Below are 198,041 nucleotides of genomic sequence, written 5' to 3' on the forward strand. Positions count from 1 at the left end.
CGCCACGCCCTACCACGCGAGCATGATCACCGATACCAGGTCAGAACCCTTACAGGACACGCCCTAGTAGGCCGACGGTCTACTAGGGTCCGGCGCGTGCGCATTCCCATGCCGCCGACGGGCGAGCAGTTCGAGATCGTGTCCGGTGCCGTGCGGGCGATCGTCACCGAGGTGGGGGCCGGGTTGCGGCTGCTGACCGCGGGCGAGCGCCACTTCGTCGAGACGTTCGACGAGGACCAGCGTCCGCCCCGCGGGGCGGGCAACGTGCTGGTGCCGTGGCCCAACCGCACCGCCGGTGGTCGCTGGTCGTGGCAGGGCCACGAGCAGCAGCTCGCGCTGAGCGAGCCCGCTGCCGGTAACGCCATCCACGGCCTGCTGCGCCACACCTTCTACCGCGTGGGCGAGCGGGCGGTCGACTCCGTGGTGCTGCACGCGATCGTCGCACCCCAGTCGGGCTGGCCGGTGCCGCTCGACACGAGCGTTCGCTACGCCGTGGACGGGGCCGGTCTCACCGTCACCCACACGGTGCGCAACGTCGGCGCCGAAACGGTGCCGTTCGGGGTCGGCGCGCACCCGTACCTGCGCGCCGGGGCGGCCGCCACCGACGACTGCACGCTGACGCTCGCGGCGCAGACCTCGCTGCCGCTCTCCGCAGGCCTCCCGACGGGCCCGGCGCAGCCCGTGGCGGGCGAGCTCGACCTGCGGGCCGGGCGGCCGCTGCGCGGCATGGACCTCGACCACGCGTTCGGCGGCTGCGTCCCGGCCGCGGGCGACACGCTGGTGCGCCATCGCCTCGACGGCCCCGACGCCTCCGTGGAGATGTGGGCCGACCCCGACTTCGGCTGGGTGCAGGTGTTCACGCCGGGCGACCACCCCGGCCGCGGCCGGGCCGTTGCCGTGGAGCCGATGACGTGCCCGCCCGATGCGCTGAACTCCGGCGACGGCCTGATCACGCTGGCCTCCGGCGAGCAGTGGTCGGGCAGCTGGGGGATCCGGCCGCTGTAGACCCCGCTGGACGAACCGAACGGCGCTCTAGCATTGCCGCGCCCGTTTCGGGTAGGCATCACCCATGACCCTTGCTCCCGACACCGTCAACCACCAGGTCCGGCTCGCGGCCCGCCCGAGCGGCACCCCGGGCCCCGAGTCGTGGGACCACACCAGCGAGCCCGTCGGTGAGCCTGCGGACGGGCGGTTCGTCGTCCACATCAGCCACATCTCCCTCGACCCGGCCATGCGTGGCTGGATGAACGCGGGTCGCTCCTACATCGCGCCCGTCGAGATCGGTGACGTGATGCGTGCGGGTGCGGCAGGCGAGATCGTGGCCTCGCAGCACCCGGACTTCCCCGTTGGCCAGCACGTCACCGGCACCTTCGGCGTGCAGTCCTACGCCGAGTCCGACGGTCGGGGCGTGGTGCGCGTCGACGCCGGGGTCGCGCCGCTGTCGACGTTCCTGGGCACGCTCGGCATGACCGGGCTGACCGCCTACTTCGGGCTCTTCGACGTCGGAGCGCTCAAGGACGGCGAGACCGTGGTCGTCTCCGGTGCCGCCGGCGCGGTGGGCAACGCCGTCGGCCAGCTGGCCAAGATCAAGGGCTGCCGGGTCATCGGCATCGCGGGCGGGCCGCAGAAGTGCAAGTGGCTCGTCGACGAGCTGGGCTTCGACGCCGCGATCGACTACCGCGAAGGCAACATCAACAAGTCCATCCGCGCCGCCGCGCCCGATGGCGTCGACGTCTTCTTCGACAACGTCGGTGGCGAGATCCTCGACGCCGGGCTCGCCAGGCTGCGCCGCGGTGGCCGCGTCGTGCTGTGCGGCGCGATCAGCCAGTACAACGCCGAGGGCGGCATGACCGGCCCGGCCAACTACATGAGCCTGCTGGTCAACCGCGCCCGCATGGAGGGCTTCGTGGTCTTCGACTACGCGAGCCGCTACGGCGAGGCCGTCACCGAGATGGCCGGTTGGCTCGCCGAGGGCAGGCTCACCAGCCACGACCACGTGGTGCGGGGTTCCGTCGCCGACTTCCCGGACACGCTGCTGCAGCTGTTCCGCGGGGAGAACACCGGCAAGCTGGTGCTGCAGATCGCAGACTGATCCCCTCCCCAGTTGTGGCAATCTGCAAGCCGAGCCGAACCAGATGATCAGGAGTTCAGGATGCGCGTCTTCAACGGGGTCGACGAACTGCGGGCCGCGGCGGGCAGCGAGATCGGGGTGAGCGACTGGGTCACGGTCGAGCAGACCCAGATCGACCAGTTCGCCGAGTCCACCGGTGACCACCAGTGGATCCACGTCGATCCCGAGCGGGCCGCGGCGGGTCCCTTCGGCAGCACCATCGCGCACGGCTTCCTGACGCTGTCGCTGCTACCGGTCCTGATCGGGCAGGTCTACCGGATCGACGGCGTCAAGATGGGTGTGAACTACGGCCTGAACAAGGTGAGGTTCACCTCGCCGGTGCCGGTGGGGAGCAAGGTTCGGGGGAAAATCGAGCTCGTCGACGTCGCGGACGCCGGCGGTGGGGTCCAGCTGACCAACAAGGTGACGGTGGAGATCGAGGGCGCGGAGCGTCCCGCGCTCGTCGCCGAGTGGCTGACCCGCCAGTACGTCTGACAGAGGAGTCGACTCATGCGTGACGCCGTCATCTGCGAGCCCCTGCGTACCCCGGTCGGAGGCTTCGGCGGCTCGTTGCGTGACGTGCCGGCGCACGAGCTCGCCTCCTCGGTGATCCGCGGCCTGCTCGCCCGCACCGGGATCGCGCCCGACGCGATCGACGACGTCATCCTCGGCCACTGCTACCCGACGATGGACGCGCCCGCGATCGGGCGGGTGGCCGCGCTCGACGCGGGGCTGCCCGTCACCGTCACGGGCCTGCAGATCGACCGCCGCTGCGGCTCGGGGCTGCAGGCAGTGCTCTACGCGGCGATGCAGGTGCAGACGGGTGCGTCGGAGGTCGTGCTGGCGGGCGGCGCCGAGTCGATGTCGAACGCGTCGTTCTACTCCACCTCGATGCGCTGGGGGGCCAAGGGCGGGCCCGGCGTGATGCTGCACGACTCGCTGGCCAGGGGCCGGGTCACCGCGGGTGGGGTCAACTTCCCGGTGCCGGGCGGCATGCTGGAGACGGCGGAGAACCTGCGCCGCGAGTACGCGATCCCGCGTGCGGAGCAGGACGAGTTCTCGGTGCGCAGTCACCTGCGCGCGGCGGCGGCACGCGAGGCGGGCCGGTTCGCCGACGAGATCGTCCCGATCACGGTCAAGGGCCGCAAGGGCGACACCGTGGTCGACGCCGACGAGCACATCCGCCCCGACTCAACGGTCGAGAAGCTGGCCACGCTGCGCCCGATCCTCGGCAAGGGCGACCCCGACGCCACCGTCACCGCCGGCAACGCCAGCGGCCAGAACGACGGCGCTTCGATCTGCGTGGTGACGCACCCGGACCGCGCCGAGGAGCTCGGCCTGCGCCCGCTGGTCCGGCTCGTGTCGTGGGGCATCGGCGGGGTGCCGCCTGCCACGATGGGCATCGGGCCGGTGCCCGCCGTGGCCAAGGCGCTCGACGCGGCGCGGCTCTCTCTCGCCGAGATGGACCTGATCGAGCTGAACGAGGCCTTCGCCGCCCAGGTGCTGGCGGTCACGCGTGAATGGAAGTTCACGGATGCCGACTTCGAGCGGCTCAACGTCAACGGCTCCGGCATCTCGCTCGGGCACCCGGTGGGTGCCACCGGCGGCCGCATCCTGGCCACCCTGACCCGAGAGATGGCCCGCCGCGACGCCCGCTACGGCCTCGAGACGATGTGCATCGGAGGCGGCCAGGGACTCGCTGCGGTGTTCGAGAAGGTTTCTTGACGCGAACGCAACATCGAAGTCGCGCGTCGTGATGTGAAACACGTCGCAAACGGAGTACGACATCTTCCATGGGCGCCGAACGCGGCGCGGGGGAGGCCCGAGGAGATGTCGGACGTGGAGACGTTCATCGTGAGTGGACGAGATCGCGCCGTGCTGCGTGCGGTCGATGCGGGTCGGTGCCAGCTCGGCGCCGGGTGCGAGCCGGTGCTGCTCGTGGACGGTCTGGTGTGCGCCGACTTCACCGCGGGCCTGCGGCTCGTCGAGGCCGGCCTGCTCGTCGCACCCGACGCGGCCCGACCGCTCGGTCCGGCCCGGCTCACGCCGGCGGGCCGCGCACTGCTGGGGCCCGTTCCGCAGCCCGCCCCGCACTGACGCGCGGCCCGCACCTGCGGGGATTTGCCGAGCGTCATCGGGGCGGTTCATGCTTGCGCGCACCCGCTCGGCGTGTCCTGCACGCGCAACCAGACCGACCCCGCAGAGGTGCCCCCGTGCTGTCCGACGACGAGCTCGCCACCGCCGAGGTGGTCGGCACGGAGCTCATCCGGCTGGTCCGACTCGTCGACCGCGTCCAGGTGCAGTACCAGGCCGAGAACCCCGACGCTGTCGAGCGCGCCACCTACATCCTGCTCGTCCACCTGGTGAAGGACGGGCCCCGCCGCGCGGGCGCGCTCGCCGAGGCCGTGCATTCAGACCCCTCCACCATCAGCCGCCAGATCGGCCACCTCGTGAAGCTCGGCTACGTCGAGCGCACCGCTGACCCGGTCGACGGCCGTGCCACGCTGCTGGCCGCCACGGACGAGGGAATTCGCGTGTTCAACGAGAACAAACTCGCGCGCAACACCCGGATCGCGGGGATGCTCTCCCATTGGCCAGAAGCCGATCGCCGGAGGTTCGGCGAGATGCTCGGCCGCTTCGCCACCGATTTCGAGGATTACAAGACTCGGGCGGCTGCGCCGACGCCCACCACGGACGGGCCGCATCCGGCTCGATCCTGAGGGGAGCCCGCATGACCGCCCTGGACACGCCCGCCGCCGCGCAGGTGCGGGCATGACCGCACCCGCCGCCGTCGGGGCCACACCGGTCACGGGCGACGAGCACCCCGGGGCGATGCTCAGCCACCGCCAGATCCTCACGATCTTCGCGGGCCTGATGATCGGCATGTTCCTCGCGGCGCTCGACCAGACGATCGTGGCCACCGCCATCCGCACGATCGCCGACGACCTCGACGGTCTGAGCCTGCAGGCCTGGGCCACCACGGCCTACCTGATCACGGCCACGATCTCCACGCCGCTCTACGGCAAGCTGTCGGACCTGTTCGGCCGCAAGCCGCTCTTCCTGTTCGCCATCTCGATCTTCGTCGTCGGCTCGGTGGCCTGCACGTTCGCCACGTCGATGTACGAGCTCGCGGCCTTCCGCGGCGTGCAGGGCCTCGGCGCAGGCGGGTTGTTCTCGCTGGCGCTCACGATCATCGGCGACATCGTCGCTCCCCGCGAGCGGGCCAAGTACCAGGGCTACTTCGTGGCCGTCTTCGGCACGTCGAGCGTGCTCGGGCCGGTGGCGGGCGGCTTCTTCGCGGGCCAGGCGCAGCTGCTGGGCGTCACCGGCTGGCGCTGGGTGTTCCTCATCAACGTCCCGCTCGGGATCATCGCGTTGATCGTCGTGTCGCGGGTGCTCAACGTCCCGCACACCAAGCGCAAGGCGCGCATCGACTGGCCGGGCGCCGTCGCGCTCTGCGTCGCGCTGGTGCCCCTGCTGATCGTGGCCGAGCAGGGTCGCGACTGGGGTTGGGACTCCCCGCGGGCGCTCACCTGCTATGCGGTCGGCGCCGTCGGCGTGCTGGCCTTCATCCTGCTGGAGCGGCGGATCGGCGACGACGCGCTGCTGCCGCTGCGGTTCTTCCGCGTCGGCGTGTTCAGCTGGGGCTCGATCGCCGGGTTCATCGTCGGCATGGGCATGTTCGGCGCGCTGGCGCTGCTGCCGCTGTACCTGCAGATCGTCAAGGGGGCGACGCCCACCGAGGCCGGCCTGCAGACGCTGCCGCTGGTGCTCGGGATCATGTCCATGTCGGTGCTGTCGGGGCAGGTCATCTCCCGCACCGGGCGCTACAAGATCTGGCCGATCATCGGCGTCATACTGATGATCGTCGGCATCGGCGGGCTGTCGTTCATCAACGCCGACACGCCGTACTGGCAGACGGCGCTGCTCATGGTGGTGATCGGCTGGGGCCTCGGCGGCAACATGCAGCCGCTCACGCTCGCGGTGCAGAACGCGATGCCGCCCCGCGACATGGGCGTGGCCACCGCGTCGGCCACCTTCTTCCGGCAGATGGGCGGCACGCTCGGCACCGCGATCTTCCTGTCGGTGCTCTTCAGCTCGCTGGGGTCGAAGGTGGCCGAGAACTTCCGCTCGGCAGCCGCCACCCCCGCGTTCCGCGCAGCCATCAGCGACCCAGCGGTGCAGGCGAACCCGGCGAACGCGCCGATCCTCGGTGCCGTCCGCGGTGGTGCGGCACCGTCGTTCGACGACTCGTCGTTCCTGGCGCACGCCGACGCCGTGCTCGCCCGCCCGATCCTCGATGCCTTCTCCGGCTCGATGGCGATCGTCTTCATCAGCGCGGCCGCCGTGCTCGTCGTCGGCCTGTTCGCGGTCTTCATGATGCGGGAGGTTCCGCTGCGCACCCAGTCCGGGGTGGAGGCCATCCGCGACGCCGACGACCAGCTCGCGGCCGCCGCGCTCGCGGCGCCCGTGGTGCCCGCGGAGGCGCTGACGGCTCCCGTGGCGATCGTGCACCTGCCGCCCGTCGCGGAGCCCGACGCCGGGCCCACCGCGGAGCTCGCGACCGTGACCGGACCGGAGTCCGGTGCGACGCCGGACGGACCGGGGGTGGAGGACACCGGACCGATGGAGGCGCTCGTCACGATGCCGCTGCCGATCGTGGCGCCGTTGGCGCCCGGGGAGGGCGGGAGCAATGGCAACGGGTCGGGGCGCCCGGCCGCGGACCCGGGCCGGTTGCTGGTGGCGGAACGACCGGAGCCCCGCAACGTCGAGCCCGGCAACGCCGAGCCCCGCAACGCCGTCGCGGGCCGGCACGAGGCGGCCGGTCCGGTCGTCGAACCGGTGGCACCACCCACCGCGGATGCGCGGGACCGGCTGCTCGCGTCGCTGCTGCAGGATCCCGGGCACGCCGTCACCGTGGTTGCGGCGGCCGAGCAGGCGCGGGACTCGGCCCGGCGCGCCCGCACCGAGCTGCAGCAACGGACGGCGGAACTGCACCGCGCCACCGGCGAGCTAATGGCTCAGGGCATGACTCCGGCGCAGGTCACGGCGCTGCTCGGCCTCGAGGAGGCCGACGGCGCCATCGGGGACCGGTAGCCGGAGCGGCTCAGTGCTCCGCGCCGGACTCCGCGGCGTCCTTGGCCCGCTGCCAGGAGTTCTTGATCTCGCGCTCGGCGTCGGCGCGGCCCACCCAGGTGGCGCCCTCGACGCTCTTGCCGGGCTCCAGGGTCTTGTAGATCTCGAAGAAGTGCTGGATCTCGGCCCGGTCGAACTCGGGCATGTGGTGGATGTCGCGCAGGTGCTCCTGGCGGGGGTCGTCGCTGGGGACGCACAGGACCTTGTCGTCGCCTCCCTTCTCGTCCTTCATCCGGAACATCCCGATCGCGCGGGCGCGGATCAGGCATCCCGGGAAGGTCGGCTCCTGGACGAGGACCAGGGCGTCGAGGGGATCGCCGTCCTCGCCGAGGCTGTCCTCGATGAACCCGTAGTCGGCGGGGTACTGGGTGGCGGTGAAGAGCGTCCGGTCCAGCCGGATGCGCCCCGTCGCGTGGTCCACCTCGTACTTGTTGCGCCCGCCCTTGGGGATCTCGATCGTGACGTCGAAGTCCACTGTCGTGCTCTCCTGCTGGTAGGTGGTCGGCGTATGGAGCCGATGCCGGTCGGGCGACCGGCCCCGGCGCCTACCTCTAGTGTGGGGGACCGGACTCGCGAGGTGGCTACCGGCCGACGGAGCTGTTGCGTATCTCGCACGCGGCGCGGCTCGCGAGTCGGTCCAGAGGAGGACATCGGTGGGCTTCGGCCGACGTATCGGTGACACGCTGCGGGTGCCTGGTCGCGGAGTGCGACGGGGCGTTCTCGTTCTCGTCGTGCTCGCGGTGGCGGGCGCGAGTGGTGGGGCGGTGGCGCTGACGGCGCCATCGCTGGTGGCGAACCTGAGTCCGGAGAAGCCCGTGCCGGCGCCGGTGGTGCCCAGGGCGATGCTCGGTCCGCTCTCCGCGGGGGCACCGCTGCCCACGGCGGCAGGCCTGGCCACCGCGCTGGGCACCGCTGCCGGCGACATGCCGGGCAAGTTCGGCGGCACGGTCCTGGATCCGGCCAACGGCACCGTGCTGTGGCAGCACAACCCGGAGCAGGCGCTCGCGCCCGGCTCCACCGGCAAGATCCTCACCACCTCCGCGGCGCTGCTCACACTCAACCCCACCGACACGTTCATCACACGCGTCGTCGCCGGAACGGACCCGGGCACGGTGGTGCTCGTCGGCGGCGGAGACCCCACGCTCACGGCGCTGCCCGCCGGCAAGACCGGCGTGTACCCGGATCCGTCCCGGCTCGTCGACCTGGCCGCCAAGGTCAAGAAGACCGCCAAGGCGCCGATCACGAAGGTGGTCATCGACACCAGCCGCTACAAGGGCCCGCTGCTCGCGCAGGGCTGGGACCCCGCCGACATCCCGGCGGGCAACATCACCCCGATCGTGCCCCTGATGATCGACGGTGGCCGCGTGGACCCGACGATGCAGGACGGGAAGCGCACCACCACCCCGGCCGACGCGGCGGGCGTCGCCTTCGCGAAGCTCCTCGGGCTCGACGAGGACGCCGTGGAGCCTGGCACGGCCCCGGCCGGCGCGCAGACGCTGGCCGCCGTGGCGTCCGCACCCTTCGCCGACCTGGTCGAGACCACCATCCGGGAGTCCGACAACGTGCTCGCGGAGGCGTTGGCCAGGGAGGTCGCGATCGTCAAGAACGGTGAGCCGAGCTTCACCGGCGCCGCCGCCCAGACCATGGCCGCCCTCTCGCAGGCGGGGTTCGACCCGACCGGGGCGGTGCTCAGCGACGGCAGCGGGCTCTCCACCGACGACCGGGTCCCACCGAAGGTGCTCGGTGCGCTGCTCGCGGCGGCCGCAGCACCCGCGCAGGGTGACCGCGACACCGAGTTCCTGCGCCCGATCCTCACCGGGCTGCCGGTGGCGGGCGGCGACGGCACGCTCGGCGACCGGTTCGGTCGCACCACCGACGCGGCGGCCGGACGAGGTGTCGTCCGCGCGAAGACGGGCACGCTCGACAACGTCAGCAGCCTCGCCGGGGTCGTCACCGACGCCGACGGCAGGCTGCTCGTGTTCGCGCTGATGTCCAACGGGGTCATGCCCGCGAAGGCCCGGCCGCTGCTCGACGACCTGGCCGCCACCCTCGGCGGCTGCGGCTGCCGGTAGCCGGCCGACGTCGCACAGCTTCACCAGTCGTCGCACACGGTGGAACGTGTGCGACGACCAGCAACGGTATGCGAGGTCGCCGGCGCTCGCGCTCTCCATCCCCCATTCGGGGCGCTCGGCACGTAGCGTGTGGGGGTGCGCCAGTCGACGGATGCCGCAACCCCTGCCGAGATCGCCACCGACCGGGGGCTGCCCGTCGACTGGGGTCTCGCCCGTCGCACCGCGGTCCGGCTGATCGGCAGCGGCCCCGAGGCCGAGCCCGCGCAGGCGGTCGACCTGGTCACCCGGCTGCGTTCCGACGCCGCGGTCGCCGAGGGCCACGTGCGCGAGGTCACCGGCCTCGGCCTGGGGCTGCCGTTGCTGCCCGCCGACGTCGTCGACCGTCCGGGCTGGGCCGGTGCCGCCATCGCCGGCATGGCCGCCCTCACCGCCGATGCGCAGTTGCCCGCGGTGTCGAAGGTGGGCCGGGCCGTCACCGCCCGCGCGGCTGGTCTGCAGGTCGGCGGGCTCGTCGCGTACCTGGGCGGGCGCGTGCTGGGCCAGTACGACCCGTTCGGTGGCCCCGACGGGGACGGCAGGCTGCTGCTGGTCGCCCCCAACGTCCACGCCGCCCAGACGGCGCTCGGCGTCTCCTCCACCGACTTCGGGCTGTGGGTCTGCCTGCACGAGGCCACGCACCGGCTGCAGTTCACCGCTGTGCCGTGGCTGCGCGACTTCTTCTCGTCCGAGGTCGCGTCGCTGCTCTCGGCGGTGCAGCCCGAGCGCTCCGCGATCGCGGAGCGGCTGCCCGACATGGTGCGCGCGCTGCGCGAGTCCCGCGGCGACTCGCTCGCGGTGATCGAGCTGCTGCAGGGGCCCGAGCAGCGGGCGGTGCTCGACCGGCTGCTGGCCCTCACCACGCTGCTGGAGGGCCACGCCGACCACGTCATGGACGCCGTCGGGCCCGACGTGGTGCCCAGCGTGGCCACCATCCGCTCGCGGTTCACCCAGCGGCGCCGCGGTGGCGGTGTCATCGATCGGCTGCTGCGCGCGCTGCTCGGGGTGGAGGCCAAGATCCGCCAGTACGCCGTGGGTTCGGCGTTCACCGACCACGTCGTGCTCGCCGTTGGCATGGAGGGGTTCAACCGCGTCTGGGAGAGCCCCGAGACGCTCCCCAGCCGCGCCGAGCTCGCCGACCCCGGGGCCTGGCTGCGCCGCGTCCACTAGCTCGCACACAGCTCAGCACCACGGCACACACCGTGCACGGTGTGTGCCGGCGACCGGAGGTGTGTGCCGTGCTCTGATAGCGGCGATGAACAGCCCCGCTCTCGCCGAGGTCCGACGCGCCGTCCGGGTGGCGATGGCCGCGCTGCCGCACCCCGACGCCCCGCTGCTCGTCGCGTGCTCGGGCGGCGCCGACTCCGTCGCGCTCGCCGCAGCCACCGCGGCCGAGGCGCGCGGGCCCGTGCACGCGGCCGTGGTCGACCACGACCTGCAGGAGGGCTCCGCGCAGCAGGCCGCCGACACCGTCGAGCTGCTCGCCGGACTGGGCATCACCGCAGCCGTGCACCGGGTCGAGGTGCGCGGGCCGGGCGGGACGGAGGCCGCTGCCCGGCACGTCCGCTACGCGGCGCTGCGCACGGCACGACCCGATCCGGAGTCGGCGGTGCTGCTCGGCCACACCCTCGACGACCAGGCCGAGACGGTGCTGTTGGGGCTCGGCCGCGGCTCAGGTGCGCGTTCCCTGGCCGGAATGCGCGACTGGGACGCCCCGTGGCTGCGACCGCTGCTCGGAGTGCGGCGCGCCACCACCGAGGCCGCCTGCGCCGAACTGGGGCTCCCGGTGTGGCAGGACCCGCACAACGTCGATCCGCGGTTCACGCGGGTCCGGCTGCGCCGCGAGGTACTGCCGCTGCTGGAGGAGGTCCTCTCCGGCGGTGTCGCGGAGGCCCTCGCCCGCACCGCGGCGCAGCTGCGCGACGACGTCGATGCACTCGATGCGGTGACGGCCGACCTGCTCGACGTCGCCCGCGACGGCGAAGGGCTGCGGCTCGACGTCGTCACGAACCACCCGCCCGCGCTGCGCAGGCGCCTGCTGCGTGCCTGGCTGGGCGGTATGGGCGTGACGGGCCTCACCGCCGAGCACCTCAGGGGTGCGGATCTTCTCGCAGGTCGTGGGCCGGATCGGGCCGGCGTCACCGTTCCGGGTGGGTTGGAGCTGGTGCGCGAGCGTGGCAGGCTCTCCCTGCGTCCCTTCCGCAGGCGGGGCGCCCGCTCCCCCCGCTGAGCAACGAAGCTGAGCCACGGCGCTGCTGATCCACGACGCTGCTGATCCACGACTTCGCAGGAGGACGTCCGCCGTGTACGACGGTGACATCGCATCGACGCTGGTCACCGAGCAGGCGATCCGCGACAAGATCACCGAGCTGGCAGCGCAGATCGGACGCGACTACGCGACCGTGTGCTCCGGTCTCAACCGCGAGTCCGACCTGCTGCTCGTCGGCGTGCTCAAGGGGGCGGTCATGTTCATGACCGACCTCGCCAGGGCGCTGCCGCTGCCGGTGCAGCTCGAGTTCATGGCGGTGAGCTCCTACGGCTCGGCCACGTCGTCATCGGGTGTGGTGCGCATCCTCAAGGACCTCGACCGCGACATCGCCGGGCGGCACGTGCTGATCGTCGAGGACATCATCGACTCCGGCCTGACGCTGTCGTGGCTGCTCAAGAACCTGGAGTCGCGCCAGCCCGCGTCTCTCGAGGTCTGCACGCTGCTCCGCAAGCCGGACGCGGTGAAGGTCGATGTGCCCGTCAAGTACGTCGGCTTCGACATCCCCAACGAGTTCGTCGTCGGCTACGGGCTGGACTACGGCGAGCGCTACCGCGACCTGCCGTTCATCGGGACGCTGGACCCGGCCGTCTACGCCTGAGCGGGGCCCTGCGCCCTCCAATGGGAACGAGCTGCGCGCGCCCCGGCTACGACACCGGCGGGAGCGGCGGCCCGGCCGGGGTGGCCAGCGCGATGAGCGGGACACCCACCGGCGTCGCGGTGAAGGGCTCGGTGCCCAGCGCCAGCTCGATGTCGCCGAGACCGCCGTTGGCGTTGGCGTAGACGAGCGCCTTCGCGAGGTCCGCCACGCCGTTGCTGACGGGCAGCGGGGCGAGGTTGAGGGTGGACAGCAGGCCCACCGCGTCGCCGCTGCCGTCGAGGTAGGCGCTGCCGGAGTCGCCGGGGATGCCCGGGGTCAGCGTGTAGACGACGTGGCCGTGACCGTGTCCGATGTCACCCGCGCTGATGCCGACCTTGGGGCCGAGCGTGCTGATGCCGGCGCGCAGCGGGGAGTTGCCGTAGCTGAAGACCGTCTCGCCGGGCTGCATGCCGTCGGTGTCGATGCCCTGGGGGCCGCCGAAGAACGGCAGGCTCGGGTTGACGTCGGCGACGTCGGCGCGGTCGATCTCGACGAGTCCGAAGTCGTTGAAGGCGCAGGTGTCGGGGTCGGTCTCGCGGAGCTGCTGCATCGTGAGCCATGAGCTGTAGACCAACGTGCCCTTGCGGGCCCGGCCGTCGCTGCCCTTGATCGTGACGGCGGTGCCGAGTGGCACGCTGGCCGAGGTGCAGCCGTTGGTCTCGGTCTCCGCACCGGTGCCGCCGCAGTGGCCGGCCTGGCCGATGAACGTGCGATCACCGCTGGTGAAGACGAAGTTGGCGGTGCAGGAGCCACCGCCTGCGGTCTCCGTGACGACGCCGGGATGGATCGCCGCGGAGGCGGCGGGTGCCCACCCGGAGGCGGTGGTCGCTGCCGGCACGGCGCGTGCGGACGGCAGTGCCGTCGCCGCCGTGGCTGCCGGCGCCGTGAGTGCTCCGAGAGCGATGACACCGGCTGCTCCCACGGCCGCCGATGCCCAACGACGCCTGACCGACATGTGCGCTCCCCCTGCCGCGGCGCCCCGCGGTCCCGTCGTGCATCCCCAACGCGAAAGCTAACGACCGGGAGTGCTCCCGGATACCCCTCCACGTGGTGAACCGACACGGTCGGCGCCGTCACAACGGGTGGGGAACACCGATGTGTACTCGCTCGTTGTCGGAGCACGCGCCCCGGGATGGGGCGCCGGTACGGCGCCGCGGCGCGGGCCGGAGCGAGGACCGCTATCCTGGCGGACTCGGGGCCGGTCAGCACTGTGCCGCTGCCTGCCGAACTCGCCAGGGAGGGTGAAGGCCGCCAGAGGCCGATGCTGCATGGACCGCAAGCGCCTGCTCCGAAACCCATTGATCTGGATCCTCGCTGCGATCCTGGTCTACTTCACCTTCAGCGTGCTCTTCGACGACACGCGTGGCTACACCCAGGTGCCCACGTCCGTCGCTCTCAACGAGATCAGTGCAGGTCACGTCAAGGACGCACTGGTCGAGGATCGTGAGCAGCGCCTTCGTCTCACGCTCAACACGCCGCTCGACGGCAGCTCGCAGATCATCACCCAGTACCCCGCGCAGAGCGGTGGCGCCGTGGTCGACGCGCTGCGCAACGCCCCGGACAAGCCCTCCTTCAACACCGCCGTGCGCCAGGACTCGTTCCTCGTCACGATGCTGATCTACCTGGTCCCGCTCGGCGTCGTGCTCCTCGTCCTGTTCTGGATGATGAACAACGCCCAGGGTGGCGGCAACCGGGTGATGTCCTTCGGCAAGTCGAAGGCCAAGCAGCTCAACAAGGACATGCCGAAGACCACGTTCGCCGATGTGGCGGGCGCCGACGAGGCTGTCGAAGAGCTGTACGAGATCAAGGACTTCCTGCAGAACCCCGGCCGCTACCAGGCACTCGGCGCGAAGATCCCGAAGGGTGTGCTGCTCTACGGCCCGCCCGGCACGGGCAAGACGCTGCTGGCCCGCGCGGTCGCGGGCGAGGCGGGCGTGCCGTTCTACACGATCTCCGGTTCCGACTTCGTCGAGATGTTCGTCGGTGTCGGTGCGAGCCGCGTGCGCGACCTGTTCGAGCAGGCCAAGCAGAACTCGCCCTGCATCATCTTCGTCGACGAGATCGACGCGGTCGGCCGCCAGCGCGGTGCCGGCCTCGGCGGCGGTCACGACGAGCGCGAGCAGACGCTCAACCAGCTGCTCGTCGAGATGGACGGCTTCGACGCCCGTGGTGGCATCATCCTCATCGCCGCCACGAACCGGCCCGACATCCTCGACCCGGCGTTGCTGCGCCCCGGCCGGTTCGACCGGCAGATCCCGGTCGACGCGCCCGACATGGCCGGTCGCCGCGCCGTGCTCGCCGTGCACTCCAAGGGCAAGCCGTTGGCCCCCGACGTCGACTTCGCCGGGTTGGCCAAGCGCACGGTCGGCATGTCCGGCGCCGATCTGGCCAACGTGCTCAACGAGGGTGCGCTGCTCACCGCGCGCGAGAACGGCACGCTGATCACCGCGGCCGCGCTCGAGGAGGCCGTCGACCGTGTCGTCGGCGGTCCCCGCCGCAAGGGCAAGATCATCTCCGAGCAGGAGAAGAAGATCACGGCCTACCACGAGGGTGGCCACGCGCTCGCCGCGTGGGCGATGCCCGACCTGGAGCCGGTCTACAAGCTCACGATCCTGCCCCGCGGTCGCACCGGTGGTCACGCGCTCGTCGTCCCCGAGGACGACAAGGGCCTCATGACCCGTTCCGAGATGATCGGACGGCTGGTGTTCGCCATGGGCGGGCGCAGCGCGGAGGAGCTCGTCTTCCACGAGCCCACCACCGGCGCGTCGTCCGACATCGACCAGGCCACCAAGATCGCCAGGGCCATGGTCACCGAGTACGGCATGAGTGCCCGGCTGGGCGCGGTCCGCTACGGCCGCGAGCAGGGCGACCCGTTCCTGGGCCGCTCGATGGGCAACCAGGCCGACTACTCACTCGAGGTCGCCCACGAGATCGACGAGGAGGTGCGCGCGCTGATCGAGGCCGCGCACACCGAGGCGTGGGAGATCCTCAACACCTACCGCGACGTGCTCGACGACCTGGTCCGGGAGCTGCTCGACAAGGAGACGCTCACGCGGGTCGATCTCGAACGCATCTTCGACCGGGTGGAGAAGCGGCCACGGATCACGGCGTTCAACGACTTCGGCGGGCGCACCCCGTCGGACAAGCCGCCGATCCTGACGCCCGCCGAGCTCGCCCACGAGCGCGGCGAGCCGTGGCCCCCGCAGATCGAGCCGGTCCGCGAGCCCACACCCGTCGGCTCGTACCCGGGATCCAACGGTGGCCCGGCCGTTCCGAGCAGCGGTCCCAACGGCGGCCAGCCGTACCCGGCCTCGCCCGCGCAGCAGGGCTGGGCCCCGGCCCCGCCCTACAACGGTGGCGGCTACCAGCCGGGTGCTCATCAGCCGGGCCAGCCCAACGCGGTGCCGCACAACTACGGCGCCCCGCCCGACTGGCGTCCTGCCACCACCCCCACCGGCCAGACCTGGCCGCCTGCTGGCCACTGGCAGCAGCCGCCGCCGCAGTACTGGTCGCCGGGGCCGCAGTCCGAGGGCAACGGCAGCGATGCCGAGCCGACGGCGCACATCCCGGCCGGCCAGCTCCCGACCGGTCAGATCCCCCCGGTGTCCACCACGAAGCCCGCGCCCCCGACCGACGCCGATCCGGCGCCGCGTGACAACGGCGCAGGTCCGACCGAGGACCGGCCCCGCTGAGCGGGCCTGTTCCCTCCGGAGCGGAAGCCACCAACGGTTCCGCCAACGGCCTCGCCCGACCCGGTGTCGACCGGGCTCGGGCCGAGGCCGCGGTACGGGAACTGCTGATCGCGGTCGGTGAGGATCCCGACCGGGAGGGTCTGCGGGAGACGCCCGCGCGCGTGGCGAGGTCGTACGAGGAGATCTTCGCCGGCCTGTACACCGATCCCGACGCGGTGCTCGAGAAGACGTTCGACGAGCACCACCAGGAGCTCATCCTGGTCAAGGATATCCCGCTCTTCTCGATGTGCGAGCACCACCTGGTGCCGTTCCACGGGAAGGCGCACGTCGGCTACATCCCGAGTGTCGACGGCCGCGTCACCGGGCTGTCCAAGATCGCCAGGGTCGTCGATCTCTACGCCCGCCGCCCGCAGGTGCAGGAGCGCCTCACGGCGCAGGTCGCCGACGCGCTCGTGCGCAAGCTGAATCCCCGCGGTGTCATCGTGGTGATCGAGGCCGAGCACCTGTGCATGAGCATGCGCGGCATCCGCAAGCCGGGCTCCCGCACCACCACGTCGGCGGTGCGGGGGATGCTCCAGTCCTCGCCGTCGTCGCGTGCCGAGGCGTTGTCGCTCATCCGGAGCGGGTGACGCGCGTGTCCCGCGCGGCACCGCCCACGCTGCCCCGGCCGGGGCGGTGCGTGGTGATGGGCATCCTCAACGTCACACCCGATTCGTTCTCCGACGGCGGCCGCTTCCTCGACCGTGACGACGCGGTCGCGCACGGCGTCGCGATGTGTCGCGCCGGTGCCGACCTGGTCGACGTCGGCGGCGAGTCCACCCGGCCCGGTGCCGGCCGCGTCGCCGCCGAGGTGGAGATGGCGCGCGTCGTCCCGGTCATCAAGGAACTGGTCGCCGAGGGCGTGCCGGTCAGCATCGACACCACGCGGGCAACGGTGGCCGTTGCCGCCGTCGACGCCGGAGCGTGTGTCGTCAACGACGTGTCGGGCGGGCTGGCCGATCCGGCGATGGCTCCGGCGGTCGCCGCGGCAGGCGTGCCGTGGGTCCTCATGCACTGGCGCGGCCACAGCGACCGGATGGGTGATCTGGCCGGCTACGGCGACGTCGTCGGCGAGGTTCGCTCGGAGCTGTTGCAGCGCGTCGACGCCGCCGTCACGGCGGGGGTCGATCCGGCGCAGCTGGTGCTCGACCCCGGGCTCGGGTTCGCCAAGACCGCCGAGCACAACTGGGCGTTGCTCAAGCGGCTCGACGTGCTGCTCGAAACGGGATTCCCGGTGCTGGTCGGAGCCTCGCGCAAGCGGTTCCTCGGCCAGCTGCTGGCAGGTCGGGATGGCGCGTTGCGCCCGCCGTCGGGCCGGGAGGCGGCCACGGCCGCGCTCACCGCGCTCGCCGCACGAGCGGGCGCGTGGGGGGTGCGGGTGCACGATGTGCAGCCGTCATTGGACGCGGCCGCCGTGGTGGCCGCGCTGGCGAGTGAACGGGCACCGGTGTGACGGATCGGATCGAGCTGCGCGGCCTGCGGGTGCGCGGCAACCACGGCGTCTTCGAGTTCGAACGGCGCGACGGGCAGGAGTTCGTCGTCGACGTCACGGTGTGGATGGACCTGGCCCCGGCGGCCGCGTCCGACGACCTCGCCGACACGCTGCACTACGGCGAGCTCGCCCAGCGGGCGGCGGCGATCGTCGGCGGCGAGCCCTGCGACCTGATCGAGACGGTCTCGGCGCGCATCGCCGACGACGTCATGACCGACACCAGGGTGCAGGCCGTCGAGGTGGTGCTGCACAAGCCGCAGGCGCCGATCCCGCTCGACTTCACCGACGTCGCCGTCGTGGCCCGCCGTTCGCGGCGGGCGGGCGGCGCCCGGATCATCCCGGCATGACACGCGCGGTGCTCTCGCTGGGCTCCAACCTCGGCGATCGCTTCGCCCATCTGCAGGCGGCGGTCGCCGGGTTCGCCGACGTGCTCGTGGCGGTCTCCCCGGTCTACGAGACGGCGCCGTGGGGCGGCGTCGAGCAGGACGACTTCCTCAACGCCGTGCTCGTCGTCGACGACGCCGGCACCGACGAGTGGGGCTGGTTGCGTCGCGGTCAGGGGCTCGAGGACGCCTCCGGCCGGGTCCGGGAGATCCGCTGGGGCCCGCGCACGCTCGATGTCGACGTCGTGAGCGTCGACGCGGTCAGCAGCGCCGATCCCGCGCTGCTGCTGCCCCACCCCGGCACCCCGGAGCGCGCCACCGTGCTGCGGCCGTGGCTCGACATCGAACCGGACGCCGTGCTGCCCGGCCGCGGGCCCGTCGCCGACCTGCTGGCGGCACTCGGCCCGGACGCCGAGGCCGGCCTGCGCCGCCGCACCGACCTGGTGCTCGCGCCGTGAAGCCGACCCGCCCCCGCGATCTCCTCGTCGCCGGGTTGATCACGATGCTGGTGGTCAACGTCGTGATCCGGATGACCTACGGCTCACTCCCGGGTTTCCCCCTGCTGGCCGGCGCGACGCTGGGGGTGCTCGCGGTCGCGGAGGCGATCGCCGGGTCCGCGCTGCGCGTGCGGATCCGCGGGGACGAGGGCAGCAGGCCGGTGGAGCCACTCGTCGCCGCCAGGGCCGTGGTGGTCGCGAAGGCGTCGGCGGTGGCGGGTGCGGTGGTGGCCGGGGCCTGGGCCGGGCTGCTCGTGCACGTGGTGCCGCGCAGCGGATCGGTCACCGCGGCCGCCTCCGACGCCGGCTCCGGGATCGTGGGCCTCGTCTGCGCGCTCGGCCTCGTCGCCGGGGCGCTGTGGCTGGAGCACTGCCTGCGCAGTCCCGACAACGATCGCAACCCGCGCAACGGCTGATCGGGCGAACACCCGATCGGTGATCGCCCGTAGGCTCTGCCGCCGAAGCACCCGGAGTCGATGTCCGGGGCGGAGCGCGCGAGGGGGACAGGCCGATGACCGATCGCACCGTGATGCTGCCGACGTCGCAGCGTCAGCGCCGCGGCGTGCTGCTGCCGGTGATCGGGCTGGTGGCGCTGGGCATCTGCGGGCTCATCGTGATCGGGCTCGTCGGCAGCTCGGTCGGCGTGGGTGGGGTCGTCGTCGGCGCGCTCTGCGCGCTGCTGCCGGTCGGTCCGGTGGTGGCCGCGTTCCTGTGGGTGGACCGCTGGGAGCCGGAGCCGCCGCGCCTGCTGCTCTACGCGTTCCTGTGGGGCGCCTGCTTCGCGGCGCTGTCCGCGCTGATCATCAACTCCAGCGCGTCCGAGGTGATCGACGAGCTGCTCGGCCGGGGTGCCGGCGACACGGTGGGCACGGTCGCGATCGCGCCGTTCGTCGAGGAGGCCGTCAAGGGGGCGTTCCTCGTCGGGATGCTGATCTTCCGCAGGCGCGAGTTCGACGGCGTCGTCGACGGCATCGTCTACGCGGGCCTGGTGGCCGCCGGGTTCGCGTTCACCGAGAACATCCTGTACTTCGGCCGGGCCTTCGCCGAGCAGGACACCGCCGGTGCCAGCGGTGGCGTGCTGTTCGTCCTGCTGCTGCGCGGCGTGCTGTCGCCGTTCGCGCACCCGCTGTTCACAGCCATGACGGGCATCGGGGCCGGCATCGCGGCGTCGAGCCGGAGCGTCGGTGTGCGCATCGTCGCGGTTGCGATCGGCTACCTGGGCGCGGTGGCCCTGCACGCGCTGTGGAACGGCTCGGCCTCCCTCGGCGGTGGCGGCGGTTTCATCGGCGTCTACGCGTTCGTCATGGTCCCGCTGTTCATCGCGATGATCGGCGTGATCGTCTGGCAGCGCCGCCGCGAGCAGCGCACGGTGATGGACCAACTGCCCGCCTTCGCGCAGGCCGGGTGGATCGCGCCGAGCGAGATCACGCTGCTCTCGAGCCTCGCCGGGCGGCGCGGCTGGCGGGCGGCGGTGCGGCGCCGGTCCGGACCCAAGGTCGCCAAGTCGGTGTCGCAGTACCAGGCGGCCGTCACGGACCTCGCGTTCCTGCGGGCGAAGATGGAGCGCGGGGCCGTCGGCAACTCGGGGATGTTCTGGCACGAACAGGCGGTGTCGCAGCTGCGCAGGGCGCGCCTGCAGGCCGTCGGGCACCCGGAGGCGCTCACGGTGGCGCTGCGCCACCACGGGCCGGTGTCCGGGCCGCAGGGCTGGACCCCGCCCCCGCCGGGACCACCGCCCTACGTCGCGAACCAGCGGCAGTACCCGCCGCAGCCGCCGCAGAGCTGGCCCGGGCCGCCGCGACCCTAGGAGCCTTTCGCTCGCACACACCGCACAGTGCCCGCACACACCGTGCACGGTGTGTGCGGGCACCCTGCGGTGTGTGCGAGCGCCACCCGGCCCGGTGAAGCCGGTCACGGGCCATGGCCTCGCCGCGCGCCCCGCGTCTACCCTTCGCTGGCGTCAGCGCATCACGAGGCGGTGACTCATCGTCTGGTACCCGCCGAGCGGGACTGGAACGAGCGAGGAGAAGCAATGGGTGCAGGCAGACCCGCCCGGCTCACGGTCGGCGTCGTCTCGGCGGGCCGGGTCGGATCGGTGGTCGGGGCGGCATGGGCCGCGGCCGGACATCACGTCACCGCCACCTCGGGAGTCTCGCGGGCATCGGTCAAGCGGGCCGCCGCGCTGCTGCCCGGCGTTCCCCTCCTCCCGCCCGACGAGGTGGTCGCGGGCTCCGCGCTCGCGCTGCTCGCCGTCCCCGACGACGTGCTCCCCGGCCTGGTGCGCGGGCTCGCCGCGGCCGGTTGCTTCCGTCCCGGCCAGATCGTCGTGCACACCTCGGGCGCGCACGGGGTGGCGGTGCTGGCTCCCGCCACCGAGCAGGGCGTTCTCCCGCTGGCGCTGCACCCGGTCATGACGTTCACCGGTCGCGTCGAGGACGTCGCCCGGCTCGCGGGCTGCAGCGTCGGCGTCACGGCCGCCGCGGGCGACGAGGCGGCCTGGAGCGTCGGCGAGGCGCTCGTCGTCGAGATGGGTGCCGAACCCGTGCGCATCGCCGACGACGTGCGCCCGCTCTACCACGCCGCGCTCGCCCACGGTGCCAACCACCTGGTCACGCTCGTGCGCGACTGCATCGACACGCTGGAGCGCGCCGGCATCAGCCCGGCCGACCGGTTGGTGGCGCCCTTGCTGTCGGCGGCGCTGGACAACGCGCTGCGCCACGGGGACCGCGCGCTGACCGGTCCGGTCGCGCGCGGCGACGCGGAGACCGTCCGCATGCACCTGCGCGAGCTCGGCGACGTCGATCCGGACCTGGCGCAGACCTACCGCGTGCTGGCCGGCCGCACGGCGCGCCGCGCGCTGGCGGCCGGGTTGCTGCCCGAACACGCCGCCAAGGACGTGCTCGGCGCTCTCGACGAGCCACCCACCACACCATCCACAGGCGACACCACCGGGGAGACATCGTGACCACCGCGCGCACCAAGGGCGGCTACGCCGCAGGCACGCTCACGGTGCACCGGACCCCTGCCGAGATCGCGCCGGTCACGCGCGCGCTGCGACTGGCCGGTCGCCGGATCGCGCTCGTCCCGACGATGGGTGCCCTGCACGAAGGCCACCGCGAGCTGATCCGCCACGCCCGCCGGGCCCCCGGGTCCGTCGTCACGGCGGTGTCGATCTTCGTGAACCCGCTGCAGTTCGGGGCGGGGGAGGACCTCGATCGCTACCCGCGACCGCTGGAGGCTGACCTCGAGGCCTGCCGCGAGGAGGGCGTCGAGCTCGTCTTCCTCCCCGGCGTCTCCGACATGTACCCCGATGGCGCCGACACCACCGTCTCGCCCGGCGCGACCGGCGACGTGCTCGAAGGCGCCGTGCGGCCGGGACACTTCGCCGGCGTGCTCACGGTCGTGGCGAAGCTCTTCCACATCGTCGGGCCGGACGTCGCGTTCTTCGGTGAGAAGGACTACCAGCAGCTGATCCTGATCAAGAAGATGGCGCGCGACCTCGACTTCCCGCTCTCGGTCGTGGGCGTCCCGACCGTCCGGGAGGACGACGGGCTGGCCCTGTCGTCGCGCAACGCCTACCTCGACGCCGACCAGCGGGCCCGTGCCGCCACGCTGCAGCGCGCACTCGCCGCGGGCGCCGGCGTCTCAGCACGCGGACCCGGGGCGGTGCTCGAGACGGCCCGTGGCGTGCTGGCCACCGAGCCCGCGCTGCAGGTGGAGTACCTCGAGCTGCGCGACCCCGACCTCGGGCCTGCCCCTGCGGGTGGCCGCGCCCGATTGCTCGTCGCCGCCCGGATCGGCCGGACCCGGCTGATCGACAACGTTTCCGTGCAGCTGTAGGAGCGCCGCCATGTTGCGCACGATGATGACGTCCAAGATCCACCGGGCGACGGTGACGCAGGCCGACCTGCACTACGTCGGTTCCGTCACGGTCGACCGCGACCTGATGGACGCCGCAGGGCTGCTCGAGGGCGAGCAGGTGGCGATCGTCGACATCACCAACGGCGCGCGGCTGGAGACCTACGTGATCCCCGGGCAGCGGGGCAGCGGCGTGATCGGCATCAACGGCGCGGCCGCGCACCTGGTGCACCCCGGTGATCTCGTCATCCTCATCGCCTACGGCCAGCTCGACGAGTCCGAGGTGCGCGCCTACGCGCCGCGCGTCGTGTTCGTCGACGCCCTGAACCGGATCGTCGAGCTGGGCTCCGATCCCGCCCACGCTCCGGCCGGCTCCGGGCTGCTCTCCGGCGCGGTCTGACGTGCTGCTCTGCATCGACGTCGGCAACACCCAGATCGCGCTGTGCCTCTACGCGGACCCCTTCGCCGCTGATGCCGGTGCCGATGCCGCCGAGACCGTGAACCCGGCGCTGGTGCGCTCCTGGCGGATGCGCACCGACCGGCGGATGACCTCCGACGAGCTCGAGGTGTCGATCGACGCGCTGCTGGGCAAGTACGCGCCGCAGGTCACCGGCATCGCCGCGCTGTCGACGGTGCCGAGCCTGCTGCGCGAGCTGCGCATGATGATCGACCGCCGCGGCGGGCCGCACGTCATCGTCGGCCCCGGGGTGCGCACGGGAGTGCCGCTGCTCGTCGACAACCCGCGCGAGGTCGGCGCCGACCGGGTCATGAACACGCTCGCGGCGCACCGGCTGTTCGGCACCGCCTGCATCGTCGTCGACTTCGGCACGTCCACCAACATCGACGTGGTCTCCGCCAAGGGCGAGTTCCTCGGTGGCGCCCTCGCGCCGGGCATCGAGATCTCGATGGAGGCGCTGGCCAGCCGGGCTGCCGCGCTGCGCACGGTGGAGCTGGTGCGGCCGCGGTCGGTGATCGGCAAGAACACCGTGGAGTGCCTGCAGTCCGGAGTCCTGTTCGGGTTCGCCGGCCAGGTCGACGGCCTGGTGCGCCGGATACTGGCCGAGCTCGGACCGAAGGCGGGTCCGGTCACGGTGCTGGGCACGGGCGGGCTCGCACCGCTGATGGCGGGCGACTCCGAGACCGTCAGCGAGTACGTGCCGGACCTGACCCTGCTCGGCCTGCGACTGACCTACCTGCGCAACGCGCGCACCGAGGCCGCCGAGGTCCCGGCGCGCATCGCGAGGTAGCCCGACGGCGGGGGCGGCATGTTGCGGGGGCCGGGTCTCAGCGGCGTTCGGCCCGCAGCACCGTGGTGACCAGCGGCAGGTCGAACGTGCCGGATGCGGTCTCCGGATGGCCGTCGAGGTGGGTGCGCACGCGGTCCAGCAGCGTGGTCCGGTCGGTGGGGTCGAGGGTGAGCACCCACGAGTGGGTGCGCAGCCAGCTCAGCATCCCGGCGGTGGTCGTCGGCACCCGGTGGTGGAACTCGGCGTGCTCGGTGTCGCCGAACGTGCGATCCGCGGGGAACCGCTGGGAACCGGAACTGCGCTGCGATCCGGAACTGCGCTGCGCCGAGCGCTCCGCCCACCCGTTGGCGCGGCGGAAGCCCTCGATCCAGCCGGCGGCGGTGTCCTCGCTGTTCCACAGCGCGGCGAGCACGCCGCCGGAGCGCAGCACCCGCGCCGCCTCGGCGATCGCGAGGCGGGCGTCGAACCAGTGCCAGGCCTGACCCACGAGCACGGCGTCGACGCTCCCGGCCGGCAGCGGGATGTCCTCGGCCGTGCCCGCCAGCGCGGTGACGGTGGTGAGCCGGGTGCGCAGCAGGGCGAGCATCGCCGGATCCGGTTCGACAGCGACCACCCGGGCACCCGGGCGAGCCGCCAGCGCAGCGGTGAGCTTGCCGGTGCCGGCCGCGAGGTCGAGCACATCCAGCGGTTGTCGGGCGGCCACCGGCGCGAGCGCCCATCCGACGGCCTCCGCCGCATAGCCGGTGCGGTGCCGCTCGTACTCGGCGGCCACCGATCCGAACGATCGCGCACGTTGCTTCTCGACCACCATGCGTTCGACCTTACGATGCCGGGTGGCGGGTGTTGCGATGTGAGTCCGGACACCTGAGGCGGCGGTACCGAAACTGCTGGTGAAGGTCGCCACTGGCTTCGGATTGCCGTTCGGAACTGTTCGCAGAACGGGCCCGGACCGACCATCGAGATGCCTCGACCGGCAATCCGGTAATCGTTTCGTCACTGCCCTCGCATGGCGTAGAACGAGCACAGCGAGTTCTCTCGACAGTGTCACTGCAATAGCTATATCGTGCGGCGAGATGGCGGCTCGGCTGCAGTTGGTGAACTGCTGATGAGTGGAGGAGCGCGGCGGTGGCGCAGATCAAGGAGATCCGGCTGATCGACGACCTCGACGGTGCTGGTGCCGACGAGACCGTCGAGTTCGGAATCGACGGCAAGGTGTACGAGATCGATCTGTCCAAGGACAACGCCGGCAAGCTGCGCGATGCACTCGCCGACTTCGTTGCTTCGGCCCGCCGTTCCGGTGGGGCTCGCCGCCGCACGGCGATCACCGCAACGGCGGCGCGGCGCCCGTCGATCGATCGTGAGCAGAATCAGGCGATCCGGGAGTGGGCCCGCAAGCGCGGAATGACGGTGTCCGGCCGCGGTCGCATTCCGGCCGAGGTTCTCGAGGCCTATCACCAGGAGAACTGACCCCGCCCGTGCGGGTCCAGGTCGGGTCCGGCGGTGCGCCGGACCCGTTCCTCTGGTTAGGGTGGCCTCATCAGCTTCTCGAGGAGGCCCAGTGGCACGCAGGATGACCACGCTCGAGGTCCGCCGCACCGAGCGGCTGACTCCCCACATGATCCGGGTGATCGTGGGCGGGCCGGGGATCGCCGAGTTCCCCGACACCGAGCACACCGATCGCTACGTCAAGCTCGTCTTCCCGCAGCCGGGGGTGAGCTATCCCGAGCCGTTCGACGTCGACGCGATCCGCGCCGGGATGCCGCGCGAGACCTGGCCGTCCACCCGCACCTACACCGTCCGCGCGTTCGACGTGGCCGCGGGCGAGCTGACCATCGACTTCGTCCACCACGGTGACGAGGGCATCGCCGGCCCGTGGGCGGCGGCCGCCCGGCCCGGTGACGTGCTGAGGTTGTTCGGCCCGGGTGGCGCCTACGCCCCCGATGCCGCCGCCGACGGCCACGTGTTCATCGGCGACGAGGCCGCGCTGCCCGCCATCGGCGCAGCATGCGAACGGGTGGCTCCCGGTGTACCGGTGCTGGCGCTGCTGGAGGTCGCCGATGCCGATGAGCAGCAGAAGCTCGCCGGTCCTGGCGCCATCGACGTCCACTGGTACCACCGCGACGCCGCCACGCCCGACCAGTTGCTCGAGGCGGTCCGCGCCGCCACGTTCCCGGCCGGCCGGGTCGACGTCTTCCTGCACGGGGAGGCCGGTTTCGTGCGCGACATCCGCAGGCACTTGCTCGCTGAGCGCGAAATCCCGCGGGAGCAGGTGTCGGTCTCGGGGTACTGGCGACGGGGCCGTGACGAGGACGGCTGGCAGGCCGACAAGGCCGCAGAACGGGCCGCTGAGCGGGCCGCAGGCGGCTGACCAGCGGCTGCGTCCCCACGGCCCGAAGCGCGCCTGCACCTCGACGGGCCGATCGACGCGGCCCGGGAATCGACGTTCACCGCTACGTGTTGTACCCACCTGAGCCGTGGACCACGGGCGACACGCACCCACAGCCGATACAGTGGTACAGGGCGTACGCGGCGCAGCGCGCGCCAGTGTTGCGGCGCAGTATGGCGCAGTAGGCGAGGAGTACAGATGTTCGAGAGGTTCACCGACCGAGCGAGGCGTGTTGTCGTGCTGGCCCAAGAAGAGGCCAGGATGCTCAACCACAACTACATCGGCACCGAGCACATCCTCCTTGGCCTCATCCACGAGGGCGAGGGAGTGGCTGCCAAGGCCCTGGAGTCCCTCGGGATCGCCCTGGAGGGCGTCCGTCAGCAAGTCGAAGAGATCATCGGCCAGGGCCAGCAGGCACCGAGCGGGCACATCCCGTTCACGCCGCGGGCCAAGAAGGTGCTGGAGCTCTCCCTGCGTGAGGCGCTGCAGCTCGGCCACAACTACATCGGCACCGAGCACATCCTGCTCGGTCTGATCCGCGAGGGCGAAGGCGTCGCGGCACAGGTGCTGGTCAAGCTCGGCGCCGACCTCAACCGGGTCCGCCAGCAGGTCCTGCAGCTGCTGTCGGGTTACCAGGGCAAGGAGCCCGCAGAGGGCGCCTCCGGTGGCCGTGGCGAGGGCACCCCCAGCTCGTCGCTGGTGCTCGACCAGTTCGGCCGCAATCTCACCCAGTCGGCCCGTGAGGGCAAGCTGGATCCGGTCATCGGCCGGGAGAAGGAGATCGAGCGGGTCATGCAGGTCCTCTCCAGGAGGACCAAGAACAACCCCGTCCTGATCGGCGAGCCCGGCGTCGGCAAGACCGCCGTCGTCGAGGGACTCGCGCAGGCGATCGTCAAGGGCGAGGTGCCCGAGACGATCAAGGACAAGCAGCTCTACACGCTCGACCTCGGCTCGCTGGTCGCCGGGTCCCGCTACCGCGGTGACTTCGAGGAGCGCCTCAAGAAGGTGCTCAAGGAGATCCGCACCCGCGGCGACATCATCCTGTTCATCGACGAGCTCCACACCCTGGTGGGTGCCGGAGCCGCCGAGGGCGCGATCGATGCCGCCAGCATCCTCAAGCCGATGCTGGCGCGCGGCGAGCTGCAGACGATCGGTGCCACCACCCTCGACGAGTACCGCAAGTACGTCGAGAAGGACGCGGCGCTCGAGCGTCGTTTCCAGCCCATCCAGGTGGGCGAGCCCAACGTCAAGCACACCATCGAGATCCTCAAGGGTCTGCGCGATCGGTACGAGGCGCACCACCGCGTCACCATCACCGATTCGGCGCTCGTCGCGGCGGCCACGCTGGCGGATCGGTACATCTCCGACCGCTTCCTGCCGGACAAGGCGATCGACCTGATCGACGAGGCCGGCGCCCGGATGCGCATCCGCCGGATGACGGCCCCGCCGGACCTGCGCGAGTTCGACGAGAAGATCGCGGGAGTTCGCCGTGACAAGGAATCGGCGATCGACGCCCAGGACTTCGAGCGCGCGGCGCACCTGCGCGATTCGGAGAAGCAGCTCCTCGCGCAGAAGGGCGAGCGGGAGAAGCAGTGGAAGTCCGGTGATCTGGACGTCGTCGCAGAGGTCGACGAGGAGCAGATCGCGGAGGTTCTGGCCAACTGGACCGGTATCCCCGTCTTCAAGCTCACCGAGGAGGAGACCTCGCGTCTGCTCCGCATGGAGGATGAGCTCCACAAGCGGATCATCGGTCAGGAAGAGGCCGTCAAGTCGGTCGCGAAGGCGATTCGCCGTACGCGTGCCGGCCTGAAGGACCCGAAGCGTCCGTCCGGTTCGTTCATCTTCGCCGGCCCGTCCGGTGTCGGTAAGACCGAGCTGTCCAAGGCGCTGGCGAGCTTCCTGTTCGGCGATGACGACGCGCTCATCCAGATCGACATGGGTGAGTTCCACGACCGCTACACCGCATCGCGGCTCTTCGGTGCCCCTCCCGGGTACGTCGGTTACGAGGAGGGCGGTCAGCTCACCGAGAAGGTGCGCCGCAAGCCGTTCTCCGTGGTGCTGTTCGACGAGATCGAGAAGGCCCACCAGGAGGTCTACAACACCCTCCTGCAGGTCCTCGAGGATGGTCGCCTGACCGATGGCCAGGGCCGCACGGTGGACTTCAAGAACACCGTCATCATCTTCACGTCGAACCTAGGCACGCAGGACATCTCGAAGGCGGTCGGCCTCGGGTTCGCCCAGGGCAACGACGAGCAGTCGAACTACGAGCGGATGAAGAACAAGGTCAACGACGAGCTGAAGAAGCACTTCCGCCCGGAGTTCCTCAACCGCATCGACGACATCGTCGTGTTCCACCAGCTCACCGAGGACCAGATCATCCAGATGGTCGACCTCATGATCACGCGGGTGGAGGGCGCGCTGGCCAACAAGGACATGGCCATCGAGCTCACGCCGGCCGCGAAGGGCCTGCTGGCCCGCCGCGGTTTCGACCCGGTGCTGGGAGCGCGGCCGCTGCGCCGCACCATCCAGCGCGAGATCGAGGACCAGCTGTCGGAGAAGATCCTCTTCGGGGAGATCGAGCCCGGCCAGATCGTCCTCGTCGACGTCGAGGGCATCGATCCCGATGCCCCGGAGGGCTCGCGCGCGGGCGACGACAAGGCCACGTTCACCTTCCGCGGTGAGCTCAAGCCCGTCCTCGTCCCGGAGATCCCGGCCGACATCGACATGGCGAAGAGCGGCGAGGAGTGAGCTAGCAGCTCCCGCAACTGCCACGAACAGCCCGTCCGGACGACGTCCGGGCGGGCTGTCCGCGTTCATCACTCCACCGGACGGTCCAGGGCGTTGACGCCGACCGGCCGACGCCCGATCATCGTCGGGCCACCCCGTCGGGGGCCGTTCGGTGGCGCTCCCTCGTGGATGGTGGGTGCACATGGCTCGACCGAAGGTGACCGATCCGGACGGCGTCGAGTGGCGCGTGTGGCGGCGCTGGTACGCGTGGCGGCGGTGGGTCACGCTGCGCGATGTGTGGAAGGCGCTGCCGGGCACCGGCGGCGGTGACAACAACGGCAGCAGCAGCAGCGACCTGGACTTCATCCTGGCCATCCCGTTCCTGCTCATCGCTGCGGTCGGCCTGGCCGTGACGGTGGTCGACCTGGCCGTCCAGCTGGTGGTGCTGCCGTTCGTGCTGCTGCTGCGGCTCGTGCGGCTGATGGCGTGGCCGGTGCAGCTCGATCGCAACGACAAGCACTTCCGGACGCTGCGGGTGAAGGGCTTCGGCGCCGCCGCGACGTTGCGCGACGAGCAGGTCGCCCAGGTGCGCGATGGCACCCTCGCGGGGCGCCCGCTGTCGGAGCCGGCGACCTGACGCTGCCCGTTCCGGCACCGCAGGAGCGGGGTTACCGCTGGCCCTGCAGCTGCTTCGCCGGGCCGCACCACTCGCTCAGTACGGCCGCGAGCGTGGTGGCGTCAGGGGCGGAGTCGGCGGCCCACGCGACGTAGCCGTCCGGTCGCACGAGCAGGACCTGCGGTGTGACACCGGCGCGCCGCACGACGGTGCGGGCGGCCACCCGGTCACCCCAGCCGCGGGTGGCCTGGGCTGCTGCCGTGCCGTCGGGGCTCGCATCGACGAGCACGAAGGTGGCGTTGCGCAGCGCCTCGTAGAGCCGCTGGCCGCCGGCCAGCTCCAGGTCGAGGGCGCGCTTGCCGGCGAGCCGGTGCGGGTGCTGCCCGCGCGGTGCGTAGGCGATGCCGACACCGCTGACGAGCCCGCGGGGGCGGCGCCGGATCGCCTCGACGCTCAGCACCGTGCGCATCGCGAACTGCACGATCTTCAGCCCGATATCGGACTTGATCAGGGTGGCGCGGGTCAGGCCGCCGGTCAGCGCCAGCACCATCCTGCCGACGGGATGGCGTTCGGACTCGAACGTGTCCAGCAGCGTCGCCTTGGCGGTTCCGCGGACGACGGCGGCGAGCTTCCAACCCAGGTTCATGGCGTCCCCGATGCCGGTGTTCATGCCCTGGGCGCCGATCGGGGAATGGCTGTGTGCGGCGTCGCCCGCGATCAGCACCCGGCCGGCGCGGTAGTGCTCGGCCTGGCGCTGCTCGGCGAGGAACCGCGACTTCCACCGCGGCTCGCTCATCCCGAAGTCGGTACCGGCGATCCGGGTGGCCGAGTCGCGGAGCTCGTCGGTGGTCAGCGGGGTGTCGATCGCGATGTGGTCGTTGCGCCGGTCCCAGATGATCATCCGGTGGTAACCGTCGCCGAACGGGACCACGAGGCACACGCCCTCGCGGTTGACGGCCGCGGCGACGGCATCGGAGGGCCGGTCGCGCAGCTCGACGTCGGCCAGCGTGATGGGTGTGACGTTCTCCTTGCCGACGAACGTGATGCCCACCGCGCTGCGGATGGCGCTGTGCGTCCCGTCGCAGCCCACCACGTACGCGGCGCGCTCGGTGCGGGAGCCCTCCGGTCCGGTGACCGTCAGCGTGACACCGTCGCCGTCCTGCTCGACGGCGGTGACCTGGGCACCGCGCACGATCTCGACGCCGCTCTCGACGCACCGCTGCTCGAGCATGCGCTCGGTGATGCTCTGCGGCGTGATGAGCATGAAGTTGAAGCGGCTCTCGATCAGCGACAGGTCGATCGACACGCCACCGTTGAGCTGCGCCGCGGGGACGATGTTGCCCTCGGCCACCAGCTCGTCGGCCAGCCCGCGGGCGTCGAGCAGCTCCAGGGTTCGTGAGGCCATGCCGAACGCCCGCGTCAGGTTAGCCTGCTCGCTGCGCTTCTCCAGGAGCGTGCACGAGATCCCCGCCAGCGCCAGCTCGTGAGCCAGCATCAGGCCGGTGGGGCCGGCTCCTACCACGATCACTCGCTCGTCCATCGGACCCTCCCTCGGGTCATTCACGGCTTCCGTAGTGCTACGGTAGCTGTGAATGAGGCTTAATTCAACGGACGTTCAATGAATCACCCCGAACGGGGACGCCGAGGGTGCGAGGTGGTGACGGGGACCTGCCGGTGGAGTGGGGGCCGCGGCCCCGAGCCGATCAGGCGCCGATGAGCCGTCCCGCGAGCACGGCGTGGCGGGGGTCGCGATCGGGGAGCGCGCGGATCAGCCGCTGTGCCAGCTCGACGTCGAGGAGCCCGTCGACCGTGCCCGACAGCGTCCACATCGCGTCGCAGTCACCGCTGGTGAGCACCGCTCGCCGGATGGCGGCGGCGAGCAGCTCCCGCTCCTCGCGCACGCGCGGCGCCTCGGAGCGGGGCAGCAGTGGGCCACGATAGGCGTTGACGGCGTCGCGCACCCGCCCGTCCGCGATGGCGGAACGCACGGCCAGGAAATCGGCGTCCACGCGCGCCTCCAGCCGGTAGGGCTGCGTCCGCAGCGCCGCGGCCCCCAGCGCGACGCGCAGCCGGTGCACCTCGGCGCGCACCGTGACGGTCTTGCCGGTGTCCCCGTGCAGCGCGGTGGCCATCTCGTCGGCGGTGAGCCCTTCGGGGTGCAACGCCAGCATCGTCAACAGCTCGGCGTGGCGCAGCGTCAGCCGCAGCGGGCGGCCGTCGAGGCAGGCAAGCGGGCGGGCGGTGCCGAGGAACGGCAGTGCGAGGACCGCCCGGGGCCGTGCCGTGGAATGGCGCAGCCGCAGCAACCAGCCTTCGGCGAGCGGTTCCAGCAGGCCCTCGCCGATCTCGCCGAGCGTGACCCGGTCGCCGGCGGTCGGCAACGTGACGTGCGAAGGCAGCCAGCCCATCGGCTGTGCCGCGAGCACCCGGCCACCGGGAGCCAGCAGCGCGCCCGGCTCGTCGCGCAGGCCCGCGAGGTGCGGCAGGTTCCGCGCCAGCAGCCGCTCGTCCCGCATCGCGAGCTGCGTCGCGAGGTGGCCCTCGGCGAGCCGTGCCGCGGCGATCACCAGCGCGATGGTGGTGGGGTGGAAGGTGCGAACCGGGCCGGTGACGTCGACCGCGCCGATCACCGAGCCGGTGTCGGGGTCGTGGATGGGGCACGCCGCGCACGTCCAGCTGTGGTAAGTGCGCACCAGGTGTTCGGCCGAGTGGATCTGCACCGCGCGATCGGCCGCCAGCGCCGTGCCCATCGCGTTGGTGCCGATGCTGTCCTCGGCCCACCGGGTGCCCTCGACGAGCCCGACACGCTCGGCGGTGCGCAGCACGTCGCGCTGGCCCTCCCGCCACAGGATGTGGCCCTGCGCATCGGTCACGATCATCATGTGCATCGCCTCGTCGGCGATCGAGACCAGCGTGTCGCGCAGCAGCGGCAGCACGGCGGCCAGCGGGTGGCCGCTGCGGATCCGGCCGACCTCGGTGTGCTCGTAGATCCGTGGCGGGTCGCCGCGCTCGGGGTCGACGCGCGCGGCGAGCGAGCGCTCCCACGAGTCGGAGATCAGTTCCCTGGGTGCCGGACCGCCGTGGTCGCCGCTGAGCACCGCCTCGCGGACCCTGGCGAGATCACGGGCTCGCTGAACCGGGTCGATGACGGTTGCCTGGCTGCCGTAGTCGGGCACGTAGCCTCCACGCCTGCGCTCGACGGCGTCCGATGCGGTGCCGCGCCGCGCTCTTCCTCAGTCTCCAGCATCCGCGTGCCCGGCAGCTCAGGCAACCTCCTTCGCAGACGCACTGGCGGAACGGTCAGGTGGGGTGCTCCGCATCTGCGGGTGATCGGCTGCAACCCATCTGCAACCCCCCGCTGATTACGGTCTGCGGCCACCTGACCTCGACGAAGTGGAAGGACCCCAGATGGCCAAGTACGCGGCTCCCGGCGACTCCGGCAGTGTCGTCACCTTCAAGACCCGCTACGACAACTTCATCGGCGGTGAGTACGTCGCGCCGGTCAAGGGCCGGTACTTCGAGAACCCCACGCCGGTCACCGGCCAGACCTTCACCGAGGTCGCCCGCAGCACCGCGGAGGACGTCGAGCTCGCACTCGACGCCGCCCACGCGGCCGCTCCGGCCTGGGGCAAGACGTCGGTGACCGAGCGCGCCAACATCCTCAACAAGATGGCCGACCGCATCGAGGCGAACCTCGAGATGATCGCCATCGCCGAGGCGTGGGAGAACGGCAAGGCCTGCCGCGAGACGCTGGCCGCCGACATCCCGCTCGCGATCGACCACCTCCGCTACTTCGCGGGCGCGATCCGTGCGCAGGAGGGCAGCCTCTCCCAGATCGACGACGACACCGTCGCCTACCACTTCCACGAGCCGCTCGGCGTCGTCGGGCAGATCATCCCGTGGAACTTCCCGATCCTGATGGCGATCTGGAAGCTCGCACCTGCACTTGCCGCGGGCAACGCCGTGGTGCTCAAGCCCGCCGAGCAGACGCCGGCGTCGATCCACGTGCTCAACGAGCTCATCGGCGACCTGCTGCCCGCGGGCGTGCTCAACATCGTCAACGGCTTCGGCGTGGAGGCGGGCAAGCCGCTCGCGTCCAACAAGCGCATCCGCAAGATCGCCTTCACCGGTGAGACCACCACCGGCCGGCTGATCATGCAGTACGCGTCGGAGAACCTGATCCCGGTGACGCTGGAGCTCGGCGGCAAGAGTCCCAACGTCTTCTTCAACGACGTGGCGAGCTCGAACGACTCGTTCTACGACAAGGCGCTCGAGGGCTTCGCGATGTTCGCCCTCAACCAGGGCGAGGTCTGCACCTGCCCGTCGCGCGCCCTGATCCAGGGGGAGATCTACAACGACTTCCTCCAGGACGCCGTCAAGCGCACCGAGCAGATCAAGCAGGGTGACCCGCTCGACACCGAAACGATGATGGGCGCGCAGGCGTCCAACGACCAGCTCGAGAAGATCCTTTCCTACATCGACATCGGCCGGCAGGAGGGCGCGAAGGTCCTCACCGGTGGGGAGCGCGCCGACCTCGGTGGCAACCTCTCGGGCGGCTACTACATGCAGCCGACCATCTTCGAGGGCAACAACTCGATGCGGATCTTCCAGGAGGAGATCTTCGGCCCGGTGGTCTCCGTGGCCCGGTTCTCCGACTACGACAACGCGATCGACATCGCCAACGACACGCTCTACGGGCTCGGTGCCGCGGTGTGGTCGCGCGACGGCAACGTCGCCTACCGGGCCGGACGTGACATCCAGGCCGGCCGGGTGTGGGTGAACAACTACCACGCCTACCCCGCGCACGCGGCGTTCGGCGGCTACAAGCAGTCCGGTGTGGGTCGCGAGAACCACAAGATGATGCTGGACCACTACCAGAACACGAAGAACCTGCTGGTCAGCTACTCGCAGAACGCCCAGGGCTTCTTCTGATGAGTGACCAGCCGGCGGAGGCGCCCATTCCGGAGGTGCCGGAGTCCGGCAACGAACGGGTGGCGCTGTCGCCGGCGGCCGCGGCGCTTCTCGTCAAACTGACGGAGATCCACGGGCCGTTGATGTTCCACCAGTCCGGTGGATGCTGCGACGGGAGCTCGCCCATGTGCTACCCGGACGGCGATTTCAAGATCGGCGGCTCCGATGTGCACCTCGGCGATCTCGCGGTCGAGGGGTTGGCACCGATCGGCTTCTACATGTCGGAGTCGCAGTTCGGGTACTGGAAGCACACCCACCTCACCGTCGACGTCGTGAAGGGTCGCGGCAGTGGGTTCTCGGTCGAGGCACCGGAAGGTGTCCGATTCATGATCCGCTCGCGGCTGTTCTCCGATGAGGAGTCGGCAGCGATCAACGGAGTCTGACTGCGGTGCAGATGGCGGTGTCCGAGCGTGGGCCGATGGCCCACGCTCGGACCTGTCCGCGACAGGAGAGGAACCACCCATGTCCGAGCCCGCAACGTTGCGCGCGCTCAGCGGCCTTCCCGCCGCTCCGGCGGCGCTCGCCGAGTCCACGCTGATCATGATCGACTGCCAGAACACCTACACGCGCGGCGTGATGGAGCTCGAGGGCGTCGAGAAGGCCCTCGACCAGGCCGAGGCGCTGCTGGACCGCGCGCGCTCGGCAGGCGTCCCGATCATCCACATCCAGCACGACGCGGGGGAGGGATCGCCGTACGACGTGCGTGCCGAGATCGGCGCGATCGTCGACAGGGTGGCGCCCCGCGGTGACGAGCCCGTGATCGTGAAGGCGTTCCCGAACTCGTTCGTCGGTACCGACCTGCACGAGCGGCTCACCGCCGCCGGCGCATCGAACCTCGTGCTCGCCGGGTTCATGACGCACATGTGCGTCAACTCGACGGCTCGCGGCGGCTTCAACCTCGGCTACGCGCCGACGGTGGTGGCCAACGCGACCGCCACCCGCGCACTCCCGGGCAACGACGGCGCCGTGTCGGCGGCGGCGTTGCAGGCCGCGAGCCTGGCCGCCATCGGCGACCTGTTCGGCATCGTGGTGGACGACGCGGGGGCGATCCCCGGCTGAGGGCGGCTCAGGACGCGGTCGAGTGCTGGACCACCTCGAACTCCAGCAGCGCCGAGCCGGAGGACACCGGGCGGGCGCGCTCGCCGGAGTGCGCCTCCATGGCCGGGCCCTTCAGCCACGCCTGGAACGACTCGTCGCTGTCCCAGTGGGTGACGACGAAGTAGCGGTTGTCGCCGGAGACCGGGCGCAACAGCTCGAAGGAGAGGAAGCCCGGCTGCCCGTCGACGGCGTGCAGGCGGTTGGCGAACCGCTTCTCCAGCTCGGGGCCCGCGCCCTCGGGAACCTCAATCGCATTGATCTTCACAACGGCCATGCCGTCCAGATTAGTGCCGGCGTAGGTTCCGGGTGTGCGGCGCACTGTGCGGACCAGTGACTCTCTCGAGCTGGAGATCGTCGAGTTCGGGGGCTCCGGCGAGCCGATCCTGCTGCTGCACGGGCTGATGGGCCGGGCCACCACCTGGTGGTCGGCGGCGCGCTGGCTCACCGCACACGGGCGCGTGCTGGGCCTGGACGCTCGCGGCCACGGCCGGTCCACGGCCCGCGGGCCGTGGACCACGGAGCGCATGGCGCTCGACGCCGCGGAGGTGCTGGAGTCGCTGGTGCGCGAGTCGGGCGGTCCGGGTGTGGTGATCGGGCACTCGATGGGCGGGCTGCACGGCCTGCTGCTGGCCGCGCGCCGGCCCGATCTGGTGCGGGTGCTGGTCGTGGAGGACATGGCCGTCGACTTCCGCGGCCGCAGCGCCGAGGACGCCCGCGCGTGGTTCGGTGCGCTCCCGCAGCCCTTCCCGGCGCTGGCCGCGGTCCGGGAGGCGTTCGGGTACCCCCGGCCCGAGTTCGGTGACTACATGGCCGAGTGCGTCGAGGAGCGGGCCGACGGCTACCACCTGCTCGCGTCGATCGAGCACGTCGTCGAGATCGCGGCGGAGTGGGCGCAGGTCGACCACTGGGCGGCGCTGGACGCCGTGCGCTGCCCCACGCTGCTGATCGAAGCGGCCGAGAGCGTGGCGCCGCCGGGGCAGATCGAGCGGATGGCAGGGCGGATCGCCGATGCGCGCCACGTCCGGTTGCCGGGCACGGGGCACCTGGTGCAGGCCGGGGACCCGGTGGCCTACCGGACGGCCGTCGCGGAGTTCCTGCGCGAGCAGCGGGTCTGACGGCCCTTCCTGCAGATCAACGGACGGCGTGGGCTGACCGCTCCCTTACGGGTACGTCAAGCGTGGCTACAGCGTCTGGCGGGAGCCGCCCGGCGGTGTGACGATGCGCCGAATGCCCCGTGATCCGGGGCCGCTCGTCGGAGGGACGCACATGGCTGAGGCCGGAACTGCACTGAGCGCCGGGTTGAAGAACCGGCACGTCACCATGATCAGCATTGCCGGTGTGATCGGCGCCGGCCTGTTCGTCGGGTCCAGCGGGGCGATCGCCTCGGCCGGGCCCGCCGTGCTGATCGCCTACGCCATCGCGGGCCTGCTGGTCGTCTTCGTCATGCGGATGCTGGGTGAGATGGCGGCCGCCAATCCCGACTCCGGCTCGTTCTCCACCTACGCGGACCGGGCGATCGGCCCCTGGGCCGGCTTCACGGTCGGCTGGCTGTACTGGTGGTTCTGGGTGCTGGTGATCCCGGCCGAGGCCACCGCGGCAGCCAAGATCCTCAACGCCTGGATCCCGGCGCTGGACCAGTGGGTGTGGGCGCTGGTCATCACGCTCGTGCTGACGGTCACCAACCTGTTCAGCGTGGCCAACTACGGCGAGTTCGAGTTCTGGTTCGCCATGCTCAAGGTGGTCGCGATCATCGGGTTCATCGCGATCGGCCTGCTGGCCGTGCTCGGCCTGCTGCCCGGCAGCGGGGTGAGCGGGGTGTCGCACCTGTTCGACACCGGCGGCTTCATGCCCAACGGGTTCGGGGCCGTGATCGCCGCGGTGCTGCTGACGATGTTCAGCTTCATGGGCACCGAGATCGTCACGATCGCCGCCGCGGAGTCGGACAACCCCGCCGAGAAGATCGGCCGGGCCACCCGCTCGGTCATCTGGCGGATCTCCCTGTTCTACCTGGCCTCGATCCTGCTGGTCGTCGCGATCGTGCCGTGGAACGACCCCGCGCTGGCGAAGGACGGCTCCTACCAGTCCGCGCTGGACATCATCGGGCTCCCGGGGGCCAAGGCGATCGTCGACATCGTCGTGCTGGTCGCGGTCGCGAGCTGCCTGAACTCGGCGCTCTACACGGCGTCGCGGATGATGTACTCGCTCGGCAGGCGCCGCCAGGCCCCGTCCGGCGTGATGCGCACGACGGGCAACGGGGTGCCGCGGGTCGCGGTGCTCGTGTCGACCGCGGTCGGGTTCCTCGCCGTCATCGCCAACTACGCGGCACCGGACCAGGTGTTCACGGCGCTGGTGGCCACCTCGGGCGCGGTGGCTCTGCTGGTGTACCTGGTGATCGCGATCTCGCAGCTGCGGCTGCGGGGCAAGCTCGAGCAGTCGGGCACGCCGATGCCCGTGCGGATGTGGGCCCACCCCTACCTGACGTGGGTCGTCATCGTCGCGATCGTCGGGATCCTCGGCTACATGGCCACCCGCGAGGGCTCGCGCTTCGAGCTGCTGATGACGGCGCTGCTCGCCGTGATCGTCATCGTGGTCGGGGTGCTCACCACCCGCAACCGGCCGGTGCCGTCAGGCGTCGCCGTCGACGAGCTCGACGACGCGGGCACGTACGGGCGTGATCGGGTGTAGCTCGGCGAAGGCCCTGCCGGGCTCCGCGGTGGCCAGCACGCAGTGCGGCAACCAGGTGCCCGGCAGGTAGGCCGCCACCGGCCCCTTGACGCGCCCGGCGAGAGCGTCGTGCACCGCAGCGTGCACGGCGAGCAGTTCGGCGTCCACCACGGCCGCGAGCACGAGCTCGTCGGGGCGCCCGGCCACCGTGCCGAGCGTCGCGAGCCAGATCGACGGCAGTGCGAGCAGCCGCAGCTCCGCCGCGACGGCCGCGCGCGCCGGGGCCGGGATGGTCGTCGCGGCAGCCACCGTGACGGCCGGGCGGGTCGACGGCACGGCGATGCCGGTTGCGGCGAGCCGAGCCCGCAACGCGGCCACGGCGTCGACGGCGTCGTCGTCGAGCCGGAAGCGGATGGTCTGTGCCACGGCCGGGCCCTATGCCGGGAGCGCGAAGCGGCCGTCGTCGTGCTGCTCGGCCAGCCCGTCGTCGAGCAGCGAGTGCAGGCAGCGGTCGCGCTGCCCGGCGTCGGACCAGGCCAGGTCGAGCACGGCCTTCTCGACGGGGTGCTCGGCGTCCCGCAGCACGTCGAGCAGCCGTCCACGGACCTGCCGATCGGTGCCGGCATAGGTCTGCACCGCCTTGCGCGGTCCGGTGTACTCGGGACGGCCGGCGAGCTGCCACGCACACACCTCGTGCACCGGGCAGCTGCCGCACCGCGGGGTGCGGGCCGTGCAGACGAGCGCACCGAGCTCCATCAGCCCGATGGAGATCGTGGCGGCAGTGGTGTCGTCGGCCGGCAGGAGCGCGTCGACGTCGGCGAGATCCGCCTTCACCCGGGCCGGACCGGCGTCACCGGCACCGTGCACGGCCCTGGCCACGACGCGGCGGACGTTGGTGTCGACGACGGGGCAGCGCCGCCCGTAGCCGAAGGCGGCGACGGCGCGCGCCGTGTAGCTGCCGATCCCGGGCAGTGCCTCGAGCGCGTCGATGTCGGACGGGACGGCGTCGCCCTGCTGCGTGGCGATCACCTCGGCCGCGGCGTGCAGGCGCAGTGCACGGCGCGGGTAGCCGAGCTTCCCCCAGGCCCGCAGCACATCGGCGCGCGAGGCCGCGGCGAACGCGGACGGCGTGGGCCAGCGCTGCATCCAGTCGAGCCAGATCGGCTCGACGCGCGCGACGGGCGTCTGCTGCAGCATGAACTCGCTGACCAGTACGCCCCACGGGGTGGTCTCCGGACGGCGCCACGGCAGGTCACGCTTGTTGACGAGGTACCAGTCGAGTACGAGATCGGGCAGCGGCACGGATCGAGATCGTGCCACTGCCCGTTCCCGTGCGACTACACGACCTCGTTGAGCTTCCCGGTGGCGACGTCGAAGACGAAGCCGCGGACCTGGTTGGTGTGCGGGATGAACTTGCTGGCCCTGATCCGCGCGATGGACTGGCGGACGTCCTCGTCGAGGTCGGGGAAGGCCTCGGCGGCCCACTCCGGCTTGATGCCGGTGTCGTCCTGGATCGACTTCTTGAAGCCGTCGTCGGTGAAGGTGAGCATCCCGCAGTCGGTGTGGTGGATCAGGATGATCTCCTGGGTGCCGAGCAGTCGCTGGCTGATGGCGAGCGAGCGGATCTCGTCGTCGGTGACCACGCCACCCGCGTTGCGGATCACGTGCGACTCGCCCTCGTTGAGGCCGAGGATGGCGTAGACGTTGAGCCGTGCGTCCATGCAGGCGAGCACGGCCACGTGCTTGGCGGGCGGCAGCGGCAGCGGTCCCTCGAACGTCTCCGCGTAGCGGGCGTTGTTGGCGAGCAGTTCGTCCGTGACGGACATGGGTGTTCCCTTTGCAGATCGGGAGTTCCGGGTGGCGTCGCGGGCTCGGGCCCACGACGGTGGGCACGGCTCGGCCGCGCGGCGACCCGGACGTGCGGGATCGCGCTACGCGGCCCAGCGACAGAACTCGTCGAAATGCGTGATGCGGCGGCTCGGCCAGAAGGCCTCGAGGAACATGCGCATCACCTCATGAGTGTTGCGCGTTAGTCCGTTGGGGGCAAGCGGGCGCCCGGGCGAGGGTCCGTCGGGCGAGTGCAGCTCGGCGCGTCGCGACGCGCCGGTCCCACGCGGGTCCGCAACTTATGGTAGTCGATCAGATACTCTGAGTGACATGTGGGAGCCGGTCGGACCGCTGCCCGCGTCGGTCTACTGGAGACGGCGCTGGGTCGCTGCGGCATCGACGGTGCTGGTGATCGCACTCGCCGTCCTGTGCGTCTCCGCACTGACCGCTCCGAAGGTTCCCGCAGGTGACGGTGTCACGGCACTCGCCGCGAACCGCGCTGCACTGTCCGCTCCCCAGCAGGTCTCCCCGTCCCCGGCGGCTCCAGAGCCCGTCGAGGGAACCGTCGTGCAGCCACAGGCGCTGTCGCAGGTCCTCTCCGACGCTCTGTCGTCGCCGGGGACGGCGGGACCCGGACCGATCGTCACGCCGTCCTCGCGCGGCGCAACCGCGCCCGACGCCACGGCGTCCGCGACGCCGACGGCCACTCCGGCCCCGCCTCCCACCCCGCCCGCCGGGCCCACCACCACCCCGCCCGCCGCCACAACCACGCCCCCGGCCACGCCCCCGGCCACGCCTGCGGCCGTGCCGGAGGGCCGTCCCGACGAGAACGCGCGCCCGGCCGCGGCCGCGTCGCCCCCGCCGCCGTCGACCGGCCCGGTGGCCTGCACCAACCCGATGATCGCCGCGAGTGCCGAGGTGGACCAGCCCGAGCACCGCCTCGGGGATCGCGTGGTGCTGCGCCTGGTGATCAGGAACATCAGCGGCCAACCGTGCTTCCGCGACCTCGACGGCCAGCGCCAGGAGGTCGTCGTGTGGAGCAACGACCTAGCCACGCGCCTGTGGTCGAGCAACGACTGCGCCAACCCGTCGAACCCCGACCTCCGGACGCTCGTGCCCGGCCAGCCCGTGGTGTTCTCGGTGACCTGGGCGGGCGGCACGACGACGCCGGGCTGCGTGGCCCCGCGCAAAGCGGTGCCGGCAGGCCCGTACCGCGTGATGACGCGGCTTGACGACGTGATCAGCGCACCGGTGCCGCTGACGTTGACACCCTGAGGCGCCCGGCCCCCACTTGACAGGCCCCTATTTGATCGCCTTCAGCACGGCGCTCACGTCGTGCACCTCGGTGGTGGTGATCCCGGGCGGCACGGATCCGCTGTCGGGGGGCACGAGCGCGTGCGTGAAGCCGAGCCGGGCGGCCTCGGCCAGCCGCCGCTCCAGCGCCGGCACCCGCCGCACCTCGCCCGCCAGTCCGATCTCGCCCAGCACCACCACGTTCGACGGCAGCGCGACGTCGCGGCGCGCCGAGGTGATGGCCAGCGCCAGCGCCAGGTCGGCCGCCGGCTCCACGACCCGCATCCCGCCGACCGTCGCGGCGTAGACCTCGGCGTCGTGCAGCCGCACGCCCGCGCGCTTCTCGAGCACGGCGAGCAGCATCGCGACACGGGCGTTGTCGAGGCCGCTGACGGCCCGGCGCGGGCTGGGGATGTCCTTGCCGGTGACGAGCGCCTGCAGCTCGGCAGGAAGCGGCCTGCGGCCGTCCAGGACGATGGTGACGGCGGTACCGGGCACCGGCGGCCCGGCGGTGCGGTCGAGGAAGAGCCCGGAGGGATCCGGCATGCCGACGATGCCGGTGTCGCGCAGCTCGAAGCAGCCGACCTCGTCGGCGGGGCCGAACCGGTTCTTCACACCGCGCACCATCCGCAGCGTGGAGTGCTTGTCGCCCTCGAACGAGAGCACGACGTCCACGAGGTGCTCGAGCACGCGCGGCCCCGCGATCGAGCCGTCCTTGGTGACGTGGCCGACGAGGATGACCGGCAGGCCCCGGTCCTTGGCGAGTGCCGTCAGCCCGACGGTGACCGCGCGGGTCTGCGTGACGCCGCCCGGCGCGCCGTCGACCTCGGAGCTGGACATCGTCTGGATGGAGTCGACCACGAGCAGTTCGGGTCGCAGCTCGTCGATGTGTCCGACGATGGCGCCGAGGTCGGACTCGGCGGCGAGGTAGAGCTCGTCGTGCACGGCGCCGGTGCGCTCCGCCCGCAGCCGCACCTGCCCGGCCGACTCCTCGCCGGTGACATACAACACACGACGGCCCCGCTGGGCCGCCACCTCGAGCAGCAGCGTGGACTTGCCGACGCCGGGTTCTCCCGCCAGCAGCACCACCGCGCCCGGCACGAGACCGCCACCGAGCACCCGGTCCAGTTCGGACACGCCCGTCGGGCGGGAGCGGGCGCTGTCGAGCTCGATGTCACCGATGCGCCGGGCCGGGGAGCTCGTCGCGCCCGCGACGACGCGGGCCCGCGCCGGGCCGACGGTGGGCGCGGCCTGCTCGAGCGTTCCCCATGCCTGGCACGACGGGCAGCGGCCGACCCACTGCGTGGTCTGGTGGTTGCAGGCCGAGCAGCGGTATCCGGCGCGGTTCGCTCGGGCCCGTGCCGTCACTAGCTGTGGTTGTCGGTGCCGGACTCAGCGGGGTTGCCGACCGGCACGTCGATCCGGACCGGGCCCACGTTCTTGAACGTCAGCACGACCTCGTAGACCAGTCCGGCCTTCACGTCCTCGCGCAGCCCGGTGAGCACGATCTGGGCCGTGCGGTTCTCACCCGCGGCGGCGGCCGTGGCCGGCGTGGCGGGTGAGGACGGCGTGGGGGTGGCCGTGGGGGTGCTGCCGGCAGCGGGCGCACCGGAGGCGGGCGCGCCCGTCGAGGTGGCTGCGGCGACCGGGGTGGGCTTGCCCTCGACGTCGAGCTCGCGACCGGCCGGGATCGTGGAATCGCCGGTGACCAGCACGGATGCCGCGACCGGGCTGGATGCCGACACGAGCTGGTCGTCCTGGCCGCCGCCGTTGACGATGGTCAGTCGCAGCGGGGCACTGCTGCCCGCGACGTACTTGTTGCCGTCGGTGGCGTTGGTGGGGAAGTCGATCTCCGCGTTGCGGATGGCCAGCCTGCCGACCGTGGCGCTGGCGCCACCGACGCCGGCGACCTGGGAGCTGGTCTGGGTGATCTGGCCCGCGCCACACCCCGCCAGCGCGACGGCTCCGAAGACGACGCCGATGATGGCGGCTGCTCCGGTCGGGCGAATACGCAGCGTGCGACTCACGGGTCTGACGTCCTTCCGGCCGGGTGCGTGCCGCGGTGCGGCAGGTGCGCTAGCTCGGCCGTTCCGGGCGCGCTACCGCGTACCGGTTCGACCGGTTCGCAGCCTAGTCGGGGTTCTCCGGGGCCACTGACGCGGCTGCCGCAGGCACGTTTCGCGGCCGTTGTCAATCCCCTGACCTGCGGTGACGGGCCGGACCGGGCGGCAGTGACCGGGCGGGTCGTGTTAACCTGGAGGCTGCGAAAGGGGCAGAGGACACATGGTTTTTAAGGTCGGAGAGACCGTCGTCTACCCGCACCACGGTGCCGCTCTCATCGAGGCCATCGAGACTCGGACGATCAAGGGCGAGGAACGCAAGTACCTCGTTCTCAAGGTCGCGCAGGGTGATCTCACGGTGCGTGTTCCCGCCGAGAATGCCGAAGTTGTCGGTGTTCGCGATGTGGTGGGCCAGGAAGGTCTGGACAGAGTGTTCGAGGTGCTCCGCGCCCCGCACACGGAGGAGCCTACGAACTGGTCGCGCCGATACAAGGCCAACTTGGAGAAGCTGGCGTCGGGTGACGTGAACAAGGTGGCCGAGGTCGTCCGCGACCTGTGGCGCCGCGAGAAGGACCGCGGGCTTTCCGCTGGTGAGAAGCGGATGCTCGCCAAGGCCCGCCAGATCCTCGTCAGCGAGCTCGCGCTCGCGGAAGGTACCGACGAGGAGCGCGCCGAGATCCTTCTCGACGAGGTGCTGGCCACCGCCACCGCCTGAGCGTCGGCGCAGCTGCACATCATGCACGGACCGCCGGTCCCTGCCCCCGCATGAACGTCATTGCGGTGGTGGTGGCCGGCGTTCGTCGTGCCGGGCCTGATGCGCTGACCGAGCTCAACGGGCACTCGCTGCTGGTGCACGCCGTGCGTGGCCTGCTGGCGGCCGGGGTCGTCGAGCGGGTGCACGTGCTGGTTGACCCCGGTGCGGATCCCGGGCCGATCACGGCCGCCTGCTCGGGGCTGCCCGTCGAGGTGCATGCGGCCGCCTTGCGCCACCTGCTGCTCCGGGTCGGGCCACACGCCCGTCAACGAGCGGGTGCAACCGATGGTGACGGTCTCGTCACACCCGGATCCGATGCCGTCGTGCTGCTGCACGACGCCGCCCGACCGCTCGCGCCTCCCGCGCTCGCCGCCGCGGTGGTGGCGGCCGTCGTCGCAGGCGCGCCCGCAGCGGTTCCGGTGCTCCCGCTCGCCGACACCGTCAAGCGCGTCGACCCGGACGGCACCGTCCGCGCCACCCCGGACCGGTCGGCGCTGCGGGTGGTGCAGCTGCCGCAGGCCTTCCGCGCCGAACTGCTGGCCGACGTCGCCGATCCGCTGGGCGCCGCCGCGGAGCTGGCCGCGGCGGGCGTCGCGGTACACACGGTTGCGGGTGATCCGCTGGCGTTCGCCGTCCACACCGCGTGGCACCTCGAGCAGGCCCGGCTGCTGGCCGGCCGGATCGTGCTGTGATCCTCAGGCCGTGAGAGTCGGCATCGGCACAGACGTGCATCCGGTCGAGGCCGGGCGGGACTGCTGGATCGCGGGCCTGCTGTGGCCGGGCGTCGACGGCTGCTCGGGCCACTCCGACGGCGATGTCGCCGCCCACGCCCTCTGCGACGCCCTGCTGTCGGCCGCCGGCCTCGGTGACCTCGGTGCGGTGTTCGGCACCGGCCGTCCCGAGTGGGCGGGGGCGAGCGGGTCGGCCCTGCTCACAGAGGTCACCAGGCTGCTCATCGAGGCCGGCTGGCGGGTGGGCAACGCCGCGGTCCAGGTCATCGGCAACGCCCCGAAGGTCGGCACCCGGCGTGCGGAGGCGCAGCAGGTGCTCTCCGCCGCGGTCGGCGGCCCCGTCTCGGTGTCGGGCACCACCACCGACGGCCTCGGCCTCACCGGTCGCGGCGAGGGTGTCGCGGCGATCGCGACGGCCCTGCTCCTGCCCAGCCCCTGACCGTCGAGAACGCACCTACCGTGATCAACAGGCCCTGATGATCACCGCAGCTACGTTCTCGGCGGGGCTGCCACCATCCACTGGTGCCCGAACGGGTCGGCCAGCCGGCCGCCCCGGTCCCGCGCCCCGTCGCCGTAGTCGTGATCGGCCACCGGGTAGATGACGGTGGCGCCGGCGGCGAGCATCCGCTCGGCCACCGCGTCTGCGTCGGTCACCTCCAGCGCCATGATCACCGGAACCCCGCCACCGGACGGGGCCGGATCACCGTCTCCGGCGTCCTTCACCGCGAATCGCAGGTCGCCGATCCCGGCCATCGCGTGCACGACGCGACCGCCCGGCTCGGTGAAGCGCTCCAGCACCTTCGCGCCGAACGCTGCCGTGTAGAACGCCAGCGCCGCATCGGCACCCTCGACGACCAGCTTCGGGTACATCCCTCGGATCTCCATGGGCATGAGCCTGCCGCAGTCGCCACCAGGCGTCTTGGACGAACGGGAACTCCCCGGTGACGGTGGGTGGGGGAGGGTGTCCGTACTCTGAACATGTGAGCTTGCGCCTTTTCGACACCGCCACCAAGAAGCAGCGGGACTTCGTCCCGGTGCGGGCCGGGGCAGCGTCGATCTATTACTGTGGCGCCACGGTGCAGGGCAAGCCGCACATCGGGCACGTCCGCTCCGGTCTCAACTACGACGTGCTGCGCCGCTGGCTCGAGCACCAGGGGCTCGCGGTCACGATGGTGCGCAACGTCACCGACATCGACGACAAGATCCTGGTCAAGGCCGCGGGCGCCGGGCGCCCGTGGTGGGACTGGGGCGCGGAGTTCGAGCGCGAGTTCCAGGCCGCCTACGAGGCGCTGGGTTGCCTGCCGCCCACCATCGAGCCGCGGGCCACCGGGCACATCACACAGATGGTCGAGCTGATGCAACGGCTGATCGACGGTGGTCATGCGTACGCAAGCCAGGGCAGCGTCTACTTCGACGTCAAGTCGCTGCCGGAGTACGGCACGCTCTCCGGCCAGCGGGTGGACCAGGTCGAGCAGGGCGAGCCGGACAACACCGGCAAGCGCGATCCCCGCGACTTCGCGATGTGGAAGGCCGCCAAGCCGGGCGAGCCGACGTGGCCCACTCCGTGGGGCGACGGCAGGCCGGGATGGCACCTGGAGTGCTCGGCGATGGCGGGCATGTACCTGGGCCGCGAGTTCGACATCCACGGTGGTGGCATCGATCTGATCTTCCCGCACCACGAGAACGAGCTGGCCCAGTCGCATGCCGCGGGTGATCCGTTCGCGCGGTTCTGGCTGCACAACGCCTGGGTCACCATGGGCGGCGAGAAGATGTCCAAGTCGTTGGGCAACACGCTGTCCATCGACGCGATGTTGCGCCGGGTGCGCGGTGCGGAGCTGCGCTACTACCTCGTCGGCCCGCACTACCGTTCCAACATCGAGTTCTCCGACGTGGCGCTGCAGGAGTCGGTCACGGCCTACCGTCGCATCGAGTCCTTCGTGCACCGCGTGCGCGAGCGGCTCGGCACGCCCGGGCCCGGCGTGCTGTGCGCCGAGTTCACCGCCGCGCTCGACGACGACCTGAGCACGCCGTCGGCGCTGGCCGCCATCCACGGCACCGTCCGCGAGGGCAACGCCGCACTCGACGCCGGCGATCACGCCGCCGCGTCGGGTGCTGCGGCGTCCGTGCGCGCCATGACCGGGGTGCTCGGTCTCGACCCCCTCGACCCGCGGTGGATCGTCGGTGCCGGCAACGATGCCGCCACCGTCGCGCTCACCGCGCTGGTCGAGGATCTGCTCGCGCAGCGCCAGGATGCGCGGGCCAGCAAGGACTTCGCCGCGGCCGACGAGGTGCGCGACCGCCTCACGGCCGCCGGGGTGTCCGTTGAGGACAGCCCCGACGGACCCACATGGTCGCTCAAAGATGGCTGATCGGGACCGGTAGCCAGGTAGGGAATCAGAATGGCCGGCAATTCCAAGCGTCGCGGTGCGACGCGCAAGGACGGCACCAAGAAGGGCATGGTCGTCGGATCCGGCGGGCAGCGGCGAGCCGCGCTCGAGGGCAGGGGCCCGACACCTCCGAAGGAGGAGCGGCCCCACCACCCGGCTGCACGCCGCGCGGCACGCGTCGCGAAGGCGACGGCCGGGCGGGGCAAGGTCGCGGGCAACAACCGCCGTCGCGCGGGCGACGGCGACACCGCCGAGACGGTGCTGGGTCGCAACCCGGTCGTGGAGTGCCTGCGTGCCGGCGTGCCGGCCACGGCGCTCTACGTCGCGATCGGGATGTCGGCCGACGAGCGCGTCGTCGAGGCCGTGCGGCTCGCTGCCGACGCCGGCATCTCGATCCTCGAGGTCCAGCGGGCCGAGCTCGATCGCATCGGTGGTGGCGCGCTGCACCAGGGCCTGGCCCTGCAGGTGCCGCCCTACGAGTACGCGCACCCCGACGACCTGCTCGAGGCCGCTGCCGACTCCGGACGTCCGGGGCTGATCGTGGCGCTCGACGGCGTCACGGACCCCCGCAACCTCGGCGCCGTCGTGCGCTCGGTCGGGGCGTTCGGCGGCCACGGCGTGGTCGTGCCGCAGCGCCGTGCCGCCGGCATGACGGCCGTTGCGTGGCGCACGTCGGCGGGGGTCGCGGCGCGGCTGCCCGTGGCGCGGGCCACCAACCTCACCCGCACGCTCCAGGAGTACGCCACCGCGGGCTACATGATCGCGGGCCTCGACGGCGAGGGCGACGTGACGCTGGACGACTTCGAGATGGCCACCGGCCCGCTCGTGCTAGTGGTCGGCTCCGAGGGCAAGGGCCTGGGCCGCCTGGTCCGCCAGACGTGCGACGTGATCGTCTCGGTGCCGATGGCGGGCCCCGTGGAGTCGCTCAACGCCTCGGTCGCGGCCGGCGTCGTGCTCGCCGAGGTGGCGCGCCAGCGCCGGGCGCGCCTGCGCTGACCCACCGCGCCAACGAAAGAGCCACCGCGCCAACGTCTCGACGTCGGCGCGGTGGCTCTTTCGTTGGCGCGGTCAGGCGGCGGCAACGCGGCGGCCGCGCAGCCGCGCCACCACCCGGCAGCCGACGTAGAGCAGGAACGCGATCGCGGCCACGTACCCCGACACCGGCAGCCCCGGCGCCAGCGACATCACCGTGCCGCCGAGCAGCGCGACCTCGGCGAACAGCACGGCCAGCCCGGTGGCCAGCAGCGGGTTGGCGGTGACGCGGGCGGCCGCCGCCCCGGGCGCGATCATCACCGACAGCACCAGGATCGCGCCGACGATCGGCACGGCCAGGGCCGTGGTGAGGCCGATCAGCACGGCGAACACCAGCGACAGGAACCGCACGGGCACCCCGCGCGCGAGCGCGACATCGGGGTCGGTGCTGGCGAACAGCAGCGGCCGGTAGAGCACCGCGAGCACCCCGATCACCAGCACGGCGACGATCGCGAGCACGACGAGGTTGGTGGAGTCGACCGACACGATCGACCCGGTGAGCAGCCCGAACTTGTTGGACGCGCGGCCGCTGTAGAGCGCGAGCATGAGCACACCCAGGCCCAGCCCGAAGGCGAGCACGACGCCGATCACCGAGTCGCGCTCGCGCTGGCGCAGCCCCAGCAGGCCGAACACCACGCCGGCGACGACGGCACCGACGACGGCACCGATCCCGACCCCGACCCCGATCAGCAGCGCGGCGGCCCCGCCCGTGAACGCGAGCTCCGCGGTGCCGTGCACGGCGAACGACATCCCGCGGGAGACGATCAGCGGTGCGAGCGCGCCCGCGACCAGCCCGAGCACGGCGCAGGCGAGCAGCGCGTTCTGCACGAACGGGAGGGCCAGCAGCGCGCCGAGCCCGTCGAACGTGAACAGCCTGGCGACGATCTCGCTCATTCCGGTTCTCCGTGACAGTGCTCCGGGTGCGCCTCGGCGCCGACGACGACGAGCCGGTCGCGCACGTTCAGCACGTCGACGCGGGTGCGGTAGAGCTCGGAGAGCACCTCGGACGTCATCACCTCCGACGGCGGCCCGATCCGGAACCGGCCGTTGACGAGGTAGAGCACGCGGTCCACCAGCGGCAGCACCGGGTTGATCTCGTGGGTCACGAAGAGCACCGCGGTACCGGCGGAGCGCCTGCGCTGGTCGATGAGCTCGGTGACCGTGCGCTGGTGGGCGATGTCGAGCGAGAGCAACGGCTCGTCGCACAGCAGCACGTCCGGGTCGCCGACGAGCGCCTGCGCGACGCGCAACCGCTGCTGCTCGCCGCCCGACAGGCGCCCGACCGGCGAGTTGGCGTACGCCGTGCCGTTGACGGCGGCGAGCGCGGCGTCGACCTTCGCCCGCCGCGCCGCGCGCCCCGTCAGCCCGATGCCGAGCTTGTGCCCGTCGAGGCCCAGACCCACGAGATCGCGGCCGCGCAGCGGCAGGTCCGGGTCGAGCGCCTTCTGCTGCGGCACGTAACCGATGCTGGGGCTGCCCCGCCGCGGCGGGTGGCCCCCGATCCGCACCTCACCGGCCGTGAGCGGCAACAACCCGAGCAGTACCCGCACCAGCGTGGTCTTGCCGGAGCCGTTGGGCCCCAGTACCGCGACGAACTCGCCGGGTGTGATGTCGAGGTCCAGGCCGTCCCACAGCGTGCGCTCACCGAAACTGATCCGGGCGCCGCGCATCGACAGCGCCGGCTTCGCGACCGCTGCCGGCGCGTCCGGTGGAGTGGTACGGGTCGGGGCTGCCACGGGCTCAGGCCCGGTTCAGAGCAGTGGCGAGAGCATCGATCTCGCCACCCATCCAGGTCACGTAGTCGGTGGCTCCGGCGGGCAGCGTCTCGGTGACGTCGACGACAGGCACCCCGGAAGTCTGCGCCGCCTGCTTGACCTGGTTGGTGGTGGGGGTCTCGGTCTGCGCGTTGAGGATCAGCGCCTTGACCCGGTCGGTCCCGGCGAACAGCGCGAGCGTGGCCTGCAGCACGGCGGCGGGCGGGTCGATGTCCTCCTCGACGGCCTCGGCGAACTCCGTCGGGGTGGCGTCGGTGAGCCCGGCCGCCTTGATCAGGTAGCCGGGAACCGGCTCGGTGATGGCCACCCGCGCGCCCGGGTGCGCGGTGCCGATCGCCTTGGTCTTCGTGGTGAGCTCGGCGAGCTTCGCGATGAAGGCCTGCGCGTTGGCGGAGTAGGTGGCGGCGTTGGCGGCGTCGGCCTTGGCGAGGTCGTCCGAGAGCGTCGACGCGAGCTTCGTGACGGTGGGGAGGTCGTACCAGACGTGCTCGTTGAAGCTGCCGTCCGTTGGTGCCGGCGAGGGCTCCAGACCCGACAGCGCGGCGACGTCGATCACGGTGCGACCGGCCGCATCCCCCGCGGACTGCACGAGCTTGGGCATCCAGTCGTCGTACCCGCCGCCGTTGAGCACGACGATCGCGGCCTTCGAGATCTTCACAGCGTCAGCGGGGGTGCTCTCGTAGGAATGCGGGTCGGCCGCCGGGTCGTTGATCAGCGAATCGACGGTGATCTTGTCGCCACCGATCGCCTTGACGATGCTGCCGTAGACGTTCGTCGAGGTCACGACGGCGATCGGCGTCGAGCCGCCCGCCGTCGGAGGAGCGGTTGCGGCCGGGGAGCCGCAGGCGGTCAGCGCGAGCGTGACGGTGGCGGCGACGGCGGCGCCGATCCCGAGACGGCCAGGGGTGAGGCGGCGGAGCGGCATGGCAGGTCTTCTCCCTGAGGTGCGTGCGAAGCTCTCGAGCCACCCTACATTGATAACCGTTGTCAATTCGCACTGAAGTGTGAACTTCAACTCGACGACGTGGGGAAGGCCTCGACTTTCCCGCTGCGCGTCTGAACCGTTACGGTTCGTGGATGTCCGGACTCCCGAACGTCCGACGTCCCGCGACGCTCGCCTCGCTGGCCGCCGAGCTGGGTGTCTCGCGCACCACGGTTTCCAACGCCTACAACCGTCCCGACCAGCTGTCGGCACCGTTGCGGGCCCGCGTGCTCGAGGCGGCCCGCAGACTTGGCTACCCGGGTCCCGACCCCGTCGCGCGGTCGTTGCGCACCCGCAAGGCGGGTGCGGTCGGACTGCTGCTCACCGAGGCGCTGTCGTACGCCTTCCGCGACCCCGCGGCCACGGGCTTCCTGGAAGGGCTGGCGCTCGCGTGCGAGCAGGCCGGCCAGGGCCTGCTGCTCGTACCGGTCAGTCCCGACCACGCCGATGTCGCGTCGGTGCACCAGGCGGGCGTCGACGGGTTCGTCGTCTACTCGGTGCGTGAGGACGACCCCCACTTCCTCGCCGTGCTGGAGCGCCCGGTCCCCACCGTCGTGTGCGATCAGCCGCACGGCGTCGAGGGTGTCGACCGCGTCGGCGTCGACGACCGCGCCGGCATGCTCGGGCTCGCCCGGCACATCACCGGGCTGGGGCACCGGCGCATCGGCGTGCTCTGCATGCGGCTGGGCTTCGGCCACAACGACGGCCCGGCCACCGAGGAGCGTCAGGGCGGTGTCACCTACCCGGTGCAGCGCGACCGGCTCGCCGGGCTGCGCGACGGGCTGGCCGAGGTCGGCGTCGACTGGAAGGACGTGCCGGTCTACGAGCGTTTCGAGCACAGCGTCACCGCTGGTCGCGATGCTGCCGCCCAGCTGCTCGCCGCCCACCCGGGGCTCTCGGCCATCGTCTGCACGTCCGACATCCTCGCGCTCGGCGCGCTGCAGTACGCGGTGGAGCGCGGCCTCTCGGTGCCGGACGACATCACGATCACCGGTTTCGACGGCGTGCCGGAGGCCGAGCGCGCCGGGCTCACCACCGTGCGGCAGCCGCTGCTGGAGAAGGGCCGCGTCGCGGGGGAGCTGCTGCTGGAGCGTGGCGACCGCAACCGGCCGCGCCGCGTCACGCTGCCCACCGAGCTCGTGATCGGCACGACGAGCGGCGAGCCGCGCGCGGAGCTGCGCTTCTTCTCCGGCTGGTGATCACGGCTCGCGCACACCGTGAGGGGTTGACGCACAGCGTTGACGGTGTGCGCGAGCCCCACCCGGTGTGCGTCAGCTAGGCGGGGCCGAGGCGCCGCGTGATCGAGCGGGCCAGCGTCGCCACGTCGCTGCCCGGCTCGGGGGCCACCGCTCCCTCCAGTAGCAGTGCCGCCAGCCCGTGCACGAGCGCCCATCCGGCGAGTGCGGTGGCGGGGTCGGCTGCCGCATCCGGGTTGGTGTGGCGGCGGGCGCCCTCGCGCAGCAGCGTGTCGGCCCGGCCCTGCGCGGTCGCGAGATCGGGGTCGTCGTGACGCACCAGTCCGGGGGCGCGCATCACCGCGAAGTGCGCCGGGTGGTCCACGGCGAACTGCACGTAGGTCACCCCCAGCTCCGCGAAGTCGACGTCGGCCGCCGCGGTCGTGGCCAGCGCGTCGGCCAGCAGCGACCAGCCCTCCGCGGCGAGCGCGGTGAGCAGCCCGGTCTTGTCGCGGAAATGGTGGGTCGGGGCGGCATGTGAGACGCCCGCGCGACGCGCGACGTCGCGCAGGCTCACGCCGGCCGGCCCGTCGTCGGCGACAGCGGCGAGCGCGTGGTCGAGCAGGGTGCGTCGGAGGTCGCCGTGGTGGTAGGGCACCCGGCCAGCCTAGCGCGAATCTTTCCGTTGACAAGATGGACGCGACGGTGCATCTTGGCGGTGACAAGATTCCAGCCTGGAGGAACCATGCCAACCCTGCCCTGGACCACCGTCGACCAGCCTGAACCCGGAACGGACGCGGTGGTGATGGCGTCGCGGTTCCGCGTCCGCGGCTTCCGGCACGTCCTGCCGTTCTTCATCGCGGCGATGCGCGTGCACGCCCAGGTCCGGCGCGCCGAGGGGGCGCTGGGGGTGAGCCTGGTGGCCCACCCGCTGCGCCGGGAGTTCCGGACGCTCAGCGCCTGGCGCGACCGGGACGCGCTGAACGCCATGGTGCGCACCGAGCCGCACCGGTCGGTGATGGTGGCGCAGAAGGAGGTGATGGCCGACTCGGTGTTCCGCTTCTGGACCGTGCCGGTGGCCGAGCTGCCGCTGAGCTGGGTGGATGCGGAGCAGCGATTGGAGGCGAGGGGCTAGGTCGTGGAGCGGGCTGCCAGCAGGTGTCGCAGCAAGTCGGCAACGTCCGATGGTTCGGCGACGCGGAACTGCGCGGCCGTCTCCCCGTCGCCGACCTTGACGCCGAGGTCGCCCGGCCCCAGTCGGACGAAAGCCGATTCGTCGGTGACGTCGTCGCCCACGAACAGCACCGCGTCGGCCTCGAGCCGCGCCCGCAGCGCGTCCACGGCGATGCCCTTGCTGACCTGCAGCACCGCCAGGTCGAGCACCTCCTTGCCGGGCGTGATCTCGATGCCGGGACGGGCGGCCGGGCCGGCGCGCACGGCGTCGAGCACGCGGGCACCGACGGCGGGCTCGGCATTGCGGACGTGCACGGCGATCCCGGCGGGCTTGGCCTCGAGCGTGACGCCCGGTTCGGCGTCGGCGAGCGCGTGGACCTCGGCCAGCAGCCGATCGAGCCGCGCTCGCTGCTCGTCGTCGAGCACCGTGGCCCCGTCGTCGAACTCGGCACCATGGCTGCCGACCATCCGGATCGGGACGCCGAAACCCGACACGGCGGCGAGATCGGCGAGCCCGCGCCCGGACACGAGCACGACGGTGGTGTCGGGCAGCGTGGCCAGCGAACCGATCGCGGCGGCGGCGGCGGGGAGCGGCCGCGCGTCTGATGGCACCGGGACGATCGGGGCGAGCACTCCGTCGAAGTCCAGCGCGACGAGCAGTCGCCCGACCGCTGCGAGCTCCTCGACGGCCTGCTCGAGGTCACTCATCGTCGTCCCCGTCGGGCAGCCCCAGCGCGGCGAGGAACGAGCGCGCCCACCGGTCGACGTCGTGGGTGAGCACCTGGCGGCGCAGCGCCCGCATCCGCCGCTTGCCCTCGGCAGCGGGCATGGTCAGCGCCGAGAGCAGCGCGTTCTTGACGCCGTCGGTGTCGTGCGGGTTGACCAGAACCGCATCGCGCAGCTCGATGGCGGCGCCGGCGAACTCCGAGAGCACGAGCACGCCCCCCAGATCGGACCGGCAGGCGACGTACTCCTTGGCGACGAGGTTCATCCCGTCGCGCAGGGGCGTGACCAGCATGACGTCGGCGGCCACGAAGAACGCGGCGAGATCATCGCGCGGCAGCGACTGGTGCAGGTAGTGCAGCACCGGATGGCCGACGCGGGCGTACTCACCGTTGATCCGGCCGACGGACTGCTCGATGTCGTTGCGCATCTTCTGGTAGTGCTCGACGCGCTCGCGGCTCGGCGTGGCCAGCTGGATCATCACCGTCTGCTCGGCGTCGACGCTGCCCTCGGCGATGAGCTCCTCGAACGCGCGCAGCCGCACGTCGATGCCCTTGGTGTAGTCGAGCCGGTCGACCCCGAGGATCACGCGCTCGGGGTTGCCGAGGTCGGCGCGGATCTCCTTGGCGCGCTGCTGCACCTCATCGGAGCGCGCCAGCTCGTCGAGGGCACCCGAGTCGATCGAGATGGGGAACGCCCCGAGGCGAACGGTGCGATCGCCGTACTGGACGTCGTTGCGGGTGTGCCCTGGCACTGCCTCGGTGAGGCGCGTGGCGAGCCAGCGGAAGTTGCGGGCGCCGCCTGCGGTGTGGAACCCGACGAGATCGGCGCCCAGCAACCCTTCCACCACCTGCTTGCGCCACGGCAGCTGCATGAACAGTTCGGTGGGCGGGAACGGGATGTGCAGGAAGAACCCGATGCGCAGATCCGGGCGCAGCGCCCGCAGCGCCGCGGGAAGCAGCTGCAGCTGGTAGTCCTGGATCCAGACGGTGGCGCCATGGGCGGCGACCTTCGCCGTTGCCTCCGCGAACCGCTGGTTGACCCGGACGTAGGCCTGCCACCAGTGGCGATGGAAAGCGGGCGGCGCGACGACGTCGTGGTAGAGCGGCCACAGCGTGCCGTTGGAGAAGCCTTCGTAGTAGTCCTCGACGTCCTTCGCCGAGAGGCTGACGGGGTGCAGCTGCAGCCCGTCCTCGACGAACGGCTCGGCCTCGGCGTCCGGCAGACCCGGCCAGCCGACCCAGGCCCCGTCGCGGGTGCGCAGCATCGGCTCCAGCGCGGTGACGAGGCCTCCCGGGCTGCGCTTCCACCGCGTGGTGCCGTCGGGGAGCTCTTCCAGATCCACCGGGAGCCTGTTGGCCACCACGACGAAGTCGGCGCCCGTGAGTTCGGTGCTCTCGTCCCGCACGCATCCTCCTTGCCGCCGGACGCCCGGTGGCGGTCGACCCGTGCGCAGCCTACTGCCGCTCCGGCTCCGCCGCGGGTTCTGCGGCCGTCGAGACCGCGGGGACCGCGAGGTGGCGGGGCTTGGTGAGGAAGTCACCCAGCGCCACACCGGCGGCGAGCGCGAGGCCGGTGCCCAGCGCGAGCGTGACGGTGACCAGGCCGTCCGCAACACCCTCGATGGCGAGCTGGTAGAAGCCGCGGTAGGCGGTGAATCCCGGCAGCAGCGGTGTGATGCCCGCGAGCGTGACGACGAGCGGGGGCACGCCGCCGCCACGGCGCAGCAGGCCGGCGGCACAGCCGACGACCACGGCGGCGATGCCGGTGGCGGCCACCTGGCCCGTGTCGAAGGACAGCGTGAGCAACCCGTAGGTGCCCCAACCGGCGGCTCCCGCAATGCCGGCGGCGATCAGGGAACGCAGCGGCGCGTAGCCCGCCAACGCGTAGCAGGCCGATGCGGCGGCAGCAGCGGCGACGGCGACGGCGTACCGCCCCGCGCTCGGCAGCGCACCCGCGACCTCCAGTTGGACCCCGAACTGGAGCCCGACCTTGAGCGCGAGCACGACGCCGGTCAGCAGGCCCGCCGACAGCAGCGCGATCTCCACGGCGCGTCCGGCGGACGTCACGAAGTAGTTGGAGATCGCGTCCTGCACCGTGCCGACCACCGACAGCCCCGAGAGCAGCACCGTGATGCCCGCGGCGACGACGAGCGAGGGTCGGGTCTCCGGCGGATAGATCCCGGTGCTGAACAACGCGATCGTGAAGCCGGTGGCCAACATCCCGCCCACGACCTGCTGGAAGAACGGCGGCAGCCCCCAGCGGTTGAGCAGCCGACCGGTGCGGTCGATCACGGCCGTGACTAGGAATGCGGTGAGCGCCGTGATCGGTGCTGCGCCGAGCATCAGCGCGATGGACCCGGCCAGGCCCGCCCACCCGGCCGTCGCCACCCAGCGGGGATAGGGGTGCGGTGCGGTCACCGCGACCTCGAGAGCCGCTGCGGCGCCCTGCACGTCGAGCTCGGCGCGCTCGATCCGGCTGATGATCTCGTTGACCTCGACGAGCCGGGTCAGGTCCAGCGCGCGGTAGCGCACCAGCCGCATCGACGTGACCGGGGCGGCGGCCATGCCCCGATGGCAGCAGATGGTGATGGACGTGAACGTGATGTCGACGTCGACGGTGGGCAGGCCGCTGACGGTGGCGAGCTGCAGCATCGTGCGCGTGGTCTCGTCCACGTTCTCGCCGCTGGAGAGCAGCACCTCACCCACGCGCATGCACAGGTCGAGCACCTGCTGCACGCGCGCGTCGTCGGGAACCCGAGGGCCGATCGGGGCCATCAGCTGCAGCGTCGGCGGCCCCGCGTGCATCAGCTCGTGGGCTTCGCGGCGCAGCGCGGTGCGCAGTCGTCGGGAGAAGCGGCGAGCCGAGTTCATGGGGCCAGGGTAGGTGTCGGAGGACATCACTATGATGGTCGGGCAGCACTCGCCGGTGTAGCTCAGTGGTAGAGCAACCGCCTTGTAAGCGGTAGGTCGTCGGTTCAATCCCGACCTCCGGCTCCACGTCTGACCAGCAGGAAGTGCGACTTCAAGATTGATTAAGGATCGTGGGTGGTCGGACCGGGTGGTTGCTCACCCACTCAACCTGCGGTATGTACGTGCGCCGCGGCTCGTGAAAATGGCCATGCCCGTGGCACGTCGCCGTACTATTGGTGGATGACCTTCCGGCGGATCACTGTCGACCCGGATCTGATGGGTGGGGTCCCGACGATCCGGGGCCTACGTATCCCGGTGGCCACCGTCGTGTCCATGGTGGCCGATGGCATGTCCGTGACGGAGATCTGCGCTGACCTGCCCGACCTCACGCCTGCGGATGTCGCCGAAGCATTGCGCTACGCCGCCGAGACCGTGCGCGAGCGGCAGCTTCCGCTGCTGCGTCCATCGGCGTGAGATTTCTGCTCGACAACAACCTGTCGCCGCGACTGGTTGAGCTGTTGGGCGCAGCCGGGTGGGATGTGGTCCACGTCGGCACGCTCGGGCTTCGGGCGGCGGCCGACAAGATCGTTCTCCGCGCGGCTCAGGATGATGCCCGAATCCTGGTGAGTGCTGATACGGACTTCGGGGCGATTCTTGCGGCTTCCCACGAGTCGGGACCGTCGGTTGTGCTCGTCCGTCGCGTCGCTGACCGCAGAGCTGAGGATCTCGCTCGCCTTCTGCTCGCCAACCTACCGCCGCTCGAGGACGACCTGCGTCAGGGTTGCATCCTCGTCATCGGTGAGGACTCCGTCCGCATCCGGCCGCTACCTATCGGGTAGCGGCGTGGGGTTCCGTCGTTCTGGCGCATGCCTGCCTCGCCACGCGGGGGGCTGCCCGCAGGGTTTCGACTTGTCGGATGGTCGGCACTCCGTGGCATCAAACGTGGCGCGAAAGTCCGCGATCTGGGTGCATGTCATGCATCGCATGCGCGGTCGTGGACTCTGTTCGCGCAGGTAAACGCCCTGATCGCTGTCTGCGGGCAGCCTTGTAGCGGTAGGTCGTCGGTTCAATCCCGACCTCCGGCTCCACGTCTGACCTGCGGGTTTGCGTGGTCAGACCGCAGCGAATCGATCGCGGCTACATTATGTGTGGCATGAACTCGGTTGGTCTGCCCAAGTAGCAGGACGTGCGGTATCCGGAAGGGCTGCGGTGCACATCGGGTGCGCGTATGCGCCGGTATGGACCCGCCGCAGAGCTGGATACGACAGCAGTTCCCGAGGGTCGTGCGCTGCGGCCGGTGGCGCCCGAGCTCCGGTTCGCGGACGCTGTGGTCATGTCGGAATCGCGGTACGGGCGAACGCTCGTGGCGGCGGAATCCACGAAGGCGCCGAGCGACCTCGATGTGGGCCGAGGACTTGGAGCGCAGCGAAGTGAGGTTGCAGCTGATCGGACAGGTCGCGGCCTATGAGTTGTCCGCCGCCGACCTTCGCGGGCAGATGCTGCTGCGCTACCGCCAGTGACTTTCGAGCCTTCCTACCCGGCTGTCGGTCCGGGCACGCCTGCCGCACTCGCGACGTGCAGGTGGAGCGAGTTGCCGCCGGCCCCGATCGAGGGGCGGACGCCGGCCGCCGTGGTGTGGACCGGGCGCGAGATGGTCGTATGGGGTGGAACGTCGCTCCGCGATCAGGATCGCCGCTACGCAGACGGCGTCGCGGCTGGCGACGGCGCGGCCTACGACCCGGAGAACGACACCTGGCGAGTGGTGGTGCCGAGTCCCTTGAGCCCGCGGGTGCTCGCGCAGGCGGTCCGGACCGGCGAACGGGTGGTCGTTCTCGGCGGCCGGCCCGCCGTCATCGCCGAGGGCGACCGGTCCCATCGTGATGCTGCCACCTACGACCCGGTCACCGACGCGTGGACGGCAGTGCCGCCCGTTCCCGAACAGCCGGGCCACGAGATCCAACGCAGCAGCGCCGCGGCCACGGACGAGCGGATCGACGTTTCGCGGCATGGGCCCATGGGCGATCGTTCCCGTCGAACGGGGGTCTCATGGTTCCCAGCAGCAGCGGAATCGATCGCCTTCGCTTCGACCCGACCGGCCAGACCTGGACATCCCTGCCCGACGACCCGGACGCCCCCAACTCGAACGCACCACCGATCTGGACCGGCCACGAGATCATCGTGCCGGCGGGATCTCCATGGCGAGGGTTCGGCTCCGGCCCCGCGCCTCGCCGCGCCGGGATCGGTTGGCGGCTTGATCCGGTGTCCGACCGCTGGCGAACCATCGCGGCGGGCCCACGCGGTGGCTCGTCAGTGTGGACCGGCGCGGCCCTGCTCACCTTCAACCACACCCTCATGCACGGCCACATGCCTGGCCCGTTCAACCACGTTGCCGGTCTGGCCGAGGTGTGGGATCCCCGGTCCGACATGTGGACCACGCTCCCGACCAGCGGATACGCCGGCGTATGGACCGGAAACGAACTGCTCATCTGGGGCGAGATGCTGCTGGTGCGCGGCGTGGCGAAGGGGATGTTCGGCACCAAGATGCGCTCGTTCATCACCGTCGCCGACGCGGCGGGGGTGGCGGCGATCGTGGACCAGCAGTTCGAGATCGGCCGGCAGATCCTCGATGCCGGGCTGGTACCGATCCTCGAACCGGAGGTCGACATCCACAGCGAGAGCAAGGCCGCGGCCGAGGAACTGCTGCGGGCGGCGATCGCCGAGCACCTCGACGCGCTACCGGCCGACCGGCAGGTGATGCTGAAGCTGAGCATCCCCACCGAGGACGACTTCTACCGCACGTTCGTCGACCACCCGCGGGTGCTGCGGGTGGTGGCGCTGTCGGGCGGCTACAGCCGTGCCGATGCGGACGAGCGGCTCACGCGCAACCACGGTGTCATCGCCAGCTTCTCGCGCGCGCTGACCGAGGGTCTGACGGTGCAACAGACCGACCAGGAGTTCGACGCCACGCTCGACACCGCCATCGGCGACATCTACGCGGCGTCGAACACCTGAACCACGTGGATCCCTGATCAGCCCTTGAGGCTCGTGCCGGTGGAGCGCAGGTCGGCGCACGCCCGCGTGACGCGCGCGGCCATGCCGATCTCGGCGGCCTTCAGGTACACCCGCGGGTCGTAGACCTTCTTGTTGCCGACCTCGCCGTCGACCTTCAGCACGCCGTCGTAGTTGGTGAACATGTGACCGGCGATCGGCCGCGTGAACGCGTACTGGGTGTCGGTGTCGACGTTCATCTTGACGACGCCGTAGTCGAGCGCCTCGTGGATCTCCTCGATCAGCGAGCCGGAGCCGCCGTGGAACACGAGGTCGAACGGCTTCGAACCGGCCGGCAGGCCCAGCTTGGCCGTGGCCACCTCCTGGCCCTGCTTGAGCACCTCCGGGCGGAGCTTGACGTTGCCCGGCTTGTAGACGCCGTGGACGTTGCCGAACGTGGCCGCCAGCAGGTAGCGGCCCTTCTCGCCGCCGCCCAGCGCCTCGACGGTGCGCTCGTAGTCGCCCGGCGCCGTGTAGAGCTTCTCGTTGATCTCGTGGGCGACGCCGTCCTCCTCGCCGCCGACGACACCGATCTCGACCTCGAGGATGATCTTCGCCTTGACCGCGCGGTCGAGCAGTTCCGCGGCGATCTGCAGGTTCTCGCTCAGCTCGACGGCCGAGCCGTCCCACATGTGCGACTGGAACAGCGGGTTCTCCCCGCGGTCGACACGCTCCTGGCTGATCGCGATCAGCGGGCGGACGAAGCCGTCGAGCTTGTCCTTGGGGCAGTGGTCGGTGTGCAGCGCGACGTTGATCGAGTACTTCGCCGCGACGACGTGGGCGAACTCGGCGAGCGCCGCCGACCCGGTGACCATGTCCTTGACGCTCGTACCGGACAGGAAGTCGGCCCCGCCGGTGGAGACCTGCACGATCCCGTCGCTCTCGGCCTCCGCGAAGCCGCGCAGTGCGGCGTTGAGCGTCTCCGTGCTCGTCACGTTGATCGCCGGGTAGGCGAACTGGCCGCTCTTGGCCCTGTCCAGCATCTCGTTGTAGATCTCGGGTGTGGCGATCGGCACGGTGGGACCCTCCTGTCGCGGATTCGCCCAAGTATCGCGCACGCGCCCGGATCGCAGCCGCGCTGGCAGCCCCCGCCGGGGAAGCCACTACGCTGAACCCATGGTCGACGACGGTGGGGAGAACGCCGTCGAGCAGACGTTGACGCGGCTGCGCGCTCTCGACGCGCGCCCGGAGCCCGACCTCGGTTCCCCTCGCACGCTCGCCGATCTCTATCGCGATCACCGGATGCGGATGGTGCGGCTGGCCGTGCTGCTCGTCGACGATCCGAGCACGGCGGAGGACGTCGTGCAGGAGGCGTTCGCCGGATTGCATCGGCACTGGTCAGGGCTGCGTGACGAGGCGGCTGCAGTCGGTTACCTGCGCACGGCTGTCGTCAACGGGTCGCGCTCGGTGCTCCGCAGGCGACGCACGGCACGTGACTACGTGCCGCCGCACCAGGTCAACGCGCGCTCCGCGGAGTCGCTGGCGATGCTCTCGGCAGAGCACCAGGCCGTCGTCGACGCGCTGGGCACGCTGCCGCCGCGCCAGCGCGAGGTGCTGGTGCTGCGCTACTACGGCGGGTTGTCGGAGGCCGAGATCGCCGAGGCCACCGGCATCACCCGCGGCACCGTCAAGTCCACCGCCAGCCGGGCGCTCGACGCCGTGGGCCGGGCGATGAACCCCGGGGCAGGATGACGCCATGTCCGTGAGCGACGAGTCGGAACGGCGGCTGGCCGAGGCACTGCGCGCCCGTGCCACCGGCGCCGGGCGGCCCGGACCGGCACTGCCCCGTCAGGCGCCACCGGCAGCCGCGTCCCGATCGGCTGCGGTCCCCGGGCCCACCACGCGGATGATCCTGCTGATCGCGCTGCTCGTCGGTGCCGTGCTCGGTGCCGCGCTCGCCCTGCTCTCCATGCTCGCGCCCGGCCTGCTGCCGGCGTTCGGCTGAGAGGGTCCTACCGCGCGCGCTGCAACCGGGCCGCGGCCTCGATCACCATCCAGCCCGACAGCTGGACGGACAGGTCGGCCTCCGGACGTCCCCGTCGCGGTTCCGCGGCCGGCACGCCCCAGTCCTGGCTGAACACCGGCCCGCCCGCCACCTCGGCCCGGCCGTTCCAGGCCGCTCGCGCGCTGGCCATGACCAGCCGGGACGCCGCATCCTCGAGCTCGGGCCTGCGCAGCGCCGCCTCGGCGAGGTAGCGCACCAGTATGCCCGCGAACAGGCCGCCGTCGCCGCCCCCGCAGCCCGGCAGCACGCCGTCGGCACGCGCCAGCCGGTGCGTGATGGCATCGACCACCGCGATCGCGCGGTCGGTCCAGCGGGGATGCCCGTCGCGTGCGGCGAGTTCGATGCATCCACCCAGGTAGACGCCCTGGCAGTAGGTGTAGATCATGCCGACGGTCTCGCGGATGCTCCCGTCGGGGGCCAGCCGCACACCGTCGCGGACGAGCCCGGTGTCGGGGTCGACGAGTGTCTCGGCCATCCAGTCGACGATCGAGCCGGCGAAGTCGACCTGGCCGTCACGGGCGAGCAGGATCGCGGCGGGACCGTTGGCAGGCGCGTTCTTGAAGTCGTCGTCGCGCCGCCACCAGATGCCGCCGCCGCTGTCCTCGGTCCAGCCGTCGTGCAGCCGGGCGGTGATGGCCGTGAGCGCGCTCGCGTGCGAGCCGCGGGCCATCGAACCCGCGCGCTGCACCGCCAGCCCGAGCCACGCGATGTCGTCGTAGTAGCGGTTGACCCACGACCCGAGGTTGCGCATGCGGACGCTGCGGACCGTGGCGCTGATCGCGGTGGCGCGCTGCGGGGAGGGGTCGCGGAGCTGGGCGTCGATCATGCAGTCGAGCAGGTGGGCCTGCCACCAGTAGTGCCACGGCCACAGGCCGGCCGGGGCGCGCCGCGGCCAGCGGACCCGGCCGATCCGGGTGCCCGGCAGCACGCCCCCGAACCGCCGCAGGTGCCGGTGGACGATCGCCCGCTCGGCGATGCCCGCGCGTTCCGACCAGTCGACCTCCGCGGCAGCCACCGGCTCAGTCTGCCTGATGGCCTGATCCGTGTGATACGTGTCGTTGACGCCATGACCCGCGTCGGCCACCGTGGATCGGTGACCCCTCACTCCGTGATCGTGCCGATCTTCGACGGCATCCAGCCGCTCGACGTGACCGGCCCGCACGAGGTGCTGATGGGCGCCACCGCACTGCTGCATGCCCTCGACGCCGGCCCCGGCTACGAGGTGTCGCTCGTGGCCACGGCCGAGCGGCCGGTCCGCGCGGAGAGCGGGCTGCGGCTGGTCCCCGACGGACCGCTGCCCACGAGTGGCCCCATCGGCACCCTGCTCGTGCCCGGCGGGATGGGTGCCCGCGCCACCGCGCCCGAGTTCGTCGACTGGCTGCGGGAGGCCGCCGGCCGGGCCGAGCGCGTGGTGTCGGTGTGCACCGGGGCCTTCCCGCTCGCCGCGGCCGGGCTGCTCGACGGGCTCGCCGCCACCACCCACTGGCGCTTCGCGGGCGAGCTGGGCAGACGCTACCCGGCCGTCGACGTCCAGGGCGACGCGATCTACCTGCAGCAGGGTCAGATCTGGACCTCGGCAGGGGTCAGCGCCGGCATCGACCTCGCGCTGGCGCTCGTGGAAGCCGACCACGGTGTGGACGTGGCACTGCGCATCGCCCGCGAGCTCGTGGTGTTCCTGCGCAGGCCCGGCGGCCAGAGCCAGTTCGCCGGACCGGTGTGGAGCCCACCGGCCCGCCAGCCCTCGATCCGTACCGCCCACGACCTCATCCACGGCGATCCCACAGCCGACCTGCGCGTCCCCGTGCTGGCCGCGCGGGTCGGGATGAGCGAGCGGCACTTCAGCCGGGAGTTCACGAAGGCGCTGGGCAGCTCGCCGGGTGACTACGTCGAGCAGGTGCGGGTCGACGCCGCGCGCCGGCTGCTCGAGAGCGAGCCCGTGCTCGTCACCGTCGCGGCCACCCGCTCGGGCTTCGGTTCCGCGGAGACGATGCGCCGCGCGTTCCTGCGCCGGGTCGGCGTGCCACCCGATCACTACCGGCGCCACTTCGCGGGTACCGCCGCCACCTCCAGCGCCACCGCCATCGAGAGGACGTGACCATGCAGGTCGCCATCGCCCTGTTCCCCCGGCTCACCGCTCTGGACTGCATCGGTCCCTACGAGATCCTGCAGCGCATCCCGTCGATCGACATCACGTTCGTCGGGGAGCGGCGCGGCGAGTTCCGCACCGAGAACGGCATGCTCGGCCTCACCGCCGACGCGACGTTCGACGAGCTCCCCACCCCGGAGATCGTGCTCGTGCCGGGCGGGATCGGCTCGCGCGAGCAGATGCGGGGCGGCCCGCTGGTCGAGTGGGTCCGCCACGCGCACCGGACCACGACGTTCACGACGTCGGTCTGCACGGGCTCGCTGATCCTCGGTGCGGCCGGGGTGCTGGACGGCCTCACCGCCACCACGCACTGGGGCGCCCTCGACACCCTGGCGACGTTCGGGGCGAAGCCGATCACGCAGCGGGTGGTGGAGCACGTCGCGGAGCGCGTGATCACCGCCGCCGGGGTGTCGGCCGGGATCGACATGGCCATCCGGCTGCTGTCGCTGCTGTTCGACGACGTGGCCGCGCAGGCCGCTCAGGTGTTCTGCGAGTACGACCCGCAGCCGCCGTTCGACGCCGGGCACCCCAGCAAGGTCGGCGCGGATGTCATGGCGAGGTTGGCCGAGTACCGCATGGCCCGGAGCTGACGAACAGCTCCAGCGTCGCCGGGAGCTGCGAGTGCAGCGGCGCCGGCAGGGCGTCGACGGCGAACCAGCCGATCTCGTCGAACTTGTGCGGCTCCCCGATCGCGACGCCTGCCGGGTCCACCAGCACCGCGTTCACCACGGCCACCCAGTGCGCGGTGCCGCGCAGCACGTTGCGCACGCCGATCGTCTCGACGTGCAGCGGATCCACGGTGTACTCCTCGCGCACCTCCCTCGCGACGGCCGCGGCGAACGTCTCGCCGTGCTCGAGCGCTCCGGCCCCGGTGTCCCAGGTGCCGGGCTCGTCGCGCGCCCCGGCACCGCGCCGGGCCAGCAGCACCCGACCGTGGCCGTCGTGGCAGACGAAGACGCAGGACACGGCAGGCGCGGTCAGCGGATCGGCCGCCATCAGAAGTGCTCCACCAGCTCGAGGAGGCGAGCCAGCGTCAGCACGCCGTCGTCGGCGGGGATCTCGGCCTCCTCCAGCTCCCAGGTGTGCGGGTTCGGGATGAACACCGCGCGCAGGCCCGCCGCGCGCGGCGAGGATGTCGGAGCGCGGCGAGTTGCCGATCATCCAGGTGGCCGACGCCGTGAGCCCCTGCTCCGCCACCAGCGCCCGGTAGTTCTCCGGGCGCTTCTCGGCCACGATGTGGACGCTGCGGAAGTGCTTCGCCAGGTCCGACGCGTCGATCTTGCGCTGCTGCTCGGCGACGGCGCCCTTCGTCATCATCAGCAGGTCGTGGCGCCCGCTCAGCTCGACGAGCGTCTCGACGACGCCCGGCACCAGCTCCAGGTGCCCGCTGACCAGCTCCGGCGCGAGCGCGGCGATCACCTCGCGCTCGGCCGCGGTGGCCGGGCGACCGTGGATGCGTTCGACGCAGTCGCCGAGGCTGCGCAGGAACGACTGCGTGCCGTAACCGTGCACCGGGATGTTGGTGAGCTCCACCGCGTTGAGCACATGCCGGAACCCGGCTCGGTCGAGGGTGGGATGGGCCAGCCAGTCGAAGTACCGCTCGACGGTGCGCTCGAACAGGACGTTGTTCTCCCACAGCGTGTCGTCGGCGTCGAACACGAGGGTCTGGCGATCACGGGCTGAACGGGCGCGGTCCACGTGCCGATACTAGGAACCCGATCGGGGGTCGAGCCCCCGGTTTTCGTCGGTGCCCGGGCGTAGCTTCGCGCCCATGGACAACCCGGAGCGCTACACCCACCAGGTCGACCAGTACGAGGCCTGGCAGCGCGAGACCATCCGGCGCCACGGCTGGGCCCTGCAGGCCGTGCTGGGCGACGAGGAGTCGCCCCCGTTCGTCTACACCGTCGGGCTCTCGGGTTTCGCCCATCCCGAGCTCATCCTGTTCGCCACCTCGCAGGCCACCGCCGCCACGGTCCTCAACGATCTCGGCGAGCTGGTCCGCGAGGGGCGCCGGTTCGAGGCGGGCGAGCTCGTCGCGCTGCCCAGCGGCGCGGTGCACCTGCTCGGGTTCCCGGATTCCGAGGATTGGCTGTTCGGGGCCAACGCGCTCTACCGGCTGCCCGGCGATCCGGCCGTCCCGGCGCTGCTCGTGGTGCCCGACGACGATCTGGCCATCACCGCGGGTGCGGACAAGCCCTGCCTGTTCTGCGATTGAGCGGGTTCACCATGCCGTCGAGAGGTCCGCGTGCTGGCGCACCCAGGCGTGCATCGCCACCCCGGCGGCCACCCCGGCGTTGATCGAGCGGGTCGAGCCGAACTGCGCGATCGACACCGTCATGGTCGCGGCCGCGCGCGCTTCCCCGGTCACCCCGGGTCCTTCCTGGCCGAACAGCAGCACGCACTCCCGTGGCAGCGTCGCCGTCTCCAGCCGCTGCGCCTCCGGCGTGTTGTCCACCGCCACCACCGCCAGGCCCCGGGATGCGGCGAACGCGGCGAGGCCCGCCACGTCCTCATGGTGGTGCACGTCGAGGTAGCGGTCGGTCACCATCGCCCCGCGCCGGTTCCAGCGGCGCCTGCCCACGATGTGCACGCCGGCCGCGGCGAACGCGTTGGCCGTGCGCACCACGGTGCCGATGTTGTGGTCGTGGCCGAAGTTCTCGATGGCCACGTGGAACGGGTGCGCCCTGGCCGCCAGCTCGGCCACCACGGCGTCGCGGCGCCAGTAGCGGTAGGCGTCCACCACGTTGCGGGTGTCGCCGTGCTCGAGCAGCTCGGGGTCGAAGCGCTCGTCGTCGGGCCAGGCCGCACTTCCGCCCGGCCACGGCCCCACGCCCACCTGCCCGGGCACGGCCCACTCCGTCGGGCCCACATCTGTCACGGGCACGACCCTTGCACGGCACCTACGGCTGCGCGGTGGCGGCCGCCGTGTCCCCTTCCTGCAGACGCCCGCCCGAGGGCAGCGACAGCGACACCGGGGAGTGCCCGCGGTGCGCTCCCGCCGCCGCGGAGTGGTACTCCTCCAGCTGCGCCGTGAAGCTCTCGTCCGCGTACACGGTGCCGTCCACCGTGACACCCTCGCGGCACTCGAGCACCGCCTCGATGTCCTCTCCCGACAGCGTCTTGTGCGTCTCCAGCGCGTGGGCGATGGCGAGCACGCCTGCCCGGTTCTCCTTCAGGATCGTCTCGGCGCGGTCGAGCAGCTCCTCGAGCTGGTTCTCGATCCGGTCGGCAAGCGCGTGGCGCAGCACCTTCTCGGTGCTCTCACCCTTGGGTGGGCCGCCGCGCCCGCCGCCGGGGCTGCCGACCTCGAGTCGCCGGGCCGTCGAGTAGGACGACACGGTGGACCCCATGCCCCAGTAGCCCTCCATGAACGACGCCACGGCCGTGGCCGACTCCAGGTCACCCGACACCCCGGACGACGAGTCGCCGTCGAAGAACATCCGCTCCCCGGCCAGCGACGCGAGTGACACGAGGATGTCGGCCTCGTACTCCGAGCGCCACCGGGTGAACTGGTCCTCCGGCGGGATGCTCGCGACCATGCCCAGGTAGTCGCTGCCCTTCTCGATCGTCGCGAGGTCGATCTCCATGTGGCGCCGCGTGCGGAAGGCCACCACGGCGTGGCAGGCCTCGTGCACGGCGACGGCGTGGCGCTCGCGCTCGATGTACTCGACGTCCTCCGGCGGCCCGAGGTCCTTGAGCTGCTTGGCCCGCATCACGTCCTTCCACGTGATCACCTCGCGGCCGTCGCGGATGGCGATGATCAGCGACTCGTTGACGAGGTCCTTGATCGTGGCGCCGGTGGCGTAGGGGGTGATCGTGGAGAGCTTCTCGATCTGGTCGGTGTCGAGCTCGTGGGCGACCTTGGCGAGGTAGCCCTCGTAGGTGCGCACCCGGCCCGCCTTGCTGGGGTAGCCGACGCGGTAGATCCGGTCGATGCGGCCCGGCCGCAACAGCGCCTCGTCAAGCGCCTCGGGCATGTTCGTGGCCATCATGACGAGGATCCGGTACTTGGGCGGCGGCTTCGGGCGCATGCCCAGCACGCGCCGGCCCAGCCGGTTGATGATGCCGCGTGGCTTCTTCAGCCCGGACAGCTCGGTGAGCAGCGCCTGCAGCGTGCCCATGCCACCGCCGCCGCCCATCCCGCCCATGCCACCCATGACGAAGCGGGAGCGCCCCGGATCGGCGCCGGGCTGCTCGGCGCCGGAGTGCATCGACGACCGGGTCAGCAGGTGGCGCGTGTCCTCGGACAAGTAGGAGAACCCGTGGCAGCCCGCGTTCTGGAACGGCGCGGGCGCGCCCATGCCGCCGACGCCCATGCCCCGTCCCCCGGGACCACCGGGGCCGGTCTGCGCGAGCGCCCCACGGTTGCCCAGCGCGTCGGCCTCGTCGAAGAAGACGATGACGCCGCCGTAGCGCAGCGCGAGCTTGCGCAGCTTGCGGAACAGGGACTTCACCTTGAGGATGCCGACGCCCATGAACATGTTGGTGAACGCGCCGGGATCGACGAAGACGTAGGGCTTGCCGGTCTCACCCGCCACGGCCTCCGCCATCAGCGTCTTGCCCGTGCCGGGCGGACCCCACAGCAGCATGCCGGACGGGACGTAGCCGCCCTTGGCCTCGATCTCGTCCGGGTTCTCCAGGAAGACGATGTTCTCCTTGACGCGCTCGACGACGTGGTCCTGGCCCCACACGTCGGTGAACCGGGTGTTGATGTCGTCGGGGTAGTAGGTGTCCACGCCACCGCGCGACAGGAACCAGAAGATCGCGGCGAACTGCAGCACGACGAACAGCAGCGTGAACGTCAACTGCAGGATCAGGGGCAGCGCCTGGAACACCAGCGCCGGTAGCTGGAAGATCGCCAGCACTGGCTGCGTCTCCAGGATCTGGCCCGCCACCAGCGCGAACAGCGCGATGAAGGCGATGAACTTGATCAGCCGGGACAGCCGGAACCGCGTCCAGTCCGAGAACCGCCTGCGCAGCGCGCGCTCGGTGCCGCCGAAGACCTTCTTGGACCAGAAGGCGTGGTAGCGCGGCGACCGCTCGCTGACGAAGAAGTGGATCTGGCGCAGCAGTTCGGCACCGGCCAGCCAGAGCAGCCACTGCGAGTCGACCACCTGGATGCGGGCCGCGTCGACGAACGGCAGCAGCGGGTTGTCGGCCATGGCGGCCCACACGATGACCAGCCACGCGAAGACGAACAGCAGCAGCAGGCGGGAGCGATCCCAGAACGACATCTTCTTGCGGGTGGGAGCGGGCGCGGCGTGCGGTGGCTCGTCCGGCGGGGTGAGTCCTTCGTGTGCGGGCACGGATTCGACCGGTGTCGTCATGGGGTCTCCCGGACGGTGAAGGAGGAGACCACACTCGTGATCTCCTTCTGGCGCTGCTGGTAGCACTCGGTCGAGCAGCGCAGGAAGAGCACGTAGAGCTTGCTGGCGTCCTCGTTGAGGTAGGCCGTCTGATCGAAGATCTGCATCGGTCCGCCCGCCATCCGGTAGCCGTAGACGGTGTGCACGCCGTGCAGGCCCTTCGGCGTCAGCACGTCGTCGCTGACCAGCGTGAAGTCGGTGAGGATCGGTGACGCCTGCTGGCGGCCCTGTGCGGTGACCGGCAGGAACAGATCCCGCAGCAGGTCGAACGAGAACTGCCCGCGGGCCGGCGCGGGTACCGATTCCACGCGGATCATCGCCGCGGGCATCGCCGCGCTGGTGGGCCCGAACAGGTGCATGGCCGACGGGGCGGTGTCGGCGTCGTAGCCGACCACCCACGATCCGGGGTTCGTGGCCGCGCCTGAGGTGTCCAGGCCCAGCGCCGCATTGATCGACTGGGCGTCGATCGGCTGCCACGAATTGGGGATCTTGAGATAGGTGTGATCAGCCGAGTTGGTGACGTAGTTGTAGGACGGCGCCCCGCACCCGGCCAGCGACGCAGCCGCAATGATCACGAAACACCATGTCGAGAACCGCTGGTAGACCCGGGTCCGGACAGCCATTCGACCTCCCGCCGTGACCGCACCGTGATCTATGAGTATGCGTCACGGAGAGCCTCGGGGGATGGGCCGAATCGGTTGTGAATGAAGTGGTGACAGATCAGCTCAGGCCGAGGTCGGCCAGTCCGAGCAAGGCCCGATAGGGGGCGCCCTCGGCCTCGATGATCTCCCGTGCACCCGTGTCGCGGTCGACGACCGTGGCCACGCCGACCACCGTGGCGCCCGCGTCCCTGGCCGCGCGCAGCGCCGTGAGCGGCGACGATCCCGTGGTGGAGGTGTCCTCGACGATGAGCACGCGGCGCCCCGCGATATCGGGCCCCTCGATGAGCCGCTGCATCCCGTGCTGCTTGGCGGCCTTGCGCACCACGAACGCGTCGACGGCCCCGACGGCGTCGTCGACGGCCCGTTCGGCAGCGGCGGCGTGCAGGATCGAGGTGGCCACCGGGTCGGCACCGAGCGTCAGCCCGCCGACGGCGGAGTAGTCCCAGTCGGCCGTGAGCACACGCAACAGGCGTCCGATCAGCGGCGCGGCACGGTGCTCGAGCGTGACGCGGCGCAGGTCCACGTAGTAGTCGGCCTCGGCGCCGGACGAGAGCGTGACGCGTCCGTGTACGACGCCCAGCTCCCGGACCAGGCCGGCGAGCTGGTCGCGTTCGGCATCAGCGGTACTCATGTCGCTCACCTGTCCCCCAGTGCGAGCAACCGCCGGACCAGCGCCCTCGGCAACAGATCCACGGCTGCGACGATGGCCTTGTACTGCACGCTGGGCACCGACACGACCTTGCCGCGCGCGAGGTCGGCGAGGCAGTCGTCCACCACGCGGGTGGCCTCGAGCCAGAGCGGCCCGGTGCGGGCGCCCATGTCCAGGCCGGCGCGTTCGTGGAACTCGGTGCGGACGAAACCGGGGCACAGCGCCATGGCGCGGACGCCGGTTCCGTCGAGTCCCGAGGCGATGGCCTCGGTGAACGTGGTGACCCATGCCTTGTCGGCGCCGTAGGTGGACCCGCGGCCCGCCAGGAACGATGCCACGCTCGACACGTTGACGACCGCGCCGCGGCGTCGCCCCACCATGCCGGGCAGGGCCGCCCTGGTCAGCTGCAGCACCGCCGTCACGTTGACGTCGAGCTGGCGCTGCAGCGCGTCGATCCCCTCGTTCAGGAACTCGCCGGGGGTCGAGAAGCCGGCGTTGTTGATCAGCAGGTCGACGGGTGCGGCGTCGGGGTCCGACAGCCGGGCGGCCACCCGGTCGCGCTCCGCCGAGACGGACAGGTCGGCGGCGAGCACCTCGACGGAGACGCCCGCGGTGCGCGCCGCGCTGGCCGCGGCCTCCAGGCGCTTGCGATCCCTCGCCACGAGGACGAGGTCGCGGCCGTCGGCGGCCAACCGGGTGACGAAGGCGGCACCGATGCCCGCCGTGGCTCCGGTGATCAGGGCGGTGGGCACGCTCAAAACACTAGTTGGCCGTGCAGATCACTTTCCGAGGCGGTGCCGGGCGGCGTTCTGGCCCTGCTCCAGCGCGGTGGCCACCTCGGCCAGATCGGCGAGCAGGTCCTGGAGTCGATCGGGGGTGGAGTCCAGCGGGGCCGTGGCCAGCACCCAGGACTCCTCGGCCCACAGCAGCTCGACGTCGTCACCGACGGCGTCGCTCGCGTCGGCGAGCCGCGGGGTGAGCAGCGGGCGCACGGCCTCGGCGTCGGAGACGAACGCGTAGCGGGCACCGACCGGCTCGAGCAGGTCGAGGCCGGCGTCGTCGGGCAGCGGGGCGGACGGGAGCCGGAGCTCGACCGCCGCTGGGAGCTGGGCCTGCACCTGCACGGCCACCAGCACCGAGTTGAGCCGGCCCGCCTGCTCGTGGTCGAACACGTAGGCCTGCCGCGGCCCGTCGGGCGTGGGGACGTCGCCGCTGATCAGGTTGCGCGCCACCCCCGGCCCGCCCTGGTGGATGGTGCCGTAGCGCCACCGGCTGGGCAGCACCGGATCGGTGTCGAGGTACTCCCACCCCCGCATCGCCGCCCAGCGTCGCCGGTCCTTGACGCCGCTGGAGCCGCGGGACCGGTCGGCGATGAGCAGCACGACGCCCACCACAACCGCGATGATCGCGATGACGAACCACACCGTTGACGTGCCCACGGGGCGGAGCCTAGACCGGACACGGCCACATCGCCGGGAACGCCACGTTCACTCGAACGTGCAGTTGCCCCACCCGTGCTCGTGGCACGGGTGGGGCAACGGTGGAGCAGCGCGTCAGCGCATCGTGACGGGCATCGGGGCAGGCAGGGCGCGGCCGACGATCAGCCCGCCCGTGCCGCCCGATGCCGCGGCGTCGAGGTCGACCCGGACGGTGTCGCCCTCGCGGACGTCGCCGGCCAGCAGCTCCTTCGCGAGCTGGTCGCCGATGGACGACTGCACGAGCCGCCGCAGCGGCCGCGCGCCGTACACCGGGTCGAACCCGTTCATCGCCAGCCACTCGCGGGCGCCGTCGGACACCTCGAGGGTGAGCCGGCGCTTGGCGAGCCGCTTGCGCAGCACGTCGAGCTGGATGTCGACGATGTGCGTGAGCTCGGCGGTGGACAGCGCGTGGAACACCACGACATCGTCGAGCCGGTTGAGGAACTCCGGCTTGAAGTGCCGCTGCACCACGGCCATCACCGCGTCGCGGCGACCGCGGTCGTCCAGTGCCGGATCGGTGATGGACTGCGAGCCCAGGTTGGACGTGAGCACCAGGATGGTGTTGCGGAAGTCGACCGTGCGGCCCTGGCCGTCGGTGAGCCGCCCGTCGTCGAGCACCTGCAGCAGCGTGTCGAACACATCGGGGTGGGCCTTCTCGACCTCGTCGAACAGCACCACCGAGTACGGCCTGCGCCGCACGGCCTCGGTGAGCTGACCGCCCTGGTCGTAGCCGACGTAGCCGGGAGGAGCACCCACCAGCCGGGCGACCGAGTGCTTCTCGGAGTACTCGCTCATGTCGATGCGGATCATCGCCCGCTCGTCGTCGAACAGGAATTCCGCCAGCGCCTTGGCCAGCTCGGTCTTGCCGACGCCGGTGGGGCCGAGGAACAGGAACGAGCCGGTGGGCCGGTTCTCGTCGGCGATGCCCGACCGGGCACGACGCACGGCGTCGGACACCGCGCGCACCGCCTCGGCCTGGCCGACGACGCGATGGCCCAGCTCCTCCTCCATGCGCAGCAGCTTGGCCGTCTCGCCCTCGAGCATCCGACCGGCCGGGATCCCCGTCCACGCGGACACGACGTCGGCGACGTCGTCGGGGCCGACCTCCTCCTTGAGCATCAGCTCCGCATCGGGTGCGGTGACGGCGGTGGCCTCCGCGAGCTGCTTCTCCAGCCCGGGGATCTTGCCGTAGCGCAGCTCGGCGGCCCGACCCAGATCACCGTCGCGCTCGGCGCGCTCGGACTCCCCGCGCAGCGACTCGAGCTGCTCCTTGAGCTCGCGGACGCCCTCGATGGCGCCGCGCTCGTTCTGCCAGCGCGCGGTCAGCGCCGAGAGCTCCTCGCGCTTCTCCGCCAGCTCGGCGCGCAGCGCGGCCAGCCGCTCGACGGAGGCGGCGTCGGACTCCTTCGCCAGCGCCATCTCCTCGATCTCCAGCCTGCGCACGGCCCGCTCGACGGTGTCGATCTCGACGGGCCGGGAGTCGATCTCCATGCGCAGCCGCGACGCCGCCTCGTCGACGAGGTCGATGGCCTTGTCGGGCAGGAACCGCGCGGTGATGTAGCGATCCGACAACGCGGCGGCCGCGACGAGCGCGGCGTCGGTGATGCGAACGCCGTGGTGCACCTCGTAGCGCTCCTTGAGCCCCCGCAAGATGCCGACGGTGTCCTCCACCGAGGGCTCACCCACGTAGACCTGCTGGAACCGGCGCTCCAGCGCGGGGTCCTTCTCGATGCGCTGGCGGTACTCGTCGAGCGTGGTGGCACCGACGAGCCGCAGCTCGCCGCGCGCCAGCATCGGCTTGATCATGTTGCCTGCGTCCATCGCGCCCTCGCCGGAGGCGCCAGCGCCGACGATGGTGTGCAGCTCGTCGATGAACGTGATGACCTGGCCCGCCGAGTCGGTGATCTCCTTGAGGACGGCCTTGAGCCGCTCCTCGAACTCACCGCGGTACTTGGCGCCCGCGACCATGGACCCGAGGTCCAGCGAGATCACGCGCTTGCCGCGCAGCGACTCCGGCACGTCACCGGCCACCACCCGCTGGGCGAGGCCCTCCACGATGGCGGTCTTGCCGACGCCGGGCTCACCGATGAGCACCGGGTTGTTCTTGGTGCGCCGCGACAGGACCTGCACGACTCGCCGGATCTCCGAGTCGCGCCCGATCACCGGGTCGAGCTCGCCCTTGCGGGCCCGCTCGGTGAGGTCGACGCCGTACTTCTCCAGCGCCTGGTACGTGCTCTCCGGATCCGGGTTGGTGACGCGCGCGCTCCCGCGGACCTTGGCGAACGCCTCGCGCAGCGCGTCGGCAGAGGCGCCGTGGCGGCGCAGCAGCTGCGAGACCGGGCTGCCCGTGGAGGCGAGCCCGACGAGCAGGTGCTCGGTGGAGACGTACTCGTCGCCCATCTCGGTGGCGAGCTGTTGGGCGGCGGTGATCGCGGCGAGCGCATCGCGCGACAGCTCGGGCGCCCGTACCGTGGCACCTGCCGCCGACGGCAGCCGGTTGCCGAGCTGGGTGAGCTCGGAGCGCACGGCAGCCGCGTCCGCGCCGACGGCCGCCAGCAGCGGGGCGGCGATGCCGTCGGGCTGGGAGAGCAGCGCGCCGAGCAGATGGGTGGGGCCGACGTCGGGGTTACCGGCGAGAGCGGCAGCCTGCACAGCGGCCGAAAGAGCCTGCTGCGACTTGGTGGTGGGGTTGAAGGAGTCCATCCCTCACGTCCTCCTGCAATGGGTCCTTGGCACCATCGTGCCCGTCTACATGACCAACGTCAGGAAAGTTGAGTCTGTTCCGCTCAAGCTGCTCGATTTCCGGAGTCCGGCCATACTGCACCCGATGCCAGCCGATCCGCTCCTGTCGAGCCTGCTCGCCGCGGTGGCGGCCACGCCCGACGACATCCCGTTGCGGCTGCACGTGGCGCAGCTGCTCGGTGAACACGGCCGGATCCCCGAGGCGCTGCAGCACTGCACCGAGGTGCTGCGCCGCGATGCCGGCAACGGCGAGGCGATCACGCTCCTCCAGCGCCTCACCGCCGCACTCACCGCACCGGCGACCCCGCAGCAGGCGGCTTCCGACTTCGACTGGAACCACGCCGAGCAGCAGGTGTCCGACATCCCGGAGCCCGCGCTCGCGCAGGACGGGGCGCCGTCACCGGTTGTCGAGGACATCGAACGGCCCGCGGTCCGGCTGGCCGACGTCGGCGGGATGGAGCACGTCAAGGAGCGCCTCGAGCTCGCGTTCCTGGGCCCGATGCGCAACCCGCAGCTGGCCAAGGCGTTCGGCACGAACCTCGCGGGCGGGCTGCTGCTCTACGGTCCGCCGGGCTGCGGCAAGACCTTCCTCGCCCGCGCGGTCGCCGGGGAGCTGGGTGCGAGCTTCTACAACATCGGCATCTCCGACGTGCTCGACATGTACGTGGGCAGCAGCGAGCGCAACCTCGCGCAGATCTTCGACGCGGCCCGGCGCAACGCTCCGTGCGTGCTGTTCCTCGACGAGGTCGATGCGCTGGGTCAGAAGCGCTCGCACCTGACGCACTCGTCGAGCATGCGCAACACGGTCAACCAGCTGCTCGCGGAGATGGACTCGCTCGGCGGCCGCAACGACGGCGTGTTCGTGCTCGGCGCCACCAACCACCCGTGGGACGTCGACAGCGCGCTGCGCCGCCCCGGCCGGTTCGACCGGATGCTGCTCGTGCTGCCCCCGGACGCGCCGGCCCGCGCCGCCATCCTGCACTACCACCTCGCCAACCGGCCCGCCGCCGGCGTGGACCTCGACCGGCTGGTGCGGGTCACCGAGCACTTCTCCGGGGCCGATCTGGCGCACGTCTGCGCGACGGCCGCCGAACGCGCGCTGGCCGCGTCGATGCGCAGCAACCGGCTCGTCCCGCTGACCACCGCCGACCTCGAGGCCGCCGTCCGCGAGGTCCGGCCCAGCACCGGACCGTGGTTCGCCACGGCGCGCAACGTCGTGGCGTTCGCCAACACCGACGGCAGCTACGACGACCTGGCCACCTACCTGCGCAAGCACCGCAAGCTGTGACCTCGGCCGCCGCGCGGGTGGAGCAGCTCCGCCGGCTCGGCCGGCTCGCCGATGCCGAGCGCGAGGCCCGGACCGCGCTGGCCGAGCACCCGCAGGACGCCGAACTGCTCGGCTCGCTCGCGGCCGTCCTGCTCGCCGGGAAGCGGCACGTCGAGGGCCTCGCCGTTGCCGAGGCGGCATCGGCGGCCGATCCCGGGTACGAGCGGGGCCACCGGCTGCGGGCACTGCACCTGTCCCGGCTCGGTCGCCACCAGGAGGCCGTCCAGGCCGGATACGTCTCGGTGTCGCTGCTTCCGGAGGAGGCGGTCGCGGCACTCGGGTATGCGCAGGTACTGCAACGGGCCGGGCGCACCGTCGACGCGCTGCAGGTGGCCAGGCGGGCCGTCGCGCTCGAGCCGGAGTCCGCGGTCGCCCACCACGTGCTCGGCGACATCAACTTCGACCTCGGGGCCCGCCGCGACGCCCGCGCCGCCTACCGGGAGGCGCTGCGGATCGAGCCGCAGAACGCCGACGTCCTGCACGACCTCGCCCGCCTCGACGCCCTGCAACAACACCCGGGACGGGCCCTGCGCGGGTTCGTCGACGCCGGCGTGCTGGACCCCGGTATGGGCATGGTGATGCCCGCCATCACGACGGTGCTCTGGCGGCTGTCGTGGCAGCTGCGGATGGGGCTGGCCGGCGCCGTGCTCATCGCCTTCGTCGCGAGCGGGCCCGATCCGGACACCGCCGCCTGGTCCGTGCGCATCGCGGCCACGACGGTGCTCGGCGCCGCCGCACTGCTGACGTGGTGGACGGCGCGCGGCCTGCCCCGGCAGACCGGACAGGTACTGCGCGCGGCGCTTCGCGCAGACGTCCCGCTGACCGGCACGTACCTCGCCATCGCGGTGTGCCTGCTGCTCTACGCGGCGGTGGCCGTCACCGGGGTCGCGGTGCTGGCCGCAGCGGTCTGGGTGGTGCTGGTGCTGCTGGGCTGGTTCACGCTGGGCGTTCGCCTGTTGCGGCGGCGGCCGCGCTAGACGGTCCGGCTCGCGCTCGACCGCAGCGTCCGGGCCGAGCCGGAGCCCAGGTGCGCCGAGCGCGGGAACCGGCGCCGCTGTGCGGGCAGCACGGGCGGCGTGGCCTTGGCGCCGAAGTAGTCGCCGCCCTTGCGGGCCGGGTCGTCGGTGCCCCATTCGCGCTTCTCGGTGACCCGGGCCATCCGCGGGATGTGCTTGCGGCAATGGATGTAGGCCTCCTCCACGTGCACCACGACCCACCGGTCGGCGCGCCGACCCCGGGACTCGTCCTGGGGGACGTCCGGGTGCGCGACCCGGAACGCGGCGTCCTCGACGATCTCGGCGGCACCGTTGACGTGCAGGCCGATCATGTCCTCCACGAAGTCGACCATGAGCAGGCCGACGTGGCCGTTCTCGACGATGTTGCCGAGGCTCGCGTGCACGCCGTTGCCGCGGTACTCCGGATAGGCCAGCGTCCGGGTGTTGAGCACCCGGATGAATCCGACCGGTCCGGCGCGCAACGAGGCGTCGCACTCACCTTCGGCATCGGCCGATGCGACGAACAGCATCTCCATGCGTCCGACGAACGCGACCATCGCGGGGAGCAGGCGGTCGCGGAGCTGATCGGCGTAGAACCGATCGGCCCGATCCGTGGAGCCGTACTCGCACTGAAGTGCACGTTCACCCCCCGATCCGGCACTCGGACTGGGGATGTCACATTCCACGGAGTCCACACGGAGGTCCGCGGTACGCCGTTCGATGGAACCGGTTCGGGTGAGTCGGAAAGTTCGCAGTGACACACCGACACCGTGCCATTACCACTCCGCAGGGGCCAGCCCCGTCCGTTCGCGCGCTAGGCTGGGTCGCTGACGCCCGAACCCACCACGCACCCCGGGCCTGCCCTGCGACCAGAGAGAGAGCCGGCCGTCGATGACCGCTGAACAGTTGCTCACCGCCGACCTGCCCTCGGTGGTGGAGCCCCGCAGCGACCGGTCCGGGATGGTCGAGGTCATCCGGGAGAGCTGGGCGCACGTCGAGCCGCAGTCCGAGGACCTGGGCCGGCACTTCTACGCCACGCTGTTCAGCCGGGCACCGGCCACCCGCGAGCTGTTCCCCGTCAACATGGAGGTGCAGCGCAGCCGCCTGCTGCGGGCGCTGGTGCACGTCGTGCAGATGGTCGACCAGCCCGACGACCTCGTGCCGTTCCTCGAGCAACTGGGCCGCGACCACCGCAAGTTCGGGGTGCTGGCCGAGCACTACGACGCGGTCGGGCACGCGCTGATCAGCGCCGTCGAGACGTTCTCGGAGGAGGCCTGGACCGACGAGGTCTCCGCAGCATGGCACGAGTCCTACGCCATGGTGGCGAGGGCGATGCACGCCGCCGCGGAGGCCGAGCGCGGCCCTGCCTCCTGGCTGGGTCGGGTCGTCGGGCACGAGCGGCTGGGCTGGGACATCGCCAAGATCGCGGTGCAGACCAGCGAGCCCATCCCGTACCGCGCCGGCCAGTACGTCAGCGTCGAGACGCCACAACGGCCGCGGCTGTGGCGCTACCTGTCCCCGGCCAACGCCCCCCGGCCCGATGGCCTGCTCGAGTTCCACGTGCGCGCCGTCAACAGCGGGTGGGTCAGCCGGGCGCTCGTCGCGCACTCGCGAGTGGGCGACACGTGGCGCATCGGCCCCCCGATGGGCCGCATGTACGCCGACCCCAGCTCCGAGCGGAGCCTGCTGATGGTGGCGGGTGGCACCGGCATGGCGCCGATCAAGGCACTGCTGGAGGACATCTCGGCCCGCCAGGAGAAGCCCCGGACGCAGGTGTTCGTCGGCGGCCGCACCTGGGAGGACCTCTACGACTTCGCGTCGCTGCGCAAGCTGTCCTACAGCAACGCGTGGCTCGACGTGGTGCCCGTGGTGGAGAAGGAGGACGAGGCGTCCGGTGCCGAGCACGGCACGCTCGCCGACGTCGTCACCCGCTACGGGGCCTGGGCCGATCACGACGTGCTGGTGTGCGGCTCGCCGTCGATGATCCGGGCCACGGTGTCGCGGATGCTGGTGGCTGGCACCCCGCTCGACCGCATCCGCTACGACCCGTTCACCGTGGACTGACCCCGCGCACGCAGAAGGGGCCCCGCACATCTGGCGTGTGCGGGGCCCCTTCTGCGCGGCGGGTCAGCTCTGCGTATCGGTCAGCGGGGTTTGGGTCGCCAGACCACCAGTGCCTGCTTGCGATCCACCGGCACCAGATCGCGCCGGTAGGACGCGTGCACCGAGGCCGCCACCTGCTCGGCCGCGGCCCGGGTGTTGAGCAGCTCGTGGGCCATCTCCTCGATGCGGTGGCGCAACTCGTCCACCAGCTGTTCGAGCTCGATGATCCGCTTGATCCCCGCGAGGTTGACGCCCTCCTCCTGGGAGAGGCGCTGCACCTCGCGCAGCAGTGCGATGTCACGTGCGGAGTAGCGACGCCCGCCGCCTGCAGACCGGCCGGGGCTCACGAGCCCCAGCCGGTCGTAGCTACGCAGCGTCTGGGCGTGCAGCCCGGCCAGCTCGGCGGCAACCGAGATGACGAAGATCGGGCTGTCGGGTGTCGCTCCCGCAGGGAGCGACGGCCCGCCGACGGTCATCACGCACCTCCGAGCAGATCCGCACGAGGGTCGAACGCCTTGGTGGCCTCCGCGTAGGCCTGCAGCGCCGCCGTGGCCTCGTCGTCGAGCCTGGACGGCACGGCGACCTCCACGGTGACGAGCAGATCGCCCGCCTTGTCCTTGCGCGAGACGCCGCGCCCCCGCACCCGGAAGGTGCGCCCGCTCGCCGTGCCCGCCGGGATCTTCAACGACACGTTGGCCTCCAGCGTGGGAACGGTCAACGTGCTGCCCAGCACCAGCTCAGGATAGGTGACGGGCACCGTCAGCGTCAGGTCGTCGGCGTTGCGCGTCGACCGACCGAACAGCTTGTGCGCCCGCACGTGCACCGTGACGTACAGGTCGCCGGCAGGCGCCCCGCCACGGCCCGGCTCGCCCTGGCCCTTGAGCCGCACCTTCTGCCCGTCGGCCACGCCTGCCGGCACCCGGACCGTCAGCGAACGGATCCGGGTGGACACGCCGTCGCCGCCGCACTCCGGGCACGGGTCGTCGATGATCCGGCCCGTTCCGCGGCAGTCGACGCACGGCTCGGAGAACGCGAACGCTCCCTGGCTGCGGCTCACCAGGCCCACCCCGTTGCAGGTGGGGCACTGGCGCGGGGTGCTGCCGGGCTTCGCACCGGTGCCGCCGCAACGCTCGCAGCGACCCGGCGAGCTCAGCCTGATCGGAACCTCGGCACCGCGGACCGCGTCGACGAACTCGATCGTGAGCTCGCTCTCGACGTCGGCACCACGCTGGTTGCGCGGCGGTGCGGCGGTGCCGGCGCCACCCCGATTGGCGAAGATGCCACCAAGGATGTCGCCGAGCCCACCGCCACCACTACCGGCCCCGGCCCGGCCGAACAGATCGCCCATGTCGAAGCCCTGGCCGCCGGCCCCGGTGCCGAAGCCGCCGGGGAACCCGCTGCCACCACCGACGCCACCACCGGCGAACAGAGCACGCGTCTCGTCGTACTCCTTGCGCTTCTTGTCGTCGGACAGGACGCCGTAGGCCTCCGACACGGTCTTGAACCGGGCCTCCGCCTTCGCGTCACCGGGGTTGGCGTCGGGGTGGAGCTCGCGGGCGAGCTTCCGGTAAGCCTTCTTGATCTCATCGCTGGACGCGCCGGAAGCGACGCCCAGCTCACGGTAGAAATCCTTCTCGATCCAGTCGCGCTGGGTCACTCCGCCTCCCCTCGGCTCATGTCGGTGATGTTCAGGCCGGGCCCTGGTCGGTTCCCTTGTCGGGATCCGGCCACAGGTCCCTGGCGTCGTCGGGCACACCGAACGCCGAGCCGTCATCGGCACGGTCGGTGACGGTGACCATCGCCGGCCGCAGGACCCGATCGGCGATGCGGAACCCGCGGCGCAGCACGCTCGACACCACCGAGACGGTGGGGCCTGCGATCTCCGGGCTCTCGTGCTGGACGGCCTCGTGGACCGAAGGGTCGAACGGCTCGCCCTCCAGCCCGAACGCCTCGAGACCCAGCTTCTGCGTCACGGCCACCAGTTTGTCGCCGACGGCCTTGAACGCGCCGGTGAGATCGCCGTGCGCCTCGGCCCGGTCCAGGTCGTCGAGCACCGTGAGCAGTTCGGACACGAACTGCACGCGGGCCCCGACCAGCACGGACTCTCGGTCGCGGTCGATCCGGCGCCGGTAGTTGGCGTACTCGGCACTGACGCGCTGCAGGTCTGCGGTGCGCTCGGCCACCTGCGCGGCGAGCTCCGCCGCGGCAAGTGCGTCGACGCCGGCAGCAGGCTCCGGGGCCGCGGCCCCGGCCGGGTCGTCCCCGGCCGGAGTCCGCGCCTCGCCGGTCTCCGGGTCGATCCGACGCCGGTCCCGGATGACGACCCGCTCCGCGTCGGCGCCGTTGTCGGCGCGTTCGTCACGGTCGGGAGGAGTCACTTCTGGTCCTTCTCCTCGTCGACGATCTCGGCGTCGACGACGTCGTCAGCGGCGTCGTCGGAGGCCTGCTGGCCGCCGGCATCGCTCGTGGCCGCACCGTCGGTGCCCGGCTGCTGGTAGAGCGCCGAACCCATCTTCTGCGACTCGGTGGCGAGCTTCTCCATCGACGACTTGATCTTGTCGCTGTCGGTGCCCTTGAGCGCCTCCTGCGCCTCGGTCAGCGCGGAGTTCACGCCGTCCTTGACGTCGGCGGGGAGCTTCTCGTCGTTCTCCTTGACGAACTTCTCCGTCTGGTAGACGAGCGACTCGGCCTGGTTGCGGACCTCGGCGTCCTCGCGACGCTTCTTGTCCTCGTCGGCGTGCGCCTCGGCTTCCTTCATCATCCGGTCGATCTCGTCCTTGCCGAGAGCCGACCCGCCCGTGATCATCATGGCCTGGCTCTTGCCGGTGCCCATGTCCTTGGCGGACACGTTGACGATGCCGTTGGCGTCGATGTCGAAGGAGACCTCGATCTGCGGGACGCCGCGCGGTGCCGGCGGCAGGCCCGTGAGCTCGAACATGCCGAGCTTCTTGTTGTAGGCAGCGATCTCGCGCTCACCCTGGAACACCTGGATCTGCACCGACGGCTGGTTGTCATCGGCCGTGGTGAAGATCTCCGACCGCTTGGTGGGGATCGTGGTGTTGCGCTCGATGAGCTTGGTCATCACGCCGCCCTTGGTCTCGATGCCCAGAGACAGCGGGGTGACGTCGAGCAGCAGGACGTCCTTGACCTCACCACGCAGCACACCGGCCTGCAGTGCGGCGCCGACGGCGACGACCTCGTCGGGGTTGACGCCCTTGTTGGGCTCGCGGCCGCCGGTGAGCTCCTTGACGAGCTCGGTGACGGCGGGCATGCGGGTGGAGCCACCGACGAGCACCACGTGGTCGATCTCGCCGACGGAGATGCCGGCATCCTTGATCACCTGGTTGAACGGTGCGCGCGTGCGGTCGAGCAGGTCGGACGTGATGCGCTGGAACTCGGCGCGCGAGAGCGTCTCGTCGAGGAACAGCGGGTTCTTGTCGGCGTCGACCGTGATGTAGGGCAGGTTGATCGTGGCCGTGTTCTGGCTCGACAGCTCGATCTTGGCCTTCTCGGCCGCCTCACGGAGGCGCTGACCGGCCATCTTGTCCTTGGTCAGGTCGATGCCCTGGCTCGCCTTGAACTTGTCGACGAGCCACGTGATGACCCGCTCGTCCCAGTCGTCGCCACCGAGGTGGTTGTCGCCGTTGGTGGACTTGACCTCGACGACACCCTCACCGATCTCCAGCAGCGACACGTCGAACGTGCCACCACCGAGGTCGAAGACGAGGATCGTCTGCTCCTTCTCGCCCTTGTCCAGGCCGTAGGCCAGCGCGGCCGCGGTGGGCTCGTTGACGATGCGCAGGACGTTGAGGCCCGCGATCTGGCCGGCCTCCTTGGTGGCCTGGCGCTGCGCGTCCTCGAAGTACGCGGGAACGGTGATCACCGCGTCGCTGATCTCCTCACCCAGGTACGCCTCGGCGTCGCGCTTGAGCTTCTGCAGCACGCGCGCGCTGATCTCCTGGGCGGAGTACTTCTTGCCGTCGATGTCATCCGTCGCCCAACCGGTGCCGATGTGGCGCTTGACCGAACGAATCGTCCGGTCGACGTTGGTGACGGCCTGGTTCTTCGCCGACTGCCCGACGAGAACCTCGCCGTTGCGGGCGAAGGCCACGACCGAGGGCGTGGTCCGCGCGCCTTCCGAGTTGGCGATGACCGTCGGCTCGCCACCCTCAAGGACGGCGACGACGGAGTTGGTGGTCCCGAGGTCGATGCCGACCGCACGAGCCATGGTGGTTGCCTCCGTGGAACTGGTAACTGGGATCCGGTTTCTTGCCTGTACTGCGCTCAAGTCTGCCACGTCCTCGACGGGCACCGTCACGGTGCCTTGAGTCGAGTTCGCTCAACTTGCTCAAGCGGTCCAACGTGCGACCCCCGCCATGTGTTCCCGAGGCCTGATTTTCCCGAACGCCCACGGGCTGACCTGCGGTTGTCCTACGCTGCCCGCATGGCACTGCCGGTACGGGCGCAGCTCGACGCCGCCGTCGCGGGCGTGGGGATGCAGGTCACGCGGGAGAACGTGCTGCAGGCTCGGGCCGCGTTACTGGGGGAAGCGGACCGGCTGGAAACCGAACTTCTGCAGCAGGACCGCACCTGGCCGGGCCTTGGCCGCTGTGGCGGGGATCCGGTCTCGGCGGATGCCTCCGTAGCGTTCGACGAGCGTTCCCGCGCCCTTCTCGATCGCTGTCGGGAGTACAACGATCACCTCAGGAAGGCGGCGTACGCGTTGGACGCCGTCGCGAGGAGCTATGGCTACTCGGAGGACGAAATAGCGTCGTCGTTCAAGCCCACGTGATGAATCGGATGCTCGTCGCGTTGCTGGCCATATTGGCAACCCTCACTGCTACCGCCTGCAGCCCGGCCCCCGCACCGCCGAGTGCCCCGGCGACGGAATCCTGGCTTCCTCCTCGGCCGCGAGAACTCCCCATCGACGGCCTAGACCCCTGCACTGCACTGACAGAGCAACAGCGCGTGACGCTCGAACTCGGACGCACTCGCGCCTTCGCAAGCCCGAGCCCAGACCGAGGACCCGCCTGTACGTGGATCTTCACGGCGGTCACCGACTTCTGGTCCGTGTCACTCGAGACCAGTCCCCATCGGGGTGCGACATCAGCGATCGGCAGTACCCGGGCTACCCGAACATTGACGATCGCCGGATTCCCAGCCGTCGAGACGTCGAATCCGCTGGCTGACGAGGACAAGCAGTGCTTCGTGATCATAGATGTCGCCGCCGCCCAGGCCCTCGTGGTCGACTTCACCTCGAACGGCGACACAGTCGCGATGAATCATGCGCTCGCATGCAGCAAGGCGAACCTTGCCGCGGAACAGATCATGCAGACCCTGCTGCAGCAGACTCCCGGCTAGTTCTCCCAAACGCCCACGAAGCACGCACCCCGTCCGTACGCTCCGAACCCGGTGGGAGGAGCGAGGGTGAGAGAGATCGGCTACTACCTCTACGAGAACGTGCCGCTCCAGACGAAGTACCAGTGGATGGCGCAGTCGCCGGGCAGTGCTGCTGTCGACCCCACGCGGGCGATGCTCGGCGCCACCGGCAACGCCTACTCGGCCTCCGACGGCAACGTCCGCGAGACGCTGCAGGCGTTGGGCATCAACTGGCAGGGATCCGCGGCCGACGCGGCCGGGCAGGCGCTGCACCAGGCCGCCGACCGCAGCGGTGCGGTGGGGGCTGCCAGCAGCACGGGCAGCGGCTCGGTGGCGGGGTACGGCCACTCGTTCGACGCGGCCCGCGCGAAGGTGCACTGGGAGGATCCCGGCACCTGGGACTGGTGGGACCAGGTCGTCGACGTCGGTGGGTTCGGGCTGCAGGTGATCACCGGCCGGCAGAACTCGATCATGTCGGACTTCGCGGCCACCGCGGAGCGCAACCGCACCCTCGACGCCGAGGCCACCCGCGCCCTCTACGAGCACGAGTCCGAGAGCCGGGCGGCGCTCGCCGCGTTCCCCGTGGTCGATCCGGCCGCCGCCCTCACCACCGAACCGGCGGGTGGCGGCGGGGGCGCCGGGTCGGCCCACGGCGTGCCGGCCGGTCCCGCCGCGAATCCTGCGGCGTTCACTCCGACCGCCCAGATCGCGCCGGCACAGGCGCCATCGGCGCCGGCGGCCGGAGCGCTGCCACCCGTACCGATCCCGGCAGGATCTCCTCCCGCCGGCGCCCCGACCACGAACCCCTCCAGCACCGGCACCGGAGCACCGACCCGCACGCCGGTTCCGGATGCCCGGATCCGGCCGCTGCCCAACGTTCCGTCGCAGGTCACCGCACCTCAGGCCGGTGCAAGTCGGGTGGACCCGGGCCTCACCCCACCCACCCGGAGCGGCGCCGACCGCGTTCCGCCCACGCCGTTGGCCGATCGGGCCACCGCACCCGTGCCGGGCCGGCGCGACCCGATCGCTGTGGCTCCTCCGCCGGTCGCGGCGCGTCCCGGTGCCGTCTCCCCGTTCGGCAGCAGGACCGGCTCGGGAACCAGCAGCCGGGGCGGCAGCACCGGCGGCGGCACCGGCGGCGGCACCGAGTTCGGCGAGCGCATGGCACCGCGCGCCGCCGAGCCGACCACCACGATCGCGACGGCCGCGGGTCGTGCCACCGGAGCGGCATCGGCCGGACGGGCGGGCTCCGGGGTGCCGTTCATGGGCGGGATGGGTGCCGGCGCGGGTTCCGGGGCCACCGAGCGCAAGGCGCGGTACGTGATCCCGTCCGCGGATGCCTTCGAGGTCCCGCTGCCGCTGCACCCGACGGGCGTCATCGAGGCGGACGGCGACGAATGACACTCGACTGGTCCCGCGCGGCGGTGCTGTCCACCACCGAGTTCGAGGTCTGCTGGGAGTTCCTCCGGCTCGGCGAGACGCCGTGGCAGCTCGATCCCCCACGCTCCGGGCTCACCGCGCTCGAGCGCGACACGATCGTCACCGGCGCGTTCGTCGACATGCGGCGGCGCGGACTCGCCGGGGCCGACGAGCCACGCCCCGACATCGTCGACCGGATGCGCATGCTCGCCCGCCCGGAGTGGTCGGCCGACGTCCGCTTCCGCGCCGACACGCTCGTCGCGGGCGTCGTGGCCTGCGTGGGCAGGCGCTGCACGCTCGCGGTGCGGCACGGCAACGAGATCGCCCTGCTCGCGCTCGCCTCCGAGGACGCGCTGCGGGCACTGCTCGAGCTGGTCGGGGTCACGGAGCCGGGACGCGGGCCGCAGCTCCGGCTCCTCGCCGCCACGGTGGTTCCGGACGCCACATCGGCGGCCGAGCTCGTCAACGGCGGGATGGCGGCGGACGACGCCGCCGCTCTCGCCGCCGCCTGCCGCGGGATCGTGCTGGCCGGTCAGCTCGGCGCTGCCGCGAGCACGGGCGACGGGAGTCGGGTGCGGCGCGCGCCGCACGTGATCGGGTTCCACCGCGGCGACGCCGGCACGTTCAGCACGATCCGGCGCGGCGACGTCGTCACCGTCGCGCCGACGGGCCGCGACGGCCTGCTCGCCGAGCTGGCCGACCTGGTGGCCGCCGTCCGCTGATGCGAGCTCGACGCGACCGCGCCAACCCGTTGGCCACCGCGCCGATGTCGGGACGTCGGCGCGGTGGCTACTTCGTCGGCGCCGTCACAGGGGGGCGGCGGGGCGGGGCTCGACGCGGCCGGCAGCCGCCTCCGGCAGCGGGTCGAGCACGGGCGCGAGCACGCGGCGATGCTCCGCGTCGGTCACGAGCCGCTCGGCGGCGTCGCGGTACTCGAGGTCGCCGTCGGCACCGAGGTCGGCGTGGTAGCCCGCGGCGGCGAGCTGCTCCTCGTCGAGGTCGACAAGCAGCTCCCACCGGCTGGGGATCACCTTGTAGTCCGGCCACGGCAGGTGCCCGTAGGCGTCGTGCAGGTCGGCCATCAGCCCCACGAAGACCTGCTGCCAGCGCAGCGGCATCGACTGGGCGAGCGAACGCGGGACGACCAGGTGGTTCTCGGTGGCACCGGGCGCCGGGCGGTCCAGGTAGTCCTGGACGGGGGTCGTTGACGAGGGTTCGGGGGGCAATGTCGGCTCCTGATCGTGCTTCGTGCTCGTGCCCTCAGGCGCGGTTGTTGGGTGCGGTTCCGGGACGGGTGGCAAGCGGGACGAGTTCCGCGTAGTCCCACGGGACCTTCTGCACCCGGACGTTGGCACCGGTGTAGGGCGCCTCCACCATCTGGTCGTTGCCCATGTAGAGCACCACGTGGTGGATCGTGGACGGGTCGTGCGGATCCGTGGCGTAGAACAGCATGTCCCCCGGCTGGGCCTCCCGCACGGGCACGTGCCCCCCGTTGTTGTACTGGTCGGCCGCGACCCGCGAGATGGTGATGCCGGCAGCGGCGAACGCCTTCAGCATCAGGCCCGAGCAGTCCCACCCGCTGGGCCCGGTGCCGCCCCAGACGTAGGGCTTGCCGACCTCGCCGAGCGCGAAGTTGATCGCCGTGGCCGCCACCCCCTGCGCGAGGACCGCCGGGCCGCACGCGGCGAGCGGGCTCACCGCACCGGCGATCTGTGAGACGAGGTCGGCGGCCAACCCCTCCCACTTCGCGTAGGCCTGCGGGAAGGCCGATCGCTGCACCGTCTGCGCCGCGACGGTGACGGGCATCGTCTCCCAACCGGGCACGGCCATCAGCCGCTGCAGGAAGATCGTGGTGCTGTAGACGGGATCCGTGACCTGGGCCGGTGAACCCCAGCCGGCCGACGGTCGCTGCTGGAACAGCCCGAGCGAATCGCGATCGCCGTAGTTCAGGTTGCGCAGTGTCGATTCCTGCATCGCGGTGGCCAGCGCCACCAGCGAGGCGCGCGGCGGGGCGTTCAGGCCCTTGGCCACGCCGATGATCGTGGCCGCGTTGCGGCGCTGCTCGTCGGTGAGGTCGGCCGACGTGGTTCCCGCCTGCACACCCGCAGGCCCGCCCGCCGAGCGCAGGTTCGCATCACAGGCCCCGAACGTCGCGGCCGCGCCACCCCCGCCGCCACCGACGCTGAACGCCACGAAGGCCACGCCGATGAACAGGCCGAGAGCGGCCGCGATCGCCACCAGTGGCAGCAGCAGACGCAGCGGGCGCAGCGTGTTCACGACTCACGTCCGCTCGTAGCTGGACACGCGCCAGCCGACGTCGGAGTTGATCAGCACCTCGGTGAGCGTCAGCGCATCGGTGGGGACCTCGACGCGCACGGACTTGGGCGAGACGCTGACGGCCTTGGGCGGGCCCGTGACCTTCGTTGACGGGATGTTGCCCGGGTCGACCCCCGCGAGCACGCCCATGTACTCCGGGGTGGTCGTAGCCCGCAGCCCCTCCAGCCACTGACCCGCCGGCGTGCCGGCAGGCGGGCGGACCCAGGCCGCGGTCCACGCGGCCGCGACGTCGAGAGCGGCCTGCGGGGCCTGGCTGACGGGAAGCGCGGTGGGCTGCAGCTCGGCGACCGGCGGCAGCGCCGTCGGGGCGGGCGACGACGACGGGTTCAGCGGCTGCTGCGGAGTGGACCGGTAGGTCGGGGTCGGCGCCATCGCGATCGGCGGGATCTTGCCGGACGCCGAACCCCCGCCTGCCGCGGTCAGCGCGAAGCTCAGTCCCGCAGCGAGCGCCGCGACCACGACCAGCGTCATGGCCAGCCGCGCCGGTGATCGCAGGGGCCACTGCCACAGTCCGCGGTAGGCCGCCGCTCGACCCCGCGGGGTACGGATCGGCATCAGCCCGACCCGCCACGCGGTCCGTAGGCAGGCTGCGCGGGACGCGGCCGGTAGATGCGGTAGACGGGCACGCCGTCAACCAGTTCGGCCTGCACGGGCCGCGCGCCACCCGGGCGCAGCGGCACGGCGTCGGACCGCCGGTAGATCGAACGGTCGTCGACCTCACCCGGTTCGGACCAGCTCGGCCCCGACGTCCCGCCCTCGACTCCGCTGGATCCGGCCGGCAAAGCGGGCCTGCGCGCCGCCGGGATGAGGGCGGGAGCCCGGGCCACCTCGACCTCGGTGCGCTGGCGCGGGACCCGGGTGGCCTGCGCGGTGACGCGGGCGCCGGGCTCGGACTCGGGCCGGGCACCGCCGGAGTAGTCGGCGCCCGCGGCGGCGCCCCGTCGCTCGTCCCACCAGCGGGACTGGCGGTCGTCCTCGGCGGCGGCACCGCCACGGACCCGCTGCCACACCCGCGACATCGGCCCGGTGCCGGCGCCGGGCACGATCCCGCCGAACTGCTCCCGGGTGAGCGACACCATCGACACCAGCCGCCGGAAGGGCCGGGCCACCGCCCAGAGCACGACCGTGACCACACCGGTGACCAGCAGGGCGAGCCACAGGTCGATGCCGGAACCGGGACGGAACAGCGAGACGACCAGCAGCGCGTGCAGGCCCGCCAGCGCGCCGACCACCAGGGTGTTGACGATCGCGGCACCCGCCACCCGCAGCAAGGACGGCAGGATGTCGGGCTTGAGCACCGCCACCACGGCGATCGCAGGAGCGGTCATGATCAGCAGTCGCAGCATCAGCAGCGCGACGAGCACCAGCACCTTCGAGAGCAGCTGGAACAGCGCGATGCACATCGCCTGGACGACGGACAGCACGCCGATGCCGATCCGGCTGCCGGACTTGCCCTGGAAGTAGGGGTAGCGATCGCCCATCTTGCCGGCGATGGTCGCGAAGTCGGCCTTCTTCTGCTGGGCCAGGTCGGGCGTATCGGCGTGCGCGTTCAGCTCATCAATCGTGAAGGTCTGCGCCCGCAGCAGATTTCGCCCCTGATCTACCGCTTGCGGAACGTCGGGGGCGCCGAATTCTCCACGCAGCCAATTCTGATAAATGACCTGATCGACCAGAACGGTGGGTAACGTGTTTCGGTCACCCATGCCGATCTCGCCGAGGAATCCCTCTTGCATATTGGTGACGCCGTCGAGCAGGAGTGAATCGGCCGCCTTCGACCAGTCAACCGGTGCGAGATAGGCCGCAGAGCCGACAACCAGTGCGGCGACACCGAACGCTGCCCGTTGCGCTTGCTTTGCCAGGTCTCCACGCAGGGCATACACCAGCAAGATGACAGCAAGGACCGCCAGCACTGGGCCAATCCATGTGGTGAAGACGGCATCGTACATCGCTCGAGTTCCGGTCGTGATCAGATTATCGAGCGGGGTGAGGAGGTCGCCGCCGCTAGCGATCAAATAGTGCGACCAGTTGACTCCACCCACGGCGAACTTGGCTACGTTCAGCTCCTGATTACCCAACCAAGTGTCAGTGGTACTGGCCGGGTTGAATACGGCCGCCCCGGCACAGCCGAGATCGTAGTTGTACCAAACAAGCCCACCGTAGCCGACCTCGCGATACACACTTCCGATTTCGCCGTGGCTTCCCCTCGGGGGATCCAACGATCCCACAAGACCCGTACCAGGCCGATCCGGCTCGGGCGACTCCTTGCAGTCGAACGGCTGCGCCATGGCGGGCGAGCCGATGAGCGACGACCCGCCGACGATGGCGAAGACGACGAGCAGCGCGGCGGCGCGCCGCCGCGGTGGTCGTGCACCCGTTGCGGCGGCGACCGCACGGAGCCGCTTGCGGCGCGCGACGAACATGGCGGCCGCCAGCACCAGGGCTGCGGCCAGCCACCCGGAGCCACCCGGGACGTCCCCGGGGGTCACCGGACGCTCTCCCCGCCCGTCCGCGCGCGGTCACCGTCGATGTCGCGATCGTCGACGTCGTCGATGTCGCCCAGCAGATCCAGTTCCTCGTCGTCGAGCAGCTCGGCCGTGAGCACCTCCGTGGTGCCGGTGTAGGCACCGGCGTGCCCATTGCCGTTCGCCCCGTGGGGCGCGTCGCCGCGGAGCAGGCCGTCGGGGTCGTCCAGATCGTCGAAGTCCTCGTCGAAGTCGACGTCCTCGGCGAGGTCGGACGACCCGTGCGCCGCGGATCCGTTGACGACCGGCGCATCGGGCCCGAACCGGTTCGGGATGGGCCCGGCCGGCACGGGGCGGTGGGGTTGCTCGGCAACCAGTTGCTGGCGGGGTTCCGGCTCGTCGGGAGCACGGACCGCCGCGGGTGCCATCGCCGCCGGCACGCCGCGGGCCGAGACCCGGCTGGCGTCGGGGTTGGTGTCGAGCGCCTCGCGGACGTGCTCGAGGTGGGGGGCCTCGAGGTCGATGCGGATCTTCTCGACGCCGCCGTGCCCGTCGGCGAACACGAACTGGCGAGGTGTGTCGTCGGGACGGTCGTCGTGGCGCGGCCGGGGCGACAGCGTGCCGAGCATCTGCTCGTAGCCGACACCCGTGGGGACGCGCAGCAGCCGCAGCGCCTCACCCTGGGCCTCATCGTCGTCGGTGCGGCCGACGAACACGGCGTTGACCAGCGACGCGAACCCGGAGACGCGCAGCAGGTCACCCGCCAGCTGCGACGCGAACAGCGCCCGGACGTTGAACTTGCGGCTATCGCGGGCGAGCCGGTCGATCAGCACCTTGCCCGTGGGCACCTGCGAGAGGAAGTGGGTCTCGTCGAGCGCGACGCCCTTGCGGAGGTTGCGATCGGCGTCGTAGATCGTGCGCTGGGTGAGCCACGAGGCCAGGTTGAGCAGCTCGACGGCGAGCGACTCGCCGTCGGTCCACTCCTCGCGCGGGCTGCCCGGGCGGGGCAGCGTCATGCCCTGCATCGTGAGCACCGTGAGCCGGTAGTCGCGATCGGCCTGCCAGGGGTCGTGGCGGGACGTGTCGGGGAACAGCAACGCGGCCTGGGGCAGCTCGCGGCGCTCCTCGAGGAAGTCGGCCACCACCCCGGAGTGCTGCTCGCCGTCGCGGGCGTGCCGGCGCAGCACGTCGATCACCATGCCGGGGTGGCGATCGGGCGCGCCCCCGACCTCCCGGACGGCCCGCAGCAGGACGATGCGCGTGTGGGGCAGCCGGGCCACGTCGTAGGGCAGCAGCCCGGTGAGCACGTCGAGCACCAGCCGGCGCCGGGTGGCCGCTGCCAGCGAGCGCTCGCGCCGCCAGGCCCGCTCCGGATCCTCGTCATCGGCGTAGTGCTCCGGGCGTGGCTCGGCCACCACCCGGTACGGGTTGAGGATGCCCGGATCGGCCCGCAGCAGGTTGATGTGGCGCGAGAACGGTGCCAGCTCGGGGAGCCGGGTGAGCTCGGCGAGCGGTCCCGACGGGTCGAGCACCGTCCAGCGCGCACCGGCACGCAGCGTTTTGTAGACGATCAGCCCGGTGAGGAACGACTTGCCCGATCCCAGCCCGCCGACCACAGCGGTGAGCCCGGATGCGCGCCGGACCTCCTGCGCGAGCCAGGGGTCCCAGGCCACGGGACGCCGCGTGGCCGTGCACGTCTCGCCGATCATGATGCCGCGGCGGTCGCCGACCGACGCCGTGGCCGCCGGCACCGCCGCGGCGGCCCAGGTGACCGAGCCGCGCCTGCGGTAGGCGGTGGAGGCGAGCGGCTCGCCGGGGATGAACTCCCTGGCGTAGCGGTACTGGGCCTCGGGGTGCTCGATCTGCACCTTCGGGCGGTAGACATCGAGCACCTGCTGCGCCCGGCTGACCGCCTCGGCCTCGTCCTTGCCGGCCACCGCGATGCGCCACCAGCCGTAGACCCGCGTGTTGAGCTGGGTGAGCCCGCTGGTGAGCTCGTCCTCGACCTCGAGCACGCGGTCGGCCTGGCGCGCCAGCGACATCGGGGGGTCGAGGTCGTGGTCGTGGGTGTAGTGCCGGATCTGGCTGCGCACCTTGCCCATCTGGCGCTGCAGCTCGCCCGCCACCTCCTCGGGCTTGCGGATGTACATCCGCGCCGACCACTCGACGGGGAACGGCAGCCGGTCGGAGTGCTGCATCCACGGGTCGTCGACCTCGGGGATGCGCAGGCCGTCCATCAGCCCGACGGTCAGCACCGCGACGTTGCGCGAGACGGTCTGCGAGCGGATCCGGCCCACGACCCGGACCGTGGGCGCGTAGGGCTCCTGGTAGACGTCGACCCCGTCGGTGAAGGCGGCGAGGTCCTCGGTCTCCCAGCGGGTGGTGGCGCCGGGCACCATCGACAGCGTGCGCGGGGCCGGCAGCCCCAGCGCCACCGAGCGGTGCATCAGCCAGGCGATGTCGTCGGCCGTGGCGGGCACGGCGTCGAGCCCGCCGCTGGCCACGAGGGAGTCGATGTGGCCGACCTCCGAGGCCAGCGCCGCCAGCTCCGCCTTGACCGTGCCGGGCGCGACCTTGCCCAGCACCGGGGCCGCGATGTCGACCCAGCGGTCCAGCATGCTGCGGCCGGAGACCTCGATGCCGAGGAACACCTCCTTGTCGGACATCGACAGCCCCATCAGATGGCGCTGCTCGCCCTCGAGGAAGCCGTCCCAGCCGAGCGCACCCGCGACGTCGGGCATCCGGCCGAGCGCGTTGTTGTCGAAGGACTCCGCCCACATGTGCACCGGGTAGGGGCGGGTGGTGACCCGCAGGTGCACCCACCGGCCCTGCAGCTCACCGAGCTGGGCCGCGATCTGGCGGATCAGGACCTCGCGCTGCGAATCGCTGCGGAAGCTCCACGCCTGTGCCGCGAGCCGGTACCAGGCCATGACCTGCGTGCCGGTGCGTGTCAGGTGACCCTCGATGGAGCGCAGCGCGATGTCGGGCACGTACTTCGGCAGCCCGGTCTCACCTGCTAGTGCACGCCCCCGGCGACGTTCACCGGGCTGTGACGCATCACGTGCAGCGTCACGACGTGGCACGCCTGCGCCCCTTCCGACTCGTGCTTGCCTGCTTCTTCGTGCCTGCCTGCTGCTTCGTCGCTGTTCGGGTGCCGGCCTGCTTGCTGGCGGCGGGGCCCCGGACGGCACCGCGGCCACGGGCCACCGGCCCCACCCGGACATGGCCGGAGCGGATCGGGCCACCCGCCACGGCGGTGGAGGCGCGCGGACCGCTGATCTCGAGCTTGAAGTGTGCGAGTACCTGACCCAGCGGGCGCTCGTAGTTGATGCGCTGCCCGAGGAACCTCGTGAAGACCACCGTGAGGAGCAGCGCCCACGCCACCGAGAAGAAGTCGAGACCGATCCCGATGCGGCGCTGGACGAACATGATGGCGATCATGACGAGCAGGCCGAGGCCGTACGCGACGTAGCGCGCTCGCCACGGGAACGTGGCCCTCGGCGGGCCCAGCCATACGGAGTCGACACGATAGATCTCGTCGTCGGTGCGGACCAGCACCCGATCACCCTGTGATGAGGCCGGCCAGGAAGCTGCCGATCTGCGGGCCGTTGCCCGAGACGGCGATGCCCAGCGCCACGAGACCGATGAGCAGGCCAACGCCACGGCGCGCCACGCCGGCGTTGTCGCCGCGCCCGCCGATCCACAACAGGATGATCGCGATGCCGAGCAGCACGAGCGGTACGACGTTGCCCTGGATCCAGCCTTGCAGACCGTTGGTGCTGAGCCCCTGTGCGTAGAGCACCTGGGCTGCTGGTCCGGTCATGGCTGCGCTCCTCCTCGTGGTCACCACTACCCCCGAGGCTGCCGCGTACCGACCCCCTCGGGCATGGTGGCCACCCGACCTGGCCTGCTCCTAGCCGATCGACGCAGCGTCTGACCACTGCATCTCGATCGACATTGAGTAGACCATGCTGACCAGCACGAGCATAGAGGGTCGCCCGCACGGCGGCACCGTGGACGCACGGACGGCCACGCTGCGTCGCCGACGGCCTAGTCGGGTGCGTTTCACGCCGTTCCTGAACCGATCGAGTGACAGCAGGCCCCCGACCAGCCCGGGTGTGGCGGACGTGATGCCGGATTCATGTCACATCGCTCCGGATCGCTCATCCGATTACCCACCGGTAGGTTCTTGTCTGATCTGCCGGAATGCCCCCGGCAGTGGACAGGAGCAGCGGTTTAGTCTGCTGCGCAACGGCGCGCGATCCACCACTCGCGGGCCCGTGCAGTCCTGGGAGGAAGCCCGTGCTTGTGCGACTGGTGATCGGTCTGCTGATGACGGTGATCGCGTTGGCGATCTCCGGACGGCGGGCGTTCTGGATCTACAACCTGATCAAATCCGGTCAGCCGGCGCATGACCGCACCGACGGCCTGGGCCAGCGGGTGCGGGCCCAGTTCGTGGAGGTCTTCGGCCAGCGCAAGCTCCTGAAGTGGTCGGTGCCGGGACTGGCGCACCTCTTCACGTTCTACGCGTTCGTCATCCTGGCCACCGTCTACCTGGAGGCCTACGGAGCGCTGTTCGACCCCACCTTCCACATCTGGCTCATCGGCCAGTGGCCGGTGCTGGGGTTCCTCCAGGACACGATCGCCGTGCTCTGCCTGCTGTCGCTCGGCGTGTTCGCGGTGATCCGGATCCGCAACGCCCCGGAGCGCGAGGCGCGAGCGTCGCGGTTCTACGGCAGCCACACCGGTGGCGCCTGGCTCATCCTCTTCATGATCTTCAACGTGTTGTGGACGCTGTTCTTCTTCCGCGCGGCGTCCTCGGCGCTGGGCACGTTCCCCTACACCTCCGGCGCGTGGGCCTCGATCGGCCTCGGCCACCTCTTCGAGGGCCTTTCCCACGACACTCTCGAGGTGGTCGAGAGCGTCGGGCTGATCCTGCACATCGGCGTCATGCTGGCCTTCACGATCATCATCGCCTACAGCAAGCACCTCCACATCTTCGTCGCGCCGGTCAACGTCTCGGCCAAGCGCTTCCCGAAGGCGCTCGGCCCGCTCCCCGCCATGGAGTCCGGCGGCAAGCTCATCGACTTCGAGGACCCGGGCGAGGACGACGTCTTCGGCCGCGGGAAGATCGAGGACTTCACGTGGAAGGGCATGCTCGACTTCGAGACCTGCACCGAGTGCGGTCGCTGTCAGAGCCAGTGCCCGGCATGGAACACGGGCAAGCCGCTCTCGCCGAAGCTCGTGATCATGGACCTGCGCGACCACCTGATGGCGAAGGCGCCCTACATCATCGGCAGCAAGAAGGACGACGTGCCCGAGGTGGGCTCGATCGACTTCGCCGCGGGGTTCAAGGACGACAGCTACCACCACCACGGCGTTCCGGAGTCGGGTTTCGGCCGCATCACCGGATCCGGCCCGGAGCAGGCCGCCCGGCCGCTCGTGGGCACCCTCGAGCAGGGCGGCGTGATCGACCCCGACGTCCTGTGGTCGTGCACCACCTGCGGCGCGTGCGTCGAGCAGTGCCCGGTGGACATCGAGCACGTCGACCACATCGTCGACATGCGCCGCCATCAGGTGCTGATCGAGTCGGAGTTCCCCTCCGAACTCGGGGTGTTGTTCAAGAACCTGGAGAACAAGGGCAACCCGTGGGGCCAGAACCAGCGCGAGCGCCTGGACTGGACCAAGAAGCTGGACTTCGAGGTCAACGTCTTCGACGGTGAGCTCGCTCCCGAGGTCGAGTACCTGTTCTGGATCGGTTGCGCCGGAGCCTTCGACGACGGTGCGAAGCGCACGGTGCAGGCCACCGCCGAGCTGCTCAAGCGGGCCGGCGTCAACTACACGGTGCTCGGCCCCGAGGAGACCTGCACCGGTGACCCGGCGCGACGCTCCGGCAACGAGTTCCTCTTCCAGATGCTGGCGCAGCAGAACGTCGAGGTCCTCAACGCGGTGTTCGAGGGCCGCGAGCCGGGCACCCGCAAGATCGTCACCACCTGCCCGCACTGCCTCAACACGTTGGGCCGCGAGTACCCGCAGCTCGACGGGCACTACGAGGTCGTGCACCACACGCAGCTGCTCAACAAGCTGGTGCGCGAGGGCAAGCTGGTGCCGGTCGCCGCGCCCGATGAGGACGGTATCAACGGATCTGGGCGCGCTCCGGTCACCTACCACGACCCCTGCTACCTGGGCCGCCACAACGAGGTCTACGAGGAGCCGCGCGCGCTCGTCGGCGCGGTCGCCACGCTCACCGAGATGCCGCGCCACGCCGACCGCTCCATGTGCTGCGGCGCAGGCGGGGCACGAATGTGGATGGAGGAGCGGATCGGGCAGCGCGTCAACGTCAACCGCACCGAGGAGGCGCTCGCCACGCTCGAGGGCGCGGGCAGCTCCAACGGATCGGCCCCGGCGGGCGGCACCATCGCGGTCGGCTGCCCGTTCTGCAAGACCATGCTCACCGACGGGCTCACCGAGAAGCAGTCCGGCGGCGCGGGCGAGAACGTGCAGGTCCAGGACGTTTCACAGATGTTACTGGCCGCCGTAAAGCGTGGTGACTGACGGCTACCCGCGGCCTAACAGGGAGAGAAGGACACCACCACGTAGGTCTGCACGCTCGGGCTGGTCTGCTCCATGTGGACCCGTCCGAGCGCCTTGCCTGCTGCGACTGCCCATGGCGTGGCACAGCCGTCGACGACCAACCGGCGGTCCCCCTCCTCTGACACCGGCTTCGGCAGCTTTCCGGCAGGCGGCCCGACCGTCGGCGTCGACCTGAGCCGATCATGCATGAGCGTGACGCTGTCCGTGCACGTCTGACTGCCCGTGGCCGCGAGCAACTGAGCCAGCCCTGCCGGTGCCAGCAGTCGGCACAGGGGCTGCGGATCGGGTTGCTGCGAGTCAACCGCCTGAAGCATCGCCACAAGCACATCGTCACGCCGTTCAGCGATCTGCGGCCGAATCGCATCGCCGGCTTCGGCGAAGACTTTGGCTTCTTCTGCCTTTGTCTGCTGCAACGAGACTCCGAACCCCACCCCCGAGACCACGCACAACACCGCCCCCACCGCCGCCAGCCGCCACCATGGCAGCTGGGCGAGCCCGGCGAGCAGCACCCCGATGCTGGCGGCGAGCGCCCATGCCCACGGGCCGGTGCTCAGCATCAGCCCGATGACGACCACGATGCCGGCGAAGGCGAAGTCCCAGCCGCGCAGCAGTCCCTCGAGGCGCAGCAGCCGCAGCACGATCAGCGCACCGAGCCCGGCGAGCCAGGGGATCCACGACAGCCCGGAGAACGGCCAGAGCAGCAGCGCTGCGACGAGCACGCCGAGGCCGACCGCGCCGCGCGGGGTGCGGGCGAGCTTGCGGAAGTCGAACCGGGGCCGGTGCCCCTTGGGTGGTGGCCCAGCGGGTGGCGGCTCCGCCGGCGGCGGGGTGGCCTTCTGCATCGGCTCCGGGACGGCCGGGGGCGGCACGGCGGGCCGAGTGGCCGGGAGCCACGGTGGCGGGGTTGCAGGCGACGGGTCCATCGCAGCGCGAGAGTACCCGGCCGACCGACCCCGCCGGGGTGATTCGGGTCAGAGCCAGCCGCGATCGCGCGCCACCTGCACCGCCTCCGTGCGGCTGCCGACGCCGAGCTTCTGCATCGCCGACGACAGGTAGTTGCGCACCGTTCCCGGGGAGAGGTGCACGCGCGCGGCGATGTCGGACGCGGTGCCGGACGCGTCGACGCTGCGCAGGACCTCCAGCTCACGATCGGTGAGCGGGCTCGCCTCGGTCATCAGTGCCGTCATCGCCAGATCGGGGTCGACCCAGCGGCCACCGCCGTGCACCCGGCGGATCACGTCCGCGAGCACCGTGGCGGGCGCGCTCTTGGTGACGAAGCCGGTGGCCCCGGCGGCGAGCGCCCGGCGCAGCACGCCTGGGCGCGCGTGCCGGGTGAGGATGATGCACCGGGTGCCGGGTTCGTTGTTGGCCACCCACTGCGCCACCTCGGCGCCGTCGAGTCCGGGCATCTCCACGTCGAGCACCGCGACATCGGGATGGTGCTCGCGGATCCGCTCGATCGCCTCGTCACCGGTGGCGGCCTCGCCGACCACCACGAGATCGGACTCCAGTCCCAGTAGCGCGCCGACCGCGCCCCGGGTCAACGACTCGTCATCGGCCAGCACCAGCCGGATCGGGGTGCTGCTCATCGGGCTGCCACCGGCAGGTCGGCGGTGACGGCGAACGTGCGGTCGGCTCCGGGCCCGGCCACGAGCCGGCCACCGTGCTCCCCCAGGTAGCGCTCGAGCGCCACCAGCCCGGTGCCGGGATCGGAGCCGTCCGGCGGCGCGGCACCGTCGTTGACCACCCGCAACCGGGCTCCCTCCCCGACCAGCTCGATGTCGATCGAGCACCGGGTCGGCTGTGCGTGGCGCAGGACGTTGGTCATCGCCTCCCGCAGGACCCGCCCCAGCACGTTGCGCGACAGCGGACCCACGATCGACGGGTCGCCGTGCACGTCCAGCGCGACGCCTGCCGACTCCAGCACCGCCCGCGCCCCCGCCACCTCCGACGCCAGGTCGGTGCCACGCGTGTCGCGCACCATCGCCCGAACCTCGGTGAGCGACTCGCGCGCGACGCGCTGCACGTCGTCCATCTCGGTGCGGGCCCTGGCCGGGTCGACGTCCAGCAGCCGCGAGGCCAACTCGCTCTTGAAGGCGACCACCTCCAGCGCGTGGCCGAGGATGTCGTGCAGGTCGTCGGCCAGCCGCAGCCGTTCGCGGGTGGTGGCGAGCTCGGCCGCGGTGCGGCGCGAGTCGTCGAGATCGGTGACGGCCTTGAGCCACCAGAGGCGCTCCACGTCGATGAGCCAGATGGACGCCACGTAGAAGGCGGCGAGCCCGCTGCCGAACCACGCGCTGAGCGGGGTGCCCTCGTACGCGGGGATGCCGACGACGTACCCCGCCACCAGCACGACGACGGCGGCGGACCCCACCCACCCGAGGGTCGTCCGCAGCCGGTGCCCGCCGACGATGTCGCCGAGCAGGACCGCGCTCACGATCGACCAGGTGAACCCGGTGAGGCTGCTGGCCAGCGCGACCAGCGTGAGCGCGAGCCCGACGGAGCCGGCCGCGATCATGAACCAGAGCGGGGCCGTACGGCCGAGTGAGCGAACGTGTTCCCGGACCCGCCACACGTGCAGGCCCAGCCCGGCCACGTAGAGGACGAGCACCACCGCGGTCAGCTGTGGCGGCCCCGGCCACCCGGAGACCCAGCCCGACACCGGCGGGAGCAGCAGGAAGAAGCCCGAGTACGCGAATCCGGCCCGCCCGAAGCGGCGCGCTGCGCGGACGGTGCGCTCATCGGCGAGATCCGGAGGTGGCCCTGGCACGAACCGACCGTATCCGACCGTGTGGACGGCGATCCGGTCCTCATGACAGCTGTCATGCCGACCGTGGACCGTTGTCATCACAAGGTGTGATCACCGGGACTACTGGGTGCCCTCAAGATCGGCGACAGTTGGGCCATGACACAGACCACCCACCAGTTCGGCCCGGCGGCCACGGCCTCGCCGGACGTGCCGCTCGCCGTCTCGGTGCACGGCCTGCGAGTCACCTACGGAGACTTCGAGGCCGTCCGAGGCATCGATCTGGACGTCCGCCGCGGCGAGATCTTCGCGCTGCTCGGCACGAACGGCGCGGGCAAGACGACCACGCTCGAGGTGCTGGAGGGGTTCGGCGCCCGCTCCGGCGGCACCGTCTCGGTGCTCGGCCTCGACCCGGCCACCCAGCGCTACGAGCTCAAGCAACGGATGGGCGTCCAGTTGCAGGAGGGCGGCTTCATCGAGGAGCTGACGGTCCTCGAGTCGCTGCAGCTGTGGCAGAAGCTCGTGAACCGGGTCGACCGCCCGGAGCGGCTGCTGGAGCGCTTCGAGCTCGGCAGCAAGCGCAACACCCAGGTCGGCAAGCTGTCCGGCGGCGAGAAGCGCCGCCTCGACCTCGCGCTCGCCGTGTGGGGTTCACCGGACCTCGTGATCCTCGACGAGCCCACGACCGGCCTCGATCCGGAGTCGCGCCGCCGCACCTGGGATGCCATCCAGGAGCTGCAGGAGGCGGGCCGGACGGTGGTGCTCACCACGCACTACCTCGAGGAGGCCGAGGCGCTGGCCGACCGCGTCGCGATCATGCACCAGGGCATCGTCGCCGTTCGCGGGACGCTGGCGGAGATCGTCAGCGCGCAGCCGGCGAGCTTCTCGGCCGCCGTCCCGGCGGGGGCCCCGCCGCTGCCGGCGCTGGTGGGCGAGCCGGTGTTCACCGGCGAGCACCTGCAGGTCCACACCGCGGAGCTGCAGCGCGACCTCACCACCTTCCTCGGCTGGGCCGCCGACCACGGCGTCGCGCTGCGCGACCTGCGGGCCGCACCGGCGTCGCTCGCCGACATCTACCACGCAGTGCGCATGCAGCAGGAGGACTCCCGATGACCACCGCAACCGCCCCGGCACCCACCTCGACCGCGAGCCGGGTGACCGCACTGGCCGTGAGCGAGCTTCGGCTGATCTCGCGCAACCGGACGGTGCTGGTGTCCTCGGCCATCCTGCCGCTGGCGATGGGGGTGTTCTTCGCCTACGCCTTCAAGGCCAACGATCTGGGCGTCACCGGCGCCGCGATGGCGGTCGCCGCGCAGATCGCGGTCGTGCTAGCCATGGGGATCTACGTGACGGCCACCCAGACGCTTGTCGCGCGGCGCCATTCCCGGGTGCTGAAGCGCCTGCGGATCACCGGTCTCACCGATCGCGACCTGCTGGTGGCCGTCGTGCTGCCGACAGTGGTCATCGGTCTCGGCCAGCTGGCGATCTTCCTGGTCTTCAACCTGGTCAGCGGCACGCCGTGGCCCGTGAACGTGGCCTCGATGGTCATCGCGGTCGTGGGCGGCATCGTGCTGGTGGTGGCCGCCGCGCTCGCCACGTCGGTGATCACACCCTCGCCCGAGCGGGCGCAGATCACGACGCTGCCGCTGACGTTCCTGCTGCTCGGCGGCGCCATCGTCACCGCGATCACGGCTCTGAGCGGCTGGTGGGAGCTGCTGTCACTGCTCCCCGGCGCCGCGGTCGGGTCCTTCGTGCGCTTCGCGATGGCGGGTGGCATCGCCGACCAGGGCCTCGCCGGACTGCCGGCGTTCGTGATCCCCGCGGTGTCGCTGATCGGCTGGTCGATCGCGTTCCTGGTGCTCGCGGCCCGCAAGTTCCGCTGGGACCCCCGGCACTGAGTTGGCTATCGCCGGGTGTCGACCCGGTGGAAGTTCAGGTGGGCCCGCGACGGCGTCGGCCCCCGCTGCCCCTGGTAGCGGGAGCCGACGCCGCTGCTGCCGTAGGGGCGTTCGGCCGGGCTGGAGAGCCGGAACAGGCACAGCTGGCCGATCTTCATCCCCGGCCACAGCGTGATCGGCAGGTTGGCGACGTTGCTCAGCTCCAGCGTGATGTGACCGGTGAAGCCCGGGTCGATGAAGCCCGCGGTGGAGTGCGTGAGCAGGCCCAGCCTGCCGAGGCTCGACTTGCCCTCCAGCCGGCCGGCGAGGTCGTCGGGCAGCGTGACCTTCTCGAACGTGGAGCCCAGCACGAACTCGCCGGGGTGCAGCACGAACGGGTCGTCGCCCTCCGGCTCGACCGGCGACGTCAGCTCGTCCTGCTGCTCGGCGGGGTCGATGTGGGTGTAGCGCGAGTTCTGGAAGACGCGGAAGAAGCGGTCCAGCCGCACGTCCATGCTGGAGGGCTGGAGCATCGCGGGATCCCACGGGTCGAGCACGAGACGTCCGGACTCGAGCTCCTTGCGCAGGTCACCGTCCGAGAGCAGCACGCCGCCACCCTACGGCGTGGTGTTCAGGCTTCGGTGTTGGAGGGGAAGGGCGAGCTCAGCAGCGGTGACGGGCACAGCCCGAACATCCACGCGACCGCCTGCTCGACGCGGGCCGCCTCCAGCCCGTCGGACGGCTCGCTCTCCGACGTGCGCATGTCGAGGAGCTGGCGGACCGTGGCCATGACGGCCGGGCTGAGGATGCTGCGGATGGAGTCGCCGGGAGCGGCGACGTGCGGCCCGTCGACGAGCACGGCCGGCGTGCCCAGGCCGGGGGCGTCGGCCACCAGCTCGGGGTTGTCGGAGACCAGCACCCTGCTGGCCGCGAGCAGGCCCACCAGCTCGGCGAGCGGGAGGTTGCGCACCACCGTGGCGCGCGGGTGCTCCGCGAGCGGGTAGGCGGCGCCGTGCTCGGCCAGCTCACCGAACAGCACGACCTCGACGTCGGGCTCGCTCTCGAGCAGCTCCGGCAGGCTCGCGAGCACCCCCAGCGAATCCGGACGATCGAGCCCCACGAGTACCAGCCGCGGCCCCTGCGCGCGCACGCGCCGGACGAGGCGGGCGAACCGGAGGTCGGCCGGTTGGGGGTTGGCGGCCATCGTGTCGCCGACCGGGATGGCGTTGGGTCCGATCGGGCTGCCCAGCGCCGCACCGCCGGTGGTGAGGAACAGCGACGCCAGCTGGCCGATGATGCGGCGGTTGGCCTCCTGCGGGAACGGGCAGAGCAGGTCGTCGCTGGCGACCCCGGCCTGCAGGTGCACCACGGGGATCTGCCGCCAGAACGCGACCTGCGCGCCGACAGCGGCCGTCATCCCGCCGCCGTAGACCATGACGGCGGACGGGTCGAGGTCGACGAGCAGCCCGTCGATCCTGGTCATGAGCATCGCGGCGATGGCGGCCGGATTCGGATCGGATGGCTCGTGCAGGAGCAGCGTGATGTCGGCGGGCACGCCGAGCGCCTCGAACGCCTCGTGCACCGACATGGGGTCGGGGCCGGTGGCGACGGTGAGCGCGCGGATGCGGTCGGCGTCGGTGAACGCGGTGGCTACCGGGGCGAGACGAGCTACTTCGGGTCGGCTTCCGGCGATGAGGAGCACGTCGTGATCGTGATCCTGAACCGGGAGCGAACCCAGATCCGGGTCGAACTCGGTCATGCGCAGATCCTTAGCGGCCGGGGGAGCTGGCCTTGCGGGGTACCTGTGTCTTGCAGGGTCGGGGCCTTGCGCGGAGCGGACCTTGCTGGGGTCGGAACAGTGTGAACCCGACCCGGCGAACCGTCGACCCCTATGCCGCCCCGCCGTTTCCGTTCGGGTGAGAACCACCCTGTTGGCCGCACGGAGAGAGGGACTTCAGCTACACAGCGTGAGCTGCTACCGTTGCGGGGAGCGCGCTGCGGATGTAGTTCAATGGTAGAACATCAGCTTCCCAAGCTGAATACGCGGGTTCGATTCCCGTCATCCGCTCCACACGTAAAGGCCCAGGTCGGAACGCATTTCACCGCGACTCCTGGGCCTTCGTCATGTCCGTGGCCCACCGATGGATCAGCGCCGCCAGCCGCCGCCCGGATCGGTGTCCCGCGCGGTCAGTCCGATCGGACGCGGGTCTCGTCAAGATCTGCGGGAGTGAGCCCCTTCGAGCGCGCCTGGCCTTCCCGCATCAGGTGCACCTGAGTCAGCTCGCCGACTTCCTCCTGGAGCTTCAAGATCTGCCAATCGCTGCTGCGGTCGATCCCGAACTCCGCCGCGGACTGACGAGACACGCGCTCCACCTGCGCCGTCAGCTCTCCGAGATCCATGGCCCGTAGCGTTCCAGGCAGCAGGCTCGACCGGCCTGCGGGTGGGAGCACGGGCCACCAGGTCGACGGGCCGAGTTCAGCGACGCGAGAAGGCGAGGCCGGGATGCCCAGAACCAGCGCGCGGGGCGGACCGCAGACGCGTGCGCGGATCCTGGAGGTCGCCACCCGGTTGTTCCTCGACCGCGGGTACGACACGGTGACGGTCGCCGAGATCGCGCGGGAGGCCGGCGTCTCGAGCGTGACGGTCTTCAACCACTTCCCGCGCAAGGAGGACCTCTTCCTGGACCGCCAGGACGACGCCGCCGACCTGCTGCGCTCGGCGGTGCGCGACCGCGCCGACGGTGTCGACGTGCTGGCGTCCCTGCGCGAGGCGACGCTGCAACTCTTCGACACCCGGCATCCGCTGTCGGGCGTCGACGGCCGGTCCGTTCCGTTCTTCCACACCGTCGCGGGATCTCCAGCGCTGGTCGCGCGGGCGCGGGAGATCGCCTCCGACCTCGAACGGATCCTTGCCGAGGAGCTCGAACGCGACCCCGTCTTCGCGGGCGACGGGCCGTTGTTCGCCGCCCTCTTCATCGCCGGCTACCGGACAGTGCTGGTGGCGACGGCCCGCCACCTCATCGCCGAGGAGCCGTCCGATGCCGTGCTGGCCGACCACCGGGTGCGCCTCGAGAGGCTGTTCGATGCCCTCCGCCTCGGTGTCGGCTCACCGGGTTCATGACCCAAGGGCTCGGACGCAGGAAGGGAGCTCCGGCGATGCCCACCCAGATCATCGTGCTCAACGGCGGATCCAGTTCCGGCAAGACCGGCATCAGCCGGTGCCTGCAGGCCGTGCTGCCGCACCCGTGGATCCGGCTCGGTGTGGACGATCTCGTCGACGCGCTGCCGCCCGCGCTCCTCGACGGTGCCGGCATCGCGTTCGGGCAGCGGGGTGAGGTCGAGGTCGGCGACGGCTTCCGCGAGGTCGAGGCCGCCTGGACGGCCGGCATCGCCGCCATGGCCCACGCGGGTGCCCGGATCATCATCGACGACGTGTTCCTCGGCGGTGCCGCGTCCCAGGAGCGCACCCGCGCGCAGCTCGGCGGGCTGGCGGTGCTGTGGGTCGGGGTGCACTGCGAGCCGGCGATCGCGGCGGCTCGCGAGATCGCCCGCGGCGATCGGGTGTTGGGGATGGCGGTCGCGCAGGCGGAGCTGGTGCACCGCGGTGTCAGCTACGACGTGGAGGTGGACACCGGGAGGACGGAGTCGCTGGACTGCGCCCGCGCCATCGCGGCCCACGTGGTCTGAGCGGTGGTCAGTCCGCCCGCATCGTGGACCGGCCGCGGACGACGTCCGGCGGGAACCGGGTCTCGTTGACCTCGATCTTCGCGGCCGCAGCGGCCAGCTGGTCCAGCCCGGAGACATCGGCCAGCCGCACCAGGTAGATCAGGACGTCGGCGAGCTCGCCCGCCACCCGGTCCCGCAGCCCGCCCGGCTCCCGGACGGCCGCCGCCTGATCGGGTGTGAGCCACTGGAACTCCGCCGCCAGCTCCCCCGCCTCCGCGACGAGCGCGATGGCGAGGTTCTTGGGCGTGTGGAACTGCTCCCAGTCCCGGGCTGCGGTGAACGTGCGCAGCCGCTCGGTCAGTGCCGTGATGTCGTCCACGCAGACGACCGTAGCCGGGTCAGCCGGTGTGCCCGATCAGGCGCGGCACGAACACGTCCCAGACCGGCGGCGGCAGCTCGTGCCCGGTGCCCGCCAGTACCAGCAGGTCCGCACCCGGGATCGCGGCCCGCAGCGCCTCGCCGTGCGGGAGCGGGAACACCGGGTCCCGGTCCCCGTGCACGACCAGCGTCGGGACGGCGACGAGCCCGATGTCGAGCGGCGCGCCGAAGTCCATGACGAAGTGGTTGGTCAGGCAGGCCGCGATGTCGACGGTCCGGTCGACATCGCGCACGGCCAGCTCGCGCATGGCCGCCTCGTCGAAATGCGGTGAGCCGGAGTAGACCCGCATCAGCCCCACGATGAAGTCGACGACCGCGGAGCGGTCGGTCGGATCCGGGCCGGGGCCGCCGACGTAGCCGAGGAACTCGGCCGACATGCCCGGCAGGTCAGCACCTCCCGGGGTGCTCGACACGATGGTCAGCGACGCGACGCGCTGGCTGTGGCACACCGCGGCCTGCGCGACGATCGCGCCTGCCATCGACCGCCCGACGAGGTGCGCCCGCTCGATCCCGAGCGCATCGAGCACCCCGACCGCGTCATCGGTCAGATCCCGCAGGGTGTAGCCCGGGTGGCCCGGCGGGTAGCTGACCGAGCGTCCGGTGTCGCGGTTGTCGAAGCGGATCACGTACCGCCCGGCCGCCGCGACCCGCGCGCACAGCTCGTCCTCCCACCACAGCATCGACGCGGACGCGCCGTGCACGAGCAGGACGGCCGGGTCGGTGACCGCCCCGAACGTCTCCACACAGATCTCGACCCCGTTGACATCCATGACCTTCTCGCCCGATCGCATGCCTGTTCAACGTCGCGCAGGCCGGGAACTCATCGGGATCCCCGCGGCCGTTCGGGCTAAATCCCGGGCCCCGGGGGTGGTGCCCGTCTCCTCTCCGGAATCCGACGGCCACAACCCGTCACGCTGGAGGGCGCAACGCCGATGTAGGAGCGTGCAGCGCCGGGGGCGGCGCTGGTGCCGATCTTGGGGGCTCGTGATGTTGCGGATGGGGACGTTCGTCATCGTTCTGGAAGCGGTGGCGGTCGCGGTGGCCGTGTTGGCGTTCGGCTGGCCGGTGTTGCTCGTCGGGGTGCCGCTGCTGGTCGGCACGCTGATCGTGCTGGTGGTCGTGGGGCTGTCGGAGGGTCCGCGGCGCAAGCTGGCGGCCCACCGCGCAGCGCGCCACGTGGAACCGGCGCCGCAGGGCGGCCTGATGAGCGGGTTCTTCGAGATCCCGCGCCAGTCCGGGCCCGTCGAGGCGCCGAACAACGTGCGCCGGTAGGACGCCGCACCCCGCTGCGAGCCACACTGGGCTGGTGCTGATCCGCGAGGCCCGCCCCGAGGAGGCCGACGCGCTGGCGGCTCTGGCCGTCCGGTCCAAGGCGCACTGGCCCTACCCGGAGGCCCTCATCGCGCGGTTCGCCCGCTCGCTCGGGCTCACCCCCGAGGTGATCGCGGCCAACGACGTGTGGGTCGCCGAGCACGAGGGCGCGGTGCGGGGCTTCAGCACGCTCCTGCACCGGGGCCCGGTCTGCATCCTCGACGACCTGTGGGTCGAGCCGGCCGCGATCGGATCCGGCGTCGGTCGAGCGCTCTTCGAGCACGCTGCCGCCCGTGCCGCCGCGCGCGGTGCCGCCGCGCTCGAATGGGACGCCGAGCCGTACGCCGTCGGCTTCTACGAGCGGGTGGGCGGTCGGCAGGTGGGTCTCGTCGGCTCGCCACTCGGGCGCAACCTTCCGGTGATGCGGCTGCCGCTCGAGCACCTCATGCCCGGTCAAGTGGGGACGACCGGCGCGACGTGATCGACCGATGCACCGCCGGCCGCCTCAGCACGAGGCTCGGACGATGCTCTTCGACCCGACGTTCGTGGCCATCGAATCCGCCCACCGCATCCGGCGGCTGCACGCCGAGGCCGCCGAGGCCCGACTGGTGCGGGCCGCCCGACCGCGGCGCTACTTCACCCGCGGCCGTCGTGGCGGTGGCGTCCTGGCCAGCACCACGACCCCGGCGACCGCGATGGCGAGCCCCAGCACGAACGGCCAGACCCAGCCGTCGCGCACCGGGTCGCCCAGCAGGACGATCCCGATGATCCCGGGGAGCACCACCTCGGTCACCACGAACACCGCGGTGACCGAGCCGACGTCACCGCGGGAGAGCGCCGCGGAGTACCCGATCATCCCGACCACCCAGAACCCGATCACGAGGTAGGTGGTGGGCTGCCCGAGCAGCGCCATCACGGAGAAGCCGTTGCCGACCTCGACGTGCGCGGCCCGCACAGCCAGCGACGAGCCACCGAACCCCATGCCCGCAGCGAGCGCGAGCGGCCAGGCCCGCGGGAACTGCCGCAGCACCAGCACCACCACGGCCAGCACCAGCAGTGTGGCGATGAGGACGACGTTGACCGTCTCCGACTGCACCGGCGGGCGGTCCGTGCCGGCGCTCGCCGCCACCAGCACGAGTCCGGCCAGGCAGGCGATGACGGCGATCCGGGGGTTGCGCCCCAGCGGCCGCTCGTTCATGCGGGCACCGGCCACGGCCGTCAGCGCGATCGAGCCGCCGATCACGGCCTGCACGGCGAAGACCGGGAGCTGACGCAGCGCGACCGCAGCGCACAACCACGCCACGAGGTCCACGAGGATCCCCGCCAGGAAGCGTGGCTGCACCGCGACGGGGCGCGTACGGGTGGCGCGGCGCGACCCGTCGGCCTGCAACAGCGCACCGACGCTGTTGAGCACCATCGCCACGAGCGCTAGTAGCAGCCCGATCAGCACCCGCCAAGCATGCCCCGCTTCCGCGCGATGCGGGGAACGGGGCCCACGTGATCATTCGGACGTGGATGACCGGAACCGGCGCGGGGCTCCCCTCCGCACCGGTTCCGGCCCACACCCCCGGCCCCAGGGGGCGCGGAGGTGAGCTGTGGGTGCCGTCAGGTCTTGACGACAGGGGCCGACGTCGGGACCACCGGGTCCGAGGAGGCCGGGGGGTTGCCGACCGGCACGGTGACCGGCGGGGGCGGCGAGCTCGTGCCGCCCTCGGCACCGGTGCCCGTGCCGGTTCCGGTGCCTGTTCCGGTGCCTGTTCCCGTGCCCGTGCCCGTGCCGGTTCCGGTGCCTGTTCCGGTTCCCTGGCCGGCGGGCGGCGGGTTGCTCGTCGTGATGACGGGCGGCGGCGGTTCCACCACGACGGGGGGCGCCGATGTCTTGGGCGTCGTCGGGTCGGTCTTGACCGGCGGCGGAGCCTGCTGCTTGGTGGGCTTGGTCGCCGGGTTGTTGTTGTTGTTCGCGGGCGGGTTGTTCACCGGCGGGGCTGCGGTCGGCTCGACCGCCGCGGGCGGCGGCTCGACGGACTCGGACGTGGTGGGCGTGCTGGCGTCACCGCTCGCGGGGGTGATGCTGGTTTCCGTCGGGTTCGACGTCGGCCAGACCAGCACGGCGATCACGACCGCGGCCACGGCGAGCAGCCCGCCGATGCCGATGAGCAGACCGACGGGGCGGCGACGCGGCTCCGGCTCCGGCTCGTACTCCCAGCCCGCGCTCGGGCCCTGCTGAACGGGCGGGACCGGCGGGGCCGGGCGGCGGCCCATGTCCGGCGGTGTGTTGGACGACAGGAGCGAGGTGGCGGGCTCGTGCGACGGCCCGACCGGCCCCCGAGCGGGCGGCGCGCCCGCGAATGCGGCGGCAGCACCACCCGCGGCAGCGGCGGCGGGCGCGGCGTTGGCGGCCCGGTTGACGCCCCGGGGCGGGGTGTTGAGCGCCGGGCGGGGCGGGCGGACCGGCTGGGGGGCGTGCACGGGCGGGCCCGGCACCGGCGCGGCCGCGACCGGAGCGATGACCACACCCGGCCAGGACACCGTGGGCTTGGGGGAGATCGCGAGCGCGGCACCCTTCGCGATGGCGTTCTTCGGGTCGGCGTCGACCGCGACCGGCCGGCCCAGCTGCTCGGACACCATCTGGGCCACCAGCGGGATCCGCGAGGACCCGCCGACCAGCAGCACGGCCGTGAGCTGCGCGGGCTCCAGTCCCGCAGAGGCCACGGCCCGGCGCAGCGCGGTGACGGTCTCGGAGATCTGCGGGCCGATCAGCGCCTCGAACTCGCTGCGGTGCAGCCGCACCGAGCCTCGTGACGCCGGCAGCAGCACCGGGATGGACGTCTCGGTGTCGCTGCTGAGCGCCTCCTTGGCCTCGGTGCACTCGCGCCGGATGCGCGACACCGCCGACAGGACGGCCGGATCGGTGTCGTCGAGGTTCTCGAAGGCACCCGGCAGGCCCTCACGCACGTGCTCGAAGACGACGTCGTCGAAGTCGACACCGCCGAGCCGCTCCAGACCCTCGGGGCGACCCAGCAGGCCGAACCCGGCGGCACCGGACGCGTTCGGACCCGCTGCCGCGGCCTCGGCCGGGTCGGCCTTGCGGACGACCGCCGCGTCGAACGTGCCGCCACCGAGGTCGTAGACGGCGATGGTGGAGCCGGCGCCGATGCGCTCGGCCGCGGCGTAGTGCAGCGCGGCGGCCTGCGGCTCGGCGAGGAAGGTGACCGTCAGGCCCTGGCCGGCCAGCGCGGCGGCCAGCAGCTCCTTCTTGTGGGTGCCCCACGAGGCGGGGTGGGTGATGGCGATGCGCTCCGCGGCGCCGCCCTCGCGCTCGGCCACCCGGTCGACGACCCAGCGGACCAGCCGGGCCGAGAGCTCCTCGGGCGCCCACGCGCGGCCGGCGATGACGATCGGGGTGGGGTCGCCGATGCGGCGCTTGAACTCCCGCACCACGCGATCGGGTTCGGTGACGGCCCGGCGCTCGGCGGCCTCGCCGATCAGCACGGATCCGTCGGCGGCGACGTAGAGCACGGACGGGATGGTCGGGCTCCGCGTGCCGAGGGTGACCACCTCGGGCTCCACCCAGCGACGGTCCGACGACCGGCACACGGCAGCCGCTGTGTACGTCGTCCCCAGATCGATTCCGAGCTGGTAGCCCATGACCGTCCCCTTTTACCCCGACCTACCGGTTCCGTCACACGGAACCGACCCCTTACTCGCCATCGGAGTATCCCGGTCGACCGTTAGCGCTCGATCGGGGTGTGCACTCGAACGGGGGGTCCCCACCCCCCGCGCCCCCTATGGGGTGACTGTCCGCATCCCCGAACGCTGCGTGTTCGAAACCCTGCCCGATCCCCGATGGCGGTTCACCCCCCTGGCCCTAACTTCGGTACTCAGCGCCGGCCCACCCAGCCGGTCCGTTCCCCGATGAAGCCCTGGAGTCGACGCGATGTCCGAGAACCTGACCCTGATCGAGTTCGTCAAGCAGCTGCTGTCCAACGCCGAGCTGCGCAACTGGTTCGCCGACGACCCGCAGGCGGCGCTGCACGAGTTCGGCCTCGACCACCTCACCGCGGCCGACGTGCAGGACGCGCTCGTCCTCGTCGACGACGACTCGCAGGGCGGCGACTTCTCCCGCAACTACGACACCGGCAGCAACCACGTCGCCGCCGCCCACGCCGCACCGGCCCCGCACGGCCACGAGTCGGCGGGTGAGTACATCCAGCGCGTGTTCACCACGAACAACTACATCGACGACCGCGACACGATCATCGACCAGTCGGTCAACCAGAACGTGAACACCGGTGGCGGCAGCTTCCACCAGAACATCGACAACCACTCCGTCAACGCCACGGGCGACGGCTCGATCGCCGCAGGCGGCGACATCAAGGACTCCACGCTGGTCACGGGCAACGGCAACACCGTTGGTGACGGCAACGTCGACGGCAACGGCAACGTGCTCGGCAACGGCAACGGCGTCGTCAACGGCAGCGACAACACCACCAGCTTCGGTTCGGGCGACGCCACCAGCACCGACATCCACGGCCCGGTCAAGGTCGGCGACGGTGCCGCGTTCAACTCGGGCAGCGGCAACACGGCGGTCAACAACTCCGACAACTCGCTGAACGACGTCGGCAACAAGTACACCGACAACTCGCAGCACCACTCGAACAACACCGACGTCGACGCGTCGCAGCACAACAGCAACAACGACGGCAGCGACAACTCCGAGCACACCTCGACCCACACCGAGGACTCGAACAACACCGACGTCGACGCCTCGAGCCACAGCCACAGCCACATCGAGGACTCGTTCAACCACCTGCACATCTGAGTCACACCTGAGTCGACGATCACGTCCGTAGCCCCGGCGCCACTCGGCGTCGGGGCCACGGCCCGTTCTCGAACGCTCGTCCCGCCGCCACGGATCAGCAGGTCAGGGCCGGTCCGGACGCGCGGAAGGCGACGTCCCCCAACGTCATCCCCTAACGCCGAGGTCACGGTCCCCGATCAGGACCCCGTACGAACCCTGATCGATCCCCGATGGCCCGGTCACCGAGGTTTCCTACGGTTCACTCCAGCACCGGTCCGTCCCGCCCCCGGACGGGCCCTTCAGCATCGGAGATCAGCACCATGGCCGAGCCGCTCACGCTCCTCGAGTTCGTCAAGGAACTCCTGACCGACGGGCACCTGCGCGAGTGGTTCGCCGAGAACCCGCACGCCGCCCTGAACCAGTACGGTCTCGGCCACCTCACGCCGGCCGACGTCAGCGACGCGCTCGTGCTCGTGCAGGACAGCCAGACCGCGGACTTCAGCCGTGACTACCACACCGGCGACAACGGCATCGGCAGCTGGGCGGCCCCGGCTCACGACGGCGGCGGCCACGCCGCGGGCGGCATCGAATACGTGGACAACTACGTCACGCACAACTTCGTGAACGACCACGACACGATCATCGACCAGTCGCGGAACCAGAACTTCGACACGCACGGCGGGGACTTCTACCAGGACCTCGACAACCACTCCGTGACCGCTTCCGGGGACGGTTCGGTGGCCACGGCGGGCGATATCCGCAACTCCGATGTCCTCACCGGCAGCGGCAACACCCTCGGCAACGGCAACGTCGCGGGCAACGGGAACGTGGTCGGCAACAACAACCACGCCGTCAACGGCAGCGACAACACCACCAGCTTCGGTTCCGGCGACGCCGGTTCCACCAGCATCCACGGCCCGCTCGACATCGGCCACGGCGCTGCGTTCAACTCCGGCGGTGGCGACGCGCTGGTCGACAACAGCGACAACTCGCTGCACAACGTCGGAAACGCCCTCACCGACAACTCGCAGGTCGGGTCGCACAACAGCGCCGTCGACGCCTCGGCGCACGACAGCGGCAACGACACCAGCGACAACTCCCACGAGGAGTCCACGCACACGCACGACTCCTTCAACACCGACGTGGACAGCTCCACGCACAGCACGGACACGCAGCACGACTCGCACAACTTCGACCACCACGTCTGACACCGGGAGCTTCCCCGGCAGATTCCGCGAAACCCGCCATCCCCGTTCGGGGGCGGCGGGTTTCGCCGTCCGTGGTGACAATGGCGGATCCCCGTCGCCCGATCGAGCGAAACGTCTCGCGCCGACGCTCGTTGACCAGGTCGAATACCCCGCACGTCGCTGGATCAGGGGGTGGGCCCCCGCCCCCGATCCCCCTAGCATTCGGCTCCGGGGCCCCGCACGGCGGCAGCCGAGAACTCTGGACGATCCCCGATGGCCCGAACGGCCGATCGCCCTACCTTTTGCATCAAGGCCGGGCGACCGGCAGTCACGACCCGACAACCTTCTTCCAGGAGTGAACCGCGATGACCGCCTCGACCTCGCCCTCGCTGATCGACCTGATCATGAGCCTGCTCAAGGACCCCACCGCGCACGCGGCCTTCACCGAGGACCCGGCCGGCTGGCTCGCCTCCTGCGGCGCCGGTTCGGTCACGCCCGACGACATCCACGACGCGCTCGTGCTCGTCAGCGACAAGCAGGACGGCGACTTCAGCCGCGACTACCACACCGGCGGCAACCACATCTCCGTGCCGCCGCCGCCCGCCCCGCACCCGGGCGAGTCCGGCCACGAGACCGCCGTGCGCTACCTCAACAACTACGTCACCAACAACTACATCGATGACCGCGACACCATCATCGACCAGTCGGTGAACCAGAACATCAACACCCACGGCGGCGACTTCGACCAGGAGATCGACAACCACTCCGTCAACGCCACGGGCGACGGCGCGGTTGCGGCCGGCGGCGACATCAAGGACTCCACCGTCGTCACGGGCCACGACAACATGGTCGGCGACGGCAACATCAAGGGCGACAACAACGTCCTCGGCAACCACAACGCCGTCGTCAACGGCGACGGCAACACCACCAGCTTCGGCTCGGGCGACGCCACCAGCACCCACACCGGTGCGGTCACCGTCGGCGACGGCGGCGCGTTCAACACGGGCAGCGGCTCCACGTCGGTCAACAACTCCGACAACTCGCTGCACGACGTCGGCAACACGCTCACCGACAACTCGCAGACCAACTCGCACAACACGGCCGTCGACGCGTCGCAGCACGACAGCAACAACGACAGCAGCGACCACTCGCAGCACACCGACACCCACACCGAGGACTCGGGCAACACCGACATCGACGCCTCGCAGCACAGCAACACCGACATCGACCACTCGATCATCCACCCGGTGATCTGACCCTCACCGCACAGCGAGGCCGGCCACGGGCCGGAGTAACCTCCAGTTGATGCGACCGCCGGCTCCGCCACACTTCGGGAAACCCCCGAATGGCGGGGCCGGCGTCGTCGTATGTCACGCACTGTAGGTACTACCCGGGTCCACGACCCGGGTACGAGCCCGTCGAGGCGGGTGTGAGGGAGGCAGGAACACCGTGGCGGTTCCGGCAGCGGTCGACCTCGTCGACCTCGCGCTGAAGGCGACGACCGCGTACAAACGGCCCGACCTCGGCGCCCGCCTGCTGCACACACGCAAGCGGCTCGCCGACCCGGACGTGCGGGTGCTGGTGGTCGGCGAGTTCAAGCAGGGCAAGAGCCAGCTGGTGAACGCGCTGGTCAACGCCCCGGTCTGCCCCGTCGACGACGACATCGCCACCGCGGTGCCCACCGTCGTCAAGTACGCCGACACCACGTCCGTCACGCTGGTGCGGGAAGGCCTCAACGACGCGCCACCCGAGCGCACGGAGGTGCCCGCCAACCGGCTGGCCGAGTACGTCTCGGAGGCCGGCAACCCCGGCAACCGCGCGCTGCTCACCTACGCCGAGGTCGGGCTCCCGCGCAAGCTGCTCGGCGGCGGCCTCGTGCTCGTCGACACCCCGGGTGTCGGTGGCCTCGGCTCCGCGCACGGCGCGGCCACCATGTCGGCGCTGCCCAGCGCCGACGCCGTGCTGCTGGTCTCCGACGCCGCACAGGAGTACTCCGGGCCGGAGCTGGAGTTCCTCCACGCCGCCATGAAGCTGTGCCCCAACGTCGCCTGCGTGCTCACCAAGACCGACCTGTACCCGCACTGGCGCCAGATCAACGACCTGGACCGCGGGCACCTCGGCAACGCCGGCATCCGCGCGGAGATCTTCCCCGTGTCGTCGATGCTGCGCCTGCACGCCGCGAAGACCCAGGACGCGGCGCTGATGGACGAGTCGGGCTTCCGCGAGCTCGTCGACTTCCTGCTCCGCCGGGTCGTCGCCCAGTCCGACGAGCTCGACCGCCGCTCCACGAGCCAGGACGTCATGTCCGTTGCCGACCAGCTCGCCGCCGAGATGAAGGCCGAGCTGTCGGTGCAGGAGGACCCCGAGCGCGTCGAAGCGCTGGTGGCCGAGCTGACGCGCGCCAAGACCCGCGCCGACGACCTCAAGCAGCGCACGTCGCGCTGGCAGATCACGCTCAACGACGGTGTGGCCGACCTGCAGTCCGACATCGACTACGACCTGCGCGACCGGCTGCGCACGATCGGCCGCGAGGCCGAGCAGCTCATCGACGACGCCGACCCCAGCGAGGTCTGGGACCAGTTCGCCGAGTGGTTCCACCAGCAGGTGTCCTCGGCCGCGTCGTCCAACTTCGTGTGGGCGGCCGAGCGGGCACGGTGGCTGGCCGGCCAGGTGGCCGAGCACTTCGCGGAGGGCGCCGACATCGCGCTGCCCAACCTGCGCTTCGACGACGAGGGCATGGCAGGCAAGGTCGACCCGCTCGAGCAGCCGGAATCCGAGAAGCTGGGCGTCGGCGGCGGGATCCTCAGCGGTATGCGCGGCGGCTACGGCGGCATGCTGATGATCGGCATGGCCACCACGCTCACCGGGCTGGCTGCCACGATGCTCAACCCGTTCGCGCTCGGCGCCGGTCTGCTGTTCGGCGCCAAGACCGTGAAGGACGAGAAGAAGCGCATGCTGGAGCGCCGCCGCTCCGACGCCAAGGTCGCCGTGCGCAAGCACATCGACGAGGTCACGTTCCAGGTCGGAAAGGACTCCCGCGACATGCTGCGCGGCACGCAGCGCCAGCTGCGCGACCACTTCAGCGCGCTCGCGGAGGAGGTCAGCCTCTCGCTGGCCAACTCCGTCATGGCGGCGCAGAACGCGCTCAAGACCACGGCGTCGGAGCGGGAGCAGCGCATCCGCGACCTGAAGGCCGAGCTGGAACGCATCGCCGCGCTCTCCGCGCGGGCCCGCAGCCTGCTGACCGACGCGGCCGGAGCTCAGCCCCAGGCCGTCGCATCGGGGTCCGCATCGTGAGCGCTGCCCTGCTGCCGACGGTGGCCACCACCACCGAGATGGCGTCATGACCGCTCCGACACCGCAGATCGGGTCGGTCGTACGGGTGCTGCTGCGCCGCACGATCGACGCCTACCGCGACAGCCCCCAGGCCGTCGGGTGGCTCCAGCACAACCTCAACCGCTTCGACGAGCCGCTGCGCGTCGCGATCGCCGGCAAGGTCAAGGCCGGCAAGTCCACGCTGCTCAACGCGCTCGTCGGCGAGGAGATCGCCCCCACCGACGCGGGTGAGTGCACGCGGATCGTCACCTGGTACCTCGATGCCCAGGTCCCGAAGGTCACGATGTTCCCGCGGTCCTCGGCACCGCGGCAGCTCACGATCAGCCGCAACAACGGCGCGCTGGCGTTCGACCTGCAGGGCACCCCCGTCGAGCAGGTCGACAAGCTCGAGGTGCAGTGGCCGTCCCAGAGCCTGCGCACCACCACACTCATCGACACCCCGGGCATCGCGTCGCTGTCGAAGGACACGTCCGGCCGGGCCGGCGCCTTCCTCGCCCCCGAGGACTCCCCGAGCCAGGCCGACGCCGTCATCTACCTGATGCGTCACCTGCACGCCACCGACGTGCGGTTCCTCGAGTCGTTCTTCGACCAGGGCGTCGCGCGGGCCACCCCGATCAACACCATCGCGGTGCTCTCGCGCGCCGACGAGATCGGTGTCGGGCGGCTCGACGCGCTCAGTTCGGCGCGGCGCATCGCACGGCGCTACCGGGCCGACGAGAAGATCCGCGGCCTGTGCCAGACCGTCGTCGCGGTGGCGGGGCTGCTCGCGCAGACCGGCCGCACGATGCGCCAGCACGAGTTCACCGCGCTCAGCGCGCTGGCCGAGCTGCCCCGAGCCGACCTCGACGCGATGCTGCTGTCGGTGGACCGGTTCTCCCGCACCGACCTCGCCACGCCCGACTCCGACACCCGCGCGCGCCTCATGGAGCGGTTCGGGTTGTTCGGGGTGCGGCTGTCCACCACGCTGATCCGCGCCGGGATGACCGACCCCAACGCGATCGCGGCCGAGCTCGTGTCCCGCAGCGGGCTCGACGAGCTGCGGTCGGTGCTCAACACCCAGTTCACCGAGCGCCGCGACCTGCTCAAGGCCCGCTCGGCGCTGCTCGCGATCGACCTCGTGCTCACGCGCGAACCGCGACCGGCCAGCGCGCCGCTCGCGGCCGAGGTGGAGCGGATCCTCTCCGGGGCCCACGAGTTCTCCGAGCTGCGGCTGCTGTCCACCATCCGCTCCGGCGCCGTCAAGCTGCCCGTCGAGGCGCTGACGGAGGCTGAGCGACTGCTGGGCGGCGACGGCGGGTCCGCCTCTGCCCGGCTGGGCCTGGAGCCCACAGCGGGCCCTGAGGAGCTCTGGGCGGCCGCGCTGGACGCCGTGGCGCGGTGGCAGCGCCGGGCCGAGAGCCCGATGTCGGGGCGCGTGGTGTCCGACGTCGCCCGGCTCGTGGTCCGCAGCTGCGAGGGCGTGCTGGCCGGCCTCCGCCGCTGACGTCTCACCCAACTCGCGGCACATCCACCCCAACTCGCGGGCACATCCGTCGCAACTCGCGGGCCGTTCCGCCGCAACTCGCGGGCCGTTCCGCCGCAACTCGCGGGCCGATCGACCCGCGAGTTGGGGTGAAACGCACCGCGAGTTGCGCTCGATCGGCCCGCGGATGGGTGGTCAGGCGTCGGGGGTGGGGGTGCCGACGATCTGCCGCAGGTGGGCGAACAGCTCGCCGCGGCTCCCGGAGCCCAGGCGCTGGCGCATCCGGGCCACGTGGTGCTCCACGGTCTTGGCCGAGATGAACAGCTGCTCACCGATCTGCTTGTAGGTCATGCCCTCGAGCACCAGCGCCGCGACCTCGCGTTCCCGATCGCTCAGTGGGCCGTCGCCCGGCTCCTCCGTGACCGTGGCCGGCTCGACGGCCGGTGCCGCGGCGCCCGACTCGGCGTCCGGGCTGGTGTCGGCGGCGGCGTCGCCGACCTCCACCGCCGGGGCCCGCAGCACGGGCCCGCTGCTCTGCAGCGCCCGTGCGCAACCGAGCAGGCTGCTCATGGCCTTGCGGTCGCGGGTGCGGATGGCGGCCTGCCCGGCGAGCTTGCCGCCCTCCCACGCCAGCCCGACGGCGTGCAGCCCGCGGGCGGCGGCCTCAACGGCGTCGGGATCGACCTCGGCATCGAGCAGCCGCACCCAGTGCGGGGCAGCGCTGGCCATCGCGGCGGCGTAGCGGCTGGCTCCCGCGGCAGCCTCCAGCGCATCGGCGTGGCGCTGGGCCGACTCGCGCGACTCGGACAGGATCGCGGCCTGCAGCGCCGACCAGTGCAGCGGGGCCGCCCACAGCGCCGGATCGCCCAGGCTCGCGAGCAGCTCGGCCGCCTCGTCGAGGTGGGGACGGACCCAGCTCGACTCCCGCAGCCTTGTGGCGGCGATCGACAGCTCACCGAGCTGCTGCAGCACGAACAGGTCGACGGGGTGGCGCACGATGGCCTCCCGTGCCCGGCCCCACGCCGGCATGAGCGACGCGAGATCGCCCGCCCGCCGCGCGAGCGCGACCTCCAGCGCCGCCGCGAGGAACTCATCGCGGGGCTCGAGATGGCGCCCGGGTGGGGACGCCGAGGCCAGCGCGGACCGCGCGGTGTTGGTGGCGCCGCGGAACAGCGCGATCCAGCCCAGCAGGAGCCGGTGCCGGATCGCCGCGCTGCGCCCACCGAGCCGGACCCGCTCCGCGCGCTCCAGCACCGACTGCGCGACGTCGAGCTCACCGCAGTGCACGGCGACGAGCGCGGCCAGCGCGGCCGGGGTGTCGGGCAGCAGGGCAGCACGGTGGCTCGACTCGAGCAGCGCCGTGGCGCGGGTCAGCTGCGACAGCGCCGCGGTGGGGGAGCCCGCCACCGAGTCGTAGACGCCCTGGGCCATCAGCTCCTCGGCGCCAGCCAGCAGCGTGGGCGGCCGTCCCACCGCCGAGACGGGGCCCCTGAGCAGCTCCCGCGCCTCGTCGAGCGCGCCGGTGCCGATCAGCGCCGGCACCGCCAGTACGGCGCCGCTGCCCATCTGCTCGGAGCCGAGCCAGCGATAGAGGTCGGCGCTGCGGGCCAGCAACCCGCGCCGGGCCAGCACGGCGGCCGCGACGGTGCCGGCCTGCACCACGTCGGCCGAGGGGACCTGGGTGGACGCGGACAGCACCTGGTCGGCCTGTGCCAGCGCCAGGTCGAGATCGCCGTCGAGCACGGCGGCCTCGGCGCGGCGGGCGGCGAGCTCGAGTGACGGCGTGCCGGCCGCGGCTGCGGCGGCGAAGAACTCGCCTGCCGATCCGCCGGAGCGCATGGCCTCCTCGCCCGCAGCGGTGAACACCGCGGCGACCCGCGCGCCGGTGGTGCCGGTGCCGAGCAGGCTGCGTGCCGCGCTCAACACGCTCCCGCCGCGGTTGAGCTCCAGCTCGGCCAGTGCGCGCCTGGTCTCCGACCGGGCCGCGGGTGGCGTCCTGGCCAGCACGGCGGCCGACACCAGCGGTACCGCGCGACCCGCAGCGGTGAGCAGGCCGGCGGCACGGGCGGCCTCGGTGAGCTCGTCGAGCGCGCCGGCGCCGTCGGCGTCGGGCAGGCCCAGCAGGGGGACCAGGACCTCCGGGTCGAGCGGGGCGCCCAGCGCGCAGGCGAGCAGCAGCTCACGCACGCCGGCAGGCTGGCTCTGCACGAGGTAGCCGAGCTGCGCGAGCAGCCCGGCCGGCAGCTGGTTCGGGTCGACGGTCTGCAGCCGGGACCGGTCGGGGCCGGCCTTATCCAGCACCGCGGCGAGCAGGCGGTCGACGAGCATCGGCAGGCCTGCGGTCTGCTGGTGCACCGCGTCGAGCGCGGCAGCGGGCATCGGCTCGGCGCGCTCACCCAACTGCAGCGCGGCGCGAGCGGCGACACCGGGGCGGTCGAGCGGATCGAGCACGACCGGTGGCCGCCGGGCCGCGAGCGCGGCGCCGAGCGCCGCCGTGCCGGTGGGGCGGGGCCACGGCCGATGGGCGACGACGAGGTAGCCGTCGGGGCCGGTGGCGAGCGCGGTGAGCTGCTGCAGCTCGTCGGGGGTCAGCAGGTGCGCGTCGTCGACGAGCACGGCCGACTCGGGATCGACGGGTGCCCCGGGTGCGGGGAGGCCGCGGTGCACGGGCGTGCCGACACCCTCGAACGCATCGGCGAGCGCCTCGAGCAGCACCGTCTTCCCGTGACCACCGGGCGCGACGATATCGACCCTGCGCAGCGCGGACGGTGTGGTCAGCACCTCGCGGACCAGCCTGCGGGCGGCGACGGCCCCGGCGACGGCCACGTCCGGGGCCGGCCGGTTGTCGGCGGCCTCCGAGGCTCGCGTGGTCACGAAGTGCGCCTCCTCCAGCGGGTGAGCTCTCGACGGGCGCACCTGAGAGTACTCAGACCGGGGAGGCGACGATCACAGCCCGTCGCCTCCACCGGTCACCCGATCGGGTATGGCCGGTGACGCTCAGACGGCGAGGAGTTCGGTGGCGCCGAGCCCGCGGGCGTCGAGCATGCCGCGCACCTCACCCAGGTACACCGGGTTCATCAGCAGCACGCTGTGGGGCGGGTTCTCCTTGAGATCGTCCGGCCCGCAGATCGGGAGGCCGAGCCCGGCGGTGAAGTGGCCGCCGACAGCGGGGTTGAGGTCGACGACGGCCCGCACCGCGGGCCGCTCCGCCTCACCGACGACGACGTTGAGGAACGTCTGCCCCTTGGCGCCGCCACCCCATACCGCGACGCTGCGGCCCGCGTCGGCGTGCTCTGCGAGCCACGCCCGCCAGCGCCGCGTCTGCTCCGTGACGCGGTCGGCGAACGCCCGGCAGGCCGCGGCGAGGCGGTCGAGCTCGGCAGCCGGCAGCGGCGACGTCGCGACCGGACGGCTCCCGAGCCGGGCCTCGGCCACCACGTACTGGTCGGAGTAGGTGGTGTGGACGACCGGGTCGTCGAACCCGAGACCGGACAGGAACGCGGCGAGGGTGGTGGGGGTGAAGTAGGAGCAGCGCTCGAACTGCAGGTCCCAGAACGCTCCCTCGCCCAGGATGCGCCCGAGGTCGGGCACCTCTGCCAGCAGCATCGACGCCTCACCGCGGCGCATCCCGGCCACGATCTCCGCGCCGAAGGCGGCCAGTCCGGGCACGTGCTCCAGGGTGTGGCGGCAGACGACCGCGGCCGTGCCCCGGTCGATGTGCGCGGCGTTGAAGAGTTCGGGAACCGACGTCAGGCGGTCGGCCAGCTCGCGGGGCACCCGGTCGGGGGTGAACTGCGGGTCGACACCGGTCATGCTGCCCGCGCCGGTGCTGAGCAGTTCGGCGGCGAAGTCGCCCGACCCGCATCCGATCTCGACGACGTGCTGGTCGATCAGCCCGTAGCGGTCCATCCACCGCGCGGCGATCTCGGCGCAGTACGCGGCGAAGCGGGGCGAGTGGTTCTGCGGTTCGTCGGCACGGCCGCTGTGGTCGACGAGGCCGTCGGTGAAGTCGCGGTTGAACACAACACCGCAGGTGGCACACAGTGCGAGCGACTGATCACCGACGGCGACGGCGCGGGCGGAGTCGACATCGGGGAGCACCGCGGTGCCGTGCACCGGGAGTCCGGTGACGGCATAGAACGGCGCGGGGGCCGGTGCGTCGCAGGCCGGGCAGCGGGGCAGCACCCGAACAGCCTAAGTCGCCGTGTTCGGGCACCTGGTCAGCGGGGCGGTCCCAGCGGGTCGGCGGTGGTGTTCATCGGCGCTCCGCCGGTTCCGAGCAGGCGCTGCCAGTCCGGGGCCGTCACCACGTTCGGCACGCCCTCGGCGCCGCGCGCGGCCGCCAGCGTGGCGGCCGCTCGCTCGGCGTCGCTGCCCTCTCCCCGTGCCACGGTGCGCGCGAGCACCGGCCACGACTGGCCACCCAGCAGGCCGTTGACCTTCGCCGCGCCGTGCGCCACCTGGAACCGCCGGACGGCCGCGTCGGTCTCGACGTCGAAGACGCCCGTCGGGGCCGCCTCCGTCGCGCGCGCATCCCGCAGCAGGTACTGCGCGGCCTGCACGACGACGCCACGGTCGCCGCGGCGCAGCAAGGGCCAGGACGCCTTGCGCGCCGCACCGCCCTCCAGCCCGATCCCCAGCGCACCCGCGACCTCCGTGCGCAGCCGGGGGAGCTGACCGTAGAGACGGTCGCCAGGGCACGCGGTGTTGTTGAAGTCGCGGTGCCCGTAGAGCTCGGTCGGCGCGATCCCGTACTGCTGGCAGATGTAGGCGCACATCTGGCGCAGCCGGTCCCACAGCGCCTGCGGCGGGTCGACGTCGGTGTAGAGGCCCTCGTTCTCGATGCCGACGGCCACGATGTTCTGCCCGACGCAGTGCGCGCCCTCGACGGCGCGCTGCCCGATCCGCAGCACCTCGAGGCTGCGGTGGCGGCCCTCCATGACGAACCCGCCGCGGCTGATCGTGAAGTGCTGCCCGGTGTCGAGCCAGCCGCGACCGTCCATGTGGAAGTTCTGGATGGACCTGGCCAGCCCGAACGCGGCGTCCTGGCTGTAGTTCTCCACGTTGGCCGAGGCCGTGTGGTGCACGATGATCTTGACGGGACGCTGGTTCCAGATCTCGACGATGTCGCTGTTGGGCCGGGCGCCCCACCCGTTGCAGTCGGTGATGAGCGGGGAGTCCGCAGCCCAGGCCGTTCCTCCCGACAGCGCGCCGGAGAACACGCCGCCGCCGGCCAGCGCGAGGCCGCCGAGCAGGATGCCGCGGCGACTCACGAGCCGTCCACCCACCGTGTCCTCCCCCGTCCCGACTGGGGCGCCTGACGCCTCACGCGCCCCACACTGATCACGTGCACCATGCGGCTCGCACGGAGCGTGCACAACGGCGGGACCCGAACGTGTGATCGCCCGGCCGGGGCGCATCGCCCGACGGCCGCTCCTTGCTCTTGTTACCGATGAGTAATATCCTCGGTGTTACCGACGGGTAGGCCGTCCACCGTGATTGAGGAGTGACGGGGCCATGGGCCACTTCAAGAGCAACCTGCGCGACCTCGAGTTCAACCTGTTCGAGGTGTTCCGCGTCCAGGAACAGCTGGGCACGGCACCGTTCGACGGGGTGGACGCCGACACCGCCCGTGGCGTGCTCAAGGAGCTCAACGCCGTCGCCGTCGGACCGCTCGCCGAGTCCTTCGCCGACGCCGACCGCAACCCGCCGGTGTTCGACCCGGCCACGAACACCGTGACGCTGCCGCAGTCGCTCAAGGACGCCTACAAGATCCTCTGGGAGGGCGAGTGGTGGCGGCTGGGCCTGCCCACCGAGCTGGGCGGCTACGGCATCCCGCCGACGGTGCAGTGGGCGGCGGCCGAGCTGATCCTCGGTTCGAACGCGCCCGCCTTCATGTACATGGCGGGCCCGAACTTCGCCGCCGTCGTGCACCGCAACGGCACCGAAGAGCAGAAGCACTGGGCCGAGCTCATGATCGACCGCGGCTGGGGCGCCACGATGGTGCTCACCGAGCCCGACGCGGGCTCCGACGTGGGCGCCGGCCGAACCAGGGCCGTGCAGCAGGCCGACGGCAGCTGGCACATCGAGGGCGTCAAGCGCTTCATCACCTCGGCCGAGCACGACCTCACCGAGAACATCATGCACCTGGTGCTGGCCCGTCCCGAGGGCGCCGGATTCGACCCCAAGCCGGGCACGAAGGGCCTCTCGCTGTTCCTGGTGCCGAAGTTCCACTTCGACTCGGCAACGGGCGAGGCGGGTGAGCGCAACGGCGCCTACGTGACGAACGTCGAGCACAAGATGGGCCTCAAGGCGTCCACCACCTGCGAGCTCACCTTCGGCGCCACGAGCAATCCCGCCGTCGGCTGGTTGCTCGGCGACGTGCACAACGGCATCGCGCAGATGTTCGAGGTGATCGAGTACGCGCGGATGATGGTGGGCACCAAGGCCATCGGCACGCTGTCGGCCGGCTACCTCACCGCACTCGACTACGCCAAGGAGCGCGTCCAGGGTGCCGACCTGCCCAAGATGATGGACAAGGCCGCCCCGCGCGTCACCATCACCCACCACCCGGACGTGCGCCGCAGCCTGATGCTGCAGAAGGCCTACGCCGAGGGCCTGCGCGCCGTCTACACCTACGCGGCCACGTTCCAGGACCAGATCCGGATCGGCGAGGCGGCAGGCACCGACGTCTCGCTCGCCGTGCGGGTCAACGACCTGCTGCTGCCGATCGTCAAGGGCGTCGGCTCCGAGCGCGCCACCGAGCAGCTCGTGCAGTCGCTGCAGACCCTGGGCGGTTCCGGGTACCTGCAGGACTACCCGATCGAGCAGTACCTCCGCGACGCCAAGATCGACTCGCTGTACGAGGGCACCACCGCCATCCAGTCGCTCGACTTCCTGTTCCGCAAGATCGTCCGCGACAACGGGCAGGCGCTCGCGCACGTGGCGGGCGAGGTGCAGGCGTTCATCGACGGCCAGGCCGGCAACGGGCAGCTGAAGGACGAGCGCGCGCTGCTGGCCACCGCGCTGGCCGACGTGCAGGGCATGCTCGGGTCGCTCACCCAGTACCTGATGGCATCGGTCGAGGACCCCTCGAGCATCTACAAGGTCGGGCAGCACACGGTCCGCCTGCTCATGGCCGTCGGCGACCTGCTGGTGGGCTGGCTGTTGCTGCGCCAGGCCGAGGTCGCGCTCACCGCGCTCGGCGGCGAGGTCTCCGCGAAGGACCAGCCGTTCTACGAGGGCAAGGTCGGCGTGGCGCGGTTCTTCGCCAAGACGGTGCTGCCGCAGCTCACGAGCCAGCGCGCGATCATCGAGAACGCCGACAACGACCTGATGGACCTGGCCGAAGCCGCCTTCTGAGCCTGTTCGTGAACGACGGGCCGGGCACACCAGCAACGGTGTTGCCCGGCCCTTTCACGTTGCGCGTGAGCTCAGGTGCTCGACGACCGTGTCGTCCGGACCGACCCGGCGGCCGTCTGCCGCTCTGATCTCCAGCGGGCGCAGTGGCTCGCCGTGGGCCCGGTCCACCAGCCGCGAGTGCTCCTCGCCCGGCCCGAACGCGTGCACCTCGCCCCACTGGCGCAACGCGACGATCACCGGGAGCAGGTCACGTCCCGCGGCCGTCAGTGCGTACTCGCGGTAGCTGCTGCCGTCGGCGGCGGGGACGACCTCCAGCACGCCGGCGTCGACGAGCGCACGCAGCCTCGTGGTCAGGATGTTCTTCGCGACGCCCAGCCCACGCTGGAACTCCCCGAAGCGGCGGCTGCCGTCGAACGCGTCGCGCACGATCAGCAGGGACCACCCGTCGCCGACCACGTCCACCGTTCGCGCGACGGGGCACTCCGCATCGTCGAAGCGCGTCTGCTGCATCGTCACACCCCCATCTGGTTGCAACATGCTACCAGTTTCACTTACCGTCACATCGGTAGCAAAGTGCAACCAGTTGGGGGTACACCGATGCAGCACGCCCCACCCCGGCACGTCGTGCTCCTGCTCGCGGTCGCGTGCGGGGTGGCGGTCTCGACGATCTACGCCGTGCAACCGCTGCTGGTGACGATCGGCCACGAGCTCGCGATCGACGCCGCGACCGTCGGCCTGATCGTCACGATCACGCAGGCCGGCTACGGCGTGGGCCTCGTGCTGCTCGCTGCGGCGCTGCTCGCCGTCTCCGTCGCCGGTACCGCGCTGCTCCTGCTGGTGGCGCTGGCGGCGGTGGGCCTGCTCGCCGTGGTGGTGCAGACGGTGGTGGCCCACGCCGCCGCGTTGACCGCGCCCGCCGCGCGCGGCCGGGTCGTCGGCACCGTGACCAGCGGTGTCGTGATCGGGATCCTGCTGGCCCGCACCGTGTCGGGCGTGCTGGCCGACGTCGCGGGCTGGCGGCTCGCGTACGTCGCGTGGGCCGCAGCGGTGCTGGTCGTCGCGGTCGCGGTCCGGCTGGTGCTACCCCGATCCGAACAGCTACCCCGGTCCGACCGACTACCCCCGTCCGGGCAGCAGCACCGGCCGGCACGGCGCTACGGCGCGCTGCTGCGATCGACGTTCACCCTGTTCGCGGCGGAGCCGCTGTTCCGGTCCCGCGCGCTGCTGGCGCTGCTGGTCTTCGCCGCCTTCAGCACTATGCGGGCTTCAGCGCGCTCGCGCTGGTGGGCTGGGCAGCTACCCGGCGATGTAGGACTGCAGCTGCTCCCGCTCGGACTCCAGCAGGTCGATCCGCGCCTTGACGAGGTCGCCGATGCTGACGATGCCGACGAGCTGCCCGTCCTCCACGACCGGGAGGTGGCGGAACCGGCCTGCGGTCATGACGCCGGCCAGCGCCGCGACGCCGTCGCCCGGGGCACACGTGGTGACCTCGCTGGTCATGATGTCGGTCACCCGGGTGGCGAGCAGCTCCGGACCGCCCGCGTGCAACCTGCGCACGACGTCGCGCTCCGACACGATGCCGACCAGCCTGCCGGCGTCGACCACGGGGACGGCACCGATGTTGTATTCGGCGAGCACCCCGATCAGTTCTGCGACGGTGGCGGTGGGCACCACCGTGGCCACGTTGGTGCCCTTACCGCGCAAGACATCTGCGATCCGCATGACGACCCCCGATCCGCTTTGTCGTCCAGGGAACCGAGCGTACGAAATGTGACGTGCATCGCGCGACCCCTGGCCCCGACTGGGCTAAAGAAGGGGCCGACCGCGCGGCCCGTCAGGGGGCTCCGCAGACGACGTTGGGCGACGGGTCGTACCGCACGGTGCGCACCTCGTTGCGCACCTGACCGGTGCTGACCTCCTTCAGCGTGCGCGTGTCGGTGATCGTGAACCCGGGTGCTCCGGTGCTCGGCGCGCACTGCTGACCAGCCGGGATGGTGATGGTGTTGGGGCTGGTCGGGTTGGTGCGCGGGCCCGGGGTGGACGTGACCTCGTAGCGCTTGGTCCCGAAGATCTTGACCGTGAGCGAGGTGGGCGTCCAGATCGTCTGGATCATGACACCGGTCGGGTTGTCGTTGCGGAACTTCAGGTCGATGACGTCGTCGAAGACCGTGGCCTCGCGGCCCGCCGGGTAGCGGCTGATGTAGAAGCTGTGCTCCTGGTGGTGCACGTTGACCATGCCCGCGAAGTACGACGCGTTGTAGAGCGTGGTGGCCACCTGCGACACGCCGCCGCCGATGCCGCGGGCCGGGTGCCCGCCCTCGATGATGCCGGCCTCGACGTAGCCGTGCGCCGCGTCGCGCGGGTTGGTGGCCTCGTTGAGGCTGAACGTCGCTCCCGGCGCCACGATGAGCCCGTTGAGCTTCTCGGCGGCCCGCTTGATGTTCTGGCCGGAGTCGGCGGAGAAACCGCCGGTTGTCCACTCCCCGATGACGCCGGTGATGCCCAACGCGTTGAGCTTCTCGGTGGTCAGCGCCGGGTGCTGGTCGCCGTACAGTGCCGTGACCTGCCGCGGGCCCGGCCCGGTGAGCGCCGGGAGCATCGCCTTCGCGGTGGCCTCGTAGTCGACGCCGCGCCCGTCCTTCGACGGGACCACGACCGGTGTGCCCGAGGAGAAGTCGAGGGTGGCGTCGCTTCCCGGCTTCTCCGACGCCGCGAGCTGCGGCTTGAGGGCGTCGGCGATCGTCGCCTGGTTGATCTCGGGGGTGAGCCCGCCACCGGGAACTGCCCGGAACGTCAACGCCGCTGCGATGACGTCGGGGGTGAGGGTGCCGCGGACGTCGCCCTCACCGACCACCGTGACCGGCGCGGACACGGCCGGTCGGGCCACCTTGTCCACGGCCGAGGACACGTCGGCGCTCGTGGTGATGGGCGGCAGCGTGACGAGCGGCAGCGCCACCGTGCCGCCCGCCGCCCATTCCTGCTGCAGTGCGGCGGAGGCAGCCGGCACGTCGAGCTTCTGGCCGGGCACCGGCTGCACCGGCACCGGAGACGTGCCCTCGAACCGGACGGTGCCCTCGGCCGGGGCCCTGTCGACGATCGGTGAGAGCTGCGCGAGCGCCGACTCGAGCGCCGTGCGATCGACCGTGGTGACCGTGCCGGTCTCACGCTTGGTGAAGAACGACGTGATGCGGGTCAGCGGGTTCAGCGGCTGCTCGGCGGCGCGGTCGACCGTGCCCTTCCAGTCCAGCGTCAGGCCGGCGGCATGCGGGTCGATCTCGCTGCGCGCGGCCCCGGCCGTGACCGGGACGGGACGGGTCGTGCGCGGCTCGATCTCGGTGCGCAGCCGCTGCTCGGCGTCGGCGAGCGAGAGCCCACCGACGGGCACGCCGACGACCGTGACGCCCCGCGGCACGGAGCCCGACCCCAGCAGGAGATCGCCGCCGTACAGCAGGCCGAGCACCACCACGGCGCCCCCGCCGATCAGGAGTCCCCGCTTCAGCCGGGACGGCCGCGGCGCGGTGCCGCCGACGAGCTCGGTGGGCGGGTCACCCGCGGGCGGTCCACCGCCTGCCGCCGGGATCGACAGCCGCTCGGTGGGTGGGTCTGCGGCGACCCGGTCGTGATCGGGGCCCTGCTGCATCGGGTGGACGGTGGTGGGCTGCTCCGCTGCCGCGGCGGCCGTCAGCGGCAGCACCTGCGTCGCGTCGGCATCGGGCGAGCCCTGGGCGTCAGGTCGGGCACCGCCCTGTTCCTGGCCGGCGAACCAGGCGTTGGACGGTTCGTCCGGAACGGCGGGCTCCGGACGAACCGGAACCGTTGGCCGGTCGGGTTGCGCTGCCGGAATCGCCACGGGGATCGCTGTGGTGACGGTCGGGCTCTCGTCGCCGTCGGGCTGCGATGCAGCCTGGGGTTGGGGGCGCGGCCGCGGCGCGGGTGCCGGCCGCGGCTCCGGGGCCTCGGCCGGGGTGAACAGCTCCGCTCCGGACGGGAGCGACACCGGGGCCGTGACGCGCGTGGACGACGCGTCGGGCGGCGCGGTGGCATCGGCAGCGCTCGCCTCGGAGCCGCCCGTACCGGACGGCTCCGGGCCAGCATTGCCGTTGTCGGTCGCGTCCGCTCCGGGACGTGCCGTCACCTCGCCGGGCGAGGTCTGCCGCTCGGGCATGAAGTCCGTTTCCCCTCAACCATCCCAGGCCGGGCCGCACGCCCGGTCCGTCACAGGTAGAGCCCTGTGCCGTGCTCCGTCCGCTCGGTCGCGACCGCGTGCACCTCACGTTCCCGCAACACCAGGAACGTGGTCCCCTGCACATCGACCTCGTACTGATCGTCCCTCGCGAACAGCACCCGATCGCCGACCTTGACCGTGCGGACGTGGTTACCCACGCCGAACACTTCTCCCCACACCAGACGCTTCGCGACTTCCGCGGTTGCCGGGATAACGATCCCGGCCGAGCTTCGACGCTCTGCGGAGCCGTCGGCTTTCACCATCACGCGGTCGTGCAGCATCTGGATCTCGAGCCTCGGGTCCTGCACCGGCCTGATGCTACGACCTGCCCGGTGAGGCCCCGGTTCGGCCTGCTCGGACCCGAAAAATAGGAAGCCCCGCGGTGCTGCCAGGTCGGGGGTCCGACAGCACCGCGGGGCTGTACTGGGAATCGCAATCCCGGGGCGATGCGTTAACCCGGCGACGGCGCGTAGCCAATGTTCACTCGTTCGGATCAGCGGGTGTCGGGAACCTGCCGCCGCGCACCGCGTTTCACCACCGCAGATGCGGAACGCTACTCATATCTGCGCAAGCAGGTAGCGCCCGAAGTGCGGCACGGTGAACGCGATCTGGCCCCGCTGCGCGGAGAACACGAGGCCCTTCTTGAGCAGGCTGTCGCGGGCGGGCGAGAGCGAGGACGCGCGGCGGGCGAGGTGCTCGGCGATGCCGGCCGTGCCCACCGGCTCGTCGCGGCCCTCGGTGAGCTCCGCCATCGCACGCAGGTACTCGCGTTCGGCGGGGGTGGCGCGCTCGTAGCGCGAGCCGAAGAACCCGACGGCGAGCTCGGCCTCGGCCTCGGGGGCCGCCATCTTGACGTCGAGCGCGCTGATCGGGCTGCGCGGCGCGGCGTCCCACGCCGCCTTCCCGTAGGCCTGCACGAAGTACGGGTAGCCGCTGGAGGCCTCGAACAGGGCGTCGAGCGCCTCGGTGTCGAAGGTCGCCTCCTCCCGCTCGGCCGGGGCCAGCAGCGCGAAGTCGGCGTCGGCGCGGTCGAGCTGGCCGATGCGCGCGTACTTGAAGAGGCGCTCGGAGTAGGACTTGGACGCCGACAGCACCGCGGGCAGGTGCGGCAGCCCGGCACCGACGACCACGAGCGGGGCGCGTGACTGCGACAGCTCGTGGCACGCCGCGCACAGCGCCGACACGTCGTCGGGCTGCAGGTCCTGCATCTCGTCGATGAGCAGCGCCACGCCCGTCTGCAGGTCGGCGGCCAGCGACGCGACCTCGGTGAACAGCTCGACGAGGTCGATCTCGATGTCGCCGGAGTCGGCGCGCCCGTTCTTCACCGGCGCGTCGATGCCGGGCTGCCAGCGCTCGCGCAGCTTCGCGCCATCGGGCGCGGAGCGCATGGCGAACGCCTTGAGGACACCGAGCACGTCGCTGACACGTTCGGGGTCGGGGTGGCGCACGGCCAGCTCCCGGATCGCGCGGTGCAGCGCGGCCGACAGCGGCCTGCGCAGATCGGCGTCCGGGCGGGCCTCGATCTTGCCCGCGCCCCAGCCCGCCCGCTGCGCCATCGACCGCAGCTCGCCCAGCAGCACCGTCTTGCCGACGCCACGCAGGCCGGTGAGCACGAGGCTGCGCTCGGGGCGACCCCGGGCGACCCGCTCCAGCACGATCTCGAACGCGTCCACCTCCCGGTCGCGCCCGGCGAGCTCGGGAGGCCGCTGACCAGCGCCCGGGGCGAAGGGATTGCGCACGGGGTCCACGATCGGACGGTATCGAGAATTCTTGCGATCTTCGTAGAGGTCGCTAGCGAACACGATGGTGTGTCGTCGATCGGCTCGTCTCACGCACTCTGCCGCGGACGCTAGAGAGCCGCATACAGAACTACCGAACGACGTCGATCGCACCCTCTACGGTTTTATCGCCCCACGTCTAGAAGACCGGATACTTCCCGATCCGGCGGACCGAGGAACAAGGGAGACCGTATCCGAACATCTGTTCGAGCGCAAATCGGGTCGGGGCCGATCACGCGAACGGGTGGTGACACCGTGGCCACGTGGCGGGTAGGCGCGCGTCTGGAACGCTGACATCATGACGGACACCCCGGAGATCATCACCACCGGCTTCGGTTGGTTCGAACAGACGGGCGACGAGGCCGAGCTGACGGCCACGTTCGCGGCCGTCGCCCCCACCCGTTCCGACGCCGTCGCGCTGCTCGGTGAGCAGCTCAAGGCGCTCGAGGTGCCGCTCGTGACCGCGGTGCTGCGCAGCAGGCGGATGTGGGTGCGCAGCGAGTACGAGGAGACCTACGGGCAGCAGCCCCGTGTCGTCGGCTGCCGGGCCGGACAGGACTGGGTGCTGCACCTGACCGACACCGCCGCGCTGGAGGACGTGCTCGCCACGCTCATCGCCGCCGAGCCGACCGACCTCAACGGGCCACGCTGGCTGCTGCGCGATCCCGCATCCGCCCAGCGGGAGGCCCAGCACCGGGCCGTCGCCAGCGCCCGGAACCGGGCAGAGGGGTACGCGGAGGCACTGGGCGGCACGCTCGGACCCCTGCGCAGCCTCGCCGAGGAGCACTGGGAGCAGGGCTTGGTCACGCCCTTGGCCTTCGCAGCGAAGGACTCCTCCGGTGGCGGCCCCGTCATCCGCGACCTCGGCCTCGAACCGGAACCGGTGCGCGTCAGCGCCCGCTGCACCACCACCTGGACGCTGCTGACCTGACCCCGACGGCGGCCGAGCGCCCACTGGCTCATGATCGAACCGGAACCAGTGGGCGTTGGGTCAGAACGCGTCGAGCAGCGCCGGGCGGGGGCCGGCGGTCGCCGCGGCCAGCAAGGCATCGACGCCGGCGTCCCCGCCGGTGAGCAGGCCGGCCCGGCGCAGCACCGCGGGCGACGCCGCGCCGGCGTACCAGGCCGCCAGGCCACGGGAGTCCATCCCGACGGCTCCGGAGCCGCCCGCCACGAGTCGGGCCTCGCCACCCGCCATTTCGAACCGGACGGGGCCCGCGTTCCACGGGCAGACGTCGTCGGTGAGCTGCAGGTCCACCGTGCCGGTCAGGTGCGGCGGCCAGCCACGGGCCGCGACGGCTCCGGCGGCGTCGACGAGCCGCAGCATCCACGGCTCGCGGTGGTGCTCGGTGGCGGTCTCCACACCCGCCATCAGCAGCACGGGATCCTCGGCAGGCAGGCGCAGGCTGATGGTGGGCACGACGCTGCGCCACGTTCCGAGCATCGCCAGCAGCGCCTGCGTGGCACCGGCGGAGCGGCCGATCAGGTCGTACACCGCGAGCCGGGCGTCGCGGCGCTTCCAGCTGGCACAACCCTCGACAGTCCCGTCGGCGCCGATGGCGAGGGTGATGCCGTCGAAGGCGGCCAGCACCTTGTCGGGGTCGTTCGGGAACAGGGGCCCCGAGCGATCGAGGAGCCCGGTACCGGCGCTCGCCGTTGCCCGGTAGGCGTCGATCACGGCCGGGACGTCGGCAGCGGTGGCCGGGCGCAGGGTGATCCCGGCCGGTGGGCGCAGTGCCGCGAGTGCGAACGTGGGCAGTGCCGTCCACGAGACCGTGCCGACCCGCTCCCAGCCCAGCTTGCGGTAGGGCGCGGACGTGGACGGGAAGAGGGCGCTGATCACGGCGCCACGGGCCCGGGCGCCCCGCAACAGCTCGCTCAGCAGCGGCCGGAGCAGGCCGGAACCTCGAACGTCCGGGGCCACGGCGACACCCGCGATGCCCGCGCCCGCCACCCGGCGACCGCCGTAGAAGTAGCCGTGCTCGAGATCGGTGGCGGTGGCCAGCATCCGGCCGGCGCCGTCGAACGCGCCGTACCGGTGCTCGGCGCCGGTGGGCTCCGGCAGCGGATCGGGCAGCGGGAAGCCGAAGGCGATACCGGCCAGCTCCCACCCGGCCGCCCGCTCGGTGTCCGCCTGTGGGCGGACGGTCACGTCGGTCATGCGGGAAGTCAACGCTCGACGACGGATCCTTCGATCACCGGGTGGGCGCCGCGCGACGGGGTGGTCTGCCGCTCGACCACCACGTCACCGTCGACGATCGTGGAGCCTTCGCGGATGCGCGCGGTGCGCAGATCCGGCGAGCGCTCCTCCGCGGCGCGCACCAGCCGGCGCCGGACGACGGCGCGCACCGGCGGCACCAGCAGCAGGAGCCCTGCGATGTCGGTGACGATGCCGGGCACGAACAGCAGCACCCCGGCACCGGCCACGAGCATGCCGTCGGTGAGCTCGGAGGTGGGCACCCGCCGGTTGCTCACGGCCTCGGCCAGAGCCTGCGCGGCGCGCACCCCCTCGCGGCGGGCGAGCCACAACCCGACCACCGAGCCGGCCAGCAGGACGAGCAGCGTCCACGCCAGACCGATCGTCGACCCGAGTGCGACGAGCGCGACGATCTCGACCACGAGGTACAGCAGCACGAACGGCATACCCGTGTAACGCGCGAGAAACCGTTCGTGCTCCCGTCACTCGATAACGGCTCCGTTTCATCTCACCATGTGAGAGCAAGCCCCGGATCCGTGAGCAGCGCACCGACATCGGCCAGGAACAGCGAGCCCTGCTCGCCGTCGACGAGCCGGTGGTCGAACGACAGCGACAGCTGGCACACCGTGCGCACGGCCAGCTCGCCGTCGACGACCCACGGCGTCGGCTTGATGGCCCCGACCGCGAGGATCGCCGCCTCACCGGGGTTGAGGATCGGCGTGCCGGTGTCGATGCCGAAGACCCCGATGTTGGTGATGGTGAAGGTGCCCCCGACGAGATCGGCAGGTGGCGTCTTCCCCGACCGCGCGGTGGCCGTCAGCTCCCCGAGGCCCACCGCCAGCTCACGCAGCGTCAGCGTGTCGGCGTCTCGCACCTTGGGCACGATCAACCCGCGCGGGGTGGCCGCCGCGATCCCCAGCTGCACCCGGTCGTAGTAGACGATCTCGCCTGCGGCTTCGTCCCAGCGAGCGTTGACCGACGGCGTGCGTCGCGCCGCGAGGCACACCGCCTTCGCGACGAACGCCAGCGGCGTGAGCTTCACGTCGCGGTACTCGCGGGTGGCGCGGAGCCGGTCGCGCAGCGCCATCGTCTCCGTGACGTCGACGGCCAGGAACTCCGTGACGTGCGGGGCCGTGAACGCGCTGCTGACCACGGCGGCCGCCGTGGCCTTGCGAATGCCGCGGATCGGCTCGCGGCGCTCCCCGCCCGGTGCGGAGACGGCGGCAGTGACCGCGGCGGGGGGCGCGGCCGGTGCCGCATGCGTCTCCAGGTCCGCCCGCGTGATCACACCACCGGAGCCGGTGCCGATGACCTGCCGCAGGTCGATCCCCAGGTCCTTGGCCAGCTTGCGGACCGGTGGTTTGGCGAGTGGCACCAGCCCACCGGAGCCGTTGGCGGCCGCGGGGACCAGCACCGGGACCGGCGCGGGCGCCGGAACGGGAGCCGGAGCCGGGACCGGAGCGGCAGCGGGAGCCGCCCCCTTCCGGGCCCGACGCGTGACGGAACCGGGTCGCGGGCCGTAACCGACGAGGTTCGCGGGTGCGCTCTCCTCGGCGGGGGCAGCAGCGGGAGCAGGTGCGGCCGGAGCCGCGCCGGCCTCCGCGGTCTCGATGACGATGATCGGGGTGCCGACGGCCACGGTCTGGCCGAGCTCCACGAGCAGTTCCGAGACAGTGCCCGCGTACGGGCTGGGCAGCTCGACGGCCGCCTTGGCCGTCTCGATCTCGGCGAAGATCTGGTTGACCGCAACGGTGTCGCCGGGCGCGACCATCCAGGTGACGACCTCGGCCTCGGTGAGCCCCTCACCGACGTCGGGCATGCCGAACTCTCTGCGCATCTCAGCTCACCACGCCAGCGAGCGGTCGACGCCGTCGAGGATGCGGTCCAGGTCGGGGAGGTAATGCTCCTCGACCTTGGACGGCGGGTACGGCACGTCGAAGCCCGTGACCTTCAGTACCGGCGCCTCCAGCGAGTGGAAGCACTCCTCCTGGACCCTGGCCGCCACCTCGGACGCCACCGACGTCTCGGGTGGCGCCTCGGCGACCACGACGAGGTGCCCGGTGCGCCGCACCGACGCGAACACCGGACCGAGGTCGAGCGGCGACAGCGAGCGCAGGTCGATCACCTCGATGTCGATGCCATCGGCGGCGGCCGCCTCCGCGGCGTCCAGGCACGTCTTGACCGGGGCGCCGTAGCTGGCCAGCGTGAGCCGGGAACCCGGCCGTACGACGCGGGAGGTGAACAGCGGCTGCGGGGTGGCGTCGGGGTCGATCTCCGCCCTCTCCCAGTACCGCCGCTTCGGCTCGAAGAAGATCACCGGATCGTCACAGGAGATGGCCTGCTGGATCATCCAGTAGGCGTCCTCCGCGTTGGAGCACGCCACGACCTTGAGGCCCGCGACATGCGTGAACAGCGCCTCCGGCGACTCGCTGTGGTGCTCGACGGCGCCGATGCCACCCCCGAACGGGATGCGCACCACCACCGGCATCTTGACCTTGCCCTGGGTGCGGAAGTGCAGCTTGGCCAGCTGCGACACGATCTGGTCGTAGCCGGGGAACACGAAGCCGTCGAACTGGATCTCGCAGACCGGCCGGAAGCCGCGGATGGCGAGCCCCACGGCGGTGCCGATGATGCCCGACTCCGAGAGCGGCGTGTCCAGGACGCGCTGCTCGCCGAAGTCCTTGAACAGGCCGTCGGTGACGCGGTAGACGCCGCCGAGCTTGCCGACGTCCTCCCCCATGACCAGCACCTTCGGGTCGCGCTCCATCGCGGCGCGCAGTCCGTCGTTGAGCGCCTTCACGATCGTCGCCTTGGTCATGTCCTCATGCCCTTCCGATGCTCGGACCCGCAAGCGATCCATCGGGTTCGAACGACGCGTGATAGGCGAGGAACGCCTCGCGCTGGGCGTCGAGGTTGGGTGAGCCCTCCGCGTAGACCTCGGAGAAGATCCGGTCGGCAGGCGGCGTGGGCATCGACATGCAGTGCTCGCGGAACCGGGCGGCCAGCTCGTCGGCCTCGGCCTGGACGGCGTCGAAGAACTCCTGCTCGACGCCGTGCTCGCGCACCAGGTTCACCCGTACCCGCTCGATGGGGTCCTTCAGCTTCCACAGCTCGAGCTCGTCGGCGAGCCGGTAGCGCGACGGGTCGTCGGACGTGGTGTGGGCATCCATCCGGTAGGTGAACGCCTCGATGAGCACCGGTCCGTTGCCGGTGCGGCACTCCTCGAGCGCCCAGCGCGTGACCGCGAGGCAGGCCAGCACGTCGTTGCCGTCGACCCGGATGCCGTCGAAGCCGTAGCCCTGCGCCCGCTTGTAGAGCGGGACGCGGGTCTGGCGCTCGTTGGGCTCGGAGATGGCCCACTGGTTGTTCTGGCAGTAGAAGACGACGGGAGCGTCGTAGACGGCCGACCAGACGAAGCCCTCGTGCACGTCGCCCTGGCTGGTGGCGCCGTCGCCGAAGAAGCAGATGGTGGCCTCGGCGTCCTCGCCGTCACCCACCTTGCCCTCGAACTTCTGGCCCATCGCGTACCCGGTGGCGTTGAGGCACTGGTTGCCGATGACGATCGTGTAGTAGTGGAACCGCTTCTCCTGCGAGTCCCACGATCCGTGGTCGGTGCCGCGGACGATCCCGAGCAGGTCGACCGGGTCGATCCCGCGCGTCCACGCCACCCCGTGCTCCCGGTAGGACGGGAACGCCATGTCCTGCGGCTGCAGCGCCCGACCGGCCCCGATCTGCGCAGCCTCCTGGCCCAGCAGCGGGATCCAGATGCCCACCTGGCCCTGGCGCTGCAGCGCGTTGCCCTCCCGGTCGAACCGGCGCACCAGCACCATGTCGCGGTAGAGCGCCTGCAGCGCCGGGACATCGACGTCGGCGGCATAGGCGTCGAAGCGCGGGTCACCGACGCGCACGCCCTCCGGGGTGAGGAGCTGGACCAGGTCGGCCCCGCCCTCGTCGGTGGCGTGCAGGCCGGCGAGCACGTGCTCCCGGCTGGGAATCAGGGGCGGCGCCGCCGGTTGTGGCGCCCAGTCCTGCGGGTTGGACACGGTTCCTCCTCGTGCTCGGGACCCGCAGCCGGTTCGTGGCCGCTGCGGGGCGGGCTCGTCCGGTTGCGACGCCCGGGTTCGGGTCGCTCACGCACCGGCACTTGCGTGCATCCTGGCACGGGGAGGTGGGCGGGCGGCAGCGTCGCGGGCGAACGTACAGAAGGCCCGACGCCACCGCTGTGAGGCACGTCTCCGCGCCCGGGTTGTCCTCCTGCTGCCCGGGTTGCTGTCGGCCTCAGTGCGTGGCGGGGCGACCGGTGGCGGGCGGCTCGAACAGCGCGGACGGGGCGCTGGTGGAGCCGTTCGCGAGCCCGTTGTCGGTGGCGGCGCCGTAGGGCCGGTCCTCGCGGATGCCGGCCGCACCCTTGGCCGAGCGCTTGGCGCCCTCGATCTGGGTGCGGAACTTGCCCTTCGTCTGCTTGTCCACGAAGGCGGCGGCCTGGTCGAGGAACTTCCCGGCCTTCTCCGGGTTGGCCTTCGCGTAGCGGCGAGCCGCCTCCGCGGTGGCGGCGAGGGTGGCGAGCTTCCTGATCATCGGCATGTCGTTCCTTCTCTCTGGTCGGCTTCTCCTGCTGTCAACGCGTACACCACACCGGGTGGTTCCGCCGGTGCATCGTCCGGTACGTCCCGTTCGACTGCAACGCCTACCGCGATCCCCTCGTCACCCTGCGTGACGTCATGCAACGGTGACCCTATTGGGGTGTGTTCATCGCCTGCCGGGATGGCAGCATCCGCGTACTCGTTGTACCCAGTTCGGAGGTTCGCCGTGCAATTCCCCACCCGTTCGCTACCGGCCGCGCTCGCCGCGGCCGCGCTCACCGTCACGCTCGCGGCGTGCGGGGCCGGCGGAGACGGGAGCGGTGGCGCGGCCACGCCGACAACCGGGGCACCCGCGGCACCGGTGGTCACGAAGGACGCCAAGCTCGCCGGGATGGTGCCGCCCTCGGTCTCGGCCGACGGCAAGATCGTGTTCGGGACCGACGCGTCGTACCCGCCCAACGAGTTCACCGACACCAACGGCACCACCATCATCGGCATGGACGTGGATCTCGCCACGGCCGTCGCCACGAAGCTGGGGCTGGGCGCCGAGTTCCAGAACAGCCAGTTCTCCGGCATCATCCCGGGCATCCAGGGCGCCAAGTACGAGGCCGGGATCTCGTCGTTCAGCGTCACCGACGAGCGCGTCAAGACCGTCGACATGATCAGCTACTTCACGGCGGGCACCAGCCTCGCGGTGAAGAAGGGCAACCCCGACAAGCTCACCGTCGACGACCTGTGCGGCAAGGCGATCGGGGTTCAGAGCGGCACCACCCAGGCCGATGAGATCGCGGACCGCAACGCCAAGTGCGCCGCGGCAGGCAAGCCGCCCCTCACCGTCACCGAGCTCACCGCGCAGACCGACGTGACGCTCGCGCTGACGTCGAGCCGCATCGTCGGCATGCTCGCCGACTCGCCCGTCGCCGCGTACGCCGTGACCACGACCGAAGGCGCCGTGGAGGTGGTCGGCCAGCCCTACGCCACCGCCCCCTACGGCATCGTGATCGCCAAGAACCAGGGCGACTACGCCAAGGCCATCCAGGGCGCGATCCAGTCGCTGATCGACGACAAGACCTACAGCGCCATCCTCAAGAAGTGGAACGTGACCATCGGCGCCATCCCGACGTCCGAGGTCAAGGGCGGCTGACGGCGTGACGGAGCCGGTGCGGTTCGAGAAGGACGGGCCGCGCAGGGAACCCATCAAGGCGGTCCCGGTGCGGCATCCGGGCCGCTGGGTGGCCGTCGCGGTCTTCGCGGTGCTCGCCGCGATGCTCGTGCACACGGTCATCACGAACGAGCGCTTCCGCTGGGACGTGGTCGGGAAGTACCTGTTCTCCGGCCCGGTGCTCAACGGCCTGAGCAACACGTTGGTGCTGACCGTGCTGTCGATGATCATCGGCGTGGTCGGCGGCGTCGTGCTTGCCGTCATGCGGCTCTCCCCGAACCCGGTGCTCACGAGCGTGGCCGCCGGCTACATCTGGCTGTTCCGCGGCACGCCGCTGATCGCGCAGCTGCTGTTCTGGAACTTCCTGTCCGCCCTGTACCCGCGGCTGTCGCTGGGCATCCCGTTCGGGCCCGAGTTCGTCTCGGCCGACACCAACATGCTGATCACCACCTTCGCGGCGTGCCTGCTCGGGCTCGGGCTCAACGAGGCCGCCTACATGGCGGAGATCGTGCGCAGCGGCCTGCAGTCGGTGGACGAGGGTCAGAGCGAGGCGGCCGGGGCGCTGGGCATGTCGCGCATGCAGACGCTGCGCCGGGTGGTGCTGCCCCAGGCCATGCGGGTGATCATCCCGCCGACCGGCAACGAGACGATCTCCATGCTGAAGACCACGTCGCTCGTGGTCGTGATCGGCTACTTCGAGCTGCTGACCTCGGTGCAGCGGATCTACTCGGTGAACTTCCAGACCATCCCGCTGCTCATCGTCGCCGCGGCCTGGTACCTGCTGCTCACCTCGATCCTGTCGATCGGGCAGGGCTTCGTCGAGCGGCGCTACGGGCGGGGCTTCGATCGCGGGCCGGCCACCACGTCGCGGCTGTTCCGGCGGTCGCCCGAGCAGGGCGGAGCGGTGACGTGAGCACTCCGATGGTGGAGGCCGTCGACATCCACAAGAGCTTCGGACACGTCGAGGTGCTGCGCGGGATCGACCTCACCGTCCAGCCCGGTGAGGTGGCCTGCGTGATCGGGCCGTCCGGCTCGGGCAAGTCGACGTTCCTGCGGTGCATCAACCACCTGGAGCGCATCGACGCCGGCGAGATGCGGGTCAACGGCGAGCTGATCGGCTACCGCGAGACCGGCGGCAGGCTCCATGAGCTGCGCGAGTCCGAGGTCGCCCGGCAACGACGCGACATCGGGATGGTGTTCCAGCGGTTCAACCTGTTCCCGCACATGACGGCCGCCGAGAACGTCATGGAGGCGCCCCGCACGGTGCGCGGCACGGCCAAGGCCGCGGCTCGCACACGTGCCTGCGAGCTGCTCGACCGGGTCGGGCTGGGCGAGAAGTACGACTCCTACCCGGCCCAGCTCTCCGGCGGCCAGCAGCAGCGGGTGGCCATCGCGCGGGCGCTCGCGATGGAGCCGCGGCTGATGCTCTTCGACGAGCCGACCTCAGCGCTGGACCCCGAGCTCGTCGGCGAGGTCCTCGACGTGATGCGCGGGCTGGCCCGCGACGGCATGACGATGGTGGTGGTCACCCACGAGATGGGCTTCGCCCGCGAGGTCGGCGACACGCTCGTCTTCATGGACGGCGGCAAGATCGTGGAGGCCGGCCACCCGCGCGAGGTGCTCACCAACCCCCGGGAGTCGCGGACGAAGGCGTTCCTGTCGAAGGTGCTCTGACGTCGCACACCCCCTCAGGTCCTCGCATGCATTAGGGAGTGTGCGAGGACTGGTGAACGTGTGCGACGTCGGGCTGGTCGCGTCCAGCGGAATTCTGGGCCGTCGGATGCAGGACCGGCCGGAAGCCGTGGCGCAGCGCCGCCACCGAGGTGGGCGGGGTCAGCACCGTCACCGGGCCGTCGGGCAGCGGCGCGGGGGAGTGCCACCCGTCGAACGCGAACGCGTGCAGCGCGCCACCGAGCACCAGCCGGGGACCGTCGGTGCGCACCACGGTGCCGTCGGGGAGCTGCGTGGCGGGCGCGGTCCAGGTGCGCCGGTCGGCGGCACGCGCCACGCCGTGACCACGCCGCAGCCGCTCGGTCGCCAGCAGCCGGTTGAGCTCTCCCGCCCGCATCTGCGTGCCCGTTGCGACCGACACGGCGTCGCGGTAGGCGAGGTAGGCGCGCCACCGGCACTCCCCGCAGGGGCGGTGGCCCGCGGCGAGCGCGACGGCGTCGTCGAGGAAGAAGATCGGCGTCCACCGGTCGGGCCGGGCGAGCCCGACGCGCCGCTCGCCGTACTCCAGCACGCAGGTGATCCACAGGTTGCCGCGGTGGTGGCGCACCACCTGCTCGGTGTCGTCCACCAGGCAGCCGCGGTTGCCCGTGAACAGCCCGCGCTGGGCCACGGCGTGCAGGTCGCCGGACGGGTCCACCCGGTTGCGCCGGGGCACGTCTCAGCCCCGCGGGAGGCGGCCCATGAGGAAGAACTCCGGGTTGGGCCGCAGCGCGGTGAGGTGGGCGAGCCGGTTGGACATCGCGAACAGCGCGGTGATGGCCCCGACGTCCCAGATCTCGTCCTCGGTCAGCCCCGCCATGCGCGCGTCGTCGAGCTCCGCCTCGGTCAGCGCCGCGGAGTCGGTGGCGATGAGCAGCGCCAGGTCGACGATGGCCCGCTCCCGCGGGCTCAGCTCCACACCCCACGGGTTCGTGGCGACCTTGTCGGCGATCTCGGGGTCCTTCGTCCGCACGCGCAGGATCGCGCCGTGCGCCACGATGCAGTACGTGCAGTGGTTGGCCCCGGACGTCGCCACCACCACCAGCTCCCGCTCGGCCTTGCTCAGGCCGTCGGACTTCTCCATCAGCGCGTCGTGGTAGTCGAGGAACGCCCGCAGCTCCGCGGGCCGGTGCGCGATCGCGCGGAACACATTGGGCACGAATCCCGACTTCTCCGCGACCGCGCCGATCCGCGTTCGCAGGTCCTCGGGCATGTCGGCCAGTTCGACGTGGCCGAACCGGCTCACCTCGTGCTCGGTCATCGCCTGTTCCCTCCACTGATGGCTGTCGACGGGTGGCCGCCGACCCTGCACCATTCTCCTATGGCTGTGCCCGAGGAGACACGACAACGCCTGTCGAGGTGGTGCGCCGCCCGGGTGCCGGACGGCGAGCGGGAACGTCGCCAGATCGGCTTCGCGATCCAGGGCGACGAGGTGACGATCCTCGATCGCAGGCCGCCCACCTACCCCGAGCTCGACATGGCGTGGTCGGCCACACCGGTGGTGCAGCTGCGCCGGGAGGACGCGACGTCCGGGCGCTGGGTGCTCTACCGCAGGTCTGGTGACGGCAGGTCGTGGCGGCCCACCGAGGCGGCCGGCGAGGACCCGATCACGCTCCTCGACAGCATCCGCGCCGACTAGCCAGGAGGCGCTCAGGTGCCTGCTGCCGGCACGCTGGTCGGACGCGGTTCCATCCGCACGACCCGGCCACCCGCAGCGGCCGTGCGGCCGCGGATCACCAGCGCGCTGGCCCGCTGCAGCACGCTGAGCAGGCTGGGCGAGCTCTCCTGGTCGTCGCCGGGACCCACCACCGCGATCATCCGGGGCGCCACGGCCGTGAGCAGCAGGCGCTCCACACCGAGGTCGGCCGCGCCGAGCACGAGCACGACATCGGCGCTGTCGGGCGGCGGGAGGGTGGTGAGAAGTGCGTCCATCGCCACGAAGCAGGCGTGGCCGGGCACCGTCACCTCACCGGGCACCGACAGCGCGGCCGCCAGCCGTGGCGAGCCCTCGCCGAGACGGCGCAGCAGCTCGATCTTGCGGTGCTCCTCGTACGCCTCGCCGCGGGCTGACTCCAGCGCGTCGACGGCGGCGGCGTAGCCGCGGGCGTCACCGGCGCGCAGCGCGGCGACGGCATCGAGGTGCTCGACGGCGGCGTTGCCCGTGACCGCGGCCGCGAGGTGGTCGGCCATCTGGCCCAGCCGCGTGCGGGCCTCGTCGGCCGAGCCGTGCTCGGCGTAGTCGAGGATGGCGCGGGCCACTTCCTCGGCGGTCTCGACGTCGGGTACCGACAGCGGTGACGACGGCGCGATGAACAGCACGTCGTGGCGCAGCGCCCCGACGGAGCGGGCCGCGGCAGCGACCTTGAGCAGCGTGTCGGCCAGCGTGACCAGCTCGGACTCGTCGCGCGGTGGTGCGATGCCGATCTCGGCGCAGCCGCCGTCGATGCGGCCGAGGCGCTGACCGAGCTCGAGGTGCTCGATCATGCGACGGACCTGCGCCTCGGTCTCCGGCACCCGGCCGTTGACCCGGACGAGCCGCAGCACCGGCTGCACCTCGCGCTGAGCGGGAGAGCGGAAGTAGGCCCGGGAGCGGCCTCCGGCGTCGAGGAAATCGCGGTAGCGGCGCAGGATGTCGACGGCACCGGGTGGCAACGGGCCGGTGACCTCGGCGACCGGGGCCTGCCGGGAGCGTTCGAGCGCGGCCACGGCCTGGGCGGTGTCCTCGAGCATGCGGTCGAACACCGGCTTGTGGCGACCGTAGATCAGATCCGAGAGCAGCATCCACGCCCAGGGGATGTCGCCGCCCGCCTGCATGGCGCTCAACGAGCGGCCGACGCACTGCGCGACGGAGGTGACGGCGTCGCGACGCATCGGATCCAGCTCGGCGAGCAGCGCCGGGATCATCCCGGCGGCGGGCCCGCCCTGCTGGGAGTGCGCGGCACGCGCGCCCCACGCCTCGACATCGGCACAGGGCGGCAGCGCGGCCGGCGCCGGGAACTGCTGCGCGGGACGTTCCCGGCGGGCGGGGGTGGAGGTGGCGAGCAGCCTGCGCAGCTCCCGGAGCTCGGCGGGCGGCAGCGCGGGGAAGGCGTCGACGGCGAGCTCGGCGGCCTCGACGGGGAGCGCGTTGCGCACGGCGGCCAGCGGGGCGGGGGCGGGGGCGGTGAGCACCACGCGCCGCCCGTCGGCCAGCAGCGCCGCCACGGTGGCGGCGACGGCGTCGACGTCGAACTCCTCGAGCACGACGAGCGGGTTGCTCCGCATGGCGCCGACGACCGAGCCGGCATCCTCCACCGGGCGCCGTGGCGCGGGCGGCAACTCGGAGACCGACGCCGCGAGCGCCTCGGCGAGGCGGCGCAGCCCCGGCGGTGAGTAGCCGGCCACGATCGCGCCTCGGACCTGTGCCTTCGCGGCGGCGGTCGACTCGTCCGAACCTGCTGCGGCGAGCCGGTCGACGAAGATGGCCAGGTCGTCCTCACCGTTCTCGGCGGAAGCCGAGGACCCAACATCCAGCACCCTGGTCACCTCCGACGGCCCGGCGCCATGCGGCGACGGTCACCCTACGTATCGCGGGCATCTACAAAATGTTGCACTGCCGCCCCTGCTCCCGGCAATGATCAGGCGCCGAAGTGGTGACCCTGCGCGGCATCTGGTCACCTGATCGAGTGAACGGTCATCCTTGCGAGTGGAGCAAGGTCCGAACGTCTCGTGACACGCCGACGTTGATCACTCCATCGATGAGCGGGCGCTACACGACGGTGAACGGTCGAAATTCCCGTGTGACGCGCGCCCACCCCGCTCCGTCACAGGGCTACGCGTCCTTGGCGACCACCACGCCGTCCTCCATGCCGATCACCTTCAGCTCCGCCGAGCCCTCATCGGCGTGGTAGTCCGACGGCTGCGTCGCGTCGACGCCCTCGGCGACCTTGCCCGCGCGCAGCGCCAGCGTGACGATCACGGCCACCACCAGGTTCAGCACCAGCGCCACGAACCCGACGTAGATCTGCACCGTGGACCCGGCGAACGGGTGCCAGCCGAACACCGTGAGCTTGTCCAGCGCCAGCGCCGAGCCACCGAAGTGCAGCTTGCCGCTGGCCGGGTTCGGGATGAGGTAGAGCAGGTAGAGCCCGTAGCCCAGGCCGATCGCCCAGCCCGCGACGAGTGCCCAGCGGTGCAGCCAGCGCGTGTAGAGCGCGATGGCGACGGCCGGCAGCGTCTGCAGGATGATCACGCCGCCGATCAGCTGCAGGTCGATGGAGAACTGCGGGTCGATCAGCAGGATGAACAGCACCGCGCCGAACTTGACCACGAGCGACGCGAGCTTGGCCTGCTGCGCCTCCTGCTTGGGGGTGGCGTCGCGCTTGAGGTACTCCTTGTAGATGTTGCGGGTCCACAGGTTGGCCGCGGCGATCGACATGATCGCGGCGGGCACGAGCGCGCCGATGCCGATCGCGGCGAACGCGATGCCGGCGAAGACGGATCCGAACTGGTTGTCGAACAGCACCGGGATGATCGTGTTGGTGTCCGGGCGGCCCGTGGCGTTGTTCGTGATGGGCTTGACCCCCGCGGCGATCGCCACGTAGCCCAGCAGCGCGAGCAGGCCCAGCAGCAGCGAGTACGCCGGCAGCGCCATCATGTTGCGCTTGATCACGTTGCGGCCCCGCGAGGCCAGGATGCCGGTGACCGAGTGCGGGTAGAGGAACAGCGCCAGCGCCGAGCCGAGCGCCAGGGTGATGTACTGCAGCTGGTTGTTGGCCGTGAGCAGGATCGAGCCGTTGGGCGCGTTGGTGGTGGGGTTGACCTGCGCCATCTTCTCGGCGGCCTTGCCGAAGATCGCCTCCCAGCCACCGAGGGTGGACGGCAGGTAGATCACCGCGACCAGGATCACGATGTAGATCAGGATGTCCTTGACGAACGCGATCAGCGCGGGCGCGCGCAGGCCGGACTGGTACGTGTAGACCGCCAGGATCACGAACGCGATCAGCAGCGGCAGGTGCCCGCCGATGCCCGAGGCGTTGAGGCCCATGGTGCGCAGCACGGCCTCGAGCCCCACGAGCTGCAGCGCGATGTAGGGCATCGTCGCCACCAGCCCGGTGATCGCGATGATCAGCGCGAGGGTCGGCGAGCCGTAGCGGCCGCGCACGAAGTCGGCCGGGGTGACGTAGCCGTGCACGCGGGAGACCGACCAGAGCCGCAGCACCGGCAGGAACACCAGCGGGTAGAGCACCACGGTGTAGGGCAGCGCGTAGAAGCCGACGGCCCCCGCGCCGAACAGCAGCGCCGGCACGGCGACGAACGTGTACGCCGTGTAGAGGTCACCGCCGACCAGGAACCAGGTGATCCACGACCCGAACTTGCGGCCGCCGAGACCCCACTCGTCCAGGTGCTCGAGCGAGGAGCCGCGCTGCCAGCGCGCGGCGAGGAACCCCATGATGCTGACCGCGAGGAACAGCACCGCGAAGACGATGAGCTCAGGCCACTGGATCATCGTCCGTCCTCCGCACCGTCGGCGCCTGCCGCGGGAGCCCGATCCCGGGTCATCACGAACACGAGCGCGACGCACACGACACCCACCGGCACCCAGGCGAACTGGAACCAGTAGAAGAACGGCATCCCGAACAGCCGCGGCTCGACCGAGTTGAACCACGGCGTCACGAGCATCAGGAACGGCACGAGCAGCAACAGGTTCCACGCGCTCCAGCGCAGGCCGTTCCCGCCGCGCCGGATCGGCGTCTTCTCTGACATTCGGGCTCCCGGGTCCGCTCGCAGGTGATCGTGGGCTCGCGGCATCGTAAGTGGATCCGGACCGGATTGGGTGCCGTTCCCGTGCAACGCTGCGATCACGACTTCAGCCCTGTTCACGAGTCGTGAACAGGGCTGGAGGAACGGCGCGGAACCGACGCGGAACGGCGCGCCCGGCCGGGGCCGGGCGCGCCGTCAGCAGCGTCGTCGAAGCGGTGTGATCAGGCCCCCAGGCGCAGCTTCAGCGCCTCGAGCTCGTCGCGCATCGACGTGGGCAGCTTCTCGCCGATCTTGTCGAACCACTCCTCGATGAGCGGGATCTCCGCCTTCCACTCCTCGACGTCGACGGCCAGCGCGGCGTCGATGTCGCTGACGGTGGCGTCGAGGCCCTCGAGATCGATCTGGTCGGACGTCGGGACGTAGCCGATGGCGGTCTCGACGGCGGCGGCCTTGCCCTCCATGCGCTCGATGCACCACTTGAGCACGCGGCTGTTCTCACCGAACCCGGGCCACAGGAACTGGCCCTCGTCGCCGCGGCGGAACCAGTTGACGTAGAAGATCTTGGGCAGCTTGTCGGCGTCGGCACCCTTGCCGACGTTGACCCAGTGCTGGAAGTAGTCACCGGCGTTGTAGCCGAGGAACGGCAGCATCGCCATCGGGTCGCGGCGGACCTGGCCGAGGCCACCGGTGGCGGCAGCGGTCTTCTCGCTCGACATCGTGGCGCCCATGAAGGTGCCGTGCTGCCAGTCGCGCGACTCGGTGACCAGCGGGACGGTGGTCTTGCGGCGCCCGCCGAACAGGATCGCCGAGATCGGCACGCCCTGCGGGTCCTCCCACTCGGGCGCCACGACGGGGCACTGCGAGATGGGCGTGGTGTAGCGCGAGTTGGGGTGCGCCGCGTCGAACTCGGAGTCGGGCGTCCAGTCCTTGCCCGTCCACGACGTCAGGTGCTGGGGGTCGCCCTCCAGGCCCTCCCACCAGATGTCACCGTCATCGGTCAGCGCGACGTTGGTGAACAGCGAGTTGCCCTGGTCGATGGTGCGCATCGCGTTGGGGTTGGTCTTCCAGTTGGTGCCGGGAGCGACACCGAAGAAGCCGTACTCCGGGTTGACGGCGTAGAGCCGGCCGTCGGGGCCGAAGCGCATCCAGGCGATGTCATCACCGACGGTCTCGGCGCGCCAGCCGGGGATCGTCGGCTGCAGCATCGCGAGGTTGGTCTTGCCACAGGCCGACGGGAACGCCGCCGCCACGTAGTAGGCCTTGTCCTCGGGGCTGATCAGTTTGAGGATCAGCATGTGCTCGGCCAGCCAGCCCTCGTCATGGGCCATCGCCGAGGCGATGCGCAGCGCGTAGCACTTCTTGCCCAGCAGCGCGTTGCCGCCGTAGCCGGAGCCGTAGCTCCAGATCTCCCGGGTCTCCGGGAAGTGGGTGATGTACTTGGTGTCGCTGCAGGGCCACGCGACATCGGACTCGCCGGGCTCGAGCGGGGCACCCACCGAGTGCAGCGCCGGGACGAACCGGTCACCGGCCGGGCCGTCGAACAGCGGCAGGACCCGCGCGCCGATGCGGGTCATGATCCGCATCGATGCCACGACGTACTCGGAGTCGGTGATCTCGACTCCCAGGAACGGCTGATCGGCGTCGAGCGGACCCATGCAGAACGGAATGACGTACATCGTCCGACCGCGCATGCACCCGCGGTACAGGTCGGTCATGATGGCCTTCATCTCGGCCGGATCCATCCAGTTGTTGGTGGGCCCGGCGCCGACCTCCTCGGCCGAACAGATGTAGGTGCGCTCCTCGACGCGCGCGACGTCGTCGGGGTCGGAAGCGGCCCAGAAGGAGTTCGGTTTCTTCTCCTCGTTGAGCTTCACGAACGTGCCCGCGGCCACCAGCTGCGACGTGACGCGATCCCACTCCTCGTCGGATCCATCGCACCACACGACCCGGTCCGGGGTGGTCAGCTCGGCGATCTCACGGACCCAGGACAGCAGCCTGACGTTCCCGGTGGGCGCTTCGTCGATCCCTGGCACGGTCGCTGCTGTCATGTGTGTCCTCGCTCCTAGCCCGGAACCCGGGAATGCCGCTTACACCCGACCTTCGCCGGTCGGGTGCAGGGGTGGGATTGGTGAACACCGACGGTACCGCCGGTGTCTGGTTTCCCCCACCGCTGGCACCTGTCGATTGACTCACAAGACCGATCATGTAATCGATTCAGAAGGTCGAGAAGGTGTTTCGCACCACCTATTCCGGGGACCCTGACATGTGTTCGTGAAGTGGTCGTGACGAACCGGAAATGGAGACGGCGGACACACCCGATGCCGGGTGGTGCCCGCCGCGTCGACCAGGGTCGATCGGTGGTGCTCGAGGCGCTCAGTTCAGCACTTGCACACCCTCGGGGAACCCACCGCAAGCGTGCAGATCCTGCGCCAGCTCGGCCAGCCGGGTGAGCACCGCTCGCTGCGACCACGGCCCGTACGACAACCGGGCCACCCCGAGGCCGGCCAGCCGGTCGGGCGGGATGCGGCCGGGGCCACCGATGACGCTGACCTTGCGCTCCCCGATGCCGGCGACCAGCGCCTCGACCGTCGGCTCGTCGAGCGCCCCCGGGACGAAGACGCAGGAGGCACCGGCGTCGAGGAACGCCCGCCCGCGCTCGATCGCGTCGGCGAGCACCGCGGCGGGGTCGCGGTCAGCGGCCCGGATGAAGGCGTCGGTGCGGGCGTTGAGCACGAACGGCACGCCCTCGGCGGCGCCCGCGGCCACCACGGCGGTCACCGCGGCGACCGCATCGGGCAACGGCTTCATCTGGTCCTCGATGTTGGCGCCGACCACGCCGACCGCGATGGCCCGGCGCACCGTCTCACCCGCATCGCCGTACCCCGCTTCGAGGTCTGCCGTGACGGGCACGTCGACAGCGGCGACGATCCGCCCGACCATGTCGATCATCAGATCGACGGGGATGTGCTCACCGTCGCGGTAGCCGAGCGTGGCCGCGATCGAGTGGCTGGCCGTGGCGAGCGCGCGGCAGCCGGGACCGGCCGCGACGACGCGCGCCGAAGCGACGTCCCAGACGTTGACGAGCACGAGGAGCTCCGGGTCGGTGTGCAGCCGCAGCAGCTCGGCGGCCCGGCCTGCGGTGCTGGCGGGATCGATGAGGGTCACGTCACGAACCGTACTGCGGCTCTGGCCCGTCGACGCGGCGGAGCGTAAGGTTTTGAACGTGTTCAACTGAACATGCCACGGGGGAGGACCCGATGACCGACACCGCCCAGTACCTGCTGCTCCTCGCCATCTCGATCGGGCTGACGTTCGGTGTCGGCCATCTGCTGCTCACCGCGGGCCAGCCGTTCCTGCAGGAGGTGTTCGCCGACAGTTCGGTCGCCAGGTCGGTCAATCTGCTGCTGTCGGTGCTCTTCCACCTCGTCACGCTCGGGGTGCTGGCGGTGATCTCGGTGATCCCGTTCGACACCGGCATCGTGGTGCAGACGCTCGTCGCCAAGCTGGGTGTCGTGCTGCTGGTGCTCGGCGCGGCCTACGGCATCTCGATGCTCGTGCTCATCCGCGTGCGCGAGCGCCGCCGTGCCGACCAGGTGGCCGAGCACGTGCAGGAGCGGCTGGCCGAGCAGCAGATCAGCGCGCGGGCGCTCACCCGGCCCGCCTGACGCCGGTAGGGGCCAGAATCCGGGCATGACGCTCCGGCTGCCCTCGCCGTGCCTCGTGGTGCTCGCCGGCCCCGCGGCCGCCGGCAAGTCGACCTGGGCCGCCGCACAGTTCCCCGCCGACGCGATCGTGTCGAGCGACCGGCTGCGCGCCGTCGTCGGATCCGGCGAGGACGACATCACCGCCAGCGCGGACGCGTTCGCCCTGCTCGAGGAGATCGTCGTGAGGCGGGCGGCCCGCGGCCTCACCACCGTGATCGACACGACGGGCCTGGACGCCGCCCGTCGCGAGGGCTGGCGAGTGCTCGCCCGCACCCACCGCATGGCCTGTGTCGCCGTCGCGTTCGACGCGCCCGCGGCGCAGGTGCGCGCCCGCAACCGCGCCCGTCCCCACCCCGTGCCGGCCGCCGTACTGACCGCGCAGCTGCGCGCCTGGCCCGGTGTTCGCGACGCGCTCGCGGGCGAGGGGTTCGACCTGCTGATCGAGCCCGAGCCGGTGCGGGTGCTGGCGCCCGCCTTCGCCACGGCCACCGACGCCGCCGTCCGCCAGCGGGAACGGCCCGTCGGGCTGCGGTTCGCGCTGCACCTCTCGACCTTCCCCGGCGGTGCGGCGACGCTCGCCCCGCGACTGCGCGAGATCGCGACGGGCGCCGAGGCCGCCGGCTTCGACGCGATCTACGTGATGGACCACTTCCGGCAGATCCCGCAGGTCGGGCGCGCCTGGGACGACTTCCTGGAGAGCTGGACGACGCTCGCGTGGCTCGCGGCCTGCACCGAGCGGGTACGCCTCGGCACGCTCGTCACCGGCGTCACGTACCGCAACACCGGGCACCTCGCGAAGATCGTGGCCACCCTCGACGTGCTCAGCGGCGGCCGGGCCGTCTGCGGGCTCGGGCTGGGGTGGTTCGCCGCGGAGCACGCCGCGTACGGCTGGGAGTTCCCGCCGGTCGCGCGGCGCTACGCGCTGCTGGAGGACGCCCTCGCCGCGCTGCCGCAGCTCTGGGGCCCTGGCGGCAAGCCGTTCCACGGCACGGTGCTGGACCTGCCGGACACGGCCTGCTACCCGCGGCCGCTGCAGGAGCACGTCCCGATCGTGCTCGGCGGTGGCGGGGAACGGCGGACGCTGCGGCTGGCCGCCCGCTACGCGGACGCGGCCAATGTCCTGGGCGACCTCGCGACCGTGGCGCGCAAGGCCGCCGTGCTGCGTGAGCACTGCCGCGTGACGGGGCGCGCGGTGGAGCTCTCGCACCTCACGACCGCACTGGTCGGCAGCGACCCCGCAGGCGTCGACGCGCTGGTCGAGCGGCTGCGCCCGCGTGGTGCCGATCCGGCCCGCTTCGCCGCTCAGTGCCACGCCGGCACCGTCGAGGACCAGATCGGCCGGTTCCGGGAGCTCGCCGACGCGGGCGTCGCGGAGGTGGTGGTGCGGCTGCCAGATCTCGTCGACGCCGAGCCGCTGGGTCGCATGGCGCAGGTGATCAGCGCGTTCTGATGAATACGGTTCGTACTGTACTGTTATCGCCATGACCACCGCCGCATGGCCGGAGACGCTCCCGGTCGTCCAGGTCCGCATCGGCCGTCCGACCGACCAGCTCACCGAGGTCGTCGCCTTCTACCGCGACCTGCTCGGGCTGCCGGAGCTCCACCGCTTCGACGGTCACGCCGGCTACGACGGCGTGATGCTCGGGCTGCCCGGCACCGACCACCACCTCGAGTTCACCACCCACGTCGACGGCAGCCCGGGCGCGGCACCGTCGAAGGACAACCTGCTGGTGCTGTACTTCGCCGGTACGGGCGCCATGTACGACGTGATGGAGCGGCTCGGCACCGCCGGGCACGAACCCGTCGAGCCGGAGAACCCCTACTGGACCGACAACGGCGGGTTCACCTTCGAGGATCCCGACGGCTGGCGCGTGGTGCTCATGCCCAAGCCGGTCTTCTGAGCGCTCGCCGTGCCACGCACCCGTGACGACCGGATCGACGCCGACGTGCTGCACGCCACCGTGCAGCTGCTCGGCGAGGTCGGCTACGCCGAGCTGTCGATCGGCGGGGTCGCCACCCGCGCCGGCGTGCACCGGCCCGCGATCTACCGCCGCTGGCCGTCGAAGCGGCACCTGGTGGTCGCCGCGATCGCGGCAGGCGTCGGGCTCGATCCCACACCCGACACCGGCGATCTGCGCGCCGACCTCATCGCGGGCATCGGCACGCTGGTCACCGCGTTCGACGGCACCTCGCTGGGCACCGTCCTGCCCGCACTCGTCGCCGACCTCGGGCAGGACGCCGAGCTGACAGCCGACTTCCTGGCCACGGTGTTCCACCCGCGCCGGGCCACCACCGCGACGACGTTGCGCGCCGCGCAGGCCCGCGGTGAGATCCACGCCGACTTCGACATGGACTTCGTGCTCGACGCCCTCGCGGCACCGCTGTACTTCCGCGCGCTGTTCCGGCACCTGCCACTCGACGCCCGGCTCGTCGAGCAGACCGTCGACGGGGTGCTGGCGTCACTGCGACCGGCCTGACCTCAGCGTCGGGGGCGCAGGCCGAGCACCACCACCACCGCGATGGTGACGAGCACCAGCGCACCGACCACGGACGTGGCGTCCAGCGCGACGCCGAACGCGTCGCGGGCCGTCGCCAGCACGTAGCGCGACTCCAGCGCCGGCATCTGCCCGGCGACCGCGACCGCACCGCCGAGCGTCTCGTTGGCCGCATCCGCGTAGGCCGTGCCGACCGAGCTCGACACGTCCATCGTGCCCCGGTACACCGCGCCGAGGACGCTGCCGAGCACCGCGGTACCCAGCACCGCGCCGATCTCGTACGCCGTCTCCGACACCGCGGCTGCCGACCCCGCCCGATCTGCCGGAGCGGCGGCGAGGATGGCGTCGTTGGTGATCGTCTCGGAGAGACCGATCCCGCCACCCACCAGCACGGCGGCGATGCCCAGCCGCACGACGGCGAGGTCCCCGCCCAGCGCGAAGCAGAGCAGGTAGCCGCTCGCGGCCAGCAGCAACCCGCCCGGCACGAGTACCCGGAGCGGGAAGTGGCGCGCCAGCCGCGCCGCGACGAGCCCGGCCAGCATCGTCGTCACGAAGCCGGGAACGAGCACCAGCCCTGCGTCGAACGGGCCGAGCCCGACCACCAGCATCAGGTACTGGGCGGCGAAGAACAGCAGGCCGGTGAGCGCGAACATGGTGCCGGCGTTGGCCAGCGCCGACAGGCGCAGCACCGGTGAGGCGAACAGCGTCACGTCGAGCAGCGGTTGCTCGCCCGCCGCCAGCCGGGCACTGGCCCGGCGCACGAACAGCACGCCGGACCCCGCACCGACCAGCAGCGCCAGCACGGCCGTCGCGGTGATGCCGTCGTGGCCGATCAGCTTGATCGCCAGCACGGTCGGGACCATCGCCAGCAGCGACAGCGCCACGCCTGCCAGGTCGAGCCGTCCCGGCTGGGCCATCCGCGACTCGGGCAGCACGGGCCGCGCCACCACCAGCAGGACGATCATTGCCGGCACGTTGACGAGAAAGACGGCACCCCAGCTGAAGTGCTCCAACAGCAGGCCGCCGAGGATCGGCCCGAGCGCGGCGCCCGCGGCGAACCCGGTGGCCCAGATCGCGACGGCCAGCCGGCGCTGCGCGGCGTCCCGGAAGAGGGTGCGCAGCAGGGCCAGCGTGGCCGGCATCAGCATCGCGCCGAAGAACCCGAGCAGGGCGCGAGCGGCGATCAGCTGCGTGGGGTCGGTCGCGAAGGCCGCGCCGAGCGACACGGCCCCGAACCCGGCGACGCCGATGAGCAGCGTTCGACGCCGGCCGATGCGGTCGCCGAGCGTGCCCATCGTGACCAGCAGTCCGGCGAGCACCAGCGGGTAGACGTCGACGATCCAGAGCAGCTGCGTCCCCGACGGCGCGAGGGCAGCGCTGATCGCCGGCAGCGCGAAGCCGAGCACCGTGGTGTCGGTGGCGGCGAGCAGTGTCGGCAGGAACAGGACGGCGAGCCCGATCCACTCGCGGCGCCCCGCGCGCGGCGGAACGAGTGGCCGTCTGGCCGGGGTGGTGACAGTCATGACTTCCTCATCAGCAGATATATACCGTCTAGACGGTACAGTATCGATCGAAATTCCCTGTCCTGGATTTGACGTGGCGAAGCCCACCCGACCCCGCGCCGGCGCCTAGACTCCCCCGATGGGAAGCGCTCGGGACCGCGTGCTGGACGCCTACGAGACGCTCCTCATCGACCACGGTCCGGCGGCAGCCACGCTCGACGCGGTGGCCGCTGCGGCCAAGGTCTCCAAGGGCGGGCTGCTCTACCACTTCGCCTCGAAGGACGCGCTCGCCGGCGGGCTGCGCGATCGGCTGCGGGAGCGCAGTGCCGCCGATGCCGACGCCATCCGTGCAGCACCGGACGGGCCGGTCGCCTACTACCTGCGCACGTCGGCGCCGGGCGGCAACGTGCCCGGCGGCATCACGCGCACCTACCTCGCGGTGCTGCGCCTGGCCGACAGCACCACAACCGGCCAGGCCGTGCGCGACGCGCTCGCCGTCGTCGACGCCGACGCGTACGCCGCGCTGAGCTCGGAACTGGGCGACCCGGTGCTCGCCTGGATCGCCCAGCTCATCGGGGACGGGCTGTACCTGCGCACGCTCACCGGCACACCGCTGCCGTCCGGGCTCGGGGTGGAGGAGCTGCTGGAGCGGTTGCGCAGCTACCTCCCCGACAACCCGTAGGTCGGGTCAGGGCGCGATCAGCGGGACCGCCGCGCGGAACCGGGGCTGCTCGACGCACTCCTGCACCAGCCGGGCGAACAGCCACAGCCGGACGCGCTCGCGATCCAGGCCGGCGAGCTCGGCCATCCGGTAGGCCCTGGCCACCGGGTCGGCGAGCACGTCGTCGTTGAGGACGTGCTGCAACACGTCGTAGCAGGGGTCCCCGACGTGCGGCTTCGGGTCGATCAGCAGCCACGGCTCGCGCTCGGCCGCCAGCACGTTGCCGACGTGCAGGTCGGTGACCAGCACCAGCTGCGGGCAGGACTCGCGCGGCAGGCCGCGGTAGAGCTCCATGCCCGCCTTCGCGAGCCCGGGGTCGAGCGCGTCGGGCTCGTCGGCGTAGCGCTCGTCGAACTCGTCGGCCCACGCATCACACATCTGCACGAGCGAGCGGAACGGCAGGTCCGGCGTCGGCTCCGCCCAGAGCTGCGTCAGCAGCCGCGCCACCACCCGGTCCCGGGTGTCCTGGTCGCGGTGGACCTCGCCGAGGGTCGGGCCGGGGCACCGCTCCAGCAGCGAAGCGATGGTCGTGTCGTCGACGTGCTCGTCGAACACCTCGATGGCGCCGCGGCCGCCCCAGAACCGCAGCCCGGCCGCCTCGTGCTCGGAATCGGGGTGGCGCCACCCCGCCTTGAGCACCACGTCCCGCCCGTCGGCGGTGCGTGCCGGCGCCACCCACGACACCTCGCCACCCGGTTGGTAGGGCGCCTCCAGCGTCAGCGACCAGCGCTCGGCCAGCGCGGGGACGATCTCCGGGAGGCGGGCGAACCACTCCCGGCGCCGCTGCGGCCCGCTCTCGGCGACGGACTCGGCAAGGCGGGACGGCATCGGAAGGGCAGGCACCCCGATCATCCTGCCGAAGCCGCCAACCGGTTTCCGTCGAGAAGGTACCTACGGTGATCCACAGGGCCTGTGGATCACCGCAACTACGTTCTCGACGGGGTTGCGTAGCCGCCTGCCGACCGGGCGATCTCCGGCATCGGCACCGGGAGGCGGTGCACGGTGATGTTCCAGAAGCGGCTCTCCGGGTCGCCCGCCCGCCAGGCGTTGGCGAAGCGGGTGGCGGCCTCCTCGTTCGTGCGGCGACGCGGCCGCGGACGCATCCCGCAGCGCTCCCGCACCTCACGATCGAGCGCCCGCCAGGCGTCGTCGGCCGTGGTGTGGACGCTCACCGTGGGCGGGCCGCCCTGGACGTCGCCGACCAGCAGGGTGTAGGCGCTGACCACCTCGTAGGACACGGTCGGCCCCTCTCGACTCACCACCAACTGACGTCGATTCAACGGCACGCCGGGGCCGCCGATGCGCATCGGCGCGCCGGGATGCGGTGGGCGGCTGTGGTACCGGCGATCGCCGAGCGGTCTGTGGATCTCCAGCTCAGCGACCCGAACCTCAGCGACCCGAACCTCAGCGACCCAGCCCTGAGCGAGCCAACCCTCAGCGGCCCAGTGACACCGAGGACATGTTGAACTCGGGCACCCGCACCGGCGGCATCGCCGCCCGGGTGAACCAGTCCTTCCACTCCCGCGGCAGCGTGCGCTCGGTGGCCCCCACCTCGGTGGCGCGGCGCAGCACGTCGAGCGGCGAGTAGTTGAAGCGGAAGTTGTGGTCGACCTCCGCCACCACCTCACCGCCCTCCACGAGGTAGACGCCGTCGCGGGTCAGCCCGGTGAGCAGCAGCGTGGCGGGGTCCACCGGACGGATGTACCAGAGGCACGTCAGCAGCAGCCCGCGCTCGGTGCTCGCGACGAGCTCGGCGATCGAGGCGTCCGATCCGCCCGTGAGCAGCAGGTTGTCACCGGCAGGTGTGAACTCCGTGCCGAACTTCGCCGCCTCGGCGCGCGAGTAGGCCAGCTCGGCGACGGACCCGTCGCGGACCCACTCGACGCGCCGGGTGGCCAGCCCGTTGTCGAAGACGCTGATGCCCTCGCCGGAACGGTCGGCCGTGAGGAAGGGCTCGTACTCCAGCCCGGCGGCCTGCGGATCGCACGCGAGCGTCAGCGGCAACGTGGTGAGCCGCTCACCGACCCGCGGCCCGTCCGGCCCCGACAGGGCACTACGGCCCTCCTGGGCGGAGCGCCCCTCCATCGACCAGGCCAGGTAGATCATCAGATCCGAGACGGCCGACGGCGGCAGGAGCGTCTCGTAGCGTCCGGCGGGCAACGGGACCCGTCGCTTGCCCCAGTCCAGCCGGCGCGCGGCCTCGCCCGCCAGCGCGACCACGTCGACGTCGGCGAAGTCGGCCGTGGACGTGCCGGCCCACGCCGAGCTCGCCAGATCCTGCGTCTTGGCGTTGAGCTCCACCGACCCGGTGGGCTGCACCCAGCGCCTGCGCACCCCCGCCGACGTGCCCAGCCAGGTGGTGGTGAGCTCGTGGCTCGCGAAGCCGTACTGGCGCTGCGGACCGGCCAGCACCTCGGCCAGCCCGGTGGCGAACTCGCCGAACACGCCGATGGACGTCTCGGCGGCGGGCTGATCCCATCCGGTGTCACCCCCGGTGGCAGGCACCAGCGGCGTCGCGTCCTCGGCAGGACCGGCTGCGTGCGCCGCCGCCTCGGCAGCAGCGACGAGATCGGCCAGCTGCGCCGGGTCGGTGACGGTGGCGCTGGAGGAGACGACCCCGGCTGCGGTGCCGCCGTCGACGGCGACCAGCGCGACGACCGTGACCCGCCATGACGTGGTGTGCCCGTTGGTGGTCATCGTGGAGTTGGCCCAGCGCAGCACGGCCTCGCTCGTCTCGCGCACGAGCACGACGCAGCCGTGCAGCCGCGCGGCGGCGGTGAGCGTCCGCTCCACGATCTCCTGCGGCGCCAGCACAGCGGTCACGAGCCCTCCTCCTGCGTGTTGAGCACGTTGACCCCGCGGAACCGCGCGGCCGGGCAGCCGTGGCTGACGGCCGCCACCTGCCCCGGTTGGGCCTTGCCGCAGTTCATCGCGCCGTGCAGCGCCCAGGTGGACGGGCCGCCGACGGCGTCCATCGAACCCCAGAAGTCGGTGGTGGTGGCCTGGTAGGCGACGTCGCGCAGCTGCCCCGACAGCCTGCCGTCCTCGATCGCGTAGAACCGCTGACCGGTGAACTGGAAGTTGTAGCGCTGCATGTCGATCGACCAGGACTTGTCACCGACGACGTAGATGCCACGGTCGATCCCCGCGACGAGCTCGTCGACGCTCGTGTCGTGCTCGGGGTCGGGCCGCAGCGAGACGTTGGCCATCCGCTGGATCGGCACGTGGTGCGGCGAGTCGGCGAACGCGCACCCGTTGCTGCGCTCCAGGCCCAGCCGCGGGGCGAACGTGCGGTCGAGCTGGTAGCCGACCAGCACGCCGTCGCGGACCAGGTCCCACTCCGAGGTGGCGACACCGTCGTCGTCGAAGCCGACCGTCGCGAGCCCGTGCTCCACCGTGCGGTCGCCGGTGACGTGCATGTGGCCGGAGCCGTAGCGCAGCGTGCCGAGCTTGTCGGGGGTGGCGAAGCTCGTGCCGGCGTAGGCGGCCTCGTAGCCGATGGCGCGGTCGTACTCGGTGGCGTGCCCGACCGACTCGTGGATGGTGAGCCACAGGTTCGACGGATCGATCACCAGGTCGTAGGCGCCCGCGACCACGCTGGGGGCCTTGGTCTTCTCGGCGAGCAGCTCCGGGAGCTGCGCGAGCTCGGCGTCCCAGTCCCAGCCGGTGCCCGTGACGTACTCCCAGCCGCGCCCGACGGGCGGAGCGAGCGTGCGCATCGTCTCGAAGGCGCCTGCGGCCCGGTCCACCGCCGTGGCGGTGACCGTCGGTGCGATGCGCACGCGCTGCTGGATCGTGGAGGTGCCGGTGAGGTCGGCGTAGAACTTGTTCTCGCGGACCTGCTCGACGTGGGCCTGCACGTGGTTGACGCCGTCGGCGGCGAGCAGCCGCTGCGACCACTCACCCAGCAGCTCCACCTTGTCGCGGGTCGGCACCGCGAACGGGTCGATGTCGTAGGCCGACACCCACACCGCGTCGGCGTGCACCGGCTCGCCCGCGCGCTCGACGCGCTCGATCGCGACGGGCGCCAGCGTGCGGGCCACCGCGACGGCGCGGGCCGCGGTGGCCGCGGCGCGCTCCGGAGTGAGCTCGACGTGAGAGGCGAATCCCCACACCCCGTCGACGACCACCCGCACCGCGAGCCCGAGCTCGGTGGCGTCCTCGACCCCGGTGACGGTGCCGTCGCGCAGGTCGATCGACTGCGACACGATCTGCTCCACCCGCACGTCGGCGTGCTGGGCGCCGAGCTCACGGGCCCGGCCCAGTGCCGCGTCGGCCAGCGCGGCCAGCGGTAGCGCCCGGAACCGGGCGTCGATGCGGTCCAACGACATCCGCCCAACCTACGGCAGGACGCCCGGATGCCGGACCTACCGACCCGCGTCGACACCTCCCCACATCCCGTCGAGTACGGCGTGGCTTCCGCTCGTCGGTGGGGGCGCCAGCTCGCCCACGGCGCCGTCGGGCCCGATGCGCAGCACGTGCTCGGCGAGACCGTCGCCGTCGAGGTCGGTGTGGACGAGCAGATCGATGCCGTCGTCGGTGAGCACGGTGTCGGGACGGCCGTCGGCATCGGTGTCGACCCCACCCGTCACGTCGACACCGCCCGTCATGTCGACACCGCCCGTCATGTCGACGGAGCCGATCATCGCCAGGTCGTCGGTCTCGGGGACGAGACCCGGACGGCGGATCCCGGGATCGGGCGGCCGGAGATCCGGGAGCTCAGCCACCGGCCACCTCCAGCGAGCGATCGGGGGCCAGCGCCTGCAGTTCCGCGTCGACGACACCCCTGCGGTGCAGCACCGCGGCATCGAGCTCGGCACCGACCACGCGGTCGAGCTCGAGCAGCCTGCGGCCGAGGTCGGTGTCGATCGTGATGCGCGCGGCACCGATCATCTCCTCGATGCAGCGCCGCAGCGCGGCCCGGCGCAGCCCGGTGCGCCCGGAGCGGACGGCCAGCACGATCGCCAGCAGCCCCAGGCCCACCGCGAGCGGGGCGAAACGGGGCCCACCCAGTGCCGGGAGGCCGAGCAGCGGCAGCACGGCCAGCGGCAGCAGCGCGAGCCGCCACACGGCGACCCCTTCCGCAGCCCCGGCGAGCAGGGAACGCCCGCGCCGGATCGGCTCCGGTCGCCCCGTGGACACGGCGGACCGGGGCGGCGGCAGCACCGGCCAGCCCGGCTCCACCGCGATGCCACGGCGGGTGGCGATGCGCCGCAACGCCGGTGCCAGATCCGCTGCCCAGCCGGCGTGCACCGCGGCGACCACCGCCCCCAGCGCGGCACCGACCTGGCCCGGAAGCTGCTCACCGCCGGCCCGATCGCTGTCGTCGATCCGGGAGCGCGCCGCACGGCCGACCGCGGCCAGCGCCGCGGCTGCGGCCTCCGCGGCGCCGATCCGGCTCAGCGCCAGCTCGCCCCGCAGCTCGACGCGCTGTGAGCCGTCGAGCAGCGCGCGCTCGGCACGCAGCTCGGCCCGGCGGGCGCGTACGGCGTCGGCATACCGATCGGGCATGGCGCCACGGTCGCAGCCGCGCCGCCGCCGCGGGCCCGAACGGGGAAAATCGTGTGCGATCGCGAACGCCTCACGGCGTCGGGTGGGTGCCGGGAGTGTTCACCTGGTCGGGCTCGTGCTCCGGTCGGCCGCGCTGTTCCGCCTCCGCGACGAGCCGGGCGTAACGCGTACCCGCAGCGAGCAGGACGAGCCCGGCGCCGAGGAAGGCGCCGACCCTGGCCAGCCCGTCGAGCGCGGTGAGGTCGAACAGCACGAGCTTCGCGACGGCCGCCGCCACCAGCACCAGTCCCGCGATGCGCAGGGCCGGGCGGCTGATCCCGCGGGCCAGCAGCACGAGCGCGGCGACCGTCCACGACACCGTGACGATGGCGTGGCCCACGGTGAACCCGGTGCGGTCGGGCGCGATGAGCAGCGCGATCGCGACCACCAGCACCGCGGCTCCGTAGAGCCCCACCAGCCCGATGGACGCCCAGACCGGGGCGGTCTGCGAGTTCGGCCGGATCCAGCCCAGCTGACCGCCGGCCGCGAGCAGCGCTACGGCGAGCGCGATCACCAGCAGCGCGATGACCAGCGCCGTGACCAGTGCTGCCGGCACCACGACGCCGCCGTCGAGGTAGGGGCGGGCGGGGAACAGGACGAGCGCGGCCAGCGGAGCGTCCCTGCCGAGCGCGGCCAGCACCCCGATCGCGCCCAGCACCAGCCCGACGACCATCGCGAAGCGGCTGCGCAGCGCGGCCGCCAGCACCGCGGCGGCGAGCGCCTCACCAAGGATGATGATCGTGACGGTCGCGCCGTCGAACGCGATCACGGTGGCCACCAGCAGCGCCACCACGGCCGCGCCGACCGCGGCCCCCCGGATCGCCCGGTCGATCCCGGGCACGGCGGCGAAGGCCCCCAGCGCCACGGCGGCCACCGCGGCGAGCACGCCGCCGCCCAGCCCGCTCAGCGCGGCGCCGGTGACGACCGTGGGCAGCGCCGCGGCACCCACGAGCACCGCGACCGGCGCCACCGCGACCTTGCGTGCGACCAGCACGGCCGTGGCCAGTGCGACGGCGAGGGTGAGGAGCACCAGCACGATCGCCTGCGGCTGGTGACCGGGTCCCTGCTCCACCTCGTTGGCACCGACGGCCATGCCGTAGAGGACGGGTCCGGCCGCCGCCACGAGCATGAGCACCGGCCATCGCCTGCGCAGCACGACCGCGACGGCGGCGGCCTGCAGCACCAGCACCAGCGCGAGCAGCAGCCAGTCCACGGTCAGTACCGGAGCGAGCAGCGCGGCACCGGCGGTGGCTCCTGCGGCCAGCAGCTGCGAGCGCCAGCGGTCGGCGAGGCCGAGCGCGGCCGCGGCAACGACGAGGTCGAGCACCAGTGCGGGGACGGGGTCGAGGTAGCCGTAGACGGCAGCGGCCGCCGCCACCACGAGGTAGAGCGTGGCGAAGCCGGTCGCGACGAGCGCGAGCGCACCCGCCCTGGCCGTCTCCTTGCGGTGCAGCCACATCCCGAGCCCGATCAGAGCGGCGCCCAGCACGGCACCGGCGACGAGCCGCGCCTCCGGGGTGAACCAGCCGCGTGAGGCCGCGAGCACCATCAGCAGCACGACGCCCAGCAGCGTGACGGCCCCGCCGGTCCAGGCGAGCAGCCGAGCGCCCGACATCGCCGACGACCGACGCGGGGCCGGGGGCTGCTGCGGCCCCGGAACCCGGAACCCGGGCAGGGGCGGGGGCGGGGGCGGGGGCCAGCCGGGCATCGGAGCGGGGGGCCCGGCGACGGGCGGCGCGGGCCACCACGGCCCCGGTGCCCCGGGTGCGCCCTGCGGATAGCCGGGCGCGTAGGTGGCGGGCGGGTAGGCGGCGGGGGCAGAGCCGAGCCCGGCCGGGTGCACCGGATGGGCGATCGGTGCGGCCGGTGCGGCCGGTTGCTGCGACGCGGCGGAAACCGCTCCCACCTGCGGCGCAGCCGGCGCTGCCGGCTCCGGCCCCGATCCCGCGACGCGCCCGGCCGAATCCTGATCGAGATCTGATGCAACCTTCGCACCCGCCCGGACGTCTACCGGTTGTGACCATGGACCTGCCTCGCGGAGAGCGCGCAACTCCGCGCCCATCCCGTCGAGGCGTCGGCCCATCCGTCCCAGCTCATCGGCGAGTGCCACGAAGGGGTCGGGGGATCCGGTCGGTGTACCCATGCAGCAGAGGATGGGCGTCGCGCCTCCTCAGCGCGTGCGTACGAGTACCCGGCCCCGGTCACGGTCCGATCACATTCCCCTCTTCCGGGGCGTGCGAGCTAGTTCACCCGCAACCCGTGAGGGACAGCGTCGTTGTCCTGATTGAGCGGACCTGTCTGGAGGTTGTGTGAGCGCCGTTTCACCCGCCCGTCCGGCCGTCCCCGCGGTGTCGGCGCACTACGCGTCGAACCACGAGACGGCTCGGCGCGTGCTGCCCCGACCCCGCCCGCGCGCGACACCGAGCCGCTCGGCGTACCCGGCCGTCACCGTGATCGTGCCCACCCGCAACGAGGCGAAGAACCTCGAGATCGTGCTCCCGGCGATCGCCGCGGTGAAGCCCGGCGTCCACGAGATCATCGTGGTCGACGGCAACTCCCACGACGACTCCATCGGCGTGGCTCGCAGGGTGCTGCCCTCGGTCCGCACCATCACCCAGACCCGCAAGGGCAAGGGCAACGCGATGGCCTGCGGTTTTGCCGCAGCCACCGGCGACATCATCGTGATGTTCGACGCCGATGGCTCGGCCGACCCCAGCGAGATCCCGGCGTTCGTCGAGGCACTCGTCGCGGGCGCCGACTTCGCCAAGGGCAGCCGGTTCACCCCCGGCGGCGGCAGCGACGACATCACACTGCTGCGCAAGAGCGGCAACGCCGGGCTCAACGGGGTGGCCAACGCCCTGTTCGGCACGTCGTACACCGACCTCTGCTACGGCTACAACGCCTTCTGGGCCGACGTGCTGCCGGTGCTGGACCTGCCCCCGGTCGATGCTCCGAAGCCCGCCGAGGGCATGCTCTGGGGCGACGGCTTCGAAATCGAGACGGTGCTCAACTGCCGGATCGCCGCGGCCGGACTGAAGATCACAGAGGTGCCCTCGATCGAGCGACAGCGGATGTTCGGTGAGACCAACCTCCGCACGTTCGCCGACGGCACCCGCGTCCTGCGTACCCTGCTGGCCGAGCACCGGCGCGCCGACCGCCGCTCCCGCTGACCCCGGGGGCGGCCAGCCCCTCGAGGAGATCTGTTCGTGTCCACCGCTCCTGACGTCACGGCCACGGTCGTGATCTGCGTGTACACCGAGAAGCGGTGGGACGACATCGTCGAGGCGGTCGAATCGGTCGCCGCCCAGAGCGTCACGGCCGACGAGACGCTCGTGGTCGTCGACCACAACGCGGCGCTGCTGTCGCGGGCGCAGGAGGCGTTCGGGCCGCGCGGGGTCCGCGTGCTGCCCAACGCCCACCGCCAGGGCCTGTCCGGAGCGCGCAACACCGCCATCGCCGCCGCGAGCGGGGACGTCGTGGTGTTCCTCGACGACGACGCCGCAGCCCGTCCGGGTTGGCTCGCGGCACTGCTGGAGCCCTACTCCGACCCCACCGTGATGGTCGTCGGTGGGGTGGCGCACCCGCGCTGGCCCGCGAAGCCCACCAAGCGCGGCGCGCGCATCGAGCGACCCCGGGTCCTGCCCGGCGCCGACCCCGCCAACCGGGACGCCACCGGCGAGCTCGACTGGATCGTCGGGTGCACCTACACCGGCCAGCCCACCGAGCAGGCCGAGGTCCGCAACGTCATGGGTTGCAACATGTCGTTCCGCAGCGAGGTCTTCGCGCGGGTCGGCGGCTTCGCCGAGGACATCGGCCGCATCGGCAAGAACCCGCTGGGCTGCGAGGAGACCGAGCTCTGCATCCGCGCCCGGCAGGTCTACGGCCGGGCCGGCGAGAAGATCCGCATCGTGTTCGAGCCGAGGGCCATCGTCGATCACCGGGTCAGTGACGACCGCGTCGAGTGGGCCTACCTGCGCAGGCGCAGCTGGGCGGAGGGACTGTCGAAGGCGGCGGTGTCCAAGCTCGTGGGCCAGGGCGACGCGCTGGCCACCGAGGCCAGCTACGTCGCGAAGATCCTGCCGGCCGCCGTGCTGCGCGAGCTCAAGGAACGGCGTGTCTCCTCGGCCGCCGCCGTCGTCACGGCGCTGGCCTGGACGACCGCGGGCTACGCGCGGGGCAAGCTGCCCGGCGCCACGTCCGGTGTCCGGCTGCCGGCCGCCCAGGCGAGCCAGAACACCTCGCCGAACGCAGGTGGCTGAGCACTCGCCGGTCGGGAACGCCGCAGGGGTCGCCCACCCGCCGATCACCACGTTCGTCCACCAGCGCAACCGGCTGACCGAGGGCCAGCAGGGCGCGTGGGACCGCTGGTGGCCCGAGCACGGGCGCGACATCGCCGATCTCCTCAGCGGCGCGCTGCCCTACGACCCCGCTGCCTGGTTCGGCCGCACGGCACCGCTCGTGCTGGAGATCGGCACCGGGATGGGGGAGACCACCGCCGCGCTCGCGGCCGCGGCACCCGACATCGACCACCTCGGCGCCGAGGTCTTCGAGCCGGGGCTGGCGCAGCTGCTGACGCGTGTGGTCGAGGACGGGCTGACCAACCTCGCGCTGCTGCGCGGCGACGCGGTCGAGCTGCTGCGCACGCGCGTCCCGGAGGGCTCGCTCGACGGCATCCGGATCTACTTCCCCGACCCGTGGCCCAAGCGCAAGCACCGCAAGCGCCGGCTGGTGCAGCCGGCGTTCGTCGCGATGGCCGTCACGCGGCTGCGGCCGGGTGGCACGCTGCACATGGCCACCGACTGGGACGACTACGCCGTGCAGATGCGCTCGGTGGCCGACGGAGAGCCGCTGCTCGAGAACACCTCGGCCGATCCGGAGGGTTGGACGCCGCGGCCGCCGTGGCGCCCTGTGACCAAGTTCGAGCAGCGCGCCCATCTCGAAGGCCGTGACGTGCACGATCTCCTGTATCGAAGAAGTTACCCCAACAGCACCTGACGAACACTAACAGTGACCGTGTAGAAAGCGTGATGGCCCCGTCCGGGGCGTCGGGCTGTGCGGACTGGAGGTTCCTGGTGACCAGAACGACGGGGTCGCCGGGTTGTCCGGCTGTCATGATCCGGCCGAGCGACCCCCAGGAGCGTGCGTGACCTCGCTCGTCGAGCAGCAGTCCGCACCGGATTCCACGCACCAGGCAGTGCCGGCACCGCGCTGTCCTGTCGTGCATGCGCCCGCCGTCATCGGTCCCCTTCCCGTTGACCGCACGGCCGCGCAGGAATTCCTGGAGCAGTTCCACTTCGAGACCACCCCCGCCGAGACGCTCGACGGCCGGTTGCGGCAGGTCAGCGCCGAGATCGACGCCACCGGCAGCTACACGCACACCCCCGACGAGCTGGCCTTCGGGGCCCGCGTCGCCTGGCGCAATGCGGCCCGTTGCATCGGCAGGCTCTACTGGAACAGCCTGCGGATCCGCGACAGCCGATCGATCGTCGCGCCCGCCGACGTCGCCGCCGACTGCGTCGAGCACCTGCGGGAGGCCACCCGCGGCGGCCGCATCCGCTCCACCATCACGATCTTCGCACCGGACCGTCCCGGCCGGCCGGGGCCGCGCATCCACAACGACCAGCTCATCCGCTACGCCGGACACCGCACCGCGAGCGGTGAGGTGCGAGGCGACGGGCGCTACGAGGAGTTCACGGAGCGTGCCGTCGCGCTCGGCTGGCGCCGCCCCGAGCCGCCCGGCCGGTTCGACGTGCTGCCGCTGATGATCTCGGCCCGCCCGGACACCGCGCCGGAGCTGTTCGAGATGCCCGCCACCGAGATCCTCGAGGTGCCGCTGTCGCATCCCGATCTCCCGTGGTTCGCGGAGCTGCGACTGCGCTGGCACGCGGTACCGGCCATCAGCAACATGCCGCTGGAGATCGGTGGTATCACCTACCCGGCGGCCCCGTTCAACGGGTGGTACCTCGGCACCGAGATCGGGGCCCGCAACCTCGTCGACGCCGACCGCTACGACCTGCTCCCCGTCGTCGCCGAGCGGCTCGGTCTCGACACCAGCTCCGAGCGCACGCTCTGGCGCGACCGCGCCATGCTCGAGATGGTGCGCGCGGTGCAGCACTCGTTCGACGAGGCCGGCGTGACCATGGCCGATCACCACTCCGAATCGGAGCGCTTCCTCACCCACATCCAGCGCGAGGAACGGGCCGGGCGCAGCTGCCCGGCCGAGTGGAGCTGGATCGTGCCGCCGGTCTCCGGCGGCCTCACGCCCGTCTACCACCGCTACTACGACGAGCCCGACCCCACCACGCGCCCCGCGTTCCTGGCACCCGAGCCCTCCTGAGCCCCGTCAGGTCGGCTGGGCGAGACCCGGGACCTGGCGGGTACGTCCCCGGAACTCCGCCACCACGACATCGCCGTGGCGGACCGTGACGTCGTAGAGCCCGGAGCGGCCCGTGCGCGCCCGCTCCACCGCCTCCGCCACGAGGTCGGCGCCCAGCGGCACGGGGCGCAGGAACGCGATGTCGGCGCCCGCGGCCACCGCGGAGACGCCGTAGCTGTTGCACGCGTACGCCAGCGCGGCATCGGCGAGCAGGAACAGGTAGCCGCCATGGCAGATGCCGTGGCCGTTGACGTGTCGCTCCTGCACGGTCAGCGCCGTCTGCGCGCTCCCGGGTGCGACGGCCAGCAGCCGGACCCCGGCCTGGCGGCCCGCCTCGTCGGCACGGGTCATCGCGTCGGCGGCGCGGGCGGCGATGGTGGCGGCATCCGTGGCGGTGTCGGCATCGGTCACGGGTCCGACCCTAATGCGCCGTGATCGCGCCACCCCGCCTACCGGATAGGGTCGTGGCATGTTCCCGACCTGCCCGCCGGTGCCGCTGTCGTGACCGAACCGATCGGGCCCGCCCCCCGTGTGCTGCTGGTCTGGGACGCGCCGAACATGGACATGAGCCTCGGCTCGCTGCTCGGGGCGCGGCCGACGTCGGCGTTCCGACCCCGTTTCGACGCCGTCGGTCGCTGGCTGCTCGATCTCGCGGGGCTGGACGCCACGGCCGAGGCCACCGTCTTCACCAACGTCGTTCCCGGCAGCACCGAGGTGGTGCGGCCGTGGGTCGAGGCGCTGCGCAACGTCGGTTTCGCGGTGTTCGCCAAGCCCAAGACCAGCGACGACTCCGATGTCGACGACGACATGCTCGCCCACATCCGGCTGCGCGAGGAGGAGGGCTCCCTCCAGCACGTCGTGGTGGCCTCCGGCGACGGGCGGGCGTTCCGCGAGCCCCTCGAGGAGCTGCAGAAGCAGGGCGTCTACGTCACCGTCATCGGCTTCCGCGAGCACGCGAGCTTCGCGCTGGCCTCCGAGGTGATCGAGTTCATCGATCTCGAGGACATCGACGGCGTCTTCCGCGAGCCGCTGCCGCGCATCACGCTGGACTCGCTGCCCGACACCGGCGCGTGGCTGCCGCCGTTCCGCTCGCTGCGATCGCTGCTGGAACCGCGCCGGTGATCCGGTTCACCGCGCCGGTGATCCTGCCGTGCGACGCTCAGTGCTCCGTGCTGCGCGACGGTGTCGTCGACGTCGACGACAGCGGCCGCATCGCCTGGATCGGCACGCGCGCCGCGGCACCGGAGAGCGACGCCCCGGTGCACGCCGTCGCGGGTGCGCTGCTGCCCGGACTCGTCAACACCCATGCCCACACCCCGATGGCCGTGCTGCGGGGCAAGGGCGGTGACCTGCCGCTGCTGCGCTGGCTGCACGAGGTGATGTGGCCTGCCGAGGGCCAGCTCGACGGCACCGACGTCGGCATCGCCATGACGTCGGGCTGCATCGACCTGCTGCGCACCGGCTGCACCACCAGCGTCGAGATGTACTTCTTCGCCGATGAGGTGATCGACGCCGTCACCGCCGTCGGTTCGCGCGTGGTGCTGACACCCGGCATCATCGCCGGGCCGGGCTGGGAGCGCCTCGGCAGCTGGGAGCACCTGCGCGACGAGATCTCCGAGCGCATCGACCGGGTCGGGCTGCGGTCGGGGCCCGGGGAGCGCATCGAGCTCGGGTACGGGCCACACTCGGCGTACACGCTGCCCCCGCAGGCGCTGGCGTCCGTCGCCGAGCACGCGCGCGAGCGCGGGGCACTGCTGCACACGCACGTGGCCGAGGCGGCCGACGAGGACATCGCGCAGCGCGCCGAGCACGGTTCCGTACCCGTGCTGCTGGAGCGCTACGGGGTGCTGGGCGGTCGGGTGCTCGCCGCGCACGCCGTCCAGCTGTCGGACGCCGACATCGCGCTGCTGGCCTCCCGCGGCGCTGCCGTGGCCCACTGCCCCGGCTCCAACGCCAAGCTCGCTGCCGGTATCGCCCGCGTCTCGGCGTTGCGGCGGGCGGGGGTGCGGGTCGGCCTCGGCACCGACGGGCCGGCGTCCGGCGATGACCTCGACCTGTGGGCCGAAGCCCGGCTCGCCGGGCTGCTCGCCCGCGTCACCAGCGGCGACGCCGCGGCGCTGACGGCGTCGGAGATGCTGCTGATGGCCACCCGCGACGGCGCGGCCGCCATCGGCCGCGACGACATCGGGGTGCTGCAGGCCGGCCGCTGGGCCGACATGGTCCACGTCGATCTGAGCGACGCCGTGTTCGTCGACCCCGCCGACGACGCCCAGCTGCTGTCCAACCTCGTGTGGGCAGGCGGTTCGCGGCTCGTGCGCGACGTGTGGGTGGCAGGCGAGCAGGTGCTGGCCGCCGGTGAGCCGACGCAGGTGGATCGCGCTGTGGCCACCGCCGACATGCGTGCTGTGGCCACCCGCCTGCGTCACTGACCCGTCCAGGAGCAGCAACCGTCAGCGGCAGCGAACCGTGGGGTGGGCGGCCGGTCCTCGACGGTCGCCGCACCCCACAACGGCACTATGCGCCGTTCATCGCCACGGCAGGTTCGCGACACGCTCACGTGTGCGGTGATGGCGCCCGGGTGCCTCGGCGAGCGCGTGGGCGCCCGTGTCCGAGCGGCGACCGGCCCGCGGTGCCGACATCGGCCGGGAGGGTGCCGGAACCACGGCCTGGATCGGGATCGGCGCCGTCAGTGGATCCTGGCGGAACCGGTCCACCGGGTCCGCCTGCCGGGGTGCTGCCGGCTCGTGCTGCCGGCGGCGCCATCCGCCACGCGTGAGCGCATGGAAGATCGGGGTCAGCACGGCGTCCTCGTTGAAGGCATGCCGGCCGTCGGCGGGGCTGTACCCGTCTTCGTAGGCCGCGGGGGAGCGGGTGGCAGTCCACCCGCCCTGATCCATTACCAGTTCGGACACGCGTCACCTCCGTGATCGTCAGTGCACGCCGGCCATTGCTTCTCATGGCCCTATTCGGCTGGGCCGTTCGGCGCACTCTGACACCCACAACGGGGACACTCGCCCGGGGAAACGGTTTCGGAGCGACCGTTACAGCTCTTCGGGTCGATTCCGCTCGATCGGGTGGAATTCACGGACACTCCCACTCTTTCGAGTATTCGATCAGTGCTTGCCGCAGTCGCCCGGCCCGGATCAGGGCCGCGACCCACGCATCCATGCCTGCCCACGACGTCGGACCGGGCCGCCGACGGCCCGGCGCCCACGCGCGGGGCCGGCACACCGAACTGCCCCGGGGCCCCGACTGCCCGACCGAAAGGGCGCCAGTGACGGGGCCGCCGGCCCTCGACGGACCGTGAACCGGATCCACCGCTTCGCCTGAAGAATGCCCATCGCCGAACCGCCGACCTGGGACGATGACAGAATCCGATGGGCCCGATCGCCGGCCGGCCGGAAATCGGGCCGCCTGTCCGGCCTCGCGTTCGGGATCGCCTGCGGCGCGGCGGGGAGTGTCGACTCCGCGAACCTGTCACGATCACCGCAGTGCCGGTTCGACACGATGTCCATATCTGTAGTCGGACTCGACCCGTTCGATCCATCAGAACCTCAGATGGCCGTCAATCACATGGGTGTAATTCAACAATCTGTGACGAGAACCATGCATCGTTAGGCCACCCGCGGTATCGCGCAGGGCCGTTCGGTTCGGCCCGCTCCAGCGACACCGGACACGGTTCGCCGCCCCGCCGATCGCCCCGGGCCGCGTAGCCTTCGGCCCGTGAACGATCATCCCGTGGACGAGCCCGCGGCCGCCGCCGGTCATTCGGAGGCGCTGGATCCCGCTGCGCCGCCGCAGTCGCACATCCCGACGACCCTGCGCGTGACGGCGGAGATCTGCTGGCGGCTGCTGATCATCGCGGCGGCGGTGGCGCTGCTCCTGTTCCTCGTGGCCGAGCTCCGGATCGTGATCATCCCCGTGGCGATCGCCGTGCTGCTCTCAGCGCTGCTGTCACCGGCCGTGTACTGGTTGGTCGCCAGGAGGGTGCCGCGCGGCCCCGCCACCGCACTGGTGCTCGTGGGTGGCCTCGCACTGGTCGGCGGGCTGCTGTCGTTCGTGATCAACACGTTCATCGTCGGCTTCCCCGCGTTGCAGGAGCAGCTGACCGCGAGCCTGTCGTCGATCCAGACGTTGCTCACGCAGCCACCGTTCAACCTGGCGAGCAACTGGTTCCAGGACCTGCCCGACCAGCTCGCGAAGGCGATCAGTTCCAACACCGGCGCGTTCACCTCCGGGGCACTGACCACCGCGGCGACGGTCACCGAGGTGCTGGCCGGCATGCTGCTGGTGCTGTTCTCACTGATCTTCTTCCTCTACGACGGCCCGCGGGTCTGGCTGTTCCTCATGCGAGCGGTCCCCCAGCGCCGCCGCGACCGGGTCAACGTGGCCGGCAAGCGCGCGTTCGCCTCGCTGGTGGGCTACGTGCGGGCCACCGTGCTCGTGGCGATCGTCGACGCCGTCGGCATCGGGCTGGGCCTGGCGATCGTGGGCGTGCCACTGGTGGTCCCGCTGGCGGCACTCGTGTTTCTCGGCGCGTTCATCCCCACCGTCGGTGCCGTGCTGACCGGTGCGATCGCGGTGCTGATCGCGCTGGTGGCCAACGGTCCGGTGGCGGCACTCGTGATCCTCATCGTGGTGATCGCCGTGCAGCAGCTGGAGGGCCACGTGCTGCAGCCGTTGCTGCTCGGCCGGGCCGTGCGGCTGCACGCGCTGGCCGTGGTGCTCTCGGTGGCCGCGGGCGTGGTCATCGCCGGCATCGTCGGGGCGCTGGTGGCCGTGCCGCTGCTCGCCGTGCTCAACACGGCCATCCGCTCGCTCACCGCGGCGACGGAGGAGCAGCCCGACCAGGTCAACTCCGTGAACCCGCGACACTCCCGGCAGACGATCGACCGGCTCACCGACAACGAGCCCGGCTGGTTCGCCCGGCAGTGGCGCCGGCTCACCGGCCAGCGGCTGAACCTGGAGGAGTGAACAGCCGGTCGGACCCGCTATCGATCAGACAGCGTTGTCGGTCAGACAGCGGCGTCGAGCTCCGCGACCGCGTCCAGGTCGAGCTCGACGCCGGCCGCGGCGCAGTTCTCGTCGAGGTGCTCGAGGCTCGAGGTACCGGGGATCGGCAGCATCACCGACGAGCGCTGCAGCAGCCAGGCGAGCGACACCTGCGACGTGGTGGCGCCGAGGCGCTTGGCGACGTCGGCGACGGCGCCGCCCGGCTCGGCGAGCGCCCCCGAGGCGATCGGGGCCCACGGCAGGAACCCGATGCCCTGCTCGGTGCAGTAGCGCAGCACGGCGTCGCTGGAGCGGTCGGTGAGGTTGTAGCGGTTCTGCACCGTCACGATGTCGACGACGGCGCGCGCCTGCTCGATCTGCTCGACGCTCACCTGCGACAGCCCGGCCGCCGCGATCTTGCCCTCCTGCTGCAGCGCGGCGAGCACCCCGAACTGCTCGGCGGCCGGCACGGCCGGGTCGATGCGGTGCAGCTGGAACAGGTCGATCCGCTCGACGCCGAGGCGGCGCAGCGACAGCTCGCACTGCTGGCGCAGGTACTCGGGACGGCCGCACGGGAACCACTTGCCGGGCCCGGTGCGCAGGAAACCCGCCTTCGTCGCGACGACGATGCCGTCGTAGGGGTGCAGTGCCGCGCGGACCAGTTCCTCGGCGGACTCGGGGCCGTAGGAGTCGGCGGTGTCGAACAGGTCGACACCCAGCTCCGCTGCGCGACGCAGCACCGCGATCGCGGATTCCGGGTCGGCGGGAGGACCCCAGACCCCCGGTCCCGTGAGCTGCATGGTCCCGAAACCGAGACGGTGCACGTCACCCGTGCCGAAGGAGAAGCGGCCAGCGGCCGCGATGGGACGGGCGTCAGAAGCAGTCACTTCTCAAGGGTTGCACCGAGGCGGACCGACCCGCTGCCGATCGTGACCGGCGCCTCGCCCACCGTCGTGTGATGTGGGGATCGGTCCGCCGAACGGCAGGATCGGGCCGTTCGGCGGCGTCGCGCGGCACCCGTGCGATTGCGGGGCCCCACCGGGCGCACTAGCTTCTGCCAGGTGGCCAAGATCGGGTCGTTGCCGCAGGCTGTGGCTGAGCTCGTGCACGACGGCGACACCGTCGCGCTCGAAGGGTTCACGCACCTGATCCCGTTCGCGGCGGGGCACGAGCTCATCCGCCAGGAACTGCGCGAGCTCACCCTCGTGCGGATGACCCCGGACCTGGTCTACGACCAGCTGATCGGCGCGGGCTGCGCCGCGAAGCTCGTGTTCTCCTGGGGCGGCAACCCGGGTGTCGGTTCCCTGCACCGGATGCGCGACGCGCTCGCCACCGGCTGGCCCCACCCGCTCGAGATCGAGGAGCACAGCCACGCGGGCATGGCCAACCGCTACGTCGCGGGGGCATCCGGACTGCCCTTCGCCGTGCTGCGCGGCTACGCCGGCACCGACCTGCCGCTGCACACCGCGAGCATCTCGACCGTCACCTGCCCGTTCACGGGCGAGCAGCTCGCGGCCGTCTCCGCGCTCAACCCCGACGTCACGATCATCCACGCGCAGCGCGCCGACCGCGCCGGCAACGTCCAGCTGTGGGGGATCACCGGGGTGCAGAAGGAGGCCGTGCTGGCCGCGCACCGCGCGATCGTCACGGTGGAGGAGGTGGTGGCCGAGCTGACCCCGGTGCCCGGCGCTGTCGTGCTGCCGACCTGGGTGATCGATGCGGTTGCCGTCGTACCCGGGGGCGCGGCGCCGTCGTACGCGCACGGCTACTACGGCCGCGACAACGCGGCCTACCGCGAATGGGACTCGATCAGCCGCGACCGCGCCACCTTCACCCGCTGGCTCAAGAACCTGCAGGGGACCCCGTCATGACCGGCCTAAGCTGGACCACCGACGAGATGATGACGATCGCCGCGGCCCGCTCGCTGCGCGACGGCCAGGCCTGCTTCGTCGGCATCGGGTTGCCGTCCACCGCGGCCAACCTGGCGCGGCGGCTGCACGCTCCGAACCTCGTGCTCATCTACGAGTCGGGCACGATCGGCACCACGCCTGATGAGCTGCCGCTCTCGATCGGTGACGGCATCCTCGCCGACTCCGCGCTCACCGTCGTGAGCGTCCCGGAGATCTTCAACTACTGGCTGCAGCCCGGGCGCATCGACATCGGCTTCCTCTCCGGTGCGCAGCTCGACCGGTTCGGCAACATCAACACCACCGTCATCGGCGAGTACGACGAGCCCGACGTCCGGCTGCCCGGATCGGGCGGTGCGCCCGAGATCGCCGCCTCCTGCCGCGAGGTGATCGTGGTGATGCGCCACCGCCTGCGCGCCTTCGTCGAACAGGTCGACTTCGTGACGTCGGTCGGGCACGGCAGCGGGCCGGGGGAGCGCTCGGCGCTCGGGCTGCGCGGCGCCGGCCCCGTTCGCGTGATCACCGACCTCGGCATGCTCGAACCGGATCCGGACACCGCCGAGCTGGTGCTCACGGCCGTGCACCACGGTGTCACCATCGAGCAGGCGCGTGCCGAGACGGGCTGGCCGCTCGACGTCGCACCGGATCTGATGATCACCGCGCCGCCGAGCGAGCGCGAACTGGAGACCCTGCGTGCGATGCGCACAGTCGGAACGGAGAAGTCCAGGTGACGGCAGTGGCTCTGCACCACGTCGACGAGGGCCCGCGGGACGCACCGGTACTGGTGCTGAGCGGCTCGCTCGGGTCCACTGTGGAGATGTGGCGGCCGCAGGTGCCGCGCCTCTCCGAGAAGTTCCGGCTGATCCGGATCGACCACCGCGGGCACGGCGGCTCGCCGAACCCCCCTGGCCCCTACCGGGTGGCCGACCTCGCGGGCGACGTGATCAGCCTCCTCGACGATCTGGGTGTCGACCGCGTCGCCTGGTGCGGCCTGTCGCTCGGCGGCATGATCGGCATGTACCTCGGCTCCGAGGCGCCGGAACGGCTCACGAGCCTGACGCTGTGCTGCACGAGCGCCCACTTCCCCGACCCCTCGTCGTGGACGGGGCGCATCGCCGCGGTGAAGAGCGGCGGCACGGGCTCGATCGCCGAAGCGGTGGTGGCGCGGTGGTTCACCCCGGACTGGGCAGCGGCGCACCCCGAGGTCGTCGCCGAGGCCGTCGCGATGGTCACCGACACCCCCGACGACGGCTACATCGCGTGCTGCGAAGCGCTGCGGGCGTGGGACCACCGCGACCGCCTCGCCGCCGTCGCGGTGCCGACGCTGGTGATCGCCGGCACCGGTGATCTGGCGACTCCCGTTGACCCGCACTCCGAGACGTTGGTGAAGAACATCGCCGGCTCGCGGCTGGAGGTCCTCGACGGTGCCCATCTCGCCACGGTGGAGCAGGCGGCCGCTGCCACTCGGCTGATCGGTGCACACTCGAGCATCTGAACTGTGGCGTCGCCGACCCTCACATCACAAGGGCATCCCTCTGCGCTTACTCTCCAAAGGGACGGCACTGCCCGGGTATGCGACGAGCTCGGGACAACCCACCCCTGCGCTCCCGGAGGATGCCCGTGCTCAGCGAACGTGAACGCCGGATACTGGCGCGGATCGAGCGTCATCTCGTCGAGTCCGACCCCGACCTCGCGCGGCTGTTCGCCGGACACCTGCGGGCCTACCGGTCGACGTCGATCTCCGGTGCTCACACGCTGATGCTCGTGGCCGGGCTCGTCATGCTCGTGGCCGGTAGCCTGCTCGCCGTCATCCCGATCGCCATCACGGGCATGGTCGTCTCGGTCTTCGCGCTCTTCGTCGCCCACACCCGGCCGCAGCGGCTCGGCAACGCCGGCTTCGCCTGATCGATCGCCGGGTGGGGTACCGCCGGCGGCACTCGCCGGGGTTGATAGCAACCGAGGCGGCCGGGTATCAGCGCGCCGGCGCGAGCGCTGCAGCCGCTGAGCGCCGCGCGATCACGATCAGCGCGACCAGTGCCACGGCCTCCGAGACGAGGCACGCCAGCACCGAGACGCTGCCCCACTGCTCCTGCACCCCGAACAGCCCGACCGTCAGGCTCAGCAGCAGCGCGATCAGGGAACCCAGGGTGAACAGGCCCGCGACGGCCGCGACGAGCGTCAGCCAGCGGGTTCCGGGCACCATCAGCACCACGGCGAGCACGAACCCGCCCACGGCATCGGCCAGGAAACCCGGACCGATCACCGGGATGTCGCTGAACCCGTCGAACCAGAGCCACAGGTGCACCCCGGCCATCACGACGAGCATCACCGCCGCGACCACCCGCAGGCTCCAGAGCGCCTCGCGGCCGCGGACGTTGCCACGCTGATCAGTAACCACCGGTGTCTCCTGACGACGGAGCAGGCGTCGCCGCTGCGGCGCCCACGTGGAGATGCGTCTCCATGCCCTTGGCCCGGTGGCCGTCCACCGGGCAGTACACGTCGTACTCCCCGGGCTGCACGGTGGCGGTGAGGTCTGCGGTCTGACCGGGCTGCAGCACGACGGTGCGCTGCTCGGGCACGCCGGGACCGCTCAGCGCAATGGCGTGCGTGGTCCGACCGGCGTTGACCGCGTGGAAGCGGTACGCGCCGGGCGTCAGCGTGGCCGGGTTGGGCGTGAGCTGGAAGTCGGTCATCGTGATCGTCACCGTGTCGGCCCCGGTGGCGACGGGAACCGGCGACGTGGGTGCACCGCACGCCGCCAGCCCGAACAGCGCCGCGCCGAGGAGGACGCACCCTCGTACCGCCCGGACCATGCGTGCCTCCACTGTCGCGTCGGTCGTGATGGCGACTTCTACGGTGCACACGGGCGGTGGACGGGCTGCGGGCCGGGTCGTGACCGGATCGTGATGAATCGTCACCCTGGCGCTGCACCGCCGGGCGGCGCCAGGGACGGCTCAGCCGTGGGCGAGGTCGGCGAAGCGGCTGTAGTGCAACTGGTGCGCCACCACGATGGTGTCGGTAGGCCCGTTACGGTGCTTGGCCAGGATCAGATCAGCCTCACCCGCACGCGGATCATCACGCTCGAACGCATCCGGACGATGCAACAAGATCACCATGTCGGCATCCTGCTCGATCGACCCGGACTCACGCAGATCCGACAACATCGGCCGCTTGTCGGTGCGCTGCTCCGGACCACGGTTGAGCTGAGACATCGCCACCACCGGCACCTCGAGCTCCTTGGCCAGCAACTTGATCTGACGCGAGAACTCCGACACCTCCTGCTGACGCGACTCGACCTTGCGACCCGAGGTCATCAGCTGCAGATAATCCAAAATGATCAACTTCAGGTCGTGGCGCTGCTTGAGCCGGCGCGCCTTGGCCCGGATCTCCATCAACGTCAGGTTCGGTGAGTCGTCGATGAACAACGGCGCCTCGGAGATCTCGCTCATCCGCCGCGCCATCCGCGTCCAGTCCTCATCCGACATCCGACCCGCACGCATGTCCGCCAACCGGATGCTCGCCTCCGCCGACAACAACCGCATCACGATCTCGGACTTGCTCATCTCCAACGAGAACACCGCACTGGTCAACCCGTGCTTGATCGAACACGACCGCGCGAAATCCAACCCCAGCGTGGACTTCCCCAACCCGGGCCGCGCCGCCACCACGATCATCTGCCCCGGATGCATCCCGTTGGTGACCGTGTCGAGATCAACGAAACCGGTGGGCACACCCACCGACACCCCACCCCGGGACCCGATCGCGTCGATCTCGTCCATCGTGGGCTGCAACAACTCTTCGAGGACCACGTAGTCCTCGGTGGTGGAACGATCGGTGACCTCGTAGATCGCCGCCTGCGCCCGATCCACCACATCGTTGACCTCAGCACCATCAGCACCGTGATAACCCAGCTGCACGATCCGCGTACCCGCCTCCACCAGCCGGCGCAGGATCGCCTTCTCCGACACGATCTCCGCGTAGTACGCGGCATTCGCCGCCGTGGGCACCGTCGCTATCAGCGTGTGCAGATACGGCGCCCCACCGAGACGGATCAGATCACCACGGCGCTGCAGCTCCGCCGACACCGTGACCGCATCCGCAGGCTCACCCCGACCGTAGAGATCGAGGATGCAGTCATACACCGTCTGGTGCGCCGGCCGGTAGAAGTCATCCGGGCGCAGCACCTCCACCACATCCGCGATGGCGTCCTTCGACAGCAACATGCCACCCAGTACCGACTGCTCCGCCGTCAGATCCTGCGGCGGCTGCCGATCGAACGCAGCACTGGAACCCGCGTCTGCGCCTTCGCCGGAGCGGACCGGACGCGGTCGGGCTGCCGGACGGTCGTCAGCCAGAGCCATACGTAGCGTCACCCCCACTTGCCAGTGTATCGAACAGAGGTTCGACGTGCTCGCGCCACTTCTGAGTGACGTCCCGGTGAACACCGGCCACCACCGGGTCGGCCCGATTGGCCGTGCGCGGCGACGTTAAGGCCCTGCGAGTCGGAAGTCGAACCAGCCTGTGCACGGACCTGGGGACGCCATGGGGACGGATCGGCCTCTGCCCAGGCCACACCGAGGGGGGCCCTGTGGACGGAGTGGGGACAACTCCGTCCACAGACGCGTCTCCGCAGCTCAGCGGCATGCGACCACCTGTGGACAACTTTCCTTTCGCGACACGCCGAAAGCCTCGCATCGGCGTGTCGCGCAACGCCGTCCATACGCCCGCCGGGCGCATCCTGAGTGTCACTCGGCGACGGGATCGTCACCTCTCGACGGGTCGCCTGGACGTGTCCGCGAGACACCTTCCCATGACACCTGGAACATGAACAGGGCGGAACCGGGGCCAGTGGCCCTGGTTCCGCCCTGTTCACAGTGCGTGATGGAGCGAATCAGCTCGCGACGACGTCGACAGCCAGCTCCGTGGTGACGTCGGGGTGCAGCCGGACCGTGACCGGGTGCTTGCCGACGGTCTTGATCTGACCGATGACCTCGACGGCGCGCTTGTCGAGCGGCGGGCCGCCCGCGGCACGCACGGCGTCGACGACGTCGTTGGCCGTGACCGAGCCGAACAGGCGGCCGGAGTCGCCCGCCGCCTTGGCCTTGATCGTGATCTTGAGGTTGCCGAGCTCGCCGGCGACCTCCTTGGCGTGGCCCAGGTCGCGGATCTGGCGGGCCTTCTGGGCACGCGTGATCGATGCGACCTGCTTCTCCGCACCGCGCGTGGCCACGATGGCCAGCTTGCGGGGGAGCAGGTAGTTACGGCCGTAGCCGTCCTTGACCTCGACGATGTCGCCGGGCGCGCCCAGGTTGGGCACGTCAGCGGTGAGGATGAGCTTCATGGTGTGCCTCCCCCTCAGCGTGCGGTCGAGGTGTAGGGCAGCAGTGCGACCTCGCGGGAGTTCTTGACCGCGACCGCGACGTCACGCTGGTGCTGACGGCAGTTACCCGTGACCCGACGGGCCCGGATCTTGCCGCGGTCGGAGATGAACTTCCGCAGCAGGCCGGTGTCCTTGTAGTCGATGTCCTGGGCCTTGTCCTTGCAGAATGCGCACACCTTCTTCTTCGGCTTGCGCAGAACTGGCTTGGCCATTCGGGGTACTCCTGGTTGTGCTCGGTGCCCACCGTTCCCGGCGGGAAAGGATGAGGTGGGCTAGAAGGGGGGCTCGTCGTCGACGGCCGGACCGCTGCCGGCAGGCGGGGCGGAACCCCACGGGTCGTCGGCCGGAGCGCCACCGGAGAAGCCTCCGCCGCCACCCCTGTTGCCGCCGCCACCGCCGGAACCGCCACTGCCACCGAAACCGCCGCCGCCGCCTTCGCTGCTGCGGTTGGCCTTGTTGACCTTGGCTGTGGCGTACTTCAGCGACGGGCCGACCTCGTCGACCTCGAGCTCCACGACCGTGCGCTTCTCGCCCTCACGGGTCTCGAACGACCGCTGGCGCAGCCGCCCGGACACCATGACCCGCATGCCGCGGGTGAGCGTCTCCGCCACGTTCTCGGCTGCCTGACGCCAGACGTTGCAACGCATGAAGAGCGCGTCGCCGTCCTTCCACTCACCACTGGCACGGTCGAACGTGCGCGGGGTGGCGGCCACGGTGAAGTTCGCGACCGCGGCACCGGAAGGGGTGAACCGCAGCTCCGGGTCGGCGGTGAGGTTGCCGACCACGGTGATGACAGTCTCGCCGGCCATCGCTAGCGCCTCAGCTCGCGACGGCCGCAGGCGCGGGCGCCCGCTTCGGCTCGCGGCGCAGGACCTTCGTGCGCAGCACGGACTCGTTGAGCCCGAGCTGGCGATCCAGCTCGGCAACGGTGGCCGGCTCGCACGTGACCTCGAGGACGGCGTAGATGCCCTCGGGGTTCTTCAGGATCTCGTAGGCCAGGCGGCGCTTGCCCCACACCTCGATCTTCTCGACGGTGCCACCGTCGGTCTTCACGACGTTGAGGAATGCTTCCAGGGACGGCGTCACAGTGCGCTCGTCCAGACTGGGGTCGAGGATGACCATCAGCTCGTAATGACGCATGAGAACCACTCACCTCCTATGGACTGGAACGGTCGCGGACTATCCGCGACAGGAGGTTCTCACCCAGCCCCGACAAAACCGTGCCGCCCGACGGAGCGAGCGGCGGAAGCGCAGCCCAGGTGGGCTGCGGTCGGGGCAAGAAAACACAGATTACCAGCGCGTTCGCGCCGACCCGCAGGTGGGCGGTCCGGCAGGGCGGGCACTCCTCGCACACCTTCTCCGGTCGTCGCACAGGGTCGGCGGTGTGCGACGACACGGGAACCTGTGCGACGAGCGGGGGTCCACGCGGCTCAGCCACCGGTGGGCGCGTGGGTGTCGGAGGTGGTCACTACGCTGGCGGTCATGCTCATCGGGGCCCATGTCTACGAGGACGACCCGATCGCCGCGGCCGCCGACCGCGGCGCCGACATCGTGCAGATGTTCCTCGCCGATCCACAGGGCTGGAAGAAGCCTCCGTCACACCCCCAGGCCGAGCAGTTGGTGGCCGCCGACGTCGCGGTCGTCGTGCACTCGCCCTACGTCGTCAACCTGGCGTCGCTCAACAACCGCATCCGCATCCCGTCGCGCAAGATCGTGGTGCAGCACGCGGAGGTGGCCGCCGAGGTCGGGGCCATCGGGCTCGTCGTGCACGGCGGGCACGTCACCCAGGGCGAGGACGCCGCCAAGGGCTTCGACAACTGGCGCAAGTTCGTCGAGCGGCAGCAGGACGACGGCGGTTTCGCGGTGCCGATCTTCATCGAGAACACCGCCGGCGGCGACAACGCGATGGCCCGCAGCTTCGAGTCACTGGCGCGGCTGTGGGACGCCGTGGGCGAGTTCGGCGTCGGCTTCTGCCTCGACACCTGCCACGCCTTCGCCGCGGGGGAGGACCTCGTCGACGTCGTCGACCGCGCCAGGGCCATCACGGGCCGGATCGACCTGGTGCACCTCAACAACTCGCGCGACGAGTTCGGCTCGGCCCGCGACCGGCACGCCAACGTGGCCGAGGGCACCATCGACCCCGATGCGCTGGCGGCCGTGTGCGCCGCAGCGGACGCACCGGTGGTCGTCGAGACGCCCGTCGAGGGGCAGCGGGCCGACATCGCCTTCCTCCGCGAGCGGCTGGGGTCGTGATCGGATGGCCGCCGTGACCGAGGTGGACGTGGAACGGTCGCGCACCGATCCGGCCACACCGGCGTCCCCCGGCCGCACGCGGCGGGTCACCGGCGGACTGATGCTGGGCGTGCTCGTCGTCCTCACCGGCTTCACGCTGCTGCTGGGCTACGCCAACAAGGCGCGCTGCACCGGCCCCGAGTACGACGCCGCCGGTCGCAGCACGCCCGGCTACCAGGAACGCATCAACATCGACGTCTGCTACTCCGACATCCAGTTCCTCTGGCTCGGACGCGACATCGACAAGCACGTCTTCCCGTACGTCTCCGGCTCGATCACGCCGGAGGGCCAGCTCAAGGGCGGCACGGTCGAGTACCCGGTGCTCACCGGCCTGCTGATCTGGGCGGGCGCGATCTTCGCCCACAACGACGGCGAGTACCTGTTCTACTCGGCGCTGCTGATGGCCCCCTTCGGCCTGCTCACCGGCTGGATGCTCGGCAGGCTGGCGCGCTGGCGGGCACTCGTGTGGGCGCTGGGCCCGCCGGTGGTGCTCTACGCCTTCCACAACTGGGATCTGCCGGTCGTCGCCTGCGCGGTCGCGGCGGTGTTCGCGGTGCACGGTTGGCGCACCACCCGGCCGCTGACGCAGCGCGCTGCCGTCGCCGCCGTGCTGCTGGGCATCGGGTTCGCGTTCAAGCTCTACCCCGGCGCGTTCGTGCTGCCGCTGGCGCTCTACGTGCTCACCATGTCGCGACCGGGCCGGCTCGACTGGTTCGGCGCCGCGCGGGTGGCCCTGCTCGCGGCAGCCACCGTGATCGTGGTCAACCTGCCGTTCGCCATCGTGGGTTACGAGGGCTGGCGGGCGTCGTTCACGTTCCAGGAGCTGCGCAAGGTCGACCTCACCACCAACTCCATCTGGTACTGGGGCTTCCGGCCGGAGTCCGACGAGCCGTGGTTCCAGCACCTGATGGACTGGCTCTCGCCCACGTTGGTGCTGCTCTCCTTCGCCGCGGCCGCCGGGATCGGGCTGTGGCGGTGGCGGCGCAGCGGGGTCTACCCGTGGGTCGGCGTCAGCGCCGCGATGCTGTGCGGCTTCCTGCTCCTGCACAAGGTGCACTCGCCGCAGTACACGCTGTGGCTGCTGCCGTTCTTCGTGATGATGGCCGTACCGTGGCGCTGGGTGGTGGGCTACCTGCTGGCCGACCTGGCGATGGGCATCGGCATCTTCCGCTGGTTCTACACGATCAACGTCAGCAAGGGCAGCGGCATCTGGGAGGGCTTCTCGGCGCAGGCCGTCGCACTCGGGGTGTGGGGCCGCGCGGTGCTGCTGGTGGTGCTGTTCGTGGTCTTCCTGACGGTACCCGACCGGTTCACCACGGCCACCGCGGTCGCCGAACCCGAACCCGAACCGGCCGGCTAACGCCAGGCGAAGACCGGCTGCTCCATGTGGGCCACGCGCGTGTCCCTGCCGTGCAGGACCACCTCGCGGAACTGGTGCAGCACCGCCCCGGTCGGCGCGTGCACGAACCGGCCGAACAGCGGGAGCTGGATCACCGGGGCGTCCGACTCCGGGATCGTCAGGAAGCGCGGCTCCACGTCGATCTGCGTGAGCGGAACGCGATGCAGCTCGCCCACCTCGTCGGGATTGGGCACGAGCTCGACATCGGATCCCGCCCACAGCACGACCGGTGTGATCACGTAGCCGGATCGGGTCGGGTAGTCGTCGAGCAGCCCGAGCTCGGCCTCGGGCCCGAGCCGCAGGCCGAGCTCCTCGCTCAGCTCGCGGCGCGCCGCCTCGCCCGCCGTCTCGCCGGGTTCGGCACGCCCGCCGGGCAGCGCCCACTGGCCGGGGTTGCCACGCAGGGTGGTGGCGCGGCGGGTGAGGAGGAAGACGAGCCCAGCGGGCTCGGCCACGAGCGTGATCCCGACCGCGGCCCGTTTGAGGTCCGGCCGGTCGGCCGGGCGATGCTCGAACCGGCGCAGCGCCGCGGCCACGTCCTCCCGCAAGGTGTCCACCACTCGATACTGCCCCACCGGCCGCCGCACTATGGTGCGAGTGTGACGGCCGCACACGGCTATTCGGGCACCCCGCTGCCACGCAAGCTCGGCATCACCGCCACGAGCCGGGTGCTGGTGCTCGGCGGTCCGCCGGACTTCGAGCTGGGCGCGGAGCACCACACGCGCGCCGGCCGTCCCGGCTACGAGGTGCAGTTGCTGTTCTGCCCCGACGTCGCGACGTTGTGCAGGCGCTGGCCCGCCGCCGTCACGCGCAGCACCGAGCGCGGCGCCATCTGGGTGGCCTGGCTGAAGAAGGCCTCCGGCGTGCCCACCGATCTCACCGAGAACGGGGTGCGCGACCACGCACTGCCGCTGGGCTGGGTCGACGTCAAGGTCTGCGCCGTGGACGGGATGTGGTCGGGCCTCAAGCTCGTACGGCGACGGGTGCCGCCGTCGCCGTAGCGGCCACGGGGGTGGGGGTGCCCGCCCGGCGGCGCCGCGGCCAGTCCGGATCCCGATCGGCGGCTCCCGCCAGCAACGGCCCACCGGGTACCCGGGTGCGGACCGGGTCCTCCTGCGGGCGCAGCACCGACCGCACCACGAGCACGCACAGCAGCACGACCATCGCGTCGCGCACGAGCACGGTGCCGAAGAACCACTGTGGTGGCAGCCCCTTGACGGGGCCGAGGTAGTAGAACATCCGGGGCGCCCAGACCAGCGCGTCGACCACCATCCAGGCGAGTACGAGTCGCCACCGGGGCAGCGCGAGCACCACGAGCGGCACCAGCCAGAGCGAGTACTGCGGGCTCCACACCTTGTTGAACAGCAGGAACGACGCGACGATCAGGAATGCCAGCGACGCCAGGCGCGGCGGCGCCGGCGCGTACCAGGTGAGCAGCGCGAGCCCGACGCAGCCGAGCCCGACGAGGCCGAAGCTCACGATGTTGAGGATCGCCGGAGCCTGGCCGGCGGCCAGCGGGCCGTCGAACCCCGCCCACCCGGTGAGGCCGCTGAGGATGAAGTACAGCGAGTCCGGGTCTGCCGGTCTCGACCCGTTGAGCCGGAAGAACTCCCACCACCCGGTGGTGTAGGCCACGGCGACCGGGAGGTTGATGATCGCCCATGCGCCTACCGCCGTGGCGATGGTGACCACGGCGGTGCGGACGTCACGGCGACGCAGGCCGGTGAGCAGCACCGGCAGCAGCAGGATCAGCGGGTAGAACTTGAACGCACCGCCGATGCCGATGAGCGCCCCGGCGAGCGCCGGACGGCGGCGACCCAGCGCGTACATGCCTGCGGTGGCGCAGGCGACGGCGAGCGCGTCCCAGTTCGTGAAGATGTGCACGAACGCCAGCGGCGAGAGCGCCACCAGCACCGCGTCCCACGGCCGGGCGCCGCGCATCATGCGCACCGCCCACACCACCACCAGCCAGGCCAGCGCGAGCCAGACCGCGGAGAAGTCGAAGTAGACGACGACCGGCAGGGCCGTGGGCACCGGGGCCCGCGCGGCCAGCCACTCCCAGCCGGCTGTCAGGCGCGCGTTGGCGTACTGGAAGAAGCCGGTGAGCACCGGGTACTCCATGTACCGGGCCTTGGTGGAACCGTCCTCCTGCTTCTCGTACCAGGGGTCGCGGTAGGGGACCGCACCCTGGTCGAGCCCCTCCTGGCCGTAGAGCGGGACCGTGTCGGAGTAGCACATGGCCACGTACTGGGGGCTGTTGCGCCAGTCCAGCGCCAGCACCCCGGGGTCACCCTCGGTGCGGTACTGCTGCAGGCAGGGCGACTTGGCGAGCCAGCCGAAAGCGAGCACGACGACGGCGAACAGCAGCACGACCCGCAGCGGCGTCCAGAACCGGCTGCGCCCGACCAGCGCGTGGGTGCCCAGCGGCCCGCCGACGGCCCGACTGGCGGCGACCGCCAGCGGCTCGGTCCACGTCGGGACGACGCGCACCGGTTGCGATCCGGCCCCCCGACCGGCTGCCCGGGTCACCCCCCGTTGTTCCGTGGCTGTCGGCCGTTGCCGATGTTGGGGATGGTGAACCCGTTGTTGTTGGGATCCTGGCCGTTGCCGAAGTCCCCGTTGTCCCGGTTGTCGCCGTTCTGCCCGTTGTCGCCGTTCTGCCCGGTGTTGCCGTCACCGTTCTGTGGGACGTCGGTGGGGGTGGCGGCGGGGTCGGGCGTGGGCGCGATGGCCTGTCCCATCGCGACGAACGGCGAGAACTTCTCCGGCGCCACCTTGGCGAGCGCGGCGTTCATGTACTTCTGGAAGATCGGTCCGGGCAGCGTGGACCCGTAGACGATCGCCCCGGACTTCGTCTTGATCGGCTCGTTGTTGTCGTTGCCCACCCAGACGGCCGTGGAGATCGACGGGGTGTACCCGACGGTCCACGCGTCGTTGTTCTGTCCGGCGATCCGGTTCTGGGTGGTACCGGTCTTCGCCGCCACCTGCCGGCCGCCGGAGAGCGGGAACCCGGACCGTCCGGGGATGTCGGTCATCGACTCCGTGACGTTGCGCGCCACCTGCTGGGGCACGGCCTGCGTGCCGTCGCTGTCGGCGTGCTCGTAGAGCACCCGGCCGTCGGCGGCCACGACCTTGGAGACCAGGTACGGCTGGTGGTACATGCCGTCGGCCGCGAACGTGCCGTAGGCCGACGCCATGTCGAGCGGGTGCACCTCGTCCTGCCCGAGCGCGACACCACCCTCGACGTTGGTGAGCTCGTCGGCCGGGATGCCCGCCGCGTGCGCGGCCGCGATGACCTTGGGGATGCCGCCGCCGGTGTCGTCGAGCGCCATCTTGTAGAAGACGGTGTTGACCGACTTGGTCATCGCCTCCTTGACGGTGCACTGCGGGCAGCTCTCACCGTCGGAGTTGGAGATCTTCTGACCGAGGAACGTCTGGTTGTCGGACCCGTCGTAGATCGAGCCGAGGCCGATGCCCTTGGGCCCCTGCAGCGCCGCGGAGAGCACGAACGGCTTGAACGTGGACCCGGGCTGGCGCAGGACGTCGGCGTAGTCGGTGCCCAGCCCGTCGCCGCCGTAGTAGGCCAGGATCGCGCCGGTGTTCGTGTCGACCGACACGAGCCCGGTGCGCAGCGTCTTGGGCTGCGAGTCCATCACGGCCTTGACCGCGTTGACCGCGTCGCCCTGCCGGTCGTGGCGGATGGTGGTGGTGACCGTGATGCCGGCGGTGTCGATGTCGTTCTGGCTGACACCATGCGCCTTCATCTCCTCGACGGCCCGCCGGTAGATCTTGTAGCGGTCGTCGGCCGGCACGCCCTCGTTCTCCGGCGCCGAGGGCTCCCACTTCGGGAACACCTGCGCGGCCTTCTCCTCCGGCGTGATGAAACCGGCCTCGGCCATCTCGTTGATCACGTAGTTCCAGCGGCGCTGCGTGTCGGGGAGGCTCACCGCGGGGTCCCAGACCGAAGGGCCCTGGATGATGCCGGCCAGCATCGCGCCCTCGGAGATCGACAGGTCCTTGGCGCTCTTGTGGAAGTACGCCTTCGCCGCCGACTCGATGCCGTAGGCGTTGCGTCCGAAGTAGATGGTGTTGAGGTAGTTCTCGAGGATTTCGTTCTTGTCCTGCTCGCGGGAGATCTTGACCGCGAGCACGACCTCCTTGTACTTGCGCCACAACGAGTTCTGGTCCTGACCCGTGGACACCTTGATGTACTGCTGCGTGATGGTGGACCCGCCGCCGCCGATGCCGAGCACCTGGTTGACGGCGGCCCGCACGATGCCGATCGGGTCGAAGCCCGCGTTGCTGAAGAAGGTGCGGTCCTCCGCGGCGAGCACGGCGTTCTGGACGTTCTTCGGGATGTCCTGCAGCGAGACCCGCAGCCGGTTGCCGTCGGCGGGCTGCACGGTGGCGATCGGCGGGCCGGCGTCGGCGAAGTTGAAGACGGCGACCTGGCGCGCCGCCGCGTCGTCGATCGTGGGCACCGAGAAGATCATCCAGCCGATGATGAACGCCACCACCGGGCCGAGGATGAAGAACCCGAGCACGCCGAACAGCCACGGCCGGATGCGCCGCCACCGTGTCTTGGGCGGGCGGGGCGGCCGGCCGCCACCCCCACCGCCCGCGGCGCCGTCAGCGGCCCTGCGCTCGGCCAGCGCGACGGCACCGACCCTGGCCATCGCGGCCGCGCCCGTCTCGTCGTGGGTGAGCAGCGGCATGTCGCCGGACTGGTAGGGCGCGCGGGGAGCGGGAGCCGGGGCGCCCGGCGGACGGTGGCGCTCCGGAACCGCCCGGCCGCCCTGCGGCGGGCCGGGACGAGGTGGTGGAGGTGGCTGACCCTGGGATGTCGAGTGCCGTGCCGGCTGACCACCCGGTGGCATCGGGGGGCGGGGTGGCGGGCCGGGACGGGCTCCGGGGCTCGGCGGCGGGACGGGGGGAGTACGTCCGTTCGCGTTGAACCGCGGATCGCGCTGATCGCTCACCGCTCTCCTCTACCTCTGTTGCTGGGACCGGTCACTCGGCGGCGGTCCGACGTCGGTCGGACCGGCGGCGACCGGCGGTGTTGTTCTCGGGGGTGTCGCCATCGGGCGTGTTGTCACTACCCATGACGTAGGACAGCACCAGGTGGTTCCAACTGCAGGTGCGGCAGACCTCGACCACGTACACCGAGAAGTCGCTGTAGTGGTTGGCGAGCTGCTCGATCTCCGCGGGTTTGCGGGCCGAGCCCGCCGCATGCTTCAGCTGGTCGCCGAAGATCCATGAGACGAGGGTGAGCCGTTCCTTCCGGCAGACCGGACAGGTCTGATCGCTCGGCTCGCCGTGGAAACGGGCCGCCCGGAGCAGGTACGGGCTGGCATCGCAGACCTCGACCACGCCGACCCGGCCGGAGTGGACCTCGGCGAGCAGCGCTCGGCGCTGCAACGCGTAGTCGACCACCTGCCGCTGGGTACGCACCCGGTCAGGGTACGCGGACCCCTGTTGCCCCCACGTTGAACGCCGCTCCCGCTCGCGTCCGCACCGTGATGCAGGTCTCTCCACAGCGTCCTGATGTATCGCGTCGATATAGTGGCAACGTCCATCGATGCGAGCGATCGAAGGGAGTCTCCGTGCTGGAGCTGGCGATACTCGGCCTGCTCCATGAGGCGCCCGTGCACGGCTACGAACTGCGCAAACAGCTCGGTCAGCGCCTCGGTGGCTTCCGCGTCTTCTCCTACGGCTCGCTGTACCCCGCGCTGCGCCGCCTCACGAGGGCCGGGCTCATCGTCGAGGATCCGGAGCCTCAACCCGAGCCCACACCCTGGGCGCGTCGCGGCAGGCGCGTGTACCGGATCACAGCCGATGGCAAGGAGCGCTTCGCCGAGCTGCTCACCGCGGGCGGCCCCCAGACGTGGGACGACGAGAGCTTCGGCGTGCACCTGGCGTTCTTCTCCCGCACACCCGCTGACGCGAGGATGCGGATCCTGGAGGGGCGCAGGCGTGCCGTCGAGGAGCGACGGGAAGGGCTGCGGTCCACGCTCGCGAAGGCGGGCGAACAGATCGACCGCTACACCCGCGAGCTGCAGCAGCTCGGGCTCGACACGAGTGAGCGCGAGGTGCGCTGGCTCAACGAACTGATCGCGACCGAACGTGCCGAGCAGGAGCACCTGCGCGACACCACGGCCGTTCTCGATGTGGCCGCAGGCGACGAAGCCGGCGGAGCGGGCACTACAGGCAATTCCGGAACGTGAGCACTCACCCAGCATGAGAAGGAGCCGGCCATGAGTCAGGTCCGTGTCGCCGTCGTCGGCGTCGGGAACTGCGCCGCGTCACTGGTACAAGGCGTGCACTACTACGCAGATGCCGACCCGGCCACCCGCGTCCCGGGTCTGATGCACGTGGACTTCGGTGGCTACCACGTCAGCGACATCACCTTCGTCGCAGCATTCGACGTCGATGCCAAGAAGGTGGGCCGGGATCTGTCCGAGGCCATCGGCGCGAGCGAGAACAACACGATCAAGATCGCCGACGTGCCACCGCTGGACGTCCCGGTGCTGCGCGGACACACCCTCGACGGTCTGGGGCGCTTCTACCGCGAGACGATCACCGAGTCCGACGAGGAGCCGGTCGACGTGGCGCAGGTGCTGCGCGACACCCGTGCCGACGTGCTCGTGGCCTACCTTCCCGTCGGCAGCGAGGCGGCCGACCGCTTCTACGCCCAGGCCGCGATCGACGCCGGTGTCGCGTTCGTCAACGCGCTCCCGGTGTTCATCGCCTCCGACCCGGTCTGGGCGGAGAAGTTCCGCGCGGCCGGGGTCCCGATCGTCGGTGACGACATCAAGAGCCAGGTCGGTGCCACCATCACCCACCGCGTGCTCGCCAAGCTGTTCGAGGACCGCGGTGTGCAGCTCGACCGCACGATGCAGCTCAACGTCGGCGGCAACATGGACTTCAAGAACATGAAGGAGCTCGACCGGCTGGAGTCCAAGAAGGTCTCCAAGACCCAGTCGGTCACGTCGCAGATCGACCGCGACATGGGCAAGGACAACGTCCACATCGGGCCGTCGGACTACGTGCCGTGGCTCGATGACCGCAAGTGGGCCTACGTGCGGCTCGAGGGCCGCGCGTTCGGCGACGTGCCGCTGAGCCTGGAGTACAAGCTCGAGGTGTGGGACTCGCCCAACTCGGCCGGCATCATCATCGACGCCGTGCGTGCCGCGAAGATCGCGAAGGACCGCGGCATCGGTGGCCCGATCACCTCGGCGTCGAGCTATTTCATGAAGTCACCGCCCGAGCAGTACAGCGACGACGTCGCGCGCGACGCCGTGGAGCAGTTCATCCGCGGCGAGCGGGAGCGGTAGCGACTCCCGAAGCTTCAGCTCACGCTCAGGCGGCGAGGACATCCTCGGTTGCGGGACCGGGCAGCACGCCCGGTCCCGCAACCCCAGGAGTGAACGATGACCGACCCCGACGAGCGGCCGCGCAACCCCGATGGGCCGGGTTCGCCCACGCACGAACCGGTGGCAGCCGCCGCAGACCACGATCCGGCCGACGCCCCGACGGTGCAGCACCCCGCCGCGGACGCGCCCGAAGCCGCGGCGCACACCGAGCCCGTTGCGCCGGCCGCGCCTGCGCAGGCACCCGCCGGATCGGGCGGGTTCCGCAGGTTCGTCGGGTACCGCGCGACGCAGCTCGTCGCCGTCGGGCTGCTCGGTGCGCTGCTCGGTGGCGGGGTGGTGGCCACGGTCGGCGCGCTCGGCCATCCCGACGGCCCGTCGCGCACGGGCTACGCCGGGCAGCAGGGTCCGCGTGGCGGCGACGGCGGCTTCCGGCACCCCGGTCAGCTGCCCCCGGGATTCGGTGGCCCCGGCAGCAATCGCGGTCCCGGCACCTGAGGTTTCATTCCACCATTCGGACCACACCATTCCTGGCCGGTTTACTTCGGATCTGCAACCTTTTCGTAGGTTCCACCTCCTTCCACAACGGAAGCTCTTTCACTCGGTCGAGCCAGCCGTGCGGACGGTCAGGTGGAGACTGCGGTGCAGGTCACGGCCACACGCGTCCGATCGGGCGAAATATCGTGAATACCCGCGATGTGATTCATCTTTTCGTGCGGCCGAATCGGTGAGGTTACTCACCGAAATTCGGTCCACGGAATGAGACCTTCGTCATGCAATCCCCATGAAATGCGTTCTTAACCTCGATGACGGCCCTGCGACACCGCCGCTCACCCGGAGTGTCGGGCGCGGGGTCACCGTCTGACGGGCGGGAAGTGGTGCGGTCGGCAGTTCCCCCAAGGGACCGCATGCAGTCTCTTCCCGTTCAACGGTCGGGTTCTCCCCGAACCCGACCTCTCGTCCGGCGGTGCTCACCTCGAGGACCCCAGTGCCCAAGCACCTCCCCGCTCTGGCCGGCCGCGCCGCCATCATCGCCTCCACCTCGGCAGCAGCCGCGCTCCTTGCGGTTCTGCCGGCAGCGCCGGCACAGGCAGCACCCAGGGTTGCCCCCGCACCCCTGGTCACCTCCGGCCCGGCGATCACCGCCGCCACGGCCGCACCTGCTCTGAGCACCTTCATCAGCCCGGCCGTCCCGGTCACCATCCCGGTTGCCCCGGTCGCGCTGGCCACGGCTCCCGCCGTCACGGCGCCGGCTCCGGCGATCGCCGCCGCTCCGTCCGCGGTCACGGCGTCCGCCATGAAGGTCGCCATGAGCAAGATCGGCGCCCCCTACGTCTACGGCGGCGCCGGCCCGAGCACGTTCGACTGCTCCGGCCTGATGCAGTGGGCCTTCAAGCAGGTCGGCGTCACGCTGCCGCGGGTCGCTGCCGCGCAGGCAGGCGTCGGCACCAGGGTCTCGAAGGCCGACCTGCGCCCCGGCGATCTGGTGTTCTTCTACGCACCGATCAGCCACGTGGCGATGTACATCGGTGACGGCAAGGTCGTGCACGCCAGCACGTCCGGCCAGCCGGTGAAGATCTCGTTGCTGGCCAACATGCCGTTCGCGACCGCGCGCCGCATCTGATCGACCGCTCGGCCCCCACCCCGCACACGCGGTCCTGGATCACGTTTCACCAGGTCGCGTAGAGTCCGACGCTGTGGGCGTGGGGGCTGGTAGTGCAACGAGCGGGCATCCGCGATGACGGGTCCGGCGCTGCGCCCGCTCGCGCTCGTCACGGGCGCATCCCGAGGCATCGGCGCCGCGGTCGCCCGCGCGCTCGCACCGGCCCACGACGTGCTGCTCGGCGGCCGCGACACCATGGCGCTCAAGACGCTCGCCGAGGAGCTGCCGGGTGCCCGGCCGTGGCCCGTCGAGCTCACCGACGTCGACGAGGTCGCTGAGGCCACCGGCGGCATCGAGCGGCTGGACGTGCTGGTGCACGCGGCAGGCGTGGCCATGCTCGGTTCGGTCGAGGAGACCAGCGCCGACACGTGGCGGCGGCAGTTCGACATCAACGTCGTGGCCGCCGCGGAACTCACCCGGCTGCTGCTCCCGGCACTGCGCACCGCCCGCGGCCGGGTCGTCCTGCTCAACTCGGGTGCCGGGCTCACCGCACGTGCCGGGTGGTCGTCCTACGCCGCGAGCAAGTTCGCCCTGCGCGCATTCGCCGACGCGCTGCGCGCCGAGGAGGCACCGCACGGTGTGCGGGTCACCACCGTCCACGCCGGACGCGTCGACACCGACCTGCAGCGCGGCGTCGTCGAGCAGGAGGGCGGCACCTATGACGGGCGCTACTACCTGCGTCCCGAATCGGTGGCCGGAGCCGTCCTGCTGGCTGTGACGGCTCCGGACGACGCGCTGCTGACCGAGCTGGTGCTACGCCCCTCCGGCGACGGCTGAGCGCCCGTTCTCATCAGAGAACGATGTTGACCAGCCGGCCCGGCACCACGATCACCTTGCGCGGCTCCCGGCCCTCCAGCGCGGCCACCACCTTCTCCTCGGCCAGCGCGGCGGCCTGCACCTCGGCGCTGGTGGCGGCCGCCGGCACGGTGACGCGCGAGCGCACCTTGCCGTTGACCTGGATCGGGTACTCGACGGTGTCGGCCACCAGCCAGCGCTCGTCGGCCACCGGGAACGGACCGTGGGCCAGCGTGCCCTCGTGGCCCAGCAGCGACCACAGCTCCTCGGCCACGTGCGGCGTCAGCGGCGCCATCATCAGCACCAGCTGCTCGGCGACGACCCGCGGGACGCCAGTGGCGCCGTAGGTCTTGGTCAGGTGGTTGTTCAGCTCGATCAGCTTGGCCGCGGCGGTGTTGTAGTGCAGCACCACGTAGTCGGCGTGCACGCCGTCGATCGCCTTGTGCAGCGCGCGCCACGTGTCGTCGTCGGGCTCGGCATCGGTGACGCGGATGGCACCGGTCTGCTCGTCGACCAGGTTGCGCCACACCCGCTGCAGGAAGCGCTGCGAGCCGACGACGTCGGCAGTGGACCATGGGCGGGACACGTCCATCGGGCCCATCGACATCTCGTACAGGCGGAAGGTGTCGGCGCCGTAGCGCTCGCACATCTCGTCGGGCGTCACCACGTTCTTCAGCGACTTGCCCATCTTCCCGTACTCACGCCGGACGGGCTGGTTGTTCCACGTGAAACCACCGCTGCCGTCCTCGGTCACCTCCTCGGCGGGCACGTAGGTGCCGCGCGCGTCGGTGTAGGCGTAGGCCTGGATGTAGCCCTGGTTGAACAGCCTGCGGAACGGCTCCTCGGAGCTGACCTCACCCAGGTCGAACAGGACCTTGTGCCAGAAGCGGGCGTACAGCAGGTGCAGCACGGCGTGCTCGACGCCGCCGATGTACAGGTCGACGCCGCCGGGGTCGCCGGGGCGTGCCGGGTCCTTGCCCAGCCAGTACTCCTCGACCTCGCGGCCGACGAAGCGATCCTCGTTCTGCGGATCCAGGTAGCGCAGGTAGTACCAGCAGGAGCCGGCCCACTGCGGCATCGTGTTGGTCTCGCGGTGGTAGCTCTGCAGGCCCGAGCCCAGGTCGATCTCGGCGTCGACCCACTCCGGGTTGCGCGACAGCGGCGGCTCCGGCTCGCTGGCGGCGTCCTCGGGATCGTGGGCCGTCGGCGCGTAGTCGTCGATCTCCGGCAGCTCGACGGGCAGCTGGGACTCGGGCAGCGGGACGGGCAGGCCGTCGGCGTCCCAGACGATCGGGAACGGCTCGCCCCAGTAGCGCTGGCGCGAGAACAGCCAGTCGCGCAGCTTGTACTGCACGACGACCTGGCCGGCGTTCTTCGACGCCAGCCAGGGGGCGATCGTGGCCTTGGCCTCGGCGACGCCCATCCCGTTCAGGCTGATCTCGGCGTTGGCGGAGTTGATGGCCGGCCCGTCGCCGGTGTACGCCTCGCCGTCGAAGCCTTCCGACGGTGCGACGGTGCGCACGATCGGCAGGCCGAACACGGTGGCGAAGTCCCAGTCGCGCTGGTCCTGGCCGGGTACGGCCATGATCGCGCCGGTGCCGTAGCCCATCAGGACGTAGTCGGCGACGAACACGGGGATCTGGTGTCCGTTGACCGGGTTGACGGCGAAGGCACCGGTGAAGACGCCGGTCTTCTCCTTGTTCTCCTGCCGGTCCAGCTCCGACTTGCGGGCGGCGGCCGAGCGGTAGGCGGCGATCGCCTCGGACGGCTTGACGGCGCCACCGGTCCAGCGGTCGTCGGTGCCGGCGGGCCACACGGCCGGGGCGATCGCGTCGACCAGGGGGTGCTCGGGCGCCAGCACCATGTAGGTGGCACCGAACAGCGTGTCCGGGCGGGTGGTGAAGACCTCGATCGCGGCATCGGCGCCGGCGACCGCGAAGCGGACCTGCGCGCCTTCGGAGCGGCCGATCCAGTTGCGCTGCATCGCCTTGACGGAATCGGGCCAGTCCAGGCGGTCCAGGTCGGCGACCAGCCGGTCGGAGTACGCGGTGATCCGCATCATCCACTGCTTCAGGTTGCGGCGGAACACGGGGAAGTTGCCCCGGTCGCTGCGCCCGTCGGCAGTGACCTCCTCGTTGGCCAGCACCGTGCCCAGGCCCGGACACCAGTTGACCGGCGCCTCGGAGATGTACACCAGCCGGTGCCCGTCGATGATCCGGCGCTGCTCCACCGAGGTCAGCTCGCACCAGCCGCGGCCGTCCGGCGTGCGTCGCTCGTCCTGGGCGTACTCGGCTTCCAGCTCGGCGATCGGACGCGCCTTCTGGACCGTCTCGTCGTACCAGGAGTTGTAGATCTTCAGGAAGATCCACTGTGTCCAGCGGTAGAACTCGACGTCGGTGGTGGCGACCGACCGGCGGTCATCGTGACCCAGCCCCAGCTGGCGCAGCTGCGCCTTGTAGCGTTGGATGTTCTCCTCGGTGGTCTTGCGCGGGTGCGTGCCCGTCTGCACGGCGTACTGCTCCGCCGGCAGGCCGAAGGCGTCGAAGCCCATGGCGTGCAGCACCGTGTGGCCGGTCATCCGCAGGTAGCGGCCCAGCACGTCGGTGCCGATGAAGCCCAGCGGGTGCCCGACGTGCAGGCCGGAGCCGGACGGGTACGGGAACATGTCCAGCAGGTAGACCTTGTCGCCCGCCGCGGTGCCCGCCGGGTGCGCGGGATCGGCCCACGGTCCCGAGGGGTTCGGCGCGTGGAAGGTGCCCTCGGCGGCCCAGCGGTCCTGCCAGCGGCGCTCGATGTCGGCGGCCAGCCGCGCGCTGTACCGGAAGGGCAGCGCGTCGGTCTCGGTCACCGCTGCGGTTGTGTCCGTGCTCATGTCCCACTCCTGGGAAGCTCGTATCGGCCCGGAAAACCAGAAGACCCCTCTGCCGCTGGGGCATGAGGGGTCGCCGCGCCTGTGGTGCTGCTATTCAGGCGCGGCTGCGACGAGAAGTCGGCGGGCCACGAGACCAGAGTAACGCTGTGGCCCGCCGACCGGCGAGCGGGTTCGCCTACGCTGTGCTGGTGGCTCTGCTGATCGTGGGAATCCTGCTCGTGCTGGTCGGGGGCGCGCTGATCGTCGTCGCCGTGCTCGGGGGGCGCTCGCGGCTGCCCCGCAACCGCTGGTTCGGCGTGCGCACCGAGGCGTCACTGCAGTCCGATGCGGCGTTCGCTCTCGCCAACCGCGCGGCGGCGGCGCCGACGGGTGCGGCAGGCGTCGTCGGTGTCATCGGCGGAGCAGCGCTGCTGGCGGGCGCCCCGGGGCTGCTCAGCGCGATCGTCATCGCCGTCTCCGTCGTCGGGGTGCTCGTGATCGCCGGGTTCGCCGGTGTCGTGGGCAACCGCGCTGCGGCCGCCGTTCCCACCCTCCCGGCGCCCGTCGCCTGCGCCGGGGTGTGCGCGGGATGCGAGCTGGTCGCGAGCTGCCGCCCCAGCACGGCCGAACCCACCAACGCAGGTTCGTGACGAGCACCGGCACGGCTGCCGGCGACGAGGCGTACCGCACGCTCGTCGAACCGATGCGGCACGAGCTCTTCGCGCACTGCTACCGGATGCTCGGCTCCACCCACGACGCCGAGGACGCGCTCCAGGACGCACTGCTGCGCGCCTGGCGCGGCATCGCCCGGTTCGAGGGCCGCAGCTCGTTGCGCACCTGGCTCTACACGATCACCACCAACGCCTGCCTGGACTCGATCCGCCTGCGGTCGAGACGGGCGCTCCCGATCGACCTCGGGCCGTCGGCCGAGCACGCGATCGTCGACGACCAGCCGCTCACCGACGTCGCGTGGCTGGAGGCCCTGCCCGATCGGGGTCTCGGGTCCGGTCCGGTCGCTCCGGAGGCCCGCTACGAGGTGCGGGAAAGTGTCGAGCTCGCCTTCGTCGCCGCCCTGCAGCACCTGCCGGGCAACCAGCGCGCCGCGCTGCTGCTCGTCGAGGTTCTGGGCTTCTCCGCCCGGGAGGCCGCCGAGACACTCGCAACCACCACCGCCTCGCTCAACAGCGCGCTGCAGCGCGCCCGCAGGCTGGTGGACGAGAAGGTGCCGGGCCCGAGCCAGCAGCAGACCCTGCGCGCACTCGGTGACGCGCGGCTGCACGAGATCGTCGGCCGGTACACCAGCGCACTGCAACGAGGAGACGCCGCCGCGCTGATCGCGCTCCTGGCCGATGACGCCCGCTGGTCGATGCCGCCGCTGCCGAACTGGTACCAGGGATGCGCGGCCGTCACCGACTTCCTCACCCGGATGGCGCTCACCGTCGGGTGGCGGCACCGCCTGACCGGCGTGAACGGTCAGCCCGCGCTCGGCTGCTACCGGTGGGCCGAGGAGACCGGTGAGTACCGCGGGTTCGCCATCGACGTGCTGACCTTCCGCGGAGACCGGATCGCCGAGGTCACGGCGTTCCTCGACACCGACCTGTTCGCGGCACTCGACCTCCCGTCGGCGCTGCCGCGCACGGAGCCGTCGTGGTCGTAGTTCTCGGGCCAGGGAAAGGGCCCTAGCTATAGCTACTTCGACCTGAAATAGGCCGCGTTGCGGATGTGGGGTCGATCCTGGCGACGGCGCAGTGGTGTTGATCTCTGTTTCGTGGTCGATCAGCCCGCGAGGGCGGCGATCTTGACCAGGTTGTGGGCCAGGACCCGTGCCCGGTCCAGATCCGGGCCCCTGCGAGGTGATCGAGGCGTGTGCGGTCCCAGCCGTACTGCCGCTTGAGGGTGCTGATCCGGGCTTCGCAGCCGGTTCGCCATTTGACCGTTCGGCGGAACGCCCGGCGGCGTTCGTGGGCTTGGCGGGCCTTGCCGGGTCGGCACTTG

At 71.5% G+C, this 198,041-nt stretch carries 193 protein-coding genes, 2 tRNA genes and 2 pseudogenes; 101 read left to right on the forward strand and 96 right to left on the reverse strand.

Going from position 1 to position 198,041, the window contains the following annotated elements; all coding sequences use genetic code 11:
• Positions 1 to 96 precede the first annotated feature (96 nt).
• The 7 genes from ACFPFQ_RS25090 to ACFPFQ_RS25120 all read left to right on the forward strand — a co-directional run bounded on the left by ACFPFQ_RS25090 (position 97) and on the right by ACFPFQ_RS25120 (position 7,207).
• Positions 97 to 1,005, forward strand: coding sequence for an aldose 1-epimerase family protein (locus ACFPFQ_RS25090; RefSeq protein ID WP_379622928.1), 909 nt, complete (start codon positions 97 to 99; stop codon positions 1,003 to 1,005).
• A 64-nt stretch (positions 1,006 to 1,069) separates the two neighbouring features.
• A complete protein-coding gene (locus ACFPFQ_RS25095; RefSeq protein WP_379622930.1) occupies positions 1,070 to 2,092 on the forward strand; it encodes an NADP-dependent oxidoreductase in 1,023 nt (340 codons plus the stop codon).
• Positions 2,093 to 2,152: 60 nt separating this feature from the next.
• The gene (locus ACFPFQ_RS25100; RefSeq protein WP_379622932.1) at positions 2,153 to 2,605 is read left to right on the forward strand and encodes a MaoC family dehydratase; all 453 of its coding nucleotides are present in this window, start codon (positions 2,153 to 2,155) and stop codon (positions 2,603 to 2,605) included.
• Positions 2,606 to 2,620: 15 nt separating this feature from the next.
• On the forward strand, positions 2,621 to 3,835 hold the full coding sequence (locus ACFPFQ_RS25105) for an acetyl-CoA C-acetyltransferase (RefSeq protein ID WP_379622934.1): 1,215 nt from the start codon (positions 2,621 to 2,623) through the stop codon (positions 3,833 to 3,835).
• A 114-nt stretch (positions 3,836 to 3,949) separates the two neighbouring features.
• On the forward strand, positions 3,950 to 4,207 hold the full coding sequence (locus tag ACFPFQ_RS25110; RefSeq protein WP_379622936.1) for a hypothetical protein: 258 nt from the start codon (positions 3,950 to 3,952) through the stop codon (positions 4,205 to 4,207).
• Between the two features lie 116 nt (positions 4,208 to 4,323).
• Complete coding sequence (locus ACFPFQ_RS25115; protein WP_379622938.1) at positions 4,324 to 4,830, forward strand: MarR family winged helix-turn-helix transcriptional regulator; 507 nt, start codon at positions 4,324 to 4,326, stop codon at positions 4,828 to 4,830.
• A 52-nt stretch (positions 4,831 to 4,882) separates the two neighbouring features.
• The gene (locus ACFPFQ_RS25120) at positions 4,883 to 7,207 is read left to right on the forward strand and encodes an MDR family MFS transporter (RefSeq protein ID WP_379622940.1); all 2,325 of its coding nucleotides are present in this window, start codon (positions 4,883 to 4,885) and stop codon (positions 7,205 to 7,207) included.
• A gap of 10 nt (positions 7,208 to 7,217) precedes the next feature.
• Here the strand turns inward: ACFPFQ_RS25120 and ACFPFQ_RS25125 are convergent, their stop codons facing one another.
• A complete protein-coding gene (locus ACFPFQ_RS25125) occupies positions 7,218 to 7,721 on the reverse strand; it encodes an inorganic diphosphatase (RefSeq protein WP_379622942.1) in 504 nt (167 codons plus the stop codon).
• Positions 7,722 to 7,950: 229 nt separating this feature from the next.
• Between ACFPFQ_RS25125 and dacB the strand changes: the two genes are divergently transcribed.
• The 4 genes from dacB to hpt all read left to right on the forward strand — a co-directional run bounded on the left by dacB (position 7,951) and on the right by hpt (position 12,221).
• Positions 7,951 to 9,318 (forward strand): D-alanyl-D-alanine carboxypeptidase/D-alanyl-D-alanine-endopeptidase, encoded by a 1,368-nt coding sequence (gene dacB / locus ACFPFQ_RS25130; protein WP_379622944.1) that lies wholly within the window; start codon positions 7,951 to 7,953, stop codon positions 9,316 to 9,318.
• A gap of 135 nt (positions 9,319 to 9,453) precedes the next feature.
• Positions 9,454 to 10,524 carry a zinc-dependent metalloprotease gene (locus ACFPFQ_RS25135; RefSeq protein ID WP_379622946.1) on the forward strand — a complete coding sequence of 357 codons (1,071 nt, stop codon included), beginning with the start codon at positions 9,454 to 9,456 and terminating at the stop codon, positions 10,522 to 10,524.
• A gap of 85 nt (positions 10,525 to 10,609) precedes the next feature.
• Positions 10,610 to 11,584 (forward strand): tRNA lysidine(34) synthetase TilS, encoded by a 975-nt coding sequence (gene tilS, locus ACFPFQ_RS25140; protein WP_379622948.1) that lies wholly within the window; start codon positions 10,610 to 10,612, stop codon positions 11,582 to 11,584.
• Positions 11,585 to 11,657: 73 nt separating this feature from the next.
• Complete coding sequence (gene hpt / locus ACFPFQ_RS25145; RefSeq protein WP_379622949.1) at positions 11,658 to 12,221, forward strand: hypoxanthine phosphoribosyltransferase; 564 nt, start codon at positions 11,658 to 11,660, stop codon at positions 12,219 to 12,221.
• Between the two features lie 46 nt (positions 12,222 to 12,267).
• Here the strand turns inward: hpt and ACFPFQ_RS25150 are convergent, their stop codons facing one another.
• Positions 12,268 to 13,215, reverse strand: coding sequence for a serine protease (locus tag ACFPFQ_RS25150; RefSeq protein ID WP_379622951.1), 948 nt, complete (start codon positions 13,213 to 13,215; stop codon positions 12,268 to 12,270).
• A gap of 313 nt (positions 13,216 to 13,528) precedes the next feature.
• On the opposite strand from ACFPFQ_RS25150, the gene ftsH reads away from it, so the two are divergent.
• The 11 genes from ftsH to ACFPFQ_RS25205 all read left to right on the forward strand — a co-directional run bounded on the left by ftsH (position 13,529) and on the right by ACFPFQ_RS25205 (position 23,468).
• Positions 13,529 to 15,952 (forward strand): ATP-dependent zinc metalloprotease FtsH, encoded by a 2,424-nt coding sequence (ftsH, locus tag ACFPFQ_RS25155; RefSeq protein ID WP_379622953.1) that lies wholly within the window; start codon positions 13,529 to 13,531, stop codon positions 15,950 to 15,952.
• A complete protein-coding gene (gene folE, locus ACFPFQ_RS25160) occupies positions 15,949 to 16,581 on the forward strand; it encodes a GTP cyclohydrolase I FolE (protein ID WP_379623279.1) in 633 nt (210 codons plus the stop codon). The genes ftsH and folE overlap by 4 nt, the downstream gene beginning before the upstream one ends.
• Before the next feature lie 56 nt (positions 16,582 to 16,637).
• A complete protein-coding gene (gene folP / locus ACFPFQ_RS25165; protein ID WP_379623281.1) occupies positions 16,638 to 17,444 on the forward strand; it encodes a dihydropteroate synthase in 807 nt (268 codons plus the stop codon).
• Positions 17,441 to 17,830, forward strand: a complete 390-nt coding sequence (folB, locus tag ACFPFQ_RS25170; protein WP_379622955.1) for a dihydroneopterin aldolase — start codon at positions 17,441 to 17,443, stop codon at positions 17,828 to 17,830. The genes folP and folB overlap by 4 nt, the downstream gene beginning before the upstream one ends.
• Positions 17,827 to 18,324 (forward strand): 2-amino-4-hydroxy-6-hydroxymethyldihydropteridine diphosphokinase, encoded by a 498-nt coding sequence (folK, locus tag ACFPFQ_RS25175; RefSeq protein WP_379622957.1) that lies wholly within the window; start codon positions 17,827 to 17,829, stop codon positions 18,322 to 18,324. The genes folB and folK overlap by 4 nt, the downstream gene beginning before the upstream one ends.
• Positions 18,321 to 18,779 carry a DUF3180 domain-containing protein gene (locus ACFPFQ_RS25180; protein ID WP_379622959.1) on the forward strand — a complete coding sequence of 153 codons (459 nt, stop codon included), beginning with the start codon at positions 18,321 to 18,323 and terminating at the stop codon, positions 18,777 to 18,779. The genes folK and ACFPFQ_RS25180 overlap by 4 nt, the downstream gene beginning before the upstream one ends.
• A gap of 95 nt (positions 18,780 to 18,874) precedes the next feature.
• Complete coding sequence (locus ACFPFQ_RS25185) at positions 18,875 to 20,170, forward strand: PrsW family intramembrane metalloprotease (protein ID WP_379622960.1); 1,296 nt, start codon at positions 18,875 to 18,877, stop codon at positions 20,168 to 20,170.
• A gap of 225 nt (positions 20,171 to 20,395) precedes the next feature.
• Complete coding sequence (locus ACFPFQ_RS25190) at positions 20,396 to 21,328, forward strand: Rossmann-like and DUF2520 domain-containing protein (protein WP_379622962.1); 933 nt, start codon at positions 20,396 to 20,398, stop codon at positions 21,326 to 21,328.
• Entirely contained in the window at positions 21,325 to 22,203 is an 879-nt protein-coding gene (gene panC / locus ACFPFQ_RS25195; protein ID WP_379622964.1) for a pantoate--beta-alanine ligase, read from the forward strand. The genes ACFPFQ_RS25190 and panC overlap by 4 nt, the downstream gene beginning before the upstream one ends.
• 10 nt (positions 22,204 to 22,213) lie before the next feature.
• Entirely contained in the window at positions 22,214 to 22,621 is a 408-nt protein-coding gene (gene panD, locus ACFPFQ_RS25200) for an aspartate 1-decarboxylase (RefSeq protein WP_379622966.1), read from the forward strand.
• A gap of 1 nt (position 22,622) precedes the next feature.
• Entirely contained in the window at positions 22,623 to 23,468 is an 846-nt protein-coding gene (locus ACFPFQ_RS25205; RefSeq protein WP_379622968.1) for a type III pantothenate kinase, read from the forward strand.
• 37 nt (positions 23,469 to 23,505) lie between these two features.
• Here ACFPFQ_RS25205 and ACFPFQ_RS25210 read toward each other — a convergent pair whose 3' ends face one another.
• Positions 23,506 to 24,279 (reverse strand): class I SAM-dependent methyltransferase, encoded by a 774-nt coding sequence (locus ACFPFQ_RS25210; protein ID WP_379622970.1) that lies wholly within the window; start codon positions 24,277 to 24,279, stop codon positions 23,506 to 23,508.
• Between the two features lie 314 nt (positions 24,280 to 24,593).
• Here ACFPFQ_RS25210 and ACFPFQ_RS25215 point away from each other — a divergent pair, with 314 nt between their 5' ends.
• The 4 genes from ACFPFQ_RS25215 (at position 24,594) to ACFPFQ_RS25230 (ending at position 29,218) form a co-directional block, all read left to right on the forward strand.
• Positions 24,594 to 24,935 carry a histone-like nucleoid-structuring protein Lsr2 gene (locus tag ACFPFQ_RS25215; protein WP_379622972.1) on the forward strand — a complete coding sequence of 114 codons (342 nt, stop codon included), beginning with the start codon at positions 24,594 to 24,596 and terminating at the stop codon, positions 24,933 to 24,935.
• A gap of 91 nt (positions 24,936 to 25,026) precedes the next feature.
• Positions 25,027 to 25,836: a siderophore-interacting protein gene (locus ACFPFQ_RS25220; protein WP_379622974.1), complete on the forward strand. Its 810-nt coding sequence runs from the start codon at positions 25,027 to 25,029 to the stop codon at positions 25,834 to 25,836.
• 216 nt (positions 25,837 to 26,052) lie between these two features.
• Positions 26,053 to 28,602 (forward strand): ATP-dependent Clp protease ATP-binding subunit, encoded by a 2,550-nt coding sequence (locus ACFPFQ_RS25225; protein ID WP_379622976.1) that lies wholly within the window; start codon positions 26,053 to 26,055, stop codon positions 28,600 to 28,602.
• 181 nt (positions 28,603 to 28,783) lie between these two features.
• Entirely contained in the window at positions 28,784 to 29,218 is a 435-nt protein-coding gene (locus ACFPFQ_RS25230; protein WP_379622977.1) for a hypothetical protein, read from the forward strand.
• 31 nt (positions 29,219 to 29,249) lie between these two features.
• Here the strand turns inward: ACFPFQ_RS25230 and ACFPFQ_RS25235 are convergent, their stop codons facing one another.
• Both ACFPFQ_RS25235 and ACFPFQ_RS25240 read right to left on the reverse strand, forming a co-directional pair.
• Positions 29,250 to 30,737: an FAD-dependent oxidoreductase gene (locus ACFPFQ_RS25235; protein WP_379622979.1), complete on the reverse strand. Its 1,488-nt coding sequence runs from the start codon at positions 30,735 to 30,737 to the stop codon at positions 29,250 to 29,252.
• Positions 30,738 to 30,900: 163 nt separating this feature from the next.
• Positions 30,901 to 32,373, reverse strand: a complete 1,473-nt coding sequence (locus ACFPFQ_RS25240) for a GAF domain-containing protein (protein ID WP_379622981.1) — start codon at positions 32,371 to 32,373, stop codon at positions 30,901 to 30,903.
• 232 nt (positions 32,374 to 32,605) lie between these two features.
• On the opposite strand from ACFPFQ_RS25240, the gene adh reads away from it, so the two are divergent.
• From adh to ACFPFQ_RS25255, 3 genes are all read left to right on the forward strand, one after another.
• Positions 32,606 to 34,129, forward strand: coding sequence for an aldehyde dehydrogenase (gene adh, locus ACFPFQ_RS25245; protein ID WP_379622983.1), 1,524 nt, complete (start codon positions 32,606 to 32,608; stop codon positions 34,127 to 34,129).
• The gene (locus tag ACFPFQ_RS25250; protein ID WP_379622984.1) at positions 34,129 to 34,551 is read left to right on the forward strand and encodes a DUF779 domain-containing protein; all 423 of its coding nucleotides are present in this window, start codon (positions 34,129 to 34,131) and stop codon (positions 34,549 to 34,551) included. The genes adh and ACFPFQ_RS25250 overlap by 1 nt, the downstream gene beginning before the upstream one ends.
• Before the next feature lie 79 nt (positions 34,552 to 34,630).
• On the forward strand, positions 34,631 to 35,227 hold the full coding sequence (locus ACFPFQ_RS25255) for a cysteine hydrolase family protein (protein WP_379622986.1): 597 nt from the start codon (positions 34,631 to 34,633) through the stop codon (positions 35,225 to 35,227).
• 7 nt (positions 35,228 to 35,234) lie between these two features.
• Here ACFPFQ_RS25255 and ACFPFQ_RS25260 read toward each other — a convergent pair whose 3' ends face one another.
• The gene (locus tag ACFPFQ_RS25260; protein WP_379622987.1) at positions 35,235 to 35,540 is read right to left on the reverse strand and encodes an antibiotic biosynthesis monooxygenase family protein; all 306 of its coding nucleotides are present in this window, start codon (positions 35,538 to 35,540) and stop codon (positions 35,235 to 35,237) included.
• A gap of 34 nt (positions 35,541 to 35,574) precedes the next feature.
• Here ACFPFQ_RS25260 and ACFPFQ_RS25265 point away from each other — a divergent pair, with 34 nt between their 5' ends.
• Entirely contained in the window at positions 35,575 to 36,381 is an 807-nt protein-coding gene (locus ACFPFQ_RS25265) for an alpha/beta fold hydrolase (protein ID WP_379622989.1), read from the forward strand.
• Positions 36,382 to 36,532: 151 nt separating this feature from the next.
• Positions 36,533 to 37,951 carry a GABA permease gene (gene gabP / locus ACFPFQ_RS25270; RefSeq protein ID WP_379622991.1) on the forward strand — a complete coding sequence of 473 codons (1,419 nt, stop codon included), beginning with the start codon at positions 36,533 to 36,535 and terminating at the stop codon, positions 37,949 to 37,951.
• On the opposite strand, the gene ACFPFQ_RS25275 is transcribed toward gabP, so the two are convergent.
• The 3 genes from ACFPFQ_RS25275 to ACFPFQ_RS25285 are packed head-to-tail and all read right to left on the reverse strand — an operon-like array spanning position 37,892 to position 39,756.
• Positions 37,892 to 38,356: a 2'-5' RNA ligase family protein gene (locus ACFPFQ_RS25275; protein ID WP_379622993.1), complete on the reverse strand. Its 465-nt coding sequence runs from the start codon at positions 38,354 to 38,356 to the stop codon at positions 37,892 to 37,894. The genes gabP and ACFPFQ_RS25275 overlap by 60 nt on opposite strands.
• A gap of 9 nt (positions 38,357 to 38,365) precedes the next feature.
• On the reverse strand, positions 38,366 to 39,226 hold the full coding sequence (locus ACFPFQ_RS25280; protein ID WP_379623283.1) for an A/G-specific adenine glycosylase: 861 nt from the start codon (positions 39,224 to 39,226) through the stop codon (positions 38,366 to 38,368).
• Between the two features lie 41 nt (positions 39,227 to 39,267).
• Positions 39,268 to 39,756, reverse strand: coding sequence for a beta-class carbonic anhydrase (locus tag ACFPFQ_RS25285; protein ID WP_379622995.1), 489 nt, complete (start codon positions 39,754 to 39,756; stop codon positions 39,268 to 39,270).
• A 331-nt stretch (positions 39,757 to 40,087) separates the two neighbouring features.
• Between ACFPFQ_RS25285 and ACFPFQ_RS25290 the strand changes: the two genes are divergently transcribed.
• Positions 40,088 to 41,032, forward strand: a complete 945-nt coding sequence (locus ACFPFQ_RS25290) for a hypothetical protein (RefSeq protein WP_379622997.1) — start codon at positions 40,088 to 40,090, stop codon at positions 41,030 to 41,032.
• 27 nt (positions 41,033 to 41,059) lie between these two features.
• On the opposite strand, the gene radA is transcribed toward ACFPFQ_RS25290, so the two are convergent.
• Positions 41,060 to 42,418 (reverse strand): DNA repair protein RadA, encoded by a 1,359-nt coding sequence (radA, locus tag ACFPFQ_RS25295; protein WP_379622999.1) that lies wholly within the window; start codon positions 42,416 to 42,418, stop codon positions 41,060 to 41,062.
• The gene (locus tag ACFPFQ_RS25300; protein ID WP_379623001.1) at positions 42,418 to 43,077 is read right to left on the reverse strand and encodes a hypothetical protein; all 660 of its coding nucleotides are present in this window, start codon (positions 43,075 to 43,077) and stop codon (positions 42,418 to 42,420) included. Before ACFPFQ_RS25300 ends, radA begins: the two co-directional genes overlap by 1 nt.
• A gap of 256 nt (positions 43,078 to 43,333) precedes the next feature.
• On the opposite strand from ACFPFQ_RS25300, the gene ACFPFQ_RS25305 reads away from it, so the two are divergent.
• The 3 genes from ACFPFQ_RS25305 to ispF are packed head-to-tail and all read left to right on the forward strand — an operon-like array spanning position 43,334 to position 45,034.
• Positions 43,334 to 43,825 carry a CarD family transcriptional regulator gene (locus tag ACFPFQ_RS25305; RefSeq protein WP_379623003.1) on the forward strand — a complete coding sequence of 164 codons (492 nt, stop codon included), beginning with the start codon at positions 43,334 to 43,336 and terminating at the stop codon, positions 43,823 to 43,825.
• Positions 43,826 to 43,875: 50 nt separating this feature from the next.
• On the forward strand, positions 43,876 to 44,556 hold the full coding sequence (locus ACFPFQ_RS25310; protein WP_379623005.1) for a 2-C-methyl-D-erythritol 4-phosphate cytidylyltransferase: 681 nt from the start codon (positions 43,876 to 43,878) through the stop codon (positions 44,554 to 44,556).
• A 10-nt stretch (positions 44,557 to 44,566) separates the two neighbouring features.
• A complete protein-coding gene (gene ispF, locus ACFPFQ_RS25315; protein ID WP_379623007.1) occupies positions 44,567 to 45,034 on the forward strand; it encodes a 2-C-methyl-D-erythritol 2,4-cyclodiphosphate synthase in 468 nt (155 codons plus the stop codon).
• A 50-nt stretch (positions 45,035 to 45,084) separates the two neighbouring features.
• Here the strand turns inward: ispF and ACFPFQ_RS25320 are convergent, their stop codons facing one another.
• Complete coding sequence (locus ACFPFQ_RS25320; protein WP_379623009.1) at positions 45,085 to 45,480, reverse strand: VOC family protein; 396 nt, start codon at positions 45,478 to 45,480, stop codon at positions 45,085 to 45,087.
• A 95-nt stretch (positions 45,481 to 45,575) separates the two neighbouring features.
• Here ACFPFQ_RS25320 and cysS point away from each other — a divergent pair, with 95 nt between their 5' ends.
• Positions 45,576 to 46,964 (forward strand): cysteine--tRNA ligase, encoded by a 1,389-nt coding sequence (gene cysS / locus ACFPFQ_RS25325; protein ID WP_379623011.1) that lies wholly within the window; start codon positions 45,576 to 45,578, stop codon positions 46,962 to 46,964.
• A gap of 30 nt (positions 46,965 to 46,994) precedes the next feature.
• On the forward strand, positions 46,995 to 47,978 hold the full coding sequence (rlmB, locus tag ACFPFQ_RS25330) for a 23S rRNA (guanosine(2251)-2'-O)-methyltransferase RlmB (RefSeq protein WP_379623013.1): 984 nt from the start codon (positions 46,995 to 46,997) through the stop codon (positions 47,976 to 47,978).
• 72 nt (positions 47,979 to 48,050) lie between these two features.
• Here the strand turns inward: rlmB and ACFPFQ_RS25335 are convergent, their stop codons facing one another.
• From ACFPFQ_RS25335 to ACFPFQ_RS25345, 3 genes are all read right to left on the reverse strand, one after another.
• On the reverse strand, positions 48,051 to 48,908 hold the full coding sequence (locus tag ACFPFQ_RS25335) for a metal ABC transporter permease (RefSeq protein ID WP_379623015.1): 858 nt from the start codon (positions 48,906 to 48,908) through the stop codon (positions 48,051 to 48,053).
• The gene (locus ACFPFQ_RS25340) at positions 48,905 to 49,684 is read right to left on the reverse strand and encodes a metal ABC transporter ATP-binding protein (RefSeq protein ID WP_379623285.1); all 780 of its coding nucleotides are present in this window, start codon (positions 49,682 to 49,684) and stop codon (positions 48,905 to 48,907) included. Before ACFPFQ_RS25340 ends, ACFPFQ_RS25335 begins: the two co-directional genes overlap by 4 nt.
• 70 nt (positions 49,685 to 49,754) lie before the next feature.
• Complete coding sequence (locus tag ACFPFQ_RS25345) at positions 49,755 to 50,714, reverse strand: metal ABC transporter solute-binding protein, Zn/Mn family (RefSeq protein WP_379623017.1); 960 nt, start codon at positions 50,712 to 50,714, stop codon at positions 49,755 to 49,757.
• A 152-nt stretch (positions 50,715 to 50,866) separates the two neighbouring features.
• Here ACFPFQ_RS25345 and ACFPFQ_RS25350 point away from each other — a divergent pair, with 152 nt between their 5' ends.
• Entirely contained in the window at positions 50,867 to 51,970 is a 1,104-nt protein-coding gene (locus ACFPFQ_RS25350) for a LacI family DNA-binding transcriptional regulator (RefSeq protein ID WP_379623019.1), read from the forward strand.
• 76 nt (positions 51,971 to 52,046) lie between these two features.
• Here the strand turns inward: ACFPFQ_RS25350 and ACFPFQ_RS25355 are convergent, their stop codons facing one another.
• On the reverse strand, positions 52,047 to 52,604 hold the full coding sequence (locus ACFPFQ_RS25355; protein WP_379623020.1) for a TetR/AcrR family transcriptional regulator: 558 nt from the start codon (positions 52,602 to 52,604) through the stop codon (positions 52,047 to 52,049).
• A gap of 87 nt (positions 52,605 to 52,691) precedes the next feature.
• Between ACFPFQ_RS25355 and ACFPFQ_RS25360 the strand changes: the two genes are divergently transcribed.
• A complete protein-coding gene (locus ACFPFQ_RS25360) occupies positions 52,692 to 53,081 on the forward strand; it encodes a hypothetical protein (protein ID WP_379623022.1) in 390 nt (129 codons plus the stop codon).
• Here ACFPFQ_RS25360 and otsB read toward each other — a convergent pair.
• Genes otsB through ACFPFQ_RS25375 form a run of 3 tightly spaced genes read right to left on the reverse strand, consistent with a single transcriptional unit; the run spans position 53,078 to position 56,715 of the window.
• Complete coding sequence (gene otsB / locus ACFPFQ_RS25365) at positions 53,078 to 53,827, reverse strand: trehalose-phosphatase (RefSeq protein ID WP_379623024.1); 750 nt, start codon at positions 53,825 to 53,827, stop codon at positions 53,078 to 53,080. The genes ACFPFQ_RS25360 and otsB overlap by 4 nt on opposite strands.
• Positions 53,820 to 55,250 carry an alpha,alpha-trehalose-phosphate synthase (UDP-forming) gene (locus ACFPFQ_RS25370; RefSeq protein WP_379623026.1) on the reverse strand — a complete coding sequence of 477 codons (1,431 nt, stop codon included), beginning with the start codon at positions 55,248 to 55,250 and terminating at the stop codon, positions 53,820 to 53,822. The genes otsB and ACFPFQ_RS25370 overlap by 8 nt, the downstream gene beginning before the upstream one ends.
• 49 nt (positions 55,251 to 55,299) lie before the next feature.
• Positions 55,300 to 56,715: a threonine/serine ThrE exporter family protein gene (locus ACFPFQ_RS25375; protein WP_379623027.1), complete on the reverse strand. Its 1,416-nt coding sequence runs from the start codon at positions 56,713 to 56,715 to the stop codon at positions 55,300 to 55,302.
• A gap of 51 nt (positions 56,716 to 56,766) precedes the next feature.
• On the opposite strand from ACFPFQ_RS25375, the gene ACFPFQ_RS25380 reads away from it, so the two are divergent.
• The 4 genes from ACFPFQ_RS25380 to ACFPFQ_RS25395 all read left to right on the forward strand — a co-directional run bounded on the left by ACFPFQ_RS25380 (position 56,767) and on the right by ACFPFQ_RS25395 (position 59,766).
• Positions 56,767 to 56,841, forward strand: a tRNA-Thr gene (locus ACFPFQ_RS25380).
• Positions 56,842 to 56,994: 153 nt separating this feature from the next.
• The gene (locus tag ACFPFQ_RS25385) at positions 56,995 to 57,228 is read left to right on the forward strand and encodes a DUF433 domain-containing protein (RefSeq protein ID WP_379623029.1); all 234 of its coding nucleotides are present in this window, start codon (positions 56,995 to 56,997) and stop codon (positions 57,226 to 57,228) included.
• Positions 57,225 to 57,593 (forward strand): DUF5615 family PIN-like protein, encoded by a 369-nt coding sequence (locus ACFPFQ_RS25390; protein WP_379623031.1) that lies wholly within the window; start codon positions 57,225 to 57,227, stop codon positions 57,591 to 57,593. Before ACFPFQ_RS25385 ends, ACFPFQ_RS25390 begins: the two co-directional genes overlap by 4 nt.
• Before the next feature lie 1,471 nt (positions 57,594 to 59,064).
• Positions 59,065 to 59,766, forward strand: coding sequence for a hypothetical protein (locus ACFPFQ_RS25395; RefSeq protein WP_379623033.1), 702 nt, complete (start codon positions 59,065 to 59,067; stop codon positions 59,764 to 59,766).
• Between the two features lie 17 nt (positions 59,767 to 59,783).
• Here the strand turns inward: ACFPFQ_RS25395 and fbaA are convergent, their stop codons facing one another.
• Positions 59,784 to 60,818 carry a class II fructose-bisphosphate aldolase gene (gene fbaA / locus ACFPFQ_RS25400; RefSeq protein WP_379623035.1) on the reverse strand — a complete coding sequence of 345 codons (1,035 nt, stop codon included), beginning with the start codon at positions 60,816 to 60,818 and terminating at the stop codon, positions 59,784 to 59,786.
• Positions 60,819 to 60,918: 100 nt separating this feature from the next.
• On the opposite strand from fbaA, the gene ACFPFQ_RS25405 reads away from it, so the two are divergent.
• Positions 60,919 to 61,494 carry a SigE family RNA polymerase sigma factor gene (locus ACFPFQ_RS25405; protein WP_379623037.1) on the forward strand — a complete coding sequence of 192 codons (576 nt, stop codon included), beginning with the start codon at positions 60,919 to 60,921 and terminating at the stop codon, positions 61,492 to 61,494.
• A 4-nt stretch (positions 61,495 to 61,498) separates the two neighbouring features.
• Complete coding sequence (locus ACFPFQ_RS25410) at positions 61,499 to 61,747, forward strand: hypothetical protein (protein ID WP_379623039.1); 249 nt, start codon at positions 61,499 to 61,501, stop codon at positions 61,745 to 61,747.
• Between the two features lie 7 nt (positions 61,748 to 61,754).
• On the opposite strand, the gene ACFPFQ_RS25415 is transcribed toward ACFPFQ_RS25410, so the two are convergent.
• Entirely contained in the window at positions 61,755 to 62,822 is a 1,068-nt protein-coding gene (locus tag ACFPFQ_RS25415) for a glycoside hydrolase family 76 protein (RefSeq protein ID WP_379623041.1), read from the reverse strand.
• A 78-nt stretch (positions 62,823 to 62,900) separates the two neighbouring features.
• Here ACFPFQ_RS25415 and ACFPFQ_RS25420 point away from each other — a divergent pair, with 78 nt between their 5' ends.
• Together ACFPFQ_RS25420 and ACFPFQ_RS25425 are read left to right on the forward strand one after the other, a co-directional pair.
• On the forward strand, positions 62,901 to 63,902 hold the full coding sequence (locus ACFPFQ_RS25420) for a GlxA family transcriptional regulator (RefSeq protein ID WP_379623043.1): 1,002 nt from the start codon (positions 62,901 to 62,903) through the stop codon (positions 63,900 to 63,902).
• Between the two features lie 2 nt (positions 63,903 to 63,904).
• A complete protein-coding gene (locus tag ACFPFQ_RS25425) occupies positions 63,905 to 64,543 on the forward strand; it encodes a DJ-1/PfpI family protein (protein ID WP_379623287.1) in 639 nt (212 codons plus the stop codon).
• On the opposite strand, the gene ACFPFQ_RS25430 is transcribed toward ACFPFQ_RS25425, so the two are convergent.
• On the reverse strand, positions 64,503 to 65,651 hold the full coding sequence (locus tag ACFPFQ_RS25430; protein WP_379623045.1) for an NUDIX domain-containing protein: 1,149 nt from the start codon (positions 65,649 to 65,651) through the stop codon (positions 64,503 to 64,505). The genes ACFPFQ_RS25425 and ACFPFQ_RS25430 overlap by 41 nt on opposite strands.
• Before the next feature lie 73 nt (positions 65,652 to 65,724).
• On the opposite strand from ACFPFQ_RS25430, the gene ACFPFQ_RS25435 reads away from it, so the two are divergent.
• Complete coding sequence (locus ACFPFQ_RS25435) at positions 65,725 to 66,168, forward strand: DUF4262 domain-containing protein (RefSeq protein ID WP_379623047.1); 444 nt, start codon at positions 65,725 to 65,727, stop codon at positions 66,166 to 66,168.
• 6 nt (positions 66,169 to 66,174) lie between these two features.
• Here the strand turns inward: ACFPFQ_RS25435 and ACFPFQ_RS25440 are convergent, their stop codons facing one another.
• From ACFPFQ_RS25440 to clpB, 7 genes are all read right to left on the reverse strand, one after another.
• The gene (locus tag ACFPFQ_RS25440) at positions 66,175 to 66,831 is read right to left on the reverse strand and encodes a TrmH family RNA methyltransferase (RefSeq protein ID WP_379623049.1); all 657 of its coding nucleotides are present in this window, start codon (positions 66,829 to 66,831) and stop codon (positions 66,175 to 66,177) included.
• 22 nt (positions 66,832 to 66,853) lie between these two features.
• Positions 66,854 to 69,280 carry an AAA family ATPase gene (locus ACFPFQ_RS25445; protein ID WP_379623051.1) on the reverse strand — a complete coding sequence of 809 codons (2,427 nt, stop codon included), beginning with the start codon at positions 69,278 to 69,280 and terminating at the stop codon, positions 66,854 to 66,856.
• Positions 69,277 to 69,942, reverse strand: coding sequence for a hypothetical protein (locus ACFPFQ_RS25450; protein WP_379623053.1), 666 nt, complete (start codon positions 69,940 to 69,942; stop codon positions 69,277 to 69,279). Before ACFPFQ_RS25450 ends, ACFPFQ_RS25445 begins: the two co-directional genes overlap by 4 nt.
• A gap of 97 nt (positions 69,943 to 70,039) precedes the next feature.
• Positions 70,040 to 70,612, reverse strand: coding sequence for a phosphoribosyltransferase family protein (locus ACFPFQ_RS25455; protein ID WP_379623055.1), 573 nt, complete (start codon positions 70,610 to 70,612; stop codon positions 70,040 to 70,042).
• A gap of 5 nt (positions 70,613 to 70,617) precedes the next feature.
• Positions 70,618 to 71,382, reverse strand: coding sequence for an SDR family NAD(P)-dependent oxidoreductase (locus ACFPFQ_RS25460; protein WP_379623057.1), 765 nt, complete (start codon positions 71,380 to 71,382; stop codon positions 70,618 to 70,620).
• A gap of 27 nt (positions 71,383 to 71,409) precedes the next feature.
• Positions 71,410 to 72,069, reverse strand: a complete 660-nt coding sequence (locus ACFPFQ_RS25465; protein ID WP_379623059.1) for a hypothetical protein — start codon at positions 72,067 to 72,069, stop codon at positions 71,410 to 71,412.
• A gap of 114 nt (positions 72,070 to 72,183) precedes the next feature.
• Positions 72,184 to 74,811: an ATP-dependent chaperone ClpB gene (gene clpB, locus ACFPFQ_RS25470; protein ID WP_379623061.1), complete on the reverse strand. Its 2,628-nt coding sequence runs from the start codon at positions 74,809 to 74,811 to the stop codon at positions 72,184 to 72,186.
• A 124-nt stretch (positions 74,812 to 74,935) separates the two neighbouring features.
• Between clpB and ACFPFQ_RS25475 the strand changes: the two genes are divergently transcribed.
• Both ACFPFQ_RS25475 and ACFPFQ_RS25480 read left to right on the forward strand, forming a co-directional pair.
• On the forward strand, positions 74,936 to 76,138 hold the full coding sequence (locus tag ACFPFQ_RS25475; protein WP_379623063.1) for an AAA family ATPase: 1,203 nt from the start codon (positions 74,936 to 74,938) through the stop codon (positions 76,136 to 76,138).
• Complete coding sequence (locus ACFPFQ_RS25480; protein WP_379623065.1) at positions 76,135 to 77,154, forward strand: tetratricopeptide repeat protein; 1,020 nt, start codon at positions 76,135 to 76,137, stop codon at positions 77,152 to 77,154. The genes ACFPFQ_RS25475 and ACFPFQ_RS25480 overlap by 4 nt, the downstream gene beginning before the upstream one ends.
• Here ACFPFQ_RS25480 and ACFPFQ_RS25485 read toward each other — a convergent pair.
• Positions 77,151 to 77,729, reverse strand: a complete 579-nt coding sequence (locus tag ACFPFQ_RS25485; protein ID WP_379623067.1) for a pyridoxamine 5'-phosphate oxidase family protein — start codon at positions 77,727 to 77,729, stop codon at positions 77,151 to 77,153. The genes ACFPFQ_RS25480 and ACFPFQ_RS25485 overlap by 4 nt on opposite strands.
• Before the next feature lie 403 nt (positions 77,730 to 78,132).
• On the opposite strand from ACFPFQ_RS25485, the gene ACFPFQ_RS25490 reads away from it, so the two are divergent.
• Positions 78,133 to 79,236, forward strand: coding sequence for a globin domain-containing protein (locus ACFPFQ_RS25490; protein WP_379623289.1), 1,104 nt, complete (start codon positions 78,133 to 78,135; stop codon positions 79,234 to 79,236).
• An 80-nt stretch (positions 79,237 to 79,316) separates the two neighbouring features.
• Here ACFPFQ_RS25490 and ACFPFQ_RS25495 read toward each other — a convergent pair whose 3' ends face one another.
• Genes ACFPFQ_RS25495 through dnaK form a run of 4 tightly spaced genes read right to left on the reverse strand, consistent with a single transcriptional unit; the run spans position 79,317 to position 83,503 of the window.
• A complete protein-coding gene (locus ACFPFQ_RS25495) occupies positions 79,317 to 79,751 on the reverse strand; it encodes a heat shock protein transcriptional repressor HspR (protein ID WP_379623068.1) in 435 nt (144 codons plus the stop codon).
• Positions 79,751 to 80,932, reverse strand: coding sequence for a molecular chaperone DnaJ (gene dnaJ, locus ACFPFQ_RS25500; RefSeq protein WP_379623070.1), 1,182 nt, complete (start codon positions 80,930 to 80,932; stop codon positions 79,751 to 79,753). Before dnaJ ends, ACFPFQ_RS25495 begins: the two co-directional genes overlap by 1 nt.
• A gap of 31 nt (positions 80,933 to 80,963) precedes the next feature.
• On the reverse strand, positions 80,964 to 81,653 hold the full coding sequence (gene grpE / locus ACFPFQ_RS25505; RefSeq protein WP_379623072.1) for a nucleotide exchange factor GrpE: 690 nt from the start codon (positions 81,651 to 81,653) through the stop codon (positions 80,964 to 80,966).
• Complete coding sequence (gene dnaK, locus ACFPFQ_RS25510; protein WP_379623074.1) at positions 81,650 to 83,503, reverse strand: molecular chaperone DnaK; 1,854 nt, start codon at positions 83,501 to 83,503, stop codon at positions 81,650 to 81,652. The genes grpE and dnaK overlap by 4 nt, the downstream gene beginning before the upstream one ends.
• Positions 83,504 to 83,719: 216 nt before the next feature.
• Here dnaK and ACFPFQ_RS25515 point away from each other — a divergent pair, with 216 nt between their 5' ends.
• The 4 genes from ACFPFQ_RS25515 to ACFPFQ_RS25530 all read left to right on the forward strand — a co-directional run bounded on the left by ACFPFQ_RS25515 (position 83,720) and on the right by ACFPFQ_RS25530 (position 86,795).
• Entirely contained in the window at positions 83,720 to 84,067 is a 348-nt protein-coding gene (locus ACFPFQ_RS25515; protein ID WP_379623075.1) for a hypothetical protein, read from the forward strand.
• Between the two features lie 8 nt (positions 84,068 to 84,075).
• On the forward strand, positions 84,076 to 84,636 hold the full coding sequence (locus ACFPFQ_RS25520; RefSeq protein WP_379623291.1) for a DUF3558 domain-containing protein: 561 nt from the start codon (positions 84,076 to 84,078) through the stop codon (positions 84,634 to 84,636).
• A 66-nt stretch (positions 84,637 to 84,702) separates the two neighbouring features.
• On the forward strand, positions 84,703 to 86,055 hold the full coding sequence (locus tag ACFPFQ_RS25525) for a hypothetical protein (protein ID WP_379623076.1): 1,353 nt from the start codon (positions 84,703 to 84,705) through the stop codon (positions 86,053 to 86,055).
• Entirely contained in the window at positions 86,052 to 86,795 is a 744-nt protein-coding gene (locus tag ACFPFQ_RS25530) for an ESX secretion-associated protein EspG (RefSeq protein ID WP_379623077.1), read from the forward strand. The genes ACFPFQ_RS25525 and ACFPFQ_RS25530 overlap by 4 nt, the downstream gene beginning before the upstream one ends.
• Before the next feature lie 84 nt (positions 86,796 to 86,879).
• Here ACFPFQ_RS25530 and ACFPFQ_RS25535 read toward each other — a convergent pair whose 3' ends face one another.
• Genes ACFPFQ_RS25535 through ACFPFQ_RS25565 form a run of 7 tightly spaced genes read right to left on the reverse strand, consistent with a single transcriptional unit; the run spans position 86,880 to position 94,695 of the window.
• Positions 86,880 to 87,299: a hypothetical protein gene (locus tag ACFPFQ_RS25535; RefSeq protein WP_379623079.1), complete on the reverse strand. Its 420-nt coding sequence runs from the start codon at positions 87,297 to 87,299 to the stop codon at positions 86,880 to 86,882.
• A gap of 34 nt (positions 87,300 to 87,333) precedes the next feature.
• Positions 87,334 to 88,341, reverse strand: a complete 1,008-nt coding sequence (locus ACFPFQ_RS25540) for a C40 family peptidase (RefSeq protein WP_417715039.1) — start codon at positions 88,339 to 88,341, stop codon at positions 87,334 to 87,336.
• A 12-nt stretch (positions 88,342 to 88,353) separates the two neighbouring features.
• Complete coding sequence (locus tag ACFPFQ_RS25545) at positions 88,354 to 88,965, reverse strand: hypothetical protein (RefSeq protein ID WP_379623082.1); 612 nt, start codon at positions 88,963 to 88,965, stop codon at positions 88,354 to 88,356.
• A complete protein-coding gene (locus ACFPFQ_RS25550) occupies positions 88,965 to 90,896 on the reverse strand; it encodes a hypothetical protein (protein WP_379623084.1) in 1,932 nt (643 codons plus the stop codon). The genes ACFPFQ_RS25545 and ACFPFQ_RS25550 overlap by 1 nt, the downstream gene beginning before the upstream one ends.
• On the reverse strand, positions 90,893 to 93,955 hold the full coding sequence (locus ACFPFQ_RS25555) for an ATP-binding protein (RefSeq protein WP_417715038.1): 3,063 nt from the start codon (positions 93,953 to 93,955) through the stop codon (positions 90,893 to 90,895). The genes ACFPFQ_RS25550 and ACFPFQ_RS25555 overlap by 4 nt, the downstream gene beginning before the upstream one ends.
• A complete protein-coding gene (locus ACFPFQ_RS25560) occupies positions 93,942 to 94,430 on the reverse strand; it encodes a hypothetical protein (protein WP_379623088.1) in 489 nt (162 codons plus the stop codon). The genes ACFPFQ_RS25555 and ACFPFQ_RS25560 overlap by 14 nt, the downstream gene beginning before the upstream one ends.
• Positions 94,431 to 94,434: 4 nt before the next feature.
• Positions 94,435 to 94,695 (reverse strand): hypothetical protein, encoded by a 261-nt coding sequence (locus ACFPFQ_RS25565; RefSeq protein WP_379623090.1) that lies wholly within the window; start codon positions 94,693 to 94,695, stop codon positions 94,435 to 94,437.
• 479 nt (positions 94,696 to 95,174) lie between these two features.
• On the opposite strand from ACFPFQ_RS25565, the gene ACFPFQ_RS25570 reads away from it, so the two are divergent.
• Positions 95,175 to 97,427 carry a heterodisulfide reductase-related iron-sulfur binding cluster gene (locus ACFPFQ_RS25570; RefSeq protein ID WP_379623092.1) on the forward strand — a complete coding sequence of 751 codons (2,253 nt, stop codon included), beginning with the start codon at positions 95,175 to 95,177 and terminating at the stop codon, positions 97,425 to 97,427.
• A 14-nt stretch (positions 97,428 to 97,441) separates the two neighbouring features.
• On the opposite strand, the gene ACFPFQ_RS25575 is transcribed toward ACFPFQ_RS25570, so the two are convergent.
• The 3 genes from ACFPFQ_RS25575 to ACFPFQ_RS25585 form a co-directional block, all read right to left on the reverse strand.
• The gene (locus ACFPFQ_RS25575; protein WP_379623094.1) at positions 97,442 to 98,308 is read right to left on the reverse strand and encodes a hypothetical protein; all 867 of its coding nucleotides are present in this window, start codon (positions 98,306 to 98,308) and stop codon (positions 97,442 to 97,444) included.
• Positions 98,309 to 98,437: 129 nt separating this feature from the next.
• A complete protein-coding gene (locus ACFPFQ_RS25580; RefSeq protein WP_379623096.1) occupies positions 98,438 to 99,055 on the reverse strand; it encodes a response regulator transcription factor in 618 nt (205 codons plus the stop codon).
• On the reverse strand, positions 99,052 to 100,236 hold the full coding sequence (locus tag ACFPFQ_RS25585; RefSeq protein WP_379623097.1) for a sensor histidine kinase: 1,185 nt from the start codon (positions 100,234 to 100,236) through the stop codon (positions 99,052 to 99,054). The genes ACFPFQ_RS25580 and ACFPFQ_RS25585 overlap by 4 nt, the downstream gene beginning before the upstream one ends.
• 135 nt (positions 100,237 to 100,371) lie before the next feature.
• Between ACFPFQ_RS25585 and ACFPFQ_RS25590 the strand changes: the two genes are divergently transcribed.
• Entirely contained in the window at positions 100,372 to 101,325 is a 954-nt protein-coding gene (locus tag ACFPFQ_RS25590; RefSeq protein ID WP_379623099.1) for an ABC transporter ATP-binding protein, read from the forward strand.
• On the forward strand, positions 101,322 to 102,110 hold the full coding sequence (locus tag ACFPFQ_RS25595) for an ABC transporter permease (RefSeq protein ID WP_379623101.1): 789 nt from the start codon (positions 101,322 to 101,324) through the stop codon (positions 102,108 to 102,110). Before ACFPFQ_RS25590 ends, ACFPFQ_RS25595 begins: the two co-directional genes overlap by 4 nt.
• 5 nt (positions 102,111 to 102,115) lie before the next feature.
• Here ACFPFQ_RS25595 and dcd read toward each other — a convergent pair whose 3' ends face one another.
• Together dcd and ACFPFQ_RS25605 are read right to left on the reverse strand one after the other, a co-directional pair.
• The gene (gene dcd / locus ACFPFQ_RS25600; RefSeq protein ID WP_379623103.1) at positions 102,116 to 102,697 is read right to left on the reverse strand and encodes a dCTP deaminase; all 582 of its coding nucleotides are present in this window, start codon (positions 102,695 to 102,697) and stop codon (positions 102,116 to 102,118) included.
• A gap of 23 nt (positions 102,698 to 102,720) precedes the next feature.
• A complete protein-coding gene (locus tag ACFPFQ_RS25605; protein WP_379623105.1) occupies positions 102,721 to 103,848 on the reverse strand; it encodes a UDP-N-acetylglucosamine 2-epimerase in 1,128 nt (375 codons plus the stop codon).
• Between the two features lie 238 nt (positions 103,849 to 104,086).
• On the opposite strand from ACFPFQ_RS25605, the gene ACFPFQ_RS25610 reads away from it, so the two are divergent.
• Positions 104,087 to 104,160, forward strand: a tRNA-Gly gene (locus ACFPFQ_RS25610).
• Between the two features lie 116 nt (positions 104,161 to 104,276).
• On the opposite strand, the gene ACFPFQ_RS25615 is transcribed toward ACFPFQ_RS25610, so the two are convergent.
• The gene (locus tag ACFPFQ_RS25615) at positions 104,277 to 104,489 is read right to left on the reverse strand and encodes a hypothetical protein (protein WP_379623107.1); all 213 of its coding nucleotides are present in this window, start codon (positions 104,487 to 104,489) and stop codon (positions 104,277 to 104,279) included.
• A gap of 103 nt (positions 104,490 to 104,592) precedes the next feature.
• Between ACFPFQ_RS25615 and ACFPFQ_RS25620 the strand changes: the two genes are divergently transcribed.
• A complete protein-coding gene (locus tag ACFPFQ_RS25620) occupies positions 104,593 to 105,210 on the forward strand; it encodes a TetR/AcrR family transcriptional regulator (protein WP_379623109.1) in 618 nt (205 codons plus the stop codon).
• A gap of 35 nt (positions 105,211 to 105,245) precedes the next feature.
• Complete coding sequence (gene cpt, locus ACFPFQ_RS25625) at positions 105,246 to 105,776, forward strand: chloramphenicol phosphotransferase CPT (protein WP_379623111.1); 531 nt, start codon at positions 105,246 to 105,248, stop codon at positions 105,774 to 105,776.
• A gap of 7 nt (positions 105,777 to 105,783) precedes the next feature.
• Here the strand turns inward: cpt and ACFPFQ_RS25630 are convergent, their stop codons facing one another.
• Both ACFPFQ_RS25630 and ACFPFQ_RS25635 read right to left on the reverse strand, forming a co-directional pair.
• Positions 105,784 to 106,134: a nucleotide pyrophosphohydrolase gene (locus ACFPFQ_RS25630; RefSeq protein ID WP_379623113.1), complete on the reverse strand. Its 351-nt coding sequence runs from the start codon at positions 106,132 to 106,134 to the stop codon at positions 105,784 to 105,786.
• A gap of 19 nt (positions 106,135 to 106,153) precedes the next feature.
• Positions 106,154 to 106,963, reverse strand: a complete 810-nt coding sequence (locus ACFPFQ_RS25635) for an alpha/beta fold hydrolase (protein WP_379623115.1) — start codon at positions 106,961 to 106,963, stop codon at positions 106,154 to 106,156.
• A gap of 226 nt (positions 106,964 to 107,189) precedes the next feature.
• On the opposite strand from ACFPFQ_RS25635, the gene ACFPFQ_RS25640 reads away from it, so the two are divergent.
• Together ACFPFQ_RS25640 and ACFPFQ_RS25645 are read left to right on the forward strand one after the other, a co-directional pair.
• Positions 107,190 to 107,465, forward strand: coding sequence for a hypothetical protein (locus tag ACFPFQ_RS25640; RefSeq protein ID WP_379623117.1), 276 nt, complete (start codon positions 107,190 to 107,192; stop codon positions 107,463 to 107,465).
• Positions 107,466 to 107,499: 34 nt separating this feature from the next.
• On the forward strand, positions 107,500 to 107,985 hold the full coding sequence (locus ACFPFQ_RS25645; RefSeq protein WP_379623119.1) for a GNAT family N-acetyltransferase: 486 nt from the start codon (positions 107,500 to 107,502) through the stop codon (positions 107,983 to 107,985).
• 150 nt (positions 107,986 to 108,135) lie between these two features.
• Here ACFPFQ_RS25645 and ACFPFQ_RS25650 read toward each other — a convergent pair whose 3' ends face one another.
• Positions 108,136 to 108,954, reverse strand: coding sequence for a hypothetical protein (locus ACFPFQ_RS25650; protein WP_379623121.1), 819 nt, complete (start codon positions 108,952 to 108,954; stop codon positions 108,136 to 108,138).
• A 155-nt stretch (positions 108,955 to 109,109) separates the two neighbouring features.
• A complete protein-coding gene (locus tag ACFPFQ_RS25655) occupies positions 109,110 to 111,152 on the reverse strand; it encodes an Hsp70 family protein (protein ID WP_379623123.1) in 2,043 nt (680 codons plus the stop codon).
• Positions 111,153 to 111,441: 289 nt separating this feature from the next.
• Between ACFPFQ_RS25655 and ACFPFQ_RS25660 the strand changes: the two genes are divergently transcribed.
• The 5 genes from ACFPFQ_RS25660 (at position 111,442) to ACFPFQ_RS25680 (ending at position 118,311) form a co-directional block, all read left to right on the forward strand.
• Positions 111,442 to 112,326 carry an IniB N-terminal domain-containing protein gene (locus tag ACFPFQ_RS25660; protein ID WP_379623125.1) on the forward strand — a complete coding sequence of 295 codons (885 nt, stop codon included), beginning with the start codon at positions 111,442 to 111,444 and terminating at the stop codon, positions 112,324 to 112,326.
• A gap of 299 nt (positions 112,327 to 112,625) precedes the next feature.
• A complete protein-coding gene (locus tag ACFPFQ_RS25665) occupies positions 112,626 to 113,513 on the forward strand; it encodes an IniB N-terminal domain-containing protein (protein WP_379623127.1) in 888 nt (295 codons plus the stop codon).
• Positions 113,514 to 113,857: 344 nt separating this feature from the next.
• The gene (locus ACFPFQ_RS25670; protein WP_379623129.1) at positions 113,858 to 114,748 is read left to right on the forward strand and encodes an IniB N-terminal domain-containing protein; all 891 of its coding nucleotides are present in this window, start codon (positions 113,858 to 113,860) and stop codon (positions 114,746 to 114,748) included.
• Between the two features lie 193 nt (positions 114,749 to 114,941).
• The gene (locus ACFPFQ_RS25675; RefSeq protein ID WP_379623131.1) at positions 114,942 to 116,789 is read left to right on the forward strand and encodes a dynamin family protein; all 1,848 of its coding nucleotides are present in this window, start codon (positions 114,942 to 114,944) and stop codon (positions 116,787 to 116,789) included.
• Positions 116,790 to 116,835: 46 nt separating this feature from the next.
• Positions 116,836 to 118,311, forward strand: a complete 1,476-nt coding sequence (locus ACFPFQ_RS25680) for a dynamin family protein (protein WP_379623133.1) — start codon at positions 116,836 to 116,838, stop codon at positions 118,309 to 118,311.
• A 174-nt stretch (positions 118,312 to 118,485) separates the two neighbouring features.
• On the opposite strand, the gene ACFPFQ_RS25685 is transcribed toward ACFPFQ_RS25680, so the two are convergent.
• The 3 genes from ACFPFQ_RS25685 to ACFPFQ_RS25695 all read right to left on the reverse strand — a co-directional run bounded on the left by ACFPFQ_RS25685 (position 118,486) and on the right by ACFPFQ_RS25695 (position 123,563).
• The gene (locus ACFPFQ_RS25685; RefSeq protein ID WP_379623135.1) at positions 118,486 to 121,164 is read right to left on the reverse strand and encodes a helix-turn-helix transcriptional regulator; all 2,679 of its coding nucleotides are present in this window, start codon (positions 121,162 to 121,164) and stop codon (positions 118,486 to 118,488) included.
• A gap of 123 nt (positions 121,165 to 121,287) precedes the next feature.
• Positions 121,288 to 122,475, reverse strand: coding sequence for a methyltransferase domain-containing protein (locus tag ACFPFQ_RS25690; protein WP_379623137.1), 1,188 nt, complete (start codon positions 122,473 to 122,475; stop codon positions 121,288 to 121,290).
• Positions 122,476 to 122,510: 35 nt separating this feature from the next.
• On the reverse strand, positions 122,511 to 123,563 hold the full coding sequence (locus ACFPFQ_RS25695; RefSeq protein WP_379623139.1) for an N-acetylmuramoyl-L-alanine amidase: 1,053 nt from the start codon (positions 123,561 to 123,563) through the stop codon (positions 122,511 to 122,513).
• A 244-nt stretch (positions 123,564 to 123,807) separates the two neighbouring features.
• Between ACFPFQ_RS25695 and ACFPFQ_RS25700 the strand changes: the two genes are divergently transcribed.
• The gene (locus ACFPFQ_RS25700; protein WP_379623141.1) at positions 123,808 to 125,652 is read left to right on the forward strand and encodes an acyl-CoA dehydrogenase; all 1,845 of its coding nucleotides are present in this window, start codon (positions 123,808 to 123,810) and stop codon (positions 125,650 to 125,652) included.
• Between the two features lie 54 nt (positions 125,653 to 125,706).
• On the opposite strand, the gene ACFPFQ_RS25705 is transcribed toward ACFPFQ_RS25700, so the two are convergent.
• Positions 125,707 to 126,162 (reverse strand): winged helix-turn-helix transcriptional regulator, encoded by a 456-nt coding sequence (locus ACFPFQ_RS25705; RefSeq protein WP_379623143.1) that lies wholly within the window; start codon positions 126,160 to 126,162, stop codon positions 125,707 to 125,709.
• Positions 126,163 to 126,249: 87 nt separating this feature from the next.
• On the opposite strand from ACFPFQ_RS25705, the pseudogene ACFPFQ_RS25710 reads away from it, so the two are divergent.
• Positions 126,250 to 126,846: pseudogene (locus ACFPFQ_RS25710) on the forward strand (MFS transporter); the annotation flags it as partial.
• 102 nt (positions 126,847 to 126,948) lie between these two features.
• On the opposite strand, the gene ACFPFQ_RS25715 reads toward ACFPFQ_RS25710, so the two are convergent.
• The 4 genes from ACFPFQ_RS25715 to ACFPFQ_RS25730 form a co-directional block, all read right to left on the reverse strand.
• Positions 126,949 to 127,374, reverse strand: a complete 426-nt coding sequence (locus ACFPFQ_RS25715) for a CBS domain-containing protein (RefSeq protein ID WP_379623145.1) — start codon at positions 127,372 to 127,374, stop codon at positions 126,949 to 126,951.
• Positions 127,375 to 127,486: 112 nt separating this feature from the next.
• Positions 127,487 to 129,817 (reverse strand): VanW family protein, encoded by a 2,331-nt coding sequence (locus ACFPFQ_RS25720; protein ID WP_379623147.1) that lies wholly within the window; start codon positions 129,815 to 129,817, stop codon positions 127,487 to 127,489.
• A 50-nt stretch (positions 129,818 to 129,867) separates the two neighbouring features.
• On the reverse strand, positions 129,868 to 130,185 hold the full coding sequence (locus tag ACFPFQ_RS25725; protein WP_379623149.1) for a GroES family chaperonin: 318 nt from the start codon (positions 130,183 to 130,185) through the stop codon (positions 129,868 to 129,870).
• Between the two features lie 249 nt (positions 130,186 to 130,434).
• Complete coding sequence (locus ACFPFQ_RS25730; protein ID WP_379623151.1) at positions 130,435 to 131,625, reverse strand: AAA family ATPase; 1,191 nt, start codon at positions 131,623 to 131,625, stop codon at positions 130,435 to 130,437.
• Between the two features lie 328 nt (positions 131,626 to 131,953).
• Here ACFPFQ_RS25730 and ACFPFQ_RS25735 point away from each other — a divergent pair, with 328 nt between their 5' ends.
• Positions 131,954 to 132,586 (forward strand): SIMPL domain-containing protein, encoded by a 633-nt coding sequence (locus ACFPFQ_RS25735; RefSeq protein ID WP_379623153.1) that lies wholly within the window; start codon positions 131,954 to 131,956, stop codon positions 132,584 to 132,586.
• Positions 132,587 to 132,646: 60 nt separating this feature from the next.
• Here ACFPFQ_RS25735 and ACFPFQ_RS25740 read toward each other — a convergent pair whose 3' ends face one another.
• The 6 genes from ACFPFQ_RS25740 to ACFPFQ_RS25765 all read right to left on the reverse strand — a co-directional run bounded on the left by ACFPFQ_RS25740 (position 132,647) and on the right by ACFPFQ_RS25765 (position 138,436).
• Positions 132,647 to 133,816, reverse strand: a complete 1,170-nt coding sequence (locus ACFPFQ_RS25740; RefSeq protein WP_379623155.1) for a GNAT family N-acetyltransferase — start codon at positions 133,814 to 133,816, stop codon at positions 132,647 to 132,649.
• A gap of 8 nt (positions 133,817 to 133,824) precedes the next feature.
• Positions 133,825 to 134,298, reverse strand: a complete 474-nt coding sequence (locus tag ACFPFQ_RS25745) for an FxsA family protein (protein ID WP_379623157.1) — start codon at positions 134,296 to 134,298, stop codon at positions 133,825 to 133,827.
• A gap of 62 nt (positions 134,299 to 134,360) precedes the next feature.
• Positions 134,361 to 135,689 (reverse strand): dihydrolipoamide acetyltransferase family protein, encoded by a 1,329-nt coding sequence (locus ACFPFQ_RS25750; protein ID WP_379623159.1) that lies wholly within the window; start codon positions 135,687 to 135,689, stop codon positions 134,361 to 134,363.
• Positions 135,690 to 135,695: 6 nt separating this feature from the next.
• Positions 135,696 to 136,670 (reverse strand): alpha-ketoacid dehydrogenase subunit beta, encoded by a 975-nt coding sequence (locus ACFPFQ_RS25755; protein WP_379623161.1) that lies wholly within the window; start codon positions 136,668 to 136,670, stop codon positions 135,696 to 135,698.
• Between the two features lie 4 nt (positions 136,671 to 136,674).
• Entirely contained in the window at positions 136,675 to 137,895 is a 1,221-nt protein-coding gene (gene pdhA, locus ACFPFQ_RS25760) for a pyruvate dehydrogenase (acetyl-transferring) E1 component subunit alpha (protein ID WP_379623163.1), read from the reverse strand.
• 235 nt (positions 137,896 to 138,130) lie between these two features.
• Positions 138,131 to 138,436, reverse strand: a complete 306-nt coding sequence (locus ACFPFQ_RS25765) for an antitoxin (RefSeq protein ID WP_379623165.1) — start codon at positions 138,434 to 138,436, stop codon at positions 138,131 to 138,133.
• Between the two features lie 225 nt (positions 138,437 to 138,661).
• On the opposite strand from ACFPFQ_RS25765, the gene ACFPFQ_RS25770 reads away from it, so the two are divergent.
• From ACFPFQ_RS25770 to ACFPFQ_RS25780, 3 genes are read left to right on the forward strand one after another with little or no spacing between them, the layout of a single operon-like run.
• Positions 138,662 to 139,579 (forward strand): ABC transporter substrate-binding protein, encoded by a 918-nt coding sequence (locus ACFPFQ_RS25770; protein WP_379623167.1) that lies wholly within the window; start codon positions 138,662 to 138,664, stop codon positions 139,577 to 139,579.
• Positions 139,580 to 139,583: 4 nt separating this feature from the next.
• Complete coding sequence (locus ACFPFQ_RS25775; protein ID WP_379623169.1) at positions 139,584 to 140,510, forward strand: amino acid ABC transporter permease; 927 nt, start codon at positions 139,584 to 139,586, stop codon at positions 140,508 to 140,510.
• 8 nt (positions 140,511 to 140,518) lie between these two features.
• Entirely contained in the window at positions 140,519 to 141,271 is a 753-nt protein-coding gene (locus ACFPFQ_RS25780) for an amino acid ABC transporter ATP-binding protein (protein ID WP_379623293.1), read from the forward strand.
• A gap of 31 nt (positions 141,272 to 141,302) precedes the next feature.
• On the opposite strand, the gene ACFPFQ_RS25785 is transcribed toward ACFPFQ_RS25780, so the two are convergent.
• Positions 141,303 to 141,983: a hypothetical protein gene (locus ACFPFQ_RS25785; RefSeq protein ID WP_379623171.1), complete on the reverse strand. Its 681-nt coding sequence runs from the start codon at positions 141,981 to 141,983 to the stop codon at positions 141,303 to 141,305.
• 3 nt (positions 141,984 to 141,986) lie between these two features.
• A complete protein-coding gene (locus ACFPFQ_RS25790; protein ID WP_379623173.1) occupies positions 141,987 to 142,568 on the reverse strand; it encodes a peroxidase-related enzyme in 582 nt (193 codons plus the stop codon).
• Positions 142,569 to 142,628: 60 nt separating this feature from the next.
• Between ACFPFQ_RS25790 and ACFPFQ_RS25795 the strand changes: the two genes are divergently transcribed.
• The gene (locus ACFPFQ_RS25795; RefSeq protein WP_379623175.1) at positions 142,629 to 142,946 is read left to right on the forward strand and encodes a hypothetical protein; all 318 of its coding nucleotides are present in this window, start codon (positions 142,629 to 142,631) and stop codon (positions 142,944 to 142,946) included.
• A gap of 11 nt (positions 142,947 to 142,957) precedes the next feature.
• Here the strand turns inward: ACFPFQ_RS25795 and ACFPFQ_RS25800 are convergent, their stop codons facing one another.
• The 5 genes from ACFPFQ_RS25800 to ACFPFQ_RS25820 form a co-directional block, all read right to left on the reverse strand.
• Positions 142,958 to 144,823, reverse strand: a complete 1,866-nt coding sequence (locus ACFPFQ_RS25800; RefSeq protein ID WP_379623177.1) for a hypothetical protein — start codon at positions 144,821 to 144,823, stop codon at positions 142,958 to 142,960.
• Between the two features lie 295 nt (positions 144,824 to 145,118).
• Positions 145,119 to 146,795: a monocarboxylate uptake permease MctP gene (mctP, locus tag ACFPFQ_RS25805; protein WP_379623179.1), complete on the reverse strand. Its 1,677-nt coding sequence runs from the start codon at positions 146,793 to 146,795 to the stop codon at positions 145,119 to 145,121.
• Complete coding sequence (locus ACFPFQ_RS25810) at positions 146,792 to 147,052, reverse strand: DUF3311 domain-containing protein (RefSeq protein ID WP_379623181.1); 261 nt, start codon at positions 147,050 to 147,052, stop codon at positions 146,792 to 146,794. The genes mctP and ACFPFQ_RS25810 overlap by 4 nt, the downstream gene beginning before the upstream one ends.
• Positions 147,053 to 147,270: 218 nt before the next feature.
• A complete protein-coding gene (locus ACFPFQ_RS25815) occupies positions 147,271 to 149,097 on the reverse strand; it encodes a phosphoenolpyruvate carboxykinase (GTP) (protein WP_379623183.1) in 1,827 nt (608 codons plus the stop codon).
• Between the two features lie 325 nt (positions 149,098 to 149,422).
• Positions 149,423 to 150,214 carry an isocitrate lyase/PEP mutase family protein gene (locus ACFPFQ_RS25820; RefSeq protein WP_379623185.1) on the reverse strand — a complete coding sequence of 264 codons (792 nt, stop codon included), beginning with the start codon at positions 150,212 to 150,214 and terminating at the stop codon, positions 149,423 to 149,425.
• 92 nt (positions 150,215 to 150,306) lie between these two features.
• Here ACFPFQ_RS25820 and ACFPFQ_RS25825 point away from each other — a divergent pair, with 92 nt between their 5' ends.
• From ACFPFQ_RS25825 to ACFPFQ_RS25840, 4 genes are read left to right on the forward strand one after another with little or no spacing between them, the layout of a single operon-like run.
• Positions 150,307 to 150,714, forward strand: coding sequence for a hypothetical protein (locus ACFPFQ_RS25825; protein ID WP_379623187.1), 408 nt, complete (start codon positions 150,307 to 150,309; stop codon positions 150,712 to 150,714).
• A gap of 25 nt (positions 150,715 to 150,739) precedes the next feature.
• The gene (locus tag ACFPFQ_RS25830) at positions 150,740 to 152,203 is read left to right on the forward strand and encodes a TIGR03560 family F420-dependent LLM class oxidoreductase (RefSeq protein WP_379623189.1); all 1,464 of its coding nucleotides are present in this window, start codon (positions 150,740 to 150,742) and stop codon (positions 152,201 to 152,203) included.
• Between the two features lie 31 nt (positions 152,204 to 152,234).
• Positions 152,235 to 152,654, forward strand: coding sequence for a VOC family protein (locus ACFPFQ_RS25835; protein ID WP_379623190.1), 420 nt, complete (start codon positions 152,235 to 152,237; stop codon positions 152,652 to 152,654).
• 9 nt (positions 152,655 to 152,663) lie between these two features.
• Complete coding sequence (locus ACFPFQ_RS25840) at positions 152,664 to 153,230, forward strand: TetR/AcrR family transcriptional regulator (RefSeq protein WP_379623192.1); 567 nt, start codon at positions 152,664 to 152,666, stop codon at positions 153,228 to 153,230.
• Between the two features lie 2 nt (positions 153,231 to 153,232).
• On the opposite strand, the gene ACFPFQ_RS25845 is transcribed toward ACFPFQ_RS25840, so the two are convergent.
• Positions 153,233 to 154,771 (reverse strand): MFS transporter, encoded by a 1,539-nt coding sequence (locus ACFPFQ_RS25845; protein WP_379623194.1) that lies wholly within the window; start codon positions 154,769 to 154,771, stop codon positions 153,233 to 153,235.
• Between the two features lie 118 nt (positions 154,772 to 154,889).
• Between ACFPFQ_RS25845 and ACFPFQ_RS25850 the strand changes: the two genes are divergently transcribed.
• Positions 154,890 to 155,432 (forward strand): TetR family transcriptional regulator, encoded by a 543-nt coding sequence (locus tag ACFPFQ_RS25850; protein WP_379623196.1) that lies wholly within the window; start codon positions 154,890 to 154,892, stop codon positions 155,430 to 155,432.
• 6 nt (positions 155,433 to 155,438) lie between these two features.
• On the opposite strand, the gene ACFPFQ_RS25855 is transcribed toward ACFPFQ_RS25850, so the two are convergent.
• The 7 genes from ACFPFQ_RS25855 to ACFPFQ_RS25885 form a co-directional block, all read right to left on the reverse strand.
• The gene (locus ACFPFQ_RS25855) at positions 155,439 to 156,314 is read right to left on the reverse strand and encodes an aminoglycoside phosphotransferase family protein (RefSeq protein ID WP_379623198.1); all 876 of its coding nucleotides are present in this window, start codon (positions 156,312 to 156,314) and stop codon (positions 155,439 to 155,441) included.
• An 83-nt stretch (positions 156,315 to 156,397) separates the two neighbouring features.
• Positions 156,398 to 156,709, reverse strand: coding sequence for a hypothetical protein (locus ACFPFQ_RS25860; protein WP_379623200.1), 312 nt, complete (start codon positions 156,707 to 156,709; stop codon positions 156,398 to 156,400).
• Positions 156,710 to 156,905: 196 nt separating this feature from the next.
• Positions 156,906 to 158,294: a metallopeptidase TldD-related protein gene (locus ACFPFQ_RS25865; RefSeq protein WP_379623202.1), complete on the reverse strand. Its 1,389-nt coding sequence runs from the start codon at positions 158,292 to 158,294 to the stop codon at positions 156,906 to 156,908.
• Positions 158,291 to 159,802: a TldD/PmbA family protein gene (locus tag ACFPFQ_RS25870; RefSeq protein WP_379623204.1), complete on the reverse strand. Its 1,512-nt coding sequence runs from the start codon at positions 159,800 to 159,802 to the stop codon at positions 158,291 to 158,293. Before ACFPFQ_RS25870 ends, ACFPFQ_RS25865 begins: the two co-directional genes overlap by 4 nt.
• A 36-nt stretch (positions 159,803 to 159,838) precedes the next feature.
• Positions 159,839 to 160,198 carry a hypothetical protein gene (locus ACFPFQ_RS25875; RefSeq protein WP_379623206.1) on the reverse strand — a complete coding sequence of 120 codons (360 nt, stop codon included), beginning with the start codon at positions 160,196 to 160,198 and terminating at the stop codon, positions 159,839 to 159,841.
• Positions 160,191 to 160,982 carry a hypothetical protein gene (locus ACFPFQ_RS25880; protein ID WP_379623208.1) on the reverse strand — a complete coding sequence of 264 codons (792 nt, stop codon included), beginning with the start codon at positions 160,980 to 160,982 and terminating at the stop codon, positions 160,191 to 160,193. Before ACFPFQ_RS25880 ends, ACFPFQ_RS25875 begins: the two co-directional genes overlap by 8 nt.
• Before the next feature lie 70 nt (positions 160,983 to 161,052).
• On the reverse strand, positions 161,053 to 163,164 hold the full coding sequence (locus ACFPFQ_RS25885) for a DUF2339 domain-containing protein (RefSeq protein ID WP_379623210.1): 2,112 nt from the start codon (positions 163,162 to 163,164) through the stop codon (positions 161,053 to 161,055).
• Between the two features lie 166 nt (positions 163,165 to 163,330).
• On the opposite strand from ACFPFQ_RS25885, the gene ACFPFQ_RS25890 reads away from it, so the two are divergent.
• The 4 genes from ACFPFQ_RS25890 to ACFPFQ_RS25905 all read left to right on the forward strand — a co-directional run bounded on the left by ACFPFQ_RS25890 (position 163,331) and on the right by ACFPFQ_RS25905 (position 167,358).
• Entirely contained in the window at positions 163,331 to 164,191 is an 861-nt protein-coding gene (locus ACFPFQ_RS25890; protein WP_379623212.1) for a glycosyltransferase family 2 protein, read from the forward strand.
• A gap of 36 nt (positions 164,192 to 164,227) precedes the next feature.
• Complete coding sequence (locus ACFPFQ_RS25895) at positions 164,228 to 165,280, forward strand: glycosyltransferase family 2 protein (RefSeq protein ID WP_379623214.1); 1,053 nt, start codon at positions 164,228 to 164,230, stop codon at positions 165,278 to 165,280.
• On the forward strand, positions 165,273 to 166,016 hold the full coding sequence (gene trmB, locus ACFPFQ_RS25900) for a tRNA (guanosine(46)-N7)-methyltransferase TrmB (protein ID WP_379623216.1): 744 nt from the start codon (positions 165,273 to 165,275) through the stop codon (positions 166,014 to 166,016). Before ACFPFQ_RS25895 ends, trmB begins: the two co-directional genes overlap by 8 nt.
• Before the next feature lie 199 nt (positions 166,017 to 166,215).
• Complete coding sequence (locus ACFPFQ_RS25905) at positions 166,216 to 167,358, forward strand: nitric oxide synthase oxygenase (RefSeq protein ID WP_379623295.1); 1,143 nt, start codon at positions 166,216 to 166,218, stop codon at positions 167,356 to 167,358.
• Positions 167,359 to 167,364: 6 nt separating this feature from the next.
• Here ACFPFQ_RS25905 and paaI read toward each other — a convergent pair whose 3' ends face one another.
• On the reverse strand, positions 167,365 to 167,748 hold the full coding sequence (paaI, locus tag ACFPFQ_RS25910; protein WP_379623297.1) for a hydroxyphenylacetyl-CoA thioesterase PaaI: 384 nt from the start codon (positions 167,746 to 167,748) through the stop codon (positions 167,365 to 167,367).
• Positions 167,749 to 167,898: 150 nt separating this feature from the next.
• Between paaI and ACFPFQ_RS25915 the strand changes: the two genes are divergently transcribed.
• Complete coding sequence (locus ACFPFQ_RS25915) at positions 167,899 to 168,519, forward strand: NYN domain-containing protein (protein WP_379623218.1); 621 nt, start codon at positions 167,899 to 167,901, stop codon at positions 168,517 to 168,519.
• Positions 168,516 to 169,826, forward strand: coding sequence for an amidohydrolase family protein (locus ACFPFQ_RS25920; RefSeq protein ID WP_379623221.1), 1,311 nt, complete (start codon positions 168,516 to 168,518; stop codon positions 169,824 to 169,826). Before ACFPFQ_RS25915 ends, ACFPFQ_RS25920 begins: the two co-directional genes overlap by 4 nt.
• Before the next feature lie 96 nt (positions 169,827 to 169,922).
• Here the strand turns inward: ACFPFQ_RS25920 and ACFPFQ_RS25925 are convergent, their stop codons facing one another.
• Positions 169,923 to 170,309, reverse strand: a complete 387-nt coding sequence (locus ACFPFQ_RS25925) for a hypothetical protein (RefSeq protein ID WP_379623223.1) — start codon at positions 170,307 to 170,309, stop codon at positions 169,923 to 169,925.
• A gap of 811 nt (positions 170,310 to 171,120) precedes the next feature.
• On the opposite strand from ACFPFQ_RS25925, the gene ACFPFQ_RS25930 reads away from it, so the two are divergent.
• A complete protein-coding gene (locus tag ACFPFQ_RS25930) occupies positions 171,121 to 172,371 on the forward strand; it encodes an AI-2E family transporter (RefSeq protein ID WP_379623225.1) in 1,251 nt (416 codons plus the stop codon).
• A gap of 41 nt (positions 172,372 to 172,412) precedes the next feature.
• On the opposite strand, the gene ACFPFQ_RS25935 is transcribed toward ACFPFQ_RS25930, so the two are convergent.
• Positions 172,413 to 173,276, reverse strand: a complete 864-nt coding sequence (locus tag ACFPFQ_RS25935) for an aldo/keto reductase (protein ID WP_379623227.1) — start codon at positions 173,274 to 173,276, stop codon at positions 172,413 to 172,415.
• A gap of 174 nt (positions 173,277 to 173,450) precedes the next feature.
• Here ACFPFQ_RS25935 and ACFPFQ_RS25940 point away from each other — a divergent pair, with 174 nt between their 5' ends.
• The 4 genes from ACFPFQ_RS25940 to ACFPFQ_RS25955 all read left to right on the forward strand — a co-directional run bounded on the left by ACFPFQ_RS25940 (position 173,451) and on the right by ACFPFQ_RS25955 (position 176,201).
• Complete coding sequence (locus ACFPFQ_RS25940; protein WP_379623229.1) at positions 173,451 to 174,260, forward strand: CoA transferase subunit A; 810 nt, start codon at positions 173,451 to 173,453, stop codon at positions 174,258 to 174,260.
• Complete coding sequence (locus ACFPFQ_RS25945) at positions 174,257 to 175,027, forward strand: CoA-transferase subunit beta (RefSeq protein WP_379623231.1); 771 nt, start codon at positions 174,257 to 174,259, stop codon at positions 175,025 to 175,027. The genes ACFPFQ_RS25940 and ACFPFQ_RS25945 overlap by 4 nt, the downstream gene beginning before the upstream one ends.
• Entirely contained in the window at positions 175,024 to 175,791 is a 768-nt protein-coding gene (pcaD, locus tag ACFPFQ_RS25950) for a 3-oxoadipate enol-lactonase (RefSeq protein WP_379623233.1), read from the forward strand. The genes ACFPFQ_RS25945 and pcaD overlap by 4 nt, the downstream gene beginning before the upstream one ends.
• Before the next feature lie 125 nt (positions 175,792 to 175,916).
• Positions 175,917 to 176,201 carry a DUF3040 domain-containing protein gene (locus ACFPFQ_RS25955; RefSeq protein ID WP_379623235.1) on the forward strand — a complete coding sequence of 95 codons (285 nt, stop codon included), beginning with the start codon at positions 175,917 to 175,919 and terminating at the stop codon, positions 176,199 to 176,201.
• A 67-nt stretch (positions 176,202 to 176,268) separates the two neighbouring features.
• Here the strand turns inward: ACFPFQ_RS25955 and ACFPFQ_RS25960 are convergent, their stop codons facing one another.
• The 7 genes from ACFPFQ_RS25960 to rpsF form a co-directional block, all read right to left on the reverse strand.
• Positions 176,269 to 176,694, reverse strand: a complete 426-nt coding sequence (locus ACFPFQ_RS25960; RefSeq protein WP_379623237.1) for a hypothetical protein — start codon at positions 176,692 to 176,694, stop codon at positions 176,269 to 176,271.
• Positions 176,684 to 177,109: a cupredoxin domain-containing protein gene (locus ACFPFQ_RS25965; protein WP_379623239.1), complete on the reverse strand. Its 426-nt coding sequence runs from the start codon at positions 177,107 to 177,109 to the stop codon at positions 176,684 to 176,686. Before ACFPFQ_RS25965 ends, ACFPFQ_RS25960 begins: the two co-directional genes overlap by 11 nt.
• 141 nt (positions 177,110 to 177,250) lie before the next feature.
• Positions 177,251 to 178,657 carry a replicative DNA helicase gene (gene dnaB / locus ACFPFQ_RS25970; RefSeq protein ID WP_379623241.1) on the reverse strand — a complete coding sequence of 469 codons (1,407 nt, stop codon included), beginning with the start codon at positions 178,655 to 178,657 and terminating at the stop codon, positions 177,251 to 177,253.
• Between the two features lie 530 nt (positions 178,658 to 179,187).
• Positions 179,188 to 179,637, reverse strand: coding sequence for a 50S ribosomal protein L9 (rplI, locus tag ACFPFQ_RS25975; protein ID WP_379623243.1), 450 nt, complete (start codon positions 179,635 to 179,637; stop codon positions 179,188 to 179,190).
• A 14-nt stretch (positions 179,638 to 179,651) separates the two neighbouring features.
• A complete protein-coding gene (gene rpsR / locus ACFPFQ_RS25980; protein ID WP_094923024.1) occupies positions 179,652 to 179,888 on the reverse strand; it encodes a 30S ribosomal protein S18 in 237 nt (78 codons plus the stop codon).
• Between the two features lie 60 nt (positions 179,889 to 179,948).
• Positions 179,949 to 180,485, reverse strand: a complete 537-nt coding sequence (locus ACFPFQ_RS25985; RefSeq protein WP_379623245.1) for a single-stranded DNA-binding protein — start codon at positions 180,483 to 180,485, stop codon at positions 179,949 to 179,951.
• A gap of 10 nt (positions 180,486 to 180,495) precedes the next feature.
• Positions 180,496 to 180,816 (reverse strand): 30S ribosomal protein S6, encoded by a 321-nt coding sequence (gene rpsF / locus ACFPFQ_RS25990; protein WP_379623247.1) that lies wholly within the window; start codon positions 180,814 to 180,816, stop codon positions 180,496 to 180,498.
• A gap of 342 nt (positions 180,817 to 181,158) precedes the next feature.
• Between rpsF and ACFPFQ_RS25995 the strand changes: the two genes are divergently transcribed.
• Positions 181,159 to 181,929 carry a deoxyribonuclease IV gene (locus tag ACFPFQ_RS25995; RefSeq protein WP_379623249.1) on the forward strand — a complete coding sequence of 257 codons (771 nt, stop codon included), beginning with the start codon at positions 181,159 to 181,161 and terminating at the stop codon, positions 181,927 to 181,929.
• Between the two features lie 13 nt (positions 181,930 to 181,942).
• Complete coding sequence (locus tag ACFPFQ_RS26000) at positions 181,943 to 183,328, forward strand: glycosyltransferase family 87 protein (RefSeq protein WP_379623251.1); 1,386 nt, start codon at positions 181,943 to 181,945, stop codon at positions 183,326 to 183,328.
• On the opposite strand, the gene ACFPFQ_RS26005 is transcribed toward ACFPFQ_RS26000, so the two are convergent.
• Positions 183,325 to 183,924: an NUDIX hydrolase gene (locus ACFPFQ_RS26005; protein WP_379623253.1), complete on the reverse strand. Its 600-nt coding sequence runs from the start codon at positions 183,922 to 183,924 to the stop codon at positions 183,325 to 183,327. The two genes, ACFPFQ_RS26000 and ACFPFQ_RS26005, sit on opposite strands and share 4 nt — an antisense overlap.
• 42 nt (positions 183,925 to 183,966) lie before the next feature.
• On the opposite strand from ACFPFQ_RS26005, the gene ACFPFQ_RS26010 reads away from it, so the two are divergent.
• Positions 183,967 to 184,368 (forward strand): DUF3052 domain-containing protein, encoded by a 402-nt coding sequence (locus ACFPFQ_RS26010; RefSeq protein ID WP_379623255.1) that lies wholly within the window; start codon positions 183,967 to 183,969, stop codon positions 184,366 to 184,368.
• Here ACFPFQ_RS26010 and ACFPFQ_RS26015 read toward each other — a convergent pair.
• From ACFPFQ_RS26015 to ACFPFQ_RS26025, 3 genes are all read right to left on the reverse strand, one after another.
• Entirely contained in the window at positions 184,331 to 185,857 is a 1,527-nt protein-coding gene (locus ACFPFQ_RS26015; protein ID WP_379623257.1) for a glycosyltransferase family 87 protein, read from the reverse strand. The genes ACFPFQ_RS26010 and ACFPFQ_RS26015 overlap by 38 nt on opposite strands.
• Positions 185,858 to 185,892: 35 nt before the next feature.
• A complete protein-coding gene (locus ACFPFQ_RS26020; protein WP_379623259.1) occupies positions 185,893 to 188,082 on the reverse strand; it encodes a transglycosylase domain-containing protein in 2,190 nt (729 codons plus the stop codon).
• Positions 188,083 to 188,377: 295 nt separating this feature from the next.
• Complete coding sequence (locus tag ACFPFQ_RS26025; protein WP_379623261.1) at positions 188,378 to 188,818, reverse strand: DUF5318 domain-containing protein; 441 nt, start codon at positions 188,816 to 188,818, stop codon at positions 188,378 to 188,380.
• A 152-nt stretch (positions 188,819 to 188,970) separates the two neighbouring features.
• Between ACFPFQ_RS26025 and ACFPFQ_RS26030 the strand changes: the two genes are divergently transcribed.
• The 5 genes from ACFPFQ_RS26030 to ACFPFQ_RS26050 all read left to right on the forward strand — a co-directional run bounded on the left by ACFPFQ_RS26030 (position 188,971) and on the right by ACFPFQ_RS26050 (position 193,177).
• Entirely contained in the window at positions 188,971 to 189,591 is a 621-nt protein-coding gene (locus ACFPFQ_RS26030) for a PadR family transcriptional regulator (protein WP_379623263.1), read from the forward strand.
• 30 nt (positions 189,592 to 189,621) lie between these two features.
• The gene (locus ACFPFQ_RS26035) at positions 189,622 to 190,701 is read left to right on the forward strand and encodes an inositol-3-phosphate synthase (RefSeq protein ID WP_379623265.1); all 1,080 of its coding nucleotides are present in this window, start codon (positions 189,622 to 189,624) and stop codon (positions 190,699 to 190,701) included.
• Between the two features lie 96 nt (positions 190,702 to 190,797).
• Positions 190,798 to 191,235 carry a hypothetical protein gene (locus tag ACFPFQ_RS26040; RefSeq protein WP_379623267.1) on the forward strand — a complete coding sequence of 146 codons (438 nt, stop codon included), beginning with the start codon at positions 190,798 to 190,800 and terminating at the stop codon, positions 191,233 to 191,235.
• Between the two features lie 490 nt (positions 191,236 to 191,725).
• Positions 191,726 to 192,361 carry a C40 family peptidase gene (locus tag ACFPFQ_RS26045; protein WP_379623269.1) on the forward strand — a complete coding sequence of 212 codons (636 nt, stop codon included), beginning with the start codon at positions 191,726 to 191,728 and terminating at the stop codon, positions 192,359 to 192,361.
• Between the two features lie 114 nt (positions 192,362 to 192,475).
• Positions 192,476 to 193,177, forward strand: a complete 702-nt coding sequence (locus ACFPFQ_RS26050; RefSeq protein ID WP_379623271.1) for an SDR family oxidoreductase — start codon at positions 192,476 to 192,478, stop codon at positions 193,175 to 193,177.
• Between the two features lie 13 nt (positions 193,178 to 193,190).
• Here ACFPFQ_RS26050 and leuS read toward each other — a convergent pair whose 3' ends face one another.
• Positions 193,191 to 196,067, reverse strand: coding sequence for a leucine--tRNA ligase (leuS, locus tag ACFPFQ_RS26055; protein WP_379623273.1), 2,877 nt, complete (start codon positions 196,065 to 196,067; stop codon positions 193,191 to 193,193).
• 188 nt (positions 196,068 to 196,255) lie between these two features.
• On the opposite strand from leuS, the gene ACFPFQ_RS26060 reads away from it, so the two are divergent.
• Positions 196,256 to 196,696 (forward strand): SdpI family protein, encoded by a 441-nt coding sequence (locus ACFPFQ_RS26060; RefSeq protein WP_379623275.1) that lies wholly within the window; start codon positions 196,256 to 196,258, stop codon positions 196,694 to 196,696.
• Positions 196,693 to 197,703 (forward strand): RNA polymerase subunit sigma-70, encoded by a 1,011-nt coding sequence (locus ACFPFQ_RS26065; RefSeq protein WP_379623277.1) that lies wholly within the window; start codon positions 196,693 to 196,695, stop codon positions 197,701 to 197,703. Before ACFPFQ_RS26060 ends, ACFPFQ_RS26065 begins: the two co-directional genes overlap by 4 nt.
• A gap of 119 nt (positions 197,704 to 197,822) precedes the next feature.
• Here the strand turns inward: ACFPFQ_RS26065 and ACFPFQ_RS26070 are convergent.
• Positions 197,823 to 198,041: pseudogene (locus ACFPFQ_RS26070) on the reverse strand (ISNCY family transposase); the annotation flags it as partial.

It is taken from the genome of Pseudonocardia sp. GCM10023141 (assembly GCF_042653605.1).

Bases quoted from the DNA above. Each gene is read 5' to 3' on its own strand.
- ACFPFQ_RS25545 (WP_379623082.1), bottom strand. From the start codon at position 88,965: ATGCCGATCCGTACCCCGCGGGGTCGAGCGGCGGCCTACCGCGGACTG.
- ACFPFQ_RS25490 (WP_379623289.1), top strand. From the start codon at position 78,133: ATGGTCGAGGTCATCCGGGAGAGCTGGGCGCACGTCGAGCCGCAGTCC.
- ACFPFQ_RS25755 (WP_379623161.1), bottom strand. From the start codon at position 136,670: ATGACCAAGGCGACGATCGTGAAGGCGCTCAACGACGGACTGCGCGCC.
- ACFPFQ_RS25105 (WP_379622934.1), top strand. From the start codon at position 2,621: ATGCGTGACGCCGTCATCTGCGAGCCCCTGCGTACCCCGGTCGGAGGC.
- ACFPFQ_RS25405 (WP_379623037.1), top strand. From the start codon at position 60,919: ATGGTCGACGACGGTGGGGAGAACGCCGTCGAGCAGACGTTGACGCGG.
- ACFPFQ_RS25880 (WP_379623208.1), bottom strand. From the start codon at position 160,982: ATGCCCGATCGGTATGCCGACGCCGTACGCGCCCGCCGGGCCGAGCTG.
- ACFPFQ_RS25595 (WP_379623101.1), top strand. From the start codon at position 101,322: ATGACCACCGCAACCGCCCCGGCACCCACCTCGACCGCGAGCCGGGTG.
- folK (WP_379622957.1), top strand. From the start codon at position 17,827: ATGACACGCGCGGTGCTCTCGCTGGGCTCCAACCTCGGCGATCGCTTC.
- ACFPFQ_RS25515 (WP_379623075.1), top strand. From the start codon at position 83,720: ATGGCACTGCCGGTACGGGCGCAGCTCGACGCCGCCGTCGCGGGCGTG.
- ACFPFQ_RS25450 (WP_379623053.1), bottom strand. From the start codon at position 69,942: ATGGCTGTCCGGACCCGGGTCTACCAGCGGTTCTCGACATGGTGTTTC.
- ACFPFQ_RS25210 (WP_379622970.1), bottom strand. From the start codon at position 24,279: ATGGTGGTCGAGAAGCAACGTGCGCGATCGTTCGGATCGGTGGCCGCC.
- ACFPFQ_RS25120 (WP_379622940.1), top strand. From the start codon at position 4,883: ATGACCGCACCCGCCGCCGTCGGGGCCACACCGGTCACGGGCGACGAG.
- rpsR (WP_094923024.1), bottom strand. From the start codon at position 179,888: ATGGCCAAGCCAGTTCTGCGCAAGCCGAAGAAGAAGGTGTGCGCATTC.
- ACFPFQ_RS25235 (WP_379622979.1), bottom strand. From the start codon at position 30,737: ATGGACGAGCGAGTGATCGTGGTAGGAGCCGGCCCCACCGGCCTGATG.
- ACFPFQ_RS25825 (WP_379623187.1), top strand. From the start codon at position 150,307: ATGACCGACACCGCCCAGTACCTGCTGCTCCTCGCCATCTCGATCGGG.
- ACFPFQ_RS25705 (WP_379623143.1), bottom strand. From the start codon at position 126,162: ATGCAGCAGACGCGCTTCGACGATGCGGAGTGCCCCGTCGCGCGAACG.
- ACFPFQ_RS25290 (WP_379622997.1), top strand. From the start codon at position 40,088: ATGTGGGAGCCGGTCGGACCGCTGCCCGCGTCGGTCTACTGGAGACGG.
- ACFPFQ_RS25150 (WP_379622951.1), bottom strand. From the start codon at position 13,215: ATGTCGGTCAGGCGTCGTTGGGCATCGGCGGCCGTGGGAGCAGCCGGT.
- ACFPFQ_RS25375 (WP_379623027.1), bottom strand. From the start codon at position 56,715: ATGAACTCGGCTCGCCGCTTCTCCCGACGACTGCGCACCGCGCTGCGC.
- ACFPFQ_RS25445 (WP_379623051.1), bottom strand. From the start codon at position 69,280: ATGACGACACCGGTCGAATCCGTGCCCGCACACGAAGGACTCACCCCG.
- ACFPFQ_RS25255 (WP_379622986.1), top strand. From the start codon at position 34,631: ATGTCCGAGCCCGCAACGTTGCGCGCGCTCAGCGGCCTTCCCGCCGCT.
- mctP (WP_379623179.1), bottom strand. From the start codon at position 146,795: ATGATCCAGTGGCCTGAGCTCATCGTCTTCGCGGTGCTGTTCCTCGCG.
- ACFPFQ_RS25495 (WP_379623068.1), bottom strand. From the start codon at position 79,751: ATGACCGTCGGCGGGCCGTCGCTCCCTGCGGGAGCGACACCCGACAGC.
- ACFPFQ_RS25385 (WP_379623029.1), top strand. From the start codon at position 56,995: ATGACCTTCCGGCGGATCACTGTCGACCCGGATCTGATGGGTGGGGTC.
- ACFPFQ_RS25185 (WP_379622960.1), top strand. From the start codon at position 18,875: ATGACCGATCGCACCGTGATGCTGCCGACGTCGCAGCGTCAGCGCCGC.
- ftsH (WP_379622953.1), top strand. From the start codon at position 13,529: ATGGACCGCAAGCGCCTGCTCCGAAACCCATTGATCTGGATCCTCGCT.
- ACFPFQ_RS25700 (WP_379623141.1), top strand. From the start codon at position 123,808: ATGGGCCACTTCAAGAGCAACCTGCGCGACCTCGAGTTCAACCTGTTC.
- ACFPFQ_RS25410 (WP_379623039.1), top strand. From the start codon at position 61,499: ATGTCCGTGAGCGACGAGTCGGAACGGCGGCTGGCCGAGGCACTGCGC.
- ACFPFQ_RS25885 (WP_379623210.1), bottom strand. From the start codon at position 163,164: ATGGGTACACCGACCGGATCCCCCGACCCCTTCGTGGCACTCGCCGAT.
- ACFPFQ_RS25720 (WP_379623147.1), bottom strand. From the start codon at position 129,817: ATGCCCGAGCGGCAGACCTCGCCCGGCGAGGTGACGGCACGTCCCGGA.
- ACFPFQ_RS25485 (WP_379623067.1), bottom strand. From the start codon at position 77,729: ATGGTCGCGTTCGTCGGACGCATGGAGATGCTGTTCGTCGCATCGGCC.
- ACFPFQ_RS25640 (WP_379623117.1), top strand. From the start codon at position 107,190: ATGGGGACGTTCGTCATCGTTCTGGAAGCGGTGGCGGTCGCGGTGGCC.
- ACFPFQ_RS25830 (WP_379623189.1), top strand. From the start codon at position 150,740: ATGACGCTCCGGCTGCCCTCGCCGTGCCTCGTGGTGCTCGCCGGCCCC.
- otsB (WP_379623024.1), bottom strand. From the start codon at position 53,827: ATGAGTGACCTCGAGCAGGCCGTCGAGGAGCTCGCAGCGGTCGGGCGA.
- ACFPFQ_RS26050 (WP_379623271.1), top strand. From the start codon at position 192,476: ATGACGGGTCCGGCGCTGCGCCCGCTCGCGCTCGTCACGGGCGCATCC.
- ACFPFQ_RS25565 (WP_379623090.1), bottom strand. From the start codon at position 94,695: ATGACCGGACCAGCAGCCCAGGTGCTCTACGCACAGGGGCTCAGCACC.
- ACFPFQ_RS25360 (WP_379623022.1), top strand. From the start codon at position 52,692: ATGCCAACCCTGCCCTGGACCACCGTCGACCAGCCTGAACCCGGAACG.
- tilS (WP_379622948.1), top strand. From the start codon at position 10,610: ATGAACAGCCCCGCTCTCGCCGAGGTCCGACGCGCCGTCCGGGTGGCG.
- ACFPFQ_RS25575 (WP_379623094.1), bottom strand. From the start codon at position 98,308: ATGCAGAAGGCCACCCCGCCGCCGGCGGAGCCGCCACCCGCTGGGCCA.
- cpt (WP_379623111.1), top strand. From the start codon at position 105,246: ATGCCCACCCAGATCATCGTGCTCAACGGCGGATCCAGTTCCGGCAAG.
- folP (WP_379623281.1), top strand. From the start codon at position 16,638: ATGGGCATCCTCAACGTCACACCCGATTCGTTCTCCGACGGCGGCCGC.
- ACFPFQ_RS25740 (WP_379623155.1), bottom strand. From the start codon at position 133,816: ATGACCGACGTGACCGTCCGCCCACAGGCGGACACCGAGCGGGCGGCC.
- gabP (WP_379622991.1), top strand. From the start codon at position 36,533: ATGGCTGAGGCCGGAACTGCACTGAGCGCCGGGTTGAAGAACCGGCAC.
- leuS (WP_379623273.1), bottom strand. From the start codon at position 196,067: ATGAGCACGGACACAACCGCAGCGGTGACCGAGACCGACGCGCTGCCC.
- ACFPFQ_RS25780 (WP_379623293.1), top strand. From the start codon at position 140,519: ATGGTGGAGGCCGTCGACATCCACAAGAGCTTCGGACACGTCGAGGTG.
- ACFPFQ_RS25580 (WP_379623096.1), bottom strand. From the start codon at position 99,055: ATGAGCAGCACCCCGATCCGGCTGGTGCTGGCCGATGACGAGTCGTTG.
- ACFPFQ_RS25670 (WP_379623129.1), top strand. From the start codon at position 113,858: ATGACCGCCTCGACCTCGCCCTCGCTGATCGACCTGATCATGAGCCTG.
- ACFPFQ_RS25850 (WP_379623196.1), top strand. From the start codon at position 154,890: ATGGGAAGCGCTCGGGACCGCGTGCTGGACGCCTACGAGACGCTCCTC.
- ACFPFQ_RS25095 (WP_379622930.1), top strand. From the start codon at position 1,070: ATGACCCTTGCTCCCGACACCGTCAACCACCAGGTCCGGCTCGCGGCC.
- ACFPFQ_RS25475 (WP_379623063.1), top strand. From the start codon at position 74,936: ATGCCAGCCGATCCGCTCCTGTCGAGCCTGCTCGCCGCGGTGGCGGCC.
- rplI (WP_379623243.1), bottom strand. From the start codon at position 179,637: ATGAAGCTCATCCTCACCGCTGACGTGCCCAACCTGGGCGCGCCCGGC.
- clpB (WP_379623061.1), bottom strand. From the start codon at position 74,811: ATGGACTCCTTCAACCCCACCACCAAGTCGCAGCAGGCTCTTTCGGCC.
- ACFPFQ_RS25795 (WP_379623175.1), top strand. From the start codon at position 142,629: ATGGCTGTGCCCGAGGAGACACGACAACGCCTGTCGAGGTGGTGCGCC.
- paaI (WP_379623297.1), bottom strand. From the start codon at position 167,748: ATGACCCGTGCCGACGAGGCGGGCCGCCAGGCCGGGGTCCGGCTGCTG.
- ACFPFQ_RS25455 (WP_379623055.1), bottom strand. From the start codon at position 70,612: ATGAGTACCGCTGATGCCGAACGCGACCAGCTCGCCGGCCTGGTCCGG.
- ACFPFQ_RS25715 (WP_379623145.1), bottom strand. From the start codon at position 127,374: ATGCGGATCGCAGATGTCTTGCGCGGTAAGGGCACCAACGTGGCCACG.
- ACFPFQ_RS25765 (WP_379623165.1), bottom strand. From the start codon at position 138,436: ATGCCGATGATCAGGAAGCTCGCCACCCTCGCCGCCACCGCGGAGGCG.
- adh (WP_379622983.1), top strand. From the start codon at position 32,606: ATGGCCAAGTACGCGGCTCCCGGCGACTCCGGCAGTGTCGTCACCTTC.
- ACFPFQ_RS25530 (WP_379623077.1), top strand. From the start codon at position 86,052: ATGACACTCGACTGGTCCCGCGCGGCGGTGCTGTCCACCACCGAGTTC.
- ACFPFQ_RS25680 (WP_379623133.1), top strand. From the start codon at position 116,836: ATGACCGCTCCGACACCGCAGATCGGGTCGGTCGTACGGGTGCTGCTG.
- panD (WP_379622966.1), top strand. From the start codon at position 22,214: ATGTTGCGCACGATGATGACGTCCAAGATCCACCGGGCGACGGTGACG.
- ACFPFQ_RS25335 (WP_379623015.1), bottom strand. From the start codon at position 48,908: ATGAGCGAGATCGTCGCCAGGCTGTTCACGTTCGACGGGCTCGGCGCG.
- ACFPFQ_RS25350 (WP_379623019.1), top strand. From the start codon at position 50,867: ATGTCCGGACTCCCGAACGTCCGACGTCCCGCGACGCTCGCCTCGCTG.
- ACFPFQ_RS25810 (WP_379623181.1), bottom strand. From the start codon at position 147,052: ATGTCAGAGAAGACGCCGATCCGGCGCGGCGGGAACGGCCTGCGCTGG.
- ACFPFQ_RS25250 (WP_379622984.1), top strand. From the start codon at position 34,129: ATGAGTGACCAGCCGGCGGAGGCGCCCATTCCGGAGGTGCCGGAGTCC.
- ACFPFQ_RS26040 (WP_379623267.1), top strand. From the start codon at position 190,798: ATGACCGACCCCGACGAGCGGCCGCGCAACCCCGATGGGCCGGGTTCG.
- ACFPFQ_RS25305 (WP_379623003.1), top strand. From the start codon at position 43,334: ATGGTTTTTAAGGTCGGAGAGACCGTCGTCTACCCGCACCACGGTGCC.
- ACFPFQ_RS25995 (WP_379623249.1), top strand. From the start codon at position 181,159: ATGCTCATCGGGGCCCATGTCTACGAGGACGACCCGATCGCCGCGGCC.
- rlmB (WP_379623013.1), top strand. From the start codon at position 46,995: ATGGCCGGCAATTCCAAGCGTCGCGGTGCGACGCGCAAGGACGGCACC.
- ACFPFQ_RS25660 (WP_379623125.1), top strand. From the start codon at position 111,442: ATGTCCGAGAACCTGACCCTGATCGAGTTCGTCAAGCAGCTGCTGTCC.
- dnaB (WP_379623241.1), bottom strand. From the start codon at position 178,657: ATGGCTCTGGCTGACGACCGTCCGGCAGCCCGACCGCGTCCGGTCCGC.
- ACFPFQ_RS25230 (WP_379622977.1), top strand. From the start codon at position 28,784: ATGGCTCGACCGAAGGTGACCGATCCGGACGGCGTCGAGTGGCGCGTG.
- ACFPFQ_RS25815 (WP_379623183.1), bottom strand. From the start codon at position 149,097: ATGACAGCAGCGACCGTGCCAGGGATCGACGAAGCGCCCACCGGGAAC.
- ACFPFQ_RS25605 (WP_379623105.1), bottom strand. From the start codon at position 103,848: ATGACCGAGTTCGACCCGGATCTGGGTTCGCTCCCGGTTCAGGATCAC.
- ACFPFQ_RS25835 (WP_379623190.1), top strand. From the start codon at position 152,235: ATGACCACCGCCGCATGGCCGGAGACGCTCCCGGTCGTCCAGGTCCGC.
- ACFPFQ_RS25945 (WP_379623231.1), top strand. From the start codon at position 174,257: ATGACCGGCCTAAGCTGGACCACCGACGAGATGATGACGATCGCCGCG.
- ACFPFQ_RS25260 (WP_379622987.1), bottom strand. From the start codon at position 35,540: ATGGCCGTTGTGAAGATCAATGCGATTGAGGTTCCCGAGGGCGCGGGC.
- ACFPFQ_RS25985 (WP_379623245.1), bottom strand. From the start codon at position 180,485: ATGGCCGGCGAGACTGTCATCACCGTGGTCGGCAACCTCACCGCCGAC.
- ACFPFQ_RS25520 (WP_379623291.1), top strand. From the start codon at position 84,076: ATGCTCGTCGCGTTGCTGGCCATATTGGCAACCCTCACTGCTACCGCC.
- ACFPFQ_RS25620 (WP_379623109.1), top strand. From the start codon at position 104,593: ATGCCCAGAACCAGCGCGCGGGGCGGACCGCAGACGCGTGCGCGGATC.
- ACFPFQ_RS25655 (WP_379623123.1), bottom strand. From the start codon at position 111,152: ATGGGCTACCAGCTCGGAATCGATCTGGGGACGACGTACACAGCGGCT.
- ACFPFQ_RS25745 (WP_379623157.1), bottom strand. From the start codon at position 134,298: ATGCCGTTCGTGCTGCTGTACCTCGTGGTCGAGATCGTCGCGCTCGTC.
- dnaK (WP_379623074.1), bottom strand. From the start codon at position 83,503: ATGGCTCGTGCGGTCGGCATCGACCTCGGGACCACCAACTCCGTCGTC.
- ACFPFQ_RS25965 (WP_379623239.1), bottom strand. From the start codon at position 177,109: ATGGTCCGGGCGGTACGAGGGTGCGTCCTCCTCGGCGCGGCGCTGTTC.
- ACFPFQ_RS26020 (WP_379623259.1), bottom strand. From the start codon at position 188,082: ATGCCGCTGCTCACCCACGACGAGACGGGCGCGGCCGCGATGGCCAGG.
- ACFPFQ_RS25340 (WP_379623285.1), bottom strand. From the start codon at position 49,684: ATGCGCGGCGCCCGGATCAGTTTCGGTGAGCGCACGCTGTGGGACGGC.
- rpsF (WP_379623247.1), bottom strand. From the start codon at position 180,816: ATGCGTCATTACGAGCTGATGGTCATCCTCGACCCCAGTCTGGACGAG.
- ACFPFQ_RS26035 (WP_379623265.1), top strand. From the start codon at position 189,622: ATGAGTCAGGTCCGTGTCGCCGTCGTCGGCGTCGGGAACTGCGCCGCG.
- ACFPFQ_RS25790 (WP_379623173.1), bottom strand. From the start codon at position 142,568: ATGACCGAGCACGAGGTGAGCCGGTTCGGCCACGTCGAACTGGCCGAC.
- ACFPFQ_RS25425 (WP_379623287.1), top strand. From the start codon at position 63,905: ATGCAGGTCGCCATCGCCCTGTTCCCCCGGCTCACCGCTCTGGACTGC.
- ACFPFQ_RS25870 (WP_379623204.1), bottom strand. From the start codon at position 159,802: ATGTCGTTGGACCGCATCGACGCCCGGTTCCGGGCGCTACCGCTGGCC.
- ACFPFQ_RS25750 (WP_379623159.1), bottom strand. From the start codon at position 135,689: ATGCGCAGAGAGTTCGGCATGCCCGACGTCGGTGAGGGGCTCACCGAG.
- ACFPFQ_RS25635 (WP_379623115.1), bottom strand. From the start codon at position 106,963: ATGGATGTCAACGGGGTCGAGATCTGTGTGGAGACGTTCGGGGCGGTC.
- ACFPFQ_RS25665 (WP_379623127.1), top strand. From the start codon at position 112,626: ATGGCCGAGCCGCTCACGCTCCTCGAGTTCGTCAAGGAACTCCTGACC.
- ACFPFQ_RS25310 (WP_379623005.1), top strand. From the start codon at position 43,876: ATGAACGTCATTGCGGTGGTGGTGGCCGGCGTTCGTCGTGCCGGGCCT.
- ACFPFQ_RS25345 (WP_379623017.1), bottom strand. From the start codon at position 50,714: ATGCCGCTCCGCCGCCTCACCCCTGGCCGTCTCGGGATCGGCGCCGCC.
- ACFPFQ_RS25320 (WP_379623009.1), bottom strand. From the start codon at position 45,480: ATGGAGATCCGAGGGATGTACCCGAAGCTGGTCGTCGAGGGTGCCGAT.
- ACFPFQ_RS25845 (WP_379623194.1), bottom strand. From the start codon at position 154,771: ATGACTGTCACCACCCCGGCCAGACGGCCACTCGTTCCGCCGCGCGCG.
- ACFPFQ_RS25190 (WP_379622962.1), top strand. From the start codon at position 20,396: ATGGGTGCAGGCAGACCCGCCCGGCTCACGGTCGGCGTCGTCTCGGCG.
- ACFPFQ_RS25615 (WP_379623107.1), bottom strand. From the start codon at position 104,489: ATGGATCTCGGAGAGCTGACGGCGCAGGTGGAGCGCGTGTCTCGTCAG.
- ACFPFQ_RS25100 (WP_379622932.1), top strand. From the start codon at position 2,153: ATGCGCGTCTTCAACGGGGTCGACGAACTGCGGGCCGCGGCGGGCAGC.
- ACFPFQ_RS25285 (WP_379622995.1), bottom strand. From the start codon at position 39,756: ATGTCCGTCACGGACGAACTGCTCGCCAACAACGCCCGCTACGCGGAG.
- ACFPFQ_RS25590 (WP_379623099.1), top strand. From the start codon at position 100,372: ATGACACAGACCACCCACCAGTTCGGCCCGGCGGCCACGGCCTCGCCG.
- ACFPFQ_RS25735 (WP_379623153.1), top strand. From the start codon at position 131,954: ATGACGGACACCCCGGAGATCATCACCACCGGCTTCGGTTGGTTCGAA.
- ACFPFQ_RS25435 (WP_379623047.1), top strand. From the start codon at position 65,725: ATGGACAACCCGGAGCGCTACACCCACCAGGTCGACCAGTACGAGGCC.
- ACFPFQ_RS25225 (WP_379622976.1), top strand. From the start codon at position 26,053: ATGTTCGAGAGGTTCACCGACCGAGCGAGGCGTGTTGTCGTGCTGGCC.